Here is a 230,686-nt window from a genome sequence, read left to right as displayed (position 1 = left end):
GCCGGTCCTCGGCGGACACCAGCGCGTCCTTCATCACCTGCGCGACCTTGTCCGGCGGCGTGAGCACGCGGTACTGGTCGTAGAGGTAGGCGAACGGGACGCCGTCCTTGTCGGTGATGGTGGTCATCAGCGGCGGCGGCGCCTCCAGCATGTTGAGCGTGGTGGCCGCGACCTGGTCGCTGATCCGGTTGGACATGAGTCCGGCCGCGCCGAACACCGGGATCGCCATCCCGGCGACCAGCAACCCGGCCACCAGGCAGAGGCCGATGAGTTTCGCGAGGGCGGCGGTGCGCATGACCCGAGAGTTACGCTCGGACGGGCGGCGGAAACACCGGGGAAGCGGGTTCACCGCAACGTACGGACAATGACACCCGGACGTTTAACCCGGCATTGTTCACCCATTCGTGGACGTTTCTACGGAGAGTGGATTCACGCGGCGTCGGAGCGGGTGAAGGCGGCGCTGGCGAGGTCGGCCGCGTGCCGCATCGCGGCGGCGTGCAGCGCGGTCAGCGACAGCGCGTCGGCCTGTGCCGCCGGGTCGCCCTCGGCGGGCTCCAGCCGCGACTCGGCGGTCACGTAGACCACGCACTCGGCCGCCACGCTCAGCCGCCGCGCGAGGAACGCCACGGCCCTCATCAGCCGCTCCGCCTCGGCTTCGGTGATCGGCACGACGCGCGGCGGCTCGGCGTCGACCTCGGCGTCGACCTCCTGCCGACTGGCCCGGCAGGCGAGGCCGCGGTCCCACAGGCCGGCCGCCTCGTGCAGTGACTCGATGAACGGCTCCCAGTCCACTTGGGTCGAGGTCATGGTTCTCACCTTCTGTGCGTCGCGCTCATCGGGTGAGTGCCCCCGTAAGTGTCACTTCATGCCGGCTTCCTCGACGGTCGCGGGAATTGATCGTCACCGGCGCGCACCGGATGGTCACATGCCGTGCCGCGAAAGTCGGTATTTGTCATTCGTTCAGGTGTAAACGACTTCTTCAGGTTGTCCGGGTCCGGGTGGTGGTAGCCGTTCGGCAGAAGTCACGGCCGCGAGGCGCGAGCCGCCGCGAGCCGCCGGGCCCGAGCACGCTCCGCCGACGCGGAGAAGGGGAGGAACCCAATGCCGGCGCGATCACACAGGTGGCTGTCCCGCACGACCGCGTCGGCAGTGGTGCTCGCCTGCCTCGCCGCCCTCCACGTACCGGCGACCGCGGCCGAGGCCCCCGCCGACCACTCGGCCGGCTCGCAGATCGCCAAGCACGAGGGCTCGAACCCGGTCGACGCGTCCCAGCTCGTGGTCGACGGCCCCACCGTCCCGGGCATCGACGTCAGCAGCCACCAAGGCGACGTCGATTGGCCGCACTGGTGGGCCCAGGGCAAGCGGTTCGCGTACGTGAAGGCGACCGAGGGCACCGGTTACGTCAACCCCAAGTACGGCCAGCAGTACGACGGCTCGTACCAGGTCGGCATGGTCCGCGGCGCGTACCACTTCGCCCTGCCCGACCGGTCCGACGGCGCCACCCAGGCCCACTACTTCGTCGACCACGGCGGCGGCTGGAGCCCGGACGGCCGCACGCTGCCCGGCGCCCTGGACGTCGAGTACAACCCGTACAGCGACGCCAAGTGCTACGGCCTGGTACCCGAGGCGATGGTGGCCTGGATCCGCCAGTTCAGCGAGACCTACCACGCCCGCACCGGCCGCTTCCCGATGATCTACACGTCCACCTCGTGGTGGGACACCTGCACGGGCCGCCTCGGTGACTTCACCGCGACGAACCCGTTGTGGGTGGCCCGGTACGCCGAGAGCGTCGGCCCGCTGCCGTACCGCTGGTCGGCGCACGCGATCTGGCAGCACACGTCGACCCCGATCGACCAGAACCTGTTCAACGGCACCATGGACGACCTCGTGGCGCTGGCCCGGGGCTGAGTCGTCCGGAACGGCGGTGGCAGCCATGCACATCGACAAGTCCCAGGGCACGCCCTTCCCCGTGCGGTGGCGCGGCTACGACCGGCGACGAGTGGACGAGGAACTGCTCCGCACGCGGTGGGAGCTGGCCCGGCTGCGGGAGGAGCTGGAGGTGCTGCGGATCGACCGGGACGGCGCCGTGGCCACCGCGGACGACCTGATGCGGGAGCTGGAGGACGCGCGCAGCGAGCTCGCCGAGTACCGGGTGCTGCACGCCGGCTACTCGAAGGACAACGCCGTGTCCGGCTGCATCCGCTACCTGATGCACGTGGCCAGGCAGAAGGCGGACGCCTTCGAGACCGACGCGCGGGAGCGCAGCGAGCAGATGCTCAAGCGGGCGGAGGAGGTGGCGCGGCAGCAGGCCGTGCTGCTGGACGAGACCGAGCAGGAGACGCAACGGCGGCTCGCCGAGGCCGAGCAGCGGGCGCGCGAGATCGTGCAGCAGGCGACGGCGGAGGCGAGTGCCCTGCTGGGAGGCCAGGTGGACGGCCAGGACCGGTGGACCCCGGACACCGCGCCGGAGCTGGAGGTGCCGATGCCTCGCATCATCTCCGGGCCGCTGCCCGTCGTGCAGCCGGACGCCGAGGAGCAACGCCCGACCTCGGCCTGAGCGCTTCCTTCAGCTGGGCAGGTCGCGGGGGTGGTCCACGTCGTCGCCGTCCGCCACGTCGCCGCACGGCACGTCGAGCGCGCTGTGCCGGCGCAGGTAGTCACGCGCACCGGCGTCACCGACCGCCGACGCGACCACTCCCGGCCAGTGCTCGGCGCCGATCAGCACGGGGTGGCCGGGTGCGCCGTCGTACGAGGCACGCGCCAGCGCCGCCGGTGAGGCCATCACGCGCAGCCGTTCGACCGCTGCCGCCGTGACGCCGGGCGTGTCCACCGGCAGCACGACGACCGCGCCGACATCCGCGCCGACGTCCGTGCCGGTCAGCGCGGCCAGGCCCGCGCGCAGCGACGAGCCCATGCCGGTGGCCCAGTCGGGGTTGTCCACCACGACGCAGCCGGCCAGCGCGGCCCGTGCGCGCACCGACGACGCCGAGGCGCCGAGCACCACGACGACCGGCGCGCACCCGCCGTCGCGCAGCACCGCCGCGGCCCGGTCGACCCACAGCACGCCGCCGTGCGACACCAGCGCCTTGGGGCCGCCGAACCGCCGCCCGGCCCCCGCGGCGAGCAGCAACCCCGCGACCCGCATGGGGTCACACTAGGGCCTGGTGGCCCTTCAGCTCCGCCCTGTTAGCCACTTCGAGCTTGCGGTAGACCCTGGTCAGGTGCTGTTCCACCGTGCTCACGGTGATGTGCAACCGCATCGCGATCGCCCGGTTGCTGTGGCCACACGCGGCGAGGGTCGCGACCCTGCGCTCCGAGTAGGTCAACTCCGTCATACGCGGGAACACGTGCGGCACCACGGCAGCGGTTCAAATCAAGCTGAGAGATGCTCCAAGAGCAGCGCCGTCAACGCTTCGGGCGCCTCTTCCGGCACCCAGTGCGAGACGTCCTCCAGCATCTCGAACCGGTACGGCCCGGTGACCCAGTCGCCCGTGCTCAACGCCGCCGTCGAGCCGAACGCCACGTCCTCCGTGCTCCACACGTACAGGGTGGGCACGGACACCTTCCCGGCCTTCCCTCCCGGCCGACCGGCGCGGTACCAGTTCAGCGCGGCGGTCAGCGCGCCCGGCTCGGACAGCCGCCGCACGTACTCGTCGACCCGGCTGCGCGGCACCCGCCACTCGAACATCTGCCGCAACGCCGCGCCGTCGTCGTCCAGCATCCGCTTCTCGGTGTTGCTGTTGCGCCACTCGGTCATGTACCCGGACCGCAGGTGCTGGTCCTCGTCGGTGCGCAGGGCCTCGGCGAACGCGCCCGGGTGGGGCGTGGACACGACCGCGAGTTTGCGCAGCCGGTCGGGGTGCTCGGACGCGGTCCACCACGCCACCGCGCCGCCCCAGTCGTGGCCGACCAGGTCGAACGTCGACCAGCCGAGCGAGTCCGCCACCGCGAGCACGTCGCCGACCAGCGCGTCGATCCCGTACTCGGCGGCACGTTCCGGCCGCACGCCGGGGGAGTAGCCGCGCTGGTCGAACGCCACCGCCCGGAAGCCCTCGCGGCCGAGCACCGCCACCTGGTGCTCCCACTCGACGGCGGCCTGGGGGAAGCCGTGCAGCAGCAACACCGGCCGGCCGTCCTCGGGGCCCGCCGCGATCGCGTCGAAGTCGCCCTCGTCGGTCCGCACGCCCATCTGTTCGATCACGGTGCTCTTCAGTCCCCTCGCTCGACCGGTCCGCGTGTTCCGGTGGGCATTCTCGCGCGCCGGCGCGGGCCGACACCCGCACCGGCAACGCGCGGACCGCGCGGCGGAACAGGGCCTCGGCGATCCGCGCCCGCAGGACCGACCTGGGCGGCGTCCACAGGCCGGGCCAGACGCCCTGGCCGGGACGGGGCAGGTCGAGGGCGCGCCGGGACGGTTCCTGCCCGGCGGGCACGTGCTCGGCGCGGGTGGTCCGGACGCGCCCGACCTGCGCGTGCACCGGCCGGACGCGTTCTTCCGCCGGCTCGGCGTGGACGTCAAGATCGGGTTCGGCGAGGCCTACATGGTGGGCGACTGGACGTCCTCCGCCCTGGCCGATCTGCTGACCGCGTTCGCGGCGAAGCTGACCACGCTGGTGCCGCCGCGCCTGCAGCCGCTGCGCCGCTGGGTCGAGCGCCGCCACCCCGCCTCCGACAGCAACGACGTGGTCAACGCCCGGCAGAACATCCACCGGCACTACGACCTGTCCAACGACCTGTTCCGGGTGTTCCTGGACGACACCATGACCTACTCGTCGGCCTGGTTCGACGGCTCCGGCGACACCCTGTCCGACGCGCAACTGCGCAAGATCGACGGCGTGCTGGACTACGCGGGCGTGCGCGCGGGCAGCCGGGTGCTGGAGATCGGCACGGGCTGGGGCGCGCTGGCCGTGCGGGCGGCCCGGCGGGGCGCGACCGTCACCTCGCTGACCCTGTCCGCCGAGCAGCGGGCGCTGGCCGTGCGGCGGGCGGCCGAGGCCGGTGTCGGTGACCGCGTCACCGTGCACCTGCGCGACTACCGGGAGGAACGCGGCCGGTACGACGCGGTGGTGTCGGTGGAGATGATCGAGGCCGTCGGCGCCGAGTACTGGCCCGCCTACTTCGCCGCAGTCGACCGGGCGCTGGTGCCCGGCGGCCGGTTCGGGCTCCAGTCGATCACCATGCCGCACGACCGGATGCTCGCGAGCGCGTCCAGCTACACCTGGATGCACAAGTACATCTTCCCCGGCGGGCTGATCCCGTCGGTCCGGGCGATCGAGGACGCCGTGCGCGAGCACACCGCGATGCGGCTGGTCGAGAGCCGCGAGTTCGGCCGCGACTACGCCGAGACCCTGCGCCGGTGGCGCGAGCGGTTCCTGGCCCGGTGGGACGAGGTGGCCTCGCTCGGCTTCGACGAGACGTTCCGGCGGATGTGGGAGTTCTACCTCGCTTACTCCGAAGCGGGCTTCCGGGTGGGCTACTTGGGTGTCCGACAGTTCGCCGCGGTGAAGTAGCGGAGGCCTCCCACTCGGCCGAACGGCTTATCCGCCATCACCTCCGGGTGCTGTTGCGACCACGCTGCGTCGGATCGTGGTCAGCTTTGGCTTGTCCCGTATCAGGAGCGCCACTGCTTGCTCCTCATCAGTGAGCCGGGATGGCCGGAGGTTGGACGAGCGGGAGGAGGTCGCCGGATGGTGCAGCACGCATCCGTGCGAGCTGACGTCGAGGTGGGGGTCGGCGCGGTCCGCGACGACGTGGGCGTGACCGGTCGTCCCGAGGTCAGGTTGCTGGTGGGCGGGGGCCCGCGCCCGGTGACCGCCCAGTGGCTGGCCGAGGCCGAGCTGTCGGAACTGGTCGACGAGGCGCTGCTGGGTGAACCGTGCGCGATCGGCCAGCTCCTGGCGCGCATCCAGCCGCTGGTGCTGCGCTACTGCCGGGCCCGGGTCGGGTCGAGGGAGCGCACGCTCGTCTCGGCCGAGGACATCGCCCAGGAGGTGTGCCTGGCGGTGGTGTCGGCGCTCGGCAAGTACCAGTACGAGCCGGGCTCGTTCCTGGCGTTCGTCTACGGGATCGCCGCGCACAAGGTCGCCGACGCGCGAAGACGGGCGGTGCGCAGCCGCGCCGAGGTGGTGCCCGAGCTGCCCGACACGCCGACCCTGGAGGCCGGGCCGGAGCAGCGGGCCATGACCGGCGAGATGATCGGCCACGTCACCCAGCTGTTGCAGAGGCTGCCGGAGCGGCAGCGCGAGATCCTGGTGCTGCGGGTCGCCGTCGGGCTGTCGGCGGAGGAGACGGCGGCGGCCGTCGGTTCGACCGCGGGCGCGGTCCGCGTCGCACAGCACCGGGCACTGGCCCGAATGCGTGAGATGTTCGCGGCTGTCGACGGCTGACCCGGCCTGGCATCGTGGGAACATGGCCGCCACGCCTCCGCTCGTGCCACCGGACCAGCCGGCGCCGTCCGCACAACCGGACGCGAGTGCCGCGCCGGTGTTCGACGTGCTGCTGTCGGGGACCGTGTTCCTGGACATCATCTTCACCGGCCTGCCCCGCCCGCCCGCTCCGGGCACCGAGGTGTGGGCCGAAGGGCTCGGCTCGTGCCCCGGCGGCATCGCCAACCTCGCCGTGGCGCTGAGCAGGCTGCAACTGCGGACCGCGCTGTCCGCCGCGTTCGGCGAGGACGCCTACGGCGACTTCTGCTGGGAGATCCTGGCCGAGCAGGAGGGCGTCGACCTCTCCTACTGCCGCCGGTTCTACGGCTGGCACTCGCCGGTGACCGTGTCCATGGCGATGGACCGCGACCGGTCGATGGTGACGCACGGTCACCGGCCGCCCGTGTCGGCCGACGAGATCCTCGACCCGCCGCCCCGCACGCGGGCGTGCTTCGTGCACGTCGGCCCGGAGGACGAGCGGTGGGTGGCGCAGGCGAAGGAGCAGGGCGCGCTGCTGTTCGCCGACATCGGGTGGGACCGGACCGAGCTGTGGGCGCCGGAGCTGCTGCGGCGGTTGGAGCGGTTCGACGCGTTCCTGCCCAACGACGCCGAGGCGCAGCGGTACACCCGGTCGGACACGCCCGAGCGGGCCGCGATGGCGTTGGCCGAGCACGTGCCCGTGGTGGTGGTGACGCGGGGTGGCGGTGGCGCGGTGGCGGTCGACTCGGGCACCGGCGAGGTGGTGGACGTGCCGGGGCTGAACGTCGCGCCGCTGGACTCCACCGGCGCGGGTGACGTGTTCGGCGCCGGTTTCGTGCTGGGGACGCTGTCGGGGTGGCCGCTGGCGGACCGGGTGCGGTTCGCGAACCTGTGCGCCGCGCTGTCGGTGCAGCACTTCGGCGGGTCGCTGTCGGCGCCGGGCTGGGCGGACATCGCCACCTGGTGGCGGACGGTGTCGCGGCGGCCGGACGAGGACCTGAAGGGGTACGCGTTCCTGGAGGACGTGCTGCCCGGCCACGCAGGGGTGGAGGTCCGGCGGGCCAGCGCGACGATCCGGCTGCGCGCGTCGCACTGAGCACCGCCGGGGCGTCCACGCGGGCGTGAGGCTGGTCACCTCCGCGTGCCCGGAGCGCTGCGCCGTCCGGCCGAGCGGGGTTTGACCACGGCCTCCGGTGGGCAGGAGTAACTTCGACAACCGTCGCCGAAGATCGCGCCGAAAACTTCTGCTCCTCACGGAGCAACCTGCGGTGCTCCTCGTGCGACTTAGTCAGTGGGGGTTCCCGCGGGGTTGTGGAAGGGGTTGCTGGTCGGTGTTCGCCGCGCGCGCGACAGGTCTGGTCAAGTTGGTGGGGTTGTGCCTGATGGCGGGCGTGCTCGTCGCGGCGGTGCTGTTCCCGGTGGTGGGCGGCCTCGGGCTGGCGTCCAACCGGGCCGCGGACACCGTGGACCAGACCTCCGGTGAGCTGACCAAGGCCGAGCTGCCCCTCGTGACGACGGTGCTGGACATGCACGGCCAGCCGATCGCGTACCTCTACGACCAGTACCGCGTGCCGGTGCCGTCCGAGGGCATCGCGGACACCATGAAGGCCGCGATCATCGCGATCGAGGACAAGCGGTTCTTCGAGCACAAGGGCGTCGACTGGCAGGGCATCGCCCGTGCCGCCGCCAAGGCCGGTGTCGACGGCGAGACCACCCAGGGCGCCTCGACGCTCACCCAGCAGTACGTGAAGAACTACCTCGCGTTCGTGGTCGGCAAGGGCTCGGAGGAGGCCTACGAGAAGGCGACCGAGGTGACGTTGGGCCGCAAGATCAGCGAGGCCCGCATCGCCACCCAGCTCGAGCAGAAGATGAGCAAGGACGAGATCCTCACCGCCTACCTCAACGTCGTCCCGTTCGGCAACGGCGCGTTCGGCGTGGGCGCGGCGGCGCGCACCTACTTCGACACCACCCCGGACAAGCTGACCGTGCCGCAGGCCGCGATGCTCGCGGGCCTGGTCAACGAGCCGAGCAGGCTCAACCCGGGCTCCGACGTGGACGCCGCGATCAAGCGCCGCAACACCGTGATCGACCGGATGCGCGACAACGGCGCGTTCGGCCCGGACGCGAAGGTCGCCGAGGAGAAGGCCGCCGAGTACAAGGCCACCGACATCGGCGTCGTGCCCGACCTGAAGCTGCTGCCCAACGGCTGCGTCGGTGCGGGCGACGGTCCGGTCTACGGCTTCTTCTGCCGCTACCTGATCGACTACCTGGAGAAGGCGGGCCTGCCGACCGAGGAGCTGCTGCGCGGCGGGTACACGATCACCACGACCATGGACCCGGTCGCCACCCGCGCGGCCAAGGACGCCGCCATGGCGCAGGTGCCCAAGACCCAGCCGGGCATCGCCAACGCGATGGCCGTGGTGCAGCCGGGCACGGACAAGCACCGGGTGCGCGCGCTGGCCGCGAACCGCGACTTCGGCAACAACGCCGACGCCGGGCAGAGCGCCTACTCGATCCCCGCCGAGGTGACCAAGTTCGGCGCGGGCTCGATCTACAAGGTGTTCACCGCCGCGTCGGCGCTGGAGCGCGGTGTCACGGGCATCGACAAGCAGATCGACGTGCCGAAGACCTACACCTCGCGGGTCTACAAGAACGGCAACAAGCCCTACACGGTCAAGAACGCGGGCGACTACAAGGAAAAGATGACCTTGACCGAGGCGCTGGCCCAGTCGCCGAACACCGCGTTCATCATCCTGGAGGAGCAGGCCGGGCTGAACAACGTGGTCGACATGGCCTACCGGCTGGGGCTGCGCGAGTCGATGCAGGGCGTGAACGGCTCGGGCGACCCGCTCAAGGCCGACGGCTCCAACGGCCCGTCCCAGGGTGACGTCTACAAGCGGGACAACAGCGGCTCGTTCACCCTCGGCGCGGGTCCGACCAGCGTGCTGGAGCTGGCGAACGTGGCGGCGACGATCGTCAGCGGCGGCAAGTGGTGCCCGCCGACGCCGGTGGAGAAGGTCGTGGACCGCAACGGCCAGCCGGTGCAGCTGAAGGAAGCGCCGTGTGACCAGGCCGTCGCACCCGAGGTGGCGAACGCCCTGGCGGTCGGCATGAGCGCGGACACCGAGCCGGGCGGCACGGCGGCGCAGGCGGCGTCGAACGCGGGCTGGAACCGGCCGATGATCGGCAAGACCGGCACCACCGAGAACCACTGGTCGGTGGCGTTCATGGGCGCCACTCCGCAGTTCGCCGGCGCGGTCATGACGTTCACCGATGGGGTGGCTCCGCAGGTGATCTGCAACGGCACCCCGCCGAGGCTGTGCGGCCGGAACGACGCGGGCGGTGTTTTCGGTGGTCAGGTGGCTGCGCCGACGTGGTTCAACACCATGCGGGTGATCCACGAGGGCCAGCCGCCCGCCGGCCTGCCGCCGGTCGAGCCGCGCTACCGGTAGCCGACCTTCGTCACGGGTTACGTCACGCCCAAAGGTGCCTCTGACCTGGCCTTTTATAACGAGCTGATACGGAACTTACGGGTACTCGAACACGCTGGGTGACGATCAGTGGGCTTCCTCACCAAAAAGCACTAGTGGTTTCGCCAGGGCTTGCCCTTTCTTGTTACATCGGGTTACGGTCCCCGCCGCATGTCACGGTTCGGTCACCATAGGGACACGGCGTCGCTCCCCGAAAGCGCCGCCAGCCTGGATCCCCCGCCAGGTGTCCCTGTGACCGGGCCGTGCTCCCCGATGCAGGAAGGCACTACCTTGGCACGGCACACGAAAGCCGGAGGTCGACGCGCGTTCACCGCGCCCCACACCTCCTCCCGCAAACGCTCCCACCGCGCGGAGTGCGATCGGAAGCCCGTGAGCGGCCGGGTCGCGGCGGTCGTCGTCGCGGCGGGCGCCCTCGCCACCGGCGTGGGCGCCACCGGCGGCCTCGACGGCGGCGACGCCCGGTTCCTCCCGGTCGGCGCGAGTTCCGACCTGGCGGCCGCCCTGGTGCACACCTCCGCGCCCCGCGAGGCCGAGGTCCGCACCGTCCACGCCGTCGAGCCCGCGTTCGAAGCGGCGAAGCTGCTGCGCTCCGAAGGGCTCTTCGTCCGGCAGCACGTCGACCAGGCGATCCGCCGCGCGTCCGACGGCTACGCCGCGCGCCAGGCCGAGCTGAAGCGGCAGCAGGAAGCCGCCGCGGCCGAGCAGGCCCGCATCGACGCCGAGAATGCCCGGATCGCCGAAGAACAGGCCCGGATCGCCGAGCAGCAGGCCGCCGAGCGGGCCGCCGCCGAGGCTGCGAGCCGGCCGAAGGTCGCCAAGCCCGCCGAGGGCTCGTTCACGTCCGGCTTCGGCGCCCGCTGGGGCACCACCCACTACGGCGTGGACATCGCCAACTCCATCGGCACCCCGATCTTGTCCGCCATGGACGGCGTCGTGGTCGAGTCGGGCCCGGCGTCCGGCTTCGGCCTGTGGGTGCGCGTGCGGCACGACGACGGCACGATCACCATCTACGGCCACATCAACGAGAGCCTGGTGTCGGCGGGTCAGCGGGTCAACGCGGGCCAGCAGATCGCCACCATGGGCAACCGCGGCCAGTCCACCGGCCCGCACCTGCACTTCGAGGTGTGGATCAACGGCTCGCAGAAGATCGACCCGGTCGGCTGGCTGGGCGAGCGCGGCATCTCCCTGTAGAGACTTCGCGTACCGCGGCAAGCGCGCTCGACATTCGAAGCACGCGCGAACCCCGCGCCCAGGGCCACGCACGACGGCTTGTCGGCGCGTACCACGTTCTGCCCCGCCGGGCTCACTCCGGCGGGGCAGAACGGCGTACAGGGGCGGGTACGCGCAAGGTTTGGCTACCCGGCTCTGGGACGGGCGACGCGTGAGCTGCGCCACCCCGGGTGGTCTTGTACGGTTGCATACCGACTGGTCGGTACCTGCGGTACGGTGGCGGCCGGACACCTTCAGGGAGGCGATCGTGGGTCGTTGGGGAATCACGCTGCCGCTGACCGGCGTGCCGGTGCTCGACCACCGCGCGCTGGTGGCCGAACTGGCCGACCTCGGCTACACCGACGTCTGGTCGGCCGAGACCGCGGGCACCGACGCGTTCACGCCGCTGGCGCTCGCCGCGCAGTGGTCGGACCGCGTCCGGCTCGGCACCGCCATCGCCCCCGTGTACACGCGCGGACCGGCGACGCTGGCGATGACCGCGGCGACCCTGGCCGAGGTGTCCGGCGGGCGGTTCGTGCTGGGCATCGGGTCGTCCTCGCCCGCGATCGTCGAACGCTGGAACGGCGTGCCGTTCCGCGACCCGTTCAAGCGCACCCGGGACACGCTGCGGTTCCTCAAGGCGGCGTTGACGGGCGAGAAGGTGTCCGAGGAGTACGAGACGTTCGCCGTGCGCGGCTTCAAGCTGGAGCGCGCGCCCGAGCACCGGGTGCCGATCATGCTGGCGGCGTTGCGCCCGGGGATGCTGCGGCTGGCCGGCCGGGAGGCCGACGGCGCGATCACCAACTGGCTCGGCGCGGACGACGTGCCCAAGGTGCGTGCCGAGATGGACGGCGGCGAGCTGGCCGCCCGGATCTTCGTGTGCCCGACCGAGGACGCCGCCGCGGCCCGTGCGCTGGGGCGGATGCTGATCAGCACGTACCTCACCGTGCCCGCGTACGCGGCGTTCCACGACTGGCTCGGCCGCGGCGAGGCGTTGCGCCCGATGCACGAGGCGTGGGCGTCCGGTGACCGGCGCGGCGCGGGCGCGCTCATCCTCGACGAGGTGGTGGACCAGCTGATCGTGCACGGCAGCGTGGACGAGTGCCGCGCGCACGTGGCGAAGTACGCGGCCAACGGCGTCGACACGCCCGTCATCGCCCTGTTGCCCACCGGCGCGGACCAGCTCGACCTGGTGCGCGCCCTGGCGCCGGGGGCCTGACCGTGGCGCGGCGCACCGGGGCGACGCCCGAGCGGATCGTGGGCGCGGCCGTGCGGTTGTTCGCCGCGAAGGGGTTCGACGCGACGACGGTGCAGGAGGTCGTCGAGGCCGCCTCGGTCACCAAGGGCGCGCTCTACCACTACTTCGGGTCCAAGGACGACCTGCTGTTCGAGATCTACCGGTCGCTGATCGGGCGGCAGATGGCCGACCTGGACCGGATCGTGGCGGCCCGGCTGGACGCGGCCACCACGGTCCGGCGGATCCTGGTCAGCCTGGTCGAGACGACGGCGGCGAGCGTGGACGAGACCGCGGTGTTCGTGCGCGAGATGCACCGGCTGGACGCCGAGCGGATGGCGAGCTTCCGGTCTGAGCGGCGGAGGTACCACGAGACGTTCCGGTCCGTGGTCGAGCAGGCGCAGCGGGCCGGTGAGTTCGGCTCGGGCGTGCCTGCTGACACGGTCGTGCTGATCGCGTTGGGCGTGGTCAACCAGCTGCCGACCTGGTACCGGCCGGAGGGGCCCAAGTCGCCGGCGCAGCTCGGTGAGGAGATCGCCGACTTTGTCCTGGCCGGGTTGCGGCCCTGGTGATGGGGTGCGGCTTTCAAAGCTTCGAAAAGCTTGAAAGCGTCCTCGCCGGACGGGCAGATCAGCAGGATGACCTCCCGCTCGTTCCGTCTCGGTCTCGTTGCGTCGGGGATGTCCTGTTGCGTCGTGGTCCCGGGGTGCGTGTCATCCCACCGACCTCCCTCCGGGCTACCACACGCGTCAAGAGGGCGCCCGAAGTTGGGGTATCAGGCAGCGCTTGCACGACGCCCTCTTGACACGTGCGGTAGGGCTACGCCAGGTCGGCGGGATGACACGAACCCCTACTTCTGAAAAGCGGCCGCACCCGCCCCGGGCCTGTTCGTCCCCGCGCTCGCCGGCGACCCCCTGCACGTGCCACTGGCGGCGCTCTTTCTCCCTCATAGGAGGGCTTCGTGTCATCCCGCCGACCTGGCGCAGCCTTACCGCACGTGTCAAGGGCGGCGCGTCCACCTTTGCCTGCTACTTCACTTAGGGCTCGCGCCGCCCTTGACACGTGTGGTAACCCGGAGGGAGGTCGGTGGGATGACACGGAGTCCGGGACCACCAACCCAACCGGAGTTCCCAACCCAACAAGACCGAGACGGGACCGGGGGATGTCATCCTGCTGATCTGCCCGTCCGGCGAGGACGCTTTTCAGGGCTTTTGATCTTCCCTCTATGGCGGTCAGGCGGTGCGGTCGGCCCGTTCGCGCAGCACGGTCAGCGCCTTGTCGGCGTGGGTGTTCATGGCGAACTCGGATTTGATGACGTCGATCACGGTCCGGTCGGTGTCGATGACGAACGTGTGCCGCTTCACCGGCAGCGGCCCGAAGCGGCGCTTCACCCCGAACCGCGCGGCCACCTCGCCGTCGCCGTCGGACAGCAGCGGGTAGTCGAACTCATGCCGGGTGGCGAACTCATTCTGCCGCTGCACGGAGTCCGGACTTATGCCCACCCGCTGCGCCCCGACCTCTGCGAACTCGGCCGCGAGGTCGCGGAAGTGGCAGCTCTCGGCGGTGCACCCGGCGGTCATCGCGGCGGGGTAGAAGAACAGCACCACGGGGCCGTCGGCGAGCAGCCCGGACAGCGTGCGCGGCGTGCCGTCCTGGTCGGGCAGGGTGAAGTCGGGTGCCTGGTCGCCTGCCTTCATGGCGGTCCTCTCGCAGGGTGTCGATCACGTGCCGCAGGGTGCTGGGGACAAGGCAACCGTACGGTTCTCGCTAATCTCGTACCAGGCCGGGAGGTGTGAGTTGACGAGCATGTCCGACGTCGCGCGGGCCGCCGGGGTGTCCGCGGCGACGGTGTCGCGGGCGCTGCGCGGCGAGCCCGGCGTGTCCGAGGCGACCCGCCGGTACGTGACCGAGGTCGCCAAGCGGATGCGGTACGCGATCGCGCGGGACGCGTCCAGCCTCGCCGGCGGTCGGCGGTACGCGGTCGCCGTGCTGACCGCCGACGTGGGCCGGGGCGACCTGCTCGCGGGCGCGGAGGGCGCGTTGCGGCAGGCCGGGTACGACGTGCTGCTCTACGTGCTGCGCGACGCCGACGCGCGCAAGCGGTTCTTCGAGGAGCTGCCGCTGGCCCGGCGGGTCGACGGGGTGCTCGCGCTCGCGGTCAACCTCACCGACGCCGAGGACGCCGCGCTGGCGGGCTTGGACGTGCCCGTGGTCGCGGTGTGGGACGGCGACCTGCGCGAGGCGCTGCGGCTGGCCGTCGGCCACCTCACCGGGCTGCGCCACCGGGACGTGGCGCTGGTGCTGGCCGGCGACATCGACGAGTCCTACGACGAGGTGCTGGTCGCCGAGGGGCTGTCGGTCCGTCCGGAGTGGACGCTGTGGTCGTCCTCGACGGTGGCGGGCGGCGAGCAGGTGGTGGACGCGCTGCTCGACGGCGAACGGCTGCCGTCCGCGGTGATCAGCACGAGCGGCGAGGTGGCGCTGGGCGTGTTCCTGCGGCTGCGCCGCGACGGCCGCGACGTGCCCGGTGACGTGTCGATCGTCAGCCTGGAGGGCACCGACCTGGCCCGCGCCGTGGGCATGACCGCGGTGGAGGGCGCCTGGCGGGAACGCGGCGAGCACGCCGTGGACGTGCTGCTGGCCCGGCTGCGCGGCGAGGAGGACGACACCGAGCCGCCGTCGGTGCAGCTGGTGGTGCGCGAGTCGACCGGCCCGGCAGGTTCTTGACGCGGCGAGGTTTGAACTCACTCGGCTGGGTTATTAACCACGGGCAACCTCCTGCAACCTTTGGGTGACCAGTTGTCACCAGCCTGGATTCCGACCGACGGGGAAGGCGAAGCTGTCCGACGTGGACGACGAGCTCGCGGCACTGGCCGAGGCCCACGGCGTGGCCACCCACTACGAGGACGCCACCCAACGCCGAGCCGACGTCGACCCCGATGTGGTGGTCGCGGTGCTCGCGCAGCTGGACGTGGACGCCTCGACGCCGGAGGCGGTCCGGCGCGCGCTCGCCGCGGCGAAAGTACCGCCGCGCACGGTCGTCCTGCGCGAAGGCGACGTCCTGACCGAGCCCGGAACGGTCGAGCTGGAGGACGGCGGCAAGGTCGAGCTGCCCGCCGCGTTGCCGCTGGGCTACCACCGGCTCGGTGCGCGGACCGTGATCGTCGCGCCGCGCAAGCTCTCACCCGTCCCCCGGTCGTGGGGGTGGATGCTCCAGCTCTACGCGATGCGCTCGGCCGAGTCGTGGGGCATGGGCGACTACGCCGACCTCGCCACGCTGGCCCGGCGCAGCGCGGCCGAACTCGGCGCGGGCGTGCTGCTGGTCAACCCGGTGCAGGCGATCAGCCCCACCCTGCCGGTGGAGCGCTCGCCGTACTCGCCGTCGAGCCGTCGCTTCGCCAACCCGCTCTACCTGCGGATCTCCGACGTCCCGGCCTACCGCGCCGCCGACGACGCCACCCGTGCCGAGATCAACGCGCTGCGCCCGCCCGCCGACACCGACCTGATCGACTACGACGCCGTCTGGACGGCCAAGGCCAAGGCGCTCGAACTGCTCTGGCGGCATGAGGAGCACCGCGCGCCCGAGGGCGAGCTGCTGGACTTCGCCCGGTTCTGCGCGCTGGCCGAGGTGCACGGCCCGGACTGGCGCGAGTGGCCGCCCGAGCAGCGCGACCCGGCCACCGCCACCCCCGACCCCGAGCGGGTGGCGTTCCACGCGTGGCTGCAGGAGCTGTGCGAGCAGCAGCTGGCCGCCGCGCGCCGGGCCGCGCGTGACGCGGGCATGCCCGTCGGCGTCGTGCACGACCTGCCGGTGGGCGTCAACCCCGGCGGCGCGGACACGTGGGCCGTCCGCGACGCGTTCGCCGCGGACGTCACGGTCGGCGCGCCACCGGACGCGTTCAGCCGCCTCGGCCAGGACTGGGGCCTGCCGCCGTGGCGGCCCGACCGGCTCGCCGAGCAGGGCTACGAGCCGTTCCGGGCCGTGGTGCGCAGCGTGCTGCGGCACGCCGACGGCATCCGCATCGACCACGTCGCCGGCCTGTGGCGGCTGTGGTGGATCCCGCCGGGCGAGCCACCCAAGCGCGGCACGTACGTGCACTACGACCCGGACGCCATGCTGGCCGTGCTGACGCTGGAGGCGCACCGGGCCGGCGCGGTCGTCGTCGGCGAGGACCTCGGCACGGTCGAGCCGAAGGTCACCGAGGCGTTGCACGAGCACGGCGTGCTCAGCTCGGCGGTGCTGTGGTTCCAGCGCGAGTACGACCTGCCCGACCACCCGCTGGTGCCGCCGGAGAAGTGGACCGCGTCGGCCATGGCGAGCATCTCCACCCACGACCTGCCGACGGTGGCCGGGTTCCTGGCCGCCGAACACATTCGGGTGCGAGCCGAACTGGGGCAGTTTGAGGGGCCGGTGGACGGGGAATACCGGGCAGCCGAGCGTGAGCGCGGGGAGTTGCTCGAACTCCTCAAGCAGGAAGGTGTACCTGCCGATGACCTGGTTACCGCGTTCCACGCACTGCTCGCGAAAGCCCGTTCCGTGCTCGTGCTGACCTCGCCGCAGGACGCGCTGGGCGAGACCCGCCAGCCCAACCTGCCCGGCACCACCGACCAGTACCCGAACTGGCGCATCCCGCTGCCCGTCGCGCTCGACGAGTTGTTCGTCGACCCGCGCGTGCGGCGGGTGGCCGGGGTGCTGGCGGACGGCCGCACGCCCACACTCGACGGGAGCGGTTCGTGATGAAGCGAAACCCGCACGTCACAGCGCGCGGCCCGGCCGCGGAGTATCGTCAACCAGTCACCCGCGCCAAGGTTGGAGGTGGCAGTCACCCGTGAACACCGACTTGATGTCCCGTACCGGGCTGGTGCCCGAGCAGATGATTCCCCAGAGCAGCAGCACCCCCGCGGACGCTCTGGAGTCGACCGTCGAGAAGGTCCTGGTGGCCGTCCGACCGTCGAACCTGGCCGATCCGCTTTCCGGCGCCCTGGACGCCGAAGAGTCCCTTCGGGACGCTCTGCGGCGCACCGACGTGGGTTCCGACGGAGCGCTCGCCCAGGCGGTGGCCTGCGCCGAGGCCGCCTGCGAGCACCTGCGCTACTGCGAGTGGCAGGAGGCGAGGTTGCTCCTGGTCGCCGCGCGCGGCCAGCTCGTCAGGTCGCACGCCGGCAGGACGTGATCTAGAACGGTAGGGGTCGGAACGTCCAAGCTCGTCCGGAGGAAACCCTGTGCGGCCGTGGCCCGGAACTCCCTACCCGCTCGGCGCCGCCTACGACGGCGTGGGCACCAACTTCACCCTCTTCTCGGAGGTCGCGGACTACGTCGAGCTGTGCCTGTTCGACGATGACGGGACCGAGACGCGCGTGCGGCTGCCGGAGGTGGACGGCTTCGTCCACCACGGCTACCTGCTCGGCGTCGGTCCCGGGCAGAAGTACGGCTACCGCGTGCACGGGCCGCACGACCCGGAGCGCGGCCTGCGGTGCAACCCGAACAAGCTGCTGATCGACCCGTACGCCAAGGCGATCACCGGCGACGTCGACTGGCACGAGTCGCTGTTCGGCTACCGGTTCGGCGACCCGGACTCGCGCAACGACCTCGACTCGGCCGGTCACGTGCCGCTGTCGGTCGTGGTCAACCCGTTCTTCGACTGGGCGAACGACCGCCCGCCGAAGACCCCGTACAACGAGTCGGTCATCTACGAGACCCACGTGCGCGGCCTGACCATGCAGCACCCCGAGGTGCCGGAGCGGTTGCGCGGCACGTACGCGGGGCTGGCGCACCCCGCGGTGATCGACCACCTGCGCGGCCTCGGTGTCACGGCGGTCGAGCTGATGCCGGTGCACCACTTCATCACCGATCACGGACTGCAGCAGAAGGGCCTCCGGAATTACTGGGGCTACAACACGATCGGGTTCTTCGCGCCCCACGCCGGTTACGCCGCGTTGCCGGAGTCGGCGAACCAGGTGCAGGAGTTCAAGGGCATGGTGCGCGCCCTGCACGAGGCGGACATCGAGGTCATCCTCGACGTGGTCTACAACCACACCGCCGAGGGCAACCACCTGGGCCCCACGGTGTCCATGCGCGGCATCGACAACCAGGCGTACTACCGGCTGGTGGACGACGAGCCGCAGTTCTACATGGACTACACCGGCACCGGGAACTCGCTGAACGTGCGCAGCCCGCACACGTTGCAGCTGATCATGGACTCGCTGCGGTACTGGGTGACCGAGATGCGGGTCGACGGGTTCCGGTTCGACCTGGCCGCGACCCTGGCCCGCGAGTTCTACGACGTGGACCGGCTGTCCACGTTCTTCGACCTGGTGCAGCAGGACCCGGTGGTGTCGCAGGTGAAGCTGATCGCCGAGCCGTGGGACGTCGGGCCGGGCGGGTACCAGGTCGGCAACTTCCCGCCGCTGTGGACCGAGTGGAACGGCAAGTACCGCGACACGGTGCGCGACTTCTGGCGCGGCGAGCCGGCCACGCTGGGCGAGTTCGCGTCCCGCATCACCGGGTCGTCCGACCTGTACCAGGACGACGGCCGCCGCCCGTACGCGTCGATCAACTTCGTCACCGCGCACGACGGGTTCACGCTCAACGACCTGGTGTCGTACAACGAGAAGCACAACGAGGCCAACGGCGAGGACGGCCGTGACGGTGCCGACGACAACCGGTCGTGGAACTGCGGTGTCGAGGGGCCGACGGACGACCCCGAGGTGAACGACCTGCGGGCCAGGCAGCGGCGCAACCTGCTGGCCACCGCGTTGCTGTCGCAGGGCGTGCCGATGCTGCTGCACGGCGACGAGCTCGGCCGGACCCAGCGGGGCAACAACAACGCCTACTGCCAGGACAACGAGCTGTCCTGGGTGGACTGGACGTTGGCGGAGAAGAACCGGGACCTGGTCGAGTTCACGTCGGCGCTGACCGCGTTCCGCCGGCAGCACCCCGTGCTGCGGCGGCGCCGGTTCTTCCAGGGCAAGCCGATCCGCAAGGGCGACGAACTCCGCGACATCGCCTGGTTCACACCTTCGGGTGAAGAGATGACGGAGCAGAACTGGGGCGACGACTTCGGCCGCTGCGTGGTGGTGTTCCTCAACGGCGAAGGCATACCCGACCTCGACCAGCGGGGGATGCGGGTGCTGGACGACTCCTTCCTGCTCGCGTTCAACGCGCACCACGAGGATATCGAGGTGACGCTGCCCGAGGAAGGCTATGGTTCCCAGTGGACGGTCGTCATCGACACCGCGACGGGTGAGGTGACGCCACTTCCCGAGCAGGGTGACGTCGTGGCGGCGGCCGGCACGCTCACGCTGGTGGCCCGGTCGCTGGTGGTGCTGCAACGGCTGGAGCAGGAGTGAGCGGCGAGCCGGTCGGTGGTGCGCCGTCGTCGACCTACCGCATCCAGTTCACGCCCGACTTCACGTTCGCCGACGCCGAAGCCGTGGTCGACTACCTGGACGCGTTGGGTGTCGGCGCGTTGTACGCCTCACCGGTGCTGGAGGCCGTGCCCGGCTCCACCCACGGCTACGACGTGGTCGACCCGACCCGCGCCCGCGAGGAGCTGGGCGGCGAGTCGGGTCGGGTGGCGCTGCACAAGGCGCTCAAGCGGGCGGGGCTCGGGTTGGTGCTCGACATCGTGCCCAACCACATGGCGGTCGGCCCTGACGACGTGAACAAGTGGTGGTGGGACGTCCTGCGGAACGGCCGGGAGTCGCGGTACGCCGGGTTCTTCGACATCGACTGGGACTCGGGGCCCCTGCTGCTGCCGTTCGCGGGTGACGAGGCGTCCGAGGAGGAGCACGAGCACTACCGGTTGGTGTTCTGGCGGCGCGGCAACACCGAGCTGAACTACCGGCGGTTCTTCGACATCACCACGTTGGCCGCGGTGCGGGTGGAGGAGCCCGCGGTGTTCGAGGCCACGCACGGCGAGGTGCTGAGGTGGGTGGCGGCGGGTGAGGTGACCGGGTTGAGGGTCGACCACCCCGACGGGCTGGCCGATCCCGGCGAGTACGTGCGGCGGCTCAAAGAACGCTCGGGCGTGTGGCTGGTGGTGGAGAAGATCCTCGGCGCGGACGAGCGGTTGCCGGTGAGCTGGCCCGCCGACGGCACCACCGGCTACGACGCGTTGCGCGAGGTCTGCGGCCTGTTCGTGGACCCGGCGGGCGAGGCGGCGTTCACCGCGCTGGCCGAGGAGTTCGCCGTGCCGACCGACTTCGCCGCGGTCGAGCACGAGTGCCGCGACCTGGTGACCCGGACGATCCTGCGCGCCGAGGTCCGCCGGATCGCGGCCCTGGTGCGGGACGTGGACCGGGCCGAGGCCGAGCGGGCGGTCGCCGAGGTCATGGTCAACTTCCCGGTCTACCGCTCCTACCTGCCCGAAGGGCTCGACGCGTGGACGGAGGCGGTGAACGCGGCCACGTCACCGGCGGCACCGGCGCTGGACCGGCAGGTGCGCGCCGAACCGCACGGCGAGCTGGCCACGCGCCTGCAGCAGACGTCCGGCATGGTCGTCGCCAAGGGCACCGAGGACACCGCGTTCTACCGCTACACCCGGTTCGTGGCGCTCAACGAGGTCGGTGGCGCCCCGGACCGCTTCGGCGTGCCACCGACCGAGTTCCACGCCCGCGCCGCGCTGCGGGAGGCCGGGTCACCGGCGTCGATGACGGCGCTGTCGACGCACGACACCAAGCGGTCGGAGGACGTGCGGGCCCGGCTCGCGGTGCTGGCTGAGCTGCCCGGCGAGTTCGCCGAGGCGGTGCGCCGGTGGACCGCCGCGCACCCGATCGACGAGCCGTCGCTGAACATGCTGGCGTGGCAGTCGCTGGTCGGCGCGTGGCCGATCACCGCCGACCGGATGCGCGCCTACCTGGACAAGGCGGCCAAGGAGTCGAAGGTCCGCACCACGTGGATCGACCACGACGAGCAGTTCGAGGCGGCCGTGGCGGCGTGGCCGGAGCAGGTGCTGGCCGGTCCGGTGGCGGCCGAGGTGGCGTCGTTCGTCGACCGGATCGTGGCACCGGGCTGGTCCAACGCGCTGGGCCAGAAGCTGGTGCAGCTCACCGCGCCCGGCGTGCCGGACGTCTACCAGGGCACCGAGCTGTGGGACCTGTCGCTGGTCGACCCGGACAACCGCCGACCCGTCGACTACGAAGTGCGGCGCCGGCTGCTGGAGCGCATCCAGGACGGCTGGCTGCCGGACGTGGACGACTCGGGCGCGGCGAAGCTGCTGGTCGTGCAGCGCGCGCTGCGGTTGCGCCGGGAACGGCCCGAGCTGTTCCGCGGCTACCGGCCGCTGGAGGCGTCCGGGCGAACGGCACGCCACGTGGTCGCGTTCGAGCGGAACGGTCTGGTGGTGGTGGCGACCAGGCTTCCGGTGGGGTTGGCGAACGCGGGCGGCTGGGGTGACGCGGTGCTGCCGCTGCCGCCGGGGGAGTGGACCGACGTGCTCACCTCCCGCCCGGCCTCGCCGCTGCTCGCGGAACTGCTGGACCGCTACCCGGTGGCACTGCTGAGCAGGGGAGATCGGTGAGTTTCTCGGTGTGGGCGCCGGCGCACGAGCGCGTCCGGGTGCGGGTCGACGGTCGCGACCACGCGATGACGGCCGGTGACGGCGGGTGGTGGCACTCGGACGTGACCGGGGTCGACTACGCGTTCCTGCTGGACGACTCCGACGAGCCGTTGCCCGACCCGCGGTCGCGGTGGCAGCCGAACGGGGTGCACTCGGCGTCCCGGGTCTACGACCACTCGGCGTTCGGCTGGACCGACCGGGCGTGGACCGGGCGGGCGCTGCCCGGCGCGGTGATCTACGAGCTGCACATCGGCACGTTCACGCCCGCGGGCACGTTCGACGGCGCGATCGAGCGGCTGGACCACTTGGTCGACCTCGGCGTCACGCACGTCGAGGTGATGCCGGTGAACTCGTTCGACGGCACTGCGGGCTGGGGCTACGACGGCGTGCTGTGGGGCGCGGTGCACGAGCCGTACGGCGGGCCGGACGGGTTCAAGCGGTTCGTGGACGCCTGCCACGCGCGCGGGCTCGCCGTGCTGCTGGACGTGGTCTACAACCACCTCGGGCCGTCCGGCGCGTACCTCGACCGGTTCGGGCCGTACTTCGCGGGCAGCAACGACTGGGGACCAGGGCTGAACCTCGACGGCGAGGGGTCCGACGAGGTGCGCCGGTACGTGATCGACAACGCGCTGGGCTGGCTGCGCGACTTCCACGTGGACGGGCTGCGGCTCGACGCCGTGCACGCCCTCGTGGACCGCAGCGCGCTGCACGTGCTGGAACAGCTGGCCGTCGAGGTGGAGGCGTTGTCGGCCGCCGTGCGCAGGCCGTTGACGTTGATCGCCGAGTCGGACCTGAACGACGCCAAGCTCGTCACCGCGCGGGAAGGCGGCGGCTACGGCCTGCACGCCCAATGGGACGACGACCTGCACCACGCGCTGCACGTGGCGTTGAGCGGCGAGACGTTCGGCTACTACCCGGACTTCGAGGGAGCGCTGGGCCGGACGCTGCGCGAGGTGTTCTTCCACGCGGGCACTTGGTCGTCGTTCCGGGGCAGGCACCACGGCCGGCCGGTGGACCGCGACCGGTTGCCCGGCCACCGGTTCCTCGCCTACCTGCAGAACCACGACCAGGTCGGCAACCGCGCCACCGGCGACCGGCTGTCGGCGACCGTGTCGTGGCGGCGGCAGGCGGTCGGCGCGGCGATCGTGCTCTGCTCCCCGTACACGCCGATGATCTTCATGGGCGAGGAGTGGGCGGCGAGCACGCCGTGGCAGTTCTTCGCGTCGTTCCCGGACCCGGAGCTGGCCGAGGCGGTGCGCACGGGTCGGCGGCGCGAGTTCGGCAGGCACGGGTGGGGCGAGTCGGAGGTGCCCGACCCGATCGACCCGGAGACCGTGCGGCGGTCGACGTTGCGCTGGGACGAGGTGTCGTCACCCGGTCACCGGGAGCTGTTCGAGCTCTACCGGGCGTTGATCGCGCTGCGCCGGTCACGCCCGGAACTCGCGGACCCCCGGCTGGACCGGTTCGTGGTGCGCGAGGAGGGGTCGGTGCTCGTGCTGCACCGGGGTTCGCTGCGGGTGGTGTGCAACCTCGGGGACGACACCGTGGTGCGCCTCGACGTCGAGGCGGGCGAGGTGCTGCTCGCGTCCGCGGAGGTGAAGGTGGGGACCGGGGTGGACGGGCAGGCGGTGCACCTGCCCGCCGACACCTTCACGATCGTGGAACGCGCGGCGGTCACGCCTCCTGGTCGGGGATGAGCCAACCGACTTCGGTGAGCTTCTCGGCCAGCAGCCGACCGGCCGACTCGACCTGGTCGGCCAGGCGTCTTCGCTCCTCCGGCCGGTCGGCACCGGAGTACTGCGCCGCGTCATAGGCGGCGACGAGCCCGCGTGCCGCGTTCACCACCTCCACCCCGGGCCACCCGGCGACGGCGACCGGGCCGTCGTCCGGTTCGGGGGAGGTGTTGACGGCGCGCACCGCCCGCCTCGGCCCCAGCTCGGCGGAGAGGTCGAGCAGCTTCAGCGCTATCGTGTGCAGCTTCACGTTGTGGTGCTGCGACATCCGCACGAGCAGCTGGAAGCCCTCTTGTGGCGTGCAGCCCTGCACGGCGGATATCAGGCCGGTGGCCTGCCCGATCACGGTGCGCGTCTGCACCGCCTTGCGCAGTCCCACGATCTCGGCCTCAAGGCTGGCGATCCGCGCGGTCAGCGAATCGTGCCCGTTGTCCCCGACCACGGTCGGGCTCCTCTCTCGCACGTCGGTACCGGTCAGCCAGGCCAGCAGTGCGAGAGCGTTCGGGCACGCGGGTGCCAGCACCGGCAAGCCCACAGCTCTCGCTGACCCTGGTCCCCTCGCGGGTGCCGGGTGGCTTGCGGCTGGCTTTTCAACCGCGTAGACGATCACCGTAGTAGAGCACGGGCGGTCCGGTGCAACTGGAGGGGCTTCAGCGTGCCGGCAGCACGCAGAACTCATTGTCCGCCGGGTCGGCGCAGACCACCCAGGGCAGGGCCGGGTCGGCGTCGACCACGCGGGCGCCCAGGCCGACCAGCCGTTTCACCTCCGCGTCCCGGTCGCCGTCCGGCGCGAGGTCGAGGTGCAGCCGGTTCTTGGTCCGCTTCGGGTCGGTGACGGGTTGCAGCACGAGCGTCGGGCCGTCGCCCGCCAACTCCGTGTACTCCACCCCTTTGGGGTCCTTCCAGCGGCTTGCCACGTGGTGCCCGAGAGCCGCGCACCAGAACTCCTCCACGACGCTGACCTGGTCGGATGGGCAGTCCACGGCAATGGCGACGATGTGTGCGGTCATGCCGTCGTAGTTTCCCCGTTCGAGCGAGGGGTACCCGTCCGTCGACGGAGAAGTGCCGACGAGAGGACGGTCATGGGTACCGACGACAAGGTCAGCAACAAGGCCGAGGAACTCAAGGGCCGCGCCAAGGAAGCGGTCGGCGATGCCACCGACAACGAGCAGTGGCAGGCCGAGGGCCGCGCCGAGAAGGCCAAGGGTTCGCTGAAGCAGGCCGGGGAGAAGGTCAAGGACGCCTTCCGTGGCGACGACCGCTAGCCGGACCTCCAGCGCCGCCGAGTTCGTGCCCGAAGGGGCCGACTTGGCGGCGCTGCGCCGTGCCGCGGCCGGGTGCCGGGGCTGTGAGCTGTACAAACCGGCCACGCAGACCGTGTTCGGCGCGGGGCCGGAGAACGCCAGGCTGATGCTCGTCGGCGAGCAGCCCGGCGACGTCGAGGACCGGCAGGGCGAGCCGTTCGTCGGTCCCGCCGGCCGACTGCTGGACAAGGCGCTGGACGAGGCCGACCTGGCCCGTGAGGGCGTCTACCTGACCAACGCGGTCAAGCACTTCAAGTTCGTGCCCGCCGAGCGGGGGAAGCGGCGCATCCACAAGACGCCGTCGCGCGGCGAGGTCGTGGCGTGCCTGCCGTGGTTGCGGGCGGAGCTGGCGCGGGTGCGGCCCGAGCTGGTGGTGTGCCTGGGCGCGACCGCGGCGAAGGCCGTGCTGGGCGCCGCGTACAAGGTGAGCGAACGGCGTGGCCAGGTCGAGCGTGCCGAGGACCGCGACGTCATCGCGACCGTGCACCCGTCGGCGGTCCTGCGCGCTCCCGACCGCGACGAGGCCTACCAGGGCTTCCTCGCCGACCTGCGGGTCGTGCGCGCCCACCTGGGGTGAACCGGGCCGGAACGTGAAACGGCCCCCTGACCGCTTCCCGCACCAGGTGCGGGCCGAGCTGGACTGGGCTCGGGGTCACGGGGGCCGGGTGGCTGCCTGGGATTCGCCCAGACCACCTGGGAAAGGTCGGTCCTAGCGGACAGCCACCTCACGACGAGTCCTATAGCTATTCAACTTCGGACCACCTCCTTCCTCGTGTACCGCGAACCTATGCGAGCTCCGCCGGCCCTCGCAACGGAAATTCCGGCTCCGTCCAGACGGTGGACGGCTCCCTTCGCGCGGCTTCCCTCCGGGTGCGACGTCCGATTCCCGCCGGACTGGAATGTGGTGTGGCAGCACGATCGTGGCATGAACTTCGACGGCAAGGTCGCCCTGGTCACGGGCGGCAGCAGGGGTATCGGTGCGGCGATCGCGGTCCGGCTCGCGGAGTTGGGTGCGGACGTGGCGATCACCTACCGGAACGACCCGGGTGACGTGGTGGATCGGGTGAAGGGGCTGGGGCGGCGGGTGCTGGCCGTCCGGGCGGACAGCGGTGACGCGGAGGCGGTGGTCGCGGCGGTCGAGGAGGCCGTGGCGGTGCTGGGGCGGTTGGACGTGCTGGTGAACAACGCCGGTGAGTTCATCATCGGGCCGGTGGAGGAGCTGGGCGTGGCGGAGTTCGACCGGACGTTCGACGTGAACGTGCGGGCGGCGTTCCTGGCGGTGAAGGCGGCGTTGCCGCACCTGGGCGCCGGTGGCCGGGTGATCGGCATCGGCAGCAACGTGTCCGTGCGGGCGGTGTTCCCCGGGTTCTCGCTGTACGCGGCGTCGAAGGCGGCGTTGGTGGGGATGACGAAGGCGTTGGCGCGGGAGCTGGGGCCGCGGGGGATCACGGTGAACCTGGTGCACCCCGGTGCGACGGACACCGACTCGAACCCGGCGGACGGTGCCGGTGCCGACGTCGTGCGCGGCTTCACGGCGGTCGGGCGTTACGCGGAGCCGGCGGAGATCGCGGCGGCGGTGGCGTTCCTGGCGTCCGACGAGGCCCGTTACGTGACCGGCGCGCAACTGTACGCCGACGGCGGCTTCACCGCCTGACCCCCCGCGCGCGAGAGTCCAACGTTCACGCCGCGAGAGTCCAACGCTCAGAGCACCTGAATTCAACGCTCAGGACGGCAGTGGGAGAGCCTGAGCGTTGAATTCGGGGTGCGCGAACGTTGGACTCTCGCGTGCCGAACGTTGGACTCTCGCGGTTGGGTCAGCTCGCGTTCACGTCGATGCAGGCGTAGAACGCGTTGGCGGTGTCACCGATGTTCCAGATGGCGAGCACCGTCTGGCGGCCGGAAGCGCCCAGGTTCACCGTGTGCGACACGGAGGCCGGGGGCTGCTGCATGCCGCCGTCGACGAAGCCGACCCGCCTGCCGGCCACGTAGTACTCGTAGTTCGCGGTGCGGTGCCGGGCGGTGAAGGTCCAGGTGAACGTGACCGTGCGGCCGGTGTTCGCGACCTTCCAGCCCTTGGTGTTGTCGTTCAGCTCGGCGAACCGGGCGACACCACCGTTGCAGCTGCGCAGGCCCTTCGGGCCTTCGACGCTTTGCGGCTCCCACTTGATGTCGCCGCACGACACGACACCGCGGGCGCACTGCGCCTGACGGCTGGCCGGTGACGAGACGTAACCGTGCGCGAACGCGGGTGCCGAGGGCAGGGCGACCGTCACGAGCGGCGCGACGAGCACGCCTGCCGCCACCGCGGCGATCCTTCGGCGGAGTGACATGTGGACTCCTCTGATCGGATGGGCGGAAACGCTTGTGGCGAACGCCAACCCGAGTGCGCTGGGTGGAGCGTTCACCCAAACGCGGCGGCAGGTCTAGACCATACTCTGTGTGATTGCCTGGTGACAACCATCAACTTGACCGGACAGGACACCGGTGTCCTTTCCCGGTGGCGCGGAGTACGCGGATACCCTCGAGGCGGTGATCATCTGGCTGAACGGCGGGTTCGGGGCGGGGAAGACGACGTTGGCGCGGGAGCTGCACCGCAGGCTCCCGGACGCGCTCGTGTACGACCCGGAGGACGTCGGCCTCATGCTGTGGAAGTGGGTGGAGCCCAACGACGACTTCCAGGACCTGCCGAGCTGGCGGGAGCTGGTCGTCGCGACGGCGCTGTCGCTGCGCAGGCACCACGCGCACACGCTCATCGTGCCGATGTCGCTGGTCCGCGACGCGAACCGGGCGGAGATCCTCGGCGGCCTGGCCGACGCGGGCGAGGAAGTCCTGCACGTCTTCCTGGATGCGGACGCCGACGTGCTGCGGGAGCGGCTCAGCGCCCGCACGCCGGTCTCCGGTGATCCGGGGTCGGGCCAGTCGTTCCTCGACTGGGCCCTGAGCCGGATGGATCCGACCGCCGCCGCCCGCCAGCCGGACGGGACCGTCGTGCTGCGCTCCGACCTGCTCACCCCGGCCGAACTGGCCGACGAGGTGCTGGCCGCGGCGCGGGCGGCGCGTCGGTGAGGGCCGGGACGGACGGGTCGCCTTTCGGTCGACCGCGGTGGCGCGTGTGGGAAAATGACCTTGAGATGAGGAAGCTTCCGCAGGTCGGGGTCCGATGACCGACGAGCGCACCGCGCGGATCGACGTGACGCGCCTCCCGGACGACGTCGTGGCGCTGATCGACCGCCTCGGGCCCGGCGAAGAGCTGGTCGTCACGCGCCACGGCGAGGTGGTCGCGACGATCTCGGGCACGGGCGGCGCGGTCGAGGACGGTGGCGCGGTGGCCGGATCACCGCCCGTGGACTACGGCGACGTGGTGGTCGTCGCCACGGCGATGAAGCTGTCCGCGTCGGCCCGCGCGGAGCTCTCCGCCCGACTCGGCCCGGACTACATCGTGCTCGACATGCACTCGGCGCCGACGACGGCGGACGTGCTGCTGGTGCCGCCGTCCAGCCCGCAGTTGATCGGCAGCCTCCGGGCCCTGTACCCCAAGGCGCGGGTGGTCGTCGCCGAGATCGAGGACCGCGAGCTCGGCATCAGCTACCGCGGCCCGGTCCGGCGCATGATGGAGGCCGGCGCGCAGACCTACCTGATGTCGACCACCATCCCCGTGCTGGCCGGCCAGCTCGACCAGGCCGTCACCCAACGCCCGCAGCTCGCCGACGGCACCCCGGCGCTGCTGGAGCTCGAAGCGGGACCCGAGCGTCGGACATCCGATGGCACACGCCGATAAACCCGTCGATCATCGGGCAGGTCCGATCTAAGGTCGCCGGAATGGACCTGTCCGTTGTCGCTGTGCCCCACACGCTCGACCGGCTGAAACCACTGCTGCCGGCGTCACCGGCGCGGGTCCTCGAAGTCGGCTGTGGCCGAGGTGCCCTGGCCGCCGCCCTCGGGGAACTGGGATATCAGGTGACCGGGGTGGACCGCGACGCCGAGATGGCCGCCGCGGCACGGGAACGTGGTGTGCGCGTCGTCCAGGCCGATGTCCGCGAGGTCTCCGGCGAGTACGACGTCGTGCTGTTCACGCGGTCGCTGCACCACGCCGACGACCTGGCCGGGATCGTGGCCCACGCGGCCGGGTTGGTCGTCGCGGGTGGGCAGGTCGTCATCGAGGAGTTCGCCTGGGAACGGGTGGACCACGCCGGTGCGCACTTCCTGCACGACAACCGCGCGGTGTTGGTCGCCGCCGGCCTGCTCGACGCCGAGCTGACGTCCGGCGATCCGCTCGACGCCTGGGTCGCCGGTCACGACTTCCTCCACCGGGGCTCCGCCATGATCGCCGCGCTGGGCCGCGTCGGCTCCGACCTGACCACGGTGGGGACGAGCATCCTGTGGCGCCTGGTCAACGGACGCGGTGGTGTCTGGACCGAGCCGGGAGCGCACACCGTCGACGCGCTCAACGCCATCCGTGACGCGGAGGAACGCCGGATCGCCGCCGGCCTGCTGCCCCCGGTCGGTCTGCTCGCCTCCGTCCGCCGGTAGGTCGGCGGCCGGACGTCAGCGTCGCGCCGGCCGGAGCACGCGTTCGACGTGGGTGAGCAGGTCGCCGCGGTCGAGCACGGTGGTCAGCGGGGAGGTGGCGATCGCGGTGGAGCGGGCGTCGGCGCTCTCGGCGATGGCGTCGGCGGTCCGCCCGCTGCCGCGCAGCACGACCAGCGGGCGGTCGCGGGCCAGGCTGTGCTCGGCGTCGTCGAACGTGATCGGACCGCCGTTGACCAGCACGGTCAGCGACGGTGCCGGTCCGGCGACGACGTCCGCCACCTCGGCCAGCCACGGCGACTCGTCACCCCACACGCGACCGGGCACCAGCACCAGGTGGGTGTGGTTCGGCTCGAACGCGGCCAGGTCGACGGCCACCTCGGCGGCCACCCCGACCAGCGGGAACCGCCCACCCGCCGCCGCCCGCGCCCGCCCGACGGCCCGCATCACGCCGACATCCGTGCCGCCGTCCACCACCACCGCGCCGCACTCGTCCAGCAAGGGCACCAGGTCGCGCAGCACCGACGCCAGCGCGTCCAGCTCACCGGGCTCCATCCCACCGGCGCCACCGACCAGCACCAGCACCGGCCGCCCGACCGGCAACCCGGCCGCGCCCAACTGGGCCTTCGACGTGACCCGCACCCTGTCCACGACCGGCGACCGTACCCGCGAACGGCCCCCGTCACCGCGTTCCCGCGCCCACGCCGGACCGAATGCGGGTGGCGGCCGGATCGGAGCCGTCCTGGTCACCGACGGGGTCGAGGCCATTCGTCGTAAGGCCGGATGGCTGTCGGGCGGATTATCCGTTCGGCCACTCCCGAACATGTGCGTGTTCGTGCATGATGGAATCGGGCGGTATCGGGGAGGCGGCCGGTATGACCGTGGAAACACCAGCAGAACTGTCCTCGGACTTGTTGGATCTCGCTTCGACGTCGTTGTCCGAGATGAGAACGCTGCACGACACCGCGCTGCACCAGGCCGTTCACCGCACGCTCGACCGGTTCCGGTTGGGTCGCTTCGGTGATTCGGTGCAGGAGCAGTACAACCCATGAACTCGATCGGGCTGAGCACACACCGCTTGCCCCGCTTCGTGTTCGACGAGATCTGCTCGGGCGCCGTCTCCGCGGCCGGAATGGCAATTTTGCGGAGAACCCAGTACAGCGTCCGCAAGCTCCGCTTGCGCGCTTTGCTGGAGGCGACCTCCCAGGTCACCCCTCGGCTCGGTCCGTTCGCGGACCTCGACGGGTCGTGGACGTTGCTGGCCGAAGTCGAACAGGTCGCGCCGGAAGTGGTGGAAGAAGTCCTGATGCACAACTCGGTGGGCGTCTGGTTGACGCGCGCCCTGCGGCAGGTGCTCGGCACCGCGGTCGACGCGACGCCCCTGTGGTCGGAGGTCGGCTGGTTCCACGCCGTCGCCGCCGCGGCAGCGGTCCGCGGTGGACGGCCGTGCGCGCTGACCGTCCCTGTCGTGCACGGCGCGGTCACGTTGCCGACGGTGGGCGCGTACCGGTTGTCCGGACGCTTCCCGGTCGGCCAGGCGCGGCTGGTCAACTCCCCGTCCGGCATGACGATCGAGGTGCCGGGACCGGTCGAGTGGCAGGCCGTGCGACGGCACCGCAGTACCGCCCGCGGCCACCAGGTCGAAGTGGTCGTCGACGACCTCGGCCCGTACCGCGAATTCGGTGGACCCGTGCCGCCCGACCCGTTGGACGACAGCGAGTGGGACGAGTGGCGCAAGTACCTGGAGGAGGCCTGGGAGTTGTTGACCGCCCGGCACCCCGGCGCGGCGGAGGAGCTGTCGGCCGGGCTGTCGACCGTGGTGCCGCTGGACGCCCGGCGGGAGGTGTTCGCGGCGTCCTCGTCCGCGGCGTTCGGCGCGATCGCCATGTCGCCCAAGCGTTCGGCGACGGAGTTCGCCGAGGCGCTCGTGCACGAGTTGCAGCACTCCAAGGTGAACGCGCTGCTCGACCTGGTCGACCTGCACACTTCCGACGCCACGCCCCGGCACTACGCGCCGTGGCGGGATGACCCCCGCCCGATCGAAGGGCTGTTGCACGGCGTGTACGCGTTCGTCAGCGTGGCGGAGTTCTGGCACGCCCAACGCGGTCTCGTCCCGGCCGCCCTGGCGCGACGCGCCGAGTTCAGCCTCGCCTACCGCGCGCGCCAGGTCGGGCTGGCGATCGACTCCCTGCGCGGCTTCGTCGACCTCACCGACCTGGGGCGCGAGTTCGTCGCGGCGGTGGCCGTGCGGCTCGCGGCCTGTGACCCGGACGTGTCGCCGGACGTGGCGTCCGCCATCGAGCGGATCACCGCCGAGCACGCCATGACGTGGCGGCTTCGGCACGTGCGCCCTGACCCGCACGACGTGCGGAACGCGGTCGCGGCCTGGTTCGACCGCGGATCGTTCGGCGACGGGGGAGTGGCGCGTCGCGGCACCGTCGTGCCGGTGAGCGGTTCGGGTGAATCGCTGCTCACCGCTCTGCTCCGGCTGCGCGTGCTGGAACCCGGCGAGTTCGACCGGGCGCCACACCGCGACGGACCCGACTTCGCATACCTGCGCGGTGAACGGAAGGCCGCGGTCGAGGGCTATGCCGCGAGGCTGCGCGCCACGCCGCACGACGCCACGGCGTGGGCGGGGCTGGGGCTCGCGCTCGACTCCGCCGTGATGCGGCGCTGCCCGGAGCTGGTCCGTGCCGCGCACCACGCGGTGACGGTGCGCACTGGCGTCCCACTGTCACCGGTGGACCTGGTGACCTGGTTCGACCAGGCCACCACGCCCGTCGGTGTCCGCTGAGGCCTCAGAACTGCATGGTGTCCGTGTCGCAGTTCGCCCGCACGTAGTGGGTGGCGGCGAAGGTGGCCGGGTGGTCTTCGCCGAAGACCTTGCGGTAGGCGGTCACGGTCCGGGCGTGCAGCACCGCCGCCGCGCTCTCGTCGCCGAGCTCGCGCAGGTCCAGCGCCAGGTTCACCATGACCGCGAGCGTCGCCGGGTGGTCCGGGCCGAGCACCCTGGTCGACCGTTCGAGGGTGTCCTCGTCCAACGCCTTGGCCTCCGCGTGATCACCCGCCGCGGCCAGGTCGCTGGCCAGGTTCGTCGCCGCGACCAGGGTGAACGGGTGGTCGGCGTTGAACACCTCGGTGAGCGTCGCGCGCATCTCCTGGTTGAGCGCCTTCGCGAGGTCCACCTCACCGCGCAGGCGGTGGGTCACCGCCAGGTTCATGCCGGCCACGAGCGTGTACGGGTGGTTGCGGCCCACGATCCGCTCCAGTGCTTCGTGGCCGAGCCGCGAGTACTCCAGGGACCCGTCCAGGTCCTCCGCGTGCCGCAGGTCGGTGCCCAGGTTCATGCGCGCCGTGGCGGTGTCGATGTGCTCGTCGCCGTGGCGACGGCGGTACCGCTGGATGCAGTCCTCGATCAGCTCCTTCGCCCGTTCGTGCTCGCCCGCCTTGCGCAGCGCGACCGAGAGGTTCCGCGACGCACCGATCACCTGCGGGTGGTCGTCGCCGAACAGCTCCTTCTGCTGCGCGAGCCCTTTCTGCTGCCGTCGCGCGGCCTCCGCGTAGCGCCCCAGCTCACGCAGGTCCATGCACACGCTGTTGTAGGACGAGAAGGTGAGCGGGTGGTCGGAGCCGAGCACCACCTCGCGACGCCGGAGGGTGTCCTGGTCGAGGTCGAGTGCCGCTTGGTACTCGCCCATCACACGCAGGTGGCTGGCCAGGTTGTTGGCGTAGTTGAGGGTCTGCGGGTCGTCCTCGCCCAGGATTTCGACGGCCCGGTTGTAGATGTGTCGCCTGGTCACCAGCTCCTCGCGGAACACACCCTCCGCGCGCTGGTCGAGAGCGATGGTGTCGAGCATGTTCAGCATGCCCTCGTGGTCCTCGCCGATCACCTCGAGGAACAGTTCGTAGGTGCGCCGGTTCAGGGTTCGGGCCTCGTCGATGCGGCCCAGGCGGCGCAGTGCGATGCCGTAGCGGCGGGTGATCTCGAGGGTGTCGAACTCCCTCTCGCCCAACGACTTGCGCCACGACTCCGACGCCTGGCTCGCCAAGTCGCGAGCGCCGCCGAAGTCGCCGGAGTTGAGCAGGTACCGGACCAGGTTGAGCACCAGCACGCGGACCCACTTGTCCTGGCAGTCGACCACCTTCGACACCAGGGCGTGCGGCAGGAGTTCGGCGTAGCGCGGCCAGTTGGTGGAGGCGTCGGGGTCGCCCGGGTCGCCGTTGACCAGCAGCACGTGCACCGCGTGGCGCATCATCTCCTGCTCGTCGGAGTCCAGCCGGTTCTTCAGCACGGTTTGGACGAGGCGGTGCAGCTGCAGGGCGTTGTTGCGGTGGTCGATCTTGGCGAGGCTGTAGCGGCTGATCTCGCGGATGGCCCGGCTCAGCTTGATCGGGTCGTTCAGCGCGTCGCGCAGCGCGTCCGGCACGGCCAGGTTGCGGACGCCGCGGAACAGCTTCTGGGAAATCGGTTCCGGTCCGAAGAACGCGCAGACGTGGAGGAACTGGAACGCCGCCCGGTGGTGGTTCTTCAGGCGGTTGAGGGGCACGTTCCAGGCGGCGGCGACCGGGAGTTGGTCCTCGCTGGACGTGCCTGCCTCCAGCAGCTCGGTGCGGTTCTGCTGGAGCAGCTGGAGGTACTCCGAGACCTGCATGCCGGTCTGGGCGCGCCAGGCGGCGGCCTGTTCGACGGCCAGCGGCAGGTCTCCGAGCGCTTCGGCGAGGGCGTCGGCCTCGGCTTCGTCCAGGTCGCCGGCGCGGCGGTGGAGCAGCTCGATGCTCTCCGCGCGGGTGAACAGGTCGACGGCGACGGGACGGGCGAAGCCGCCCCACTCGGAGTTGCGCGAGGTGACGACGATGTGGCCGTTGCCTGCGGGGAAGTACGGGCGGACGTCCTGGGGCCGGTCGGCGTTGTCGAACACCAGGATCCACCGGCCGTAGGGCTCACCGCGGCGCAACGCCTCCAGCACGGCGGGCACCGCGGTGTCGGCCGAGCCGGACGCGGCGACGCCGAGCTTCCTGGCCAGCTCGACGAAACCGGCCTTGATCTGTGCCGGCTGCTCGGCGGAGATCCACCACACCACGTCGTACTCCGCGGCGTGCCGGTGGATGTACTCGACCACGGTCTGCGACTTGCCGACACCGCCCATGCCGTGCAACGCCTCGGGCAGCACCGCGGTCGGCCCCGCCTCGCCGAGCCGCAGCCGCAGCTGCTCGAGCAGGTCGTCGCGGCCGACGAAGTCCGGGTTGCGCAACGGCACGTGACCCCACACCTGAGGCTGTGTGGAACCGGGCTGCCGCTCGCCCGTGAACAAGGGGCTACCGGGAGCGTTCACGTCTTCTCCTTCGCGCGGCAGCGACCCGACCGCCGGCGGCTGCGGTCGGGTGTCGATGTTCGTCACAGAGTCGTTCTCCTGGTTTGTGCCGTCCAGAGGCCCGCCAGGGGGAAGGCGGGTCCGGTCACCCAGGCCCAACGTCGTTCGAATGCGTTGAGCCCGGCGAGCGTAGGGACCTGACAGAGCGCGGAAAACCGCCTCTTGGACCTTGAGGTAGGGCACGTTCTCCGGGGACGGCTCCGGTTCCGCGGTGCGGTCGGGCTCGTCCAACGCCATCCGGAAGTTGCGCAGCGCCTCGTTGTCGGCGCCCGCGTAGTCGTCCAGCACCCGCGCGACCCGCGCGGTGTCCGAACGCCGGGACGTGGCCAGCAGTTCCTCCCGGACACCGGCGTCGAAGTCGTAGGCCACCGCGTCGGTCACGCCGTCGGCGTCCGGCAGCCGGGTCATCAGGCCGCCGAGCATCACCTCGGCCAGCGCGGACAGGTCCGAGCCGGGCAGCAGCACGCGCTGCACCAGGCCCATCAGCTGCGGGCTCAGCGGTGTGGCGGCCAGCAGCCCGGCGAGCTGGAACCCGTCCACGGACGCGTAGGTGCGGAACCTCAGCACCCGTTCGGACGCGGTCAACGGCTTCTCGTCCGCCGCGCGCACCGGTGGCACCACGGTCTGCGGCGTCACGATCGCCGCGGTCGTCTCCACCCACTCCGAGCCCGGTGTGGTGATCAACCTGGCCCACCCGGCCATCCACTCGGCGGACAGGCCCAGCACCGGCACGGCCATCCCGCCGCCCGCGTCGGCGCCCGCCACGCGCAGCAGCCGGTTCGGGGCGCCGGGCGCGGGCGCGGACAGGCGCATCCGCCGGGTCGGCAGCCCGCCCCACGACCACAGCCGTTGTGCCAGCGTCTGCACCACCGCGACCGGCATCGACCGGCCCCACGCGTTCAGCACGTGCCCGACCGCGCCGCTGTGCCAGGAGCGGCCGATGGTGTCGGTCAGCACGAGCACCATCCGGTTGCCGGTCGGCTCGACCAGGTACCGCCACTCGTGCCGCGCGCCGCCCTCCGACCGCAGCGTCACGTCCCGCTGCGCGGTGCACGAGCTGTCCAGCTCGTAGACCCGCACGTCGCGGAACGCGCCCTGCCGTTCCAGCAGCACCCGGAACTCGCGCACGGTCTGCCGCCACAGCTCGGCCGCCACGGTCGTGTCAACCACCAGCGCGACCTCGAACCGGCGCCACGGCGCGGCCCGCCACTCCGGCAGCCACAGCCCGTCCCGGGCGGCCCGCACCGCGGTCGCCTCCTCGTCCAGCACCTTGATCCGCGGCGACGGCTGACGCCGCCCCAACGGCCGCAGCGCCCGGCTGATCCCGCGCCGCTCGGGCAGCGCGGGCACGGTCGGCCACGCCGACACCGCGCTGACCGTGCCGCCCACCGACAGCACGGGATCGACCCGCGCCAGCGTCGTGGGCGTCGGCGTCCACCGCTCGATCCGCGCCGGGGCCTGCTCCACCTCCGTGCCGGATGCCCGGTCGGACGGCGGTGGCAGGTCCGGTGGCGGCACGTCCCCGGCCGGCGGCTCCTGCGCGGGCGGAGGCGGAGGCGCGGGTGGTTCGTCGTCGTGTGGCGGGTCGTCGGTGGTCGCTTCCGGCGGGGGTGGGCGCAGCGCGCCTGCCAGCCACAGCGAATCCCGGACCTCACGCAAGGTCAGGTCCGTCGTGCGCAGCACCTCCACCCGGCTGTCGGTCGCGTCCAGGTGCTGCAGCAGCACCTCGCCGGCCGACGGCTCGGCCCGCGGTCCGGTCATCCGGCCTCCGCGGACAACGGGTGCCAGATCGCCTCGAGCAGCTCGGCCCACTGCTCGTCCGGCTGGTAGGACCCCGACGTCGCCAGGTGCACGGCGTTGAGCAGCTGGTCGGCCGACACGGTGCCGACGCTGGCGCGGTGGGCCAGGAAATCGGAGATGAGCCGGGCCACGTCGACGCCGTGCGCGTCACCGAAGTGCACCGCCACCATCTCGCCCAGCTGTTCCTTGCCCGGCTGCTTCACGTGCAGCCGCAGGCAGCGGCGCAGGAACGCGGGCGGGAACTCGCGCTCGCCGTTGCTGGTGATGATCACGACCGGGAACTCTCGGCAGCGCACGACGCCGTGGTGCACGGTCGCGGTGTGGCCGCGGTCGGCGGTGAGCACCTCGACCTCGTCGCGGTGCTTGGCGTACCGGACCAGCTCCGGGATCTCGTACTCGCCTTCCTCGAACGTGTTGAGCAGGTCGTTGGGCAGGTCGATGTCGCCCTTGTCCAGTTCGTCGATCAACAGCACGCGGGGCAGGTCGTAGGGCAGCAGCGCGGTGCCCAGCGGCCCGAGGTGGACGTAGTCGCCGATCCCGGAGTCCGGGTCGTTCGCGCCCACCGCCTGCACGCGCGCGATCGCGTCGTAGAGGTAGAGGCCGTCCTTGAGCGTGGTGCGGCTGGTGATCGGCCAGCGCAGCACCGGGCCGAGGCCCAGCTCGCGCGCCACCAGGTAGGCCAGCGACGACTTGCCCGTGCCCGGCGCGCCCGTCACGAGCAGCGGGCGGCGCAGTCGGATCGCGGCGTTGACCATCGCGACCTCGTTCGGGTGCGGTGTCCGCCGGACCGCGCGCACGCCACCCACCCGGCGGTCGCCCTCGCCGCCGTCGTCGGTGGGTCGCGACGTGGTGCCGCGCCCCGTGAACGTCCGCCACGGCGGTGGCGGCGGCAGGTCCGCGACCGGGGCCGACGCGACCTCGCCCGTGCCGTGGTAGACCTCGCCGGAACCGGCGTGACCGTCGTTCATGCGACCGCGACCCCTTCCCGGGGCGGGCCCGGTTGGCTGGGCACGACGATCCGGTCGGGATCGTCGTAGAGGATGGTCAGCGCGGCGCCGACGTGACGGCGCCCGGCTTCCTTGTACGCGGTGTTGCGGGCCAGCCGGACCCGTTCCAACGGGTGCAGCTCGTCCTGCCCGTGCAGCACCGACTCGACCGCGTCGGAGAACTCCGGGGTGCCGCAGTCGTGGCGGTGCCAGACCATCAGCGGCACGCCCGCCTTCACCCCGGCGGCGACCTCGTCCCGGCCCGCGTTCTCCGGTCGCGGTGGCGCGGACAGCACCAGTGACACCAGGGCGCGATCGGTGTTGAACCGCGTCAGCAGCTCCCGCAGGCCCTCCTCGGTGCCGCTCAGCGCCCGGCACGTCGAGGTGTGCGCGAGCCCGGCCGCCCGCTCGAGCTGACCGCTCAGCTCGACCCACCGCTGCCGCCACTCCCGGTGGTACCTGCGGGTGGTCATCCGCTCCAGGCTGCGGATCACGACCGGGTACCGGCACCCCATCGGTTGGGCGAGGTCGTCGTCGTTCTCCCACGGCCACTGGTCGACGTCCAGGTTGAGGTTCTCGTAGTCGAGCACGAACTCGATCCGGATGTCCGGGCTGTACTGCGCCCAGTCGTCCTCGACCTTTTCGATCAGGGCGGCGACGTGCCACTTGATCTCGTCGAGCGTGCCCACCACGTCCTGGCCGGGCAGCGGCGCCCACGGGTTCGGCTCGCCGAGCTGCCGCCACGACGACAGCCGGAACTTCTTCCCGCCGGGGCCCTCGCCGCCGATCCGCAGCACGAGGTAGGCGGGCGAGCCGGGCGGCGGGGTGAGCGGCTGCGCCGCCTCCGGCCGCAGGCTGTCCCGGACCGCGGTCAGCTCGGCCAGCAGGTTCATCGACACGGCCTGCGACTCGTTCCACCGGTGCAGCTCGATCGCCAGCTCGGTGCGCACCCGCGCGGCGATGTGCTCGACGAAGACCAGCGGTCGCGGCAGGCCGTCCGGGCCGGCGTTCAGCGTCTCCAACACCCGGAACACCTCGGCGTAAGTGGTCGGCCCGTACAGGCTCGGAGCCGTCGGTCCGGCCACGACGCGGTAGATGTCCGCGATGTCGGGTACCACGACGCCAGCCAGCAAGGTGAACAGCTTTGCTCGATCGGAGGTCGGGAACAGGTCGAGTGGCGTCAGTTCGGCCACGACGCGGCGCAATTCAACCATTGCCCGGGTGTCGTGGTCGATGCGGGATACGATACGAACAAGTGCCGATAAACGTTCCGGACTCTGCTGGCAGACCTCGGCCAGGTTGAACAGGTGCCCGATCGCGGTGTGGTGTTCCTCGACGAGCAGTGTTTCCCGCAATTCTGCGGACATCATCCGGACGACCAGGTTGCGCCCGGCGCGGTCGGACAGGCTCGGGACGCGGGCCATCACGTCGACCAGGGACATGAGCAGCCCTCGGCCGCCGTTGTCGTCCACGTGGACCATCGGTGGCCCCCCATCCGAGCGGTCGGCGCGCAGTGTTCCAACCCCTTCCGTGTACGCCCTATTCCGGGCTACACGGTACGGTTGCTAGGGGTCTGAGTTTGTTTCGTGCCACAAAAGTGTCTGTATTCGCCTCATTGGTGTGGAATCCTCACCTTCCACCACCTGCAAAGCGTGGCGGAGGGCGTTCAGCCCGTCCGCGTGTTCGAGGCAGGTCAGCATCAGGCCGCTCACGTGCAATGCGCCGTTGGGGTGGTGCGGCACCGCGGCGGCGATGACCGGTGGCAGCAGGTCGAGCACCAGTCGGCGTGACTCCTCCCGCTGCAGCGACGGCACCGCCATCAGCGCGTGGAACAGGGCTTCGGTGTCCGGCACGCGGGCGTCGAGGAGCCAGACCGGCTCGGGTACGCCGGGCACTCGCACGATCCGGTGACGGTCGGGATCGGCGATCGGGTGAGCGCGGGCATAGCCGTCCGTGACCGCGATCGTGACAGGACGGGTGGTGGCCGCGTGCGCGGACCGCAGCACGTCCGAGTCGAGCACGGCGAGCGCCGCCGAGACCTCGCCGGTGGCCATGACCAACCGTAAGCGGAGCGGTGTCGCGGACGCGTGCACGGCTTCGGTGAGCCGTACCGCGAAGCGGTCCGACGGCGGGCGGGTGAGCAGCACGGCGTCGTGGCCGGGTGCGGTGGCGGCGAGGCCGTCGAGCACGGCCAGCACCAGCCGCCGACCGTGCTCGAGGTCGGCGGCCGGGTCGGTGGCGATCGCGAGGACGGCGCGGTCGGGTGGCAAGTGCTACAGCTCCAGGCCGGTGAGTACCAGGACGCGTTGTTCGGTGAGGTCGTCCATGGCGGCGCGCACGCCCTCGCGGCCGGTGCCTGAGTCTTTCGTGCCGCCGTAGGGCATTTGGTCGGCGCGGAAGCTGGGGACGTCGCCCACGATCACGCCGCCGACGGCCAGGTGCTTGGCGGCGCGGAAGGCCAGGCGGACGTCGTGGGTGAACAGGCCCGCCTGCAAGCCGAACCGCGAGGCGTTGACCCGGGCGAAGGCCTCGTCCACCGACGGCACGGGGTCCAGCACCACGACCGGGCCGAAGACTTCCTCGTCCACGACCTTGCACGACGGCGGGACGTCGGCCAGCACGGTCGGTTCGTAGGACGCGCCCGAACGACGCCCGCCGGTCAGCACCCGCGCGCCCGCGGCCACGGCCTCGTCGACCCAGGCCTCGACGCGCCGGGCGGCGGCCTCGTTGATCAGTGGGCCGACGTCGGTGGCCGGGTCGGTCGGGTCGCCCGTGCCGAGCTTGCGCACGTGCGACACGACGGCGTCGGCCAGCGCCGGGTACACGTCTTCGTGGGCGTACACGCGTTGCACCGAGATGCACGACTGCCCGCCCTGGTACATCGAGAACGTGGAGATGCGCTGGGCGGCCCAGTCCAGGTCCGTCCAATCCGGACAGACGACGGCCGCCGCGTTGCCGCCCAGCTCCAGCACGACGTGCTTGCGCGGCACCCGGTCCAGGATCGAGTAGCCGACCGGGCCGGACCCGGTGAACGACACCACCGGCAGCCGGGGGTCCTCGGCCAGCGCGCCCGCCACCTCGTTGGGCACCGGCAGCACCGACCACGACCCGGCGGGCAGTTCGGTCTCCGCCAGCAGCTCGCCCAGCAGCAGCGCGACGAGAGGGGTGGCGGGCGCGGGCTTGACCACGATCGGCGCGCCCACCGCCAGCGCGGGCGCGACCTTGTGCGCCACCAGGTTCAGCGGGAAGTTGAACGGCGCGATGCCCAGCACGGGACCGCGCGGTGCCCGGCGGACGAGCGCCAGCCTGCCGTTCGCCGCCGGGTCGGTGTCCAGCCGCTGGAGCTCACCGGAGAACCGGCGCGCCTCCTCGGCGGCCCACCGGAACGTCGACACCGCGCGGGTGACCTCGATCCGCGACCACTTCACCGGCTTGCCCGACTCGGCGGTGATCAGCGCGGCCACCTCGTCGGCGCGCTCGGCGAGCCGCCGTGACACGCGGTCGAGCGCCGCCGCCCGGGCGTGCGCGGGCAGCGCGGCGAACTCCCCGGCCACGGCGTGCGCGGCGGCGACGGCCCGTTCCACGTCCTCGGCGGTGGCGTTGGACGTCACGCCGGCCAGGGCGCCGTCGTGCGGGGTGCGGATCTCGACCGGGTCGTCGCTCGTCGCGGGCTGTCCCGCGACCCAGTACGGCGTCGTCGTCACTGCAGGGCTCCTTCAAGCACGTCCAGGCCTTCGGCCAGCAGCTCGTCCGGGATGACGAGCGGTGGCAGCAGGCGGATCACGTTCCCACGGGTACCGCAGGTCAGCACGACCACCCCGGCCGCGTGGCAGGTGGCCGCGACCCGGGAGGCGATCTCGGCGGAGGCCAGTTCCACGGCCAGCATCGCGCCGCGGCCGCGCGCCTCGACCACCGGCGCCAGGGCGTGCAGCCGGGGCAGCGCGGTCGCCTCGATCCGCCGTGCGGCGGCGTTGAGGTCCAGTTCGCGCACGGTGTCGATGGCGGCGATCGCGGCGGCACAGGCGATCGGGTTGCCGCCGTACGTGCCGCCCAGCCCGCCGGGGTGCACGGCGTCCACCACGTCGGCGCGCCCGGTCACCGCGGCCAGCGGCAGGCCGCCCGCGATGCCCTTCGCCGTGGCCACCAGGTCCGGGACGACGCCCTCGTGCTCGCACGCGAACCAGTCGCCCGTGCGGCAGAACCCGGTCTGGACCTCGTCGGCGACCAGCAGCACGCCGTGCGACCGGCACCAGTCGGCGAGGGCGGGCAGGAACCCCGGCGCGGGCACGAGGAAGCCGCCCTCGCCCTGGATCGGCTCCACCACGACGCACGCGATCCGGTCCGGCCGGTCGATGGCGGCGACCGCGCGTCGGGCCGCTTCCGCGCCGGTCAGGCCGTCGTGCAGCGGGTAGGAACCGGGGACCCGGTGCACCTCGGGGGTGAACGGGCCGAAGCCGTGCTTGTAGGGCATCTCCTTGGCGGTCAACGCCATGGTCAGGTTCGTGCGGCCGTGGTAGGCGTGGTCGAGCGCCACGACACCCGGCCGCCCGGTGGCGTGCCGGGCGATCTTGACCGCGTTCTCCACCGCCTCCGCGCCGGAGTTGAGCAGCACCGAGCGCTTGTCGTGCCCGCCCGGTGTCAACTCCGCCAGCCGTTCGCACACGTCCAGGTAGCCCTCGTACGGCGTGACCATGAAGCACGTGTGGCTGAACCGGTCGACCTGCTCGTGCACGGCCCGCGCGACGCGGGGCGCCGGGTTGCCGACGCCGGTCACCGCGATGCCGGAGGCCAGGTCGATCAACCGGTTGCCGTCCACGTCGACCAGCAGCCCCGGCTCGGCGTGGTCGACGAACACCGCGAGCACCGAGCCGACACCCGCCGCGACCGCGCCCTTGCGCCGCTCGGCCAGCTCGCGTGACCGGGGGCCGGGGATCTCCGTGCGCAGTCGGGCCATGGGTCCAGCATCGACCGGTCGGGCGCCGGAGGACAGTATCCAGACTGGCGAACGGGTGCTCACAGGTTGTACACAGTGTCCATGGCGTTGACGGTGGGGGAGTTGGCCCGCGAGGTCGGGCTGACCGTGCTCGTGGACGCGGGGCTGGAGCGGGCCGTGGCCTGGGTGCACAGCACCGAGCTGGCCGACCCGACGCCGTTCCTGGAGGGCGGTGAGCTGCTGCTGACCACCGGCATCGCGCTCGGACCCGCCGAGCGGTACGTGCGGCGGCTGGTGGCCGCGGGTGCGGTGGGGCTCGGGTTCGGCACCGGGCTGAGCCACGACCACGTGCCCGACGACCTCATCCGGGCCGCCCGGGACGCCGGGCTGGCGCTGCTGGAGGTGCCCAGGGCCACGCCGTTCATCGCGATCACCAAGGCGGTGTCGCGGGCCGTCGCGGCGGACGAGTACGCGGCGCTCGCTCGGGCGAGCACGGCGCAGCGGGCGTTGACCCGGGCCGCGGTCGGTGAAGGGCCGCCGGGCGTGGTGCGGCGGTTGGCCCGGCTCATCGACGGCGCGGCGGCGTTGCTCGACCCGCACGGCACGCCGGTGCACGTCGTCGGCACGCTGCCCGACCTCGACGCGCACGTGCGGCGGCTGGCGTCGTCCGGCGGACCGGCCGGTGCGGCGTGGCAGGCGGGGGAGCGGCACGTCGCCATGCAGGTGCTCGGTCGGCGCGGCTACCTCGCCGTGGCGACCGCCGGGCCGTTGGACGCGGGCGTGGTCAACGCCGCCGCGTCGCTGCTCACCGTGGCGCTGGCCCGGTCGGACGAGGTCGACGCGGTGCGGCGGGAGCTGCGCGAGGCGCGGTTCCGGCTGGCGCTGGCGGGCGTGCCGGTGGACGGGGTGCCGGCGGGGCCGTTCCGGGTGTTCGTGCTGCGCGAGCCCGCCGAACCGGAGGGGTTCTGGGCCGAGGTGGACGGGCGGGTGGTCGTGCTGGCCCGTGAGGTGGACGTGCCCGCCGCCGCGTCCAGCCCGGTGGACGCCGGTGACGTCGCCCGCGGCTACCGGGAGGCGCTGCGGGCGTGGGAGGCGGGCGTGGCCACGTTCGAGGAGGTCGCCGGGTCCGGCCTGCTGGCGGCGGACGCGGCGGAGTTCGCCGCCACCCTGCTCGCGCCGCTGGACGACGTGCTGCGCGAGACGCTGGGTGTGTGGCTGGCTTGCCACGGCCAAGCCGATCCGGCGGCCACCCGGCTGGGCGTGCACCGGCACACCGTGCGCAACCGGCTCAAGCGGGTCGAGCAGCTGCTGGGCCGTTCGCTGGAACCCGCAGGTGTGCGTGCCGAACTGTGGCTGGCGCTGCACGCCGGACCGTAGGCTGGGCGCACACCGCCGCCGACCACTCCTTGTCCGAGGGGGATTCCTTGGCGCGCTTCCGATTCTTAGCCCACGCGGCCGGTGTCGTCACCGTTGCGGCCGCCCTGCTCACCGCCGTGTTCACCAGCCCCGCCAGCGCGTGCAGCTGCCTGCCCAGCACGGAAGGGGAGCGCTACCAGCGTGCGACCCACGTGTTCTCCGGGCTGGTGCTGAGCCAGGCGCTGGAGGCGGGTGACCCGTCCTCGCCCTACGACGACGAGTACCGCTACGCCGTCGCCGTCCACCGGGAGTACAAGGGCGACGTGCCCGTCCGGGTCGACGTCGTCACGTCCACCAGCGGCGGGCTGTGCGGGATCAGCCTGCGCGTCGGCACGCGGTACCTGGTGTTCGCGAGCGGCGACTCGTCCGACGGCCGGGTGGAGACCCACCTGTGCAGCGGCACCCGGCTCGCCTCGGCCGGCCCGCCGGTGACGACCGTGTCCTCCGCGTCGACCCACGCCCTGCGCCACCGCCACGCCGTGACGGGTGTGCCGTGCGCCGGAGGTCACCCGGACGGGTGGTCCTCGGCGCACGGCCGTCAGGTTCACCGGCCCCGGTCGTTACTCCGGCACAGGTTCGGCAAGCCGAAAAAATCGGATGTTTGTGACGGCCGTGAAACGGGAATGTGGACGCGAAACGGCAAACGGGATGCCGGCCGAGCGGGACTACCGGTAGTTTTCGGCCTCCGGGCCGACGTCGTCGACACAGCGGAGGTTCAACCGGATGTGGGACGGTGACCTGACCGGCGAGGTGGTCGACGGCAGGTACGCCCTGGGCAGCCTGTTCGGATCGGGCGGCATGGCCGAGGTGTACCGGGCGGTGGACACCCGACTCGACCGGGACGTCGCGATCAAGTTCTTCCTGGGCCAGGCCTCCGGCGAGGACCGGATCCGGCTCGACCGCGAGGCGGAGGTGCTCGGCTCGTTGCGCTGCCCCGGCCTGGTCGAGGTGTACGGCACCGGCAGCTTCCGCGGCCGTCCGTACTTCGTGATGCAGCCCGTCGAGGGCGGCACGCTGCGCCGCCGGATGCGGGGCGCGATGTCGCCCGCGGTGGTGGCCGCGATCGGGGCGCAGGTCGCCGGCGTGCTCGCCCACGTGCACGCCAACGACGTGGTGCACCGGGACGTGAAGCCGTCCAACATCCTGCTCGACACGGCCGGGCGGCGTGCCTACCTGGCCGACTTCGGGCTCGCGCTGCAGGCCCAGGTGACCCGGGTGACCAAGTCCGGGATCCTGGTCGGCACGGCGGGCTACCTCGCGCCCGAGCAGGTCCGCGGCGGTGACGTGCTGCCCGCCGCCGACGTCTACGCGCTGGGCCTGGTGCTGCTGGAGTGCCTGACCGGGCGGCCCGAGTACCCGGGCGGCGACACGGAGGCGGCGCTGGCGCGGCTGCACCGGGAGCCGCGCATCCCGGCGAACCTGCCCGACCCGTGGACCGACGTGCTGACCGCGATGACCGCGACCGACCCGGCCAAGCGGCCGTCGGCGGCGGAGTGCGAGCGGCTGCTGACGCGGGCCCAGCGGGCGAGCGCGGGCCTGTCGCCGCTGGTCGAGGTGGCCCTGCTCGACCGGCCCGAGGAGGTCGAGGAGCGCGAGCCGAGGTCCAAGGCGGTGCTGGTGGGCGCTGCCGCTGCCGCGGTGGCGTTGACGCTGCTGGGCTTCCTGCTGATGAGCGACCCGATCGTGCCCGCCCCCGGTGAGCGCCTCAGCGGGCCGACGACCACGACCGGGGCCGAGCCGGTCGCGGAGCAGGCGCCGAACACGGACGTCGCGGTGTCGGGCAACCCGTCCACGGTGACCGTGGTGCAGGGCGCGCCGGGGCAGCAGCCACCGGCCGGCAACGTCGGAACCGAGCCCGGTGGCGGTGAGGAGACCGTGGTGCGCACGACCCCGCCGCCCACCACCACGACCACGACCACGAAGGCGCAGCGGGAGACCCCGGTCCACACACCGCCGGACACGCCGACCGTGATCGTCCCGAACCCGGGTCCGCCCACCATGACCGGGCCGCCGTCGAAGGATCGCGCCGGCTCGGCCAAGAGGGGTTGACCGGGTAGTCCGCCGCTCAGCGGAGGGCGGGCAGGAGCTCGCCCTTGGCGAAGTCCAGGAACTCCGGCTGGTGGTCGCCGCCGATCTGCACCAGGGCCAGGTCGGTGAAGCCGGCCTCGCGGAACTTCGCCACCGCCTCCACCACCGGGCCGACGTCCGGGCCGCACGGGATCTGCGCGGCCACGTCCTCCGGCCGCACGAACTGCGTCGCACCCGCGAACCCGGCCGTGCCGGGCAGCTCCGAGTTGACCTTCCAGCCGCCGCCGAACCACCGGAACTGCTCGTGCGCCCGCTCGATCGCCGCGTCGCGGTCGGTGTCCCAGCAGATCGGCAGCTGGCCGATCTTGCGCGACTGCCCGCCCTGGAAGACGTCCCACTCCTGGCTCAGCGACGCGTCCGGCTCGGTGGCCACCATCGCGTCGGCCAGGGGCGCGAACGTGCGCACCGACTGGCCGCCGGACACCGCGACCGCGATCGGCACGCGCTGCTCGGGCAGGTCCCACAGCTTCGCCGAGTCGACCCGGAAGTGCTGGCCCGAGTAGTTGACGTACCCGCCGTCGAACAGCTGGGAGATGATCTCCACGGCCTCGCGCAGCAGCTCGTGCCGCACGTTCACCGGAGGCCAGCCGCGGCCGACCACGTGCTCGTTGAGGTTCTCGCCCGCGCCGATGCCCAACGTGAACCGGTTGCCCGACAGCAGCTGCACGGTCGCCGCCTTCTGCGCCACGACCGCCGGGTGGTAGCGCACGGTCGGGCAGGTCACGTACGTCATCAGCTCGACCCGCTCGGTGGCCTGGGTGACCGCGCCGAGCACGCTCCACGCGTACGGCGCGTGCCCCTGCTCGTCCAACCACGGCGAGTAGTGGTCGCTCATGACCTCGAAGTCGAACCCCGCCTGCTCGGCCAGCCCGGCGTGCTCGACCAGCTCGCGCGGCCCCGCCTGCTCGGTCATCAGCGTGTACCCGATCCGCACGACTCCTCCTACGCCATCGGCAGGTCGGTGAGGTCCGCCCGCAACTCGTCGAGTTCTTCGTAGACTGCCGACGCCCCGGCCTCCCGCAACTCGGCGTCGCCGAAACCACCCGTGCGAAGGCACACCGAAGGCAGCCCGGCCCGTTGGGCGGCCTCGCAGTCCCACACCGAGTCGCCGATGACGACGGCACGGCCGCCGCGGTCCACCCGGCGCAGCGCCACCTCGATCAGGTCCGGCGCGGGCTTGCTGTCCTCGACGTCGTCCGACGAGGTCGACGGGATGCCGGAGGCGTCGATCAGCTTCAGGTAGTGGTCCACGTGGTGGCGCTTGCCCGAGCTGGCCAGCACCACCGCGAAGTCCTGCTCCAGCGCCGCGGCGACCAGGCGGTGCGCGCCTTCCAACGGACGGATCTCGGCCAGCATCGGCTCGAACGCCACCTCCCACGCCTTGCGCAGCTCGGCGCCGTGCTCGCGTTCCACGTGCTCGCCCGCGACGGCGGCGACGAGCTTGTCGCCACCCATCCCGATGGACCGGTGCAGCCGCCAGGTCGGCACGGTGATGTCGAAGCGGCGGAACGCGCGGAACCAGGCCACCGCGTGGTGGAAGTTGGTGTCCACCAGCGTCCCGTCGACGTCCAGGACGAGCGTGTTGGTCATGCGGCCTGGTTAACCCGGCCGACGGACCCGCAAACCGGCCGACCCCGCGAACCGCGCCAGCGCCCGTTCCAGGTCCGGGTGCTGGTCGGCGGTGGTGCCCAGCCTGGCCGCCCACGGCAGGCGCCCGGTCAGCGCGAGGCCGACCCTGGTGACCGCCCACCGACCGGACGCGCTGACCAGCAGCGCCACCGCGGCGCACCCGGCCCACGAGCCGACCATGTACACCGCTCGCGGGCCGGGTCCCACGACGCCACCGGGAGCAGCACCGGCACCGACTGCCCCTGCCGCAGGTTCACCAGCAGCTGCTGCACCAGCAGCATGGCGAACGTGGTCTTGCCCGACCCCGGCTCGCCGAGCACCACCAACCGGCCGCGGGGCAGTGCGCGGAACGCCTCGGCCAACCCGACCAGGTCGTCGCCCTCGGGCACGTCGCCGCCGATGTTCTCCGGGTGGTCGGCGTCCGCGCGGCCCGCCCGCCACACCACCGGCAGCGGCGCGGGGTCGAACAGGTCGCGGGCGGCCGACTCGTCGCGCCACTGCGCCAGCACCAGCCCGGCCAGCTCCGCCGCCGCGAGGTCGGCCGGTTCCGCGGTGGACGGCAGGTGGACGTGCACGTCGCCGTGCACGTCCCTGGCCTGCAGCACGAACCAGGCCGTGCCGTCGAAGCTGTTGCGCATGCGGCGGCGGTCAGCGGGCGGGCAGTGAGTCCAGGAATTCCTCGATCAGCCGGACCCACTCGGTGGGTGCCTCCACCGCGGGCGAGTGGCCGCTGTCCAGTTCGGCCCACCGGGCGCCGGGGATCAGGTCGGCCAGCTGCCGCGTGGTGCCGGGCGCGATCAGCCGGTCGTGCTTGGCGCCGATCACCAGCGTCGGCACGGCCAACGAGGGCAGCTCCTCACGCAGGTCGATCTCCTGCACCAGGTCGACCTGCTCGGGCGTGCCGGCCGGGATGGTCAACGCGATCAGCTCCAGGAAGCCGTCGGTCTGCTCGGCGGTCATCCGCCGCAGGAACGGCTCGCCCAGCGCGATGGACATCAGGAAGCGGGCCAGCTCGGCGCGGTCGCCGTCCACCAGCCGACGCCACTGCCGCATCCGTTCCCTGGTCTCGTCGTCGATGCGGGCGAAGCCGGCGGTGAGCACCAGCGCCGTCACCCGCTCCGGGTACCGCTGCGCCGCGCGCACGGCGACCGCGCAGCCCATCGAGTAGCCGACGACCGCGAACCGCTCCTCACCCTCGGCGGTGGCCACCAGCCGGTCGGCGAGGTCGTCCAGGTCCAGGGGCCCGGTCGCGCGCGGGGTGGTCCCCGAGCCGGGGAAGTCCACCGCGTGCACCTTGCGCTTGCGCGACAGCCGCGGGATGAGCGGGCTGAAGTTCGCGCGGACCGTGCCACCGGCCCCGTGGGCGAGCAGAAGTGCGGGAGTCACGTGACCGATTCTGCCGGTCCGGCACCGTCCGCCGCCGCTGTTTCGCGCGCGAAGGGTGATCGCGACCAGCGCGAACCCGCCGGTCGGGACCGGTGCGTGGGCAAGCACACAGGGCGTGCGGCTTCGGTGGGCCGTGCCGACCGCGAGGTCAGCCGACGTACACGCGGATCGACGTGCCGTCCTCGTGCGTGTGCACCCGGACCAGGTCGCACAGCAGGTTCACCAGCATCACGCCGTACCCGCCGTGGGCGTTCACGCCCGGATTGCGCCTGCCCACCATGGGGTTCGCGAGCCGGCCCGCGTCACGCACCTCGCACACCACCGCGCCGCCCTCCCGCCACAGCACCAGCGTGCCGAAGCCGCCGCCGTGCACCACGCTGTTGGTGGTCAGCTCGTTGACCGCGAGCACCAGGTCCTCCACCTGGTCGGTGGTCAGGCCCGTGTCGGTGGCGAACGCGGCGACCAGCCGGCGGGTGATGGCCAGGCCGTCCAGGTCGAACCGGCGCACGACGGCGTCCGGCGGCGGCGCGGGCAGCGGCCGGTTGAACTCCTCGGCGACCAGGAACGGCTCGCGGTAGCCGACGCTCTGCCTGCGCTGCTGCCCCTCGACCACGACCGGGTGCGTGGTCTCCGCGTCGCGCACCGCCGCCGGCGTGAGGTTCGCCGTGTCGTACGGGCACAGGATCCAGGCGGCGCGGTCCTCGAACGCGGTGTTGATCAGCGCCTCGTGCTGCACGCAGGCCGGGTACTCCAGGTCGGTGCGCTCCGGCCAGATCGGCTCGCCGATGATCCGCACCCGGCCGGTGGTGGAGGCGTTGTTGTCGGTGAACGCGGCCAGCACGCCGGGGATGATCCGGCCCGGGTTGCGCCCGGCGCGTCTGAGGTCCAGGAACTCGACCTGCTCGGCCTGCCCGCCCAACGCGCGGCGCACCAGGTCGATCCCGCGCTGCGGCACGGCCACCAGCACCGGCTCACCGGCGGCGAGGCCGTCGCGCACGAACGGCACTGTGCCCGCGAGGTACTGCTCGTCGTCGCGGTAGAACAGCGCCTCGTGCACGAAGTCGACCACCTTGGGGAACCTCCGAAACGGTCGCTGGCGGGGAGGTCTGCCCGTCCAGTATCGCGCCCGAACGCCGTTACGGGAGCGGTCTGCGCAGGCAAACGCGTGTCGCCGGGTCCAGGCCGCGCGCGGTTTCGGCCGCTACGACGGCCGCCAGGCCCGGCGAGAGGTCCGTGAGCTCACCGAACCCGAGCCGTCGATAATAGGGTCCGTTCCACGGGATGTCGCGGAAGGTCGTCAAGGTCAACGCCCGCAGCCCGCGCGCCGCGGCCCAACTCCCGACGTGGTCGAGCAGCGCCGCCCCGATGCCGCGCCGGGCGTGGTGGGGGTGCACGCAGAGCTGCTCCACGTGCGCCGCGCCGTCCACGACCTCGACCGCGACCCAGGCCACCGGGTGCGGGTCGGCGGCCACCCAGACGTGCAGGTGGGCGAGGGTGCTCAGCGGCATCGGGTCGTCGTCGGCGATTTCCGGCATGCCGAAGTCGCGGAACTGCTCGCCCGAAGCCCGTTCGATCGGGGGCAGCAGCGGCAGTTCGTCCGGTCGGGCGGGGCGGAGGTCCACCGGGGCATGGTCAGCCGGCGGTGAGGTTGCGCTCAACCTCATTCGCGAGGGCTTCGAGCAGGCGGGACGGCAACTGGTCGTCGGGGCAGTCGTCCACCCGGAGTTCGGCGACGCTGCCCGCGACACCCGCCAGCGAGACCCGCAGCTCGCCGCGGCAGCCGTGCCCGGCCAGGGGTTCCCAGGTCAGGAGCAGCTGGTCGTAGTCGGCGGCCAGGTTGACCTGGTGCGGTTCGCCGTGGGCGCGCAGGATCAGCACGTCGTCCGAGCGGCCGACGACCTGGTAGGGGTCGGGCAGCCACGCGGCCAGCCGGGCGGAATCGGCGGCGGCGTTGAAGACCAGGTCGGGAAGGGCGGGGACGTCTCGTCTCGCGTGGATGGTCACGGCGTCACGGTTACCCCGTTCGAGCACCCGCACACTGGGTAACCAGCGGCCATGACGGCAGCACAGGAACCAGTGGGCGAGCCGGTCGACCCGGACGAGGTGGCCGAGGAAGCCCCGATCGACCCGACACCGCAGGAAGTCGACGAGTACCGGGCGTTGATCGGCGACGAGGAGCCGGAGCCGGCGCGGAAGGGGCCGGAGATCCCGGAGTTCTGAGCCTGCCGGCAGCCCGGACCTGGCGGCGTCGGCCGGTGGTCTGAACCGGCGGGCACCGGGCGAACCCGGCAGTTCCGACGTGGTGAGCCGCGCCCGGTCGACGCGGTTCCGGTGGGGGCTGGGCAGGTCGGTGACCTGGCAGGACATCGAGCGTTACGGGCGCCTGGTACCCGGCCCGCGCGGACGTCAGCCGCATCGCACTCGTGGTCGTGAACTACCCGGAGCAGGATCACCCAATCCGGTTTCACCCGATGCGTTTTTGGGCACTCCTCCCGGTACCTCTCACGCGCGAACGGTGGTGACGTATGTCCAGACGGCCTGCTCAGGTCGGTGTTCTCGACGTCGGCTGCTTCAGCGCCAACCTCGTCGTCGTCTCCGGTTCACCACTGAACCCGGTCGTCTCGCACAAGACCCGCCTCCGGCTCGACCGAGCCCTCGACCGCGACAACCGACTGCGCCCGGAAGGCGTGGAACAGGTTGTGACCGCCGTCCGCATCGCCCACCGCGTCGCCGAGCGCGCGGGTGTCTCCGCCGTCGTGCCGTTCGCCACCTCCATCATCCGCGACGCGCCGAACGCCGACCAGGTGATCGCCGAGGTCCTCCGGCTCACCGGCACCCGGCTGCGCGTGCTGCCCGGCCGGGAGGAGGCGCGCCTGTCCTACCTGGCCGCGCGGCACTGGTTCGGCTGGCACGTCGGCCCGCTGCTGGTGCTCGACGTCGGCGGCGGCACGGTGGAGCTCGCCGCCGGTGAGGACGTGGAGCCGTCGTTGACGCGTTCGCTGCCGTTCGGCGCGCGCACGATGACCCGGCGGCTCGGGTTGAACCGGACCGTGCGGCGGGACCACCGCGGCCTGGCGCGTGAGCAGGTGCTGGTGCACGACCGGGTGGTGGCCGCGCTGGAGGGCACGTCGGTCGACGGTCACCGGGCCGTCGGCTGCTCGAAGGTGTTCCAGCAGTTGGCGCGGCTGGCCGGAGCGCGACCGCAGCACGAGGGGCCGTTCGTGCCGCGCTCCCTGCGCTTGGCCGACCTGCGCGGCTGGATACCCCGCCTGGCCCGGCTGCCCGCGCCCCGGCGCGCCCGGCTGCCCGGCATCTCCCGGCACCGGGCGGAGCAGTCGTTGGCGGGAGCGCTGGTGGTGGAGGCGTTGATGGTGGCGACCGGGTCCGACGAGGTGGAGATATGCCCGTGGTCGACCAGGGAAGGGTTGTTGCTGTCCCTGATCGGGACGGGCGATGACGACGAGTACTGCCGGGTGGCGTGAAGGGATCGGGATGCTGGCGCTGTCGGTCGAGGCCCACCGGACGGGGTGCGCGGTGGTCGTGGCGACCGGGGAGTTGGACCTGGCGGGTGCGCGCCGGGTGCTGGACCGGATGGACCGCCTGGTGAGCGAGGGACGTGACCGGATCGTGCTCGACATGTCCGGGGTCGCGTTCTGCGGCGCGCAGGCGATGAGCGCGTTGGTGCGGACCCGGGCGCGGGCCCAGCGGGCCGGTGGTTGGCTGCGGCTGGCCGCCGTGCCGCCGCACGTGCGACGGGTGTTCGAGCGCACCGACCTGGACCGGTTGTTCCCGCGCTACCCGGACGTCGCGTCGGCGGCGTCCGGGCGGGCGGTGGCGAGTGCGGAGGAGCGTGGCGCGGCGGCGGCCGGTGGGGCGCGGGCGGTTTCGGGCGGCACGGTCTCGGGCGGCACGGTGTCGCGTGACGGCCGTGCGGCGGCTGCCGGTCACGGTGGGCGGGTCGTGTCGCGCGGTGGGCGTCCGGCGGCTGCCGGTGAGGACGGCCGGGTCGGCTCGGGCCGGGACGGGCAGGCGGTTCCGGGTGACGGGGGGCGTGCCGGGTCGGGCGGTGACGGGCACGCCGGTTCGGTGGACGGCGACGGGCGTGGTGCGGGCCGGGGCGAGCGGGCCGTGTCGGGTGGTGATGGCGATCGGGCCGCGGGTTCCGGCGGTGGCGAGCGGGCCGGGTCGGATGGTGGGCGTCGTGCCGGTGGTGCTGCGCGGGGCCCGGGTTCCAGTGGTGACGGCGGTGGTGTCGCGGGTCGTGGCGTGCGGGCCGCGGGTGCCGGTGGCGACGGGCGGGGCGGGTCGGGGGAGGACGGGCACGTCGGGGGTGGGTGGTGAGCCCACCTCGGTGACCGGGAGGCGCGGGTCGTTTCGAGTGGTGATCACGGGGTAGTCGAGCGGGAGCCACCGTCACAGCGAGGGGATCCGCGATGAGTGCGACCACGCGGTTGCCGCACCCGGTCCGCGGCGCGGCCATGGGGGTCGCGGTCGTGTTCCTGGTGGTGGGCGTGCTCGGGTTCGTGCCCGGGATCACCACCCACCTCGACCGGATCACGTTCGCCGGTCCCGGGTCCGGCGCGCACCTGATCGGCGTGTTCCACGTGTCCGTGCTGCACAACCTGGTCCACCTGCTGTTCGGCGCGGTGGGCCTGGTGATGGCGCGGACGGCGGTGGCGGCGCGGGCGTTCCTCGTCGGCGGTGGTGTGGCGTACCTGCTGCTCTGGCTGTACGGGCTGATCGTGGACAAGGCGGGCGCGGCGAACTTCGTGCCCGTCAACGACGCCGACGACTGGCTGCACCTGGGGCTCGGCGTCGGCATGATCGGGCTCGGCCTGGCGCTCAAGGGCAACCCGAATGCCCGCAGTGCCTGACCTCGTCGAGCCCGCCTTCCGCGCGCTGGCCGGCGTGCGGGACGCCAAGGCGTTCCACCCGCGCGGGCGGTGGTTCGAGGGCACGGTGACCGCGACGTTCGACCCCGGGTTGCCGCTGCCGGTCGGCGTGGTGGAGGTGTCCGGTCGGCTGTCCAAGGGCGTCGGCACCCCGGGCGGGCTGCCCGACGTGCTCGGCCTGGCGTTCCGGCTGCCGGGACCGTGGGACGTGCTGCTGTCCACCTGCTTCGCCCGCGTGCTGCCGCGACCCGCGCGGACCTGGGCGAGCGCCCGGTACGGCTGCATCACCCCGTTCCGCTGGCGTGACCGGCTGGTGTGGCTGGCCGCCGTGCCCGACCCGGTCCGGCTCCGCTCGGCGGCGTTGGCCGACCTGCCCGCCGAACTGGGGTTCCGGCTGGAGATCGGCCCACCGTGGCGGCCGGTCGGCAGGCTGGTGGCCCGTCCGCTGGACGTCGACCGCGACCTGCCCGCGCTCGACCCGGTGCTGAACCGGCCGCCCGGCCTCGACCTGGCACCCGACGTCCTGGCCCGCGCCCGCGAGAGGGCCTATCGGGGCAGTCGACGCGGCCGATCGCCCGATCCGGTGACTGCTCTGGACGCATGAGCGTGCTGTGGGCCGGGTAGTAGAAGGCCATGGCGAGTTCGTCGAAGTCCGGAGACCACCGCCCTCTCGGTTCGCGTAGACCTACGTACCGCTATCCGGATTGTTAGGCGTCCGTCGTCGCCGGAGGGTGGGTCCACGTGGCCGCCTGTCTGCACACCACATCCCTGCCGGGCGGCCGAGTGGAAACGGAGAACGACCGATGCGACACGATCGCTCGACCCGGCGACGGGTCGTCACCGCCTGCCTGACCACGGCAACCCTGCTGTCGGTCGGCGCGGGCTACGGCTACGCCGCCGGCGGGCAACCGGAGGGCGACGTCGTCGGCGCCGGCCGACCGGGCGCGGTGCCGGACAGCTACATCGTCGTGCTGCGGGCGGACTCGGTCAGCCTGGAGCAGACGCCCGCCGCCGCCGAGGCGCTCGTCGGGAGGTACGGCGGCGAGGTCCAGCTGGCCTACACCGCCGTGCTGCGCGGCTTCGCGGCCACCATGAACGCGACGCAGGCGCGCCGGCTGGCCGCCGATCCGACCGTGGAGTACGTCGAGCAGGACGGCGAGGCGCACGCCACCGGTACCCAGGAGAACCCGACCTGGGGCCTGGACCGGGTGGACCAGAAGACGCTGCCGCTGGACAAGAAGTACAACTACCACAACACCGCCGAGGGCGTGACCGCGTACGTGGTCGACACCGGCATCCAGAAGGAGCACCCCGACTTCGGCGGCCGGGCCGCCGACGGCCACGACTTCATCGACGACGACGCGGTGGCGCAGGACTGCCACGGCCACGGCACGCACGTCGCGGGCACCATCGGCTCGACCACGTACGGCGTGGCCAAGGCCGTGAAGCTGGTGGGCGTGCGGGTGCTCGACTGCCGTGGTTCCGGCGCGTGGTCACAGGTCATCGGTGGGCTGGACTGGATCGCCAAGAACGCGGCCAAGCCGGCGGTGGCCAACATGAGCCTCGGCGGCACGGCCAGCACGTCGATAGACGACGCGGTCAAGAAGGTGGTCGCGGCCGGGGTCACGGTCGCCGTGGCGTCCGGCAACGACAACCGCGACGCGTGCAACGTCTCGCCGGCCCGAACCCCCGAGGCGATCACGGTCAACGCGTCCGACAGCATGGACAAGCGGTCGACGTTCTCCAACACCGGCCGCTGCACCGACCTCTTCGCCCCCGGCTCGAACATCACCTCCACCTGGAACAACGGCGGCGAGCGCACGATCAACGGCACGTCGATGGCGGCACCGCACGTGGCGGGCGCGGCGGCGCTGTACCTGGGCGCGAACCCCGCCAACGCCGCCGCCACCCCGGCGGACGTGACCAAGGCGCTGATCGACAACGCCACCCCGCACGTGGTCAAGAACCCGGGCAGCGGCTCGCCGAACAAGCTGCTGTACACGGGGTTCATCGGCGGCAACCCGAATCCGCCCACCTGCGCGGGTGGTACGAACACCGACGACGTGGCCATCCCGGACGCCGGTGACGCCGTCACCTCCGACATCGTCGTGTCCGAGTGCGAGGGCACCGGCACCCCGCAGACCTCGGTGAAGGTCGACATCGTGCACCCGTACACCGCCGACCTGGCGGTGGACCTGATCGGCCCGAGCGGCGCGGTGTTCCCGCTGCGGGCCTCGGGTGGCGAGAACTCCGCGGACGGCATCCACGAGACGTTCAAGGTGGACACGTCCAAGGAGAACAAGAACGGCACGTGGAAGCTGCGGGTGAAGGACGTCTACACGTACGACACCGGGACCATCGACGCCTGGTCGCTCGCGTTCTGACCCACCACCGAGACCAACCGGCCGCGAGGGTGCGGGCGGGCGGTGACCACCACGGTCGCCGCCCGCCTGCTCGCGCGGGGGTTCGCCGGCGCCGCCTGCTCGCGCGGGGGTTCGTCGGTACCGCCTGCTCGCGCGGGGTTCGTTGGTACCGCCTGCTCGCGCGGGGTTCGTTGGTACCGCCTGCTCGCGCGGGGTTCGTTGGTACCGCCTGCTCGCGCGTGCGGCTCATCGGCCGCGGTTAGAGAGTTGTTAGAGGCCTCGGCTTGGCTTGTCCACCGGTCCCACGGGAAGAGGCCGCGACCGAGGGAGGCAGTCGTGGAGAACACCAAGAAGAAGGTCAGCGTCAAGATCCGCAAGCTGGAGAAGCTCGAGACCACACGCTGCGCAGCTCGCCCTACGAGATCCAGGCCAGGCTCAAGCACGCCTCGGTGGCGTTGCTCGGGCTCGGCGGCACGGGGTCGGCGGTCGCGTCCGGGCTGGTCGCGAGCGGGGTCGGGCACCTGCACTGCGCGGACTTCGACACCGTCGAGGAGTCGAACCTGTGCCGCCAGCTGCTGTACGACGAGGGGGACGTCGGCGCGCCCAAGGTGGACCGCGCGGTGGCCCGGCTGCGCGCGATGAACTCGCTGGTCGAGGTCACCGGCGAGGAGCGCAGGGTCACCGGCGCGGACGACGTGGCCGAGTTGATGGCGGGCCGGGACGCGTTCGTGCTGTGCGCCGACCAACCGCAGCCGGACATCATGCGTTGGACCAACGAGGCCGCGCTGCGCACCGGCACGCCGTGGTTCGTGTCCCTCTACACCGGACCGATGGCGGTCGTCGGCGGGTACGTGCCGGGGGAGACGGGCTGCTGGGAGTGCCTGTTCCGGTGGATGAACACGCAGGAGCACGTGTCGGACAGCCGGGTGCTGTTCCCGGACGACCGCGCCAACGCGGTGATCGCGGCGAGCGCGAGCGTCAGCGGCCACCTGTGCGCGTTGGAGGTGATCTACCACCTCGGCGGGCTGCCGACGCAGGTGCGCGGGCGGGTGCTGCACTGGAACTTCGCCGACTGGGGCCACCACTACTTCATCGACGTGCCGCACGACGTCGACTGCCCGACCTGCGGCCATGGCTGAGCCGTCGACCGACGTGGCGATCGGGCCGTCCAGCGTGCTGCGGCTGCACCGGCTGGCCGTGCGCGACAGCGACGACGACCCGGACGAGGTGGTGGTCGGCCGGGTCGAGACGGGCGGGTTCGTCGAGCTGCCCCGGATCGGCGCGATCGCGATCACCATGCTGGACGCCGGGTCGACCGTGGGCGAGGTGGAGGAGCGGATCGCCCGCGAGCACGACGTGGAGCTCGACGTCGTGGAGTTCGCCGAGGCACTGGTCGAGCTGGAGTTCGTGTCCGGTGTGGACGGTCGGCCCCTGCCGGGTGGTGAACCGCGCCGCGAGCACCTGCCGTGGTTGCGCGAACGCTGTGCGGCCACCTGCCGCTGGCCGTGTGCGTGGCCGCCGGGCGGCTCGCCGTGCACCCGGACTGGCCGGTCGCGCGGCTGTGGGACCGGCTGGCCGAGGAGCGGCGGCGGCTGGACGAGCTGTCGTTGGGCGACCTGGACGTGCGGGCCGTCATCGCGACCAGCTACGGGCTGCTCGACCCGCCCGCCCGGCTGCTGCTGCGCCGGCTCGGCCTGGCCGCGACGACCGAGTGGCCCGCGTGGGTGGCGGGTGCGCTCGTGGGCGGTGACGAGCCGGTGGACCGGTTGCTGGAGACGTTGGCCGACGTGCACCTGGTCGAGGTGCTCGGCCGCGACCGGGTGGGGCAGGAGCGCTTCCGGCTGCACGACCTGGTGCACGAGTTCGTCGCCGAACGGGTCGCCGAGGAGGAGCCGCCGCGGGAGCGTGACGCGGCGCTCAGGCGGGTGCTGTCCGGCTGGCTCGGCCGGGCCGGGGTGGCGGACGACCGGGTCGGGCACGGCCTGCAGAACGCGGTCGGGCTCGACCTGCCGCTGGTGCCGGACGACGTGGCCGGGCCGATCGCCGCCGCGCCGCGGGAGTGGTTCGAGGTCGAGCTGACCACGCTCATCGCGTGCGTCGAGCAGGCGTGCCGGCTCGGCTTGGCCGAACTCGCGGGCGGGTTGGCGCTGCGCCTGACCGGGTTCCTCGCCCTGCGCACCTACGACGTGGAGCGGGAACGGGTCCTGCGTGCCGCCGCCGAGGTCACCAGGGCGCACGGCGTTGACCGGCAGGCGGTCCGGCTGCTGCTGGGCCTGTTCGGGCTGGCGGCCCAGCGGTCTCGGTTCGCGGAACTGCCCGCGTTGGCGGCCGAGGGCCTCGCCTTGGCGCGGGAGCTCGGCGACCGGCTCGGGGTGGTGGGCGCGCTGGGCAACGCCGGGTGGGCGGCCCAGAGCCTGGGCCGGCTCGCCGAGGCCGCGCGCTGGTTCGAGGAGGGCGTCGAGGCGTGTGACGAGTCCGTCCCGCCGCCGTTGGCCCGGTGGCTGGCGTTGTCGCTGGCCCGCACCTGGCACGAGGCGGGGTACTCCGCGCGGGCCGTGCCGGTGGTCGAACGGCTGTTGTCCGAGTGGTCGGAGGAGGAGAGCGACCGGAGCAGGGCGCTGCTGCTCGTGCTGGCCGCCGATGTGCTGCCGGCCGTCGGCCGGGTCGACGCGGCGGAACGGTTGCTGACCGAGGCGGCGGCGCTCGTGGCCCGCCTCGACGACGAACTCGGGTCGGCCCGCATCGGGCACGACCTGGCCAGGGTGTGGCTGCACCGGGGCGAGTGGGACCGGGCCGCCGAGCGGCTGGACCGCGTGCTGCGGGTGCACGAGGAGCTGGGCGTGCGCGACGAGACCGCCCGGACCCTCGTCACGATGGGTGAGCTGGAACTGGGCCGCGGCGGGCAGGCGGCCGGGGTGCTGCGCCGGTCGTTGGCGCTCTGGCGGGAGGTGGGCGCGCCGCTCGACGTGGCGCGGACGTTGGCGCGGCTCGCGATCGCCGACCCGGACGGTGCGCGGGAGTACCGGCGGGAGTGCGACGCGATCCTGGCCGAGCTGGGGCTGGACGAGCGCGCGCTGCGGCTGCCGTCGTTCCTGTGAGCGGCCCGGCCGTTACGCCAGCGGGCGTCGTCCGGCGAACCCCAGGTCCGTGCGGTGGTACCAGTCCAGGCCCTGGTCGCCTTCGAGCCAGCACAGCAGCACCGGCACGCCGTCGAGGTCGGACGGGAAGTCGACCAGCAGCGGCGCGAAGCCCTTCAGCTCGGCGCCCGTCGCCTGCACGGTGGTCATGAGGTCGTCCAGCCTGGCCTGGGCCGCCTTCAGCTCGGGCAGCCCGCCGAGGTCGGTGGGTCCGCCGCCGTTGAGGGAAGCGGCCAGCTCGGCGGCGTCGGCCCGGACCTCGATGATCTCGGTGAGCACCGGCAGGAGCCTGGCCAGCTCTTCTCGCGCCTCGGGCACGCTGAACACGGTCACCCCTGGTCCGCCGTGGTTGCCGTACCCGGACAGGCTACCCGCCGCGGGCGCGGCGACCCGGCGTGCGGCACGCGCCACTCGGCGTGCGCCGCGACGAGTCGGGGCCGCCCCAGCGGTGAGGCGGCCCCGACGTCAGTCAGCGCAGCGGCGGTGAGGCCAGCTTCGCCAGCTCCAGCGCCTGCTGGGGCCACCAGCGGCCGGCGGCCGGGCCGCCCTGGCACTCGCCGTCGGACTCACCGGGGCGCTTGACCCACAGGTACGCGTCCACCAGCGGGATGCCGGTGTTCGCCGTGGGCCGCTCGCCCAGGCCGCGGCCCGGCGGGTTGCACCAGTCGGTCTCGCCCTCGCCGGGCGTGTAGTGGCCGAGGCCGTTGCGGCTGGTGTCCAGCACGAAGTGCGTCATCTTCGGCATGTGCACCGGCATCGCGTCCAACTCCTCGTTGGTCGGGCAGCTGGTCGCACCCCGCTCCGTGCGCAGGTAGATGCACTTCGACACGCGGGTGCCGTACTGGACCAGGTCCTCGGTGAACCGGTAGTTCGAGGTGTTGAGCGCGAACCCGTCCGCCCGCGTGACACCGCCCTGGAGCAGGCGGTTGACGATGCCCAGCTGCTGGCGCGGCTCGCCGTAGCCCGCGTCGTAGTCGTTGAGCGCCTGCCACGCCGAGTGCCCCGCGTCGAGGTAGACGCGGGTGTGCTTGCCGCGCTTGAGCGCGTCCACGGCGTGGTTGATCTCGCGGAACCGCTGGGGCACCAGCTCCGAGTCGGGGCCGATCGTGCACCACGGCTCGCTGGTCATCAGGGCCAGGCCGTCCGGCTCGACCACCACGACCGCCTTCTCGTCACCGATGCCGTCGGCGAAGGCGTCGATCCAGTCCTTGTACTCCTGCTCGCTGAGCGCGCCGCCCGCGGACCACTGCGAGCAGTCCCGGTAGGGCACGAAGTACGCCACGAGCACCGGCACCTGGTCCTTGGCCTTCGCGGCCTGCACGACGTTGCGCACGTTCTGGCGCACCTGGTCGGCGCCCGCCGTGGTGAACCAGATGGCGGTCGGCTGGGCGGCCATGGCCTCCATCAGCTCGGCGTCCGCCACCCGGCCCTCGGCCCGCCACTGCTCGGCCTGCCGGGCCGCGTTGCTGTCGGGTTCGACGTAGAAGGACGTGCCCTTCGGCAGGTGCGGTGGTCCCGAGGCCGTCACCGTTCCCTCCGCTCCGGCGCCACTGGCGCCGATCAACGCGCACACCGCGGTCGCCGCCAGGGTCAGCCCGACGCGCCGTCCTCTCGGTCCGTTCTTCACTCGACTGCTCCTCACGGAACGCTGTCTGGGAGCGCTCCCATCCGGCGGTCAGCATGCGTGCTGATGAGCTGCATCACAACCCCCGGTCACGTGTGCGGGCACCTTTTCGAAACCTGGTCGTTACCTGCCACCTGGACGAGTGCTTGTGCGCCGTTCGAGTTGTGGGCCCCTGCCACGCCGTCTACCTGTGGAGACGTGATCACCACCATTGCGGCAGCGGTCTGCGCGTTGGCGCTGGGTCTGTTCTTCAACTGGCTGTTGAAGCGGCGCAGGCACCTCGAGCCGGGTGGCGAACCGATCACGACCAGTGACCTGACCAGCCCGATGGAGACGCTGGCCGTGCTGCTGCTGGCGTTCGTGCTGGTGGTGGCCGCCGAGTCGTACAGCGCGGCGGACGAGGCGGTGCGGTCCGAGGCCGTCGTGGTGGAGCACCTGTTCGAGTTCGCCGAGTTCGCGCCGGAGCCCGCGGCACAGACGTTGCAGGGTGCGACGATCTGCTACACCCGCGCCGTGCTGGCGCACGAGTGGGCGCAGATGGAGGAGGGCAGCGGCCTCTCACCCGTGCCGAGCGTCTGGAGCGACCGGTTCCGCCAGGTGCTCAAGGAACTCGGCGCGGCGGACCCGCTGTTCGAAACGCTGGTCAACGCGGACGAGCGGCGTTCCGAGGCGCGCATGGAGCGCATCGCGCAGTCGGCACCGGCGATCCCGGAGATCCTCTACTGGTTCATGGTGATCTCGCTCGCGGTCACCGTGGTGGCGTTCGCGTTCAACCTGCCCTCCCGGCGGGGCGGGCTGGAGATCGCCACGCTCGTCGTGCTCACCACGCTGTTCACCCTGTGCCTGCTGCTCATCCAGGACGTCGACCGGCCGTTCGCGGGCGTGATCAGCGTGTCGACCGAGGCGTTGCACTCCACCGAGGACTACATCACCGAGGGCTACGACGTCCGGTACGACCAGGAGACGCTCCCGTGCGACCAGGCGGGTGGGCTACGCGCGGGCGCGTGACGTGCCGCGGACGACGCGGGCCAGGTGCAGGGCGTAGGTCTCCCACTCGGCCAGGTGCTCGGTGGCGATGCCGAACACCGCCACCGCCTCCTCGGCGGGCAGGTGCACCACCACCTGCAACTGCCGGACGACCCGGTCGGCCAGGGCGGCGTCCTGGGCGATGATCAGCGCCCGGCCCAGCGCGAGGTCGACCTCGCGGACGGTGGCCGACCGCGGTACCGCGGTGGCCAGCGCGGTCAGCGGGTCGTGGTCGCGGGTGGGGTGCAGCGCGATGGTGAACAGGCCCGTGGTCGGGCCCGCGGGTTCCAGCACCGTGGCCGCGTACCGCACGCCGGCCTCGCGCAGCCGGGCCACCAACGTCTCCTGCGCGGACAGCAGGGCGGTGCGCTGGGCGGCGGTCGCTTCGGGCCACGCGTCAGCGATCAGCCGTGCGGTCCGGGCCGCCCGGTCCGCCGGTTCGGCCGCCAAGTCCATCGGGGTGAACTGCGGCGGCACGTCGAACGTGAACGGCAGAGTCACGACAGACCTCTCATCACGTTGACCCACCTGTCGGGAATCGCCTGCACACCGTTGGCGTTCGCCGCGATGGCCGTGGCGACGCCTTCGGCCTCCTCGCCCCAGCCGAGGATCGCGGGCACCTGTGTGGCGAGCGAGACACCGCCCTGCACACCGACTGCCACCCCGGTCGAGACCGCCGGGTTCGAGAAGACGCCCTCGGCGGCGGCCTTCAGCAGCGGCGCGGCCTCGAAGCCGGTGTCGGCGGCGCGCAACAGGGATCCGATGCCGGTGATCGCGTGCTCCGCGTTCTTGATCGCCGCGACGCCGGGGAGCACGCCCAGGGTGTCGCCCACGAGCGTGGCGAGGTCGAAGTCCCCGGTGATCGCCATGTCGGTCGCGTTCGCCGCCAGCGCGACACCGCCGGCGAGCAGGGCGACCGGCGCGGCGAAGGCGTTCACGCCCGGGATGAGCGCCAGCGTGCCCGCGACGGCGGAGGTGACCCCGGCCCACTTGCCGATCTCACCGAACACGGTGTCGCCGTCACCCTCCTTCGCGGGTCCCTCGGGCGGCACGAACGGTGGCGGTGGTGGGCCGTGGCCGGCGAGGGAGGCGAGGTAGGCGTTGAGCCAGGCCGCGATCTCGGTGACGAACCGGTCCTGCGTGGCCGCGGCCACGGCGGGGTCGAGCTGCGCCGCCTTGGCGTACAAGGGGATGTTGGCGTTGATGACGTCCACAATGGTCTGCTTGGCCGACGTCACGTCGGTCGCGAACGCGGCGGCGAGGGTCTGCAGCGCGTGCATCCGCGTGCCGACCTCGCCGGCGGCTGCGCCGAGCGCGGTCATCCGGCCGTGGAACGCCTGACCGGCCGGGTCGGCCCACGCGGTGGCGATCGGGCCGAGGTCGAGGCGGCTCAGCGGTTCGGTGTGCCCGGCCGCCTCGCCCCACTCGGCGGCCAGCAGCCGCATCATGTCCTCGTCCGTGTCCGGCCACTCGACGAGCGCGTTGACCCTGGGCCACAGGCCGTGCGCGCTGGAGGGAGGTGCGATCGGCACGTCAACCCCCGAACGCGCCGGCGCCCGTGCGGTCGGCCGTGACGTAGTCGAGCACGCACTGGCGGCCGACGGCGGCGCTGTCGCGGTAGGCGACGGGCAGCTGGTCGGCGGCCGTGCGCACCGGCTCCGGCCGGTACTTGGCGCGGAACGCCTGGGCCAGCAGGCCCGCGCCGATCCCGGACTCGTTGGCCGTGATCTGGCCGGCCAGGGCCGTCCACGCGTTGCCGAACACCGCGGCCGCCGCCTCGATGCCGGTCATCGCCTGGTCCGCCGCGTCGGTGTCGAGGTGGACGAAGCTCATCGCCGCGCCCTCCGGTCCAGCTCGCCGAGCAGCGGGTCGAACCGGGGGTCGGTCGCCTCGGGTGACGGCATGAGGTGCTTGGTCAGCGCGACGACCTGTGCCTCGGCCAGTCGTCCCGCTTCGGCGACCGCCGCGACGATCCGCCTGCCCAGCGCGGCGGCGTCCGGGTCGCGGTAGACGCGCGGGTTCAGTCGCAGGTCGAGCAGTTCGCCGCGCGCGCCGACGGTGGCGGTGATCAGGCCGTCCGGTGAGTCCGCGCTCGCCCGGATCGCGGTCATGCCCTGTTGCACGGCGCGCAGGTCGTCGGCGAGGCGCCGGTAGGCTGCGGGGTCCATGGGTGCGATGCTCGCCCGGCACGACCCGCGTGCGGCGGCACGTGACCGCTTCCGGCCACCGCGGCACGGCTCGCGGGCGCGGTGCCGACGATGGGCCCGTGAGACGACTCAACACCGCGCTCGCGGCCGTCGCGCTCGTGGCACTGTCCACACCGGACGCCCACGCCGCGCCGCCGCCCGGCGCCTGCCGCGACCCGGAGCCCGCGCGCCCGCCGATCCGGGAACTGCCGTGGGCGCAGCAGGCGCTCGACGTGACGCGGGCGTGGCCGCACAGCACCGGGGGCGGGGTGCTCGTCGCGGTCGTGGACACCGGCGTCGACCGCGACCACCCGCAGTTGGCCGCGCCGGGCAAAGTGGTGCGGGGCGAGGACTTCTTCCTCGTGGGTGACCTGCCCGGCGACTTCGACTGCGGGTCGCACGGCACCGCCGTGGCCAGCATCATCGCCGCCGACCAGGTGGAGGGCGTCGGTTTCCACGGTGTCGCGCCCGGCGCGCGGGTGCTGCCGGTGCGGGTCGCGGACCGCGATCTGAACGACTCGGGCGCGGTCAACGCGCTGGACCCGGTCGTGCTGGCGCGGGGCATCCGGTACGCCGTCGACGCGGGCGCGAAGGTGATCAACCTGTCGATGTCCGGGCAGGACGACAACCCGTACGTGCGCGACGCGGTGGCGCACGCCGTGGCCAAGGACGTGCTCGTGGTGGCCGCCACGGGCAACCGGCAGCAGAGCGGCGGCCCTCGGCTGCCGTCGTTCCCGGCCGCGTACGACGGGGTGCTCGGCGTCGGCGCGATCGACATCGCGGGCGACCGGATGGCCGGGTCGCAGGTCGGTGACTACGTCGACCTGGTCGCGCCGGGCAAGGCGGTGGCCGGCGCGACCCGGGCGGGCGGGCACGCGTATTGGGAGGGCACGAGCTTCGCCGTGCCGTTCGTCGCGGGCACGGCCGCGCTGGTGCGGGCCGCGTGGCCGGAGCTGCCCGCGCCGGAGGTCGCGCGGCGGCTGCTGGCCACGGCGAGCCCGGCCCGCGGCCAGGCCGCCGCGTACGGCGTCGGCGTGGTCAACCCGTACCGCGCGGTCACCGACGGGTTGGCGGCGGCCAAGCCGGACCTCGTGCCGGTGGTCGTCAAGCCGACGCCGGACCCCGACGCGGTACGGGAACGGGCGTGGTGGCGTGCGGCGGCGGAGAGCGCGCGCGGGCAGGTGGTGCTGGCTGCCGGGGTCGTGGTCGCGGCTGCGGTGCTGGCGTTCGTGCTGGTCAACGGGCGCCGTCGGCGGTGGGCGCCGACGCGGCTCGACCCGCTGCCCGAGGGCTCGCCGCCGGCCGAGGTGCCGGACCAGGTGTTCCTGTTCCGCCGCTGACCGCGCGAAGACCCACCCGCAGGAAGACCTGGACGCGGAAGGGCCCCGACGCCAACCGGCGTCGGGGCCCACTGGTGTGCCGCTCAGATCCCCGTGCTGCCGACCCGCGCCACCGCGGCGCCGAGGGCCTGCTGCAGTTCGGCGTTGGCCTTGTCCACCCCGCCGCGCAGCGCCTGCAGCATCGCCTGCTGCGCGGTCGACACCTGGTGCCACGCGGCGCTGATCTCGCTGAACTGGCCACCGGCCTGGTCCAGCCAGTCCGCGGACGTCGCACCGGAGGTCGCGCGCCAGGTGTCCATCTCCTGCTCCACCCTGGCGACCGTCGAGGCGATCTGCCCGGCCAGCCCTTCCAGCTGGGCGAAGTTGCCCTTGATGAGCATGTCGTTCCTTCCTGGTGGTCCGGTACCGCGGTCAGCCGAGCGCGCCGCCGAACGGGCTGGCGCCCTGCACGGCGTTGAGCCCGGTCGCCGAGGCCTGGTCGGCGTTGAGGTAGGTGTTCGAGGAGAACCTGGTGTTCTCGCCGAGGCTGTTGAGCGCCGTGGTGAGCCGGGTGATGCCCGCCTCCCACTGGGCGTGCGCGGCGTCGAACGCGGGCCGCGCGGTGCCCTCCCACTGGCCCTTGAGCGCGTCCACCGTGGGACGCAGCGATGCCCGGTGCCCCTCGATGTCACCGGACACGGTCGCCGCCATCGAGGCGGCGCGCTCCAGTGTCTCGGTAACGCCGTGAAGTTGGTCCTGCACTCCGGTTCTCCTTCCGCTGGTTGCGGTTCTGCGCTGCCCAGCGAACCGCCCCGGCGGGGTGCGCCGCCGGTGCGCGGCACGTTCCTGCCACCGCCGCCCGCCGCCGCCCGCACGCCACCACGATCGGTGCCCTACAGCGAAGAAGGGGGTGCGCCGGCGTGGCGACCGTGGTGGTGACGAGGCCTCAGCGCAGGCCCGCGCCGGAGATGCCGTCCGGCGAGCTCGTGCTGGAGGCGCCGCCGGAGATCCCCCAGCCCGCCGCGCGCACGTGGACGCAGCTGGTCATGGTGCTGCCGATGGTGGCGATCATGGCGGCGATGCTGCTGGTGTTCGGCGGCGGTGCGACCGGTGCGCTGCGGTTCGTCGTGTTCGGGCTCTTCGGCGTGGCGATGCTGGCGATGGTGCTGGTGTCGATGCTGAACGGCAGCGGTCCGAGCAAGCGCGAGATGGCCCAGGCGCGGCGCTCCTACCTGCGGCAGCTGGCCCAGTACCGGGTTCGGGTCACCCGGTCGATCCGCCGCCAGCGCGACGCGCTGGCCCACCTGCACCCCGAACCGGAGGCGCTGCTGTCGCTGGCCGCGTCGGACCGGCGGTGGGAGAGGCGCCGGTCCGACGCGGACTTCGCCGTCGTGCGCGTCGGGCTCGGCCCGCAGAGCCCGGCGCTGGACCTCGTGCCACCGGACACCGTGCCGCTGGAACGGCTGGAACCGTTGTCCGCGTTGGCGTTGCGGCGGTTCCTGACCACCTACTCGACGGTGGCCGACCTGCCGCTGGCGTTGGCGCTGCCGGGGTTCGGCGTGATCCACGTCGGTGGTGACCGGGCACGCGCGGTGGCGTTGGTGCGCGCGGTGCTGGCGCAGCTGGCGGTGCTGCAGGCACCGGACGACGTGCGGGTCGCGGTGTGCGCGGGTGACGCCGCACGGCCCTCGTGGGAGTGGGTGAAGTGGCTGCCGCACGCGCTGCACCCGGACCGCACCGACGCGGTGGGGCCCGTGCGGCTGGTCACGTCCGGCGTGGTGGCGCTGGAGGCGTTGCTGGACGACCTGCTCGCCGCCCGGCCCAGGTTCGACCCCGACGCACCGCGCTCCACGGCCGGGCCGCACCTGGTGGTGGTGCTCGACGGCGGCACGGTCGCGGGCTCGGACCACCTGATGACCGGCGGCGGCGTCGAGGGCGTGACCGTGCTGGACCTGTCGTCACCGCTGCCGCGTGTGCCGGAGCGGGCGGCGCTGGTGCTGGAGGTGGCCGCCGACGGCGTGCTGGTCGCCCGCACGGTGGAGGGAGACGTGGAGCTGGGCCGTGCCGACGTGCTGGACCCGCCCACGGCGGAGGCGCTGGCCCGGGAGCTGGCGCCGCTGCGGCTGACCGCGGGCGGCACCGGTGAGCAGCCGCTGGCGGGCGACACCGGGCTGGAGGACCTGCTGGAGCTGGGCGAGGTGTACTCCTACGAGCCGGGGGAGAACTGGCAGCAGCGGCCCAACCGGGACCGGCTGCGCATCCCGTTCGGCCTGCGTGAGGACGGCACGCCGGTCGAGCTGGACCTCAAGGAGTCCGCGCAGGACGGCATGGGGCCGCACGGCCTGCTCATCGGCGCGACCGGGTCGGGCAAGAGCGAGCTGCTGCGCACCCTCGTGCTCGGCCTGGCGCTGACGCACCCGCCCGAGTCGCTGAACTTCGCGTTGATCGACTTCAAGGGTGGCGCCACGTTCACCACCCTGGACCGGCTGCCGCACACCAGCGCGGTGATCACCAACCTGGCGGACGAGCTGCCGCTGGTCGACCGGATGGCCGACGCGGTGAACGGCGAGTTGGTGCGCCGCCAGGAACTGCTGCGCGCGGCTGGGAACTTCGCCTCGCTGCGCGACTACGACCGGGCCCGCGCGGCGGGCGCGCCGCTGCCCGAGGTGCCGACGCTGCTGGTGGTGTGCGACGAGTTCAGCGAGCTGCTGTCGGCCAAGCCCGACTTCGTGGACATCTTCGTGCAGATCGGGCGGTTGGGGCGGTCGCTCGGCGTGCACCTGCTGCTGGCCAGCCAGCGGCTGGAGGAGGGCCGGTTGCGGGGGCTGGACACGCACCTGTCGTACCGGATCGGGCTGCGCACGTTCTCCGAGCTGGAGAGCCGGACCGTGCTCGGCGTGGCGGACGCGTTCAGCCTGCCCCGCGCGCCCGGCCACGGCTACCTGAAGTTCGGCACCGAGCCGATGGTGCGGTTCCGGTCGGCGTACGTGTCGGGCGTGCACCGCAGGCCCGGGTCGGGTGGGTCGTCGGGATCGGTGGAGGTGCCCGGGATGGCGCCCTACACCACCGAGTACGTGGCGCCGCTCGCGCTGCCCGTGGTGGACCCGGTGGACGAGGACGCGGTCGGCGAGAGCCTGCTGGACATCCTGGTCGACCGGTTGGCCGGCCGCGGCACGCCCGCGCACCAGGTGTGGCTGCCGCCGTTGGACCAATCGTCCACTTTGGACGAGCTGCTGGGCGTCCTCGGCCCGGATCCGGCGCGAGGGCTGTGCCCGGTCGACGCACGGCGCAACGGTGGGCTGCGCGCGGTGGTGGGCCTGGTCGACCGGCCGTTCGAGCAGCGGCGCGACCTGCTGGAACTGGACCTGTCCGGTGCGGCCGGGCACGTGCTGGTGGTCGGCGGGCCGCGCAGCGGTCGCAGCACGGCGTTGCGGACGGTGGTCGCGAGCCTCGCGCTGACCCACACACCGGCGGAGGTGCAGTTCTACTGCCTGGACTTCGGCGGCGGGCTGCTCGCTGCCTTGCGCGGGCTTCCGCACGTCGGCGGGGTGGCGGGGCGTCAGCAGGCCAGTGCCGTGCGGCGGACCGTGGCCGAGGTGGCGGCGGTGCTGGAACGGCGGGAACGGCTGTTCGCCGAGCACGACGTGGACGGCATCGCCGGGTTCCGGGCGCTGCGGCGGGAGGGCCGGTTCGCCGACGAGCCGCACGGCGACGTGTTCCTGGTGATCGACGGCTGGCAGACGTTGCGCAAGGAGTTCGAGGACCTGGAGGACGTGGTCTCTGACATCGCGACGCGCGGGCTGTCGTTCGGCGTGCACGTGGTGGGCGCGTGCGCCCGGCCGTTCGACCTGCGGCCGGGTATCCGGGACCTGTTCGGCAGCCGGTTGGAGCTGCGGCTGGGTGACCCGTTGGACAGCGTGGTGGACCGGCGCAGCGCGGCGGCCGTGCCGGAGGGCGCGCCGGGCCGCGGCATCACGCCGGGCAAGCACCACATGCTGGTGGCGTTGCCGCGCATCGACGGAGAGTCCGATGTGGACAGCGCGACGCCCGCGCTCGTCGACCTGGTGGACGCGGTGGCGCGGGCATGGACCGGTGCGCACGCGCCGCGGGTGCGGCTGCTGCCCGGCCTGGTGACCGAGGCCTACCTGCCCCCGGTCGACGCGGACCTGAAGTTCGCGATCGGCGTGGCGGAGCACGACCTGGGGCCGGTGCACCTGGACTTCCTGGCCGACGCGCACTTCCTGGTGCTGGGCGACACGGAGTCGGGCAAGACGGCTTTCCTGCGATTGCTGGCCCGCCGGATCGTGGCCAACCGCACGCCCGCGCAGGCCAGGCTGCTGGTGGTCGACCACCGGCGCGGCCTGGTCGGCGACGTGCCGGACACGCACCTGCTCGGCTACGGCGCGGACGCCACGACCACCGCCCACCTGATGGCGGAGGCGGCACGGGCGATGGCGGCGCGGCTGCCGGGTCCGGACGTGACGGCGGAGCAGCTGCGCGCCCGCAGCTGGTGGACCGGGCCCGAGCTGTTCGTGCTGATCGACGACTACGACCTGGTCGCGACCGGCCTGGACAACCCGCTGCTCGCGTTGCTGCCGTACCTGCCGCAGGGACGGGACATCGGGCTGCACGTCGTGCTCACGCGGCGGACCGGTGGTGCGGGGCGCGCGCTGTTCGAGACGTTCATCGCCAGGCTGCGCGATGTGGGCTCGCCGGGCCTGATGTTGTCCGGCGACCGGAACGAGGGGCCGTTGCTCGGCGGCCTCAAGCCCGAGCCGCTGCCACCGGGGCGCGGCCGGCTGGTCGACCGGCGGCGCGCGCCGTCGCTGGTGCAAGTGGCAGATCCGGACCGAGGGAGTGATCAGTGAACGATGGATTGCACGGGTGGACCCAGTACATGGCGGCGTTCGAGCCGCGACCACTGGATCTGAGGGCCGTGGCGCAGGAGGCCGTGCCCAGCTATTGCGGTGGCGGGATGCTGGAGTGCCCGCCGTTCCGGACGGCCGACGAGACGTCGACCACCGCGCTGACCACCTACCTGACCGCCGCCGACCACGAACTGGTGGAGCTGCGGGAGATCACGCGGGCGTGCGCGGACGACTACCAGCGTGCCGACGGCACCAGCGCGGAGGCCCTGGTCAAGGTGCGTGACGCGGCGCCACTGGGTCCCGCTCCCGTATTCGCCGAGGCCGTCGACGGCTACCGGATGGTCCCGCGCGGTCCCGGCGGCGACCCGGCGGGCATGTCATGAGCTACGCGGAGGAGACGGTCGCGCAGATGGCCAAGCGGGTGGAGAAGGAGATGGTCTCCGATCACATCCGCCGACTGCAGCGGGCGAGCCGGATGTGGCGGATGGCACGGGAGGAGCTGGAGGCATCGGCGTCGGTGTTGGACACCCAGGCCACCGACCTCGCGGCGAAGTGGGTCGACCAGGCCGGTGACCTGTTCGCCGCCCGGGCGTCGGCGGCCTCGCGGGAGATGCAGCAGTGGGCGGCGCGGATCGCCGCGGCGCAACCTTGGGTGGCGCTGGACCTGCTGGCCGTGGGCATCCCGAATACGAAGCAGGTCATCGACGGGCTCGCGGCGGAGGAGAAGGCGCTGCTGGACGCTGTGGCGAAGGGCACCGACCCGGACGCCGTCGCGAAGTTGCAGGCGGTGCGCCAGGAGGCGGCGGCGCACATGGAGGCCTTGGACAAGCTGTTCGCAGAGGCGGCGAGCGCGGTGCGGGCGGCGGTCGAGGGTGAGCAGGCAACCATGGCGGGACCCGGTGGCCCCGGCGGTCCTGGCGCAGGTCCGGCCGGTGGCCCGTCGGGCGGTCCGGCAGGTGGTCCCGCAGGGGGACCGGCAGCTGGACCCGCCGGTGGCGCGGCGCCGGGCGGTGCGGCCGGTGGCCCGGCGCCGGGCGGTGCGCCCGCTGGTCCCGCCGGTGGTCCGGCGCTGTCCGGTGGCGCGGCGGCTCCGCCGAAGCTGCCGACCGCACCACCGACCGTCGACCTGCCCCGGCCGGCCCCGGCACTGCCGCAGCTGCCCGTCGCGCCTCCCGTGGCGACGGCGGGGCTCGGCGCGGGGTTGTCACCGCGGGGTATCGGCGGACGGGCGGTGGCCGGTGCGGCGTTGACCGGTCTGCCGGGCGTGCCGTCGATCCAGCAGGCCGCCAGGCCGGGCACCCTCTCCGCCGCCGCGTTGACCCCACCGCCGCCACCGGTACCGCCCACGGCGGCCGGTGCGGCGTCGACGGCGGCGACCGGGGGCGGCACCGTGCCGCCGATGGTGCCGCCGATGTCGGGCGCGGCGCGGTCCGGTGCGGGCACGCCGAAGCCGGGCAACGCCCAGCACCAGCAGGCGGGCCGGGGCAGGCAGCGCACCGGCACCCCGGGAGTCCCCGACGCGTTGCGGGGCAGGCCGACCCCGGTGGGCGCCCTGCCCACCCGGACGGACCGGCGGCGGTCCCCCGAGTCGGAGGCGCTGGACGAGGAGCTGTGGCAGACCGAGGCCCCGTCCTCGCCGTTGACCGGCCGCTGACGCAGTGCAAAAGCGCCGCCCCTCGCGAGTTGCGAGGGGCGGCGCTTCGTCGTGCGGATCAGACTCGGGCGAGGGCGGTGACGGGGTCGAGCGGGGAGCCGTGCGGCACGCGGGCGACCAGGCTCACCGGCAGGCGAACCGGCGTGAAGCCCTTGTACCCCAGAACCTCCAGGACCTCCCGCTGGGCCAGCGGGTGGGCGCGCCCCTGGTCGGTCACCAGGACCACCGTGCCCACCGGGGCATCGGGACCCGGCATCACCTCCACCACGGCGGCCCGGCCCGGCGGCACGATCACCCGGTCGGCCAGCGGCGTCCCCGTCTCGGTGCGCCGGGCGGTGGCCGTCGTCAGGGGGTCCGGCGCCGGCAGGTCCGGGTCCGCGACCAGGGTCGGCGGTGAACCGGCGCCGTCGAACGCCGCGCACAGCACCGAGCCGTCCGCCGCGGCGAACTCCGGGCGCGCGGTCGGCGGCTTGCCCGGCCCGATCGCGACCGGTGGCCCCTGCCGCGCCTGACCGGCCACCACCAACCCCAGCGGCAGCCCGAACGGCTGCCCGCCGTCGTACGCCTGCGCGGTGGGCTGGAAGGCGCGCTGGATGTCGTACTGCAACTCCGAGATGGGCCGCAGCACCTCCGCCTCCGCCAGGTAGTGCTGCACCGCGCCACCGGAGGTCTCCACCGCGAACAGCCGGCCGATCCGCGCGCCCGGCACCGCCTTGGACTCCGCGCCGATGTCCGGCAACGCGATCGGCGCGATCGGCTCACCCGCCGGTAGCACGTCGACCATCGACGAACCGACCCGCGCCCTCGGCTCGGACCGCAGCGCCAGCCCCACCGCCACCGTGTCGGCCTGCTTGATCCGGTGCCGGAAACCGCGCCACAACAGGTACTGGTCACCGGTGTCGGGCACGTCCACCAGCAGCGCGCGATCGTCCAGCGACCGTCCACCCGGGACACCGCCGCCGACCACGAGCACCGAGTCGTTCACCGTCGCACCGGTGACGTCCGGCCGGGGCTGGGAACACATCGTCCAGCCCGTGGTGAGCAGCCGGTCGGGATCGGGCAGCGAGTCCGGCGCGTCCTCGATCCCGATCCGCGGCCCGCGCGGCACACCGGCCAACGACTCGCGCGACACCGTGCGCGTCGGCGCGTGCTTGCCCAACGCCAGCAACGCCGACACGTAGTTCGCCACCGGGTGCAGCCGACCGTCCAGGTAGACGTGCCGCGCGCCGGTCTCCTCCTCCACCACCACGACCTCGCCGCGCCAGGCCGTGCTGCCACCCGGCGACACCATCCCGTACACGCCGAAGCCCGCCAGCACGACCACCGCGATGGCGATGCCGCCGAACGCCGCCACCACCGACCGGCGGAACGGCGGCTGCTCGGGATCGGTCTCGCCGGTGACCAACGCCGACACCACCCGTTGCAGCAGGAACTGCTGCGCCTGCAACTGATCCCGGTTCGACGCCACGGCTCAGCCCCCCAACCCGCGCAGGTACGCGTACAGGCCGAGCACCGCGCACACCACCGGCACCACCGCGATCACCACGACGACCTCCACCAGTTCCGCGTACCGCGACAGCCGCGGGTTCCACTTCACCCGGGCCAGGCCGAGGACGACCACCACCGCCCCGATCCCGATCACGGCCGGTCCCGTCGGCAGGCACGCCAGCACCGCGACGCCCGCGCCGAGCAGCGGACCGCGTTGCCGCACCGACGGGTACAGCCGGGCGCGCAGCAACAGCCCCGCCGAGAGCACGCCCAGCAGCACCGTCGCCCACACGTCACCGCGCGTCAGCAGGACCGCGCACGCCCCGACCACGGCCGCGCAGCCCGCGAGCATCCCGGTGAGCAGGGCGTCGGCCCGCACGACCGCCTCGCGCACCGCCGCACGGGCCGGTCGCGGCGGGTCGGCGAGCAGGTCCGCGGGCGTGCGCGGCAACGTCGGCAGCGGCACCCGACCCAGCCGGATCGCCAACGGCGCGCACAGCGGCGAGAACACCAGCGCCGCACCCGCGACCACCGCCGCCGCCTCGACACCGCTCAGCACGTCCGCCGCCAGCCACGCGCCACCCGCACCGAGCAGCGCGGCCGTGGTCGTGCCGGTGAACCACACCACCTTCTCCGCCACCCCGATCAGCGCGAGCACCGACACCACCAGCACCGCCGAGCACGCCGACAGCACGTGCGGCGCGCCCAGCCCCTGCCCGGTGCCCAGGAACAGCACGCCGCCCAGCCCCGCGAACGGCAGCGCCAACGCCGCCACCACCGCGCCCGCACCCGCGTCGCCGAACGCCCGCGCGCACGTCACGCCCGCCGCCAGCAGCACCGCCGCCAAGCCCCACGACCACCACGGCGAACCGAGGCCCGCCAGCGGCACGGCACCGAGCAGCACCAGCAGCCCGCCCGCGAGCAGACCGGCGCGCCGGGTGTGCCGCGGACCCCACGTGCGGCCCAGACCGGACGCGATCACGTCCACCAGGTCGTCGTACTCCAGCTCCGGCCACTCCGTGCGGCGGTGCGCCAGGTGCAGCACCTCTCCGTCCCGGATGCGGTGCGCGGCGAGCGTGCGCCCCAGTTCGAGCGCGGTGCCGTCGGGACGGCGCAGCAGCCACCCGTCGTCGGCGGGAGGCTCGCCCGCGTGCTTGAGCAGTCCCGGCAGCACTTCGGCGACCGACGACGACTCGGGCAGCGCCAAGTCGATGCGCCGGTGCGGTGCGGCGATCGTCACCCGCACCAGCCCTGTGGTGTTCATGCGCGCCACGATGGACCGCCGCCGTCGTCCGCGGTGGTGGTGCGGCAGCTACCGGACACGGCGCCCGGCGGGTGGACGGGCTGCGGCACCGTGGGGACAATGAGCGCCACGATGGTCAATCCACAGAGCAACCACCTCGTGCCGCTGGGCACCGGCCCGGTGGCGACGGTGTACGCGGGTGGCGGGGCGGCGTACAAGGTGTTCCCGGTCGCGCTGGACCGGCGCACCCGCACCGCGCTGGAGCGGGAGATCGCGAAGTGGCGGCGCGTGCCGTTCACCCCGGTCGTGCGCGGGGTGGAGGAGCTGGCTGACGGTGTGACCGCGGTGTGCTCGGAGCTGTGCCGGCACTCGCTGGCGGCCCGGGTGCGGCACGACGGCGCGCTGCCGGTGGCAGAGGTGCTCGACCTGGCGCAGGTGCTGGCCGAGGCGTTGGCCGCCGCGCACGCCGCCGGTCTCGTGCACGGCGGGGTGACCGCGACCAACGTGCTGTTCCGCCCGTCCGGCGAGCCGGTGCTGGCCGACGGGGGCCTGGTGGTGCGCCGCGCGTTCCCGGCCGACCCGCCGGTGGACTTCGCCGCCCCGGAGACCGTGCGCGACGCGGTGCGTGACGCGCGCACCGACCTGTACGGCCTGGGTGCCGTGCTGTACTTGGCGTTGACGGGCGAGGTGCCCTACCCCGCGCGGATGGGGGAGCGGGCGGAGGAACACCTGCTGCGGGTGATGGGCGCACCGGTGCCCGAGGTGACGCGCGCCGACCTGCCGGCGGGCCTGGCCGACCTGGTCCGCGCGTTGCTGGCGCGGGAACCGGACGCGCGGCCGGCCGACGTGGCGGCGCGGTTGTCGGCCATCGCCGGTGTCGGCTTCGACGACTTCGCCGACGCGGGCTACTACCCGGCCGCACCGAACTTCCCGACGGCACAAGGCTTCCCGACGGCACAGGGCTTCCCGGCCGCACCGAACTTCCCGATGGCACAGGGCTTCCCGACGGGACCGGGTTTCCCGACGCCGGCCGGCTTCCCGACGGCGGCGGACTTCTTGGCGGCGCCGGCGCCGAGCCGGCCGTACACCCCGGCACCCCAGGAACCGTCACCGTTCGCCCCACCGCCGGCCGGTCCGCCTCCGGCACCGGACCCATCGGCTTCCGGTCAATCGCCATTCACCCTGCCGCAGGCCGAGCCGCAGACCCCCACGTCCCCACCGGCGAGCACCCGGCCGACACCGCCGCCGGTCCAGCTCCCGCCCGAGACGCCGGAGCAGCCGCAGGCTTCGCTGCCGCCGGCGGACCCGTTCCCGTCCCTCCCGCCGCAGCCCGAAGCCGCACCGCCGGTCCCGCTCGCGTCGGACGGCTACCTGGCCGTTCCGCCCGCGCCGCCGGTGCGGATGCCGCTCGCCGAGGTGAAGCCGAGCGAGAAGAAGGACGACCGGACCGGGCGGCTCGGGTTGGTGGCGGGTATCGCGGGTGCGTTGGTGTTGTTCGCCGCCGCGCCCTTCCTCCTCCTGAGCGAGGACTCGCCGCCACCGCCGCCCGCGGCACCGACGATGAACTCGCCCGCCGGCAACGGAGGCGTCCAGATCGAGCTGGAAGTGGTCAAGGAGACCGACACCCTCGTGCAGCTGGCCTGGCGCAGCACGGCCAAGCTGGACTACGTGGTGATCGTCGCACCCGACGGCCAGCCCCAGCGCAAGACGGTGGTGCTGCGCGAGCAGACCAAGGAGATCGAGGTCGAGCCCGGCCGCAAGTACTGCTTCGAGGTGCACGGCACCGACGGCGACCAGGTCTACGCCAGCCAGCCGAAGGGCATCCGGCAGGCCGACTGCGAGCGGTGAGCGGGGTTCAGAGGCGGAACAGGGCCTTCAGCCGGTCCTTCACCGGACGGCGGGCCAAGCCGGCCCGCACCGCCCGCGCCGCGGCCCACGCGTGCGCCCGCGCGTCGACCCGGGCACCGGACCACATCGTGGCGTCCACCGCCGTCGCCAGGCCGGACATCGCCTCCGCGGTCGGCTGGTCGACGATGTGCCGTGCCGCCGAAGCCGCGTCCCGGACCGTCATCGCCGACGTCACCGCCACCCCGTGCCGACGCAGCCGAGCGCGCACCTCGGCCCACGCGTCGGCCACCGTCCCCGAACGCCGCCGACGCCACGACCGCGCCCACGCCACCAGCGGCACCGCCGCGAACCACCCCACCGGCGGCACCACGACCAGCAACAGCAACCACCACCACGACCGCGGTTCGCCCGACGGGTCCTGAACCGGAGAAGCCGGCGGCAGCTGGGGCGGCGTGAGTTCCTCCACCGGCGGCAACTGCTCCCGCGCCTCCTCGGTCACCTCCGCCAACCCCGTCGAGGCCGACGACACCCGCGCCGACCCCGTCGGGTCCAACGGCACCCAGCCGACGTCGGCCACCGCCACCTCGGGCCACGCGATGGCGTCACCGTTGCGCACCACCGAGCGGTCACCGGACCCGTCGAACCCGACCACCAGCCGCGCCGGGATGCCCAGCCCCCGCGCCATCGCCACGTAGGCCGCCGCGAACTGCTCGCTCGTCCCGCGCTTGTCGACCAGCAGGAACCGCTCCAGCTGCGGCCAACCGTGCCCGACCGGCAGGTCGCCCGCGCTCACCAGCTCGTACTCGCGCCGCATGTGCTGCTCCAGCGCCAACGCCGTCTGGAACGACGACCGCAACCCGCGCACCGCGTCCGTCGCCAACGTCACCACCCGGGCGGGCACCTGCCCGACACCGGCGAACCCGCCCGGCGCCGACGGGTCGATCGCCTTGCCCATCAACGTGCCCGGGTCGATCAGCGGCTCCCACCACGTCAACGTGTACGAAGAAGCGTTCTCCGCCAGCAACGTGCCGCCCGCCGGGAACACCAACGCCTCCGCCCCGTCCACGGCTGCGGGCCGTGCCTGGCTCGGCAGCCAAGGCCCGCCCCACGACTCCAGCAGCCGCACCCGCGCGGACCGCGACACCGCATCCCCGGCCTCGGCCGGCAGCCCCGCGCCCATCCGCCGCAGCTCGCCACCGGGCGTCCAGTTCACCCCGTCGAACTCGTCCAGCACCGCGATCGGCCACCGGTCCACCGGCTTCGAATCGGCCGAGGAGAACTCGAACACCGGCTCGTCGGGGTTCGCCAGCCGGGCCGCCAACTCGTCGAGCGGGCTCGCCACCCGCGGCGTCGCCAGGGGCGCGACCTCGCCCGTCCGCAACGACCACGCCGACCCCGACGACACCGCACCCAACGCGACCGCGCCGACGACACCCAAGGCGATGGCCGCCCACGGCACGCTCCGCGCCACGATCACCGCACCGCAGGCCGCGAACGCCAGCGCCGCCGAGATCGCCGTCAGCCCACCGGCCGCCGCGTAGGCCTGGCTCAACACCACGACACCCGACGCGGGCACCAGCGAGACCAACGGCGCGCGCAGCCGCAACAGCAACTCGACCCCGAACACGGCCGCGGCCAGCACCAGCAGCGGCACGAACACCACGACCTCGGGCTCCGGACGCGCCGGCCACGTCGTCTGCAACGTCAGCCGCCACGACTCCGTCACCCCGGCGAGCACCGCCGACGGGTCGGCGCGCAACGCCGCGAGCAACCCGGCCAGCCCCGCCACGACCGCCGCCACCGCACGCCACGCCTCGCGCGACCGCAGCCACAGCGTCACGCCCAGCGCGGGCAGCACAGCCGCGCCGACCGGCAGCAGCAACGCGCCGACCCCGAACACCGGCCCGAACAGCAGTCCCGCCACCGCGGCCGCCGCGTACACGGCGACCGTCCCCCGCACGGCCACGTTCACCCCACCGCCTCGTTCCACCGCCGCACCGCCCGTTCGGCGTCCGGCGCCCAGATCACCCGCGCACCGACGACCTCACCTGGGCCGCCGAGCGAGAACACGACATCGGGCCGCAGCGGCGCGATCGCGTCCAGCGGAACCGCCGTCACCACGACCAGGCTGCCGGGCGGACGTGCCGGCAACGCCGACCCCGGCCGCACGCCCAGCACGCACAGCTCGTCCAACAGCCGCCGTGCGCCCAACACCCCGCCCCGCACGGTCACGTCCGCACCGCACGGCGTGAGCAACCGCCCGTGCCGACCGGCGACGACACCCGCGTGCAGCAGCGACGCGGCGATCTCCACGGCGTCCTCGAAACCCTTGGCGTGCCGGGTGTCCAGCAGCAGCGTGAACCGCGGCTGGTCGGGGTCGGCGTAGTCGCGCACCATCAGCTTCCCGGTCCGCGCGGTCGCCTTCCAGTGCACCAGCCGCACCTCGTCACCCGGCACGTACTCGCGCACCTCGCGCAGGTCGAGCGAGCCGCGCGGCGACTGGTCGGTGGTCGGCCCGTCGTGGTGGTGCCGCCGGTAACCGCCCGCGAACGGGCGGGCCGGGTGCAGCCGGGGGTGCACCCACAGCGTCACCGTGTCGCCGGTGTCCACCAGGTTGCGCACCAGGCCGAGCGGGTCGGCGCGTTCGATCGCCAGCGGGCCGACGGTGTGCTTGCCCCGAGACTCGGTCGGCAGCTCGTACCGGTACACCGCGTCCGCCCGCACGACGACGCCGCGCACGTGCGGCCCGCACCGGTCCCGCGCGGTGAAGCCGCCGCCCGCGTGCCGCACGTCCAGCCGGGCCAACGCGGGCTTGCCCCGCTCCACCCGGTCGGGGTAGACGTCCCGGCGCACGTCGACGCGCGGGCGCCGGGCGGCGGCGAAGAACGCCGCCACCACGGCGCCGACCGACAGCCCCGCCAACGCCTGCAACAGCGGGTAACCGGCCAGGAAACCGCCGACACCGCACAGCACGGCCACGACGAGCACAGCGACGCCGCGCCGGGTCAACCGCACCGGTCAGCCCGCCGCGAGCGGTGCCGCGACCGTGCCGAGCACCTCCGCGACCACCTCGGCGGGCCGGCGCTGGTTCAGCTCCGCGTCGGGGGTCAGCACCAGCCGGTGCGCCAGCACGGGCTCGGCCACCGCCTTGATGTCGTCCGGCGTCACGAACAGCCTGCCCTCCGTCGCCGCCAACGCCTGCGCCGCCCGCACCAGTGCGATGCTGCCGCGCGGGCTCGCGCCCCAGCGCACGGCCGTGTGCTCACGGGTGGCGGCGGCGAGCCGCACGGCGTACTCGACGATCGCGGGCGCGATGTGCGAGCCGCGGACCTCGGTGATCGCCTCGCGCAGCGCGGGGATGTCGACCACCGGGTCGAGGTCGTCCGGGCCGACCCGCGCCGCGTCGCTCATCACCACCAGCACCTCGGCGGCCAGGTCCGGGTACCCGACCGACAACCGCATCAGGAACCGGTCCAGCTGCGCCTCGGGCAGCCGGTAGGTGCCCTCCATCTCGATCGGGTTCTGGGTGGCCACCACCAGGAACGGGTGCGGCACCTCGTGCGCGGTCGAGTCGACCGTGACCCGGCGCTCGCTCATCACCTCCAGCAGCGCCGACTGCGTCTTCGGCGTGCCCCGGTTGACCTCGTCGGCCAGCACCACGTTGGCGAACACACCACCGGGGTGGAACTCGAACCGCTCGGTCTTCTGGTGGTACACGGTCACGCCGGTGACGTCGCCGGGCAGCAGGTCGGGGGTGAACTGGATGCGGTGCCACGTGCCGCCGATGCTGCGCGCCAGGCACCGCGCCAGCGTCGTCTTGCCCAGGCCGGGCACGTCCTCCACGAGCAGGTGCCCCTCGGCCAGCAACGCGGCCGCGGCGAGCCGCACCACCTCGGGCTTGCCGCGCACGACGCGCTGCACGTTGTCCGCGATCGCCTGGTAGGCCAGGGTCGACTTGGGCGCGTTCACATGTCCCTCCAGTACAGCACGTTCGACCGGACGCCGCCCGCTTCGACCCACACCTCCTGGCCGACGCCGTGGAAGTGGAACCGCAACGTCGAGTTGTAGCCCTGCGCGTCGGTGTGGGTGGTGTAGCCGTTGAACTCCCCCCAACCGGAGGAGTAGGCGGTGAGCCTGTAGTCGGTGTTCGGTTCGAAGCCGTGCAGTTCGATGAAGAGCCGCGCGCAGTCCGGTTTCTGGCAGTTCTCGTTGTAGTTCTCGGGTTCACCGCGCGAGATCGTGATGGAGGGCGCCCGGAACGGGGTGGCGCTCGCCGTCGCGCCCGGCCCTCTCCCGGCCGAGTTCTGGGCCACCACGGTGAACGTGTACGCGGTGCCGTTGGCCAGGCCGGGGACGGTGTAGGCGCGCACGTCGCCGCCGACCGTTATCCCGCCGCCGTTCCACGAGAGGTGGTAGGCGGTGACCGGCGCGCCGTTGTCGGGCGCCGCGCCCCAGGCCAGTGAGACGGTGCCGTTGCCCGCCGTGGCGGTGGGCGCACCCGGCGCGCCCGGAGGGCTGGCCGGCACCACCGGTGGTGGCGGCGCCGGCCGACGGGTCGGCTGCTGCTGCGCGGGACCCTGCTGCGTCGGTACCTGGTCGCCGACCGCCGGCGGCGTGGTCGTCTGGTTCGTCGTCTCCGACGGCGGCGTGAGCAGGGAGCGGGACGCGGACAGCCGCGTGCCGTTCGCCTGCACCGGGGTCACCTTGCCCTCCGGGTCCACGACCAGCACGTGCTTGCCCTCGGCGCCGTCGACGTAGACGCGCCCGTCGTCGCCCTTGGTCAACCGGGGCGACCCGCGTTCGGGTGGTACGGGCGTCTTGTGCCGCTTGCTGCCCTTGCTGTCGTACGTGTGCAGCGTGCCGCTGCGCTGGTCGAGCACCGCCACGGTGGAACCGGTGGACAGCGGACCGGTGTAGTCGCCGGGTTCCAGCGGCTCGACCTTGGTCTCCGCACCCGGCCGGTCGAAGACCACCTCGGCGCTGTCGATCAGGATCAGCCTGCCCCGGGGGTCGAGCACCGGCACGAGCCCGTCCGCGTTGCCGGGACCGATCTTCGCGTCGTCCGGCACGTCCGTGTCCAGCGACTTCGGCTTGGTCAGGCCGGTGTCGGCGACCAAGAGCATCGTGTCGGACGTGGTGTCGACGAACACGGGCTTGTCGGCGACGACGCTCAGCCCGCCGGTGTGGCCAGCGGTCACCGGCACCGGGCACGACGGGGCGGTCGTGCCCGCCGACAACCGGCACAGCAGGTTGCTCTTGGTGTAGTGCAGCCACACCGTGCCGTCCGAGGTGGCCACCGGGTTGCCCACCGGCTCGCCGGTCGAGATCGGGGGCGTCTTCTCGTCACCGAGGCGCACCACCTTGCCCGCTTGGCGGTAGACCAGGTACGGCCCGCCCGTGACCTCCAGCGCGACCGGCACCTCGTCGTCGGTCGGCGCGGCGGTCGTCCCCTTGACGCGCAGCGTCGACTTGCCGAACTCGGTGATCTTGCCGCGCCCGACGACGTGGCCGCTGGTGTCGCTCTGCACCACCAGGCTGCCCTGGTCGGCGTTCGGCACGGCCACCTCGGCGTTGACCTGCTTGGTCGAGCCGTCGATGTGGAACGCCTTGCCCAGCGCCGTGTTCATCACCCAGTGGCCCGGTTGCAGGAACTCCAGTTCCGGCACCCCCGACGCGCCACCGATGGCCAGGCCGACCACGGTGAGGCTGCCCGCCGTCAGCAGGGCCACCGGTACCCGACCGCGCCACTTCGCGGAAATCCCCATCGCACCCACCCCCTACTCTGCAATCACGTAGCGTATGGCACCCGATACAGAAACGGTCCAGCCCTTGTCCCGTCCGAGGTTCCTGCTGCTCCTCGCCGTGCCGGCGGTGGTCGTGGTGCTCACCGCGGTCCTGCTGACCGGCGAGTCCGACCTGCCGGTCGCCGACCTGCCGCCGACGCCGACCGTCGTCGCCACGCTCACCCTGGAGCCCGGGGTGCCCGCGGCGGGCGACGAGGTCGTGGTCCGCGCCGCGGTCGCCGCCGACCGGCAGCTCACCGTGCGCGCGATCACGGTCCAGGTCGTGCAGCGCTCGACCAACGCGCCGCACGACTTCGACGAGCTGCCCGACCACGCGATCGGCACGACCACGCAGGAGATCACGTTCCGGCGCACCTTCGACACCCCGGGCCGGTACACGTACTACCTCGCGTACCGGCTCGGCGACGAGGACTGGGTCCGGCTCAAGCCGTGGCAGACGTTCACGGTCCGCTGACCGGCAGGGCCAGCTCGAAGATCGCCCCGCCTTCCTCGGCGTTGTAGACCCGCAGCGTGCCGCCGTGCGCCAGGGCGACCCAGCGCACGATCGCCAGGCCCAGCCCGGCCGACGCGCCGGAGGTGGTGAACCGGTCGAACACCCGCTCGGCCGCCTCCGGGTCGATGCCGGGCCCGTTGTCGGCCACCGTCACCCGGCCGCCGGCGACCGTGATGTGCACGATGGCCTCGCCGTCCGGGCGGCGTCCGTGCCGCAGCGCGTTGGCCAGCAGGTTGCCGATCGCGCGCTGCAGCAGGGTCGGGTCGGCGTTGACCTTGGTCGGCGCGGCGGTGACGGTGACCCTGGCGTCCGGCGCGGGCGTCTCCTCGACCACCACGGCGACCAGCTGGTCCAGCCAGATCGGCTGGATCGACAGCTGCTCGACGCCCGCCGCCAGCCTGGCCCGGACCAGCAGGCCGTCGATGATGCCGCCCATCCGCGCGGCCAGCCCGACCGTGCGCGGGAGCAGTTCGGCGTGCTGGTCGGGGTTGCGCATCGCGGTCTCGGCCAGGGCGCGCAGCGCGGCGACCGGTGTGCGCAGGTCGTGCGCGGTTTCCGCGAGCAGCACCTCCTGCTGCTCCAGCGCCGCCGCGGCGGGCCGGATCGCACGTCCCGAGATCGCGTGCCCGGCGAGGGCGAGCGCGATCACCAGCACCAGGCAGCCGCCCACCACCCGCCACACCGTGCCGCGGTGGCGTGCCTGTTCCGGGGCGAGGTCGGCGAACGCGACGATCGCGGCGACCACCTCGCCGTCGGGGGTCTTCACCGGCTGGGCGCGCACCTGCAGGCCGTCCTTCGAGCCGGTCACGAGCACTCCACCGCTGACCGCCGTGGTGGCGATGCCGCTGAGCACGCCCATGTCGTCCGCCACGCAGTTCTTCTCGCTGCGGTGGCTGCCGAACTCGCGGGCCGCGCCGCCGGGCAGGATCACGAACTCCGGGCAGGAGCGGTTCACCTGGTCGGCGACGAGGTCGGCGGTGATCAGCGAGTCGTCGTAGTCGATCAGCTTGCTCACCACGTCGGTGACGCGGTGCAGGTCGGCGTCCAGCTTGGCCTCGCCCTGCTCGCGGTCGTTGTTGATGACCAGGACGGCGAACACCAGCAGCCCGGCGGTGTTCATCGCGGTGAACAGCACGGTGAGCAGGCGCCGCAGTGAACGCAGGCGAGCCGCGGAACTGCTGGTGCCGCTCATGCGCACACCTCGCCAGGGCCCGGTGTGGCAAGAGCGGGGCGCGCTGTGGTGGATGATTCGCTCGTGAACTCGCTCATGCGTCACCCAACCGGTAGCCGTGGCCGGGGACGGTGTGGACCAGTTCCGGCGCGTGCAGCTTGCGGCGCAGCCTCTTGATCACCGCTTCGACCACGTTGGCCATCGGCTCATCGTTCCAGCAGTGCTCGATCAGGTCGGTACGGGTCACCACCTGGCCCGCGTGCGCGGCGAGGTACTCCAGCACCGCGAACTCCAAACCCGACAACGACAGCAGCACACCGGCGCGGCGCACCTCGTGCCGGATGCAGTCCACCTCCAGGTCGGCGTGCCGCAGCACGGTCGGCCGCCCGGCGCCCGCGCGGTGGCACAGCTTGAGCACCCGTGCGGTCAGCTCCTCGACGGCGAACGGCTTGACCAGGTAGTCGTCACCGCCGTGGGCGAAGCCCGCCACCCGGTCGTGGACGCTGTCCCGCGCGGTCAGGAACAGCACGGGTGCCGTCCAGCCGCGTGAGCGCCGCGCCTGGACGTAGTCGATGGCGTCGTCGTCGCCCAGCATCCGGTCGAAGACCACGCACGCGTAGTCGACCCGGGCGAACGCGCGGTCGGCGGACGGGAGGTCGGCCGCGGTGTCCACCTCCAGCCCGGCGCCGCGCAGCTGCGCCGCCACGGCGACCCGGAGGTTCTCGTCGTCCTCCACCACCATCACCCGCATGTCATCAGAACCTCATGTGTCGTGACGGATCGTTCGTGGCGTGATCTTCCGAGTCCTCGGCCCGCAAGCCGGGCCACGCAAGCCCGCCACCCTGCTGGCCACGTTGCTCCTGCACGCTAACGCCTGGGTGAGCCTAGACGAGCTGATCGACGAGATCTGGCAGGAACAGGCCGTCCCGGTGTCGGCCGAGCGGAACGTCCGGACGTACGTCTGGCAGCTGCGGCAGGTGGTGCCGCAGGGCCGCATCGACGCCCGGCCCAGATCGTACCGGCTGCACGTGGCACCGGGCGAGCTGGACGCCGACGTGGCCCGCGCGCTGCTGGACCGGTCTCGAGGGGTGACCGGTGCGGAGGCCGTCGGCTGCCTCACGGCGGCGTTGGAGCTGTGGCGCGGCACGCCGTTCGCGGAGCTGCGGGCGGAGACGGCGATGACGGCGACGGCCTGGCTGTACGAGCTGCGGTGGGAGCTGCGGGAGCGGTTGGCCGACGCGTACACGGCGCTGGGCAAGCACGGTGAGGCGATCGCGGTGCTGCGCGCGCTGACCGGGGAGGACCCGTTGCGCGAGGGGGCGTGGGCGCGGCTGGTGCGGGCGCTGCACGCGGCGGGGCGGCGGGCGAACGCGCTGTCGGAGTACCGGCGGGTGTGCGACTTCCTGGCGGCCGAGCTGGGCGTCGGGCCGGGGTCGGAGCTGGTGCGGGCCCGGCGGGAGGTGGCCGCGTGATGGCGGTGACGTGGAGCCGGGCGACCGGGGCGGGTGCCGCGGCCACCAGGTTCGTGTGGGCGCAGCTGGCCGTGCTGGCGGTGCTGTTCGGGGTCGACTCGACGTGGCCCGTGGCGGTGCCGCTGTGGGTCGGCGCGGCCGTCGTGCTGGTGCTGGCGTTGGGGCGGTGGCGGCGGCGGTGGGTTTCCGAGTGGGTCGGGCGGTACGTGGGCTTCCGGGCCCGGCGGCGGCGCGGCGGTGCTCTGCTGGACGTCGTCGCGCCGGGCGCGTGGGTGGAAGGCGACCACGTGCACGGGCCCGGTGGGGTGGTGGCGGTGTTGCGGCCCCGGCTGGCCGCGCCGCGCGTGCTCGCCGGGCTGGCCGGGCCGGACGTCCGGGTCGTCCTGCACGTCGGGCGCGGCCAGGTCCGCAGGCCCAGGGCGTGGGTGGTGGTGCAGGCCAAGCGGACGCCGGAGCTCTGGCACGACGACGAGGTCGTCCGGGTGCTGGGCAACTCGACCCGCCGCACCCGCCGCGAACTGCGCCGCCAAGGTGTGACCGCCGACCTGCTCGCCGAAGAGGACCTGGTCACCACGATCGCCGCGCTCGGGCACGTGACCGGGCACCGGGAGGTCCGCGAGGAGTGGCGGTACTGGCGCAGCGGACCCGTCGCGCAAGCCTGCTTCCGGCTGCCCGGTGCGACCGCCCGCGCCGCCGTCGACTGGTTGCTCACCGCCGCGCCCGGTGTCGCGGTGACCGTCGCGCTCAGCGCCGACGACGCCGTGCTGCGCATCGCGGGAGCCGCCGAAGCCGCCGTGGAGTCGGCGGTCGGCGTGCTCTCCGCACACGTACGACTCGAACGACTGGATGGACTGCACGCCCGGGGCGTCGCCGCCTCGCTGCTCATCGGAGGTGTCCTGTGATCAAGGTGTTGCCGACCGGCGTGGACGCGCTGCTCGCCAAGGCCCGCGCCGAAGTCGTGGTGATGGCCACCGGCGGGATGACGTTGCGCCGGATCGACCAGGCCAACCTGCGTCGCGGCGTGCGCTACCGGGTGCTGCTGCCCGACGCGCTGCGGCCCAACGCGCTGGCCCTGGCGCCGTGCGACGTGCGGACGTTGCCCCAGGTGCCGATGGACGCGGTCGTGGTCGACGGTGTCGCGGCCGTGCTGCCCGCGGACCAGGGTGTGGCGGTGTTCCGGCTGCCGAGCGTGGTGCGCGCGGCGGTCGAGCTGTTCGAGCGGGTGTGGCCGGAGGCGGTGGCCGCCTACGACGTGGCCGACGACTGCGAGCTGACCCGGCGGGAACGGGAGCTGCTCACGTTGTTGTTCGCGGGCAGCACGGACGAGGCCGCGGCGGCACGGCTGGACGTGTCGGTGCGCACGGTCCGGCGCATGGTCGCCGACATCATGAACCGGCTGGGCGCGCGCAGCCGGTTCCAGGCGGGCGCGAAGGCCGCCGACCGCGGTTGGCTGTTGCAACGCGCGGGGTGACTACGGTGGGGTCGTGCGCATCCTGGTGACCGAGGACGAGAAGGATCTGCTGTTCGCGGTGGCGGTGTCGTTGAGGGGTGCGGGTTTCGCGGTCGACACGGCGGCGGACCTGGCGGGCGCGGACGAGGCGCTGGCGGTCAACTCCTACGACTGCGCGGTGTTCGACCGGATGGTCCCCGGCGGTCCCGCGGCTCCCCGCGCCGTCGACACCCTGGCCTACGTCCGGCAGCGCCGCCGGGCCGGGCTGCGGGTGCCGGTCCTGTTCCTGACCGCGCTGGACCGCGTGGGTGACCGGGTGGAGGGCCTGGAGGTCGGCGACGACTACCTGGTGAAGCCGTTCGCGATGGAGGAGCTGGTGGTGCGGGTGCGCCTGCTGTGCCTCCGCCGCGAGATCGCCCGGCCCGCCGTGCTGCGGCACGCCGACGTGGAACTGGACGCGGGCACGCGCCAGGTGCGGCGCGGCGGCGTGCTGCTGACGTTGACCCGGCGCGAGTACCTGGTGCTGGAACTGCTGCTGGCCAACGCGGGGCAGCCGGTGTCGCGGGCCGACCTCATCCGGCACGCCTGGGACGAGATGGCGCAGCCCGCGACCAACGTGCTGGACGTGCTGATGGCCGGGCTGCGCCGCAAACTGCGCCAACCGCCACTCATCGAGACCGTGCGACAGGTCGGCTACCGCCTCGGCTGAGCCCGCGCCCGTCACCCGCTGACCAACCGCACTATCGCGGTGCCGTTCGTGACGCCGACCATCTGCATGGCGAGCACCCCGGCACGCGGCTCGGGCGGCGCGGAAGGCTTGCTGGAGCACGACATGCCGCCGCCACCGGGGACGAACGTCGCGGTGCAGTGCCCTTTCAGCGAGCCGCTGCCACCGCCGATGGCCGAGGTCAGCTCGAACTCGATCCCGTCCACCAGCACCGAGCGCACGGTGAGCGTGCCGGGTCCGGTGGGTCCGCCCAGCGGGATGTCGACCGGCCCGGACACCGCCACCTCACACGTCCCGTCCGCGCACGCCGCGTAGTTCGTGCCGTCTGCGGCGGTTGGAGGTGGGGGAGTGGTGGTGGTGGTCGTTGTTGTGGTGGTGGTAGTGGTGGTGGGCGCGGGAACGGCGGTGCCTGACACGGTGACGCAGCCCGCCGTGGCCAGTGCGGCGAACACTCCGCCGGCCAGCAGCAACCGGTCCACAGTGGATGGTGTCATGCGGTCCAGCGTGGCAGATCCGCCGCGTTCTTCGCCGTCGCGGCCGGAACCTGCCGGCGCTGCCCGGCTTCGACCTGCCTGAGCGCCCCAGCCCGAGCCGCGAGGACTACCGTCGTCAGCAGCAGTGTTCGCCGTGCCAGGCCGCGCGGCCTTCCCGGACTGCCACGGCGGCGATGACGAGCGCGGCGAGCGGGTCGGCCCACCACCAGCCGAGGGTGCTGTTGAGCACCAGGCCGGCCAGCAGCACGGCGGACAGGTAGGTGCACAGCAGCGTTTGCTTGGAATCGGCGATGGCGCTGGCTGAGCCGAGTTCACGGCCCGCCGCGCGCTGCGCGCGGGACAGGACGGGCATGACGACCAGTGACACGGCGGCGAGCACGATGCCGATCGTGGAGTGGTCGGCGGCCTGGGCGCCGAGCAGTGCGCGGACCGATTCGACCGTGACGTAGAGCGCGAGCGCGAAGAACGACAGCGCGATGACGCGCAGCGTGACCCGTTCCCTGGCCTCGTGGTCCTTGGCCGAGAACTGCCAGGCCACGGCGGTCGCGGAGGCGACTTCGACCACTGAGTCCAGCCCGAAGCCGCTGTATCTTCCAGCGGTACCGGACTCGTCCGCTGGGCCGGGATCTCGTCCAGCACCGCAACGGTTCCGCGTCCGGGCGTCCGCGACCGGCTGCGCGCCGCGCTCGTGGCCCCGCCGTACTTCGACGTGCCGCCCAAGGCGTACGGCGGTGTGGAGGCCGTCGTCGCAGACCTCGCCGACTCGCTCGTCGCGCGCGGTCACTCGGTGACCCTGCTGGGCGCGGAGGAACCCGGCACCAGAGCGGAGTTCGTGCCCGTGTGGGACCGCACGGTCCCCGAACGCCTCGATGAGCCGTTCCCCGAAGTCGTGCACGCGGCCCGCGTTCGCCGCGATGGGCCTGCCGGAGCTGAACCGGGTCGGCACCGTGCACAACGCGCTGCGCCTGAGCGACTGGCCGTTCCGGGCGCGGAAAGAGGACTACGCGCTGTTCGAGGCCGAGGTGCGCCCCCCGGCCGACCGACCGCGACCACGTGTTCGGCGTCGCCGATTCGACCGAGAAGCGCAAGCTGCTGTCCGCCGCTCGGTGTCTTCTGTTCCCGATCCGTTGGGAAGAGCCGTTCGGCATGGTGATGATCGAGGCGATGGCCTGCGGCACGCCGGTGGTGGCGCTGCGGGCGGGCGCGGTGCCGGAGGTGGTGGTGGACGGCGTGACCGGGTTGGTCCTGGACGAGCCGGAGGAGCTGGTGGCCGCGCTGCACGACGTGCGCGGCCTGGACCCGGCCGGGGGCCGCGCGTGATCGCCGAGGGTCCTCCGGAGCCGTTCAACGCGGGCGAACCGGCGTTCGCGCGCGATGTCGGTGGCACCACGACGTTGGTGGAGGGCAGCACGTTCTGCCTCTCGACCGGCACCGGTGACATCGAGCCGGGCACACCGCACGGGCTGTTCTTCCGCGACGCCCGCGTGCTGTCGCGGTGGCAGCTGCGGCTGGACGGCCGCACGCCGCACCCGCTGTCGGTGTCGCACCCGGAGGCGTTCGCGGCGCGGTTCGTGCTGCGCAGGCCACCGGCCGCGGGCCTGGCCGACAGCACCCTGCTGCTGATGCGGGAACGGCTGGTCGGCGACGGGATGCGGGAGACGATCACGGTCGACAACCTGGGGCGCGAGGCCACCGCCGTGCGGCTGGAACTGCACGTGGACGCGGACTTCGCCGACCTGTTCGCGGTCAAGGAGGGCCGGGCCGCGCACAGCGGTTCCGACGCCACCGCCGCCGGGCCGGAACTCGTGCTGCGCGACCGCGAGGACGGCTCGCGCGGCGTGTCGTTCACCGCCACCGCCGAACCGGTCGTGGTGCCGGGCGCGTTGAGCTGGCACGTGGTCGTGCCCGCGGGCGGCCGGTGGTCCACCGAGGTGGTCGTGCAGCCGACCGTGTCCGGCCGGCCCGTGCCGCCGCAGTTCCACCGCGGCGAGCGGATCGAGGCCAGCGGGCCCGCGCGCAAGATCCGGGCGTGGCGCGCGGCCAGCGCGGTCGTCACCGCGAGCGACCCGGTGCTGACCGATGTGTTGCGCCGCACGGAAAGCGACCTCGGCGCGCTCCAGATCCACGACCCGGCCCGCGGCGGCCGACCGTTCGTGGCCGCCGGAGCGCCGTGGTTCATGACCCTGTTCGGCCGCGACAGCCTGCTGACCGCGTGGATGGCGCTGCCGCTGGACGTCGGCCTGGCGCTGGGCACGCTGCAGACCCTCGCCGAGACGCAGGGCAAGGTGGTCGACCCGCTGACCGAGGAGGAACCGGGCCGCGTGCTGCACGAACTGCGGCTCGGCCCGGACAGCACGGCCGTGCTGGGCGGCAACCACTACTACGGCACGGTCGACGCCACGCCGCTGTTCGTGATGCTGCTGGCCGAGTGCTGGCGGTGGGGCGCGGACCCCGACGTGGTGCGCTCGCTGCTGCCCGCCGCCGACGCCGCGCTCGCGTGGGTCGACCGGTACGGCGACCGCGACGGCGACGGGTTCGTGGAGTACCGCCGCGCCACCGACCGGGGCTTGGCCAACCAGGGCTGGAAGGACAGCTTCGACGGCGTCAACGACGCCTCCGGCAGGCAGGCCATCGCGCCGATCGCGCTGTGCGAGGTCCAGGGGTACGTGTACGCGGCGTTCCTGGCGCGGGCGGAACTGGCCGAGGGCTTCGGGGACGAGGCGACCGCCGCGCGCCTGCGTGCCCGTGCCGAGGAGCTGCGGCAGCGGTTCACCGAGGCGTTCTGGCTGCCGGGCGAGGGCTGGTACGCCGTCGCGCTCGACGGTCGCAAGGAGCCGGTGGACGCGCTGACCAGCAACATCGCCCACTGCCTGTGGACCGGGATCGCGACCGACGAGCACGCGGCCACGGTGATCCGGCGGCTGGCCGAACCCGACATGGACACCGGGTACGGCTTGCGCACCCTCGCGTCGTCGATGGGCGCCTACAACCCGATGAGCTACCACAACGGGTCCGTGTGGCCGCACGACACGGCCATCGCGGTGGCCGGGCTGCTGCGCTACGCCCACCTGCCCGGCGCGGTCGACCTCGCGCACCGGCTGGCGGACGGCCTGCTCGACGCCGCGGAGGCCTTCGGCGGCAGGCTGCCCGAGCTGTACTGCGGCTTCTCCCGCGACGACTTCAGCCCGCCCGTGCCCTACCCGACGTCGTGCTCGCCGCAGGCGTGGGCCAGCGCGTCGCCGTTGCTGCTGGTCCGGGCGTGCCTCGGGCTGGAACCGCACGTGCCGCGCCGGACGCTGACCACCAGGCCGCACCTGCCGCCGCGGTGGGGCGAGCTGACCCTGTCCGACCTGCGGCTCGGCGACCAGACCGCGCACCTCAGCGCGACCGGCGAGAAGGTCGCGGTGTCCGGCTTGTCAGCCGGCTGGACCACCTGACGCCGGCTCGTCGCGTCTCGTGACGCGATTGGCGAGCGCGGGGGGTTTGAGTCCCCCGATGGTGTGTGAATCCACTTCTGGACGTCGTATCCGTCCGCCCGCTGCGACGCTTGTCGCAGCGGGCGTCGTCCTGCCCGTGCCGTTGTGGAGGATCACCGAGATGAGCCTGGAAAAGCCGTGGAACGACGTGGCCGACCAGTCGCAGCCCGTCGAGCCCGAGACCGACGCCGGGACCGTGGACGAGGAGGCCTCAGTCGGCCGCGCGCAGCCCGCACCGGAACCGCCGGACGTGCCCGAGGCGGACCCGCTGGACGTCGCCGACCAGCGCCGCGTCGTGCCGATGCCCGACGACGGGCCGGACGACGCCTGGTAGCCGTTCAGGGGCCGGCCAGGTCGGTCACCGCCTCGACCAGCCGCGTGCCGTCCAGCAGCACGCGGTCGTTGTGGTCGGCGCCGGTGACCTCGACGGACCGCCCACCGGCCGCCGTCGCCACCGCCCGGCTCTGCTCGGGCGGGACGATCGAGTCGGCCGTGCCGTAGACGACGGTGACCGGCGCGTCGACCCGCGCCACGTGCCGCTCGGTCGGGAACTCGTCGCGCAGCAGCCACCGCACCGGCAGGAACGGGTAGTGGTGCGCGCCGACCGAGGCGAGGTCCGTGAACGGCGAGCGCAGCAGGAGCCCGGCGGGCGGGTGCTCGACCGCGAGTTCCGCGGCCACCGCCGCGCCGAGGCTCTCGCCGAAGTACAGCAGCCGCTCGGGCGGCACCCCGGCGTCGCGGACCAGGAAGTCACGGGCCGCGCGCACGTCCAGCGCCAACCCGGCCTCGGTCGGGTCGCCGGGGTTGCCGCCATAGCCGCGGTAGTCGACCAGCAGCACCGACAGGCCCCGTGCGGTGAGCGCGCGGGCGAGCGGGACGCGCAGGTGGCGGTTACCGGCGTTGCCGGGCGCGACCAGCACGGTGGCGCGTGCCGCGTCCACCGGGAAGTGCCAGGCCGCCAACCGCAACCCGTCACCGGTGGTCAGCGTGACGTCCCGCCCACCGCTCAACGCGTCACCCGCGGCCGGCAACGGCCCGCCGGCGGGGAGGAAGACGAGCTTGCGCTGGAACGCGAACGCGCCACCGAACACCACGGCCACGATGATGGCGGCCACCGCGACCACCGACAACACCCGCTTGCGCACCCGACCATCATCCGGGTCACGGGGCCTCGGGTGGCGTTGGTGCGGTGCCAGGAGGGGGTGCGGTGCCGAGGTTCGCCGGTCAGTGCGGTCTCGCCGTGGTCCGGGTCATCGGGCCCGGGCCTCGCCGATCACCGCGCCGAGTCGGTGGTGGGCCAGGTGGTGCAGCATCTCGGCCATCGCTTCCGGCATGATCCGGCCCTCCAGGTCGCGGCGGGCGTCGAGCACGGTGCGCGCGACGACCTTGCGCGGCAGCCTGCCGCCGAACTCGGCGGACAGCCTGCGCACCGCCTCCCGGTAGTGCGGGTCGGTCTCGTACTCGTCCTGGATCACGGCGTCCTCCGATCGGGGTCCATCCTGCGCCGAACCACCGGTCGGTTGACCTGACAACTGCCTGACGACCGCGTTCACCCAGAGGTGGTCGGAGCCGGGGTGGTCGTCGTGGAGGACGTGGTCGGGTCCGGGCGCTGGGTGAGCGTCGGTGTCGGCACCGGGTTGGCGGTGGACGTGACCAACGGCTGCGGCTCGTCCTGTGGTGTCACGCCACACCCCGTGACCAGGGCCGACACCATCACCAGCACCACCACGACCCTCATCGTTCCGCCTCCGGCAGCTCCACCACGAACCGCGCGCCGCCACCGGGGCGGTCCTCCACCCGCACGGTGCCGCCGTGCCGCTGCACGTGCTGCGCGACCAGCGCCAACCCGAGCCCGCTGCCGGTGTCCGCGCCCCGGCGCCCGGCCCGCGTGCCCCGGTCGAACCGGTCGAAGATCCGGTCGCGCAGCTCCGGCGGCACGCCCGGCCCGGCGTCGTCCACCTCGATCCGCGCCGTGCCGCCCTGCGCGAACACCCCGACCCGCACCACGCCGCCCGCGTGCCGTTCGGCGTTGTCGAGCAGGTTGTCGACGACCCGGTCCAGCCGGCGGCGGTCGCCGAGCACCCGCGGCGGCGGCGAGCCGGTGTCCAGCGGCACGGGACCGCCGGGACGGGCCGCGACGACGTTGCCCACCAGCGAGACCAGGTCGATCGTCTCCGACGTGAGGTCCTCGGCCTGCTGGTCGGCCCGCGAGATCTCCAGCAGGTCCACCACCATCCGGGCGAACCGGTCCACTTCGGACGTCAGCAGGTCGAGCGCCTTGCCCGCCGTGCCGGGCACTTCCACCCGGCGGCGGCGCAGCACCTCGGCGGCGTTGACCATGGTCGTCAACGGCGACCGCAGCTCGTGGCTGACGTCGCCCGCGAACCGGGCGTCCCGCCGCACCCGCTGCTCCAACGCCTCCGCGGTCGCGTTGAACGTCGTGGCCAGCGGCAGCAGGTCGGGGTCGGTCTGGGCAGGCAGCCTGGCACCCAGGTCACCGCCCGCGATCCGGGAGGCCGCCCGGGTCAGCTCGGTCAACGGCCGCAGCGCCCGCCGGCTCGCCCACGAACCCAGCGCCACGCCCAGCAGCCCGCTGATCACCGTGACCGCCACCAGCAGGGCGCTGAGGAACCGGAACGTGCGGTCCAGCTGCACCAGCGGCGCCAGCTCGACGTAGGCGCCGTCGGTCGACTCGATGGGCAGCGTCACGGCCAGCACCGGGATGCCCTCCACCACGAGCCGCTGAGCCGCAGGGGTCCCCGCCCGACCCAGGTCCACCAGCCGCCGCGGCAGCACCCGCGCGTCCACCTGCCGCCCGCTGGTCAGCACCTGGCCGTCGTGGAACAGCAGGACGGTCGAGTCCGGTCCGGTGGTCAACCCGGTCAGCAACCCGGTCAGCCCGTCGGACCCGCTGCTCAGCGCCGCGTCGACCAGCCGCACGTTGACCTCGGCCTGCCGCACCGCGCTCTGCTCGCGTTGCCGCAGCATGTAGCCGGACGTGAGGTTCCAGACCGCCACGGCCACCGCGCTGGTCAGCAGCACCGAACCCAGCCCCATGACCAGCGCGACCCGCCAGCGCAACGAGAACCGCGGCATCAGCGACCCCACCGCCGGCCCGCCTGGGGTGACATGGCCACCAGAGTGCCCGACGACGACCCCGCCCGCAGCGATCGAAAGCTGATCGCAAGGTTCGGCACGGGCGTTTCGGCGCACCATCGGACGACGGTCGACACCAGAATTCCGGCGCACGACCAGGCGCCCGCCGCCGAGGACGCGGTCGGCCCCGTTCTCCGCCGCACCCGATCAGGAAGTCGATACCCGCACTGTGACCGCCATCCCCGGTGACCACGACGTGTCCGCGCTCGTCCTGATCTGCGACCACTGCGGACGCGCCCACACCAGGCCCGACGAGGTCGCCGGCAGGTGGCGCGCACTGTGGGCGCACGCCGTCGCCGCGGGCTGGCACGGCCTCGACCGCCCGGTCGGCCCGCACTTCTGCTTCCGCTGCGCCGATTGACCTGCGCCGATTGACCTGCGCCGATTGACCTGCGCCGATTGACCTGCGTCGACTGACCTGCGCCCACTGACCTGCGCGGATACCCGCACCTCGCGGTATGCCCAGGGCGCCTCGCCGACCGGTGGCAGATACAGTACGGGGGTAGGGTGGGCCGGTCGCCCGCGTGCGGGTGACCCCGATCACCTCATCTGCCGTGCGAGTTGACGTAGGTACCCCCGGGGGGTATGAATATCCCTGACGGACACGCACCAGGTGGCCGAAGGGAGTGGGACATGAGGGGTTACACGGCGGGCAAGGACGACGTCCTCAAGCGCTTGCGCCGGGTCGAGGGCCAGGTCCGCGGGTTGCAGCGGATGGTGGACGACGACGAGTACTGCATCGACGTCCTCACCCAGATCGCGGCGGCGACCAAGGCTCTGCAGGCGGTCTCCCTCGGCCTGCTCGACGAGCACCTGAAGCACTGCGTGGCCGACGCCCTCGCCCAGGGCGGCGAAGGCGCCGACGCGAAGGTCCGCGAGGCGAGCGAGGCGATCGCGCGCCTCGTGCGCTCCTGACCCGATCGAACCCGACCGAGACCCACCGACGAACACAGGAGTACCCGATGGCCGAGTCCACTTACACCGTCACCGGCATGACCTGCGGCCACTGCGTGGCGTCCGTGACCGAGGAGGTTTCGCAGATCCCCGGTGTGACCGGCGTGGACGTCGACCTGCCGACCGGCGCGGTCAAGGTGACCAGCGCCGCCCCGGTCGCCGAGGCGGACGTCCGCGCGGCCGTCGAGGAGGCGGGTTACGCGCTCGCCGGCTGACCCCGCGCACCACACGACCGAGAACCACACGACCGAGAACCAACGGCGACGCAGCCGAACCGGAGCCCGTCACGTGGCGGGCTCCACCAGTCTCGAGGACTGAAGATGAGCACAGCAGCGAAGCTCTCCGCCTACGGTGCGGTACTCGCCCTGGTCGCCGGTGGCGCCTGGGCGGCCGGTAGCGCTGTCGGTCCCTTCGCCGTCCAGGCCGCCCCGGGCGGTCACGACGGCACGTCCGGTGCTGAGGGCACCGGGCACGGGGACGACCACAGCGGCACCGTCGCGGAGACCGCGCCAGACCAGCCCGCGGGGCTGGCGTCGTCCAGGGGCGGTTACACCCTCACGCCCACCGACACGACGCTGACCACGGGAACCGACTACTTCTCCTTCCGCATCCTCGGCCCCGACGGCGCGGCGGTCACCGCCTTCGACGTCGAGCACGACAAGCGGATGCACCTCATCGCGATCCGGCGCGACACCTCCGGCTTCCGGCACGTCCACCCGGAGATGGCGCCGGACGGCACCTGGACCGTGCCGCTGGACGTCCCGGAGGCCGGCTCCTACCGGGTGTTCGCCGATTTCAAGCCGACGGGTGGCGAGGCGACCACGCTGGGTGTCGACCTCAACGCGGCGGGGGCGTTCGAGCCCCGCACCTTCGCACCGTCGCGGGTGGCCGAGGTCGACGGCTACCAGGTCCGCCTGGACGGCGAGCTGGTGCCGGGCAAGTCGTCGCCGGTGAAGCTCACCGTCACCAAGGACGGCGAGCCCGTCACGGACCTCCAGCCCTACCTGGCGGCGTACGGTCACCTGGTGGCGCTGCGCGAGGGCGACCTGGCCTACCTGCACGTGCACCCCGAGGGCGCTCCCGGTGACGGGAAGACGCCGGCCGGTCCGGAGATCGCGTTCGTGGCCCAGGTGCCCTCAGCCGGTGGTTACCGGCTGTTCCTGGACTTCCAACACGCCGGGGTCGTGCGCACGGCCGAGTTCACGGTGACCACCGAAGGCGCTCCGACACGCACGCCGGCCGTGGACGACCACGAGGAAGAAGGGGAGCACGGCCATGGCTGACGCGCGGATCGAACTGGCGATCACCGGCATGACCTGCGCCTCGTGCGCCGCGCGGATCGAGCGCAAGCTGAACAAGCTCGACGGCGTCACCGCGACGGTGAACTACGCCACCGAGAAGGCACGCGTCACGTTCCCCGAGGACGTCGACCCGCAGACGCTGGTGGCGCAGGTCGAGGCGGCCGGTTACCAGGCCGCGCTGCCCGTGGTGGAGAGCGAGCTGGCCGAGGCGGTCGAAGAGGATCCGACCCGGGTCCTGCGGCAGCGGCTGGTCGTGTCGACCCTGCTGGCGGTGCCGGTGGTCGTGCTGGCGATGGTGCCCGCGCTGCAGTTCACGTACTGGCAGTGGATCTCGCTGACGTTGGCGGCTCCGGTGCTGGTGTGGGGCGCGTGGCCGTTCCACCGGGCGGCGTGGACGAACCTGCGGCACGGTGCGGCGACGATGGACACGTTGATCTCGATGGGCACGATCGCGGCGTTCGCCTGGTCGCTGTACGCGCTGCTGTTCGGCACGGCGGGCGTGGCGGGGATGACCCACCCGTTCGAGCTGACGATCTCGCGCACCGACGGCGCGGGTGCGATCTACCTGGAAGTCGCCGCCGGCGTCACGGTGTTCATCCTGGCCGGGCGGTACTTCGAGGCGCGGTCCAAGCGGCGGGCCGGTGCGGCGCTGCGGGCGCTGCTGGAGCTGGGCGCCAAGGATGTCGCCGTGCTGTGGGACGGCCGTGAGGTCCGCGTCCCGACCGGTGACCTCAAGGTGGGCGACCGGTTCGTGGTGCGGCCGGGGGAGAAGATCGCCACCGACGGCGTGGTGGCCGAGGGCAGCTCGGCGGTCGACGCGAGCATGCTGACCGGCGAGTCCGTGCCGGTCGAGGTCCGTCCCGGTGACGCGGTGGTCGGCGCGACCGTCAACGCGGGTGGCCGGCTGGTGGTCCGGGCGACGCGGGTCGGCGGCGACACCCAGTTGGCGCAGATGGCCAAGCTGGTCGAGGACGCGCAGAACGGCAAGGCCGAGGCACAGCGCCTGGCCGACCGGATCTCGGCGATCTTCGTGCCGGTCGTGATCGCGCTCGCGGTGGGCACGCTGGCGTTCTGGTTGGGTGCCGGCGGTGGTGCTTCGGCGGCGTTCACGGCGGCGGTCGCGGTGCTGATCATCGCCTGCCCGTGCGCGTTGGGCCTGGCCACGCCGACGGCACTGCTGGTCGGTACCGGTCGTGGCGCGCAGCTCGGGATCCTGATCAAGGGGCCGGAGGTGCTGGAGTCGACCCGTCGGGTGGACACGGTGGTGCTGGACAAGACCGGCACCGTCACCACCGGCCGGATGAGCCTGGTCTCCGTGCACACCGCGTCCGGGGTGGGGGAGGACGAGGTGCTGCGGCTGGCCGGGGCGCTGGAGCACGCCTCCGAGCACCCGATCGCCAAGGCCGTCGCCACCGGTGCGGCGGACCGGGTTGGTGCGCTGCCCGAGGTCGAGGGCTTCCAGAACGTGGAAGGCCTGGGCGTGCAGGGCGTGGTCGACGGGCACGCGGTCATCGTCGGCCGGGAACGGCTGCTGGCCGAGTGGAGCGTGCACCTGGACGGCGCGTTGGCCGAGGCGAAGCGGGCGGCCGAGGCGAAAGGGCGCACCGCGGTACTGGTCGCGTGGGACGGCGAAGCGCGCGCGGTCCTGGTCGTCGCGGACACGGTGAAGCCGACGTCGGCGGAGGCGGTCCGGCAGCTGCGTTCGCTCGGGTTGACGCCGGTGCTGTTGACCGGTGACAACGAGGCGGCGGCTCGTGCGGTCGCGGCGGAGGTCGGTATCACCGAGGTGGTCGCCGAGGTGCTGCCCAAGGACAAGGTCGACGTCGTCGCCCGGCTCCAGGCTGAGGGCAAGGTCGTGGCGATGGTCGGTGATGGCGTGAACGACGCGGCGGCGCTGGCCAAGGCCGACCTGGGTCTGGCGATGGGCACTGGGACCGATGCGGCGATCGAGGCCAGTGACTTGACGTTGGTGCGGGGTGACCTGCGCGCGGCGGCGGACGCGATCCGGTTGGCCAGGCGGACGCTGGGCACCATCAAGGGCAATCTGTTCTGGGCGTTCGCCTACAACGTGGCCGCCCTGCCCCTCGCGGCGGCCGGGCTGCTCAACCCGATGATCGCCGGTGCCGCGATGGCGTTCTCGTCGGTGTTCGTGGTGTCGAACAGCTTGCGGTTGCGTGGGTTCCGCAGTGCGGCTGCCGTGGCGAGGGATCGGGACCGGGCGGCGGAGTCCACTGAGGACAAGGTTCCGGTTGCCGTCTCCTGACGGCAAGTGCGTGATGTGGCCCGGAGCCGTCGGCCGGCTCCGGGCCACTGCGCTGTTCGAGGAATGATCAAAAGCTTGAAAAGCGTCCTCGCCGGACGGGCAGATCAGCAGGATGACATCCCCCGGTTCCGTGTCGCTCTTGTTCCGTTGGGAACTGCTGTCCCAGCGTGGTCCCGGGCTCCGTGTCATCCCACCGACCTCCCTCCGGGCTACCACACGCGTCAAGGGGGCCTCGAAGTTGGAGTGTCAGGCAACGCTCGCACGAGGCCCCCTTGACACGTGCGGTAGAGCTGCGCCAGGTCGGCGGGATGACACGAACCCCTCGCATTGAGAAGCGAGGGCATCGCGGCGCACTCGCGACCAGTTCAGGCGGGCCCGAGCGCGGAGGTCGACTCTCGGATGACCAGGCGACACGGCTGACGGACCACACCGGACGGGCGGCGGCCGTCCAGCGCGTCGAACAGGTAGCGGGCGGCGGTCGTGCCCAGCCGTTCCAGGTCGAGGTCCACTGTGGTCAGTGGTGGGCGGCAGTCGGCGGCGAAGTCCTCCCAGTTGTCGTAGCCGACGATTGCCACGTCTTCCGGGATGCGTTTTCCCAGGCGTGAAAGGGTGTCGGCGACGCCGGTGGCGATTTGGTCGTTGCCGCAGAACACGGCGTCGACTTCGGGATCCGTGGACAGCAGCACCCGGGCCGCGTGCCTGCCCCAGCGTTGCGACCACTCGCCGTACAGTGGCGCGCCGCCCGCCAAGTCCAGTCCGTGTTCGGCCAGCACCCGGTGCAGGGCGGTCACCCGGTCGCGGGCGGCGCGGTAGGTCCGGGGGCCGGTGATGTGGCCGATCCGCTTGCGCTGCAACGACACCAGGTGCTCGACGGCGAGCCGGGCGCCGCCCTCGTCGTCGGCGATCACGGACAGGTCCCGCGGGTCGCTGGACTCGCAGTAGACGTAGACGACCGGCACCGGGATGTCGCGGGTCAGTGACGGCCGGATGTCGTTGTCGTCGCCCAGGATGATGAACCCGTCGACCTGCCTGGCCAGCAGCGTGCTGATGTAGTGCCTGCGCCGGATCGCGTCGCCGCGCGCGTCGCACAGCAGCACCGACATCTGCTCGTTGGCCAGCGCGTTCTCCACGCCGAGCAGGATCGGGATGGCGAACCGGCCGCCGAGCTCGTCGGTGAGCAGGCCGATGGTCCGCGTCCGCCCGGAGATCAGGCCGCGGGCCAGGGCGTTGGGCTGGAACGACAGTTCGGCGGCGGCACGCAGCACGCGTTCGCGGGTGGCGGGCGCGACCTCGTCCCGGGCGTTGATCGCCTTGGACGCGGTGGAGATCGAGACACCGGCCAGCTTCGCCACGTCGCTGAGGGTCACCGCGTCGGACCGCCGCCTGCCCATTCGAAAGCCTTTCGAAAAGTTTGTCGAACGTCGAATCGATTGTAGGCGCTCTTCACGAGCGTGAACCGCCATGGTGAACGAGTGTCCTGGGCTCCACAAGGACGATTGCCGAAAAGGTTTTCGGCTGCCACAGTGCTGATCGAGGCGCACGGACCGCGGGAGGTTGGGATGACAGTGACGTCGCCGGACACCACTGCCGTCGGGGGACGTCCCGTCGTGCCGTCGCGGGGCAGGCTGCGCCCGCTGGGCCAGCGGGAGGTCCGAATCACCGGCGGTTTCTGGCGGGCCCGCCAGGACGTCAACGCCACCGCCACCCTGCCGCACGCCCGGTCGTGGATGGACCGGCTCGGTTGGACCGCGAACTTCGCCGGATCCGACGACACGTCGGCGCGGCGCCGCGGTCGCGAGTTCACCGACTCCGAGGTCTACAAGCTGGTGGAGGCGATGTCCTGGGAGGTCGGTCGCGGTGCCACCGAGCCGGAAGGCGTGGAAGCCCGGATCGTGGAGCTGACGAGTGTGATCGCGGCGGCCCAGGCGCCGGACGGGTACCTCCACACCGCGTTCGGCCGTCCCGGGCAGCCCGACCGGTACAGCGACATGCTGTGGGGCCACGAGTTGTACTGCACCGGGCACCTGCTCCAGGCCGCCGTCGCCCGCGCCCGCACGTGCGGTGGTGACGACGACCCGCTGGTGGCGGTGGCCCGTCGTGCGGCGGACCACGTCTGCGAGGTGTTCGGCCCCGACGGCACGCCCGGTGTCTGCGGGCACCCGGAGATCGAGCTGGGCCTGGTGGAACTGGCCCGCGTCACGGGGGAGCGGCGCTACCTGGAGCAGGCCGCGCTGTTCGTCGAACGGCGTGGTCACCGGACGTTGCCGCGCCACCACTTCGGCTGGTCGTACTTCAGCGACGACGAGCCGGTGCGGGAGTCCGCCGTGCTGCACGGGCACGCGGTGCGCGCGCTCTACCTCGCTGCGGGCGCGGTGGACGTCGCGGTCGAGACCGGTGACGACGAGCTGCTGCGCACGGTCGCGGCCCAGTTCGACCGGACGTTGGCGCGCCGCACGTACCTCACCGGTGGCATGGGCTCGCGGCACGCCGACGAGGCCTTCGGCGACGACTTCGTGCTGCCCGCCGACCGGGCGTACTCCGAGACGTGCGCCGGGGTGGCCGCGATCATGCTGGCCTGGCGGCTGCTGCTGGCCACCGGCGACGGGCGCTACGACGAGGTGATCGAGCGGATCCTCTACAACGTGGTCGCGACCGCGATCGGCGACGACGGCCGGTCGTTCTTCTACGCGCACACCCTGCACCAGCGCACGCCCACCGCCGCGTTGGCGCGGGACGAGGAGCAGCTGGGGTTCGGCGGCGGGCCGAGGGCGCCGTGGTTCGAGGTGTCGTGCTGCCTGCCGAACTTGGCACGCCTGCTGGCCTCCCTGTCGTGCTACCTCGTCACGGTCGACGACACGGGCCTGCGCCTGCACCAGTACGCCGACGCCGAGGTCGCCACCCGGCTGGCGGACGGGCGTGAGGTGGGGTTGCGAGTGCGCACCGGCCTGCCCGACGACGGCACGGTCACCGTGCGCGTGACCAAGACCGACGACCAGCCGTGGTCGATCACGCTGCGGGTGCCGCAGTGGGCGGCCGGCGCGGAACTGGTCACCACCCACGGCCGACGGCACGTGCCGGTCGGCGACATCGTCGTGTACCGGACGTTCGCGGTCGGCGAGGAGATCCGGCTGGAACTGCCCACGCGGCCCCGTTTCACCGCGCCAGACCCGAGGATCGACGCGACGCGCGGCTGCGTGGCCGTGGAACGCGGGCCGCTGGTGTACTGCGCCGAGTCCTCCGGGGAGCACGACCTCGACGCCCTGCGCGTGGACGCCACCGTGCCGCCGGTCGACACGGCGGCGGGCGTCGAGGTCCAGGCCCGGTTCGACGTACCCGGCCCGGACGGCTGGCCCTACGGCCCACCACAGCCGACCGGCACCACCCGGGTCACCGCACCGCTGAACCTCGTGCCGTACCACCGCTGGGCCCGCGGCGGCCCGTCGACCATGCGGGTCTGGCTGCCCGGCACCTGACCCGCTCCGACCGTGCTCAAAGGAGAGACCGGTGAGAACCAGAGGGCTTCGTGCAGTCTCCGCCGTGGCGGCGGGTGTGCTGCTGCTGGCGGCTTGCGGCGGCCAGGAGCCGGAGGCCGCGGACGACGGCGCGGTGCTGACGCTGTGGACCCGTGCCGCGACCGAGTCGGTGTCCAAGGCCTACGCCGACGCCTACAACGCCACCCACCGCAACAAGGTGGAGGTGACCGCCTATCCGAACGAGGAGTACCCGGCCAAACTCGCGTCGGCGGCGGGCGCGAAGTCGCTGCCCGACCTGTTCGCGGCCGACGTCGTGTTCGCGCCCCAGTACGCCTCCCAGGGCCTGTGGGCCGACGTCACCGACCGGCTGGCCGTGCTGCCGGTGAAGGACCGGCTCGCGCCGTCGCACGTCAAGGCGGGCACGTGGGAGGGCGCCAACTACGCGTTACCGCACACGATCGACCTGTCCGTGCTGCTGTACAACAAGGACCTGTACGCCAAGGCGGGTCTGGACCCGGAACGGCCGCCGCGCACGCTGCGGGAGTTCGCCGACCACGCCCGCGCGGTCGACCGGCTCGGCGGTGACGTCAACGGTACGTACTTCGGCGGCAACTGCGGCGGCTGCGTCGAGTTCACGTTGTGGCCGTCGGTGTGGGCCGCGAACGGCGACGTGCTCGACCCCGAGGGCGAGGAGGCGCGGGTCGACTCGCCGGAGATGGCGGACGTGTTCGCCCTCTACCGCTCGCTGTACGAGGAAGGGGTGGCCGCGCCCGCGTCGAAGGACGAGGCAGGTCCGACCTGGCTGGGCGCGCTGCGGAGCGGGAACGTGGGCATCGCGCCCGCGCCCTCGGTCTGGCTGGACGCGTTGGAGCAGCAGGGCTTGACGCTGGGCGTGGCCCCGATCAGCGGCCTGGCGGGCGGCGAGTCGACCTTCGTCGGCGGTGACGCGCTGGGCATCGGCGCGACCACGGAGAAGGTCGAGCAGGCGTGGGACTTCCTGTCCTGGACCACGTCGGACGAGGCGCAGGTCGAGGTCGTGGCCAAGAACAAGGGCGTGCCGACCCGCACCGACCTGGCGGACAACGAGTACTCGTCGGCCGACCCGCGCACGGTGCTGATCAACGGCCTGGTGGCCAAGGGCCGCACGCCGTACGCGCGCAACTTCAACGCCTCGTTCAACGACCCGCAGAGCCCGTGGCTGCGGACCGTGCGCGGCGCGCTGTTCGGTGACGCGGGCCGGGCGTTGGCCGACGGCAACACCGCCATCACCCAGTCGCTCCAGCAGGGCTGAGCAGCCACCGGAGGCTCGGATGTCCACGACGACGACGTCACTCCCGAGCACGCGAACACCCCCGGCACGCCCGCAGCCACGGCCCGCGAGGCGCGGACGTCGGCTGCGCGCCCTCGTCGGTGCCGCGTACGCGGCACCCACCGCCGTGATGGTGTGCTTGTTCTTCCTGGTGCCGCTGGCGCTCGTGGCATGGATGTCCCTGCACCGCTGGCCGTTGCTGGGCAAGGCGAAGTTCAACGCCCCGGCCAACTACAGGGGGATCGCCGAGGACGAGCTGCTGCGCTCGGCGGCCTGGTTCACGGTCAAGTACACGGTGGTCATCACCGTGCTGCTGTTCGTGGTCGCGTTCGGGCTGGCGCTGCTGGTGCAGCACCGGCGACCTGGGGTCGGCTTCTTCCGCACCGCGTTCTTCCTGCCCATGGCGGTCGGCTTCGCCAGCGCGTCGCTGCTGTTCCTGGGCCTGCTCAGCGACGAGATCGGGCCGGTGACCGACCTGTTGTCGTGGCTCGGGCTGGTCGACGGGTACGTGTCGTGGACCAGCGGCAGCCCGGACTCGGCGCTGGCGTCCGCGGTGGTGCTGGTGCTGTGGCGGTTCGCCGGGTTCACCATGCTGATCCTGCTGACCGGGCTGCACGCGATACCGCCGGACGTGTACGAGGCCGCCCGAGTGGACGGGGCGAACCGGTGGCAGACGTTCCGCCGCATCACGCTGCCGCTGATGCGGCCGACGATCGCGCTGGTGCTCACCCTGATGACGACCGGGTCGCTGCTGGCGTTCGACCAGTTCTGGATCCTCACCCGCGGCGGGCCGGACAACAGCACCACCTCGCTGGTGATGGTGATCTACCGGGAAGCGTTCATCCGGCTCGACCTGGGCTCGGCCGCGGGCATCTCGGTGGTCCTGCTGGCGGTGCTCGTGGTGTTCAACGTGATCCAGTTCCGCGTGTTGCGCCGGAGGTCGTCGTGACACCGCGGTGGGGCTATTACGTCACCGGCACGGCATTGGCGATCCTGTTCCTGTTCCCGCTGGTGTGGGCCGGGTTCGCGTCCGTGCGCACGGACACCGGGTTCGGGTTGGAGAACTACGCCCGGCTGTTCACCTCGGCCAACGGCGTGCAGCTCCGGCACGTCCTCAACAGCGTGGTCGTCAGCGCGCTAACGGTGGGCGGCACGCTGGTCATCGCCACGCTGGGCGGCTACGCGTTCGGCCGGTTCCGGTTCCCCGGCCGCGACGTGCTGTTCCTGCTCACGCTGGCGATCCTGATGGTGCCGTACGCGACGATCCTGATCGCCCTGTACGTGCTGCTGGGGTGGCTGGGGCTGGAGGACTCGCTGGTCGGGCTGAGCCTGGTGCTCATCACGTTCCAGCTGCCGTTCTCGGTGTTCATGATGCGCAACTCGTTCGAGGCCGTGCCGGTGGAGCTGGAGGAGTCGGCCCGGGTCGACGGCTGCACCAGCGTCGGCACCCTGCTGCGGATCATGCTGCCCGCCGTGCGGCCGGGCCTGGTCACCGTGGGCCTGTTCGCGTTCCTGACCTCGTGGAGCGAGTTCTTCGCGCCGCTGATCCTGCTCAACTCGACCGACCAGTTCACCACCACTCTCGCCGTGGTCAACCTGCGCACCGCGAGCCACGGTTCGATCGACTACGCCGCGCTCGAAGCGGGGGTGGTGTTCATGGCAGTGCCCTGCCTCGTGCTCTTCGCCGCCATGCAACGCAGCTACGTCCGCGGGTTCACCTCTGGCGCCGTCAAGGGCTGAACCCGCCGGTCCGCCGCCGCATCGTCCGGCAACCGGAAGGAAGATCGTCGTGTCACGACCATGGATGAGAACACTGCTGAGCGGCGTGGTCCTCGCGCTGGCGCTGAGCGGCGCGGGCGTCGCGCAGGCCGAACAGGCGCGTGACGTCACCGCCGCCGCCAACCCGGCGACCTGGAGCCCGCCGTCGCACCTGGTCACCCCGCTGAACCAGGTGTGGTCGCACCAGGAGAGCACCTACGGCAACCTGTACGGGTTCCGCAACTACGGCTGGGACCAGGTGTTCGTCAACGGCGGTTACCTGAACTTCTGCGTGCGGTGGGACTCGTCGGCGCCGGTGAGCGCCTCGCTGCGGGACCGCATCCACGCCAAGCTCGCCGAGCAGTACAAGAAGTGGATGGACGTCATGGTGGGCCACAACAACTGGCCCTACGCGTCCGTGCCGATCAAGGTGGTCGGTTGGGCGGTGCGCGACCGGAACACGTTGCAGTGGAACGACAACTCCGTCGACATCTACGTCAACAACATCCGGGAGAACGCGCCGCAGTGCGCCGAGGCGTGCGGCCGGTTCTTCGTCCGCGACGGCCAGTACCGCAACTGCCCCGGCGGGGTGGCCAGGCACTACGACCAGTCGCTGTGGCTGACCGCGGGCATGGGCGGCGGCGCGGGCGGTGACTGGGGCCAGCGGATGGGCAGCGAGTACTTCGTCAACAACCTCGGCAACCCCGACTTGACGATCCTGCTGCACGAGATCGGCCACACGTTCGGTCTGGACGACTTCTACGACTGGACGCCCAGCGGCGTGTCCGGCTTCCTGATGAAGGCCGGCAGCGCCCGCGGCATCACCGAGTTCGACACCTGGATGTTCCGCGACTGGTGGCGGCACCTGAAGAGCCGCTACGGCCGCTGAGCGCACGCCGGCGCCACCGCGCACCGGTGGCGCCGGCCCCCGAACCACGCAGCAGGCCACTGACAGGAGCAACCATGCGCACCCGACGACGGGTGCTCGGGCTGGGCGCCGCGCTGGCGCTCGTCACGGCCCTGGCACCACCCGCGTCCGCCGCCAACCCGATCATCACCACCTACTACACCGCCGACCCCGCCCCGCTGGTCGTCGGCAACACCATGTACATCTACGCGGGCCGCGACGAGGCGCCCGTCGGCACCAACAACTTCGTCATGCGCGAGTGGCGCGTGCTGTCCTCGACCGACGCCGCCACCTGGACCGACCACGGCGCACGCGCGAACATCGCCACGTTCCCGTGGGCGGGCGCGGACGCGTGGGCGAGCGAGGTCGAACCCCGCAACGGCAAGTACTACTGGTACACCTCGGTCAACGGTACCGGCGCGGGCTGGATGGACATCGGCGTGGCGGTCGGCGACAGCCCGCTCGGCCCGTTCCGCGACGCCAAGGGCGGCCCGCTGGTCAGCGACAGCACGCCCAACTCGTCCGGGCTGAACATCGACCCGACCGTGTTCACCGACGACGACGGCCAGTCCTACCTCTACTGGGGCGGCTACTGGGGCGCGCGGGCGGCGAAGCTCAAGCCGAACATGATCGAGCTGGACGGCCCGGTGATCACGCCGCAGGGCCTGGCGAACTTCTGGGAAGCGCCCTGGATGTTCAAGCGCAACGGCCTGTACTACCTGATGTACGCGGCCAACGACACCAACGGCTGCGTGACGAACTCCAACTACGCCTGCCAGCGCTACGCAACCGCCACCAGCCCGCTCGGGCCGTGGACGCACCGCGGCGTCGTGCTCGACCAGGTCTCGTCCACCACCAACCACGCGGGCGTCGTGCAGTTCAACGGCCAGTGGTACATCGTCTACCACAACGCCAACGCGCCCGGCGGCGGCAACTTCCGCCGTTCCGTCGCGGTCGACCTGCTGCACTTCAACGCCGACGGCACGATGCGCAAGGTCGTCCAGACCAACACCGGTCCGCCGCCGAACCCCTCCGGCAGCACGAACCTGGCGACCTCCGCCACCGCCTCCACCTCGCACGTCTCGGCCTGGGAGTCGTTGGCCGCGCTCAACAACGGCGGCACGCCCGCGAGCTCCGCGGACCGCTCGAACCTCGCCTACGGCAACTGGCCCGAGCGCGGCACGCAGTGGGTCGAGTACCAGTGGCCGACCGCCAAGACGATCGACAAAGTCGCCACCTACTGGTTCGACGACGACCAGGGCATCGACCTGCCCGCGTCGTGCGAGGTCCAGTACTGGAACGGCAGCGCGTACGTGGACGTGCCCGGCCAGTCGGCGTGCGGTGTCGCCGGGAACACGTTCAACACCACCACGTTCACCGCCGTGTCCACCACGCGGCTGCGGTTGTCGATCACCTCGAAGCCCGACTTCTCGACGGGGGTGTTGGAATGGCAAGCCTTCCAGGCGTGACCCGGCGGCTGGCGGTCGTGGTGGTGCTCGGGGCGCTCCTCGTGCCCGTGCCGAGTGCCTCCGCCGCGCAGACCATCGGCTATCCCACGTTCACCGGTCCTTCGATCCCCGCGCCGCCGGTCGGCTACAGCACCGGCAGCACGATGCGCGCCATCTACGACGCCGAGAGCGGCGGCACGGACTTCTGGATGGACCGCCTGCTCGCCCGACCGGGCAACGACCCGGCGGGCCCGTGGCTGATGACCCGCGGTCGCGGCCTGTTCCTGTACACCCACAACCCGGCCGTCATCGGCTTCGGCGGCAACGCCGCCTACTGGGACAACATCAGCAGCCAGAACGCCTACGCCGTCACCGTCGGCTCGGGGACGCTGACCGAGCAGGTGTCGAGCCGGTGGCAGGCGCCCAGCCACTGGAAGGGCGTCTACACCGGTACCGGCCTCCGGGTCGAGGTGGCGAAGTTCATCACCCACAACAACGTCGCCGTGACGAACCTGACCGTCACCAACACCGGCTCGGCGTCGGCCACCGTGCCGCTGCGGGTCACCTCCCCGTACGCCACGACGGTCAGCGGCGCGGAGCTGACCGGCTCACGGCTGGTGAAGAACAACCTCACCACCATCCGGCCGAGGCTCTCGGGCGACGGGTTCACCGCCGCGAGCGGAGCCCTCACCCGGTCGATCACGCTCGGCGCGGGCCAGTCGGCCACCACCAAGGTCGTGATGGGCTTCGTCACCGACGAGATCCCCGAGTCGCTGACCGAGTACCACGCCTACCGCGGCCACTCGCCGTCGGTCGCGTTCGCCACCCACGTGCGCGCCTACAACCGGTGGTGGGCCGACCACCTCCCCTACATCGACGTGCCCGACCCCGCGATCAAGAAGAACGTCTACTACCGCTGGTGGCTGATGCGCTTCAACCACCTCGACGTGGACATCCCGGGCCAGGACTTCCAGTTCCCGGTCTCGATCGAGGGCGTCACCGGCTACAACAACGCGATCGCGCTGACCCAGCCGATGCACATCGACGACCTGAAGTACCTGCGCGACCCGGTGTACTCGTACGGGCCGTGGCTGTCGGTGGGCCAGTCGTCCAAGGGCGGCCGGTTCATGGACAACCCCGGCGACCCGGAGAACTGGTCCAACTCCTACACCCAGTACATCTCCGAGGCGGCGTGGCGCAGCTACCAGGTCCACGGCGGCCAACCCGCCGTGGCCGGGAACCTCGCGAAGTACGCCGAGGGCGACGTGAAGGGGCAGCTGGCGACCTTCGACACCAACAACAACGGCGTCATCGAGTACGACTGGGGTGCCATGACCGGCAACGACGCCGACGCGGTGTCGTTCGACTGGCGGGCGGGCAACCTCGACCGGGCCGAGACGGCGTACGTGTGGAGCGGCGCGGTGGCCGCGCAGCAGGCGTACGCGCTCATCGGCGACACGGCCAAGGCGGCCGAGATGCAAACGCTTGCCGACCGCATCCGCACCGGCGTGGTGAACACCCTGTGGAACCCGTCGCGGCAGCTGCTGGAGCACAAGCACGTGGCCACGAACACGCACGTGCCGTGGAAGGAGATCAACAACTACTACCCGTTCTCGGTCGGCCTGATGCCGAACACCGACCAGTACAAGCAGGCGCTGCGGCTGTTCGCCGACCCGGCCGAGTACCCGGTGTTCCCGTTCTACACGGCCAACCAGCGGGACAAGGCCGAGGCCGCGCAGGCGGGCCACCCCGGGTCGAACAACTTCTCCACCATCAACTCCACCGTGCAGTTCCGGCTGTACTCGTCGGTGCTGCGCAACTACCCGAACCAGTGGATGACCGCCGAGGACTACAAGAAGCTGCTCTACTGGAACACCTGGGCGCAGTACGTCGGCGGCAACACCCAGTGGCCCGACGCCAACGAGTTCTGGGCGAACTGGAACTCCGGCACCCGCACCATCGACTACCGGTCCTGGATCCACCACAACATCCTGGGCAGCTCGAACTGGACCGTGGTCGAGGACGTGGCCGGGTTGCGCCCGCGCACGGACACCCGCATCGAGCTGTCGCCGATCGACATCGGCTGGTCGCACTTCGCGGTCAACCACCTGCGCTACCGCAACATGGACCTGAGCGTGGTGTGGGACGACCCGGCCGACGGCGTCACCCGCTACAACGGCGTGCCGCAGGGCTATTCGGTCTACCTCGACGGCACCCGCGCGTTCACCGTCGACCGGCTCACCCGCGTGCTCTACAACCCGGCGAACGGCGAGGTGACGTTCCCGTCCGGCGCGGGCACGGTGACCCACAGCGTGGCCGTGAGCGGTCTGAAAGCGCCGCAGGACGTGGCGCACGGCAGCCCGCGGATGGTCGACGTGTTCGCCAAGGCGGGCGTCGACCTGACCTCCACCACGCCGAACCTGGCGCGGGGCGCGGCCGTCACGGCGTCGTACACGGCGTCCGGCACGTCGGTCGGCGCCGCGGTCGACGGGTTCCCGATCAACGAACCCCTGTGGGGCACTTCGGGATCACCCAACACCTCGGACTGGTACGAGATCGACTTCCGGCAGCAGCGCACGGTCGACGAGGTGCGGCTGCACTTCCGCGACGACCGGGCGGGCAACCGGTACCGCGCGCCGTCGTCGTACGCGGTCCAGTACTGGAACGGCTCGTCGTGGGTGGCAGCGGCGGCCCAGGCCAAGACGCCGACGACACCGAAGGCGAACTACAACCGGGTCGGGTTCACCCCGGTGTCCACCCAGCGGATCCGGGTCCAGGTGACCCACGCGTCCGGGTTCAGGACCGCGTTGACCGAGGTGAAGGCGTACCACCGGGGCGGGACCAACCCGGACCCGCCGCCCGCGAACCTCGCGCCGGCGGCGACGCCGTCCGCGTCCTACACCTCGCCGTGGGAGTCGGTGGCCGCGATCAACGACGGGGTGGACCCGCCGTCGTCCAACGACACCGTGAACCCGAGGTGGGGCACCTGGCCGGAGACCGGCACGCAGTGGGCCGAGCTGACCTGGGACTCGGCGAGGTCGGTGAAGTCGGCGCACGTGTACTTCTTCGACGACGGCCAGGGCGTCGACCTGCCCGCGTCGTGGAAGCTGCAGCACTGGACCGGCTCGGCCTACGCCGACGTGCCGGGTGCGAGCGGGTATCCGGTGGCGGGCGACCGGTACCAGGAGGTGACGTTCGGCGCGGTGAGCACGACCCGGTTGCGGGTGGTGCTCCAGAGCGGGGTCGGCTCGGTCGGTCTGCTGGAGGTGAAGGCCTTCGGCTGACCGGCGGGGGCGGGGGACCGGCCTCGCGCCGGCCGGTCCCCCTTCGCGGCGGTGTCAGCAACCGCCGCAGTTGTAGTAGGTGACGTCCCAGTGGTTGCTCTCCAGGAAGTAGACGTTCCCTGAGCCCGAGCGCCACTTGTTGCCACCGATGTAGGTGAACGTGCCGCGGATGTAGTTGCCGACGCACGTGTAGAGGCTGTAGTCGAGCTTGTAGCCGTTCCAGTGGCTGTAGGTGCCGCTGGCGTGGCCGGTCTCCGTGCCGCCGGTGATGTTCAACGCGCAGCCACTGGCCCGCTTGAGGGTCTCCGCGCCCTGCACCGTGGCCAGGTTGATCTGCGAGAACGACGTGCAGGTCGGGTTGTTGCGGTCACTGCACCCGCCGCTGGAGGACCACGTGATGCCGGCGGCGCGGAATCGGGCCGTGGCCTCGGCGTGGGTGAGCTTGGTGACCAGCGCGGTGACCGGGGTGTCGGCGGCGGGCTGGAAGACGGCGTCCTCGACGGCTTTGGCGGGTGCGGCCGAGGCCGTGGTCGCGCCGGTGACGGTGAGCAGTGCCACGGCGGCGGCCACGACGGCGGCGCGGAATCGACCGGTACGCATGGGAACGGTCCTTTCGACGGGCAGGGTCGTCGGACCGCCCAGCTTAGGTGCCGGACAATTACCACACAGCGGCCAAGTGGGAGATTTTCTGACTGCTTCAGCCGTGGTATGACCGCGGTTCGCCGGCCTGGGCTTCCTTGCCGGTTTCAGGCAACCAACGCGGTCGCGGGCGGCCGGGGTGCGGCATTGCCCGCCGACCCGGCGTGGATCATCATTGTTGCAGGTCAGGGGGATGCCGGAACCGGTTCGCCACGAACCGGGACCGGCCCGGCCCAGGGGATCGGGGGGACAGGAAGAACGGGGGACCCAGCGGATCGGGGGATCCGAGGGATTTCGGGGGGTACAGGGGGATCGGGGGACAGGGGAACGGTTTCGCGCCCGTCGGGGAGCGGGGGACCGATCGGCGCACCGGAGCACGGGCGAGCACCACGCCCGCGCCCGGTGCGTCGTGCTGTCGGCGGGCGTCAGCGGTTCGTAAGGGCTCACACCGGTCCGGGTGCGGCAGGATCGCGGTCGAGTCCCTGGTGGAGGTGTGGTCGATGTTGTGGAAGTCCGCGTCCGTGGCCGTTCTGCTGACCCTGGTGGTGGGGTGTGGGTCCGCGCCGACGTCGAGCGGCGGTTCACCGTCCACGGACGCGCCGACGACCTCCGGCGCGGCGCCCGGTTCCGACGCGCCCGCGCCGAGCGGCCCGGTGGCCGAGCAGTTGAGGTTCACCGCGAAGACGGTGGACGGCGCCGACTTCTCCGGTGAGAGCCTCGCCGGCAAGCCCGCCGTCTTCTGGTTCTGGACGCCGTGGTGCCCGAAGTGCCAGCGGGAGGCGTCCGGGGTGGCGGCGACGGCCCGCGACCACGCCTCGGTGACGTTCGTCGGTGTCGCCGCGCTGGACGAGGTGCCCGCGATGAAGCAGTTCGTCGAGCGGTACGGGCTGGGCGGCTTCGGGCACGTGGCGGACACCGACACCGCGGTGTGGAAGCGGTTCGGCGTCACCGCGCAGCCCGCGTACGCGTTCGTCGGTGCGGACGGCAAGGTCGACGTGGTGACGACCCAGCTGTCCGAGCAGGCGTTGCGCGACCGGGTCGCCGCGCTCGCGGGTGCCTGATGACCGAGGTCGTGCTGCTGGCCGTGGCGGCGGGCATGGTCGCCACGGTGAACCCGTGCGGCTTCGCCATGCTGCCCGCCTACCTCGCCCTGGTCGTGGGAGGCGACGACGGCCGTGAGCGGGCCGGGGCGATCGGCCGGGCGCTGGCCGCCGCCGGCGTCATGACCGCCGGTTTCGTGGTGGTGTTCGGCGTCTTCGGCGTGGTGGTCGCCCCGGTCGCGGCTTCCGTGCAGCGGTACCTGCCGTTCGTGACCGTGGTCATCGGCGCGGCCCTGGTCGTCACCGGCGGGCTGCTGGTGGCCGGGAAGACGGTGGCGCTGCAGCGGCTCAAGCCGACGAAGGGCGCGCCGACCAGGCGGTTGGGCTCGATGTTCGGCTACGGCGTCGCCTACGCCACCGCGTCGCTGTCCTGCACGATCGGGCCGTTCCTCGCGGTCGTCGGCACCGCGCTCGGCGGTGCGGACGTGGTCGAGGGCGTCGTGGCGTTCCTCGCCTACGCGGTGGGCATGGGGCTGGTGGTGGCTGTGCTGGCGGTCGCCGCCACGATGGCCGACAACACCCTGGCCACGCGCGCCAGGGCGTTGCTGCCGCACGTCTCGCGGATCGGCGGGGTGCTGCTGGTGCTGGTCGGCGCCTACGTCGCCTACTACGGGGTCTACGAGCTGAGGCTGTTCTTCGGTGACGCGGACCCCGCGGATCCGGTGATCGACGCCGCGGCCACCGTGCAGGGCGCGTTGGTGGAAGCGGTGACCGCGATCGGGCCGTGGCCGCTGCTCGGGGCGCTGGTGCTGCTGGTCGCGGGCGGTGTCGTGCTGGCCCGCCGCCGGGCGGCCCGCCGCTGAACCCGGTCGTGCCGCCGGAAATCGGCCGGCGCGATCACGTCATCCGCTCTACGGTGTCCGGCGTCGGCTGATCGAACCCAGAGGAGGAATGAGATGCGGCGACTCGACGGTGTGCTCCGTCCCGATGCCACTTCCCACACCTCCGAGGTCAGCCATTTCCACCCGAACGCTCAACTTGGGCGTGCTCGCGCACGTCGACGCAGGTAAGACCAGCCTCACCGAACGGCTGCTGTTCGACCACGGGAGGATCCCGCGGCTGGGCAGCGTCGACGGCGGTGACACGCAGACCGACAGCGGCGAGGTCGAACGCCGCCGCGGCATCACGATCCGTTCCGCCGTCGCGTGGTTCAGGCTCGGCGATCTCCAGGTGAACCTGGTCGACACACCGGGTCACCCCGATTTCATCGCCGAGGTGGAGCGCGCGCTGTCCGTGCTCGACGGCGCCGTGCTGGTGCTCTCGGCGGTCGAGGGCGTGCAGGCCCAGACCAGGGTGCTGCTGCGGTCGTTGCGGCGACTGCGCCTGCCCACGCTGATCTTCGTCAACAAGGTCGACCGGGTGGGCGCGCGGTACGACGACCTGCTCGCCGAGATCCGCCGCAGGCTCACGCCCGCCGTCGTGCCGATGGTGCGGGTGGACCGGCTCGGCACGCGTGACGCCGGTGTCGTCGCCCGGTCGTCCGACGACGGGTCGTTCCCGGCGGAGGTGGCCGAACTCCTGGCCGACCACGACCTCTCGCTGCTGGGCCGGGTCCTCGACGGTGACGTGCCGGAGGACGTCGAAGGGCCGTTGCGCGACCAGACGTGCCGCGGGCTGGTGCACCCGGTGTTCTTCGGCTCGGCGATGTCGGGCGCGGGGACGACCGAGCTGACCGACGGGGTGCGCCGGTTCCTCGCGCCGCGCCCGGTGCCGTCCGACGACCTGCGCGGCACGGTGTTCGCCGTCGAACGCACCGGCAAGGGGGAGAAGGTCGCCTACCTGCGGCTGTTCTCCGGGACGCTGCACGGTCGGCAGCGCGTGGCGTTCCGGCGGCGGGACGCCTCGGGCGCGGTCGAGGAGCACCGCGGGCGCGTGGCCGGGCTGGAGGTCGTCGGCGGCTCCGGTCCGCTCACCGCGGGCGACATCGGCAAGCTGCGCGGTCTGCCGCACGTGCGCGTGGGCGACCGGCTCGGCCCTGCCGACCAGGGGACGGGCACGCACTTCTCGCCGCCGATCCTGGAGTCGGTGGTCCGGCCCGCGCGGCCCGGCCGGGAAGCCGAGCTGCACGCCGCGCTCACCCGGCTGGCCGACGAGGACCCGTTGATCCGGACCAGGACCATCGGCGGCGGTGCGACCTCGGTGCTGCTCTACGGTGCCGTGCAGCGGGAGGTGATCGCGGAGCGGTTGGCGCGCGAGTTCGGCATCGACGCGGTGTTCGAGCAGGTCCGGCCGGTGTACTTCGAACGGCCGGTGGGGCGTGGCGAGGCCGTCCACGAGTTCGTACCGCGCGGTCCGAACGACTTCTGGCAGACGGTGGGCGTGCGCGTCGAGCCGCTGCCTCCCGGCACCGGCACCACGTTCACCAGGGAAGCCCAACTCGGCCTGCTGCCGAAGGCCTACCACCGGGCCATCGAGGAGGCGGTGACGGCGACGCTCCGGCAGGGCCTGCACGGCTGGGAGGTGACCGACTGCGCGGTGACGATCACGCACGTCGGCTACGAGGCGCCGATGACGGTCGCCGCCGACTTCCGCCACCTCACGCCCATCGTGCTGTTGCGGGCGCTGCAGCGGGCGGGCAGTGCCGTCCACGAGCCGGGTTACGCGGTCGAGGTGGAGGTGCCGGGTGACGCGCTGAGCGCCGTGACCGGACTCCTGCTCTCCCTGGACGCCGACCTCGGCCCGGCGGTGGAGTCCGGCTCGGCGTGGTCGGTGCCGGGCACCATCCCGGCCCGGTCGCTGCACGACCTGGCCGCCGCCCTGCCCGGCCTGACGCACGGCGAGGGGAGCATCTGGTACGAACCGGGTCCGGCCCGCCGGGTCTGGGGCCCCGCACCGACCAGGGCGAGGACGGACGGCAACCCGCTCGACCTCGACGAGTACCTGCGCTTCCTGTCCAACCGCGACCTGGCCCGCCGCTGACGCGCGACTACGCCGGTGCCGCCGCGGGTCGTTCGAAGAGCAGTTCCAGCCCGTCCTCCTCGTCCCACTGCTCGCCGACCTCCACGAACCCGAACCCCGCGATGGTGGCCAGGGAAGCCGCGTTGTCCGGGCTGATGGTCGCCCGCACGGTCCGGACACCCGGCTCGGCGGCGGCCCGGCGCAGCAGTTCGACCAGAGCCGCCCTGGCGTAGCCGCGGCGGCGGAAGGCGGGGTCCACGGAGTAGCCGATCTCGACCATGCCGGCGGCGTCGGGCGGGCCGTGGAACCCGGCGTGCCCGACCACCGCGTCGCCGTCGACCAGGGCGAGCCGCGCCAGCCACCGGGCGTGGCCGGGGTCGGCGGCGAGCTGGCCCAGCCGGTAGCGCCACAGCCAGCGCGCCCGGTCGGTCAGGAAGTAGTCGGTGAGCGCGACCTCGGCCGCGGTCAGGTCACCGTCGAGCAGGGCGGCCATGACCCGGCCGTCCAGCTCGACGAAGCGCACGTCGTCCGCTGTCACGGTGGGCATGGTGGTCGGCCGCCGGCACACCGTCCACCGGGTTCGTCCGGTCATAGGTGGTCGCGCTCGTCGTACTGGCCGAAGGAGGTCGTGGTCGAGGGCGTCGCCGGGCCGCCGACGCTCGCTATGCCGTCCGGTTACCCCGCCGGGTCCACGGCCACGTCATCAGCGCCCACACCGCGAGCACGAACGCGCTCTCCGGCACCAGGTACCACGGCCAGTCGCCGAGCAGGTCGAGCACGGACGCCGTCTCCGGCTTGCGGTTGAGGTAGCCGTAGTTGGAGCCCAGCACCGCGTTGAGCGCGAACACCGAAACCGCCCACGTCACCGTGATGAGCACGGCCAGCCGGTAGCCGCGCCAGTCGGGCCGCAGCACCAGGCCCCAGGTCAGGTAGATGGCGGCCCAGACGACGAACAGGTGCGTGACCCAGAACAGCAGGAACCCGAAGTCCGGGAAGTCGACCCGCAGCACGGGCGTGACCAGGGCCTGCACGCTCAACGTCAGCCCCCAGTAGTAGGTGAGCGCGAACGCCCACCGGCGCTGCGACCACAGCGCGTAGGCGGCGACGGGTCCCGCCAGGTCGGACAGCTGCAGGGGCAGCGAGTACCGGATGTCCCAGCGCGGCGGCAGCATCAGGTACGTGTGGATGCCCACCTGGAGCAGCAGCACGGTCGCGGCGAACACCCGGGAGAACCGGCGTGACGGCCGGGTGCGCCCCAACACCACGACGACCGCCGCACCCACCGCGAACAGCCCGAGCACCACCCAGTGCGAAGGGCCGAACGCGGTGAACTCGCGGGCGAACGCGGAGGACGCCACACGTTCGGGCTACCCGGCTTGCCCGATCGGTACTCCCCGTCGCCCTCCGGGGTCAGCCGACGACCACCTGGTCGAGGGTCGGCACCACGGTCAGCACCCGGTCCACCTCGGTGAGCCGGAGCGGGCGGACCACCGAACGGCGGCTCGCCACGACGGTGAACCCCACACCGGCCGCGACCGCCCGGTGGTGGGCGTCGAGCAGGGCCGCGATGCCGAGCGAGCCGAGGATCGTCACCCCGGTCAGGTCCGCCACCAGCACCGGTGGCCGCCGCGCCAGCTGGACGTCCAGCTCGGCGCGCATCAGCTCGACACCCTCCAGGTCGACCTCGCCGGTGACCCTGGTGACCGCGAGGCCGCCGACCTCGCTCGTGTCCACGGCGAGGTCCTCGCCCTGCCACTGCGACTCGGTCATCGCCGACGCTCCCTCGGTGGCCCGTTGTGTGACCGTGGCGTCGTCGCGGTCCGACCGGGCGTTACGCCCGCCGGCCGGTTACGCCATCCGCACGCCGGGGTACTCCTCCGCCATGAGGAGGGACGCGTACGCGCGGCTCGGTGACCACGAACCCGACCCGCCCGACCCGCTGGCGCCGGATCCCGTGCCGCGTCGGCCGCAGCCGCCCGGACCGGAGCCGGTGCCGCCGAAGCCGATCCCGCCGCCGGTCCCGCCCACCTCGGGCCGCCGCACGTGATGGACATCGGGACGCTGACCTGGGCGCTCACCATCGGGCTCGTCCTCGTGCTGCTCGCCGTGGACCTGGTGCTGGCGGTCGTGCGCCCGCATCAGGTCAAGATCCGCGAGGCGACCGCGTGGTCGGTGTTCTACGTGCTCTTCGCCCTGCTGTTCGGCGTGTGGTTCACGCTGGCGCACGGCGGCCAGGCGGGCACCGAGTACTTCGTCGGCTACCTGGTGGAGAAGAGCCTGTCGGTCGACAACCTGTTCGTGTTCGTGATCATCATGTCGACGTTCGCGGTGCCGGAGGCGCACCAGCACAAGGTGTTGACGTTCGGCATCGTGCTGGCGCTGGCGCTGCGCGGGGTGTTCATCGCGGTGGGCGCGACGCTGCTGGCGCTGTTCTCGTTCGTGTTCCTGATTTTCGGGTTGCTGCTGCTCTACACGGCCGTGCAGCTGTTCCGGCACCGCAACGAGGAACCGGACGTCGAGGACAACGTCGTGGTGAAGACCGCGCGCCGGGTGCTGCCGATCACCGACGACTACGACGGCGGCAAACTGTTCACCCGTTCCGATGGCCGGCGGATGGTCACGCCGCTGTTCGTGGTGCTGCTGGCGATCGGCAGCATCGACGTGCTGTTCGCGTTGGACTCGATCCCGGCGGTCTTCGGCATCACCTCCGAGCCGTACATCGTGTTCGTCGCCAACGCGTTCGCGCTGCTCGGCCTGCGGGCGTTGTTCTTCCTGGTGAAGGGCCTGCTGGACCGGCTGGTGTACTTGTCGACGGGCCTGTCGCTGATCCTGGCGTTCATCGGGGTGAAGCTGGTCCTGCACTGGGCGCACAAGGACGTCGACCCGCGCGTGCCGGAGGTGCCGACGCTGCTGAGCCTGGGCGTGATCGTGGTGGTGCTGACCGTGGTGACGGTGGCAAGCCTGCTCAAGACCCGCCGTGACCCGTCGGTGAAGGCCCGCCCCGGCTCCCTGCGCGCCCGCCGCCCCCACCCCGCCGACCACCCCTGACCCCCGCGTGTCCTACCTCCAGAACGCGCGTGTCCTACGTTCAGAACACCCGTGTTGAACACTCAGAACAGAGCCGCGCTGACGCGAGCGTTCAACACGGGGTACCGGAACGTAGGACACGCGCGTTCCGAACGTAGGACACGCGGGTTAGCGGGTGAGGAGGTCGCGCAGCGCCTTGACGACCTCGCCGGGCGCCTCCTCGGCCATGAAGTGACCGCACGTGACGGTCCGGTGCACCAGGTCGGGTGCCCATGCCCGCCAGCGGGCGGCGGCGTCGAAGCCCAGGGCGGCGCCCCAGTCCTGCTGCAGCACGGTCACCGGCATCCGCAGCACGCGACCGGCCGAGCGGTCGGCCAGGTCGTGCTCGACGTCCACGGTGGCGGACGCGCGGTAGTCGGCGACGATCGACGGCACGGCCTCCCGTGACGCCTTCAGGTACGCCGCGCGCACGTCGTCCGGGATCGACGCCGGATCGGCGACCCACAGGTCGAGGAAGTGGCCGAAGAACGCGTCCGCCGACGCCGCGATCACGGTCTCGGGCAGGCCGGGCGGCTGGGCCATCAGGTACAGGTGGAAGCCGACGGCGGCCGTGGTGCCGTGCATGACGTCCCACATGTCGAGGGTCGGCAGCACGTCCAGCGACGCCAGGTGGGTGACCACGTCCGGGTGGTCGAGCCCGGCGCGGATGGCCACCAGGGCACCCCGGTCGTGACCGGCCAACGCGAAGCGGTCGTGCCCGAGCGCACGGGCGAGGGCCACGACGTCCGCGGCCATCGTGCGCTTCGAGTAGGTCTGGCCGTCGTCGGCCGGCTTGTCGCTGTCACCGTATCCGCGCAGGTCAGGGCAGATGACGGTGTGGTCGGCAGCCAGGTCGGCGGCGACGTGCCGCCACATCAGGTGCGTCTGCGGGAAGCCGTGGAGCAGCACGACGGGGCTGCCGGAGCCTCCCACGGCGACGTTGAGCGCCACGCCGTCGGCGACGGTGACGCGTTGCTGGGTGAACGAGGGGATCATGTTCCGACTCCGGGGTGTTCGTGGGTTGTGACCACCACCCTGCGGCAACCCGATCAGCGTTCGATCAGCAGCAGATCAGCGCCCTGACCAGCGCCGACCTGCGGCCGGTCGGTTACGTTCGTCGGTGATGGTGCGTTTCCGGGTGCTGGGGCCGCTGGAGGCCGTGGGCGAACGCGGGCCGGTCGACCTCAAGGGTCCGCGGCACCGTGCCGTGCTGGCCCGGCTGCTGGTCGCCAACGGCCGCGTGGTGCCCGTCACCCGGCTGATAGACGACCTCTGGGACGGCGACGCGCCGGACGGCGCCCTGGGCGCGGTGCAGACGTTCGTGGGCGCGCTGCGCAAGGCCCTCGAACCCGACCGCCCACCCCGCACGCCCTCCCGACTGCTGGTCACCGTGCCGCCGGGGTACGCGTTGCGGGCCGAAGACGTCGACGCCCGCGCTGTCGATGCGGCGGTCACCGAGTCGGCACGGCTGCTCGCCGACGGCCGCCCCGGGGACGCGCGGGCGCTGCTGGACGAGGCGCTGGAGCTGTGGCGCGGCCCCGCCTACGCCGAGTTCGCCGACCAGCCGTGGGCCCACGGCGAGGCCGCGCGGCTGGACGAGCTGCGGCTGCTGGCCGTGGAACGGCGTGCCGAGGCGGCGTTGGCGCTGGGCGAGGCGGCGGAGTCGGTGCCTGACCTGCGGGCGCACGTCGCCGCCCACCCGTTGCGCGAGGACGGCCGACGGCTGCTCGCCCTCGCGCTCTACCGCACCGGACGGCAGGGCGAGGCGCTGGACACCCTCCGCCGGTCCCGCGAGGTGCTGCGGGCGGAACTCGGTGTCGACCCCGGCCATGCCCTGCGCCGACTGGAAACCGACATCCTCACCCAGTCGCCGGACCTCACCCCGCCGCCACCGCCCGCCCGGACCACCCCGTTCATCGGCCGCACGGACGAACTGGCCGAGCTGGAACGCGCCGCCCGGGCGGGTGGGCGGCTGGCGTTGATCTCCGGCACGGCGGGCGCGGGCAAGACGGCGCTGGCCGAGGAGCTGACCGGACGGCTCGCCACCGCAGGCTGGACGACCGCGTGGGGCACGTGCACCGAGGACGCCCCCGCCGCCTGGCCTTGGACCCGGATCGCGCACACCCTTAGCACAGAACAGAAATCGGGCACGCGGTTCGAACGACACCGCGCCATCGCCGCCGCCCTGGCCAAGGTGCCGCCACCGGTCCTGCTGGTCTTCGACGACCTGCACTGGGCCGACGAGGACACCCTCGCCCTGGTGACGTCACTGGCCGCCGACCCCGACGCCGGGCGCGTGACGATCGTCGCCACCTACCGCTCCACCGAGATCTCCGCCGCCCTGACCGAAGCCCTCGGCCGGGCCGCCCGCACCGAGCCGACCCGCGTCTACCTGGGCGGCCTGACCGAACCGCAGGTGCGGGACCTGGTCGAAGCCGTCACCGACCGCGAACCGACGGACGCCGACGTCCGCGCGATCCACACCCGCAGCGCCGGCAACCCGTTCTTCGTCCGCGAACTCGCCCGCCTGTGGGAGACCGACCCGGCCCTGAGCACCGTCCCCGCCGGCGTCCGCGACGTCATCCGCCACCGCCTCGCCCAGCTCACCGGGGCCACGCGGACGCACCTGCGCCAAGCGTCGGTCCTCGGCCAGGACGTCGACCTCGACGTGCTCGTCCCGCTCGCCGGCGACGAGGACGCGGTGCTGGACTCCGTCGAGTCGGCCCTGCTCGCGGGTTTCCTGGTCGAGCAGGACACCGAACGCCTGCGGTTCGCCCACGCACTCGTGCACGACACGCTCTACGACGACATCCCGCACGCCCGCCGAACCAGATGGCACGCCGCAGCCGCCGACGTCATCGAAGCCGTGCACCCGGACGACGTCGAAACCATCGCCCACCACCTGCTGCGCGCCGGCAACCGGGCAACCGCCACCCGCACCGCCCACTACACCCGTGCCGCCGCCGAACGGGCCGAACGCCGCTTCGCGCCACACCAGGCCGCGACGCTGTGGCGGGAAACCCTGGCCCGATCCGACCACGACCGCCTCCACGCCGTGACCGGCCTGGTCCGAACGCTCGCCGTGACCGGCGACCTGGCCCAAGCCCGCCGCTACCGGGCGGAAGCCGTCACCGAGGTCCACGACGACCCGGTACTGGCCGCCCGCACGATCGGATCGTTCGACGTACCCGCCATCTGGACCACCAACGACGACGAAGCCCTCTCCGCACGCCTCGCCGACGCCGCCGAACACGCCCTCGCCGCCCTCCCACCCGACCACCCGGCCGAACGCGCCCGCCTGCTGATCACCATCGCCATGGAACGCCGCGCCGACACCGGCCCCCGCGGCAGACAGGCAGCCCTGGAAGCCGAAGCCATCGCCCGCGACCTGGATGACGACCCGTCATTGCTGGCAATGGCACTCAACGGCAAGTTCCTGCAGACCTACCACCGAGCCGGCCTCGCCCCCGCCCGAGCCCGTATCGGCACGGAACTGCTCGACCTCGCCACCCACCACGGCCTGGTGACCTTCGAAGTCCTCGCCCACCTGATCAACCTCCAAGCCTCCGCCGCCCTCGCCGACCTCCCCACCGCCGACCACCACGCCACCGCCGCCGACGCCCTCGCCGACCGCCACAACCTCCCACTGGTCGGCGTCTTCACCAGCTGGTACGCCGCCCTGCGCCTGGCCATCACGGGCCAACGCGACCAAGCCAGAACCGCCTACCACACCGCCGCCTCCCGCCTCACCGGCACCGGGATGCCCGGCCTGGAAAACGGACTCCTCCCACTGGCCCTGCTCAGCCTCGGCGACCTACCGGACGCCGACTTCGGCCCCTACGAACCCTGGGCACGACCAGTCATCCTCCTCGCCCAAGGCAACCGCACCGCCGCCCTCCAGGCCACCATCCCCGACTCACCACACGACCTGCTCTTCGAAGCCAGAACGTGCCTGCACGCCAAACTCGCCATCGAAGCAAACGACCAACCAACCATGTCCCGCCTCTACAACCAACTACTCCCCGCCGCCCAAGAACTGGCCGGCGCCGCCAGCGGCCTCATCACCTTCGGCCCAACCTCCAACCACCTCGCCACCCTCGCAACCGCCCTCGGACGCCACAAAGAAGCCGCCGAACACCGCCGCCACGCACAGAAATCGCCGCATTGACCCGCGCCTTATAAAATGGCCCCATCGGACCCGCAGCTAATCCGCAAAAGGCCCGATTTTACATGGGGTTCGGGTGCTTTAGGCTGGTCGAAGCCGGGCAGGCTTGGCGGGCGCTTTATCCGCCAGGCCTGCCCGGCTTTGGCCTGCCTAAAGCACCCGTAAGGGGCCCCATGTCAAATCGAGCCTGACCCAACTGTCGAGCCGATCTCAAGCTTGTCCACTCGGCGTCACCAACCCGGTCTCATACGCCACAACCACCGCCTGCACCCGATCCCGCAACCCGAGCTTGGCCAGAATCCGCGCCACGTGCGTCTTCACTGTCGCCTCCGACAAGTGCAACTCACCGGCCAGTTCCGCATTGCTCAACCCCCGCGCCAACAACCCGAGGACCTCCAACTCGCGCGGTGTCAACGCCGCCAGATCACGGTGCCGTGCCGCCGTCCCCGGCCCGCGGTCCGCGAACCTCTCCACCAGCCGACGAGTGATGGCGGGCGCCAGCAACGCGTCACCGGAGCGGACCATCCGCACCGCCGCGACCAAGTGCTCCGGCGTCACGTCCTTGAGCAGGAACCCGCTCGCACCGGCCGACAACGCCGCGTACACGTAGTGGTCGAGGTCGAACGTGGTCAGGATGATCACCTGCGGCTCGGACTCGCCCCCGTTCAAGATCCGCCGCGTGGCCTCCAATCCGTCCAGCTCCGGCATCCGGATGTCCATCAGCACCACGTCCGGCACCGTCCGCCGCACCGCCTCCACGGCCTCCAGGCCGTTGGTGGCCTCACCGACCACGTCGATGCCGTCCGCGGTGAGGATCATCCGGAAACCGGTGCGCACCAGCACCTGGTCGTCCGCGACCACCACCCGCAGATTCCCGCTCACCGTGCCTCCACCGGAATCCACGCCGCCACCCGATACCCGCCACCGTCCCGCGCCCGAGCGTCCAACGTCCCACCGTAAACAGCCAAACGTTCCCGCAACCCGATCAACCCGTGCCCATTCCCCACAGCCGCACCAGGCCCGGGTTCACCACCGGTATCGACCACCTCCACCCGCAAGGAATCCACGCCGTACTCCACCATCACCACCACCGACCCCCCGGACGCGTGCTTGACCGCGTTCGTCACCCCCTCCTGCACCACCCGGTACGCGGCCAGCTCGACCCCGGACGGCAACGGCCGCGACTGCCCCCTCACCAGCGACTCAACCCGCACACCGGTGTCCCGCACCCGCGCCACCAACGCCTCCACCTGCGCCAGCCCCGGCTGCGGCGCGAGGTCGGCCGGTTCGGGACCGTCCATCGTCAGCAACCCCATGACGTGCCGCAACTCCGTCATCGCCGCCCGTCCACCCGCCTCGACCGCCAACAACGCCTCCTGCGCCTGATCCGGCGATACCGCCATCACCTTCCGCGCCGCACCCGCCTGGATCGTCATCACGCTCACGTGGTGCGTCACCACGTCGTGCAGCTCGCGCGCGATGCGGGCCCGCTCGTGCTCGACCGCCCGCCGCAACGCCTCCGCCTGCTCCCGCTCCAGCGCCGACACCTGCGCCAGGCCCTCGTCCGTCCGCACCTTCCACGTGCGCAAGCCGTTCGCCGCCACGATCAGCGGCACCAGCACCAGCAGCGGCACGTATTGGTTCGGCACCACCGGCAGCTCCGAGTCCCGGAACACGCCCACCGCCAGCACCGTCACCGCCAGGCTCGCCAACGCGGGCGGCCGGTGCGGGCTGTACGCGGCGGCCGAGTAGGCGGCGACGACGCACGCGTAGAACGTGAGCCCGGGCGTGTCCGACGGCGTCACCACCGTCGCGTACAGCACGACCCACAGCACCGCCAACGGATAACGGCGCCGCAGCACCAACGCCACCGCCGCCACCACCGCGACGAGCACCGCGCCGAACATCTCTCCCGGTTCCGGAGGCGGCGGCATGGGCGGCGGCACGGGCCCGATCAGCCCACCGACCACCACACGCGACGGCACGTCCTGCGAGTCGAGCGCGTACCGCACCGAAGCGACGCCGATGACCAGCGCCAACACCACGTCGAACACGTAGTTGCGCACGGTCGGCCGCGGCAGCGGACCGGTCGGCAGCACCACCAGGGTGGCCCAGGCCCGCAGTCGGTCCACCACCGCGTTCGTCACCCGGCCATTCTCACCGACCGACCACCCACCGGACATCCACCCGGACGACCACACCGCCCGCACCGCTCGACTACATCGCGGGGATGACGCCGCACGGACCTCATCCCGGCGGGCTACCGGAAATGCCCCGGCCGACCGACGCGCCCGGATCGGCGCCGCTCCTAGCGTCCACCGGGCCACAGCGAGGACGAATCCAGGGGAGCCGACCATGACCACGCCGGTGATCGAACTGCGTGACGTGAGCCGCGGGTACGACGACGGGCCACCGGCGTTGAGCGACGTGACGCTGACCGTGCGGGCAGGTGAAGCGGTAGCCGTGCTCGGTCCGTCCGGCAGCGGCAAGTCCACGCTGCTCAACCTGATCGCGGGCCTCGACCGGCCCGACACCGGCACGGTCACCGTGGCCGGCGTGCGGGTGGACGAACTCGGCGAGGCCGCGTCCGCGCGCCACCGGCGAGCCCGCGTCGGCATGGTCTTCCAGTTCTTCAACCTGCTGGACGACCTGACCGTGGCCGACAACGTCGTCCTGCCCGCGCAGCTCGCGGGCATGGCGCGCGGTGAGGCGGCCAGGCGCGCGGCGGAACTGCTCGACCAGCTCGGCGTCGCCCGCCACGCCCGCACCTACCCGGGACGGCTGTCGGGCGGCGAACGGCAACGCGTCGCCGTCGCCAGAGCGTTGATGAACCGGCCCGCGCTGCTGCTGGCCGACGAACCGACCGGCGCGCTGGACACCGCGTCCGGCGAGGACGTCAGCACGCTGCTCACCGAGCTGAACGCCGAGGGCCAGACGCTCGTCGTCGTCACGCACGACCTCGCGCTGGCCCGGTCGTGCACCCGCCGCACCATCCAGCTGGTCGACGGCCGGATCGCGGGCGACGTGTCCGCGGAGCCGACCCGATGAGCGCGCTGAGCCGGGTCGTGCGCTCGGGCGTGGCACGTCGCCGGGTGCAGACCGTCGTGATCGGGCTGGCCACCACGATGGCCGTGACGTCGTCCGTGCTCGGCGGGTCGCTGCTGGTGGCGTCCAGCGCGCCGTTCGACGACGCGTTCGCCGAACAGCGCGGCGCGCACCTGTCCGCCGTGTTCGACGCGGGCAAGGCGACGCCGGAGCAGCTGTCGGTGCCCGTCGACGGCGTCACCGCGTCGGCCGGGTCGTTCCCGCTCACGACGATCACCCCGAGCGACAACCAGCCTGGTGACCGGGCGCCGCTGACCGTCGTGGGCCGGACCGAACCCAGCGGCGCCGCGGTGGACGCGGTGACGTTGACCGAGGGGGAGTGGGCCGACGAGCCGGGCGAACTCGTCGTGTCCGCCGACGGACCGCACGCGCACTCGCCGACCGGCTCCGCGATCGGCCGCAGGATCACCCTCACCGACGGCTCGACCTTGACCGTGGTCGGCCTGGCCCGCTCGGTCAGCCGCACCGCCGACGGCTGGGTGCCGCCGTCCTGGATCACCGCACCCGAGGCCTACCAGGTGCTGTACCGCTTCACCGCCGCGGAGCCCGTCGACGCGGGCCGTGCGGCCGTGATCGCGGCGGTGCCCGCGGACGCGATGACCGGCTCGCAGTCGTGGCTGGTGCTCAAGAAGGCGGCCGACCGCAGCGTCGCGGTGTTCGTGCCGTTCCTCGTCGCGTTCGGCGCGTTGGGGCTGGTCATGTCGTTGCTCGTGGTCGGCAACGTGGTCGCGGGCGCGGTCGGCGCGGGAACCCGGCGCATCGGCATCCTCAAGGCCCTCGGCTTCACCCCGGCCCAGGTCGTGTGGGCGTACATGGCGCAGGCCCTGATCCCCGCGGCGGTCGGCACCGCGATCGGTGTGGTCGCGGGCAACCTGCTGGCCATCCCGGTGCTGGCCGAGACCGAGGACGTCTACGGCGCGGTGACGTTGACCGTGGCGCCCTGGGTGAACGTCGTCGTGGCAGTCGGCGCGCTCGCACTGGTCTCCGCAACGGCGTGGGTGACCGCGCTGCGGGCCGGACGGTTGCGCACGGTGGACGCCATCGCCGTCGGCCGCACCCCACGACCCGGCCGCGGCCGGTGGGCGGCCCGGCTGACCGCACGCCTGCCCGTGCCGCGACCGGTCGGCCTCGGCCTGGCCCGCCCGTTCGCTCGGCCCGCCCGTGCGGCGGCGATGGCCGCGGCGGTGCTCTTCGGCGCCACGGCGGTCACGTTCGCGGTCGGCTTGGCGTCCTCGCTCAACCAGGTCCAGATCGCCCGCGACCACGACTCGGCCGACGTGACCATCGGCGTGTCCGACCCCGGTCCGCAGCCAGGCTCCCGACCCGGCGGGCGTCCTGCCGATCCTCCCGATCCGGCCGCTGTTTCGGACGTCATCGCCGCCCAAGCCGGGACGCGGGCCCACTACCGCACCGGCCGCACGCAGGTCACCGTCACCGGCGTGGCCGGTACGACCACCGTCGTGTCGTTCACCGGGGACGCCACCTGGGACGGCTACCAGCTGGTGTCCGGGCGGTGGTTCACGCAACCGGGCGAAGCCGTCGCACCCACACCGTTCCTCACCGCCACCGGCACGAAGGTCGGCGACACCGTGACGCTGGACGACGGCGGGAAGACCGTCACCGTGCGGATCGTCGGCGACGTGTTCGAGATGGGCAACGACGGCATGGTGGTGCTGACCGACGCGGCCACGCTCACCGCCACCAACGACGCCACCCACCACATCGCGGTGCGGCCCGGCACCGACGTCACCGCGTACATCGACAGCTTGAACGCCGCCCTGGCACCGCTCGGCGTCACCGCGCGACCCGGCCGGTCCGGTCAGGCCAGCGACACGATCATCCTGATCAACAGCCTGACCGCGACGCTCACCCTGATGCTCGTCGCGGTGGCCGCCATGGGCGTGCTGAACGCCGTCGTGCTCGACACCCGTGATCGGATCCGGGACCTGGGCGTCCACAAAGCACTCGGCATGACGCCACGGCAGACCATCGCGATGGTCATCGCCTCGGTGGTGGTGATCGGCGTGGTCGGCGGTGCGGTCGGCGTGCCCGTCGGGGTCGCGCTGCACGGCGCGGTCCTGCCGGCGATGGAGGAGAGCGCCGGGATCGGCCTGCCCGCGTCGGCCTACGCCGTGCACTCCTTGCCGGAGCTGGTCCTGCTCGGCATCGGCGGCCTGCTGATCGCGATCGTCGGGGCGTCGCTGCCGGCTACCTGGGCGGCGAGGACGTCGACGTCGACAGCGTTGCGGACCGAATAGGACGGAGGGTCGGCACCAAGGCGAGGGCGGGGACGAGCAGCAGCGGCACGACCAGCAGGGCGCGCAGGACACCGACCTGGTCGCCGAGGAAGCCGACCACCGGCGGACCGGCCAGGAACGCGGTGTACCCGATCACCGCGACCACGCTGACCCGTGCCGCCGCACGGCTCTCCTCGTCCGCCGCCGCGCTCATGCCGACCGGGAAGCCGAGCGCCGTGCCCAGGCCCCACAGCGCCACCCCGCCCACCGCCACCGCGGGCTCACCGCCCAGCACCGCCAACGCCGCACCGGCGATCGCCAACAGCATCGTGCCCACCAGCACCGGTACCCGTCCCCAGCGGTCGAGCGCCACCGTGCCCAGGAGTCGGCCGAGCGTCATCGTGGTCACGAACACGCCGAACACCACCGCGCCCGCCGCGGGCCCGAACCCGTACCCGTCCACGAACGCCACCGCGAGCCAGTCGTTCGCGGTGCCCTCGGTGAACGCCAGCACCAGGACCAGCAACCCGATCAGCAAGGTTCGCGGCTCCCGCCAGGCGGCCAGGACACCGCTCTTCGCCCCGGCCGGGTGCCCGCCGCCGTACCGGAAAGGCCGTGCGGCGAGGACCGTGCCGGCCGAGGTGATCGCGGCGACGACCGTCAGGTGCGCCGCGACCGGCACGGTCACCGACGCTGCCGCGGCCGCCAACCCGGCGGCGACCACCGTGCCCAAGCTCCAGACCGCGTGGAACCGCGGCATGACGGTCCGCCCGACGACCCGTTCGACGGCCGCCGCTTCGACGTTCATGGCCACGTTGCAGGTGCCCGACCCGTACCCCAGGAGGAACAGTCCGATCCCGGTCGCGGTCGCTGACGGCCAGACGCCGACCGCCGCGCCCGCGACGACCAGCCCACCCGCGACTCCGGCGGTGGCCACGCACACCGTGCGCCGCGGGCCGAGCCGGTGGGTCACCTCACCGGCCGTGAGCATCGCCAACGTCGCCCCGGCCGACATGGCCAGCAGCAGCAGGCCCAGGGCGCCTGGGCCGAGCTGCAACGCGTCCCGGGCGGCGGGGACGCGGGCGAACCAGGACGCCACCGCCACCCCGTTCAGCCCGAAAGTCACCGCGACCCCTACCGCCGTGCCGCGAACCTCGGTGGTCGACATCCGGCCACCCCCCATCTCCCGACGTCACCGGTGACCTCACCCATGGAAGCGCTTCCACCGCAAGGCCTGTTCGGCGCGGGGCCCGGCTTGGCACACTGACCGCCGTGGTCAGGCAGCGGCATGAGTCGACGGCGACCTTGGCGGACGTGGCCCGCCGAGCCGGCGTGTCGATGGCGACCGCGTCCCGTGCCTTGAGCCCGCGCGGTTCAGCCTCCGACTCCACCCGCCTGCGCGTCGCCGCGGCCGCACGCGAACTGGGCTACCTCCCCAACCCCGCCGCCCGTGCCCTCGCGACCCGCACCGGCACCCGCATCGCCGTCGTCGTCGGCGGCCACACGGCGCACGTGCTCAACGACCCTTACGTCGCCCGTGTCGCCGCCGCCACTGCCTCCGTCGCAGCGTCCCGCGATGTCGGCGTTTCCCTGCACTGGCTGCCCCTGCACGACCCCGGCGGACTGGGCCGGCTGACCGAGAACCGTGACGTCGGCGGCATCATCGTGGTCAACCCGACCGAACCGGCCCTCGCCACCGTCCCCCGTTCCGCCCGCGGCCGGGTCGCCGCGATCGGCATCGGCTCCCGCGACGTGCCGTCCTTCGACGTGGACAACGCCACCGGCACCACCAACGTCCTCGAACACCTGCTCGCCACGGGCCGCCGCCGAATCGCCATGATCACCGGCCCCGACTGGCTCCCGTGCACAAGACGTGCCCTGACCGCCTACCACCGCGCCACCGAAGCCGCAGGCACCCCACCCCGCCTGGTCCCCGGCGACTTCACCGCCACCCGAGGCCACCACGCCACCACCGAAATCCTGACCCGCTGGCCGGACACGGACGCCATATTCGCCCTTGGCGACCTCTCCGCCCTAGGCGCACTCGACGCCCTCAGGCACCGCGGTGTCGACGTGCCGGGCGACATCGCCATCGCAGGCTTCGACGACCTCCCCTACGCCACCCTGAGCCACCCACCCCTGACCACCACCACGAACCCAGTCGAACCGATCACCACCGCCGCCGCCACCACCCTGCTGGACCGCCAAACCGCACCCCCACTGACCCTCTACCCCTCCACCTTGATCCCACGCGCCTCCACCTGACCACCTCCAACCCGACCCACCCCACCACCGCTGCTCCCGCAACGCTCCCCAGCTCCCCGCCAGCCACACGCGCTGCCGATCCCAGGCGAGTGTCCAGCGGGTCCGTCGACGTCTGCCGCGCCTACGCCCGGCCCGCTGCGGGCGCCTGCACGGCGGGTCGCCGGTGTCCACGTCCCACGGCCCTGGTGCTCGCCGAGTCCGGTGGTCGGCTTCCGGTGGTCGGCTTCCGTCGATCGCGGGGCGGCGGGGGTGGGCGGCGGGGGTTGGAGGCGGGGGTTGGAGGCTGGGGGCGGGGGTTGGTTGCCGGCCTCGTTGTTTCAACCGACGTTCGAGGGGATTGGAAACGGTGTTACCGGTTCTACTCGGGTTGAGGTTCACTCGTTCGTGGAGGTGGTCGGTGGGGAAAGCGCTGGTCAGAGCAGGTTAGCGTGGTTCGGGTTGGTTGGCGAATGCGGTGTGGCGGCGGTCTACTGCGACGGCGGCCATCAGGACGCAGCCGAGCATCGGCACGACGAGCGGTGGGAGTTGCCAGGTCACGATCAGCAGGACGGCGAGGGACATGACCAGGAGCAGGGAGCCGGTGAAGTCCGCGGCCGAACGGCGGGAAGCGTCACGCAGCACGGACGGCCACCGCACGCCCGGCGCCCACAACGCCGCCACCCGCAGCACGACCACGGCCAAACCCACCGCCGCCACCCCGCACACGACCGCCACGAACCCGCCACCGGCGACCCGCGTCCGCAAGAACACGACGTCCACCACCAGCACCGCGAACCCGACCACCACCCCGAGCGACACCGCCCACCCACCGGGCAGCGCGACCCGCACCCGCTCGAAGAACGCCCGCACCGAAGTGGTCTCCCCGTCCACGTGAGCCTTGATGTGCGCGCACCCGGCCGCCAGCGCCGGCACCAACGTCACCACCGGCAGGGCCGCCAGCAGCACCAGCAACCCCGCCGTCAGGCACTCGCCGAACAGCGCGAACCCCGCCGCGAACCGCTTCACGCACTCACCCCTTCAACCCCGACGTCGACACGCCCTCCACCAGGAACCGCTGGAAGAACAGGAAGAACAGGATCACCGGCACCAGCGCCAGCATCGACATCGCCATCAGCGCACCGAAGTCCGACCCGGTCGACTCGTCGATGAACAACTGCAGCGCCAACGGCAACGGGTACTTGTCCGGCGTGCTCAGGTAGATCAACGGCCCGAAGAAGTCGTTCCAGCTCCAGATGAACGTGAAGATCGCCGTGGTGATGAGCGCCGGCCTGCACAGCGGCACGATGATGTGCCAGAACACCGTCCAGTGCCCCGCACCGTCGATCTTCGCCGACTCGTCCAGCTCACGCGGCAGCTGCCGGATGAACTGCACGATCAGGAACACGAAGAACGCCTCCGACGCCAGGAACTTGCCCGCCAGCAACGGCACGTACGTGTCGACCAGGTCCAGGTTCTGGAACACCACGTACTGCGGGATGATCAGCACGTGGAACGGCAGCAGCAGCGTCGCGATCATGATCGCGAACAGCGCCGTCCGCCCCCGGAACCGCAGCCGGGCGAACGCGTACCCCGCCAGCGCCGACGACGCGACCGTGCCGACCACCGACAGCACCGCAAGCACGGCCGAGTTCCAGAAGAACCGGCCGACCCCGACGCCGACGACACCCTCGAACACCCGCTCGTAGTTGGCGAACGTCGGCTCCGTCGGCAACAGCTGCAAACTGCCGAGGATCGCCTCGGACGGCTTGAACGTCGCCGCCGCCACCCACACGATCGGGTACAGCACGATCGCGAGCAGCGCGAGCACGCCGACGTGCCACGCCACCCGCCTCAACGTCAGCGTCATCGCTTGTCCCCCGAGTCCCCGGAGTAGAAGACCCACCCCCGTGCGGTGCGGAACAGGAACACGGTGACCAGGCCGACGCCGAGCAGCAGCATCCACGCCATCGCCGACGCGTAACCCATGCGGTAGTCACCGAAACCCCGGTCGAACAGGTAGATCGTGTAGAACAGCGTGCTGCCGGCCGGCTGCCCGTTCGGCCCGCCCACCACGTACGCCGACGTGAACACCTGGAACGCGTTGATCGTCTCCAGCAGCAGGTTGAAGAACAGCACCGGCGAGATCATCGGCAGCGTGATCGACCAGAACCGCCGCGCGCGGCCCGCGCCGTCGACCTCGGCCGCCTCGTACAGCTCCCGCGGCACCTGCTTCAGTCCGGCCAGGAAGATCACCATCGGCGCGCCGAGCTGCCACGTCGCCAGCAGCACCAGCATCATCAGCGAGAAGTCCGGGTTGCCCGCCCAGCCGCCGGTGTCGATGCCGAACTTGAGCAGCACCTGGTCGACGACCGAGTCGTCGCTGAACATCATCTTCCACACGATCGCCACGCCGACGCTGCCGCCGATCAGCGACGGCCCGTAGAACGCCGCCCGGTAGAACCCCTGGCCCGCGCGCTTGCTGTTGAGCAGCATCGCCACGGCCAGGGCGGCGGCCAGCTTGATCGGCACGGCCAGCGCCACGTAGATCGCGGTGACCTCGACCGAGCGCAGCCACCGCGCGTCGGTGAACATCCGCTGGTAGTTCTCCAGCCCGATCCACGTGGGCGCGTTGAACAGGTCGTAATCGGTGAACGAGAGGTAGAGCGAGGTCACCATCGGCCCGAGGGTCAGCAGGACGATCCCGATGATCCACGGTGACAGGAACAGATAGCCCGCCAGCCCGTCACCGGACCGGCGGGCCCGCTTGCGCGGACCCGCTTCCCCGGCCGGAGCGACCTCGGCGCGCCGGTCCGGCGCGATCGTCGCCCGGCTCACGACCCGAGGGTCTCTTCCGCCTCGGTGAAGAACTGGTCGACGGCCTCGTCCGGGGTGATCCGGCCGTACTGCAGTTCCTCGGTGATCCGGATGAACGCCTGCTCCAGCGTGCCCGCGCCCTTCGGCGGCGCCGGGGGCGTCTTGCCGAACTTGTCCTTCAGCCCGTCCTCGTACGCCGCCACGGCCGCCAGCGGTCCTTCGAGCTGCGCGGCGGCGCGCTGCGCGTTCGTCGGCGGCAGGCCGCGGTTGGCGCCGAAGATCTTGCCGACCTCCGGGTCGTTGACCATGAACGACACCAGCTTGGCCGCCGCCGCCGGGTGCTCGGTCTTCTGCGACACGCTCAGCAGCATCGACGGCTTGAGGTACTGGCCGGACGTGCCCGCCTTGTCGGTCGGCACGGGACCCAGCTTCAGGCCGGGGCTGGACTTGGCGTAGCGGGACATGAAGTTGTCCCAGCCGAGGTCACCGGCGACCAGGTTCTGCTCCAGCGCGAACGCGGGCTTGATCTGCACGCCCTTCTCGATCGGCAGCACGGTCTTGCCGTCCGCCAGCGCCTTGCCCTCCTCCATGAACTTCTTCAGCCGCGCCTTGTCGAAGCCGAGCTTGCCGTCCTCGGTGTAGAGCAGCCCGCCCTCCTGCCGCAGCTGCAGCTCCAGGTTGTAGTAGCTGCCGACGTAGTTGCCGCCGCCGGAGACGCCGGTCTTCTCCGCGATCGCCTTCATCGCGTCGCGGTAGTCGTCCCAGGTCCAGCCTTCCTTCGGCTCCTCGACGCCCGCCTGCGCGAACAGCGCCGGGTTGTAGATGTAACCCCAGGTGTTGCCGCCGGTCGGCACGCCGTACAGCTTGCCGTCGATCTCGCCCGCGCCCTTGAGGCCGGTGAGCAGGTCCCCGAGTTCGAGGTTCTTGCCCTCCTGCTTCTTCAGGTCGTAGAGCGCGTTGCGGTCGGCGTACTCGCGGATGTACGCGAAGTCCATCTGCAGCACGTCGGGCGCGTTGCCGCCCGCGGTCTCGGTGGCCATCTTCTGCCAGTACGCCTCGAACTCCTGGAAGCTCGGCGTCACCTTGATCTCGGGGTTCTTGCTCTGGAAGAGGTCGATCGCCTTCTGCATCAGCTCGGCGCGCTCGGCGTTCCCCCACCACGAGAAACGCAGCGTGGCGGGTCCGGCCTGGGTCTCGTCGCCGCCGCCACCGCTGCCGCCACAGGCAACGGCCAGCAGCGCCACCATCGACGTCGCCAGGACTCTGAAACGTTTCAGTGCACCCATTCGGATCCTCCGGTCTCGACCGCTTCCAGACGCGATGCGCGGTGCGGCATGGAAAGCGCTTTCCGGGAGGCTACGAGCACGTTGCGCCAACGTCAATGCCCACTTTGGAAGCGGTGCGGCCGCTCCCGACCGCCGCGAACGGCGGTGGCCGGGAGCGGGCGCGGACGCGTGCTCATCGGACCCACGACGACCCCGCGGGGTCGAACGCGAGCCGGGTGATGACGAGTCGGAGCGCACCGTCGTCACCGTAGTGGCGGTGACCGGAGATGTCGCGGGCCGAGTCCGGGAACGTGGTCAGCCCAGGGTGCGGCCGAGGAAGCCGCGGAGGTAGCCCGCGATGGTGTCGAGCTGGTCCTCCAACGCGAAATGACCCGCGTCGAGCAGGTGGATCTCGGCGTCGGGCAGGTCGCGGCGGTAGGCCAGCGCGCCGTCCGGGCCGAAGATCTCGTCGTGCCGACCCCACACCGCGAGCAGCGGCACCCGCGTGTCGCGGAAGTACTGTTGGAACGCCGGGTAGGCGTCGAGGTTGTTGCGGTAGTCGCGGAACAGCGCCGGCTGCACCTCGGCGTTGCCGGGCCGGTCGAGCAGGGCCTGGTCGTGCGCCCACGTGTCGGGGCTGATCAGGCTCGGGTCCTTGACGCCGTGGGTGTACTGCCAGCGGGTGGCGTCGGGGGAGAGCAGCGCCCGCACCGCCGGTTCGGTGTCGGGTCCGGGGTTGGTGGCGTAGGCGAACAGCGGCTTCCAGAACGGGGTGAAGCCCTCGGTGTAGGCGTTGCCGGACTGCGTGATGATCGCGGTGACGCGCTCGGGGTGGCGTGACGCGATCTTGAGGCCGATGGGCGCGCCGTAGTCCTGGATGTACAAGGCGTGCCGCCGCACCCCGAGGTGGTCCAGCAGGCCGAGGGTGATGTCGGTGAGCGCGTCGAACGTGTAGTCGAACTCGTCGACGGACGGCGCGGAGCTGTGCCCGAACCCGATGTGGTCCGGCGCGATCACGCGGTAGCGGTCGGCCAGTCGTGGGATCAGCTCGCGGAACATGTGCGAGCTGGTCGGGAAACCGTGCAGCAGCACCACGGCGGGGGCCTCGGCGTGCCCGGCCTCCCGGTAGAACACCCGCTGCCCGTCGATGTCGGCGTACCGGTACGAGGTCATCGGCTTCTCCTGATCGGTGATCTAACTGTTCTAGCGTGTTTGAACAGTTAGGTGACGCGATCAGGTAAGCAGGCTCGTGTTAACCTGTCAAGCAACTCTCGACGGTTAGGTGCGGAGGTGTGCGGGCGTGCTCGGTGCCGATGACGCCGTGACCGGCGCGCTGCTGGTCCGGGGCTGGCCCGCGCGTCCGCTGGTGGACCAACCCCTGGGCATCGACCTGCTCAACACGCGGTACCTGATCGGTGGTGCCGCCTACGACCTGCTCGACCACGACGACCTGACCGAGGCGTGGCTCGCGGACCGGGAACTCGCCTCCGCCCGGCCCGTGCCCCGGCAGCCGTTGCGCGAGGCGCGGGACGCGGTGGCCGCGGTGATCGCGGATCCCGCCGACCACGCCGCCCTCAACGCCCTGCTGGAGCACGGCCGGCTGCGGCTGGCGGTCGACGGGCGCGGCCGGGTCGAGCACGACGACGTGGCCGACCCCCGGTGGCGTGCGGCGTGGGCGTGCCTGCGGGACTTCGTCGCGGTGCGCGAGGCGGCGCCGGACCGCGTCCGCAAGTGCGCGAACCCGGAGTGCGTCCTGCACTTCCTGGACGTCTCGCGCACCGGCAGGCGGCTGTGGTGCTCGATGACCGCCTGCGGTAACCGGCTGAAGGCCCGCAGGCACCACAGCCGGGTCCGCGGCACCTCGTGACCGGGTTGGCGTCAACCGGCGGCCGACGGGGTATGGCAAGGCCATGACGCACCAGGAACCGCTCGACCTCGGCATGACCGAGCTGTCGCCCGAGGAGGAGGAGCGCATCAGGCGCGAGCACGACCTCGACCGACCGGAGGTGTTCGACCGGCGCAACGACGTCGACCGCCGGGCGCGGACCAGGGCCGACCTGCTGCCCGAGGAACTCGGCCCGGGCAGTGCCGACCCGGAGGCGCAGGCACGCGAGGTGCTGCGCGACTCCGACGTGCGGACCGAGGTCCCGGAGTCCGCGCCCGACACGATGGTGGAACGGCGCGAGTCCGGCGCGTGACCGGGCTCGGTCGCTCAAAGTGCTCACTCGGTGAGCACTTTGTCCCGGCACCATGGGGTCATGAACGCGCTCACCGACACCGGGACCCTCGCCTTCGCGGACGCCGCCGAGTGGGAGTCCTGGCTGGCCGAGCACCACGGCTCGGCGACCGAGGTCTGGATCAGGATCGCCAAGAAGGGGTCGGGCCGGACGTCGGTCACGATCACCGAAGCGCTCGACGTCGCCCTCTGCTACGGCTGGATCGACAGCCACCGCAAGGCCCTCGACGAGAACTGGTACCTGCAGCGGTATTCGCCGCGCCGGCCGACCAGCTCGTGGTCGCGGATCAACGTCGGGAAGGTCGAGGCGCTGATCGCCGCCGGGCGGATGCGGGAGCCGGGGCTCGCCGCGTTCCGGCCGTAGGTCGGTCGGAGCAGAGCGCGGAGCGATTGGTGGTCGGGTGGGGTGTGGTGGACGCCGGGTGGGCGGACGGGGGGAGAGTCGCGTCCGTCCACCCGGCAAGTTCGGTGCCGGGGAAGGTAGCGCATTGTTATCGCTAACACCAGAGGTGTTCGGCGATTGTGGTGTTCGGTGGTTGCCCTCCAGTGCGAAGGTCAAGTCCGAGTGGCGCGGCCGAGGGCGGTTCTTCAAGCGTCTTGCAAGTAGGTCTTGAGGCTGGTGGACCTGCGCTGTTAGCGTTAACAGCCGCATTCCGACGCCACGATGGAGTGGAACCGATGGACAGTGCCGTTCCCCGGTCGAGAGCCCGCAGGCTGGCGGTGGCCGCAGTGGTGGCCGTGACCGCGCTCGCGGGCCTGGTGGTGACTCCCGCCGCGCAAGCCTCACCCGCCGTGCAGTACACGAACCCGATCGCGAACCAGCGGGCGGACCCGCACATCTTCAAGCACACCGACGGCTACTACTACTTCACCGCGACCGCCCCGGAGTACGACCGGATCGTGCTGCGCCGCGCGACCACGATCCAGGGCCTGGCCACCGCGCCGGAGTCGGTGATCTGGCGCAGGCACTCGTCGGGTGAGATGGGCGCGCACATCTGGGCGCCGGAGATCCACTTCGTCAACGGCAGGTGGTACGTCTACTTCGCCGCCGGGCGGACCGACGACGTCTGGCGCATCCGGCCCTACGTGCTGGAGAACAGCAGCGCCAACCCGCTGACCGGAACGTGGGTCGAGCGCGGCCGCGTCAACGTCCCGTGGGACACGTTCTCCCTGGACATGTCGACCTTCGTGGTCAACGGCGTGCGCTACCTGACGTGGGCGCAGGCCGAGCCGGGCATCGCCACGAACTCGAACGTCTACCTGGCCCGGATGGGCGCCAACCCGTGGACGATCACCGGCCCGACCGCCCGGCTGACCGTTCCGACCCTGGCCTGGGAGACCCGCGGCGGCGTGAAGGTCGCCGAGGGACCCACGGTGATCCAGCGCAACGGCCGGGTGTTCATGACCTACTCGGCCAGCGCCACCGACGCGAACTACTGCCTGGGCATGCTGACCGCGTCGGCTTCGGCGGACCTGCTCAACCCGGCGTCGTGGACGAAGAGCCAGAACCCGGTGTTCGAGAGCAACGCGGCCACCGGGCAGTACGGTCCGGGGCACAACTCGTTCACGGTCTCCGAGGACGGCCAGAGCGACATCCTGGTCTACCACGACCGCAACTACCGCGACATCTCCGGCGACCCGCTGCGCGACCCGAACCGCCGCACCCGCGTGCAGAAGGTGTACTGGAACGCCGACGGCACGCCGAACTTCGGCATCCCGGTGGCCGACGGCGTCACGCCCGTGCGGCTCAAGTCGTACAACTACCCGGACCGGTTCGTCCGGCACTGGGAGTACCGGGGCCGCGTCGAGGCGAACGTCAACCCGCTGGCCGACTCGCAGTTCCGGATCGTCACGGGGCTGAACGGCTCGGGCACGGTGTCGTTGGAGTCGACCAACTTCCCCGGCTACTACCTGCGGCACCGCAACTACGAGATGTGGGTCGAGCGCAACGACGGCAGCGCCGTCTTCCGGGCCGACGCGTCGTTCTTCCGCCGCGCGGGCCTGGCCTCGGGTTCCGGGGTGTCGTTCGAGTCGCAGAACTTCCCCGGCCGGTACATCCGCCACAACGGCACGAACATCAACCTGACGACCACGCCCGATTCCGTCGCACGAGCCGACGCCACGTTCATCCTGGAGTGACTTCAGTGCTGCGCTACCCCCTGATCCACCCGCCGCTGCTGCACGCGCTCGCCGTGGCGGGGCACGGGTCGAAGGTCCTCATCGCGGACTCCAACTACGCGCACCGGACCAACGTCCACCACCGGGCCGAGGTGATCCACCTCAACCTGCGGCCCGGTCTCGTCACGGTCGACGAGGTGCTGGTGCCGGTGCTGTCGGCGATCCCGGTGGAGGCCGTGCACACCATGCGGCCGGACGACCTCAGCACGCCGGAGGTGTGGTCCGACTACGAAGGGATCCTCGGTCCGGAGTTGCCGTTGCAGCCGTTGGCGCGGCAGGACTTCTACGCGGCTTGCCGTGCGCCGGAACTGGCGGTGTGCGTGGCGACCGGTGATGGTCGGCTCTATGCGAACCTGTTGCTGACGGTCGGTTTCGTCGCCTGATCTCCGGCCCGTGCGCGCCGGCGTGCGTGCGGGTCGGGGACCGGACCTGGCGTGGTTCGTCGGGTCGGTCCCGCGTGTCCTACGTCCAGAACGCGTGTGTCCTACGTTCAGAGCACCTGAGTTCAACGTTCGGGTCGGGGCGCTGGGCCTCAGCTGAGTGGGCTGTGGAGGATCGCGGCGTAGCCGTCTGGGCCGATGGCGACGCAACGTCGTTCGTGCGGGCCCGTGCTGATGTCGCCCACCTGGAAGCCGAGGGCTTGGGCGCGGGCGCGGGCCTCGTCCAGGTCCGGCACCTTGACCAGTACGGCTGGGCCGTCGTGGACCCGGTCGGCGCCGGACAGGGCGAGGCGCCCGGCCGCCAGGTCGAACTGGGCCCAGCGGTCGCCATCGACGAAGGTTGGCGCCACGCCGAGCAATGCCGACCACCGCTCGACCGCGCCGGCGAGGTCGTCTGTCGGCACAACGGGGGCGATGCGTTCAGCGGTCACGCGATCGACGCTAACGACGGCTCATTCGCAGGTCAACGGCCCTGCGCCGGATCGAGCAACAATGAACAAGCCCAGCCGTCCGAAAAGGACGGCCGGCGACCGAGGGGTGGTCGCCGGCCGTGGGTGGTGGCTCAACGGGGTTCGTCGATGCCGGGTGCGGTCGCGTCGTCGTCGGCGGGTGGTTCGGGGTCGCGCCACTCCTCGGCCCGGCTCGGGCGGTTGCCGCGCAAGGTGCCTTGCAGTTCGTGCTTGAGCTCGTCGTCCATGATCGGGCCGTGCTTGTCGCTCTCGCGGTGCATGACGGGTCCTCCTCCACAACTCCCTCGGGGACCGGACACGGTTGGAGTACCCGTGCGCGTTCGGCCGAATCACGTCTGCCGGTACGCACCGTGAGTGGTGCAGGGGTTCACCCGATCGACCGAGCATGGATGTCACCCGGTCCGGGTATTTCCCCTCGTGACGGCCCGACAAACGGAGAGGTGGCGTCGTGGTCGAGCGGCTGACAGTCCGGCGCCGGGAATTCGGTGCGGACCTCGGGACGGATCCGGTGACCGAGATGGACGTGTGGTGGGACAGGATCGGCCGCAACCTGGGCCGGGAGTGGGACCTGGCGACGGCCGACGACCGACCGCTGCTGGTGGACGTGGCGGTGACCGAGCAGGCGTACTTCTTCGCCACCCTCATCGAGGACGTGCGACCGTGTGACGTGCGGGTGGAAGTCCGCGACCTGGACCTGCGGTGGGACGGCACGCCGATCAGGCGTGACCGGGTCGGCATCACGGTGCGCCCGGCCGATTCGCCGTGCACCTACTACTACTGCGCCACCGTCCCGGCGGCGGTGGACGTGGAGCGGATCGACGCGTGGCTGTCGGACGGCATGGTGGTCGTGCGGGTGCCGACGAGGCATCAACCGGGCCACGCTCCACCGGCAGCTGCTCCTGCGCCGTGAGGGTTTCGACGTCACGGACGCGGTCCGCTGCGAGGGTGAGGGTCAGCCGGACCAGGCGGTGAGACCCGAGCGGGACGGTGTGGCGCCGGGGAAGGCGGCCGACAGCGCCTGCGCGTACCGGCGTGCCTCGGGGGTAATGAGGTCCGGCGGTACCAGCCACGGTGCCGGGTGGTGCCGAGCACCGGGGGGTGGAGTTCCGCCCAGCACCAGGACTTCCGACGTTCCGGGCGTGATGGCGTAACCGCGCCGGGCGGCTTCCTCCCGCACGAGTTCCGCCGCCGCGGCCGCGCGCTGCGACTCGTCCGTCACGACGGTGAACGGCCCGCCGATCGCCGCGACCCGTGTGCGCAGCGCCTCGGCGTCGGCGTCGGTCAGCGCGGGCCACGGCAGGTCGCCGCGCTTGCCGGTCAGCTTCGCCGCCAACACCGCCGACGCGTAGTCCGGACCCTCCGGACCGCGGACGTCCGGCCCGGTCCACGCCACCTTGCCGGGGTCCACCGGGACGGTGGTCCGCGTGCCCGCCCGGTCCAGCCACAGCTCGCCGCGGCCTTCGGGCAGCCACACCAGCGCCCACCGGCCGGTCGTGCCGTCCCGCGGCAGGGCGGGCACGAGGGCGTTCGGCGCGTTGCCCACCGACAGCGGGGTGTCGGTGGTGTGCACGATGTTCCAGCCGGGCATGTGCGGCACCACGAGCACGTCCACCGGGCTGGGCCCGAGCGCCACCCGGGTCAGCAGCGGGTCACCGGTGGCCGGGGTGGTGAGCTGCCCGGCGATCGTCACCTGCCCGAGGCCCGCCAACAGGGTCACGCCCAGCGCCGCCCCGACCACCCGCACCATCGCGGTCGGCGGGCACAGCGCGAGCCAGGACACCCCGACGAACGCCGCCATCAACGTGATGTAGGCGAACGACGATGGCGGCCCGGAGAACCACGCGCCGGCGGCCACCGTCACCAGGACGGCAGCCGCCACCACGAGCCTGCCGAGCACCGGCCGGGCGCCGCGCAGCGCGGGTGGCACGGCCAGCAGGCCGATCAACGCCACCGCGGCGAGCGACGGCATCCACGTCGCCTCCGCGATGAGCAGCACCACGACGCCACCGATGCCGGCGGACCCCGTGACCACCCGCCGGGTCAGCGGACCCGACGCCGCGGGCACGAACGGCCGGACCAGTGCCCAGCCCGCGACCACGGTCACCGCGCCGAGCAGGATCAGCCGGAGGAGGGTGAAGCCGAGCGGCAGGCCGACGGCGTCGTGGTTGTGCATGCGATCAGGCGGACGCGCCGGCCGGGACCGCGCACGTGCAGTGCATCTGCGAGCGCTCCTCGGGCGTCGGCCGCAGGTGCAGCACCATCGCGATCACCATCGGGATGAACACCACGGTGTTGTAGAACAGGTGCAGCTCGACCCGCGGGATGATCAGCTGGATGATGCTGGTCGGCGCGGGCTTGCCGAGCAGGTTCGTCGCGGCGGACGCCTGGATGATCAGCAACAGGTGCTCGATGTGGTGCCAGAACTGCAGCCCGAGCGCGACCGTCCACCAGGTCTTCGACCGGCCGACGAACCCCTTGCGCAGCGCGAAGAGGAACACGAGCATGACCAGCGCGTAGCCGTAGTGCATGACCTCGGACGTGACCAGCCACGGGAACCACAGGCCCAGCGCGCCCTTGGCCTGGGGCACCGGCCAGCCCAGGGCGTAGATCTGCACGGCCTGGGTGATGTGCTCGGCCCAGTGCGCCAGGACGATCAACGTGAACGCGTAGAGCGCGGGCTTGTGCCGGGTCGTGTTGAGCGGACCGCCCACCGCGTGGGCATGGGCATGGGTGTCGACCACAGTTTCCTCCTGCTGCGCCGGCCTTGATCGGCTCGAATTTCCCCCTGACCAGCGACCTTAACGGGTTTCCGGCGCGCCAAGAACGCCTCCGTGCGGACTACGCAATAGTGGAGAAGTTCACCGGTCCGGGTGTCGGTACGGTGGCCGGCCCGCCAGGGGTCGTGCGGGAACCCGCACGGTCGAACGTATAGCGTTCCTATACGTCGTTCCTCTTCACGATTGCGGTCACGCTCGGTGAGGGCGGAAACGGCAGGGCAATCTGGAAGAAGCGCGGATTGTCCCGGTGTGCTAGGCAGACCAGGGCGTGCAGTTTTCGGCGGGTCGGCTGAATCGTGGTGACGAGGAATCATCGTGATTCCACGCGGGGGTGCTCTTTCGCATTCGTGAGGAATGGTTACGGCCACGTGCGCGCCGGTGGGTAAGTCACGGCCGCGCCACCGGTTCGAGGGGGTGTGGCGGTGTCGCCGTCCGGTTGAACGCTCGCGTGTCCGTGCGCCCGCCGGCGTACCTCCATCCGGTCGCCAAGACCGGCGGTCCGGCGCGCGAAGGTATGAAAAGAGAACTCAGTGGTTGCTTTTTAGGACCAAGCCTCGGTAGGTTGTGGTCACGATGTCGTCTGCGGACCGAGATCCGGGGGGTGCCGGTGACCGCGAAGTACCAGCCAGCGTTGCCGCGCGCAGCCGCGGTGGCAGGGTTCCGTGTCGATGCCGCGTTCCGGCTCCCCCACTGCGGGACCCCCAGCCCGCAGGAGCGGAACGCGTCGGCGGCCTGCACGTCCTTCCCGGACTGAGCGACCGCCTACCGCGCGGATGGGTCTGGTACCGGCCCATCCGCGCGGCCCCTCGGTGGGCCGGGGTCCGGCCGCCGACGTCACCCGAAAGGCGCATCAATAGCCGGTGCAAATGTCCGAATACCTGTTCCGCGGTTACCAGGAATAGTGGCCAGGAACGTTCACCAGATCATTCGGGCGGCGGGGGTGCGCGCACCGGACGTGTTCGTTGACCACGTCTGCGCTCCTTGCGCGGGCTGTTGCGTCCCTGGTAGCTTCCAGCACCCAGAGTCACCGAGGGGGTTTCACCCGGGGGTTTCGGTGCGGCGCTGTGTGGGTCATCGTCGCTCGATGGATCGTCCGCGTGGCGAGGTGGTGAGTTCCGCGTCCATTACATCTGCGAATGGGGGTCGTAGTGGAGGACTTAATTGAAAGAGCCGTGGGCCGTGTCATCGACTTCATGCACCAGAACCTGGGTGAGCAGTTCACGATAGACGACATGGCCCGGACCGCGATGTACAGCAAGTTCCACTTCTCCCGCGCTTTCCAGCGGGTCACGGGTGTCTCGCCGGGCCGATTCCTGGCCGCGATCCGGCTGCAGGAGGCCAAACGGCTGCTCGTGTGCACCTCACTGGCCGTCACCGACATCAGCCATCGGGTGGGTTACACGAGCGTGGGCACGTTCAGCTCCAGGTTCCGCAGCAACGTCGGTGTCTCACCGACGACCTACCGCCGACTGGGTGGGTTGACTCCGCCGATCCCCCTGACCCGGCGCGGTTCCGACCTGCGCACGTCCACCGTGCAAGGGGAAGTCCACGCACCCGCGGGGAGCTCGCCGGGAATCATCTTCCTCGGCGTGTTCCCGGACCGGATCCCGCAGGGCAAGCCCGTCCGCTGCACCATGCTCCACCGGCCGGGACCGTACGTCATCACCAACGTGCCCGCCGGCACCTGGCACGTGCTGGCGCACTGCGTGGCAGTGGGGCGGGAGTTGGTGCTCGGGGCGGGGCCGTACGGCCAGGACCAGACGCTCAACGTGGCGTCGTGCGGCCCGGTGTCGGTCCGGGCCGGTGCCCGGGTCCAGGAGGTCGACCTGAGCCTGCGCCCGATCGGCGCGCTCGACCCGCCGGTGCTGCTCGCACTGCCGTACATCCGCACCGTCGCCTTGGACGCCCGCGCCGCCGGCTGACCGCCGGCACGAGCACATCGGAGGGTCCGCCGTCCTGATCGGGCGACGGACCCTCCGCGTCGGTCCACAGTGGAGCGACGACGATGACGAGGAGCGTGGTCCGATGCCGGAAGAGAGCTGGGCGCGGTGACGGACGACATCGCGTACCGCACCGTCCGGGAGAACGTCAAGGCACTGCTGGCCGACCCGGAGGCCGCCGTCGACGTGCGGGTACCCGCCTGTCCGGAGTGGACGGTCCGCGACCTGGTGGCGCACCTGGTCGACAACGCGGTGAGCGCCCTCACCGCCTCCCGGCACGACCTCCACCGCACGCTCACCGGGCGCCGCAGCCATCAGCAGATCACCGCGCTGGACTGGAGCGGCGACCCGAGCCGGTGGCTGCCCGCGTTCACGTGGGGTCCGTTCGCCGCCCCGACCGAGCCGGGTGACGTGCTCAGCGCCGGGTAGCGACCGCCTCCGCCGGTTCCGGGTCGGCCTCGACCTCGCGCCGCCTGCGCCTCTTCGACGCCGCCATCGACGCCGTCACCGACCGCGGCTCGTCACCGGCACCGACGAGCAGGCTGGTGAGGATCCCGTCGTAGCAGCGGTCGACGTCGACCTGGTCGATCAGGTAGCCGCCGAGTTCGAGGTTGACCAGGCCGTGCGTCGCGATCCACATCTCGTGCGCGATCGGCAGCGGGTCGCCCTGGCGGAACCGGCCCGCCTCGATGCAGCGGGTGGCGCAGTCGATGACGGTGTTCAGCGTGTACCGGCCGTACTGGCGGTCCTCCTCGGTGAGCGAGAACCCGGCCAGCGACTGCCCGCCGAACATCACCGCGTACAGGTGCGAGTTCGCCTTGGCGTTCTGCCGGTAGGCGTAGCCGAGCACGACCACGTCCGCCACCGGGTCGTCGGTCCGGCGCACCTTGGCGAACTGGCGCTCCAGCCTCGCGAAGCCTTCGTGCACCATCTCCCGGACCAGGCCGCTCATGCTGCCGAAGTGCGTGTAGACCGCCATGGTGGACGTGCCCGCCTCGGCGGCGATCTTCCTGGTCGACAGCGCCTCGGCGCCGTGCTCGGCCAGGAGCCTCGCCGCGATGTCGACGAGTGCGGCGCGGGTTTCGGGATCCAGCTTGCGTGGACTCACCTTGACAGTGTTGCACAACGCCGTTATCGTAGTGTAACAACGTTATGCGAAAGTCGAACCGGAGGTCCGCCCGGGTCTCACGAGCCGGGTCACGGCGCGGTGAAGGCGCCGGCGACCACACGGGTCGGGGCAATTCCGCAGGATCGGCCGGGTCTGTCGTGGCTGCCGAATTGCAATTCGCTATTCCGGGCGAATGGCCGGTCCGGGACCGGTCGCGACGGCCGTCCGGCTCGCACCGCCCGGCAGGCGGAGGTGTCGACACCGGGCACCTGAGCGGCACGGGGTCGGCGATCGGCGGCACCGCCTTGTTCGACGCCTTCGATCGTGCTCATCCAGTCCTGGGAAAGGTCTCCGGGGCGGTCGGATCGTCCTGTCGAGGTCTTGTTCCCGACGCTCGAGTGGCCGACCGGACTCGTCACTCAGCGTGATCGTAGCTGGACAACTCGACGATCGGATGCCGTAGCGCTACTCCGCGCGGTGGTACGGGTTGCCCGCAGCGGCCGATGGCCGTCTCACATATTGCGGTAACGGTTCCCGGGTAATTACCAGCGGCACCCCGTCCTGCTAGCGTCCTTCGCGATGCGGAGTTGTGGGGCTCCGCACAAAGGCCATCTGGGGTGGTGGAGATCGGCACCGGGTAACAGCCGCCGTATTCACGAAAAAGTATGTGTGCAGGTTTCGTGCCACGCTGTTGTGGCTTTCTCTCGGGCTCCGAGCAGTCGGTTCCTCTGTGGTCCGGCTGTGGCGGAGCCGTGTCGCGATTCATTCTATCGCACTTCAACCGAAAGGTGACGACCGTGCATGATGCCGTTCAGCGCGCCATCACGATGATGCGCACGAATTACTACGAGCCACTCACGCTGCGCGATGTCGCGGGCGTCGCGCTGGTCAGTCCGTTCCACTTCTCGCGCATGTTCCACGCGGCCGTCGGCGTGCCGCCGGGCCGGTACCTGGCGGCCATCCGATTATTCGAGGCGAAACGGTTGCTGCTGACCACGTGGATGAACGTGTCGGACATCGTCTCCGTCATCGGGTACAGCAGCGTCGGCACGTTCACCACCAGGTTCACCCGTGCGGTCGGCCTCTCGCCGACCCAGTACCGCAACCCCGAGGTCAGCGGTCTGCTCGCGGCCGTCGCGCTGCCCGACTTCGACAACCCGCTGGAGACCAGCTCGCTCGGGGTCGACGCCATGCCGACGCCCCGGTTCGGTGGCAGCGGCTCGGTGGTCGGCACGCTGGAGGTGCCGGCGGGGGACGACCCGTGCGAGGTCACCGTGGGTCTGATCGACGACCGGATCCCGCGCGGCACGCCGGTGTCGAGCACGCTGGTCGGGGACTCGCGCGGCCCGGAGCTGGTAGTCGACGCCACGGCCACCCGGTGTGTCGCGGTCGCGCGGCGCAGTGGGCACGCGTGTTCCGACCCGGGGTTCGCCGGGGGAGTGGGTCACGCGATCCCCGTCGGCGCGGGGCAGGACCTGAGGGTCGGCGTCCGGATCCGCGATCGGGTGCAGGCGCCGGTGGTGGTCGGCGCGGGTCGTCGGCAGGCGCTGTTCGAGCCCGTGCCCCGCACCGCAAGCGCGAAGTAGACCCGCCGACCCGGGCAGCGCATTCTCGGACGAACGGCCGCTCGTAGCCGACAGATCGCATCGGGAGGTTCGCCAGACCGTTGTCCGGGAGCCGGGGTGCTCGCGGTGACCGCTTCGGCGAGTGGAATGGAGGAACAGTTGTGCAGAGCGCGGTAGAGCGTGCGATCGACACCATGTGGAGCCGTTACCACGAGCCGCTTTCACTGGCCGACCTGGCGGACACCGCGATATTGAGCAAGTTCTACTTCTCCCGGGTCTTCCGAACCCTGACCGGCACCTCGCCCGGCCGGTTCCTCACCGCGATCCGGCTCACCAAGGCCAAGCAACTGCTGCTGGAGACGTCGTTGAGCGTCACCGAGATCTCGTACATGGTGGGTTACAACAGCCTCGGCACGTTCACCAGCCGCTTCACCCGCAGCGTCGGCGTACCGCCCGCCCGCTACCGCGCGCTGTCCCACGGCGGCATCCTGGCGCCGTCGTCGTTCCCCGGCGCCGCGTGCGGCACCCAGGCCGGTTCGGTGGCGGGGTGGGTCGACGTGCCGGAGACCGGGACGTCCGTGCGGGTGTACGTCGGTGCGTTCAAGGACCCGATCGCCCAGGGGGTCCCGGTCGCGTGCGCCATCCGTGACGGCGCGGGACCCTATCGGCTGGAGACGGTGCCGGAGGGCCGGTTCTACCTCCGTGCCGCCGTGGTCGCGCTCGACGACCTCGACCCGAACCCGTCGAAGCGGCGGCCGTTGTTCGTCGGCGCCGAGGCGTCCTCCGTGCGGGCGGGCCGCACCGCGGAGGCGCACATCGAAACCAGGCCGGCGTCGCCGCTGGACCTGCCGATCCTGCTCGCGCTGCCCGAACTGGACGCGCGCACAGCGCCCGACGTCCGACTGGCCGTGCCGTCACCCCGTTAGCCGACGGGCGGGAGGGCACCTTCCGCGCGGAACCTCATCCAGCTGCCCACGCGACGGGCGGCGGCCAGGCTCGACCACGACGTCAGGTCGACCAGCGACTGGTCGTCCGGCTGCCCCGCCCGGAAGCGGTCCAGCACGGTCTGGTCGATCTGGTAGGACGCCAGTGCCGTGAGCAGTGCCAGCCGCCCGGAGTGCCGCTGGTCCGCGGGCAGCACGGCGATCGCGTCCTCCACCCACGCCCGGCTCACGCCCATCGGCCTGCCGTCCCACCGCGCCACGTGCTCCAGCACGAGCGAGCGCACCCCGTCGGCCACCGAACGGCGACCGGCCGCCTCGATCGCGGCCGCGGCACGCGCGTACGCACCGGCGATCGCCTCGTTGCCCTCGGCCCACTTCAGGTCCGCGGGCAGCGGTGCGTCGGGCAGCAGGTCGAGCGAGGCTCCCGGACGCGGCCCGCGCCGCTCGGCCGACTTGATCAGCCACACCAGCACCCGGCGCACGACGGGCATCGCGGCGGCCGGCGCACCCGGCGGAAACGGCAGCTCGCCCAGGAAGATGTTCACCATCCGGTTGAGGTACTGCAGCAGCACCGCCGTGCCGACCATCTCCGGCGCCTGACCGACCCCGAACGGCACCGGGTGCCCGGCCGCCCCGCCCGGGGTCGCGTTCGCGGTCGCCCACTCGGCGGCGGCACGCGCCGCCGGCTCCGGGATCGAGCCGTCGCGGTAACCCACCAGGTCGATCAGCATCGACGAGTGCATCGAGACGCAGAACGGGCAGTCGTTGGTCTCCGACACGGCGGTGGCGACCGCTTCCTTCCGCTCACGCGGCACCGCGCCGGGCACGAGCAGCGTCTCGCGCAGCACCAGCCAGCTCGCCGCCAGCACGTCGGGTGCGGACGCGTGCAGCGCGATCGGCGGCGCGAGGACGCCGAAATCGCGCTCCAGTTCCCGGTACACCCGGGCCACGTCCGCGTCGGCCGCGCCGTAGCGCACCGCGCGCACCTGTCGCACCTGCGACGTGGACAGGCCGCGCAGGCCGGCCCGCACCAGTTTCGCTCGCATCGGGATCGGCTCCTCCGCCGGCGCGTCGTGGATCGGGCAGAACCGGCCTCGGTATGCATTACAGCGTTACGTGACTGCTTTTCTCTTCTCGCAGGTTGCTGTCGGCGTTCGCTGACAGGGAAGTCCGTTGTGGACGCGCACGGCACGACGCCGGGACACCCGCTGATCGCGGCGGTCCCGACGTCGTGGAATCGCGGTTCAGAGACCCAATTCCGCCGAGGCGAGCTTCGTGCCCTCGACGCGGGCGGCGATCTTGGCGAACGCCGTGTCACGGGAGGTGGAGGTGTCGTCGGCGAACGGCGCGAACCCGCAGTCGTCGCAGGTGCCCAACCGGTCCACGGGGATGAACCGGGCCGCTTCCAGCACCCGGTCGCGCACCTCCTCGGGCGTCTCCACCCGGGGGTCGATCGGATCGGTCACGCCGACGAACACCCGCGCGTCGGCTGGCAGGTGCTCGGCGATGATCGCGAGCACCCGGCCGGGGTCGGGCTCGCTCGCCAACTGCACGTAGAACCGGCCGGCCTTGAGGCGGAACAGCTGCGGCAGCAAGCCGGCGTAGTCGACGTCCGCGCTGTGCGTCGAGTCCTGGTCGCCACCGGGGCACGTGTGGACGCCGATCCTGGCCCGCTCCTCGGCGGAGAACCGGCCCAGCACCTCGTTGTTGAGCGCCACGAAGTCGCTCAGCAGCCCGCCCGACGGGTCGAGCTTGAGCGACAGCCGTCCTTCGGTGAAGTCCAGCTGCACTACGGCCGCGCCCTCGTCCAGGCAGGCGCGGATGTCGGCCTCGGCCTCGTCGGCGAGGTCCGCGAGGAACTGTTCACGCGGGTAGCCCTCGATGCCGTCGGCCGGGTAGAGCAGGCTCAGCGCCGACGGCGCGATCACCGCCTGCTTCACCGGCCGCGACGTGAGCCGCTGTGCGGCGCGCAGCTGGTCGACGGCGCGCGCGGCGTAGCGGAACGGCCCGCTGGTCAGCACGGGCAGCTGACGCGTGTGGCCGTCGGCGAACGGCACCACCGGTCCGCTCGGCGCGAGGTCGGTGATGCCCGCCACCGGGTAGGTCAGGAAGCTCGGTTTGTCCTGCTCGCCGTCGGTGACCACCGGCGAACCGGCGGCCTCGAACCGGCTGACCGTGTCCGCCAACGCCTTCTCGGTCAGCACGCGCAGCGCGGCGTCGTCGATGCGACCCGCCGCGAAGTCCTCGAAGCCCCGCAGGAGCTCGGCGGGACGCGGGACGCTGCCGATCGGTTCGGTCTGGATGCCCATGGTCGCTGTCGTTCCTCTCGCCGCGTCAGGCCCACGGAGCCGTCGGGTACCACGGGATGATCTCCCGTCGGGCCAGCAGCCTGATGTCCCAGTACATGAAGGTGAAAACGCCGGCGACGATCAGCGCGACGGCCGTGACGGTGGCGATCCTGCTCGGTTTGGCGGAGAGCCACCGCTGCAACCGGCCGCCGGTGAAGTACGCCAGCGCGAGGAACAGTAGGGCCATGATGACGATGTTGCCGACCGACTGCAGGGTGAACGCGGCTGCGCCGTACAGGAGGTTGTGGCTCTCCGCCGCGTCACGGAACATCTGCCGGAATAACCCGAACGGGCGACCGATCAGGAACCCGCCGATCAACACGCCCATGAACACCATCGGGGCGTTCGGGAACCGCTGGGCGATCTTGCGGAACGGGTCGCGCACCAGGCCGAGCGCCGCGAGGCCCAGGTACACCATGACCAGCCCGATGACGCCGAACACGATCAACGACTGGATGCTGCGGCTGCTCAGCTCGCCCGGCGCGGTCGGCCCGGTGGCGAACTGAGGCATCCGCGTGCCGATGATGCCGACCAGCACGCCGTAGAGCGCGGACACCGGGATCATGCCGACCGACAACCACCCGATCGGCTTCAGCGTGGCGACCAGCTTCGCCCAGCGCGACCCGGTGGCGCCGAGCATGGGCGCGACGGCGCCGAACGCGGCGATGTTGCACGCGGTGAACGTGCCCGCGATGCCGCTGACGAACGCGAACGCGATGCCCGCCGCGATGCCCTGGATCGGCGTCTCCTTGGCGTCGTGGCCCAGGAGGGTGTTGGCCACGCTGTCGCCGATGACGGAGTCGACGAAGTGAGCGGACCACACCACGGTCAGCAGGAAGCCCGCGATCGAGCTGAGCAGGACGATGAGCCCGCGCCGGCGCGGGAAGTGGCCGTTGACGAACGAGGACGTGCCCACGACCGCGGTGGGTGACTCCAGCTGGTGGAGGTGGTTGCTTCCGGTGCGCGCCATGTGATCCCTCTCCGGAGCGATGCGGGCCGGCGGACGTGGAGCGCTGCTGCCGGTGACCGTGGTGGTGGCCCGCAAAGCATCCCAGTGTTATGGATAGATTCCTTCTTCCGTCGTGCGCACCTGCTGGGCCGAACGGCCCTTGTCGCCGGTGGCCCGGTCGTGTGGTCCGGCGAGCCCGCGGGTCGGCCGTCGGCGAAGGGCGGAGCGCGGCGGTCCGGGCGGCGGTACGACGTGCCCCGCCGGTGGCCGGAGAATTCGAATCACGCTGTTATGGAAAAGTGCAGGTCAGCTGGGCAAAATCGGAGAAGCAACGTCGTCGGGTGATCGTGCAGTATTTACGTTGCACACATTTTTCCCAGTGCCGTGCCTTTGTCATTTTGTGGTGCGGCCGCATTTTCGGACCATTCAGCCCCGATGTCCTCAAAGACGGTGAAAGCATGAGCAGTGAGCGGATCGCAATCGTCGGCATCGGCCTGCGCTACCCCGATGCCGGTTCCACCGGGGAACTGTGGGAGAACGTCCTGGCCGGTCGTCGGGCCTTCCGCAGGCTGCCCGACGAGCGGATGAACCAGGCGGACTACTACGACCCCAACCCCGAAGCACCGGACCGCTTCTACGCCAAGATGGCGGCGGTGCTGCGCGACTTCGAGTTCGACCGGGTTCGCTACCGCGTGGCCGGCAGCACGTTCCGCTCCACGGACATGACGCACTGGCTGGCACTCGACGTGACCTCCCAGGCGCTGGCCGACGCGGGATTCCCCGACGCCGAGGGCCTGCCCAAGCAGAGCACCGGCGTGGTGCTGGGCAACAGCCTCACCGGTGAGTTCTCCCGCGCGAACGTGATGCGGCTGCGCTGGCCCTACGTGCGGCGCACGGTCGCCGCGGCGCTGACCGCCAAGGGCTGGCCCGAGGAGGAGGTCGCGGGCTTCCTGCGCGAGCTGGAGGTCGACTACAAGGCCCCGTTCCCGGAAATCGACGAGGACACCCTGGCGGGTGGTCTGGCCAACACCATCGCGGGCCGCATCTGCAACTTCTTCGACCTGCGCGGCGGCGGCTACACCGTCGACGGCGCGTGCTCGTCGTCGCTGCTGTCGGTCGCCACGGCCGCCAAGTCGCTGGTCGAGGGCGACATGGACGTGGCCATCGCGGGCGGCGTCGACCTGTCCATCGACCCGTTCGAGGTCATCGGCTTCGCCAAGACCGGCGCGCTGGCCAAGGACGTGATGAAGGTCTACGACAAGAACTCGAACGGCTTCTGGCCGGGCGAGGGCGCGGGTTCCCTGGTGCTGATGCGCGAGGAGGACGCGCTGGCCAAGGACATGCGCATCTACGCCACGATCGCGGGCTGGGGCGTCTCGTCGGACGGCAAGGGCGGCATCACCCGCCCCGAGGCCGACGGCCACCGCCTGGCCCTGCACCGCGCCTACGGCCGCGCCGGCTACGGCCTGGAGACCGTGTCCTACTTCGAGGGCCACGGCACCGGCACGGCGTTGGGCGACGAGACCGAGATCGAGGCGCTGTCCTCGGCCCGCCGCGCCGCCGACCCGCACGCCAGGCCCGCCGCGCTGAGCACCGTCAAGGGCAACTTCGGGCACACCAAGGCCGCGGCGGGCGTCGCCGGGCTGATCAAGGCCGCCCTCGCCGTGCACCACCAGGTCATCCCGCCGGGCACCGGGCACTTCGACCCGCACCCGAAGCTGACCGCCGACAACGCCGTCATGTACGTCCCGTCGGAGGCCGAGCTGTGGCCGGAGGACCGCCCGGTGCGCGCCGGCGTGTCGGCCATGGGCTTCGGCGGCATCAACACCCACATCGCGCTGGAGGCCGCGCCCGACGCGACCCGTCGCGAGCACATCGACGCCCGCACGAAGGCGTTGGTCGCCGGTCGCCAGGACGTCGAGGTGCTGTTGTTCGACGCGCCGGACCGCACGACGTTGAAGGACCGCGTGGCCGAGGTGGGCGCGCTGCTGCCGAAGTTGGCGTTCGCGGAGCTGGGTGACCTGGCCTCGGCCCTGGCGGCACGGCTCACCGACGCGTCGCTGCGCTGCGCGGTCGTGGCCCGCACGCCCGAGGAGGCCGAGCGCAAGGTCGCGAAGCTGATGGTCGCGGTGAGCGAGGGCGGCACCCTGTTCGACGCGGCCGACGGCGTGTTCCTGGACGACCGGGCCGACGCGCCGCGGCTGGCGTTCCTGTTCCCGGGCCAGGGCTCCGGTCGGGGTGCGGTCGGCGCCATCCGCCGCCGCTTCCCGGTGGCCGAGGAGGTCTTCGCCGCCGCGGGCCTGCCCACCGACGGCGACCAGGTCGCCACGGAGGTCGCGCAGCCGCGCATCGTCGCCGGTTCGCTGGCCGCGCTGAAGGTGCTGCGGGAGCTGGGCATCGAGGCGAGCACGGCCGTCGGGCACAGCCTCGGCGAGCTGACCGCCGTGCACTGGGGTGGCGCGCTCAACGCCAACCGGGTGCTGTCGCTGGCCGCCGAACGCGGTCGCGTGATGGCGAGCGCGAGCCAGGGCGGCGGCGCGATGGCGGGCCTGGGCGCGACGCCCGAGCGGGCGCTGGAGCTGGCGGCCGGCGAGGACGTCGTGATCGCGGGCTACAACGGCCCGAAGCAGACCGTGCTGTCCGGCCCGGCCGAGGCCGTGGACCGGGTGGTCGCGGTGGCACGGGCGGCGGGCGTGCAGGCCACCCGCATCAACGTCTCCCACGCGTTCCACTCGCCGCTGGTGTCCCCGGCGGCTGACGCCATGGCCGAGCGGCTGGTCGACTTCGACTTCGGCAGGCTGATCCGCCCGGTGCTCTCCACCGTCACCGGCGAAGTGCTCGACGCGGGCGCCGACCTGCGCACGCTGCTGCGCGACCAGATCACCCTCCCGGTCCGGTTCCACGAGGCCGTGGCCAAGGCCGCCGCCATCGCGGACCTGGTCGTCGAGGTCGGCCCCGGCCGCGTGCTCACCGGCCTGCTGGAGGAGATCGCGCCCGACAAGGCGGCGCTCTCGGTGGACACCGACAGCGGGTCGCTCACGTCGCTGCTGACCGTCGTCGCCGCCGCGCACGTGCTGGGCACGCCGGTCCGCACGAAAGCCCTGTTCGGCGACCGGGTGGCGCGCGACCTGCCGCTGGACGGCTCGATGACGTTCCTGGCCAGCCCGTGCGAGACGGCTCCGGCCCTCGACGCGAGCCTGCTCACCGCCGAGACCGCCGCGGCGCCCGCCAAGACGGCGTCGCAGGCCGCCGCGGGCTCCGACGGCGAGTCCACGCTGGAGCTGCTGCGCCGGCTGGCCGCGCAGCGGGTCGAGCTGCCGCTGGAGGCCATCACCGCGGACACCCACCCGCTGGACGACCTGCACCTGAGCTCGATCACGGTCGGCCAGCTGGTCAACGAGGTCACCCGCAGCCTGGGCCGCCCGGCCCTGGAGGGCACGACCAACTTCGCCACCGTGCGGATGGGCGAGCTGGCCGAGCTGATCGACAACCTGGCCGACACCGCGCACGCCGAGGAACGCGACAACGGCGAGGTGCCGGGTGTGGCGCCGTGGGTGCGGCCGTTCCTGGTCGAGCACGTCGAGCGCGAGCTGGTGGCGGCCAAGCCGGGTCCGGTGGGGGAGTGGACCGTGCACGCCCCCGAAGGCCACCCGCTGGCCGAGCCGCTGAAGGCCGGGCTGCCGGGCGACGGCGTGCTCCTGCTGCTGCCGCCGGAGGGCGGTGACGCGCACGTCGGCCTGTTCCTGGAGGCGGCGCGCGACGTGCTGGCGTCCGGTCGCAGGCTCGCGGTCGTGCAGCACAAGCTGGGCGCGTCGGGCCTGGCGCGCACGCTGCACCTGGAGGCGCCGCACATCCCGGTGACGCTGGTCGACTTGGCGGACGACACCGACGCGGTGCGCCGGGTGGCGGCCGAGGTGGCGGCCACGACCGACTTCTCGCAGGTGCGGTACGACGCCGACGGCGTGCGGACCGTGCCGGTGTTGCGGGCGGTGTCCGGCCAGGGGGAAGGCACTCCGCTGGACTCCGGTGACGTGCTGCTGGTGACCGGTGGCGGCAAGGGCATCACGGCCGAGTGCGCCATCGCGATGGCAGGCGACTCGGGCGCGTCCCTGGCGCTGATCGGCCGGGCCGACCCCGCCGCCGACCCCGAGCTGGCGGCCAACCTGGCCCGGATGACCGCGGCGGGCATCACCCACCGCTACGAGCGGGCCGACGTGACCTCCGCCGAGCAGATCGCCGCCGCCGTCGAGCGGTTCCGCGCCGAGCTGGGCGAGGTGACCGCGGTGCTGCACGGCGCGGGCCGCAACGAGCCCAAGGCGTTGACCGGACTGTCCGAAGAGGACTTCCACGCCACGCTGGCACCGAAGATCTCCGGATTGCGGGCGGTGCTCGACGCCGTGGACCCGGAGCGGATCAAGCTCCTGGTCACGTTCGGCAGCATCATCGGCCGGGCGGGTCTGCGCGGTGAGGCGCACTACTCCACCGCCAACGACTGGATGTCCGAGCTGACCGTCGACTTCGGCGTGAAGCACCCGCGGGCGCGGGTGCTCGCCCTGGAGTGGTCGGTCTGGTCCGGCGCGGGCATGGGCGAGCGGCTGGGCGTGGTCGAGGCGCTGATGCGCGACGGCATCACGCCGATCTCCACCGAAGCGGGCATCGCGGTGCTCCGCGAGGTGCTGGCCGACCCGACCGCGGGCCCCGTGCTGGTGGTCTCCGGCCGTGCCGCGGGCCTGCCGACGCTGGAGCTGGCGAGCACCGAGCTGCCGCTGGCCCGGTTCGTGGACCGCGTCCTGGTGCACTACCCGGCGGTGGAGCTGGTCACCGAGGCCGACCTGTCCGACGGCAGCGACCCGTACCTCGGCGACCACCTGCTCGAAGGCGACCTGCTGTTCCCGGCCGTGATCGGCATGGAGGCCATGACCCAGGTGGCCGGTGCCCTCACCGGGCACGACGCGCCGCCGATGCTGGAAGGCGTCGAGTTCCTGCGGCCGGTGGTCGTGCGGCCGGGCGGCTCGCTGACCGTGCGGATCGCCGCGCTGGCCCGGGACGCCGAGACGGTGGATGTGGCCATCCGGGCCGAGGACACCGGGTTCTCCGCCGACCACTTCCGGGCCCGCCTGCGGTTCCCGCGGCCGGAGATCCCGGGCGACGTGGTCGACGGCGCGCCCGTGCTGCCGCTCGTGCCGGTCGACCCGGTCACCGAGCTGTACGGCAGCGTCCTGTTCCAGGGCAAGCGGTTCCAGCGGCTGCAGGGCTACCGGCGGGCGAGCGCGCGGCACGCGGTGGCCGAGGTCGCCACCACGTCCGTCGCCTCCTGGTTCGCCCCGTTCCTGCCGCAGGACCGGATGCTCGCCGACCCGGGCACGCGGGACGTGATGATGCACGCCATCCAGTGCTGCGTCCCCGACGCCACGCTGCTGCCGCAGAGCGTGGAGCGGCTCTACCTGGCCGCGCCGGTCGACCAACTGGCCCAGTACGTGGTGCTGGACGCCCGCGAGCGGTCGCAGGACGGCGACAGCTACACCTACGACATCGACGTGCGCGACCCCGAGGGCCGGCTCGTCGAGCGGTGGGAAGGGCTGGTGCTGCGGGCCGTGCGCAAGCGCGACGGCGCCGGACCGTGGACGCCGACCATGCTCGGCTCGTACCTGGAGCGCTCGCTGGAGCGGGTCCTGGGCGGCAGCCGCGCGGTCGTCGTGGAGCCCGACCCGACCGACGTGAAGCCGGAACGCCGCGCGCAGACCGCGCTCGCGCTCGGCCGGGCGCTGGACCGGCCCGTCGAGGTGCGCTACCGGCCCGACGGCAAGCCGGAGGTCGACGGCGCCGAGGTGTCCGCGTCGCACAGCGCGGGCGTCACGTTCGCCGTGGCCGCGGCGGGCGGCACGATCGGCGTGGACGTGGAGGAAGCCGTGGCCCGGCCCGAAGAGGACTGGGCCGCCCTGCTCGGCGAGGACCTGATCGCCGTGCGCGACCTGCTCACCACCGAGGCCGGCGAGACGGCCGCCGTCTCGGGCACGCGGGTCTGGAGTGCTCTGGAGTGCCTGCGCAAGACCGGTTCCACCACGCAGGCGCTGACGGTCGACCGGGTCCACCCGGACGGCTGGGCCGTGCTGTCGACCGGCGACGCCAAGGTCGCCACCTGGGTCACCACGATCGTCGACCGGGTCGAGCCGGTGGTGTTCGCGGTGCTCGTGGGCAAGGAGGACTGACGTGTCGAACTACTACGAGATCCGCCACACGGTCGGCTTCGAGGAGACCAACCTCGTCGGCAACGTGTACTACGTGAACTACCTGCGGTGGCAGGGCCGCTGCCGGGAGATGTTCCTCAAGGAGAACGCGCCGAGCGTGCTGCGGGACCTCCAGGACGACCTCAAGCTGTTCACCCTCAAGGTGGAGTGCGAGTTCTTCTCCGAGATCACGCTCTTCGACGAGCTGTCGGTGCGGATGCGGCTGGAGGAGCTGACCCAGACCCAGATCCAGTTCGCGTTCGACTACGTCAAGGTCACCGACGGCCAGGAACTCCTGGTCGCCAAGGGCAGGCAGCGGATCGCGTGCATGCGCGGCCCGAACACCAACACGGTGCCCTCCCGGGTGCCCGACGACCTGCGCAAGGCGCTCGCGCCCTACGCCGAGACCCCGGTGCTGGCCCGCGCCGGGCTGGGGGGATGACGGACATGTACGAGGCGGCACCCACGATGGAGGAGACCTCGTTGCGGGACGCCATGTCCCTGTTCGCGACCGGGGTCACGGTGTTGACGGTCGGTGGCGAGCACGCGCACGGCATGACGGCGAACGCGTTCACGTCGGTCTCGCTGGACCCGCCGCTGGTACTGTGCTGCATCTCCCGCTCCGCGGTGATGCACGAGGCGATCGGCACCACCAAGCGGTTCGGCGTGTCGATCATGGGCGCGGACCAGCGGGACACCGCCAAGTACTTCGCCGACAAGCGCCGACCGCTCGGGCCGGAGCAGTTCGACGCGGTCGACTGGATGGAGGGACCGCACAGCGGCGCGCCGCTGCTCACCGGGTCGCTGGCCTGGCTGGAGTGCGAGCTGGTGCAGTTCTACGACGGTGGTGACCACACCATCTTCGTCGGCCAGGTGCTCAGCTGCAGCCGCGGTGGTGGTTCGGAGGCGCTGTTGTTCTACGGCAGCGCGTTCCACCGGATCTGAGACGTCGAAGCCCGCACGCTTCGGGAGGGAGTGCACATGCTGGTGACCGTCACCGGAGGTACCGGTTTCGTCGGCTCGCACACGGTGGCGGAGCTCGTGCGCGCCGGCCACCGGGTCCGCCTGCTGGTCCGGGACGCGAACGCGGTGGACACCGCGACGCGAGCGTTGGAGGTGCCACCCGACGCGCTGGACGTCGTCGTCGGGGACGTGACCGACGAGCGGTCGGTCACCGAGGCGGTGCGCGGCGCGGACGCCGTGGTCCACGCCGCCTCGGTGTACTCCTTCGACCGGCGCAAGCGGCAGGAGATGCTGCGCACCAACGCACACGGCACGGAGGTGGTGCTCGGCGCCGCCCGCCGTGCCGGTGTGGGGCGCGTGGTCCACGTGTCGAGCATCGCGGCGCTGTTCGGGCCCGGTGTGCGGGTCATCCGCGAGAACTCGCCGGTCGGCACGACCCGCGAGCCGTACGCGGCGACCAAGGCCGCGTCGGAGGCCATCGCGCGGCGGCACCAGGACGAGGGGGCGCCGGTGGTCGTGAGCTACCCACCGGCCCTCCTCGGGCCGCACGACCCGAAGCTCGGCGACCAGGTCGAGCGGCTGCGCAACACGTTGCGCGGCATCATGCCGCTGTGGCCCGCCGGCGGGCTGCAGATCGGCGACGTGCGGGACACGGCGGCGCTGCACGTGGCGCTGCTGTCCCCGGACGTGACTGGGCGGCACTTCGGTCCCGGGCACTACCTGACCACGCGGGAGTACGTCGACGGGGTGCGGGAGGCCACCGGGCGCGCGTTGCCCGCGGCCTTCCTGCCCCCGGCGATGATGACGCCCGTCGGGCGGTTCGTCGACCTGGTGCAGCCCGCCTGGCCGTGGCACATCCCCGCCGAGTACGGGGCGATCGCCACGGTCGGCGCGGCGGTCCGGGTCGACCCGGCCGCCAGCACGCTCGGCCACAAACCCCGTCCGTTCGCCGACACGGTCGCCGACACCGTGCGGTGGCTCGCCGACACCGGTGCGGTGACCGATCGCCAGGCAGGCCGCCGATGACCACGTCAGGGATCGACCGCGTCAACGGGCACCCGGACCTCCGGCCCGAGCTGCCACCGCGCACGATGGAGCTGTTGCGCGAGCGCAACGACGACCTGCGCGACCGCGCGGTGTCCAACGCCGAGGCCGTGCGCCGCCAGCGCTCGCTCGGCAAGCGCACCGCTCGGGAACGCCTGGACCTGCTGCTGGACCCGGGTTCGTTCACCGAGATCGACCTGTACCGGCGGCACCAGGCGCACGGGTTGAAGGTGTCCGAGCACCGGCCGCACACCGACGGCGTGGTGGCCGGTTCGGGCACCATCGACGGGCGGCGCGTGTTCGTCTACGCGCAGGACTTCACCATCTTCGGCGGTTCGCTCGGCCAGGCGCACGCGGCGAAGATCCAGAAGGTGATGGACCACGCCGTGGCCACCGGCTCGCCGATCGTCGCCCTGCACGACAGCGGCGGCGCCCGCATCCAGGAAGGCGTGCTGGCGCTGCACGGCTACGGCGGCATCTTCCGCCGCCAGGTCGCCGCCTCCGGCGTCATACCGCAGATCGCCGTGGTGCTCGGCCCGTCCGCGGGCGGCGCCGCGTACTCGCCCGCGTTGGCGGACTTCACGTTCATGGTGCGCGGCACGGCGCAGATGTACCTGACCGGTCCCGACGTCGTGCAGGCGGTGTCGGGGGAGAAGGTGACGCACGACGAGCTGGGCGGTGCGACGGTGCACGGCGAGCTGTCCGGCGTGGCGTCGTTCGTGCACGACGACGAGGAGTCGTGCCTGGAGGACGTGCGCTACCTGGTGTCCATGCTGCCGTCGAACAACCTGGAACCGCCGCCGGCTCACGCGCCGGTGGGTGCGGTGGACGACGTGCGGCCCGGGTTCGCCTCGATCGTGCCCGTGGAGCCGAACAAGCCCTACGACATGCGGGTGTTGATCGAGGAACTGGTGGACGACGGGGAGTTCCTCGAAGTCCACGCGGGGTGGGCGCGCAACGTCGTGGTGGCGTTCGGGCGGATCGACGGCGCGGTCGTGGGCATGGTCGGCAACCAGCCGATGGTGTTCGCGGGCGTGCTGGACATCGAGGCCTCCCAGAAGGCCGCGCGGTTCGTGCGGTTCTGCGACGCGTTCGGCATCCCGCTGGTGTCCCTTGTGGACGTTCCCGGCTTCCTGCCGGGGACCGCGCAGGAGCACTCGGGCGTCATCCGGCACGGTGCGAAGCTGCTCTACGCCTACTGCGAGGCCTCCGTGCCGCGGATCCAGGTGATCGTGCGGAAGGCGTACGGCGGCGCGTACATCGTGATGGATTCGAGGTCGATCGGCACGGACCTGTCCCTGGCCTGGCCGACCAACGAGATCGCGGTGATGGGCGCGGAAGGCGCCGTGAACGTCATCTTCCGCAAAGAACTGGCCGCTGCCGCCGATCCCGACGCCTTGCGGGCCGAGCTGCTGGCCGAGTACGCGGAGCAACTGGTCCACCCGTACTACGCGGCGGAGCGGGGATTGGTGGACGACGTCATCGACCCATCCCACACGCGTTCCGCCGTCGCCCGGGGCCTGGCCATGCTGTGCGACAAACGCCGCCGCACACCGGCCCGCAAGCACGGCAACGTGCCGCTGTAACGGTCGTGCTGCCACAACGGCACCTCGCCTCGCGGTGAGGTGCCGTTGTCGTGTCCGGGGGCCGGCGCGGCGGTGTGGGTGTTGGCGTAGAAGCTTGAAAGCCCTGAAAAGCTTGAAAGACCAAAGATCAAAAGCGTCCTCGCCGGACGGGCAGATCAGCAGGATGACATCCCCCGGTCCCGTCTCGGTCTTGTTGGGTTGGGAACTCCGGTTGGGTTGGTGGTCCCGGACTCCGTGTCATCCCACCGACCTCCCTCCGGGTTACCGCACGTGTCAAGGGCGGCGCGAGGTCCCAGTGAAGTAGCGGGCAAAGGTGGACGCGCCGCCCTTGACACGTGCGGTAAGGCTGCGCCAGGTCGGCGGGATGACACGAAGCCCTCCTATTGGGGAGAAGGACGTGCTCGTTGCACAGCGCGCGGGGGTCGCCGGCGAGCGCGGGGTCGAGCGGGCCCGGGGCGGGTGCGGCGGCGTTGCTCTCGCTTTTCATTGGGAGGGGTTCGTGTCATTCCGCCGACCTGGCGTAGCCCTACCGCACGGGTCAAGGGGGCCTCGTGCGAGCGTTGCCTGATACTCCAACTTCGGGGCCCTCTTGACGCGTGTGGTAGCCCGGAGGGAGGTCGGTGGGATGACACGTACCCCGGGACCACGACGCAACCGGACATCCCCGACGCAACGAGACCGAGACGGAACGAGCGGGAGGTCATCCTGCTGATCTGCCCGTCCGGCGAGGACGCTTTTGATCTTTCGCCCTTGCCCTCGCCCAGCCCAGCCCGGCCCAGTTCAGCCCTGGCTCGACCGCGCCTTGACTTGGTTCCATAACGCCGCTATAAATAGTAGTAAGACAGTGTTATGGAATGCGGGGACGAGGTGGTGGGCGTGGTCGCGTCGGTGCGGGAGGTCGCGGAAACACTGGTCGTGCGTGGTGTGCTGCCCGGCGAGCTGGACGGTGCCCTCGTCTGGTCCGGCAAGTTCGGTGTCTCCGGTGTCCGGCTCGGGCCCGGTGGTGCGCAGTGGTACCGGGGGCCGCGGCCGGCGGTGCTCGTGGCGGCGGACCGGCCCTCCGGCGCCACGATGGCCCGCCCAGTCTTCGACGGCGAGGTCTGGCACACCGCGATGTCCCACCCTGACCTCGGGTACGCCGAGCACGTCACCCTGAGCCCCGACGGCGAAGTGCTGCGCGCCGAGCCGTTCCCGCTCGACGGCGCGCCCCGGATGCGCGCGGTCGGGGTGACGGGGCGTTTCGTGGTCGTCTTCGACTCCGCCCCGTACTACAGCCGCGCGGCGGACCTGGTCGGCCTGCGCGACCCGTACTCCGGGCCCGCCGCCGGTCCCGCGCGCGTCGGCCTGCTCGCCTACGGCCGGCCGGACTGGTTCGAGGTCGGTGACGGCGAGGTGCGGTCCCTGGTCAACGTCTACGAAGACCTCGGCCGCGTGGTCGTGGACGCCATCTGGGCGCCGGGCGTGCTGCGCCGCCACGTGCTCGACCTCGCCACCGGCGGCGTGCGCCGCATCGACCTGCCCGCGATGGACGTCGGCACGGTGGACGAGCGCTTCGCGGGCCGCCGCCACCGCTTCGTGTTCGGCACGGCGGGCACCGCGATCGTCCGCCACGACGTGGCGCTGGGCTGCACGTGGCGCCGCGAGGTCGGCGTCACGCCGGTCCAGCCGGTGTTCGTGCCGCGCGGCGAGGACGAGGGTGACGGTTGGGTCGTCGCCGTCGCGGGTGACGAGGTGCTGGTGCTGGACGCGGCCGACCTCGCCGGTCCGCCGGTCGCGGTGGTGCGGCTGCCCTTCGCGGTCGCGGCTTCGCGGCACGCCACGTGGCTCCCGCGCCGCTGAAACAGCGAGTCGATCTAGGGGGGTGATGGTCACCGTTGCGGGAGTAGGCTTCGGGGAACCATCCCGGCAGGGCGACGGCGAGGGGAACCGTGCAACGTACCGCTGCTGAGACCCGGTCCCACGTGCTGCGGGTGGCGGGAAACCTGTTCTACCCGAGAGGTATCCGGGCCACGGGCGTCGACCTCGTCGCGGCCGAGGCCGGTGTCGCGCCCACCACCCTCTACCGCCTGTTCGCCTCGAAGGACGACCTCGTCGGCGCCTACGTCGAGCGCGCCGACCTCGACTTCCGCGAACGGTTCACCGCCGCGGCCGAGGGCGCGGGTCCCGATCCGCGCGACCGGATCCTGGCCGTGTTCGACTCGATCTTCGCCGAGGTCTCCTCCGGCACGTTCCGCGGCTGCGCGTTCCACATGGCGCTGGCCGAGTTCCCCGAACCCGAACTGCCCGCCCACCGCAACGCCCTCGCGGCGAAGTCCTGGACCAGGGAACGGATCCGCGAGCTGACCGACGCGCTCGGCGTCGAGGACCCGGCCGAGTTGGCCGATCACCTGGTGCTCGTCCTCGAGGGACTGCACGCGTCGGCGCAGTCGTTCGGCGCGAACGGTCCCGCCCAACGGGCACGCGGCCTGGTCGAAGGGCTCCTGTCCGCCGCCGCACCGCGGCCGAACGGCACCTGACGCCGTTCGGCCCACACCGCCGGTCGATATCGGGAATTGCCGGCGACCACCCTCGTCGCGCACCGGTCGAGCCCGCGTGAAATCCGCGGCACGATTGTGTCACGCGGGCGCGCGCAGCATGTCCACATCGCCTGGTCGAACGGTATTCTGCCCCTTCGGCTGGTAGTTCCAGAGGGGAACAGAGGTGGCATGGTGAAAAGCTTCGGCCGGTTCCGCAGAGTGGTTGTCGTGGGAGCCGGTTTGGCCGGTACCGTGACCGCCATCCGCCTTCTCCGGTTCGCCCGCGAACCATTACAGGTCGTGCTGCTCGAACGCGTTCCGGAATACCGGAACTCCGGCGTGGCGTACCAGCGCGAGAGCAACCACTGGTACCACGTGTTCAACATCCAGGCGGGCCGCATGTCGGCGTTCCGGGAAGACGTCGACGACTTCGTCGCCTGGGCCAACCACGAGGCCGACCGGTCGGACTGGCCCGCCGACTGGCGCGACTTCGAGTTCACCGAATCCGGTCCCGCCCCGCGCCGGATCTACCAGGACTACCTGGAGGACCGCCTCGCCGAGGCTGTCCGGGAGGCCGCACCGGGCGTGACGCTGGTCGAGACCGATGGGGAAGCGGTCGACGTCGAGGTCTTCGGCGACTACGCGCACGTCGTGGTGGACGGCTCGGCGGACGGCTCCGGGCGGACGATCCTCGAAGCCGACCACGTCGTGCTCGCCACCGGGCTGGAGACGAAATACCCGGCTTTCGCCGCCGAGGTGCTGGAGCACCCGGCGTTCGTGCGCAGCCCGTATTCCCCCAGCGGTATCGAACGGGTGCTCGGTGTGCGGAAAGACGGCGTGGTGGCCATCATCGGCACGTTGCTCAGCGCGTACGACTCGGCCACGCTGCTGTTACGCCAGGGGCACGAGGGCCCCGTGCACATGATTTCCGGTTCCGGCCTGACCCCTCGGACGTATCCGCCGAACCACCGGCACCAAGTGCTCGAACTACCGCCGCCGCAACTGCTCGGCGACCACTACGAAGGACGCCAGGAATTCGTCCGCAGGTTCCGCGAGGAATGGGACCGAGCCTGCGCGATCCTCACCGAAGAACATCCCGGGATTTCTCCCGTCGTGGTGACGGAACGGGTGGCCAAATCATGGGAGCCGTACCTGCCCGCGATTCTGGAGCGCATTCCCACCGGCGAACTCCGCGCGTTGCTCGACAGCTACGGCAGCCTCTTGGCCGTGCTGAGGGTGAGCGCCATGGCCTACACCACGGACATCGTCGACGCGGCCATGGGCGAAGGCGGACAGGTCGTGCTCACCGCCGGCCGCGTGAAACAGGTGAGCGCCACCGGGTCGGGCAAGCTCGTCCTGTCGATCGAGGGACGGGATTCGACGCGGACCGTCGAAGCGGATCTCGTCGTGTCCAACTTCGGGCGCGAGTCGAACTACGAGCGCGCCGATTCCACGCTCTGGACCAACCTGCTCCGCAAACGGATCGCGGTCGTCCACCAGCGCACCGGGCGCGGTGTCGAAGTCGACCCGTGCGGCCGGCTCCTCGGGCCCGACGGCACGCCGTCCGGCCCCGTCTCGGTCGTGGGCAGTCCGCGCGAGGGCGACGAGATCGTGCGGAACGGGCGGACCGGCGCGTTCACGTTCAACCTCGCCGCGATCAAGAACCACTCGGTGGAGGTCGCGGCCACCACGCTGCACCGGATCGAGTCCTGTTACGACGAGCGGGCGGTCGACCTCGCCGCTGCGCTGGTCGACGCGGCGGACCCCGAGCTGCGCGTGGCCGTCTCGCGGTCGGTCAGCCTCGACGTGCGCCGCATGGCCACCCGCCGCCGCGACGACCGCCGGCCGCTGGCCGCCCGGCTGGAAGCGAACCTCCAGCGGATCCGCGACCTCACCTCGCGCGGCGGCACGACCCCGCCGTCCGACCGGGCCCTGCGGTTCGCGGTGAACTCGGCCGCCACCACCAAGTTGACCGACCTCTCCGTGACGCCGCGCGAACTGCGTTCCGCGCTCGGGCTCGAAGGCTCGGTGGAACAGCTGCAGCCGGCCGAACCGGTGGCACCGGCGGAACCGGTGGAGCCGGTCGGCTGAGGCGGGTTCGTCGCACTCGAGAAGATGCGCGGCCGGGCGCGCGACTGCGACGCTCGTGACATGGCTCGTCCTGTTCGCCACAAACCCGGGGCCGACGTCGGGCGCACCGGCGTCGGCCCCGAAGGTCGGCCCTCGGGCCGACGCGCTCGCCAGGTTCGCAAACCGACCGGAATCGGTAGGAGGATGCCGTGAGCCCGCGCGAGATCCCAGGGGTATTGCTCGTCGGTTCACCGGCGACGAGCGTTCGCGGCATCGCCAATCACACCGGCAGGCCTGTGCCCGGCTCGGTGCTGGTGGTCGGACAACTCGGCCCCGAGCTGTACGACACCATCGTGAAGTCGGCGGCCGTGGTCTGTTCCGGTGGTGGCCGCACCGGTCACATGGAATCCCTGTGCCGCTCACGGGGAATTCCGGTGCTGCGGATTCCGCACGACGAACTCGCCGGGTTGGTCGGCCACGTGACCGTCCGGACCGATCGGGAATCGGTCACCCTCGGCGAAGTCGAACCCGCGGCGCACTCCGCGGAATACCCCACCGTCACCCCCGACGACCTCCGCTCGGTGTGCGTCGTCATCGCCGACGCGACCGACATCCGGTCCACGAACGCGATCCGGCCCCGGGTCGACCAGGTGACGTCGTTCTTCATCCGCGAGGAGTTCGTCTGCCTCTCCTCGGGCCTGAGCCCGCTCGACGCGCTGCGCGCGGGCGTGCCCGAGGCCGAGCGCTACGGCGCGGCGATCGGCGCCGAGCTGTGCGCGATCGTCAAGGAACTCCTGCCCGGGCAGCGCCTGGTGATGAGGCTGCTCGACCTGCGGTCCGACGACGCCGCTCAGATCACCACCGAGGTGGACGTCGACCACGAGACCAACCCGGAACTCGGCCTGCACGGCGCGCGGTGGCTGCTGCACGAGCCGCACTACCCGCACGCGTTCCGGGCCTTGCGCGCCCACGTCCGCGAACGGCTCGGCCCGGAAGCCGACCGGGTGAGCTTCGCGGTGCCGTTCATCAACGACCAGGACGAGTTCCTGCGCCTGCGGCTGCGGCTCGACCTGCCCGACGACGTGCCGCTGTCGGTGTTCGTGGAGACGCCCGCCGCGGTCCACTCGGCGGCGGAGTTCTGCGCGGTGGGCGCGAGCGAGATCTTCGTCGGCACCAAGGACCTGACGCAGTTCTACCTGGCCGCGGACCGGGGCAACCACCGGGTCGCCTCGTCGTACCAGACGCGGCACCCGGCGGTGCTGTCGGGACTGCGCCAGTCGGTGGAGGCGGGCCGCCGGGCCGGTGTCCCGGTCCACGTGTTCGCGCTGGGGGCGGACGTGGGCCACTACTTCAAGCACCTGCCGACGGACCGGTTCATGATGTGCACCGCCGAACTCAGGCAACTCGCCCTGGACGCCGACGACTCGCGGTGACGAAGGCTCAGCCGAGCAGGTCGTCCTCGTCCCGCAAGGTGTCCACAGTGGACTTGTACATCCGGGACTTGATGGTCCCCAGCGTGGGGCCGGCCTTGCCCGCGTGCGCCCCGGCGAGCTCGACCGCGGTGGACCGGACGGCGTCCTCGTCCACCGCGAGGTCGACGATGCCGGCGGCCACCGCGTCACCGCCACCGTAGCGGCGCCCGGTCGTCATGGCCTCGTGCGCGGTCTGCGGGGTCAACCGGGCCTGGATCAACGCCGACATGCCCGGCGTGAACGGGATGTTGATCCCGACCTCGGGCAGGCACCAGAAGCCGCGGTCGGCGCGCATCACGCGGAAGTCGTGCGCCAGGGTCAGCATCGCACCGGCGGCGAAGGCGTGGCCCTGGATCGCGGCCACCGTGATCACCGGCAGCGACAGGACCCAGGCGAACAGCTCCTGCACCGACACCACGTACTCGCGGTACCGGTCGCCGTTCGCCATCAGCCACTCCAGGTCCAGGCCGTTGGAGAAGAACTTGCCGGTGGCGGCGGTGACCAGGGCACGGGCGCCCTCGGCCCGCTCCACCTCGCCGAGCGCGGCGTCGACCGAGGCGAGCCAGTCGGGGTGGAACCGGTTCTCGGTGCCCCCGAGGTCGAGGATGAACACGTCGTCCTGGCGGTCGAGCGTCGGCATGGGGTCCTCCGGGCGTCCGGGCAGTGGCTACTGGACGGTAACTTAATGCCCGGGGGCGGCCGACGTCACCCTTCTCTATCATCCCGCAGGTGACCGCCTACGACGATCTTGACGCGTTCGAGCACCTGGACACCTCCGCCCTCCCGCACCGCCAGCAGCGGATCCTGGCGACGATCCGCGACTGGGTGGTCCGGCACGGGTACTCGCCGAGCACGCGGGAGATCGGCGACGCGGTGGGCCTGCGGTCGTCGTCCTCGGTGTCCAAGCACCTGGCGGCGCTGGAGGAGAAGGGTTTCCTGCGCCGCGGCACCTCGATGTCCCGGCCGATCGACGTGCGCCTGTTCCTGCACGAGCCGTCCGCGCGGGAGTCCGCCGAGGACTCGGTGCCGGTGCCCGTCGTCGGTCACATCGCCGCCGGCACGCCCATCGCGGCCGAGGAGCACGTGGACGACGTCCTCACGCTGCCCCGCGGGCTGACCGGGCGCGGCACCGTCTTCGGCCTGCGGGTGCGCGGTGACTCGATGGTCGACGCGGCGATCTGCGACGGCGACATCGTCGTCGTGCGGCAGCAGCACGAAGCCCACTCGGGCCAGATCGTCGCCGCGATGATCGACGGCGAGGCCACCGTCAAGGTGTACCGCCGGCGCAACGGGCACGTCTTCCTCGAACCGCGCAACCCGGCCTACGACGTGATCGACGGCGACGAAGCCGTCGTGCTCGGCACCGTCGTCTCGGTGCTGCGCAGCGTCTGACGCCGCGCGCTGCGGCAAACGGCGGATGCGCGGTGTCACGGCGTCTCATCCGAATGGCCTAATGCCTCGACGGTCGAGTGGATGCAGACTGAACCGTATTGAGACGGTGACCGCCTCGGTGCGGCCCGTCGTGGGCGGAGGTCGTCGATGGTCGGTATCGAGGCGGAGGGCCCGGAGGACCGCGGCCTGCGGCAGTACCTGCGGCTGATCGCCCGGAAGCTGGGGATCGACCTGGAGTCGTGCTGGTACGAGTGCGCACCGGACGCCATCGCCTACATCGCCCTCGACCAGCGGGTGCCGCGGCACCCGGACAACGACCTCGCGCTCGTCTGGGACGAGCACACCGGGTGGTGCGCCGGGATCGAGGTGGGCCGGGGAGCGGACCTGGTCCCGCTGACCTACCTGGGCCCGCCGGTGCTGCCGTCCCCGGAAGCGGTCACGGTGTTCGTGTCCGACCTGGTCGCCGGCCGTCGTCCCGACCACCCCGTGCCGCCCACCATGCCCGCCGAGGACCACTTGGCCGACCTGCTGGTCGAGTACGCCGACCGGGCGCCCGCCAAGGTGCTCTGAGCGGTTCAGTCGGCGGGGCCGCGTTCAGTCGGCGGGGCCGCGCAGGGTCAGCACGACCCGCAGCACGTGCTCGACCGCGGCCGGGAACACCGCACCCCGCAGCTCACCGCGCGTGGCGAGGTTGCGGGACGCGAAGCCGAGCATGCCGTCGTGCCCCACCCGCCGGACCACGAGCGCGGCGATCTCCTCCAGGTCGAGCCCGGGGTGGTCCAGCCGGGTCAGGGCGAACTCGACCACGAGTTCCTCGTCCGTCACGGCCCCTCCTCCCGACCCGGTCCAGCCTAGTGCGGCGCGGGACTCCCCGAAGCCGTGGTCAGGCGACTTCGGCAAGTCGCCTTGCGCCACCGCCGACTCGGTTAACCTCTGCCGGCGTGGACAAGGTCGGTGACCGCTACACCTCGCTGGAACGGCTCGGCAGCGGCGCGATGGGCGTGGTCTGGCGTGCGCACGACGAGCTGCTGCACCGGGACGTCGCGATCAAGCAGCTCCTGCTGCCCGGCCTGGCCGCGGACGAGGTGGACGAGGCCTGCCGGCGGGCGATGCGCGAGGCCCGCATCGCGGCACGCCTGCAGCACCCGAACGCGGTCGGCGTGTTCGACGTGGTGGTCGAGGACGGCAAGCCGTGCCTGGTGATGGAGTTCGTGCCGTCGCGCAGCCTGTCGGCCGTGCTCGCCGAACGCGGCGCGCTGCCGCCCGCCGAAGCGGCCCGGATCGGCGGGCACGTCGCCGCCGCGCTGGCCGCCGCGCACCGGGCCGGTGTGGTGCACCGCGACATCAAACCCGGCAACGTCCTGATCGGCGTGGACGGCACGGTCAAGATCACCGACTTCGGGATCTCCCGCGCGGTCGGCGACGTCGCCGTGACCAGGACCGGGATGCTCGCGGGCACGCTGGCCTACCTGGCGCCGGAACTGGCCTGCGGCGCCGACCCGACACCGGCGGCCGACGTGTTCTCCCTCGGGGCCACCCTCTACGCGGTAGTGGAGGGCGGTCCGCCGTTCGGCTCCAGCGACAACGACCTCGGGATGCTGCACCGGATCGCCGGCGGCCGGATCGTCCCGCCGACCCGGTCCGGCCCCCTCACCGTGGTGCTGACCAGGTTGCTGGCCAACGACCCGGCCACCCGCCCGACCGCCGAGCAGGCGAGCCGTGAACTGGCCGCCCTCGCCACCCCCACCTTCGCCGCGTCGACCACCGCCCCGCCGATCACGCCGCCGCCGGGCGTGCCGCGCCCGACTGCTCTGCCGCCGACCACCGCTGCGCCGACCACCGCGCCCACCGCCACCACGGACGACTACCCGACGGCCGAGGCGCCCACCTCCGACGAGACCACGACCGAAGCACCGCCCGAGACGACCGCACCGACCACGCCGGACGCCGCGCCGATCGCCGACTACGTGCGCGACCACTTCGCCAACCTCCCGCACGACCCGGCGACGGCCCGGGAGAACTGGGCGCCGGAGAACCGGCCGTCCGAGTGGGAGGACGACCAGTTCTGGGGCTCCTACTCCGACGTGACGCCGAGCGGCGAGCCGGAGGTGTCCGCCAACGGCGCCACCTACACCGCCCACGTGACGCTCGAGTTCACGCCACAGGGCGACGACGAACCGTTCACCGAGGACTACCGCCTGATCATCGTGCTGCGGGACGACCGGCTGCTCATCGTCGACCTCGCCCAAGCGTGACCCGTCACGACGACCACCACGAGAACCCGGACTCGCCGCGCACCGTCGCCAGCGCCTCGTCCCGGGTGCGGTGCAGCCGGAGCAGGTCCTCCATCTCGGTCATCCGGATCGGCCGCGCCACCGTGCGCCGCCCCGCCACCACGGCGAACCCGGCGCCCACCACGTCGGCCCGCTGCCGTGCCTCCACCAGCACCGCGATCCCCATCGACCCGAAGAACCCCACGTCGCCCAGGTCGACCACCAACGCCGACGCACGGCCGTTCAGGCAGGTGAACAGCGCCTCACGCACCTCGCGGAAGGTGTCGACGTCGAAGTCGCCGTGCACGGCGGCGACCACCACGCCGTCGTCACCGACGTCCTGCACAGTCACCGCCGGCTGTTCGACATCCCCGTGCACGCCGCTCCCTCACCCTGATCCCGGCTGCGTCACCGCCTCCCACCATTACCCGTTCGACGCCCGCCCGACACCGCCGTTGTGCCGACCCGACCGGAGTTCCCGCCACCCCAGCGCGCCGTACCAGAGCAGGACCGGCAGGTGCAGTACGTAGCCGACCTGCTCCGCGGCCACCGTCGGCCCGTCGAGCCCGGTCGTCCACGGCAGCACGACGGCGGCCAGGCCGCACAGCGCGGCGACCACCCCGCACGGCGCAGCCCGACAGGCAGGGCCAGGCACCGCACCGCCGCCGCGGTGGCCGCGACCCAGAGCAGCCAGGCCAGGTTGACCGTCCACTTGGCCGTGAGCATGACCGCCACGGCCACCGGTTCGGCGGCGGGTTCGGCGGCCAGCTGGGTCAGCGCGAGGTTGCCGGCGTCGTGCAGCAGGCCCGCCAGCCCCGCGCCGACGAGCAGCCCGGCCGGCAGCACCGTGGACGCCCGGACGGCCATCTGCGCGTCCACGGTGTTGACCTGGTTGGACGACCACCCGGTGGACGGCTTCGCGGCGGCCGTGGCGACGGGACGCGGCGGCGAGCCCCTGTCGTTGCCCGAGCGGAACGTGGTCGTCCCACCGTCGTCGGGCGTGGTCGGTGCGGGCCGGGAGCTGTTCGACTGGCTGCGCCGCCAACGACTGGCCGTCGTCGGGCCGACCGTGGAGGAGCACCTGGTCGACGGCGACGGCGCCGCGGTCACCGTGCTGGAGGTGCCGGTGGCGTGATCAGCCGCTGCCGAGGCAGACGAACGGCCGCCGCAGCGGGTCGACCGCGATGGCGTCCGCCAGGGCCACCGCCGGCCGCGCACCGGCGGCCAGGCTGCGGTGGTAGTCGTCCATCGCGGCGGCGCACGCCTGGTCGCCGACCCGGCTCAGCGGTGCGACCACCATCCGCGAGCCGCTGGCCAGCAGGGCACTGGCGAAGCCCAACGGCTCGTCACCGGGGCGGATGCGGTTGAGGGCCAGCTCGCACGCGGCCAGCACTACCTGCCGGGGCGGGTGGGCCAGGCCCGCCATCTCGTGCGCGTAGACCGGGCCGTCGCTCAGCTCCAGGCGGGAGAACAGGGCGTTCTCCGGCTCGTGCACGCCGTGCGCGGCCAGGTGCGCGATCTCCGCACCGTCCAACGCCTCCAGCACCGTGGCGACCGAGGCCCGCTCGCCCGACATCAGCGCCGCGGTGGCGTAGTGCGCGCCCAGCTTGTCGATCTCACCGACGGCGGCGGGCAGCCCCGGGCCGCGGACCAGCACGGTCCGGCCCGTCGAGCCGGTCTCGGCCCGGTCGGCGGCCAGCCACGCGGTGGCCGACGGCGCCACGACGGTCGGCCGCCCGTGCAGCGTCGGCAGCACACCCCACGGCACCGCGTACAGCGCGCCGGTCGGCACGACGACCAGCTCACGTTCACCGATCAGCTCCACCAACGGCCGGATCAGCTGCGCGTCGAGCCGGTCGGCCTGCTTGCGCGCCGACACCGACATCACCTGCACCAGCGGTTCCGGCAGGTGGTCCGGTGCCAGCGCGTTCAGGTCCGCGTTCAGCATCCGGGCGCTCTCCGCCGCCAGCTCGGCCGAACCGAGCCGGGCCAGCCGCACCTCGGAGTCCACCACGACCACCGCGACCAGGGAGTCCTCCGACGACGCGAAGCTGACCAGGGCGCGGTCGCCCAGCCGTGCCATCACCTCGGTCAACGCGGCGACCGGACGCGGGCTGCCCCACCGGCCCGTGTGCCAGCCGAGCCGGTTCGCCTCGCGCAGGCGTTCGGCCCGGCGGGCGCGCAGCGCGGCGGTCGAGTGGCCGTCGTGCTCGGCCTGGTGGATCGACTGCGTGAGGCTGCGGACCTCGGCGATCCGCTCGGCCAGCTCGGGGTTGTCCACGTGGGTCAACGGCTCGTACCGGTAGGTCTGCGCGCGGGTCCGCTCCAGCCACGAGAACAGCCGCCGGGCGTTGCCGCGCTCCAGGACCAGCTGGATCGCGAGCCCCGCGAGCTCCCGGCCGTGCAGCGCGGTGCCGGACAGCAGCTCCAGGCCGCCCATCCGGTCGCGCACGTGGTCGAGGTCGGTCAGACCGGCCCTGATCTCGGCGAGCGCGACGGCCCGCAGGCCGCGCGCGATGGCCAGCTCGGCCCGGCACAGGCGGCGCAGCATCCGGTAGTCGATCGGCGTGAGCTTCCCCGGCCGGGGCACCCGGTCGAGGATGTCGGCGGCGGCCGTCACGTCACCGCGCCGGATCTCCAGCCTCGCCGCCAGCATCCGCGCCAACGCCGCCTGCTCGGCCAACCGGGGCACGGGCAGCGAGTCGGCGAAGTCCAACGCCCGCCGGGTCACCGACCGCGGCACCCTCCCGGACCTCAGCGCCACCGCCGTGTCCACCCGCAGCCCGATGAGCGTCGCGTTCGTGACGCAGGTCTGGCACCCCCAACGCCGCATCCGCTGCCGGGCCGAGGAGGCCATGGTGCGGGCGAGGTCGAGGTCGCCGGTCATGTAGGCGGCCACGGCCCGGTACAGCTCGACGTTGCCCAGGTACCGGGCCACACCGCCCTCGGCGCGCAGCACGGTGAGCACGTTGTCGAGCTGAGTGCCTGCCTCGTCCGCGAGCCCGGCGTCCATCAGCGCCTGGCCCCGGTGCAGGCCGAGCAGCACCGGCACGTCGAGTCCCTGTGCGCGGTAGGCGCGCTCGCTGGCCTCGAAGCGCCGAAGGGCCGCCGGGATGTCACCGATCCGCATCTCCAGCAGGCCGAGCGCGAAGTCGGCGTCTGCCGCCCTGCCCGGCAACCCGTGGTCGGTGGCCAGGGTGAGCGCACGAGTCAGGTCGTGGCGCGCCTGGCCGATCGACCCCAGCCGGGTGTGCGCCGTACCCCTGCTCCACAGCGACTTCACGATCGGCTCGACCACCGACGGTGTCGGCTCGCCGCCCGCGAGCCGGCGTTCCTCTTGCTCGAGCGCGAAGCCGAAGAACGTGATGGCGTCCTCGATCATGCCCGCGTTCGACAGCAGCAGACCGTAGTTGTGCTCGACGCTCCCGCGCAGCTCCGCCTGCACGAGCGGATCAGGGACGCCCTCGATGAGCTGCCGAACCTCGGCCAGCCCGTCCAGTCCGGCGGCCGGACCGGAGGTCTCCGCGGTCAACGCCGCCATCGTCGAGGACAACCGGATCCGCGTCACGAGCCACTCGGACCTGATGTCCGGATCAGCGGGATCGACCGTCTCGGTGAGGCTCTGCCCGCGTAGCACCAACCGCACCGCATCGCGGTGCCGTCCCGCGCACGACGCTTCGACGCCGCTGCGATGCAGTTCGCGCGCTTGACGGATGACAACGGCTTCGTCGCGGGCAACGGTCACTGTCACCTGTCCATGACATCACAGAACGCAACCGAAAACCGCCCGCCGTCCCGGCTGACCGGGGCGGCGGGCGGTATCACGTTTGACAGATCAAGCGGATGACTTCTGCACGCAGCCACCGCTCACGCACATCGGCGACAGTTCGCCGTCCTCGTGCGTGTGGTCGTGGTCGTGCTTGTGGTCGTGCTGGTGTTCCTGCTGGTCGAGCTCGGTTTCCGGCGCGACCGGCGTGGTGGTGTCCTGGACGTTCTGGTCGTTCTCGTCCAGGAAGTCAGTTTCGGTGGGCGTAGACAAAACGATCTCCCTCCCCTGAGGATCTGTCTTGGCCGTGCAAGCGACTCAAGCGATTGCTCTGAGTCATGTTCGGCGGACCCCTCGTACCGCTCGAACAGGGCAATAGTGGCACAACGGCGTAACGATCGAGAGGGAATTTCGCACATCTGGTAGGCGACGCCCCTCTGCCGTGCGTAAACGACCCCAACTATCACCCATTCAGGTAACGCGCTGTCAGGGGTTCGGGGGTGCCTCCGCGGGCACTCCGGCGAGTCCCCACCCGGCGTCGGCGTCGAGGTGCGCGCGCAGCACGTCCAGGCACCGCCCCTTGGCCGGGCCGACCGCGCCGCGTCGCGTGGACAGCGCCCCGGCCACCGCCCGGTAGTCCGGCCGACCCGCCAGCACGGTGAGCCGCAGGAGCTCCTGGCACTTCTGCGACAGCCGACCGAACGCCCTCCACAAGTGCAGGTCACCCGCATCGAGCAGGGCGGCGTCCTCGGGCAGGCCGTGCTCGCTCACCAGCTCCGCCGGCTCGTCGTCCACCGCCGCTCGACGTCGGGCCGGTGTCCAGGTCCGCTGCGCCTCGCGGCGCGTCGCGGTGACCAGCCACCGGACCAGCGCGCGCGGGTCCTCCAGCCGTCCGAGGTGCCGCAGCGACGCGAGCCAGACCGTCTGCACCACGCCCTCGGCCGTGCCGCGGTCCAGCCCGTGCCCGCGCGCGACGTGCCACACCAGCGGTGTCAGGTCGGCGATCAGCGCGGCCAGGGCGTCGCGGTCGCCGTCACGCGCGGCGATCAGGCAGGCGGCGTGCCGCTCCGCGCCCGCCGAGTGCCGCCAGTCGGGATCCTGTGTACCGGGCAGTGCCACCACTCCCTTTCCGCCACCCGGATACACCACCACGACCGCGCGGCAAATCTGCCGCACTAATGCGGCGGGCACGCCGAGAAGCCCCGCCCTCGGGAGTCGAGGACAGGGCTTCTCGGCGCGGTCGGCGGTCTCAGGCCTCGTTGGGCTGGTAGCAGTCCTTAAGGCCGTCGGGCTTGGGCTGGTTGCCCGCGAACACGGTCACGACGTCCTGCTGCTTGAGGTTCTCGGGGTAGCCGGGCCAGTCGGGTTCCTGCCCGTTGACGTGCAACTCGTCCAGCCAGTAGCCGGCCTGCCCGGACACCTTGGCGAACTCCAGGTCGCAGCCCTTGACCCGGACCGTCACCTCGATGATCTTCTGCGACGACTTGATCGTCCGCTTGCCGACCTTCTTGCTCTTCTTCTCGGACTCGCTGCGCGGCTCGCCGACGGCGGTGAAGCCCGCCGACTTCAGCTCCGCGACGAACTCGTCCTCCTTGCTGGAGCACCCGACCAGGGACGCGCACAACCCCACGGCCAACAGCACGGACGCGACCTTCGTGTTCATGGCGCACAGCAAACCCGGCCGCCCGGACGCCCGCGACGAGCACGCTCAACCGTTATCGCGCTGTGACAGGTCCGGCCCGCAACCGGCACGTCCTCCGGCACGTCACAGTGACCGTGAAAATCTTGCTGCCGGCGCTCGTCACGTGCCTCGCCCTGGTCACGGCGTGCTCCACCGCCGTCGTGGGCTCGGGCACCCAGGCCGCGACCACGACGACCACCACGACGACCACCACGAGCAGCACGATGGAGGAAGCGGACCCGTCGCCCGCGCCCGTGCCGCTGCCGACGATCGACGAGGGCGCGCCGGCCCAGTACTGCGACGACGCGTTCCCCGGCGCCCTGGGCAAGCCGATGCTGGCCGTCGTCGTGGAGACCCCGTCGGGCCGGCTGACGTGCGACCAGGCCGCCGCGGTCCTGGTGGACTACTACGCCGAGCGCCGCGACCCGACCGCGGGCCAGCCGCCGCTGGTGATCGGCACGATGACGTGCGTCCAAGTGACCGAACCCGCCCTGCCCCAGGTCATCTGCACGGACCGCGACAACCTCATCTACTCGATGTGGCCGCAGACGTGACGCCCCGTCAGAACCGGCCGAACAGCCAGTGACCGGGCTTGTCCGGCCTCGGGTCCAGGCAGAACTCCTTGGTGGCCCGGACGATCTCATCGGTCTCGACGGTGCCGCGGTGGTTCGCGTCGAGGCGCTCGAAGAGGGTGCGGGCGTCGGCGTCGGGTAGGCCGCACCGGGTCGTCAAGGTCAGGAACTCGTCGCGTTCCACCACGCCGGTGCCGTTCGCGTCGACCAGTGCCAGCACGGCCGTCGCCAGCGGGCGGAGGGTCCGGTCGAACGCGGTGTGCGTGGCGCGGGCCGCCCAGGCGAGGAACTCGGCCTTGCCGACCCGGCCGTCCTGGTCGATGTCGGACTCGGCGGCCAGGGCCCGCCACAGGGCGCGGTAGCCGGAGCGGACGGTCATCGCGGTGGCCGAGCGCGGCGGGTGGCCGAACGACTGGACCAGGCGCAGCGCGAACACCTCGTAGTCGTCGCGCCGCAGGTAACCGTCGCCGGTCGCGTCCAGCAGGTCGAAGCGCGGCGACGGCGTGACGGGCGCGGGGGAGTGGCCGGCGGTGGTGGCCGCCCAGTGCGTCGCGTCGGGGTGGGCGGCGGTGAGGATCGTGCCGTGGTCGGCGTCCGGGTACGTCTCCAGGTGGACGGTGCTGCCCGCGGCGGCGATGTCGTCGGCGAAGTCGTGGATCACGGCCGGCGGCACGATCTCGTCGTTGCCGGCCGCGGCCAGGAACACCGGGCGGTCCAGGCGGGCGATCGGGACGCGGCACTCGTCGAGCACCCGTGCCACGTGGTCGTGGCGGGTCAGGTCGGTCATGCCGGTCTCGTGGTTGGTGGTCGCCTTGGTGGCGCGGAACATCTCCACCAGCGACACGCGCACGGCCAGGTCGACCAGGGTCGTGCCGCGCTCGGTGAGGAAGCCGTGCGTGAAGTCGGGGTACCGGGTGCGCATGCCCGCCAGCACGATCGGCACGAACGGGCAGACGACCGCCGCCGCGTCGCTCGTGCGGGTGGCGATCACGCGCACCAGGTGGACCGGTGGCGCGAGCGCGATCGTGCCCAGGAAGTCCAGTTCCGGCGCGTAGTCGGTCGCGATCAGGGCGGTGAACAGGGCCGCGTGGCCGCCCTGGGAGAAGCCCGCGACGAGCCAGCGGTCGGCGAGCGGGTGGTCGAGCTGCCGGGCGGCGCGGACGATGTCGATCACGTCGTCGGACACCGCCTCGCCGTTGAAGTACGGGTGCGGGCCGGGGGTGGCGAGGCCTTCGTAGTCGGTGGCGGTGACCGCGTAGCCGGAGGCGAGCCACGTCGCGATGTGCGCGCGTTCCAGCCGGAGCAGGCCGGTGCGCGACGGCGCGGTGCGGTCGGACAGGCCCGTGGTGCCGTGGGCGTAGCTGACGACGGGCCAGCCGCCGGCGGGAGGCGTGCCGTCGGGGACGAACACCGACCCGGTGACGAGGCGGCCCCGGCCGTCGTGCCCGACGCCTTGGTAGAACACGCGGTACGCGGCACCGGCGTGGTCCGGCCGGAACCGGTGCGCGAGCGGACGGGCACGGATCAACGTGCCGGGGCGTCTGACGGGTTCGGTTCCGGTGGAGGTCACGACATCAGGACGTTAGCGGCTCCCGATGTCCCCGATGGGGTGAACCGCGCCGGCGAACCGGGGCAGCGCCCCGCGTTCCGCGGCGACCATCGCGACGAGTGCTTCGAGCGCGCTGGCCAGCCAGTCGTCCAAGCGCGGCGCGGGCAGCCCGTCGGGGCCGGTGAGCCGGACGGTGACGGCGCTGCGACCGGGCGCGATGCGCAGGACTCGGAGCGTGCCGACGCACGTAGCCGCGGTGCGGTTGCCCCAGTCGATCCGGAGCTTGTCCCAGTCGACCGCGAACCGCCGCTCGACCACGCGCTCGCCCAGCCACAGCCGGACCAGGTCGGGCCCGTACCGCTCGACCTCGACGCCCGAGGGCAGCCAGGCGGACAGGTGCTCCAGGTCGGTAACGACGTCGAACACCGCCTCGGCGTCCGCCGGCACCGACGTGGTCCGTTCCGCGAACGTCGCCGCCACGTCCAGACCTTCGTGGACAGCAGTCCGGCGCGCCTGACCGGGTTCGGTGACCAAGGCTGCTCCCTCGTTCGGTCTCGACTCGCCGTCCATCCTGCGCCGAAGTCGCGGGTGGATCACCTGACGAGTACCTGACGAAACGTCACGTCACCGCGGGTGGTCGGCCGCCCGTGTCGAGGCGGTACCCGGCGCCGCGCACGGTCAGCACGAGCGCGGGCTCGTCGGGGTTGGCCTCGACCTTGCGGCGCAGCCGGCGGATGTGCACGTCCAGCAGCCGGGTGTCACCGAAGTAGTCGTAGCCCCAGACGCGTTGCAACAGCTGCTCGCGGGTGACGATCCGGCCGCCCGCGGACGCCAGTTCGACCAGCAGCCGGAACTCGGTCCTGGTGAGGTGGACCTCGGCGCCGTCGCGGTGGACGGTGCCGACGTCCGGCCGGATCTCCAGCCGCCCCACCTGCAGCACCTCGTCCTGCCGCCCGCCGCCGCGACGGCGCAGCAGTGCCCGGATGCGTGCCGCGAGGACGCTGGCGACCAGCGGCTTGGTGACGTAGTCGTCGGCGCCCGCCTCCAGCCCGGCGATGACGTCGGCGGCGTCGGCGCGGGCGGTGACGATGATGATCGGCAGGTCGCCGCGGGCGCGCAGGGTGCGGCAGACCTCCAGGCCGTCCACGCCGGGCAGCATGAGGTCCAGCAGCACGACGTCCGGCTCGGTGCCGGCGAGCAGGTCCAGGGCCTCCTCGCCCGACACCGCGTCGGTGACCTCGAAGCCCTCGTCGCCCAGCGCCAGCCCGAGGGCCTGCCTGATGTGCTCGTCGTCCTCGACCAGCAGAACGGAGAAGTCCATGACCACCCGATCCTGCCGCACCGGACCGGCACGCGCCGGAATCGCAAGGTGAACGCAAGGTCCAGGTGCGGCCCGGCTCACCGACCGCACCTGTGCCGCCCGGCCCGGTGACAGCGGGATCGCCCGGCCTGCCGACCGCGGTCCCGGCGCGCGACGCCGTCCGCGACCAGGAGCCCTTGCGGGGGTATGCGCGATCGCGGCGGATCTCATGCGTGATCGCCGCGCGTGATGGCGGCGGGCTTCACGCGTGATCTGCGCGGCGGGTGATCGAGGTCGACGGGTGAGCGTGCGGGATGTCGTTGGGCGGGAACGCGGCGGCGATGTGCTCGCCGAGGCGCTCCAGCAGCGGTTCGGCGTGGGTCAGGCAGTGGGACACGTCGGGTTCCAGGTCGGTGAGTGCGAACGCGTCGGCGAAGCCGGCGGCGGCCAGGTCGGCGCGGTCCAGGGTGCAGTGGCCGGTGGCGGCGATGGTGGTCGTGCCCGTGGCCCGTGCGGCTGCGGCGACGCCGGCCGGTGCCTTGCCGCGCAACGTCTGGTGGTCCAGGCGGCCCTCGCCGGTGACGACCAGCCGGGCGCCGGGCAGTCGGTCCGCCAAACCGGTCAGCTCCAGCACGAGGTCAATGCCTCGGCGCACCCGTGCGCCCAGCGCCAGCAGCGCGTAGCCCGCCCCGCCCGCTGCGCCCGCGCCGGGCAGTGAGGCGGCGGCGGGGGAGAGGATGTCCGCCCAGCGTGCCAGGGCGGCGTCCAAGGCGGCGACGAGAGTGGCGTCCGCGCCCTTCTGCGGGCCGTACACCGCCGCCGCGCCGTGCGGGCCCAGCAGTGGGTTGTCCACGTCGCACGCCACGACCAGCTCGACCTCGCCGAGTCGCGGGTGCAGGCCGGTGCGGTCGATCGAGTGGACGGAGCGCAGCGGCGAGGTGGTGAGGTCGAGCACGGTGCCGTGGGCGTCGAGCAGGCGAGCGCCGAGCCCGGCCAGCAGGCCCGTGCCGCCGTCGGTGGTGGCGCTGCCGCCGAGGCCGACGACGATCGTGCGGTTACCGGCGTCCAGCGCCGCGGCGACCACCCGGCCGGTGCCGAGGGTGGAGGCCGCAGCGGCGCGGTCCGGAGTCGCGGGCACGTCCGCGACCAAGCCCAGACCGGACGCCTCGGCCAGCTCCACGACCGCCACCCCGTCCCGCGACGCATAACGGACCTCGACCGGACGGCCCAGGGGATCGGTCGCCATCACGGGCACGGCGGCGAAACCGGCGGCGAGCAGGGCGTCGACCGTCCCCTCGCCGCCGTCGGCCACCGGGTGCTCGTGCACGTCCAACCCGCGGCGGCGCAACCCGCGTGCCAGGGCGGCCGTGGCCTGGCGTGCGGACAGCGAGCCCTTGAACGAATCCAACGCGACGACCACGTGGCCGGCCGGAGGCGGGAGGAGAGGTGGCGCGGGTGGTCGAGGTGCGGTCACCGGACTATGGAAAGCGCTTTCCAGCGATCCTGTCAAGTGGCCCACCAGCCGCCACCCCACCGACCTTGACGCACCGATGCCCGCGCTGAATACTGCACGGAAAGCGCTTTCCTCGCAAAGGAGTCCGCGTGGACAGGATCGAAGTCCCGGAGCTGTCGCTGTGACCACCACCCTGACCGCGCACCACGACCTCGGTTCCGCGCTGACCGTGTCCGCCGGCGACATCGATTTCCTGCGCTACGTCTACCTGCCCGACACGCCGCAGCTGGAGTCGCCCAAACCCTTCCTGCACCCGATCCGCACGCGAGCGGGACGGGTGGTGAGCCTGTTCCGGCCGCACGACCACGTGTGGCACAAGGGGATCGCGTGGTCGCTGCCGCACGTCGGCGACGACAACTTCTGGGGCGGCCCGACCTACGTGCGCGGTCGGTCCTACGTGCAGTTGGACAACAACGGCACCCAGCGGCACCGGCGCGTGGTCGACCTGGGCGTCGAAGACGACACCGCCTGGTTCACCCATGAGCTGGACTGGATCACCCAGTCCGGGCACACCGTGATCACCGAACGTCGCACGATCACCGCCACCCTGCTGTCCGACACGGCGTGGGCGCTGACCTTCGACACCACGATGACCAACACCTCCGGCCACGACATCGCGTTCGGCTCACCGACCACGCACGGCCGGGAGAACGCCGGGTACGGGGGCCTGTTCTGGCGTGGCCCGCGCTCGTTCACCGGCGGGAACGTCGTCACGCCCGAAGGCGTCGGCGGTGACGAGGTGCGTGGCCGGCGCGCGGAGTGGATGGCGTTCGCGGGTCGGCACGACGGCGACGAAGCGGAGTCCCTGGTCCTGGTGGTCGACCACGACGCCAACCCGCACCACCCGCCGCAGTGGTTCACTCGATCCGTGGAATTCGCGTGCCTGAACCCGGCGCCGTTCTTCAGCGAGGAGCTGGTCGTGGCGGACGGCGACACCGTGCGGTTCCGCTACGGCACGGGGGTCGCCGACGGCGGCGCGAAGGACGCGAAACCGCTGGCCGACGCCGTGCGCGAGGCACTGCGCCGGACGGTGTCGTGAGCACGTTCCCCGGCGGCACGTCGTTGTCGTTCCTGGACGTCTACGACGACGCCGCACCCGACGGGGTCGTCGGCGGCAGCCCGCACCTGCACCTGGCCTCGACCGAGTGCTACGTCGTGGTCGGCGGTGAGGGCGAACTGCACGCGGTGACCCTCGACGGCTGCCGGGAGATCCCGCTGCGCCCCGGCGCCGTGGTCTGGTTCACCCCCGGCACGATCCACCGCGCGGTCAACCACCGCGACCTGCGGGTGGTCGTCCTGATGGGCAACGCCGGGCTGCCCGAGGCCGGTGACGCGGTGATGACGTTCCCGCCGGACGTCGTCGCCGACCCGGACCGCTACCGCGCCGCGGCGACCCTGTCACCCCGGTCGACGGAGGCCGAACGAGCCGCCGACGCGCGCCGACGCCGCGACCTGGCCGTCGAGGGCTTCCTCCCGATCCGCGACGCCATCCGTGCCGGTGACCGGGCGCCGCTGCGAAAGTTCTACGCTGCCGCCGCGGCCCTGGTCCGGCGCCGTGCCGGTGCCTGGGCGTCGATCGTGCGCGACGGTCCCCTCGACCAGGCCGAGGCGACGCTCGCGCTGACCGGCCACCTGGCCCTGGGCGTGGCACCGCACCTGGAACGCGCGGCCGTGCGCCAGGCGCCCGCACCGGAACGGGCGTTCGGCATGTGCGGACGCCTGAGCCCGGTCGACGTCGGCCCGCCGCCCGCCGCCGAGCACCAACCGTCGAGAGCAGCGGACAAGGAGCCCTCTTCGTGACCTACACCTGCGCGATCGTCGGCACGGGCGCGATCGCCGGCGCCCACGCCACCGCGATCACCGAACTGCCCGGCCGGGCCCGGCTCGTCGGTGCCGTCGACGTCGAGCCCGAGCGGGCGGCGGCGTTCGCCGAGACGTGGGACGTGCCCACCTACCCGACCCTGGCCGCGTTGCTCGACGCGCAGCGGCCCGACCTGGTTCACCTCTGCACGCCACCGGGCTCCCACCTCTCCCTCGCGCTGGAGTGCCTGGCGGCCGGCGCGGCCCCCGTGGTCGAGAAGCCGCCCGTGCTCTCGCTGGCCGAGTTCGACCGCCTGCGTGCCGCGGAGGCCGCGGCCGGGGTGCCCGTGGCGACCGTGTTCCAGCACCGGTTCGGGTCCGGGGCCGTGCGGCTGCGGCGCCTGCTGGCCGAGGGCGTGCTCGGTCGGCCGCTGGTGGCGTCGGCGAACACGTTGTGGTTCCGGGACGACGACTACTTCGCCGTCCCGTGGCGGGGCAAGTGGGAGGTGGAGGGCGGCGGACCGACCATGGGGCACGGCATCCACCAGTTCGACCTGCTGCTGTCGGTCCTCGGCCCGTGGACCACCGTCACCGCGATCGCGGAGCGCCAATCCCGGCCGACCGACACCGAGGACGTCTCCGCCGCGCTCGTGCGCTTCGACTCCGGCGCCGTGGCGACCGTGGTCAACTCCCTGGTGTCACCGCGCCAGACCAGCCAGCTGCGCTTCGACTTCGAACACGCCACCGTCGACCTGGAGCACCTCTACGGCTACACCAACGCCAACTGGTCGCTGACCGCCGCCCCCGACGTCACCTCCGCGTGGGACCGCGACCAGACCGACCTGCCCAGCGGCCACACCGCCCAACTCGCCGCCGTGCTCGACGCCCTGGACGCCGGCGAAACCCCACCGGTCTCCACCGCCGACACCAGGGTGACGATGGAGTTCGTCGCCGCCGTCTACGCCTCCGCGTTCACCGGCCGCACGGTGCACCAAGGCGAGATCACCGAGGGCCACCCGTTCTACGACAGCATGGCCGGCACCGGCGCACCCTGGCTGAACGGGGGTCAGCCGATGGTGACCACCCGTGCCCAGGCGGGTGGTGTGTCCGGCACGTAGTAGGGATCGTCCTCGTCCGACGGGCGCGGTCGGGGGAACAGGCCCACGACCGTGCGGCAGGGTGGACGGGTATCGGGCCAGGGCGTCTGCCCGTCGGTCAGGGCGACGATCACGTCCGGGCGGGGACTGCCGCGCAAGGCCTTGGCGAAACCGGTGCGCAGGTCCGTGCCGCCACCGCCCACCAGCGTGATCCCCTCGGCACGGCACAGCGGATGCGTGATGTGGGCGGCGGCGTCGCACGACAACACCGAGACGAGGTCACGTCGCCCTCCCACGGCGCGGCCGATCGCGGCGATCTCGACGATCGCGCTGCCCAACTCGGTGTCGCTGACCGATCCGGAGGTGTCGACGATGACGCAGACCCGGGGCGGCCGGCGGCGCAGGCTCGGCAGGACGACCCCGGGCAGGCCGGCCGACCGGCGGGAAGGCCGACCGTAGGTGTAGTCCTCGCCCACACCGGGACCGGACACCGCCGAACGCACCGCCGCCCCCAGCAGGTCACGCCACGGCTGCGGTGGGTGGAACGCCTCCTGAGCCCACCGCTGCCAGCCCTTCGGCGCGCATCCCGGGCGGGCGGTGATGCCCTGGGCGACCCGGAACCGGACGGCGTCCCGTTCCTGCGCGCTGAGCCCGTGGGCCCCGTCCGGCCCCAACTCCCAGTCGCGGTCCAGCCCGTCGGCGCCGCTGCCGCAGTCCAGCCAGGCGAACCCGTCGGTGTACGGCCCGAGCCGGAACTGGCGCAGGTAGTCCTCCATCAACTCCCCGTCGGGCAGCCTGAGCAGACCCGGCCGGACCGCGCCCGCGGGCTCGGCCAACCCGTCGCCGTACACGTCGTCGTTGATCTCGAAGTCCGCGGCGATGTTCATCCGCAACCGCTCTCCCGGCCCGGTCAGCCCGTGCCGCGCCGCGAACCGGTCGCCGCGCCCGTGGTGGTCGCGCAGCAGGTGGGACACCTCGTGCACCCAGACCCCGGCCAACTCCTCGACCGGGGTGCGGTCCACGAACGCGGGCGAGACGTAGCAGCGCCAGTGCCGGTCCACCGCCATCGTCGGCACCCGCTGCGATACCACGGTGTGCAGGGCGAACAACGCCGTCGCCAGGTACGGCCGGCACCGGACCGCGTGCAGCCGGGCGGCGAAGAGCTTCTCCTCGTCCAGGCTCACCGGCGGCCACCCGCACCGACCGCCGCCCGGTCGGCTCGCTGGGACACCGACACCGCCCCGGCCAGTCGCTCGATCGCCGCCGGTACCTGCCAGTCGTCGCGGCGCAGCGCGGCGAGCGTGGCCGCCGGTACGACCACCAGGTCCGGTGCGCCGGTCTCCAACGCCAGGACCAGCAGCGACCACGCCGCGTCCCAGCGGGACCGCTCCGGCCTCTTGCGCACCGCCTCCACCACACCGTCGAGCACGGTCTGGCGCAGGTCACCCCGTTCGGGCAGGACGGCCGCCGCCGGATCCGCGAGCAGCACCTCGGGATCGGGCAGGTCCATCCGGTCCAGACTGGCCAGCAACTCCAGGCCCGGTCCGTCTCCCACGGCGCCCCGGACCAGCATCGACAGCACCTCCCGGGAGACGTCCGCCGCGGTGGCGAACGCGACCAGCCGCAGTGCCATCTCCCAACTGCGCGGTGAGGGCCACGGACCTCCGCGGCCCGCTTCGTTCTTCGGCAGTTGGTGCACGAGTCCGGGACGGGCGGCCAGGAGCCCGCACACCGCCCGGCGCGCGAACGCCACGGCGTCGTGCAGCCGCCCCGGGTCCAGCCTCGGCAACGCCGCGCGGGGCCATGTCCCGCCCAGCCCGCGCACCACGACGTCGTGGTCGTGGACCCACTGGAGGTGGACGAACCGGTTGGCCAGCGGTGGGCTCAGCTCCCAACCGTCGGCCGCGGAGGAACGCGGGTTCGCGGCGGCCACGATCCGGACACCCGGCGGAAGTCGCAACGCCCCGATCCGGCGTTCGAGCACGACGCGCAGCAACGCGGCTTGCACGGCCGGCGGCGCGGTGGACAGCTCGTCGAGGAACAGCAGCCCGTGACCGGCCCGGACCAGGCGCACGGCCCAGTCCGGCGGTGCCATCGGCACACCCTGCACGGCGGGGTCGTCACCGACCACCGGCAGACCGGAGAAGTCGGAGGGCTCGTGCACGCTGGCGATCACCGTGGTCAGCGGCAGGTCCAGCGCGTCGGCGAGCTGGTTGAGGGCCGCGGTCTTGCCGATCCCCGGCTCGCCCCACAACAGCACCGGCAAGTCGGCGGACACGGCCAGGGTCAGGGCTTCCAGCTGCGTGTCGGCACGCGGTTCGGTGGTCGTGTCCTGGAGCAGGGCGAGCAGTTCGGCGGCGGCGTCCAACGGGCGGACGTGGGCAGGGATGTCCATGGCAGTAGGCATGTTCGATCACCTCTGGGGTCGAGTCGGGGGCGTGCGTCGGCGAGGCGCGCACGCGGGGTACGGGGGTCAGCGATGAGTCGCGTGGCGCGGGCGTGCCCGGTTGTCCGGGCGGCGGGCGTCCCGAGTGGACGGAGCCGGTCCGCCGTTGACGAGTCCGGCCCGGTACAGGCCGTGGGCGACCCGGCGGCGCACCGCGGTCTCCAGCTCGTCGCGCAACGCCCCGCTGCGCAGCAGCACGTCCGGTCCGAGCAGGGCTTCGACGGCGGCGAGGGCACCGGCGGTGTCACCGTGGTCCAACCGGGCACGAACGTCCACAAGGGACTCCGGGTGCCGGTGTGCGTCGTCGATCGCCCGCAAGCACGGCAAGGCGGTACCGCCCAACGCGACCAGCAACTCCTCGCGGCGGACCTCGTCGGGGTCGTGGTCGAACGGGACGAGCACCCCGTCCACCACGCCGATCCGGTGCGTGGCGCCACGGCACTCGACCTGGCGCACGTTCCCGGAGCTGTCCGGACTCCGTGCCGTGCCCGGTCGGTGGTCCGGCAGGAGTGCCGACGCGACCAGCGGGTGCAGCCGGTCGGCATCGATCAGCCCCGCGCGGAGCAGCTCCAGGTCGGGCAGCACCCACGTCGCGGCGTCGGGCAGGACCGGCCACCCACGACCTCGCCGCGGAGTCGCCGTGATCCTCGGCGCGGATGTCGTCCCCAGGTTCAACGCCAGCCGACGCCTGCTGTCGAGCCGCACGGTCACGACGCTGTCCGCACAACCGTCAGCACGCAGCAGCAACGCGGCCTCCGCCACCCAACGGTCCACGGCCAAGCCGTTCGGCCGGGACCACTGCCCAGCCCGCTCCCGCAGTTCACCGACCCGGCGCACGTCCCAGAGGTGGCGGTGCAGGTCAAGGCGGAACCGCCGGTCCGGCCGGGGGTGGGGGTGCAGGCCCGCGCCGTCCCCGGGCCGGGACGGCTCCCACAGCGCGAGGCTGATCCGCTGACCCGCGTCCGCCCACGCCGGCGGCGTACGCGCCACGAGGTGCATGGCCACGTGACCGTCCGGCGTCGGCGGGTACGCGGCCAGGGATACGGTGAGCCCCGGCCGCAACAGGCCGTCCGGGGCGATCCTCGGGAAGTGCCAGCGAAGCAGGTCGGGAGCCAGGTGACGCAGGTCGGCCCGGATCCGAGCCGCGAACTCCCGGCCACGGGTGCGACCCAGGGCCCGCAGGTTCAGATCCACATCGACGCGGGCGGCGGCACAGGCCCCGGCCCAGTCGCCCACCGCACGGCGGGCTGTCGCTGACTCGATCATCGACGTCGGCACGGCGAACTCGCGCACGTGCGACCAGAAACGGAGGCGGACGTTCTCGTTCGCGGTCAAGGGGCGCATCAGCACTCACCTTGTGCGAACGGAACCCCCGATCTGCTCATGTAGGTAACCATCATGGCGAGCGTATCAGGATCGACGCGCCCCCGGTCCAGTGTTCGACTCACCTACTCGGCCACCGGCGTGCCCGCCAGCGCCGTGAGGGTGTCGCGCAGGGCGGCCGGGTCCGGGGTGCCGGTGAAGACCTTGGCCACGTGACCGTCAGGCCGGACGAGGACGGTGTCGGCTCCCGGTGCGGCCGGGGCGGTGACGCGGACGCGGTCTTCCCAGCCGGTGACGTCGCCGGTGCCCACCAGCACGAAACGGCCGCCGCGCAAGGCTTCGGACAGCCGGGTGCCGTCGGCGAGGGGCGCGTCGGGCATCCGGGTGCCGGTCAGCCGGTGTTCGCCTGCGGCGTGCCGGTAGCGGAAGCCCAGGGCGGTCAGGCGGCCGGTGAGCTTGCGGTGGACGGCGGGGACGCGCAGGGCGGTGCCCGGCGTCTCGCGCAGCCGCACGTCCGCCAGCATGATCGACTTGAGCACCGACTTGCCGGGGAACGGCTGGCCGAGCGCCTGGCGCACCGCGCTGTGGAAGCCGTCCGTGCCGACCACGTAGTCCGCGCGGTACGTGCCCCCGGCCGTGTCGACCTCGGCACCCGTGGCGTCCTGGCGCACGGCGGTCACCGCCGCGTCGTACACGATCCGCGCCCCGGCCTCGACCGCCCGCGCCAGCAGCGCCCGCTCCACGTTGTACTGCGGAGTGATCAGCATGTACGGGAACCGGCTCGGCAGCCTGCCGAGGTCCACGTGCACCCGCTCGAACAGCCGGATGTCGGTCACCCGCCCCACCCCGGTCCGGTCCACCTCCTCGACCAGCCCGCGGGCGTCGAGCTGGGAGCACGACGACACGCTCATGGCGCTGCTGCGCGCGGCGGTCACCAACCAGGCCGCGGCCGAGCGCATGCGCGAGCTCTTCGCCGCCCAACTCGGACCCGCGGTCGCGGCGCTGGTCACCGATCCGGCCGAGGTGCCGGTGCGGGCCGGCCTGGTCGCCACGCAGGCGCTCGGGTTCGCGCTGACCCGGTACGTGCTGCGCCTGCCGCCGGTCGTCGAGCTGGACCGCGCCGAGGTCGTGGCATGGCTCGGCCCGACGATGCAGCGGTACCTGACCGGCGCGCGATAGCCGCCCACCTCTTGTGAGCGCTCACAGAAGCCATCCCACGGCCCCGAGCTGTCCCTACCGTTGCAAAACATCTCTTGACGGTCAAGTCTGTTAACGCTCACACTCCCCGTTGGTAAACGCTGGCATTTCCTAACGGCGGTGGAACTCAGAGTGGAGCACCCCTCATGACGACAGCGCAGCGGCCGGTCGGCAGACCGGGCCGACGGTGGATCAGTGCCCTGGTGGTCGCGGCTCTGCCGGTCACCCTCGGGGTCGCGCTCTCCACGGCACCCAGCGCGGGGGCGGTCGAAGGAGAGACGTGGACGGACGACTTCGCCGCGACGACGCTCCGGCCGGAGTGGGAGGTCGTCAACCCCGACCCGGAGGCCTGGGCCCTCCGCGACGGATCACTGCGGGTCACCGGCCAGACCGGTGACACCTACCAGGCCGTCAACACGGCCCGGAACGTGTTCCTGGTCGACATCCCGGCGGGCGACTTCACCGCCGAGGTGACCGTGCGCGCCCAGGTCGCCAAGACCTACCAGGGCGCCGGGCTGATCGCCTGGCAGGACATGGACAACTACGTCCGCTCCGGCCTGACCTTCGTGGGCACCCTGGCCCCGTCCGGCATCGCGATCGAGAACGACATCGAGACCGCCGCCGCCTTCCGCGCCGAGCGGTTCGTGGACCGGCCGGGCTCGACCGGCGAGACGCTGCAGCTGCAGCGGGTCGGCGACACCATCACCACCCGGTACAAGAACGCCGCCGGCGCGTGGGTGGACGCCTCCGCGGTCACCGCCGCGTTCCAGACCACCCAGGTCGGCCTCTACGCCTTCGGCGCGCTCGACGGCACCACGCTCGACGCCGCGTTCGACGACTTCCGGGTCACCGCGGCGGCGGGCCGCGACATCCAGCCCGGCGGCACGTTCTCGGTCAAGAGCGCCGAGGGCGGCCACCTGGTCGAGACCGAGGCCGGCCTGGCGCTCTCGCCCGAACCGCCGCTGTCCACCCTGGTCTTCACCGCCGCCGCCCAGGCCGACGGCACGGTCCACCTGCGCACCGCCGAGGGCGACCGCCCGGTCGTCGTCACGGACGGCCGTCTCGCCCTCGGCCAGACCGGCGGCGCGGCCTCGCCCGTGCGGCTGACCGACGCCGCAGGCGGCGAGCTCTTCCTGCGTGACGCCGAGGGCACCGGCTACGCGGGCGGCAACCCGCTCGCGTTCGGCGCCAAGGCCGCCGCGGTCCGCTTCAAGCTCGCCCAGGTCAGCACGTCCAACGCCGAGCTGGCCATCGACGGCGACGCGGCCGCCGCGCAGATCAGCGACACGATGTTCGGCATCTTCTACGAGGACATCAACTACGCCGCCGACGGCGGTCTCTACGCCGAGCTGGTGCGCAACCGGTCGTTCGAGTTCAACTCCTCGGACAACGGCAGCTTCACCGGCATGACCGGCTGGGAGGTCGTCAACGGCGGCGGCACGGCTCCGCAGGCGCTGGTGGTCGACGACGACACCCGGCTCAACGCGATGAACCGCAACCACTTCCGGCTGATCGCCGACGGTCCCGGCGACGGCCTGCGCAACCTCGGCTACAACCGAGGCTTCGCGGTCAAGGCGGGCGCGGCGTACGAGGCGTCGGTGTGGGCGCGCACCACGACCGCCCAGGACCTGGCGATCCGCCTGGTCGGCGCGGACGGCGCGGTCACCTACGCCGAGGGCAGCGTGGCCGTCGACGGTTCGGACACCTGGAAGCAGTACCCGGTGACGCTCACCGCCACCGCCACGACCGACGCCGCACGCCTCGTCGTCACCGCCGGCGCGGCCTCCACCGTCGGCCTGGACATGATCTCGCTCATGCCGCAGGACCGCTGGGTCGGCCCGGTGAACGGCAAGTCGGTGCTGCGCAAGGACCTCGCCGAGAAGATCGCCGCGATGAAGCCGACGTTCCTGCGCTTCCCCGGCGGCTGCGTCACCAACGTCGGCACGTTCCGCACCTACGAGGAGAGCGGCTACACCGACCGCCGCCGCACCTACCAGTGGAAGGAAACCATCGGCGCGGTCGAGGAGCGCCCGACCAACTGGAACTTCTGGGGCTACAACCAGTCCTACGGCATCGGCTACCTCGAGTACTTCAAGTTCGCCGAGGACCTCGGCGCCGAGCCGCTGCCCGTGGTGTCGGTGGGCGCCAACGGCTGCGGCAGCACCATCCCCGAGATGAAGGACCCGGCGATGATCGCCCGCTGGGTCGACGACACCCTCGACCTGATCGAGTTCGCCAACGGTGACGTCACCACCGAGTGGGGCGCCAAGCGTGCCGCCCTCGGCCACCCGGAGCCGTTCGGGCTGGAGATGATCGGCCTGGGCAACGAGGAGAACACCACCACCTTCGAGGCGAACTTCCCGGCGTTCCGGGACGCCATCGAGGCGCGGTACCCGGACATCACCATCATCTCCAACTCCGGCCCGGACGACGCGGGCGCGCGGTTCGAGGCCCTGTGGGACTACAACCGCCGCCAGAACGTCGACATGGTGGACGAGCACTACTACAACGACCCCGACTGGTTCCTGCTGAACCACCACCGCTACGACAGCTACGACCGCAACGGCCCGAAGGTGTTCCTGGGCGAGTACGCCTCGCGCGGCAACACGTTCTACAACGCCCTGGTCGAGGCCTCGTACATGACGGGCCTGCAGCGCAACGCCGACGTGGTCAAGCTGGCGTCCTACGCGCCGCTGCTGTCCAACGAGTCGTACGTGCAGTGGAACCCGGACGCCATCTGGTTCGACAACGACGAGTCGTGGAACACCCCCAACTGGGAGGTGCAGAAGATGTTCGGCAACAACGTCGGCGACGAGGTCGTGCCGAGCACCTTCACCGGCTCGGTCAACCAGTCGGTCGTCAAGGGCGGCGTCTTCCTGTCGACCTGGAACACCGCCGCGGCCTACGACAACGTCAAGGTCACGTCGAACGCCAACGGCGAGACGCTGTTCTCCGACGACTTCGCCAACGGTGACCAGTGGAACCCGACCGCGGGCAGCTGGGCCGTCTCCGACGGCCAGTACGTCCAGTCGTCCGCCACGACCACCGACGCGCGCAGCATCATCGACGACGCGTACGCGAAGGACTGGACGAACTACACCCTCGAACTCGACGCCAAGAAGCTCTCCGGCGCCGAGGGCTTCCTGATCGGGTTCGGCGCCAAGGCCACCAACGACTTCTACTGGTGGAACCTCGGCGGCTGGAACAACACCCGCTCGGTGCTGCAGAAGGCCTCCGGCGGCAGCGCGGTCGAGGTCAAGTCCGTCGAAGGGCACAGCGTGGACACCGGCGCGACGTACCGGGTGAAGGTCGTCGTCGCGGGCAACACCATCTCGCTGTACCTCGACGACCAGCTGCAGATGACCTATGAGTCCGGTGCCGACGAGAAGCTGTTCCAGGTCGTCACGCGGGACGAGGCCAGTGGTGACGTGGTGGCCAAGGTGGTCAACACCTCGACCGAGACCGTCCGCACGCGGGTCACGGTGTCCGACGCGGGCGTGCTGCCCGACGGCGAGGTCACGCAGATGACCGGTGCGCCCGGTGACACCAACAGCAAGGCCGAACCCACCAAGTTGGTGCCCACGACCCGGCCGATCAGCGGGCTGTCGAACGACTTCAGCTACGACTTCCCCGCGCACTCGATCACGTTCCTGCGGATGCGCACGACCGACGCCGTCGCCCCGGTCGTCGACGACGTGACCCTGCGGGGCACGACCGTCAACGGCTGGTACGGCGACCCGGTCACGGTGTCGGCGACCGCCACCGACGACCGGCGGCTGGACCGCATCGAGTTCCGCGTCGACGGCGGCGCGTGGGTGCCCGGCACGGAGGTCCAGGTCAGCGGCGACGGCCAGCACACCGTGGAAGTGCGCGCCGTGGACGCGGCGGGCAACGTCGGCGTGGTCCGTCCCGTGACGTTCGGCATCGACAGCACCGCCCCGGTCTCCAACGCCACCGTGGACAGCGTCGGTCGCACCGTCGCGATCCGGGCCGCGGACTCCGGGGTCGGCGTCGACCGGATCGAGACCCGGATCGGCACAGCCGACTGGCAGCCGTACCAGGGTCTGGTCGTGGTCGGCGACGCGGAGACCGCGGTGCAGTTCCGCGCGGTCGACCGGCTGGGCAACGTGGAGCAGCCCGGCACGGTCGTGGTGCCCGCCAAGCAGGTGCAGCTGAAGTCGACCACGACGACCGTGACGCCGTCGAAGCCGAGGGTCCAGCAGGGCACCACCGTCCCGCTGACCGTGAAGGTCGGCACCTCCGGCGGCACGACGCCGACCGGCGAGATCAGAATCCTGGAGTCGTCCGTGCCCCTGGCATCAGCGACGTTGACCAACGGAACCGCCACGGTGTCGCTGGACACCAGCGGCCTGAGCGTCGGTGACCACAGGCTCGTCGTGCGCTACCTCGGCGACGGCGGGCACAGCCCCTCGCAGACCAGCGTGGTCCTGCGGGTCACCAAGCGGAGAGGGTGATCGGGATGAAGATCGCCATGCGGAAGCGGACCACCGTCGTGCTGCTGGGTGCCGCACTCCTGGCGGGCGGGCTCACCGCCGTGCCCGCCCACGCGACCGAACCGGCCCTGGCCGTCTCGTCCGCGGCGGCGGAGACGGCGCAGGGGGCGGTCGACGCCGTCGCGCTGACCGACGCCGACGGCGTCCGGGGCAACCTCACCCTGCCCCTGACCGGCGCCTACGGCGCGACGTTGGCCTGGCAGTCGGGCAACGAGAGCGTCGTGACCGACACCGGCGAGGTCACCCGGCCCGCGCACGGCGGCGAGCCGGTGACGGTGGACCTGACCGTCACCGCCACGCTGAACGGCGGCACGGCGACCCGCACGATCGGCGTCACCGTGCTGCCGCTGCCCGCCCCGGCGGCGCGGGAGGCGTACTTCTTCCCGTACTTCGTCGGTGAGAGCACCGAGGACGGCGAGAAGATCTACTTCGCCGCGTCGAAGGGCAACGACCCGCTGTCCTGGGACGAGCTGAACAACGGCCGTCCCGTGCTCACCTCGACCATGGGGGAGCGGGGCCTGCGCGACCCGTTCCTGATCCGGTCGCACGAGGGCGACAAGTTCTACCTGCTGGCGACCGACCTGAAGATCTACGGCGGCAACAACTTCAGCGAGGCGCAGGAGTCCGGCAGCAAGCACCTGGCGGTGTGGGAGTCCACCGACCTGGTGCACTGGTCGGAGCAGCGGATGATCAAGGTGTCGTCCGACTTCGCGGGCAACACGTGGGCGCCCGAGGCGTTCTACGACGAGGCGTCTGGCAACTACGTCGTCTACTGGGCGTCGAACCTCTACCCGACGACCGACGTGGCGTCCCGCGACTTCCGGACCTCCTACAACCGGATGATGTACGCGACCACGCGCGACTTCCGCACGTTCAGCGAGGCGAAGCCGTGGGTGGACGTCAAGCGGGGCACCGGTCTGGGCATGATCGACGCTACCGTCGTGCGCGACGGTGACACGTTCTACCGGTTCATCAAGGACGAGGCGTCCATGACGGTCCGGCAGGAGAAGTCGACCGACCTGATGGCCCCGGTCACCGGGACGCTGCCGACCACCACGTCCGCGCCGTGGACCCTGGTCCGCGAGCGCATCGGCGTCGGCCAGCCCAACCCGTGGGGCGGCACGTTCACCGGCGGCGAAGGCCCGACGGTGTTCCGGGACAACTTGGTGCCCGGCCGCTGGCACATGCTGATCGACCAGCCGAGCTACCACGGTGGCCAGGGGTACCTGGCGTTCCGGACCGACGACATCGCGTCCGGTGTCTGGACGACGGTGCCGGACGCGGCGCTGCCGCGCAGCCCGCGGCACGGCACGGTCATCCCGATCAGCCAGGCCGAGCTGGACGCGCTGCGTGCGGCGATGCAGCCGAACCTGCTGGCCAAGTCGGTCGCGTCGGTGTCCGTGCGCACTCGCGAGGGTGTGGCGCCGGTGCTGCCGTCCACCGTGGACGTCACCTACGCGGACGGCTCGACCCGGGCGACCGCGGTCGACTGGGCCGACGTGGATCCGTCGCAGTACGCGTCCTGGGGTTCGTTCCCGGTCTCGGGCACGCTCACGGGCCAGGCGGTCCGCGCGACGGTGACGGTGATCGTGACCGACCACCTGGACCCGACGGTGTCGTTGAGCACCACGCCCGCTTCGCCGACCGGCGACTGGTTCACGGTCCCGGTCGACGTGAAGGCCACCGCCGCCGACGAGACCGGCGTGCAGTCGGTGGAGATCGCGGTGGACGGCGGCTGGCGGACCACCGACGTGGTGACGCTGACCGACGGCAGGCACACCGTGCAGGCCAGGGCGACCGACGTCACCGGCAACGTGTCCAGCCCGGTGACCCGGTCGATCAACGTCGACACTCAAGCGCCGGTCAGCCGTGCCACGTGGGACAACACGGCCCGGTCCGTGTCCGTCCTGGCCGCGGACGACACCTCCGGCGTCGCCCGGGTCGAGTACCAGCTCGGCGACTCGGCGTGGACGACCTACACCGCGCCGCTGACCTTCGGCGACGTCGCCACGACGGTGCGGTACCGGGCCGTCGACCACGCGGGCCACGTCGAGCAGGTCAACACGATCGCCGTGCCGCGCGAGACCCTCGACCGGAGCACCATGACCGCCACCCTGAACCGGGGCGCGGTCAAGCCGGGCGGCGACGCCTTCGCCCGGGTCGAGGTCGACGGCGGCCCGTTCACCCCGACGGGCACCGTCCGCATCATCTCCGGCGGTGACCTGGAGGTGGGCCGCGCGACCCTGGTGGACGGCCGCGCCACGGTCTCCATCGACACCGCCACGCTGGGCACCGGCCGCTGGTCGCTGACCGTGGTCTACGACGGCGACGTCAACCACGCCCCGTCGTCGACGACGGTCGTCCTGAAGGTCAACAAGCGCTAGGCCACTCACGGAAGCGGTCGTCCCGATCTCCACCGGGACGACCGCTTTTGTTTAAAACAACCTTAAAAATCACCGGCACTGGATTGACCGCACCAGGCCGCGGTTCGACCATTCCGAACAGGCATCCTTCCTGAGGAGGCGTGATGGGAGCCAGTCGGATCGTCGTCGGCTTGGACAACACGGCCGCCAGTGCCGCGGCTCTGAGATGGGCTGTTCGTCATGCGCCGGACGGTGGGGTGGTGGTCGCGGTGTCGGTGTGCGGCATCCGCACACCCACCGGCAGTACGGACCTCTTCCACACCGTCCGGCTGCGCATGGTGGACGACGCCGTGACGCGGATGCGGCAGCACCCCGGCGTACGCGTCGAGCAGTCGGTGCTCGACGGCGAACCGGGCCCGACGCTGGTGGGGCTCGCCGAGCAAGCCGACAGCCTGGTACTCGGCCGTCACGGGTACAACCGGGGCGGCCAGACCATCTTCGGGTCCGTGATCAGGCACTGCCTGCAGCACGCCACGTGCCCGGTCGTCGTGGTGCCGGTCGGGGCGGACCTCGCAGCCTGACCGCGCCCCGCCGGGTCCTGGACGACACCCACCGCTACCGCCCGCGCGACACGAGATCCAGCAGCCTCGCGTGAGTCTCGGCGTCGGCCGCGACGATGAGCCCTTGGACACCGGTGTGAACCGGTTGCCCCGCGAGTGTGGTCAAGCGTGGTCGACACCACCCTGGGACGGAACACCTCGGTGAAGCCATCGTCGGTCAGCAAGCCGGCCGCGAGGAACCACTCCTCGTTGGGAAAGGGCGGATCGAGGTTGAGCTCGACCAGGCCGCTGGTCGATTCGGGCCGCAACGGCACATCCCGCCTGTCACAACGGACGAAGGCCCCTCGCCGCCGGTCCAGAACACCTCGTGCGACAGCGGGTCGGCCGCAGCCGCGGCGGTGACGCGGTCGCCGACCCGCAACGCCACGTTGACCGCGACCAACGGGGTGCGCGCGGCGAAGTTGAGCGCCGGTGGCCGGGGCGTCGACTCGGACATCGCCGAAGGGCTCGCCTGGGCCGCCGACCACGGTGCCGAGGTCGTGAACCTGTCCCTGAGCGGTCCCGTCGACAGTCCTGTGCTGCACGACGCCATCCGGTACGCCGTGGACCGCGGTGTGGTGGTGGTCGCGGCGGCGGGCAACTCCGGCGGCGGCCTGCCCCAGTACCCGGCGGCCTACCCCGAAGTGCTGGCGGTGAGCGCGACCGACTGGAACGGCAACCTCACCGACTTCAGCTCGTGGGGCGAGCACGTCGACGTGGCGGCTCCCGGACTCGCCGTCACCTCGCTCGACGACGCGGCGCCGGACCGGACCCGGACCGGTTCCGGCACGTCGGTCGCGACCCCGATCGTCGCGGGCGTGGCGGCAGGTGGTGGACCGGATTCGTGCGGCTGCCCGTGACGCGGGCCCGCGTGGTATCGACCCGTACTACGGGCACGGGGTGCTCGACGCCTTCGCGGCCGTGGCTCGACGAGGTGGTCGAAGCCGGGCTGGCGACGGGCAACAAGAAGAACGCCCTGCTCTGCCTCATCGCCGCCCGTCGCATCGAGTCACCAGCCCCGAAGTTCCTGGAGGAGGTTCTGCACCGCGTACACCGGCTGGTCTGACGACGCCGGACCTACGGATGGTTCCCACCGTCCTCCGAGCTCGTGCGGGCCCGCTGAGTTCTCACGAATTCGAAGTGACCATCAGTGGGCACCCGGCGACTTGGGGGCACTTGACCAGCTGTCGGCAGTCGCACGCGAGTGTCGAGTTCAGTGTCTTCAGCCATGCTTGGCGTTCTTCGATTTCGCGCTGGATGGAGGCGCGGCGTTGGTCGGCGATCTCCTGCCAGGAGCCGCCGGACTCCTCGGCTTCGTCCAGCAGCGAGGAGATCTCCGTGAGGGTGAACCCGATGTTCTGGCACGTGCGGATCATGGACAAGCGGTCGAGCACATCGTGCGGGTAGTGCCTCTTGCCCCCGATCTTGCGGCCTTCTTCGATCAGGCCCACGCGCTCGTAGTAGCGCAAGGCCGACGACGCGATGCCCGTTGCTTTGGCCACGTGATCGATCGGTAGAACGTCTCCTGTCATGACCGCCCCCAGGTCAGTAGCCGGCAGCCCTGCCGCGCCGCGCGGCTGGGTCGGTCTGTCGGTCCAAGACGCATCCTGAGCGGTTCGCCTCCGGACGGGAAGTAGGCCGATCCGCTGATACTTGGAGGTCGCCCGTCACCGAGAGGTCAATCACGCCGTTATGCGTGACGTGGGTCACGCAACGTCGTGCTCTGGAGGCCTCCTCAACTGCGGCGAGGTGTGGTGCGGCGCGTGGCGGTCTGTTGACCGGGCGGTGCGTGGTTCGACGCCGCGGGCCGGGACGTTGGCCGCCTGTCCATCGGGTGGATCGGCGCGTCGGTGGTGCGGTGCGACGGTCCGCGAGGTGGCGCGCGGGCTGGTACGGGTGATGTCAATTCGGCTTCGTGCCGGCGGTGGTCGCGCGCTGTTTGGTGAGTCGTGGAATGGCGCGGAGGTAAACCACCATGCCGATGACCTCGACGAGCGTTTGGGCGACGATCACCGCCACCGCGACCGACATGGTCTCGGGTAGGGCCAACGCGAAAGGTAGTACGACCAGCGAGTTCCGGGCCGCGCCCGCGAAGATGACCGCTCGGCTGTCCGGCACGTCCAGGTGGAACAAACGCGCCACCGCCAAGCCGACGAAGGCCATCACGACGAGGAACGCGCCGTAGAAGGGCAGGACTGCGGCGATCTTGGTCAGGCTCCCGGTCAACGCGGGTACTTGCGACGACACCACGGTGATGAGCGTCGCCGCCATCAGCGGCACCGTGGCGCTGCTCGCCCTGAGGCTGAAGGTGTGGCCCGTTGGATGGCGGGCGGCCCAGACCTGGGTGATCCAGGCCAGGACCAGGGGAAGTGCGACGAGGAACAGGAACGCCTCGGCGAACGGTCCCGGTTCGACCATCGCGGTGGCACGCCCGTCCAGGAACAGCGCCAAGTAGGCGGGGAGGAGCAGCATCTGGGCGACCAGCAGGAGTGGCGTCGCGGCGAGCAGTCGTTGTCCGCTTCCCCCGGCCATGGCCGAGAAGACGATCACGTAGTCGACGCAGGGGGTCAGCAGCACGAGCAGGACGCCGAGGCGGACCGCGTGATCGGCGGGCAGGAGCGAGAACATGCCCGCGAGGACCAACGGCACCGCGACGAAGTTGACCACGAGGGTGGCGGCCAGGAACCTGCCCGCGCGGAACGACCGGGTCAACTCGCGCATCGGCACCTGGAGGAACGTGACGTAGAGCAGCGCACCCAGAACCGGCGTGATGGCGTGTTCCAGGGCGGGGACGGTTTCGGGTGCCGCCCACCCCAGGAGCAAACCGGCCGCCAGCGCGCCGAGGGAGATGGGCAACTGCCGTCGTTCCAGCAACGCCGCAACGCCCGCCCAGTGCGCAGCGGTCATCGAACGACATCTCCGACTGAAGAGAACGTGCGTGCCGATGGCGGTGGGGTCGGTGCGCCGGACCGCGTGCGACGGCCGTGGGCTCCGAGCGGCCCACCGTCCCGTTGCTCCGTCCGGCCCACTTCATTGGTCATGAATCCACGGTAAACCTTGGAGTCAGCTCCAAGGCAAGCTTCACCCACACGATGGGATGGCGTTTCTCCCACTCGTCCGCAGGGGGAACTGCCGGTCAATGGCGGCGCTCGATCCAGCTGCGCGCCCATCTGCTCTCGGCGAAGCGCGTGGCCCGGAGAGTCGTATTTCGCCAGGGCCACGTGTGACCTAGGTCACTGCGGATTCAGGTTGACTTTGGTGTGCGCTCCAACCCTTAACCTTCGCCCCTGCTGTCGGACTGTTCGGGGTCGCGCCGGTCACGGCTGCGGGTCGAGACACAGAGGGGAACGAATGTCCAACAAGGCGAAAAGTGGTCAGCGGGAAGCCGGTGGCGGATCCGGCTCGTCCCTGCTGACAGTGTGCCTGACGGTCGTGCTGTTCCCGTTGGCCATCACCGGTTCGTCGGTCGCGCTGCCCGCGATCAACGGCGAGTTCCACAACTCGCTGGCGGCCGGCCAGTGGGTGGTCAACGGCTACAACCTGACCTACGCGGCGTTCATGCTGGCGACCGGGTCACTGGCCGACCTGCTGGGTCGCCGCAAGATGTTCCGCGTCGGTGTGTCGCTGTTCGTGCTCGGCTCGCTGGTCTCCACGATCGCACCGGGGATCCTGTTGCTCGACCTGGCGCGCGTGGTGGCCGGTATCGGCGCCGCCGCCGCCACGACCAGCGGTAGCGCCATCCTCGCCGACACGTTCGAGGAAGGCCCGGCGCGGGCCAAGGCGTTCGGCATGTTCGGCACCGCGGTCGGCCTCGGCCTGGTGTTCGGTCCCAGCGTGTCGGGTGTGCTGATCAGTTCGTACGGTTGGCGCTCGGTGTTCCTGCTGCCCACGATCGTGGGCGTCGTCGTGCTGCTGTTGACCCGCGTGCTGCGTGAATCGCGCAACCCGCAGGCGAACCGGGTCGACTGGGCGGGAACGATCACGTTCACGCTCGCCCTCCTGCTGCTGATCTTCAGCCTCATCCAGGGACCGCAGTGGGGCTGGAGCGACCCCGTCATCATCACCACCCTGGTCGGCACGGTGGTGGCACTGATCGCGTTCGTGGTCGTGGAACGCCGCCAGGAACAGCCGATGTTCGACCTGGGGCTGCTCAGCCGGCCGAAGTTCCTGGGCGTGTCGCTGGCGACCATCCCGGTGGTGTTCGGCTTCGCGCCGCTGGTGATCTACCTGCCGTCCTACCTGGCCTCCGTCGACGGCTTGGCGGCGGCGCAGATCGGTGCGGTGATGCTGATGCTGACCGTGCTGGCGCTGGTGTTCCCCGGCGTCGCGGGCATGGCGGTGAAGTGGGTTCCGGCGTGGGTGCAGATCACGCTGACCGCGGCGCTGGCCGCGATCGGCCTGGCGTGGCTGACCGTGATCGAACCGGGCATCGGCTACCTGAACCTTTTGGGGCCGCTGGCCTTGATCGGCATCGCGGTGGGTATCTCGTTCGGCTTGTTGGACGGGGCCGCGGTCAGCAGTGTCGAGGCCACGCGCGCCGGTATGGCGGCGGGCATGTTCAACACCGTGCGCCTGACCGGCGAGACCATTTCCATCGCGGTGGCCGGCGCGCTGCTCGTCAGCTTCACCCAGAACGCGGTCAGCGAGCGCGCGGCCCAGTTCGGTCCGTACTCCGACGACCCGAACGGTCTGGCCAACGCCCTCAACCAGGGCGACCTCGCCCGCGCGGCCGAGACGATCCCCGAAGACCAGCGTGAGGCGTTCACCCGGGCGGCGGGTGAGGCGTTCGCCTCCGGTCTGCACGGCCTGCTCTGGGTGATGTCGGCCCTTTGCGCGGTCGTCTTCGTCGTGATCGCCTTGCTGCTGCGGGAACGCCGGTCCGCTGCCTCGAAGGTCGACGCGAAGGCATCGCGCTGACGACACGCGTCGGGGAACGTTCGCCCCTCGGGAGCTTCGAGGGGCGAACGTTCGCGCGTTCACCGCAGGCGGGTCGAGGCGCTCGGAGATCGCCCGTTCGGTGACTTGAGGTTGGTCCGCACACCAACCCTTAGTGTCGGGTTTCGCCATCACTGACTACGGATCGCCTCTGGGGCAGATCGGGCGGGAGGTGCGCATGGGCTCCAACTCACGTGCCCGTGCCGCTGCGCTGCACCAGCAACGCAGGCGGACGATCGCCGTGATCTGCGGGCTGGCTTGCGTCGCGGCTTTCATCGGCTTGGCCGTGATCGCCACGGCGGGCGGTGGAGCGCAAGGCGCGGACAACTCCCCGGCCCCGGCGTCACCGGGCACGACCTTCCCCGACTTCACCCTGACCGAGCTGGACGGGACGAAGGTCGACAAGTCCGTCCTGACGGGGAAGAAGTCCCTCATCTGGTTCACCGACTCGACCTGCGCGCCCTGCCAGAGCGGCGCGGTCAAGGTTCGCGAGGTCGATGACGAGTACGGGGGAGAGGCGTTCGAGGTCGTCGCGGTGTTCGTCAACCCGCGTGAACCCGAGACGTCCCTTCGGTCTTGGCGCGACACCTACGCGCGCCCCGACTGGCGGACCGCGTACGACGCGGACGGAGTCCTGTCCGGCAAGGTGGGCCTCAAGTACCTCGACACCAAGTACCTGCTCGACGAGCGCGGTGAGGTGGTCGACGTCGACTCGGCGCCCGTGGACGCGGCCTACATCGCGCGGCTCAAGAAGGAACTCGGGCGCTGATGCCGATCACCTTCGCCCTGCTGGCGGGCGCACTGGCCACGCTGAACCCCTGCGGGTTCGCCGTCCTGCCGGCGTTCCTGTCCTACTACGTCGGCACCGACGACGACCACCTGCCCGGTGCGTCGAGCCGCGGCCTCCAAGGCATCCTGGTCGGGTTGACCGTCTCGGCGGGGTTCCTCGCGGTGTTCAGCGTGCTCGGCATCCCGGTCGTCCTCGGGATCGGGCAGGTGTCCAACGCCGTGCCGTGGATCGGCTTCGCACTCGGGTTGGTGATGGTGGGAGCCGCGATCGCCACCCTGATGGGCAAGTCGATCGGCGTTCGCGCCCAAGGACCCAGGATCGCCCGGAACGACCGGGGCGTGCGCACGATGTTCTTGTTCGGACTCGGCTACGGGTTGGCCTCCCTGGGCTGCACCATGCCGATCTTCCTCGTGCTGGTCGGTGCGTCCCTGGCCACCGGTGGCGGGATGGCTGCCGTCGTGGTCTTCGGGTTCTACGCGATCGGCATGGCCGTCGTCCTCATGGCACTGTCCATCAGCACGGCACTGTTGCGCGGGGGCATCACCCGGTTGTTGCGCCGAGCCCTGCCGCACATGAGGTGGTTCAGCGGTGGCCTCCTGCTCCTGGCGGCCCTGTACCTGACCTACTACTGGGGCTCGGTGCTCTACCGGTCCGCCGACGCACGTGCGGGCGATCCGGTGATCGCCTTCGTCGAGGGAAGCGTCGCGCGCCTCCAGGCGATGACCGACTCCGGTGGCGGCCGGTGGCTCATGCTCGCCTCGCTGCTCGTCGTCGCGGCGGCTGTGCTCATCTGGCTGGTCAAGTGGGCCGGCCGCCCGCACGCCCCGACCGATCCCCTGGCCGAACCCGAACGCCGAGGACAGGCCACATGAATCAGCGGTGTGCCGGCTCCGCCGCTGCTTCGGGCGTCCCCTGCCTCGCAACCCCCAGCACGCGAGGCAGGGGACGCCCCAGGACTCCGGTCCACGTAGCGCAACCCGCCGTGCGGCACTCAGCCCGATTCGGCTGCGACACCAAGGCCTGCTCAGAGATGGGGAACGAGATCCATGCACCGACCTGATGTGAGCGCGTCGAGCCACCCTCGAAACGTGCGTCCGGCGCACACGGGATCCGAGGGGATGACGGTTGCCGGCCTGGCGCGGCGTGCTGGGGTGACCAGCGACAGCATCCGCTACTACGAGCGAGTCGGCCTGCTGCCCCAGCCGCCTCGCAGCGGATCCGGCTACCGCCGGTACGGCGAGGATGCCGTCGACCGGCTCCGCTTCATCCAGGGCGCGCAACGACTCGGCTTGCGCCTGCGGGAGATCTCCGAGCTGCTCCAGATCCGCGACACGGGTCAGTGCCCGTGCGGCGACGCGGCGGTCCTGCTGCGCGACCGCATGGAAGAACTGGACAACGAGATGAAGCGCCTGGAAGCGCTCCGGGTCGAGTTGTCGGCCATGGTCGACCAACTCCCCAGCAACGAGTGCCCCAACCCGGAACCCGGTGTGTGGAAGCCGGTTGTCATCACGGGCGGCTGACCACGTGCCGCCGCTGGAGTGTGGCGGGGTTGACTTGAAGCCAGGTTCAACCGTGACACTGGGATCAGTTGTCCAACCGGATGATGGGAATGTCATGACGAGGCCGTCGTCGCGACCGGCGGTCCTGGGGTAGATCGATCACGGGCGTTCAACCGGCGGTCCCGATCACGGGGGCATGGTCGAACAGAATCGTTCGCACTATCGGATGGGGTGTTGCGCGCTCATCGGCAGCGCGAATTCGACACCCGCCGTACGAAGGGTTGGCAGTTGATGGGTGCTACCACCAAAGTGCTGAAGAAGGCTTACGACGCCACGTGGGGGAAGTACGTCTTCGCCGGGATGTACGACAAGTTCCTGGCGAAGGTGGAGGGCTACGGTCTTTCGGAGAAGCGTGCGGAGTTCCTGAAGCCCGCCTATGGCCGGACGATCGAGTTGGGCACGGGTACGGGTCTGAACTTGCCGCACTACCCGGACGCGGTGGACGAGTTGATCCTGACCGAGCCGTACCCGCACATGGTGGCCAAGCTGGAGGAGAAGGTCCGCGACAACCCGCGGCGCATCCAGTTGGTGGTGGCGGGCGCGGAGAAGTTGCCGTATCCGGACGGTTACTTCGACACGGTGGCCGCGGCGATGATCCTGTGCACGGTGCCGGATCCGCAGCCGGCGTTGCGGGAGATCGAGCGGGTGTTGAAGCCGGGTGGGCAGTATTTGTTCCTGGAGCACGTCCGCAACAGCGACCCGAAGGTGGCGCGGAAGCAGGACATCATCCAGAAGGGTTGGTACTGGTTCGGCAACGAGTGTCACTGCAACCGTCCGACGGTGCAGACGTTGCAGAACTCGTCGTTGGAGATCGCGGATCTCCAGGAGACGAAGATGCCGGGCGCGTGGGAGTTCATCGAGGCCATGGTGATCGGCCGCGCTGTGCGTCCCCTGTCGGACAAGGTGTCGGCGACTCTCCCGATGGCGACGGCCGGCCACTCCGACGACGCTAAGCACGACGACGCCGACTGCGATTGCTGATCCGATCTTGTGGCGTGACCGCGCCCGAGGCGGCCCGGCCTCGCGAGCACACGGTTGTTCGGGTTCGCCTCGCGATGGCCACAAGCCCCGCCGCTTGACCTGCCTGTCGGCGGTCAGTGGGATGGCGCGCTGACAGGAATGCGGCGCGGGTCCTGCTCCCGATCTGATCGGGAGCAGGAATTCCCATCGTCGTTCCAGGGTGCCGTTCGTAGTGATCACTTGTCTTTGATCCGGCGAGTTCACCGGTACGGGGGAATTGTGGTTGTGTCGCCCATCGGCACCATCCAGCCGGTCACCGACATGGTGTTCTGCACCGTGCGGGAGCTGCCGGTCCTATGGTGACCACCAGACTTGTGCTCGTGCACCACGCCGGCGGGTCGCGGCTGCTCTACCGCGGCTGGGAGCGATTGCTGCCCGCCGACTGGGAGGTCGTCGCCCTCGATGCCCCCGGTCGGGGGCGCGCACACAACACCCCCGCCTCCGACAACGTGGAGGCGTTGGCCGACCGCCTGCTGGACCGCGTGCTCACCGGCCCCGAGACCCGCTTGGCGTTGTTCGGGCACAGCACGGGTGCCGCGCTCGTGACCCGCATGGCTTCGAAGATGGTGGCCGCTGGAACAAGACCGGTGTGGCTCGGTCTGTCCGGCTGGACCGGCCGGGTGGCCGACGTCCCGGCGGCGGTGCGCGACTTGACCGACGAGAAGTTGCTCCCCTTGCTGCACAGGTGGGGCGGAACGCCCAGCACGCTGCTCACCGACGCCGGGTTGCGCGGACAAGTGCTGCCGCTCGTGCGCGCCGACTTGGAGGCTCTGGCCGGGTTCGACCCGATGGCCGACCGCTCGTGGCTGACGCTGCCGTTGTCGTTGTTCAGCGGCCTGCACGACCCGGGTGCCGGTGTCGCCGAACTCGCGGTGCTCGCGGCCCGGGCGCCGCGGTTGCTCAACGTGCACCTGCACCCGGGCGACCACTTCTACCTGACCGAGCACCCGGCGGACGTGGCCGCGCAGATCACCGCCGACCTCGGCACCGCCTTGCGGTGGCGTGAGGTCCAATCCCGGCCGCGTCGCGCGACGAGGAGTGACTGACGTGGCCAAGACAGCCTTCCTCCTCCCCGGACGAGGCACCTACCGGCTCGGCGTGCTGACGGGCGAGGCTGCCCGATGACCGTCGCGGTGGTCGGCGCCTTCACCGAGGATGGACTCGCCGCCCGGATCGCCGACCACCTGGCCGGCCGAGAGGCACCGGTGTCGCGGGTCGACCCGGATGCGTCGACCGGACTTGAGACTGCGGACGTCGTCGTCCACGTCGTGGACGACGACAGCTACGCCTTGCCCGCCGTGGCAACCCACATCAGGTTTCTCGCGCAAGACGCCGTGATCGTCTTGGACGCACGCTCGGCGTTCACCGTGCCGGACCGGGACCTGCCGTGGCCCGCGAGCGACCGGCCGCGCACCGTCGCCATCTCGGCCATGGGGTTCGGCGGCACGAACGGACACCTGTTGCTCACCGACACGGCCCCCGGCCTGCCGTCCCAGGCGCCACCCGCCGACGACCCGCTGGTGGTCACCGCCTGGGCGGTCGAGCTGCCCGGCTCGCCCGACCGCGGACAGGTGGTGGAGTGGCTGCGCGGTGCTCCAGCGGACTGGCCCACGCGGTTCGCCGTCGATGACATCCGACCCACGCCCTTGGACGCGAGCCTGGCGCCTTCGGCGATCGCGGCGATGGACCTGAGCCAGCTGATCGCCATCCGCTGCGCCGACGCGCTCGTCGGCCCCTGGACCTCGGACCGGGAACTGGCCGACCGCACGGGCGTGTTCGTGGGGCACACCGGGCCGACCCGGGCCGCCGTGGACCACGACCTGCGGTGCTACCTGCGGGATCTCGCGGCCCGCGTGGGGCAGCACGTCGAGCGGTTCGAGGAGCGGGTCGTGCGGCCCGCCATGGCCGCCGTGCCACCGGCGACCGAGGACACCTACCCGGGGCTCATGCCGAACACCATCCCCGTCCGGCTCGCCCAGCGGTACGACCTGCACGGACCCAACATGGCCCTGGACGCCGGCCTCGACTCGTTCACCTCTGCCCTGGTCACCGCCGTCCACTCACTACGGGACGGCGAGACCGACCTGGCCATCGTGATCGGAGTCGCCGCAGCCGCGGATCACGTCCGTCCGCGCGACGGGCGCGAACCGGCGGAGGCTGCAGCCGGAGTGGTGGTGACCCGGCGGTCCGTCGCCGCCGCCCACGGGCTGCCCGAACTGGCCGTGCTGGAGCTCACCGCGCCGGTCGGCACGAGCACCCACGCTTCTGCGTGCTCCTCGCCGGCGGTGGCCTCGTCGGGTGGACGTGACCGCCAGGTGCGAAGGCGACGCCGTAAGGGTTGTCCTGAGCAGCCCGCCCTCGGGCCCCGTGCCGGCACAGGAGCACGCCGGGATGACCGTCCACCTCGGCACGGCGACCACCGGCGGACGTTCCACCGGGCCGCGCCCACCCGGCGCGGACGTGCCGGACGTCTACCAGCTGGGCGGGTCGATGCGGCTGCGCGGAGCATTCGCCGGCCTGCACAGCGCCCGCCTGCACCCCGACGGCGGATCTGCCCTGTACCGGCTGCCGTCCGACGAACACCGCTTCGACGGCTTCCTGTTGCCGACAGTGGCGAACCACCACCGTGCCGAGCAGACATCCCACGACCGGAGCAGGGGCGCACGACGCCGGCTGAACCACGTCAGTCCACCGTGACGAGTCCACTGCCCAGCCGCGGCGGCATCGTCCGGCCGCGAGGCGACCGGCCGGCTTCGAGAGTCGGTCCAGCGTGACGCACGGGTCAGGTGTTCGGCGCGATCGTCATCAGGGGACAGCCTTCGACCTGCGGACACTTGACCAATTGCGGACAACCGCAGGCGAGGGTCGAGTTCAGCGTGTCCAGCCAGGCTTGGCGCTCTTCGATCTCGCGCTGGATGCAGGCGCGACGTCGCGCTGCGATCTCCTGCCACGAGCCGCCCGACTCCTCTGCTTCGTCCAGCAGCGAGGAGATCTCCGTGAGGCTGAACCCGATGTTCTGGCAGGTGCGGATCATGGACAGGCGGTCGAGCACATCACGCGGGTAGTGCCTCTTGCCGCGGATCTTGGGTCCTTCCTCGATCAGGCCCACCCGCTCGTAATAACGCAGTGCCGATGACGCCACACCCGACAACTTCGCCACTTGGTCGATCGGCAGCATTTCTCCTGTCATGATCGTCCCCCAGGTCGGTCGGCCCGGCAGCCCTGCCGTGCGGCTCAGCAGCGTCGATCTATCGGTACGGGATGCATCTTGAACGGTACGGGTGTGGACCGGAAGTGGACCGGATCCGCTGGTGGAGTGAGTCGGCGCACGACGGGCGCGGCATTCCTCCCGCTTATGTGACACAGGTCATATGGGTAGAGGTGTCGAGGTTGGTTCTGCTCCGAGGCTCAAGGTTCGTGACAGCTCCGGCACGGGATCGTGCGGTGTCGATCATGGCCGCGACCTGCTCGTCGGAAGATGCGGTTTCCCGAAGCTATGAGGTGGGCGGCATCGCTTGGCCAGGCCGGCGGTCCCAGGCCGGGGCGGTGGCCCCGCGAGCCGCGGTGTGCGGGACCGGATGATCACCAACGCCTCGAACGAAACTTCGGCACGGGTCGGGCGATTACTCGAGAACGCTCGGAGTTCGTGTGCCGTGTTGCTTTCCCACGGCACGGAATCTGCCTGTGGCCAACCCGACTGCCAGTGTACCGAAGAGGGTTGAACCCTGCCGCCGTGCTGCGCCACTCGCTCGTCAGAGCGGTTATCGACGGGCTTCTCCCGCTGATGCGGCAGCGGTTCCGGCCGGAGTTCCAAACACGTCGAGGAAGAGTTCCGCCGCCTCTTCGGGTGCGCGTGCCTCGAGGATCAGTTCACCTGCTGTGAGGTGGAGGGTGAAATCGAAGAACGCGCAGCAACGTTGTTCAGCCGATGCGAGTTCCGCCGCCTGGCCTGCCCGTGCGCTCGGAAGCCGCCAACGCAGCCCGTTGGCGATGCCCTCGGGTCGGGAACCCTTGAGCAGGTCGCGCCACTCGCCGACCCGCTCCGCCTGCTCATCGCCCGTCAAGGTGCAGGCGATCGGCACGCCGGACACCGGCTGGATGTCCAGCTGCCGTGCCGAGGGCATGACCACCGGTGAGTCGAACCGGGGAACCCGGTCCTGACGTCCGCACGCCCCGGTCGACTGCTGCGCCGTTCGGCTCACCTCATCGGTCATGGATCCACGGTAAACCTTGGAGAACGCTCCAAGCTAACCTCGTGCACCCGATGGGGTGACCTCTTTCGTGCCTTGCCTCCTTGCGCGGACTTCGTTGCGAGTCGCTGGAGTTCTTCTGCGCACTGCTGTCAGCCGGTGACGACAAAGGCCGCTGGGTCCGTGCCCGAGAGCAGGGACCCAGCGGCCTTGGCCGAGCGGGCTCGGCTAGTCGATGCGGGCGCTGATGGCCACGCGGTTGAAGGCGTTGATCACGGCGACGACCCAGACGACCTGCTGGGTGAGGGCCGGGCCGAGGTCGGCGATGGCGGCGTCGAGGACCTCCTCGTCGACGTGCGTGTCGGCGACCAGGGTGATGGACTCCGCCAAGGCGAAGATCTTGCGCTCCTGGTCGGTGAACGCGACGTTGGTCCGCCAGTCCGCGACGTTGTCAACGCGGTCCTGCGTTTCCCCCGCGTGCAAGGCCTTCTCGATGTGCATGCGCACGCAGTAGGTGCAGCCGTTGACCTGCGAGCAGCGGAGCTTGATCAGCTCCACCAGTCCGAGGGGGAGTTCGGCGTCGTCGTCGATGGCCTTGGACATCGTGCTCATCGCGGCGAAGCCGGGGCCTGCGAACGGGTCGAGCTTGGGCATCGTCTCTCCATGGCTGGGAAATGGGGGACGGCGGCGGTGTCACCGGGTGGGGGGAGCCCGGTGACACCGCCGCCAAGCGGCAGTCGGGTACGGCTGCCCTCGGTCAGTCGCTGGTGCGCCGACCGAATTCGACTTGCTGGACCGCCTTGTCGGAGGAACCGCAGCCGCAGTTGTCGCCGCAGCCGCCGCCGGAGGCCACGGGCTGCTCCAACGGGACGATCTTCGGCGCCGCGGGCTTGGGTGCCTCGACCTGAGGCGCCTCGGCCTTGGTGCCGCAGCCGCAGTCGTCGCCGCAGCCGCCACCTGCGGTCACCGACTCGACCACCGGCAGTTCGAACGCGGTCTTCGGCAGCGTCGCCGAGTGCTCGGCCCTCGCCTTGGTAGGAGCTGTCACGGTCGTCCTCTGCTTTCCGCTCTTGCCGCCGCGCAGCAGCCGCAGGCCGTTGGCGATGATCACGAGGGCGAACGCCTCGTTGATCAGCACACCTTGGGTCAGGTTGAACGCGCCGATCAGCGCCGCCACGACCAGAGCCGCGATGACGATCAGCGACACCGCGACGTTCTGCGCGATGATCCGGTTCGCCCGCCGCGCCAGTCGCACGGTGTAGGGCAGCTTGGTCAGGTCGTCGGACATCAGGGCGACGTCGGCGGTCTCCATGGCCACGTCCGTGCCCGCAGCGCCCATGACCACCGCGACGTTCGACGTGGCGAGGGCCGGTGCGTCGTTGACGCCGTCGCCGACCATGGCGACGGTGCCGCGCTCGTTGCGCATGGCGGTGATCTCGGCGCTCTTGTCGGCGGGCATCAGCTCCGCCCGGACGCTCTCGATACCGAGCTGGTCGGCGATCGACCGGGCCACGCGCTCGCGGTCACCGGTGAGCATCACGGTGTGCGTGACGCCGAGCGACCGCAGTTCCGCGATGGCGGCCTTGGCCTCCGGGCGCAGCTCGTCCGCCACACCCAGCAGGCCGATCAGGGCGCCATCGGCGGTGACGGCCACCGGGGTGGCCCCCGCCTGCTCGATCTCGGCCAGCGCGGCGGCGGCCGAGGCGTCCTTGCTGTAGTCGGCGACGCGGCCGACCGCGATCCGGCGGCCGTCGACGGTGGCCTCGGCGCCCTTGCCTGCCACGATCGACACGTCGTCCGCGGGGCGGACGTCGATGCCGCGGTCCCGGGCGGCGTGCACGATGGCTTCGGCGATCGGGTGGGTCGCGGCGGCTTCGACCGCGGCGGCCAAGCGCAGCAGTTCGTCGTCGCGGTCGCCGTCCAACGTGTGCACGGCCACCAGAGCCGGGCGGCCCAGGGTCAGCGTGCCGGTCTTGTCGAACGCGACCGCCTTGAGCCGTCCGAGTTCCTCCAGGTAGGCGCCGCCCTTGATGAGCACGCCGTCACGTGCCGCGCGTGCCACCGCGGACACCACGCTCACCGGCACGGACAGCACCAGCGCGCAGGAACAGGACACGATCAGCACGACCAAGGCCCGGTAGAACGCGTCGGTGAAGGTCAGCCCGAACACCAGCGGCCCGAGGACGACCATGAGGACCGCCACGCCGATCATCGCCGGCGTGTAGATCGCGCCGAACTTGTCGGCGAACCGCTGCGCCCGGCCGCGGTTCTGCTGCGCCTCCTCGACCTCGCGGATGACGCGGGCGAGGACGGTGTCCTGGTACTGCTTGGTGACCTTGACGCGCAGGGCGCCGTCACCGTTGAGGGTGCCGCCGTAGACGGCCTCGCCGGGCACGACCTCGACCGGCATCGACTCCCCCGTGATGGCGGAGGTGTCGATCCAGGAGGCGCCCTGGGTGACCTCGCCGTCGGTGGGCAGCCGGGCGCCGGGGCGCACCAGCACCAGGTCGCCGACTCCCAGCTCCTCGACCGGCACCGTCTCCACGGCGCCGCCGAAGGTGAACCGCTCCGCTCGACGCGGCGCCAGGTCCATCAGCTTCTGGATGGACTTGCGCGCCCGGTCGGCGACGAAGGACTCCAGGATGATGCCCAGGGAGAAGATCACCACGACGCAGGCGGCCTCGACGAACTTGCCGAGGGGGATCGCGCCGATGACCGCAACGACCAGCAGCACGTTGATCGTGAACCGCTTGTTGCGCAGCATCATCAGGGCGTTGCGGCCCGGGTAGATGATGCCGAAGGCGATGGAGATGATCGCCAGCGTGTTGGCCAGCGTCGTGGCCTCGGGCGCGCGCCGGGTCACGATGTCGGCACCGACCATGAACAGCGCGGCGATGCCCAAGAGGATCATCTCGGGACGCAGCCACCAGCGCGACTTCTTCTGCGGCGCCTCGTCCACGACCGCCGGCTTCTCCGGCTCCAGGGTCAGCCCGGAGGCGGCGGCGGTGCGCAGGAGCACGGTGTCGCTGAGCGTCTTCGGTGCCTGGATCGCGAGCACGCCGGACGCGGAGAGCATCTTGACGTCGCGCACGCCCTCGACCCGGCGCAACGGCGTGAGGTCGCTGGCGCACTCGACGCAGCCCGCGAGGACGCGGTACCGCCGCACCTCCAGGCCCGTTTCCGCCGGAGCGTCCGCCCCGTTGGTTAGGGGTTGTGTGGTCACTGCAGGTCACCCGCCTGTTCGCATAGGGAAGACCACCTAGCGCAACCGACGGTAAAGGTTGGACCCCACTCCAAGGTCAAGCCTCACTTTTCGCCGCTTGACTTGAAGCCGAGTTCAACTTCGAGACTAGCCGCTGCCACCGTGTGAGGAGGAGATCGGTGACTTACGTGATCGCGGAACCCTGTGTCGACGTGATGGACAAGGCGTGCATCGAGGAGTGCCCCGTCGACTGCATCTACGAAGGCGACCGCATGCTCTACATCCACCCCGACGAGTGCGTCGACTGCGGCGCGTGCGAGCCGGTGTGCCCGGTCGAGGCCATCTACTACGAGGACGACGTGCCGGAGCAGTGGGCGCACTACACCAAGGCCAACGCCGACTTCTTCGCGGAGCTGGGGTCGCCGGGTGGCGCCTCGAAGGTCGGCAAGGTCTCGGCCGACCCGCAGGTGATCAGGGATCTGCCCCCGCAGGGCGACCAGGCCTGATCCACCTCATCGGCACGACCGGCAGTCCACCCCCGCGGCGGCTTCGACACGTACCCGGAAGACGAGGGGACACCATGACCACCATCGATCCCATGCCGCCCATCCTCGGCGAACTGGCACGCACGGAGATCAGGGTCCGGCTCGTCGGCAACAACGAGCTCGAGGTCAGCGCGCCGCGGGGTGCGCTGTCGGCTCACCTGCGCGACCGCATCGTCGCCGACAAGCCGGCGATCATCCGCTGGCTGTCCGGAGCCGCGCGCACCGCGCACGCCCTGCCGCAGGTCGTGCCGGACCCGGCGGCGGCCGACGAGCCGTTCCCGCTGTCCGACCTGCAGACCTCGTTCCTGGTGGGCGCCGCCGAAGGGTTGGAGTACCACGTCCGGCCGCACCAGTACATGGAGTTCGACCTGGTCGACCTCGACGTGGAGCGGTTCGTCGACGCGGTGAACCGCAACCTGCTGCGGCAGCGGGACAACCTGGTCGCGGTCACCGAGGACATGAGGCTCCGTCGCATTCCCGACTTCGTGCCGTTGAAGCCGGTGGTCCACGACTTCCGGGGACTGTCCGCGGAGCAGGCAGGGCGTGAGCTGCTGCGCATCCGCGAGGGAGTCCGCCGCCGGCAACTGCCGCTGGACCGGTGGCCGTGGCTGGACATCCAGATCAGCCTGCACGGCGAGCGTGACGCTCGCATCCACTACAACAACAACAACTTCTTCAGCGACGGCATGGGCACCAGCCGCTTCCTCGACGCCGTGTTCGGGCTCTACCGCAACCCGGGACTCGTGCTGCCGGAGCTGGAGATCAGCTTCCGCGACTGCGTCGTCACGCTCTCGGAGATCGAGCGGTCACCTCTCGGCCACGAGTCGGAGAAGTACTGGCGGGACCGCATCCCGGAGTGGCCCGACGCACCGTCGATCCCCCTGGTCACCGGCAGCCAGGCCCAGGGCAGGTCGGAGCTGAACCGGCGTGAGCTCGTGCTGTCCGCCGAGCAGTGGACCGCCCTCAAGCGGCGGGCCCGAGCCCACGGCCTGACCGACAGCAACGTGATGTACGCGGCCTACGCCGAGGTCGTCGCCACGTGGAGCGGCACGAAGCACTTCCTGCTCAACAACATGGTCACGCACCGCCTGCCGCTGCACCCGCAGATCGGCGAGGTCATGGGCAACTTCGCCTCCCTGTACCCGCTGGAGGTCGACTGGCGAGGTGACGAGACCTTCGAGCTCAAGGCACGGCGGCTGCGCGCCCAGGTGCTGCAGGACATGCAGCACACCCACTGGAGCGGCGTGCAGGTGCTCCAAGCGCTCAACCAGCACCGCCGCACGCCAGGCCGTGCCGCGTGCCCCTTCGTCATCAGCAGCGGCCTGTTCATGGGCAAGTTCGACCGGCCGACCTACTCCACCCTCGAAACACCGCAGGTGCTGCTCGACTGCCAGTTCTGGGAGCAGGACGACGGCACGATGTGGATCGCCTGGGACGTCATCGAGTCCATGTTCCCCGACGGCGTGATCGATTCGATGCTCGACGCGTTCCACCGGCTCGTCGTCGGCCTGGCCAATGACGACACCTGGTGGCAGCGCACCGCCTTCGACCTCGTCCCCGGCCACGACCTCGCCGCTCGGCGAGCGCTCAACGAGCTGCCGCACCACGTACCCGAGGGCCTGTTGCACGACGCGCTCGCCGAGCGCGCCGTCGACTCGGCCGACCGGGTCGCGGTGCGCACGCCGACGTCCACGGTCACCTACCGCGAGCTGCACGACCAGAGCACGCACGTCGCGGCGTCCCTGCGCAACGCGGGCATGACCCCGGGGCAGCTCGTGCCGGTCGTGCTGCCCAAGGGGTGCCGGCAATCGGTGGCCGTGCTGGGTGTGCTGTCCGCGAGCGGTGCCTACGTCCCCATCGACCCCGAGTGGCCCGCCGATCGGATCGCGCACCTGCTCAAGGCGACCGAAGCCGAGCACGTCGTGACCATCGACGCCCTGCACGACCGGATCGCCGGTCTGGGCGACGTGACCGTCCACGTGGTCGGGTCCGGGGTCGTCGAGGTCCCCGCCGAGCCCGCACCCCGGCGGGACCCGCTGGACCTCGCTTACGTGATCTACACCTCCGGGTCCACGGGCACCCCCAAGGGCGCCGCCCTCGACCACCGCGGACCGCTGAACACCATCCTCGACATCAACGAGCGCTTCGGCATCGGTGCGTCGGACGTCGTCTTCGGCATCTCCTCCCTGTGCTTCGACCTGTCCGTCTACGACGTCTTCGGCACCGTCGCGGCGGGTGCGACCCTTGTGCTGCCCGACCCGTCGGAACTGCACGACCCCCGCGCCTGGGTGTCCACCATCCGGTCGGCTGGTGTCACGGTCTGGAACTCGGTGCCGGCGCTCATGCAGTTGGCCGTCGAGGAGGCCGAGGCGACCGGTCTGGGCCTGCCGTCACTGCGGGTGGTCATGCTCAGCGGCGACTGGATCCCGGTCGACCTGCCCGACCGCATCCGCCGCGTCGCGCCGAACGCCCGCGTCATCAGCCTGGGCGGCGCGACGGAGGCGTCGATCTGGTCGATCTACCACCCCGTCGACGCGGTCGACGCGGCCTGGACCAGCATCCCCTACGGCAAGCCCTTGGGCGGGCAGACCTGGCACGTGCTGGACGAGACCGGCGCCGACGCGCCGACCTGGGTGCCCGGCCACCTGCACATCGGTGGCGTCGGCGTGGCCGTCGGCTACTTCAACGACCAGGAGCGCACCGACGCCGCTTTCGTCACCCACCCGAGGACCGGCGAGCGGCTCTACCGGACCGGCGACCTCGGCCGCTACCTGCCCGACGGCACGATCGAGTTCCTCGGCCGGGCCGACTTCCAGGTCAAGATCCAGGGCTTCCGGGTCGAACTGGGCGAGATCGAGCACGTCCTCGCGCAGCACCCGGCGGTGTCCAGGGCACTGGTCACGGTCCGCGACACGGTCGCCGGCCGCCAGCTCGTCGGCTTCGCCGCCGCGACCGGGGTCGACGGCCAACAGGTGCGCGAGTTCCTCGCCGACCGGCTGCCCCGGTACATGGTGCCCGCCAACGTGACCGTGCTCGACCGGCTGCCGCTGACCTCCAACGGCAAGGTCGACCGGCGCGCTCTCGACGCGCTGGCCCCCGTGGACGGCGAGCCGACCCGGGAGTACGTCGCGCCACGCACCGACCTCGAAGCCGAGGTCGCCGCCATCTGGGCCGCGGTGCTCGAAGTGCCGCGGGTCGGCGTGCTCGACGACTTCTTCGAACTGGGCGGCCAGTCCTTCGCCGGACTTCGGGTGATCAGCCAGATCTCCCGGCAGCTCGGCAAGCGCCTGTCGCTGGGCGCGCTGCTGTCCGGGCGCACCGTCGCGGCTCTGTGCGAGCACCTGAGCCAGGCGCGAGCCTGGTCGACGCTGGTCCCGCTGCGTGAGAACCCCGGCAAGCCCAGGGTCTTCCTGGTCCACCCGGCCGGCGGCAGCGTGCTGGCCTACCGGCCGCTGGCCGAGTCGGTCGACGCCGACTGGTACGCCTTGCAGGCTCCCGGGCCGGACTCCGGCCAGGAGGTACCCGCCGAGGTCGAGGACTTCGCGGTCCGCTACGTCGAGGAGATCCGCCGCGTGCAGCCGCACGGGCCGTACGTGCTCGGCGGCTGGTCGTCCGGCGCGGTCATCGCGGCCCACGTCGCGCACGAGCTGGAACTGGGCGGCGACCGCGTGACCCGCCTGTTCGTGTTCGACTCGCCCGCTCCGGTGCCGGCACCCGAAGTCGACCAGGTGTCGATGCTGCTGTGGTTCCTCGAAGACCTCGACATGGGCTTCCGCGCCGAGGACGCGACCGCGGACGAACGCGCCGCGCTGCTCGCCGTCGCCGAGCACGATCGCCTGGGCGCGGGTCTGGAGCTGCTCGAACACCGCACCGGCCGGGCGGTCGCGGTGGACGAGGCGCACCTGCGCCACACCTACGCGGTGTTCACCGGTGTGGTGCGGGCCTGTCGACGCCACAAGCCCACCGTCATCGGCGCCGACGTGCTGGTCGTCCGAGCCGCCGACGGCGCCGTGAGCGAGTTCGCGGACCACCCGAACGCCGCCGACGCCGACTGGGGTTGGCGCACCCTCACCACGGGCACCGCGACCGGGGTGGCCCTGCCCGGCACCCACTACACGCTGCTGACCGACCAGCACGTCATCCCCGTCGCGGCCGCGGTGCGCGACCACCTCGAACAAGTGCTGGAGGCACGATCGTGAGTCGCGACTTCCCCCTGCTGGTCGACGTGCTGCGTGATCACGCCGTCAAGCGCGCCGACGACATCGCGCTGATCGTGCTCGCCGACGGCGAGACCGAGCACACCCGGCTCACCTACGCCGAACTCGACGCCCGTGTCCGAGAGCTCGCCGCCCGGATGCAGCACGCGGGCCTGCCCGGCGAGCGGGTGATCATCCTGCTGCCGACCAGCGTCGAGTACGTCGTCAGCATCCTGGCCTGCCTCTACGCCGGTGCCGTGCCCGTGCCGCTCAACCCGCCGACCAAGAGCACCCACCGCGAACGCGTCGACCACGTCGTGGAGGACTGCCGACCCGCGCTGGCGATCGTCTCCTCCAGCGACGGGCCGATGGCGCACCTGCCGGAGGAGTACGGCTGCGGCCTCTGGTCGGTCGACGACGTCGCCGACCGCGCCGCCTTCGAGTGGATCCCGCCCGCGACCAGCCCGGACGACGTGGCCTACCTGCAGTACACCTCCGGGTCCACCAGTCGGCCCCGCGGCGTGGTGGTCACCCACGACAACATCGTCTACCAGCCCGCGCTGTTCAGCACGGGCCTCGGCATGGACGCCCGGGAAGTCGTCGTCACGTGGCTGCCGCTCTTCCACGACTTCGGCCTGATCGCCGGGCTGTTCATGCCGCTGCTGCTCGGCGCCACCACGGTGATGATCCCGCCGCCGGTGTTCGTGCAGCGGCCGCTGCGCTGGCTCGCCGCGGTCAGCAAGTACCGCGCGACGGTGTCGTTCAGCCCGAACTTCCCCTTGGACCTGTGCTGCGAGCGCGTCACCGAGGAAGAGAAGGCGGCGCTGGACCTCAGTTCCTGGCGGGTGCTCGCGCTGGGCGCGGAGCCGATCCGCGCCGACACCATCGACCGGTTCGCCGAGGCGTTCGCCTCCTGCGGGTTCCGGCCCGACGCGTTCCGCACGGCCTACGGCATGGCCGAGTCGACGCTCGCGGTCGCTACGCACCCACCTCGCAACGGCGTCAGGGTCGTCGAGGTCGACGTCGAGGGCTTCGCGCGCGGTCGGGTCGACGTGGTGCCGGCCGGCACGCCGGGACCACGTCGTCAGCGCCTGCTCAGCAACGGCCCGTCCCTCGGCGACACCGAGGTGGTCGTGGTCGACCCCGAGACCCGCGAGCCGTTGCCGGAGGGCCGTGAGGGTGAGATCTGGCTGAGCGGTCGCACGGTCGCGGCCGGCTACTGGAACCGCCCGGACGACACCGCGGAGACCTTCGGCGCTCACCTGGCCGACGGCACCGGTCCGTACCTGCGCAGCGGTGACCTCGGCACGCTGATCGACCGCGAGGTCTACATCACCAGCCGCCGTAAGGATCTGATCATCATCCGCGGGCGCAACCACCACCCGCAGGACATCGAGCTGACGATGACCGACGCCCACCCGGCGCTCAACCGAGGCCTCGGCGTGGCGTTCTCCGTCGACGTCGACGGGGAGGAGCGCCTGGTCGTCGTCCAGGAGATCAAGCGCACCGAACGCGGCAAGCACGACCTGGCCGAGGTCGCCCGCAAGGTACGCGGCGCGGTCACCGAGGAACACGACGTGGCCATCGACACCGTCGTGTTCATCCGGCCCGCGTCGCTCCCCGTGACGACCAGCGGCAAGGTCCGCAGGCAGTTCACCAAGCAGGCGTACCTGCGCGGGGAGCTCAAGGTCGAGTACGTCTCCGGCCCGGTGACCACCGACGCGCCCACCGAAACCGCCGAGGAACGCGACACCGCCTCCGTCGTGGAGTGGCTGCGGGCCCGCGTCGGGACCAAGACCGGCCTCGTGCCCGCCGACGTCCCGGTCGACGCGACGTTCGGCAGCCTTGGCCTGGATTCGGCCCAGGCCCTCGGTCTCAGCGGCGACCTCGCCGCGTGGCTCGGCCGGCCCGTCGATCCCGCGACCCTCTACGGCAACCCGACGATCCTCCGCCTGGCCGTCGCCCTCACCACGGGCGTCGAGACGCCGGCCCTTGCCGAACCGGTCGCGCCGACAGAGCCCATCGCCGTGGTCGGCATGGCGTGCGCGTTCCCCGGCGCGGACTCCGTCCGTGAGTACTGGTCGCTGTTGGTCGAGGGACGCGACGCGGTGACCGAGGTGCCGGCCGACCGCTGGTCCACCGACTCGTGGTACCGCGAAGGCACACCGGTCCCGGGGCACAGCACCACCAAGTGGGGCGGGTTCCTGCCCGACGTCGCCGGGTTCGACGCGCGGTTCTTCGGCGTCTCCGCCGAGGAGGCCGCGGCGATGGATCCCCAGCAGCGACTGCTGCTCACCACCACGTGGCGCGCGCTCGAAGACGCCGGTGTCCCGGCTGATGCGATCGCGGGCGCCAACGTCGGCGTCTTCGTCGGCATCAGCACCACCGACTACGGCCGGCTCATGGTCCGCGACCACGTCGAACCGGGTGCCTACACCGGTACCGGGACTTCGCTGAGCGTCGCGGCAGGCCGCATCTCCTACTTCCTCGACCTCACCGGGCCCAGCGCGTCGATCGACACCGCCTGCTCCTCCTCGCTGGTGGCCGTGCACAACGCGTGCGAGAGCCTGCGTCGGGGCGAGTGCGACACCGCGATCGTGGGCGGCGTCAACCTGCTGCTCGACCCCGACCTCATGGTGGCGTTCTCCCAGGCCGGGATGATGTCCGCGACCGGCAGCTGCAAGACCTTCGACGCGTCGGCCGACGGCTACGTGCGCGGCGAGGGCTGCGGCGTGGTCGTGCTCAAGCGCCACCGTGACGCCGAACGGGACCAGGACCGGATCCACGCACTGGTCGTGGGCTCGGCGGTCAACCAGGACGGCCGCAGCAACACCCTCACCGCGCCCAACGCCCTGGCGCAGCAGGCGGTCATGCGGCGGGCACTGGCCGACTCCGGCCTGGCTCCCGGCGACATCGGCTACGTCGAGGCACACGGCACCGGCACGAGCCTCGGCGACCCGGTCGAGCTGGCCGGCATCGCCGCCGTCTACGGCGCACCGGAGGCGAAGAACCCGCTGTGGGTCGGTTCGGCGAAGACCAACCTCGGTCACCTGGAAGCCGCCGCCGGTGTCGCGGGCCTGCTCAAGGCGATCCTCGCGGTCGAGCACGGCCTCGTCCCGCGCCACTTGAACTTCGAACAGCTCAACCCGCACATCACGCTGGACGGCACCCGGTGCCTCATCCCGACCCGACCGCAGCCGTGGTCGGACGAGGCAGGTCCCCGGGCCGCCGCCGTCAGTTCGTTCGGCTTCAGCGGCACCAACGCGCACGTGATCGTCCGGCAGGCACCGCGACCGGCCCGTTCGACCGACGATGACACGAGCACCTGGCGGATGTTGCCCGTGTCCGCCAAGAGCGAAGGTGCGCTCACCGGACTGACCGATGCCGTGGTCGAGGTGCTCGACCGGACCGAGCACGGCGCCGACTTCGCCGCGCTGTGCCGCGCCGCCCACCGCCGCACCCGCTTCCCGTACCGCGCCACAGTCGTCGCGCGCACGGCGAAGGAAGCGTCCGAAGCACTGCGCGAGCACCGCGTCGGCACGCCGTCGGCGTTCGTCCTGACCGGTGTGGTGCCCGACACCGGTCCCGGACCGCTGGCCTGGCTCTTCCCCGGCCAGGGGTTCGCGCGCCCCGGCATGGCCAAGCCGCTGTACCGGCGCCACGAAGCGTTCCGCGACGCCCTCTCCGAGGTCGACGCGATCGTGCGGGGTGATCTCGGCGTTTCCCTCCTGCCCACGCTGGCGGGGGAGGAGGGAGAGCTGGTCGACCTGGCGCAGACCCGGTACGGACAACCCGCCATGTTCGCCACCCAGTACGCCATCGCGCGGCTGTGGCGTGACTTCGGCGTCGAACCCGACTACCTCATCGGCCACAGCCTCGGCGAGTTCGCCGCAGCGGCCATCTCCGGCGTGCTCACCTTGGAGGACGCCGCGGGTCTCGTGCTGTCGCGCGCCCGCCTCATGCAGGAGACCCAGCCCGGGGCGATGTACGCCGTGCGCACGCAACACATCGAGGAACTGCTGAACGAAGTCGAGGGTGACATCGCCGTCGCGGCGTTCAACAGCCCGGAGGACGTCACCATCTCCGGTCCGGAGAACGCCACCGAGGAGTTCGCCGCCCGCTGGGTCCAGCGCGGCGCCAAGGTGACGAGGTTGGGCGTCAACCGCGCGTTCCACTCACCCCTCATGGAATCCGTGGTCGACGCGTTCGCCGAGCACGCACGGCACGTCCGCCACTACGAGGGCGGCGTTCCGATCGTCTCCACGCTCAGCGGAAACCTGCTGCCGGCCGAGCCGCTGACCGGAACACACTGGGTGGACCAACTGCGCAACCCCGTCCGATTCGCCGAGGGCCTGAAGACGCTCGGCGGGCTCGGCGTCCGGCACTTCGCCGAGATGAGCCCCGAACCGGTGCTGTCCCCGCTCGGACCGCGCAACGTGCCCGACGCCACCTGGCTGACCAGCGGTCACCGCCAGGACGAGGACGACCGCCGGCTGGTGCTGTCCCTGGCGGAGTGGCACAGCTCCGGCGGCACCCTCGCGCTCCGGCCGGCCGGTGGTCCGGTGGACCCGGCGGTGCTGCCAGGCCACCCGCTGCGCGCGGACCGCCACTGGTACACCCCCGGCACGACCAGGAAACGCCCCGCGGCCGGGCACCCGTTGCTCGGGCACCGCATCGACATCGCCGGCGCGCCCAGCGAGTGGTTCGCTTCCGAGGTCGGCGCGACGCGGCCGTGGTTCGTCGAGCAGCACCGGATCGGGGGAGTGGCCCTGCTGCCCGGCGCCGCGATGATCGAGTGGATCACCGCCGCGGCGAAGGCCGTGCTCGGCGGCGACACCTGGACCCTCGACGACGTCCGGTTCACCAGCGCCCTCGCCCTCGAACCCGGTCGAACCGCAGCCGTGCAGGCAGTCGTGGACCCGGCCGGCGGAGCGGTCGACTGCTTCGCCCGCGACGACGGCGACGATCGCTGGACACCCAGGGCCCGAGCAGGCGCCGTGAGGCGCGGCGCGGTCGCGCCCGAGCCGGGGCGGCCGGCGGAGGAACTGGCGTGGGAGCTGGTGCGCCAGGACCCCGACGCCCTGTACTCGCGCTTCGCCACGGCGGGCATGGCCTACGGGCCCGCGTTCCGCGGGGTTCGGCAGCTGTGGCTCGGGCATGACGAGGCCGTAGGGCGGATCAGCGTCGATACCGGGCGTCCTGAAGACGGGTCGTACACGCTGCACCCCGTTGTGCTCGACGCCTGTCTCCACGTCGCCGCGGCCTTCATCCCGGACCTGCCCAACCCGCTCGTGCCCGTCGCGGTCGAACAGGTCGTGGTGCACGCCGAGCTGCCCGGTGACCTGTGGTCCCACGTCAGGTCTCGCGGCGTCCAGGACTCCGGCGAGCACGTCGTCGACGTGCGGCTGACCTCCACCACCGGAGCGGTCCTCGCCGAACTGCGCGGGCTCGCCCTGCGTCCCCTCGGCAACGCCATCCACGCGCCGTTGCGCCAGTACACAGTGGACTGGGTGCGGGCGGACGAGGTGCGCTCGACGGGCCAAGACGGCAACTGGCTGCTCATCGGTCCCGATGAAGGCACCACGCGGGATTGGCAAGAGCGCCTGCGCAGCAAGGGAATCGCCGCGTCCGGGTACTCGGGAGGAAGTGTCCCCGACGAGGTCACCGGAATCCTGGTGATCGGGGCGACACCGCGCAACGACGACCTGGCCGGGTTCGAGGAGGCCGCGCGCTGCGCCGTTCTCCCCCTCAGGGAAGTCCTGCCGGGTCTGGCCGCCCGGCGGCCGACAGTCGCCCTGTGCACCGAGAACGCCGCCGGCACGCCCGGTGACGTGCCACGCGTGGCGCGGGCCGCACTCGCCGGTGTCGCCGCCGCCTTGACCGCCGAGTACCCCGACCTGCCGGTGGTCCACGTCGACCACGACGGGGCCGGTGAGCCGGCCGACGTGGTGACGAGGGCCGTCGGGCTGGGCGGCTCGGGCAGGCTCGCGTCGCGCGACGGCGAGTGGCTCCAGGCCAGGTTGCGCGCCACCGAGCCGGACGAAGTCGACTTCAAGCTCCGCGCGGACGGCACGTTCATGATCACCGGTGGGTGGGGTGCGCTCGGTCGCGTCACCGCTCGGCACCTGGTCGACCGCGGTGCGCGGCACATCGCGCTCGTGGGCAGGCACCGACCCGAACCGGACCCGGACTGGGTTGTCGAACTCCGCCAGCGGGCGACGGTGGTGCTGCTGACCGCCGACGTCACCGACGAGAGCGACCTGCACAACGCCCTGGCCAGGATCTCCGAGACCATGCCGCCGCTGCGGGGCGTCGTCCACGCCGCGGGCACCACCGACGACGGAGCGTTCGCCGACCTCGACTGGTCCCGGTTCGAGCACGTCCTGGCGGCCAAGGCTCGCGGCGCCTGGAACCTGCACCGCCTCACGGGCGGCGAACAGCTGGACCTGTTCGTGATGTTCTCGTCGTTCGCCTCGCTCATCGGGTCGGCCGGACAGGCGAACTACGTCGTGGCCAACACCTTCCTCGACGCCTTGGCGGAGGTGCGGCAGGTGCGGGGGATGCGCGGCACCAGCGTCAACTGGGGGCCGTGGTCGGACGGCGGCCTGGCGACCGGGGAAGGGCTGGCCGACAAGCTCGCCCGCGGCGGTCTGCACGGCATCAGCGACGATGAAGGCGCGTCCGTGCTGTCGGCGGTGCTCGGCGGCGGGCACACCCAGCTCGGTCTCGCCAAGGTCGACTGGGACCGCTACCTCGCCGTGAACGGCGGATCGGCCGACAACACACTGCTGTCGGACTTCGCGCCGAGCACCGTGCAGCAGGCTCCGGCAGCACCGGACGTGAGCGAGTTGGTCCTCACCGATCCCGAGAGCGCGGAAGCCCAGGTCACCGACCTCCTGCTGCGGGAAACGTCGGTCTTGCTGGGCTTGAGCGCCGTCGACCGGGAGGAATTGCGCGCGAGGTTCGCCGATACGAAACTGACCAACCTCGGCTTGGATTCCCTGATGGGAGTGCGATTGCGTGACCGGTTGCTCACCGGCTTGTCCGTCGCGCTACCGGGCGAGGCGCTCTTCGACGGCAGCACCGTCCGGGACATCGTGAAAGACCTGTGCAAGCAGATCGCGCTGAAGGCCGTGGTGCGCGAGGAGGAAATGCCCGACTCCGACGACCTGGAGGTCGTCCGATTGTGATCGGCTAGTGGTGGCAGGTGTCCACGAGGCAGTCCGCCGCGGCGGACGGGGGCTCGGCCTCGTGGGCATCCGCCACCGGCCGATCAGGGCCGAACATGATCACGAGCACGCCGACGAGGCAGATGCCCACTCCGATCAGGTCCCAGCGGTCCGGGCGGAACTTGTCCACCACCACGCCCCAGATCAGCGCGCCGATGATGAAGACGCCCCCGTAGGCCGCGAGGACGCGGCCGAAGTTCGAGTCCGGTTGCAGCGCGGCCACGAAACCGTAGAAGCCGAGGACCACCACGCCGCCCGCCAACCACAGCAGGCCGCGGTGCTCCCGCAAGCCCTGCCAGATCAGCCACGTCCCACCGATCTCGGCGAGCGCGGCCAGCGCGAACAGGACCACGGTCTTGATGGGCATGGCGCCATGATAGGTCACGCTTAAGTGACGATCGGACACGCCCAGTATTCGAGAGGTCGAGCGTGACTTGTGTCATGCTCCATAAGGGGGCCGAGTTCACTCGTTCGTCCCAATCGTGACCGGGCAATACGCCGCCGGTGGGCTGGATCGACCCTGGTCGGACGGGTAATCTCATTCCAGTTGGCTGCATGTCTGGGGGACATTTTGGCTGAGGACTTGTTGTCGATCGACAAAGTCGCCAAGGAATCCGGGCTGGCCGCCTCGGCGCTGCGCTACTACGAACGCTGTGGGCTCATCGGCCCGGTGGTGAAGGTCCGGGGCAGGCGTCACTACTCGCGCGAGGTCCTGCACCGGCTTTCGGTGATCAAGGTCTGCCAGGCGGTCGGCTTCAGCCTGACCGAGATCGCCTGCCTGCTCGACGGTGGTGACGAGTCGGCCTGGAAGGAGTGGGCGGCCAGGCGTCGGACCGATGTCGAACGGCAGATGGAGGTGTTGCGCGAGGTTCTCGTCACGCTCGATTCGGCACTCGGCTGCACGTGCGACCGATTGGCGAGCTGCCCCGAGATGGGGCCGCGCGGACGGTTGGCCATCGCGGCGCCACATCGCCGCTTGGATCTCACCGAGAAGCGTCGGTCCTGGGCCGCCGCCCAGGTCTGATCGAGTGGGCACAGGTCGGCAGAACCGTTCGAACAATGGGATAGCCGATCTTGCGCTTTCGCACGATCGTCACGAGCGGTGAGGTGGAGTAGGATCAGGGTATGGAATCTGGGCAAATGACGGTTGCGGGCTTGTCCCGGCGCACCGGGGTTCCGAGTGACAGCATTCGGTATTACGAACGCGTCGGCCTCCTGCCGAAACCGCCGCGCACCAAGGCCGGTTACCGACGGTACGGTGAGGACGCCGTCGACCGGCTCCAGTTCATCCAGGGAGCGCAACGGCTGGGCCTCCGGTTGCGTGAGATCAACGACCTGCTGTCGATCCGTGACACCGGGACGTGCCCCTGTGGCGATGCCGCGGTCCTCCTGCGGGATCGCATGGAGGAGATCGACAACGAGATGAAGCGCCTCCAGGCGCTCAAGAGTGAGCTCTCGGCGATGGTCGGCCAACTTCCCAGCACCGACTGCCCGAACCCCGAGCCGGGCGTGTGGCGGCCACCGGTCCGGATCGCCGGCTGACCCGAACACACGTCAGGGGCGCTCCGACCGAACCCGGTCGGAGCGCCCCTGACGTGGTGTCAGCTCGAAGCGCCGGCGCGTGCCGCCGCCCTGGCCCGTGACTTGCGGGTGAAGTACGAGATCGGGATGACCGCCAGCGTCACGCCCAAGCCGACGATGATGACGTCGACACCCCACTGGAGACCGCCGAACACCAGCAGCACGGTGTTGAAGACGAACAACGCCACGGCCACCCCGACGAAGGCCTTGCCCAGCTGGAAGCCCTCGTCGTCGTCACGCCGGAAGCGGCGCAGCGTCAGGTAGGCGATCGGCAGCAGGACGAACACCACCAGGTAGCCGAAGGTGGCCGCGGCCACCACGCTCACCACCCGGGTGCCGAAGACCACCAGCATGATGATGATGACCACCGCGTCGAACGCGATGGAGCCGACCGGAGCACCCCGCTTGTTCGTCCGGCCGAACACCTTCGGCAGGTGGCCGTCCTGCGCCATCTGGTGGATGGTCCGCGACGAGCCGATGATGAAGATCTCGGCGCCCAGCACCAGGACGGCGGCCAGGCCGAGCCCGACGACGTACTCGCCGGCCGGGCCGAGCGTGATCCCGCCGATCTCGGCGAAGACCGTGAACGGGTCGCGCTGCAGACCTTCGACGCCGACGACACCGAACATCGAGATCGGCACGAGCGTGAAGGCGGTGATCGCGATGACCGCCGAGATCGACATGACCCGCTTCATGTACCGCTCGGGCCGCTTGATCTCCGCGCACACCGTCGACGCCATCTCCGCCGCATAGGCGGCCCAGGTCGCGATGAACGTCCACTTCAGGATGATGCCGACCACGCCCCAGCCGTCGGTCGGCGCATCGTCAGGGAGCTGCGTGGGCAGGATCCGGGCCACGTCGAAGGATTCCGGGTGGAACACCGGTGTCAAGACCACAACAGACACCACTCCGAGAGCGACCACGGCCAGCGCCGCGTTGACCATCGTGGACAAGCGCAACCCGAGTGCGGTGACGAAGTACAGGGCGATGCCGATGAGCACCGCCAAGAGGATGACGTTGCCGCTGGGCCAGAACAACGACTTGAGGTAGGTGGCGGCCAGGATCAGGTTGACCGCGATGCCGGGTGTCCAGGCGAACCAGTACGCCCACGACGACAGCGCCCCCAGCGTGGGCGACCCCTTGGCGGTGGCTCGGTAGGCGAACTGCGCCGTACCGCCCGCGCGGCCGGTGAACCTCGACGCCAGCTCGGCGATCAGCAGGCACTGCAGGGCGCCGACGACCGCCGTCGCGATCCAGACCCAGATGGACGCGTTGCCGATCTCCGCGGCCATCTCGGCCATGGACACGGCGATCATGAGCGACGCTCCGACGGCGACCAGGATCGACGTCCACCACGACGCTGTTACGGGAAGCATGCTCCGGCCCGGGAACACCGCGTCGTCGACGTTGCTCCCACTTCGTGGGCGCTCGATGGTGGAGCGGGCGGTTAACGAACCTTCGTGTGCTCGAGACACGGGACCTCCTTGTGGCGGGCGCGGCAAAGCGGGCCGATCGACGGCCGTCAGGGACCCCGGATGTCCCACGGTTGCGACTTGCCATCACCGTCGTGCACACGACGTGGACGTCCACAGTGGCCGAAACCCGCGACTGGTTCCGGTCGAGTGCGAACGTAGGACGAACCCTCGCTCGCCGCAATGTTGTGGCACAGGACTCACTTATTCGGCCGCACTTGTAATGGTTCTGTAGCCGAAGCGCGTCGATCGTGAGGCCGTGTTGCTCCACCAGGGTGAAGCCCTGGTGCACCGCTCGTCCCCGAGCACGGCCCTGCGGCGGGGGTTGACTTGAAGCCAGGTTCAACTACGAAACTACGACCAGCAAGCGACCCCGGATGAACTCGGAACGACTCGACCGGTTCCCGTCGCGACCCGGAACCGGCACAGCCTCAGGTGGACGATTCTGCGGACCTCCCGTGGAAGCGCCCACGGCGAACCACATCGGACAGATCCGTTCGTGATGAACGGACGCGAACACGCGCGCCCAGCTACTGGGGGAGTGCGCCTCTTCGACAGCTTGGAGGGCAGGCTGGCCATGGCAAACCTTCTGAAGAAGGCCTACGACGCCACGTGGGGGAAGTACGTCTTCGCCGGGATGTACGACAAGTTCCTGGCGAAGGTGGAGGGCTACGGTCTTTCGGAGAAGCGTGCGGAGTTCCTGAAGCCCGCCTATGGCCGGACGATCGAGTTGGGCACGGGCACAGGTCTGAACTTGCCGCACTACCCGGACGCGGTGGACGAGTTGATCCTGACCGAGCCGTACCCGCACATGGTGGCCAAGCTGGAGGAGAAGACTCGCAACTACCCGCGGCGCATCCAGCTCGTCGTGGCGGGCGCGGAGAGGCTGCCCTACCCCGACGGTTACTTCGACACCGTCGCGGCGGCGATGATCCTGTGCACGGTGCCGGATCCGCAGCCGGCGTTGCGGGAGATCGAGCGGGTGTTGAAGCCGGGTGGGCAGTATTTGTTCCTGGAGCACGTCCGCAACAGCGACCCGAAGGTGGCGCGGAAGCAGGACATCATCCAGAAGGGTTGGTACTGGTTCGGCAACGAGTGCCACTGCAACCGTCCGACGGTGCAGACGTTGCAGAACTCGTCGTTGGAGATCGCGGATCTCCAGGAGACGAAGATGCCGGGCGCGTGGGAGTTCATCGAGGCCATGGTCATCGGCCGTGCGGTCCGTCCGACCACCACCAATTCGCTGTCCGTGTCGGCCGCCACCAACGGCCACACGCACGCGGACGCGGACTGCGACTGCTGAGCTGACCCGCATCGCGGCGGGCCGTCCCACGGGGCGGCCCGCCGCACCGCACCCCAGACCTTCGACCAAGGACGCGTCGAGGCACCGTGTCGAAGATCCGCATCACCAGGCTCGCCGAGATCACCGGCTTCACCCCGGCCACGATCCGGTTCTACGAGAGCACGGGGCTGCTTCCGGCCGCGTCCCGGACGTCGAGCGGCCACCGCGTCTACAGCGACAGCGATGTCGACCGGCTGCGGTTCATCGCCCGTGGCAAGCACATGGGCCTGACGCTCGACGAGATCCGTGAGCTGATCCACAGCTGTGACGACGACTCGATCACCGTGGAGCTCGACCGGGTCCTGGGCACTCTGCGCACGAGGATCGCCGAGGTCAACGAACGCGTGGCGGAGCTGTCCGCGTTCTCCGCACAGCTCACGACCAGCTTGTGGGCGGTCCGATCGCACGGCGGGACGGACACCGCGGCAGTCGAACCCACCTGCCGGGAGCACTGGGCACGCGCGCTGTCGCTGCCGCACACGCGCCGGCACGGCGACGACCTGATCACTCTCACGTTCCCGAGCAGCCCGGCACTGCTCGCCGTCCTCGCCGAACTCGTGGCACACGAGTCCGCGTGCCAACAACCGGCGGCCATCCTGCTGCATTGCACCGGCCGTGCCACCGTGCTCGAAGTCGCCGTCGCGGAGGTCACTCGGCGGTTGATCTCGGATCTGTCGGAAGATCGGACGCCGGCTGCGGAGGACAGCCCGATCGGCGGTCTTGCACCCGGTACCGGAGTACAGGCTTAACGTTGAGACCTCAGCGCGGACGACCAGGAATCGCACGAGAAGGCCCGGGTGACGTACCTGCGCACCGGTCGAGTCGCAGAAGAGGCGGGGGTGAACCTGCAGACGCTGCGCTACTACGAGCGGGTCCGCCTCGAAGAGATCCGGGCGCTGCTGGAGGTCGGCACCGGCCGGACGCGAGGACCCGGACTCCCTGAGCGCACGGCGGCCAAGCTGGTCGAAGTCGAGTCGAAGCCGCCCGGCCTGGAGATCATCCGCCAAGCGCTGCTCGAAGCGGTCGCGGACGAGCACGACGGTCCGGCCGCTTCTCCCGACTGGACACCGTTGTCGGGCCTGGTCGATCACAAACCCGGTGAGTGATCGACGGCGAGGTCGACCGTGATGGCCCGACCTCGCCGTCGACCTCGTCGCTAGTACCTGTAGTGCTCGGGCTTGTAGGGGCCCTCGACGTCCACGTCGATGTACTCG

The 230,686-nt window shown here is 71.8% G+C and carries 207 protein-coding genes and 2 pseudogenes (1 of these 209 cut by a window edge); 117 read left to right on the top strand and 92 right to left on the bottom strand.

The window, feature by feature from the left end; all coding sequences use genetic code 11:
- Together A6A25_RS41960 and A6A25_RS41955 are read right to left on the bottom strand one after the other, a co-directional pair.
- Positions 1–295: the beginning of a transglycosylase domain-containing protein gene (locus A6A25_RS41960; protein WP_073900182.1), read on the bottom strand. Its footprint begins 1,838 nt before the window's first position; only the first 295 of its 2,133 coding nucleotides appear in the window; it begins with the start codon at positions 293–295; the stop codon falls past the left edge of the window.
- A 134-nt stretch (positions 296–429) separates the two neighbouring features.
- Positions 430–807, bottom strand: coding sequence for a hypothetical protein (locus A6A25_RS41955; protein ID WP_073900180.1), 378 nt, complete (start codon positions 805–807; stop codon positions 430–432).
- A gap of 294 nt (positions 808–1,101) precedes the next feature.
- Here A6A25_RS41955 and A6A25_RS41950 point away from each other — a divergent pair, with 294 nt between their 5' ends.
- Positions 1,102–1,908 (top strand): lysozyme, encoded by an 807-nt coding sequence (locus tag A6A25_RS41950; protein WP_083669102.1) that lies wholly within the window; start codon positions 1,102–1,104, stop codon positions 1,906–1,908.
- A gap of 25 nt (positions 1,909–1,933) precedes the next feature.
- Positions 1,934–2,557: a hypothetical protein gene (locus A6A25_RS41945; protein WP_073900178.1), complete on the top strand. Its 624-nt coding sequence runs from the start codon at positions 1,934–1,936 to the stop codon at positions 2,555–2,557.
- 9 nt (positions 2,558–2,566) lie between these two features.
- Here the strand turns inward: A6A25_RS41945 and A6A25_RS41940 are convergent, their stop codons facing one another.
- From A6A25_RS41940 to A6A25_RS41930, 3 genes are read right to left on the bottom strand one after another with little or no spacing between them, the layout of a single operon-like run.
- Positions 2,567–3,145, bottom strand: coding sequence for a nucleotidyltransferase family protein (locus A6A25_RS41940; protein ID WP_073900176.1), 579 nt, complete (start codon positions 3,143–3,145; stop codon positions 2,567–2,569).
- Positions 3,146–3,149: 4 nt separating this feature from the next.
- Positions 3,150–3,347 carry a helix-turn-helix domain-containing protein gene (locus tag A6A25_RS41935; RefSeq protein ID WP_241829209.1) on the bottom strand — a complete coding sequence of 66 codons (198 nt, stop codon included), beginning with the start codon at positions 3,345–3,347 and terminating at the stop codon, positions 3,150–3,152.
- 26 nt (positions 3,348–3,373) lie between these two features.
- The gene (locus A6A25_RS41930; RefSeq protein WP_380736051.1) at positions 3,374–4,189 is read right to left on the bottom strand and encodes an alpha/beta fold hydrolase; all 816 of its coding nucleotides are present in this window, start codon (positions 4,187–4,189) and stop codon (positions 3,374–3,376) included.
- 46 nt (positions 4,190–4,235) lie between these two features.
- On the opposite strand from A6A25_RS41930, the gene A6A25_RS41925 reads away from it, so the two are divergent.
- From A6A25_RS41925 to A6A25_RS41895, 7 genes are all read left to right on the top strand, one after another.
- On the top strand, positions 4,236–5,510 hold the full coding sequence (locus A6A25_RS41925) for an SAM-dependent methyltransferase (protein ID WP_241829208.1): 1,275 nt from the start codon (positions 4,236–4,238) through the stop codon (positions 5,508–5,510).
- A 177-nt stretch (positions 5,511–5,687) separates the two neighbouring features.
- Positions 5,688–6,386: an RNA polymerase sigma factor ShbA gene (gene shbA / locus A6A25_RS41920; RefSeq protein WP_083669101.1), complete on the top strand. Its 699-nt coding sequence runs from the start codon at positions 5,688–5,690 to the stop codon at positions 6,384–6,386.
- 22 nt (positions 6,387–6,408) lie between these two features.
- On the top strand, positions 6,409–7,500 hold the full coding sequence (locus A6A25_RS41915; RefSeq protein WP_083669100.1) for a PfkB family carbohydrate kinase: 1,092 nt from the start codon (positions 6,409–6,411) through the stop codon (positions 7,498–7,500).
- A 235-nt stretch (positions 7,501–7,735) separates the two neighbouring features.
- Positions 7,736–9,856: a transglycosylase domain-containing protein gene (locus A6A25_RS41910; protein WP_241829207.1), complete on the top strand. Its 2,121-nt coding sequence runs from the start codon at positions 7,736–7,738 to the stop codon at positions 9,854–9,856.
- A gap of 291 nt (positions 9,857–10,147) precedes the next feature.
- Positions 10,148–11,086, top strand: coding sequence for a M23 family metallopeptidase (locus tag A6A25_RS41905; RefSeq protein ID WP_073900171.1), 939 nt, complete (start codon positions 10,148–10,150; stop codon positions 11,084–11,086).
- A gap of 286 nt (positions 11,087–11,372) precedes the next feature.
- Positions 11,373–12,323: an LLM class F420-dependent oxidoreductase gene (locus A6A25_RS41900; RefSeq protein WP_073900169.1), complete on the top strand. Its 951-nt coding sequence runs from the start codon at positions 11,373–11,375 to the stop codon at positions 12,321–12,323.
- 2 nt (positions 12,324–12,325) lie between these two features.
- On the top strand, positions 12,326–12,910 hold the full coding sequence (locus tag A6A25_RS41895) for a TetR/AcrR family transcriptional regulator (RefSeq protein ID WP_073900167.1): 585 nt from the start codon (positions 12,326–12,328) through the stop codon (positions 12,908–12,910).
- A 660-nt stretch (positions 12,911–13,570) separates the two neighbouring features.
- On the opposite strand, the gene A6A25_RS41890 is transcribed toward A6A25_RS41895, so the two are convergent.
- Positions 13,571–14,035 (bottom strand): peroxiredoxin, encoded by a 465-nt coding sequence (locus A6A25_RS41890; RefSeq protein ID WP_073900165.1) that lies wholly within the window; start codon positions 14,033–14,035, stop codon positions 13,571–13,573.
- A gap of 109 nt (positions 14,036–14,144) precedes the next feature.
- On the opposite strand from A6A25_RS41890, the gene A6A25_RS41885 reads away from it, so the two are divergent.
- The 6 genes from A6A25_RS41885 to treZ all read left to right on the top strand — a co-directional run bounded on the left by A6A25_RS41885 (position 14,145) and on the right by treZ (position 23,595).
- Positions 14,145–15,065, top strand: coding sequence for a LacI family DNA-binding transcriptional regulator (locus A6A25_RS41885; RefSeq protein WP_073900163.1), 921 nt, complete (start codon positions 14,145–14,147; stop codon positions 15,063–15,065).
- Between the two features lie 121 nt (positions 15,066–15,186).
- The gene (gene malQ, locus A6A25_RS41880; RefSeq protein ID WP_073900162.1) at positions 15,187–17,076 is read left to right on the top strand and encodes a 4-alpha-glucanotransferase; all 1,890 of its coding nucleotides are present in this window, start codon (positions 15,187–15,189) and stop codon (positions 17,074–17,076) included.
- Between the two features lie 91 nt (positions 17,077–17,167).
- Positions 17,168–17,512, top strand: coding sequence for a hypothetical protein (locus A6A25_RS41875; protein ID WP_073900160.1), 345 nt, complete (start codon positions 17,168–17,170; stop codon positions 17,510–17,512).
- A 49-nt stretch (positions 17,513–17,561) separates the two neighbouring features.
- Positions 17,562–19,688: a glycogen debranching protein GlgX gene (gene glgX / locus A6A25_RS41870; protein WP_073900158.1), complete on the top strand. Its 2,127-nt coding sequence runs from the start codon at positions 17,562–17,564 to the stop codon at positions 19,686–19,688.
- Entirely contained in the window at positions 19,685–21,859 is a 2,175-nt protein-coding gene (treY, locus tag A6A25_RS41865) for a malto-oligosyltrehalose synthase (protein ID WP_073900156.1), read from the top strand. Before glgX ends, treY begins: the two co-directional genes overlap by 4 nt.
- Positions 21,856–23,595 (top strand): malto-oligosyltrehalose trehalohydrolase, encoded by a 1,740-nt coding sequence (gene treZ / locus A6A25_RS41860; RefSeq protein WP_073900154.1) that lies wholly within the window; start codon positions 21,856–21,858, stop codon positions 23,593–23,595. Before treY ends, treZ begins: the two co-directional genes overlap by 4 nt.
- Here treZ and A6A25_RS41855 read toward each other — a convergent pair.
- Positions 23,573–24,073: an ANTAR domain-containing protein gene (locus A6A25_RS41855; protein ID WP_073900326.1), complete on the bottom strand. Its 501-nt coding sequence runs from the start codon at positions 24,071–24,073 to the stop codon at positions 23,573–23,575. The two genes, treZ and A6A25_RS41855, sit on opposite strands and share 23 nt — an antisense overlap.
- A gap of 208 nt (positions 24,074–24,281) precedes the next feature.
- Positions 24,282–24,641 carry a VOC family protein gene (locus tag A6A25_RS41850; protein WP_073900152.1) on the bottom strand — a complete coding sequence of 120 codons (360 nt, stop codon included), beginning with the start codon at positions 24,639–24,641 and terminating at the stop codon, positions 24,282–24,284.
- 72 nt (positions 24,642–24,713) lie between these two features.
- On the opposite strand from A6A25_RS41850, the gene A6A25_RS41845 reads away from it, so the two are divergent.
- The 3 genes from A6A25_RS41845 (at position 24,714) to A6A25_RS41835 (ending at position 26,589) form a co-directional block, all read left to right on the top strand.
- Positions 24,714–24,896, top strand: coding sequence for a CsbD family protein (locus A6A25_RS41845; protein ID WP_053719160.1), 183 nt, complete (start codon positions 24,714–24,716; stop codon positions 24,894–24,896).
- Entirely contained in the window at positions 24,880–25,512 is a 633-nt protein-coding gene (locus A6A25_RS41840) for a UdgX family uracil-DNA binding protein (protein ID WP_073900150.1), read from the top strand. Before A6A25_RS41845 ends, A6A25_RS41840 begins: the two co-directional genes overlap by 17 nt.
- A 348-nt stretch (positions 25,513–25,860) precedes the next feature.
- Positions 25,861–26,589, top strand: a complete 729-nt coding sequence (locus A6A25_RS41835; RefSeq protein WP_073900148.1) for an SDR family NAD(P)-dependent oxidoreductase — start codon at positions 25,861–25,863, stop codon at positions 26,587–26,589.
- 160 nt (positions 26,590–26,749) lie between these two features.
- Here the strand turns inward: A6A25_RS41835 and A6A25_RS41830 are convergent, their stop codons facing one another.
- Entirely contained in the window at positions 26,750–27,265 is a 516-nt protein-coding gene (locus tag A6A25_RS41830) for a lytic polysaccharide monooxygenase auxiliary activity family 9 protein (protein WP_073900146.1), read from the bottom strand.
- Between the two features lie 199 nt (positions 27,266–27,464).
- Between A6A25_RS41830 and A6A25_RS41825 the strand changes: the two genes are divergently transcribed.
- The 3 genes from A6A25_RS41825 to A6A25_RS41815 all read left to right on the top strand — a co-directional run bounded on the left by A6A25_RS41825 (position 27,465) and on the right by A6A25_RS41815 (position 29,465).
- Positions 27,465–28,001, top strand: coding sequence for an AAA family ATPase (locus tag A6A25_RS41825; protein ID WP_073900321.1), 537 nt, complete (start codon positions 27,465–27,467; stop codon positions 27,999–28,001).
- A gap of 94 nt (positions 28,002–28,095) precedes the next feature.
- Entirely contained in the window at positions 28,096–28,713 is a 618-nt protein-coding gene (locus tag A6A25_RS41820; protein WP_073900144.1) for a hypothetical protein, read from the top strand.
- Between the two features lie 41 nt (positions 28,714–28,754).
- A complete protein-coding gene (locus A6A25_RS41815; protein WP_073900142.1) occupies positions 28,755–29,465 on the top strand; it encodes a class I SAM-dependent methyltransferase in 711 nt (236 codons plus the stop codon).
- 15 nt (positions 29,466–29,480) lie between these two features.
- Here A6A25_RS41815 and A6A25_RS41810 read toward each other — a convergent pair whose 3' ends face one another.
- Positions 29,481–30,113 (bottom strand): hypothetical protein, encoded by a 633-nt coding sequence (locus A6A25_RS41810; RefSeq protein WP_073900140.1) that lies wholly within the window; start codon positions 30,111–30,113, stop codon positions 29,481–29,483.
- A 188-nt stretch (positions 30,114–30,301) separates the two neighbouring features.
- Here A6A25_RS41810 and A6A25_RS41805 point away from each other — a divergent pair, with 188 nt between their 5' ends.
- Both A6A25_RS41805 and A6A25_RS41800 read left to right on the top strand, forming a co-directional pair.
- Positions 30,302–30,514: a hypothetical protein gene (locus tag A6A25_RS41805; RefSeq protein ID WP_073900138.1), complete on the top strand. Its 213-nt coding sequence runs from the start codon at positions 30,302–30,304 to the stop codon at positions 30,512–30,514.
- Positions 30,511–32,256 (top strand): HEXXH motif domain-containing protein, encoded by a 1,746-nt coding sequence (locus A6A25_RS41800; RefSeq protein WP_073900136.1) that lies wholly within the window; start codon positions 30,511–30,513, stop codon positions 32,254–32,256. The genes A6A25_RS41805 and A6A25_RS41800 overlap by 4 nt, the downstream gene beginning before the upstream one ends.
- 4 nt (positions 32,257–32,260) lie before the next feature.
- Here A6A25_RS41800 and fxsT read toward each other — a convergent pair whose 3' ends face one another.
- The 6 genes from fxsT to gabT all read right to left on the bottom strand — a co-directional run bounded on the left by fxsT (position 32,261) and on the right by gabT (position 42,574).
- Entirely contained in the window at positions 32,261–36,595 is a 4,335-nt protein-coding gene (gene fxsT, locus A6A25_RS41795; RefSeq protein ID WP_083669098.1) for an FxSxx-COOH system tetratricopeptide repeat protein, read from the bottom strand.
- On the bottom strand, positions 36,592–37,602 hold the full coding sequence (locus tag A6A25_RS41790) for an AAA family ATPase (protein ID WP_073900134.1): 1,011 nt from the start codon (positions 37,600–37,602) through the stop codon (positions 36,592–36,594). Before A6A25_RS41790 ends, fxsT begins: the two co-directional genes overlap by 4 nt.
- Positions 37,599–39,101, bottom strand: a complete 1,503-nt coding sequence (locus tag A6A25_RS44520) for a VMAP-C domain-containing protein (RefSeq protein ID WP_073900132.1) — start codon at positions 39,099–39,101, stop codon at positions 37,599–37,601. The genes A6A25_RS41790 and A6A25_RS44520 overlap by 4 nt, the downstream gene beginning before the upstream one ends.
- Before the next feature lie 84 nt (positions 39,102–39,185).
- The gene (locus A6A25_RS41780) at positions 39,186–39,890 is read right to left on the bottom strand and encodes an effector-associated domain 2-containing protein (RefSeq protein ID WP_073900130.1); all 705 of its coding nucleotides are present in this window, start codon (positions 39,888–39,890) and stop codon (positions 39,186–39,188) included.
- 3 nt (positions 39,891–39,893) lie between these two features.
- Positions 39,894–41,324, bottom strand: a complete 1,431-nt coding sequence (locus A6A25_RS41775) for an aldehyde dehydrogenase family protein (protein ID WP_073900128.1) — start codon at positions 41,322–41,324, stop codon at positions 39,894–39,896.
- Positions 41,321–42,574, bottom strand: a complete 1,254-nt coding sequence (gene gabT, locus A6A25_RS41770; RefSeq protein WP_073900126.1) for a 4-aminobutyrate--2-oxoglutarate transaminase — start codon at positions 42,572–42,574, stop codon at positions 41,321–41,323. Before gabT ends, A6A25_RS41775 begins: the two co-directional genes overlap by 4 nt.
- An 81-nt stretch (positions 42,575–42,655) precedes the next feature.
- Here gabT and A6A25_RS41765 point away from each other — a divergent pair, with 81 nt between their 5' ends.
- From A6A25_RS41765 to A6A25_RS41755, 3 genes are read left to right on the top strand one after another with little or no spacing between them, the layout of a single operon-like run.
- Positions 42,656–43,930: a PucR family transcriptional regulator gene (locus A6A25_RS41765; RefSeq protein ID WP_073900124.1), complete on the top strand. Its 1,275-nt coding sequence runs from the start codon at positions 42,656–42,658 to the stop codon at positions 43,928–43,930.
- A 47-nt stretch (positions 43,931–43,977) separates the two neighbouring features.
- The gene (locus A6A25_RS41760; RefSeq protein WP_083669111.1) at positions 43,978–44,706 is read left to right on the top strand and encodes a hypothetical protein; all 729 of its coding nucleotides are present in this window, start codon (positions 43,978–43,980) and stop codon (positions 44,704–44,706) included.
- A complete protein-coding gene (locus A6A25_RS41755) occupies positions 44,693–46,018 on the top strand; it encodes a serine/threonine-protein kinase (protein ID WP_073900120.1) in 1,326 nt (441 codons plus the stop codon). Before A6A25_RS41760 ends, A6A25_RS41755 begins: the two co-directional genes overlap by 14 nt.
- A gap of 16 nt (positions 46,019–46,034) precedes the next feature.
- Here A6A25_RS41755 and A6A25_RS41750 read toward each other — a convergent pair whose 3' ends face one another.
- The 7 genes from A6A25_RS41750 to A6A25_RS41715 form a co-directional block, all read right to left on the bottom strand.
- Positions 46,035–46,991, bottom strand: coding sequence for an LLM class F420-dependent oxidoreductase (locus A6A25_RS41750; protein ID WP_073900118.1), 957 nt, complete (start codon positions 46,989–46,991; stop codon positions 46,035–46,037).
- Between the two features lie 8 nt (positions 46,992–46,999).
- Positions 47,000–47,647, bottom strand: a complete 648-nt coding sequence (locus tag A6A25_RS41745; protein ID WP_073900116.1) for an HAD family hydrolase — start codon at positions 47,645–47,647, stop codon at positions 47,000–47,002.
- 128 nt (positions 47,648–47,775) lie between these two features.
- On the bottom strand, positions 47,776–48,324 hold the full coding sequence (locus tag A6A25_RS41735) for a hypothetical protein (RefSeq protein ID WP_073900112.1): 549 nt from the start codon (positions 48,322–48,324) through the stop codon (positions 47,776–47,778).
- Positions 48,325–48,334: 10 nt separating this feature from the next.
- Positions 48,335–49,072: an alpha/beta fold hydrolase gene (locus A6A25_RS41730; protein ID WP_241829206.1), complete on the bottom strand. Its 738-nt coding sequence runs from the start codon at positions 49,070–49,072 to the stop codon at positions 48,335–48,337.
- Positions 49,073–49,220: 148 nt separating this feature from the next.
- Positions 49,221–50,141, bottom strand: a complete 921-nt coding sequence (locus A6A25_RS41725) for a sensor histidine kinase (protein WP_073900110.1) — start codon at positions 50,139–50,141, stop codon at positions 49,221–49,223.
- Between the two features lie 67 nt (positions 50,142–50,208).
- Entirely contained in the window at positions 50,209–50,694 is a 486-nt protein-coding gene (locus A6A25_RS41720; protein ID WP_073900108.1) for a GNAT family N-acetyltransferase, read from the bottom strand.
- 10 nt (positions 50,695–50,704) lie between these two features.
- The gene (locus A6A25_RS41715) at positions 50,705–51,076 is read right to left on the bottom strand and encodes a hypothetical protein (protein ID WP_143193757.1); all 372 of its coding nucleotides are present in this window, start codon (positions 51,074–51,076) and stop codon (positions 50,705–50,707) included.
- A 51-nt stretch (positions 51,077–51,127) separates the two neighbouring features.
- Between A6A25_RS41715 and A6A25_RS44515 the strand changes: the two genes are divergently transcribed.
- The 7 genes from A6A25_RS44515 to A6A25_RS41685 all read left to right on the top strand — a co-directional run bounded on the left by A6A25_RS44515 (position 51,128) and on the right by A6A25_RS41685 (position 57,466).
- Positions 51,128–51,292, top strand: coding sequence for a hypothetical protein (locus A6A25_RS44515; protein ID WP_158073920.1), 165 nt, complete (start codon positions 51,128–51,130; stop codon positions 51,290–51,292).
- Between the two features lie 305 nt (positions 51,293–51,597).
- Positions 51,598–52,554 carry a Ppx/GppA phosphatase family protein gene (locus A6A25_RS41710; RefSeq protein ID WP_073900104.1) on the top strand — a complete coding sequence of 319 codons (957 nt, stop codon included), beginning with the start codon at positions 51,598–51,600 and terminating at the stop codon, positions 52,552–52,554.
- Positions 52,526–53,413 (top strand): STAS domain-containing protein, encoded by an 888-nt coding sequence (locus tag A6A25_RS46180; RefSeq protein WP_241829205.1) that lies wholly within the window; start codon positions 52,526–52,528, stop codon positions 53,411–53,413. Before A6A25_RS41710 ends, A6A25_RS46180 begins: the two co-directional genes overlap by 29 nt.
- 92 nt (positions 53,414–53,505) lie before the next feature.
- Entirely contained in the window at positions 53,506–53,946 is a 441-nt protein-coding gene (locus A6A25_RS41700) for a DUF4383 domain-containing protein (protein WP_073900102.1), read from the top strand.
- Positions 53,930–54,568, top strand: a complete 639-nt coding sequence (locus A6A25_RS41695) for a hypothetical protein (RefSeq protein ID WP_073900100.1) — start codon at positions 53,930–53,932, stop codon at positions 54,566–54,568. Before A6A25_RS41700 ends, A6A25_RS41695 begins: the two co-directional genes overlap by 17 nt.
- Positions 54,569–54,767: 199 nt before the next feature.
- On the top strand, positions 54,768–56,348 hold the full coding sequence (locus A6A25_RS41690) for a S8 family peptidase (protein WP_073900098.1): 1,581 nt from the start codon (positions 54,768–54,770) through the stop codon (positions 56,346–56,348).
- Positions 56,349–56,611: 263 nt separating this feature from the next.
- On the top strand, positions 56,612–57,466 hold the full coding sequence (locus tag A6A25_RS41685) for a HesA/MoeB/ThiF family protein (protein WP_073900096.1): 855 nt from the start codon (positions 56,612–56,614) through the stop codon (positions 57,464–57,466).
- On the opposite strand, the gene A6A25_RS43755 is transcribed toward A6A25_RS41685, so the two are convergent.
- Positions 57,417–57,788 carry a hypothetical protein gene (locus A6A25_RS43755; RefSeq protein ID WP_143193756.1) on the bottom strand — a complete coding sequence of 124 codons (372 nt, stop codon included), beginning with the start codon at positions 57,786–57,788 and terminating at the stop codon, positions 57,417–57,419. The genes A6A25_RS41685 and A6A25_RS43755 overlap by 50 nt on opposite strands.
- 5 nt (positions 57,789–57,793) lie before the next feature.
- On the opposite strand from A6A25_RS43755, the gene A6A25_RS46570 reads away from it, so the two are divergent.
- Positions 57,794–59,425: a tetratricopeptide repeat protein gene (locus A6A25_RS46570; RefSeq protein WP_073900095.1), complete on the top strand. Its 1,632-nt coding sequence runs from the start codon at positions 57,794–57,796 to the stop codon at positions 59,423–59,425.
- Between the two features lie 12 nt (positions 59,426–59,437).
- Here A6A25_RS46570 and A6A25_RS41675 read toward each other — a convergent pair whose 3' ends face one another.
- Positions 59,438–59,797: a DUF2203 domain-containing protein gene (locus A6A25_RS41675; protein ID WP_073900094.1), complete on the bottom strand. Its 360-nt coding sequence runs from the start codon at positions 59,795–59,797 to the stop codon at positions 59,438–59,440.
- A 136-nt stretch (positions 59,798–59,933) separates the two neighbouring features.
- On the bottom strand, positions 59,934–61,091 hold the full coding sequence (locus A6A25_RS41670; RefSeq protein ID WP_073900092.1) for a glycoside hydrolase family 6 protein: 1,158 nt from the start codon (positions 61,089–61,091) through the stop codon (positions 59,934–59,936).
- A 195-nt stretch (positions 61,092–61,286) separates the two neighbouring features.
- Here A6A25_RS41670 and A6A25_RS41665 point away from each other — a divergent pair, with 195 nt between their 5' ends.
- Entirely contained in the window at positions 61,287–62,096 is an 810-nt protein-coding gene (locus A6A25_RS41665) for a bestrophin-like domain (RefSeq protein ID WP_073900090.1), read from the top strand.
- Here A6A25_RS41665 and A6A25_RS41660 read toward each other — a convergent pair.
- Genes A6A25_RS41660 through A6A25_RS41645 form a run of 4 tightly spaced genes read right to left on the bottom strand, consistent with a single transcriptional unit; the run spans position 62,079 to position 64,282 of the window.
- The gene (locus A6A25_RS41660; RefSeq protein WP_073900088.1) at positions 62,079–62,615 is read right to left on the bottom strand and encodes a hypothetical protein; all 537 of its coding nucleotides are present in this window, start codon (positions 62,613–62,615) and stop codon (positions 62,079–62,081) included. The two genes, A6A25_RS41665 and A6A25_RS41660, sit on opposite strands and share 18 nt — an antisense overlap.
- Positions 62,612–63,646 carry a WXG100-like domain-containing protein gene (locus tag A6A25_RS41655; protein ID WP_073900086.1) on the bottom strand — a complete coding sequence of 345 codons (1,035 nt, stop codon included), beginning with the start codon at positions 63,644–63,646 and terminating at the stop codon, positions 62,612–62,614. The genes A6A25_RS41660 and A6A25_RS41655 overlap by 4 nt, the downstream gene beginning before the upstream one ends.
- Position 63,647: 1 nt before the next feature.
- The gene (locus A6A25_RS41650; RefSeq protein ID WP_073900084.1) at positions 63,648–63,947 is read right to left on the bottom strand and encodes a hypothetical protein; all 300 of its coding nucleotides are present in this window, start codon (positions 63,945–63,947) and stop codon (positions 63,648–63,650) included.
- Positions 63,944–64,282: a YbaB/EbfC family nucleoid-associated protein gene (locus tag A6A25_RS41645; protein WP_073900083.1), complete on the bottom strand. Its 339-nt coding sequence runs from the start codon at positions 64,280–64,282 to the stop codon at positions 63,944–63,946. The genes A6A25_RS41650 and A6A25_RS41645 overlap by 4 nt, the downstream gene beginning before the upstream one ends.
- Positions 64,283–64,380: 98 nt before the next feature.
- Here A6A25_RS41645 and mycP point away from each other — a divergent pair, with 98 nt between their 5' ends.
- Positions 64,381–65,640 carry a type VII secretion-associated serine protease mycosin gene (gene mycP / locus A6A25_RS41640; RefSeq protein WP_073900081.1) on the top strand — a complete coding sequence of 420 codons (1,260 nt, stop codon included), beginning with the start codon at positions 64,381–64,383 and terminating at the stop codon, positions 65,638–65,640.
- Between the two features lie 83 nt (positions 65,641–65,723).
- On the opposite strand, the gene A6A25_RS41635 is transcribed toward mycP, so the two are convergent.
- Entirely contained in the window at positions 65,724–66,020 is a 297-nt protein-coding gene (locus A6A25_RS41635; RefSeq protein WP_073900079.1) for a WXG100 family type VII secretion target, read from the bottom strand.
- 31 nt (positions 66,021–66,051) lie between these two features.
- Positions 66,052–66,381, bottom strand: a complete 330-nt coding sequence (locus A6A25_RS41630; RefSeq protein WP_073900077.1) for a WXG100 family type VII secretion target — start codon at positions 66,379–66,381, stop codon at positions 66,052–66,054.
- A 158-nt stretch (positions 66,382–66,539) separates the two neighbouring features.
- Between A6A25_RS41630 and eccCa the strand changes: the two genes are divergently transcribed.
- From eccCa to A6A25_RS41615, 3 genes are read left to right on the top strand one after another with little or no spacing between them, the layout of a single operon-like run.
- Positions 66,540–70,487: a type VII secretion protein EccCa gene (gene eccCa / locus A6A25_RS41625; protein WP_073900075.1), complete on the top strand. Its 3,948-nt coding sequence runs from the start codon at positions 66,540–66,542 to the stop codon at positions 70,485–70,487.
- Positions 70,484–70,870: a hypothetical protein gene (locus A6A25_RS41620; RefSeq protein WP_143193754.1), complete on the top strand. Its 387-nt coding sequence runs from the start codon at positions 70,484–70,486 to the stop codon at positions 70,868–70,870. Before eccCa ends, A6A25_RS41620 begins: the two co-directional genes overlap by 4 nt.
- Positions 70,867–72,141, top strand: a complete 1,275-nt coding sequence (locus tag A6A25_RS41615; RefSeq protein WP_073900071.1) for a hypothetical protein — start codon at positions 70,867–70,869, stop codon at positions 72,139–72,141. Before A6A25_RS41620 ends, A6A25_RS41615 begins: the two co-directional genes overlap by 4 nt.
- 58 nt (positions 72,142–72,199) lie before the next feature.
- Here A6A25_RS41615 and eccB read toward each other — a convergent pair whose 3' ends face one another.
- Together eccB and eccD are read right to left on the bottom strand one after the other, a co-directional pair.
- On the bottom strand, positions 72,200–73,609 hold the full coding sequence (gene eccB, locus A6A25_RS41610) for a type VII secretion protein EccB (RefSeq protein ID WP_073900069.1): 1,410 nt from the start codon (positions 73,607–73,609) through the stop codon (positions 72,200–72,202).
- 3 nt (positions 73,610–73,612) lie between these two features.
- Positions 73,613–74,893, bottom strand: a complete 1,281-nt coding sequence (gene eccD, locus A6A25_RS41605) for a type VII secretion integral membrane protein EccD (RefSeq protein ID WP_073900067.1) — start codon at positions 74,891–74,893, stop codon at positions 73,613–73,615.
- A gap of 99 nt (positions 74,894–74,992) precedes the next feature.
- Between eccD and A6A25_RS41600 the strand changes: the two genes are divergently transcribed.
- Positions 74,993–76,720 carry a serine/threonine protein kinase gene (locus A6A25_RS41600; protein WP_073900065.1) on the top strand — a complete coding sequence of 576 codons (1,728 nt, stop codon included), beginning with the start codon at positions 74,993–74,995 and terminating at the stop codon, positions 76,718–76,720.
- A gap of 7 nt (positions 76,721–76,727) precedes the next feature.
- Here the strand turns inward: A6A25_RS41600 and A6A25_RS41595 are convergent, their stop codons facing one another.
- From A6A25_RS41595 to A6A25_RS41580, 4 genes are read right to left on the bottom strand one after another with little or no spacing between them, the layout of a single operon-like run.
- Positions 76,728–78,692 carry a transglutaminase family protein gene (locus A6A25_RS41595; protein WP_083669096.1) on the bottom strand — a complete coding sequence of 655 codons (1,965 nt, stop codon included), beginning with the start codon at positions 78,690–78,692 and terminating at the stop codon, positions 76,728–76,730.
- Positions 78,689–79,735, bottom strand: coding sequence for a DUF58 domain-containing protein (locus A6A25_RS41590; protein WP_073900061.1), 1,047 nt, complete (start codon positions 79,733–79,735; stop codon positions 78,689–78,691). The genes A6A25_RS41595 and A6A25_RS41590 overlap by 4 nt, the downstream gene beginning before the upstream one ends.
- 3 nt (positions 79,736–79,738) lie before the next feature.
- Positions 79,739–80,689 carry an AAA family ATPase gene (locus tag A6A25_RS41585; protein ID WP_073900059.1) on the bottom strand — a complete coding sequence of 317 codons (951 nt, stop codon included), beginning with the start codon at positions 80,687–80,689 and terminating at the stop codon, positions 79,739–79,741.
- Positions 80,686–82,485 carry a fibronectin type III domain-containing protein gene (locus tag A6A25_RS41580; RefSeq protein WP_073900057.1) on the bottom strand — a complete coding sequence of 600 codons (1,800 nt, stop codon included), beginning with the start codon at positions 82,483–82,485 and terminating at the stop codon, positions 80,686–80,688. The genes A6A25_RS41585 and A6A25_RS41580 overlap by 4 nt, the downstream gene beginning before the upstream one ends.
- 64 nt (positions 82,486–82,549) lie before the next feature.
- On the opposite strand from A6A25_RS41580, the gene A6A25_RS41575 reads away from it, so the two are divergent.
- The gene (locus A6A25_RS41575) at positions 82,550–82,978 is read left to right on the top strand and encodes a hypothetical protein (protein WP_073900055.1); all 429 of its coding nucleotides are present in this window, start codon (positions 82,550–82,552) and stop codon (positions 82,976–82,978) included.
- Here the strand turns inward: A6A25_RS41575 and A6A25_RS41570 are convergent.
- Positions 82,965–84,209, bottom strand: a complete 1,245-nt coding sequence (locus tag A6A25_RS41570) for a sensor histidine kinase (RefSeq protein WP_073900053.1) — start codon at positions 84,207–84,209, stop codon at positions 82,965–82,967. The genes A6A25_RS41575 and A6A25_RS41570 overlap by 14 nt on opposite strands.
- A 73-nt stretch (positions 84,210–84,282) precedes the next feature.
- Positions 84,283–84,939, bottom strand: coding sequence for a response regulator transcription factor (locus tag A6A25_RS41565; protein ID WP_198933054.1), 657 nt, complete (start codon positions 84,937–84,939; stop codon positions 84,283–84,285).
- A 40-nt stretch (positions 84,940–84,979) separates the two neighbouring features.
- On the opposite strand from A6A25_RS41565, the gene A6A25_RS41560 reads away from it, so the two are divergent.
- From A6A25_RS41560 to A6A25_RS41545, 4 genes are read left to right on the top strand one after another with little or no spacing between them, the layout of a single operon-like run.
- Positions 84,980–85,660: an AfsR/SARP family transcriptional regulator gene (locus A6A25_RS41560; protein ID WP_073900051.1), complete on the top strand. Its 681-nt coding sequence runs from the start codon at positions 84,980–84,982 to the stop codon at positions 85,658–85,660.
- Complete coding sequence (locus A6A25_RS41555; protein WP_143193753.1) at positions 85,660–86,562, top strand: type VII secretion protein EccE; 903 nt, start codon at positions 85,660–85,662, stop codon at positions 86,560–86,562. Before A6A25_RS41560 ends, A6A25_RS41555 begins: the two co-directional genes overlap by 1 nt.
- Positions 86,559–87,131, top strand: a complete 573-nt coding sequence (locus A6A25_RS41550) for a helix-turn-helix transcriptional regulator (protein ID WP_073900047.1) — start codon at positions 86,559–86,561, stop codon at positions 87,129–87,131. Before A6A25_RS41555 ends, A6A25_RS41550 begins: the two co-directional genes overlap by 4 nt.
- 13 nt (positions 87,132–87,144) lie before the next feature.
- Positions 87,145–87,819: a response regulator transcription factor gene (locus tag A6A25_RS41545; protein WP_073900045.1), complete on the top strand. Its 675-nt coding sequence runs from the start codon at positions 87,145–87,147 to the stop codon at positions 87,817–87,819.
- An 11-nt stretch (positions 87,820–87,830) separates the two neighbouring features.
- On the opposite strand, the gene A6A25_RS41540 is transcribed toward A6A25_RS41545, so the two are convergent.
- A complete protein-coding gene (locus A6A25_RS41540; protein ID WP_143193752.1) occupies positions 87,831–88,331 on the bottom strand; it encodes a hypothetical protein in 501 nt (166 codons plus the stop codon).
- A 115-nt stretch (positions 88,332–88,446) separates the two neighbouring features.
- Positions 88,447–88,914 (bottom strand): annotated as a pseudogene (locus A6A25_RS41535) (cation transporter); the annotation flags it as partial.
- Positions 88,915–89,384: 470 nt separating this feature from the next.
- On the opposite strand from A6A25_RS41535, the gene A6A25_RS46170 reads away from it, so the two are divergent.
- From A6A25_RS46170 to A6A25_RS41515, 3 genes are all read left to right on the top strand, one after another.
- Positions 89,385–89,651: a glycosyltransferase gene (locus A6A25_RS46170; RefSeq protein WP_143193751.1), complete on the top strand. Its 267-nt coding sequence runs from the start codon at positions 89,385–89,387 to the stop codon at positions 89,649–89,651.
- Positions 89,648–91,768: an amylo-alpha-1,6-glucosidase gene (locus A6A25_RS46165; protein WP_241829204.1), complete on the top strand. Its 2,121-nt coding sequence runs from the start codon at positions 89,648–89,650 to the stop codon at positions 91,766–91,768. The genes A6A25_RS46170 and A6A25_RS46165 overlap by 4 nt, the downstream gene beginning before the upstream one ends.
- A 160-nt stretch (positions 91,769–91,928) precedes the next feature.
- Positions 91,929–92,141 carry a hypothetical protein gene (locus A6A25_RS41515; protein ID WP_143193750.1) on the top strand — a complete coding sequence of 71 codons (213 nt, stop codon included), beginning with the start codon at positions 91,929–91,931 and terminating at the stop codon, positions 92,139–92,141.
- A gap of 4 nt (positions 92,142–92,145) precedes the next feature.
- Here A6A25_RS41515 and A6A25_RS41510 read toward each other — a convergent pair whose 3' ends face one another.
- From A6A25_RS41510 to A6A25_RS41495, 4 genes are all read right to left on the bottom strand, one after another.
- Positions 92,146–92,952, bottom strand: a complete 807-nt coding sequence (locus tag A6A25_RS41510; protein WP_198933053.1) for an alpha/beta hydrolase — start codon at positions 92,950–92,952, stop codon at positions 92,146–92,148.
- A gap of 105 nt (positions 92,953–93,057) precedes the next feature.
- The gene (locus A6A25_RS41505; protein ID WP_143193749.1) at positions 93,058–93,282 is read right to left on the bottom strand and encodes a hypothetical protein; all 225 of its coding nucleotides are present in this window, start codon (positions 93,280–93,282) and stop codon (positions 93,058–93,060) included.
- A 74-nt stretch (positions 93,283–93,356) separates the two neighbouring features.
- Positions 93,357–93,545 carry a hypothetical protein gene (locus A6A25_RS41500; RefSeq protein ID WP_073900040.1) on the bottom strand — a complete coding sequence of 63 codons (189 nt, stop codon included), beginning with the start codon at positions 93,543–93,545 and terminating at the stop codon, positions 93,357–93,359.
- Positions 93,542–94,903 carry a HAMP domain-containing sensor histidine kinase gene (locus A6A25_RS41495; RefSeq protein WP_143193748.1) on the bottom strand — a complete coding sequence of 454 codons (1,362 nt, stop codon included), beginning with the start codon at positions 94,901–94,903 and terminating at the stop codon, positions 93,542–93,544. The genes A6A25_RS41500 and A6A25_RS41495 overlap by 4 nt, the downstream gene beginning before the upstream one ends.
- A gap of 229 nt (positions 94,904–95,132) precedes the next feature.
- On the opposite strand from A6A25_RS41495, the gene A6A25_RS41490 reads away from it, so the two are divergent.
- From A6A25_RS41490 to A6A25_RS41470, 5 genes are all read left to right on the top strand, one after another.
- Positions 95,133–95,324, top strand: coding sequence for a hypothetical protein (locus tag A6A25_RS41490; RefSeq protein WP_073900038.1), 192 nt, complete (start codon positions 95,133–95,135; stop codon positions 95,322–95,324).
- Between the two features lie 272 nt (positions 95,325–95,596).
- Entirely contained in the window at positions 95,597–95,878 is a 282-nt protein-coding gene (locus tag A6A25_RS41485) for a metal-sensitive transcriptional regulator (protein ID WP_073900036.1), read from the top strand.
- Positions 95,879–95,925: 47 nt separating this feature from the next.
- The gene (locus A6A25_RS41480) at positions 95,926–96,132 is read left to right on the top strand and encodes a heavy-metal-associated domain-containing protein (protein WP_073900034.1); all 207 of its coding nucleotides are present in this window, start codon (positions 95,926–95,928) and stop codon (positions 96,130–96,132) included.
- 105 nt (positions 96,133–96,237) lie between these two features.
- Positions 96,238–97,200 carry a hypothetical protein gene (locus A6A25_RS41475; protein WP_073900033.1) on the top strand — a complete coding sequence of 321 codons (963 nt, stop codon included), beginning with the start codon at positions 96,238–96,240 and terminating at the stop codon, positions 97,198–97,200.
- A complete protein-coding gene (locus A6A25_RS41470) occupies positions 97,193–99,481 on the top strand; it encodes a heavy metal translocating P-type ATPase (protein WP_073900032.1) in 2,289 nt (762 codons plus the stop codon). Before A6A25_RS41475 ends, A6A25_RS41470 begins: the two co-directional genes overlap by 8 nt.
- Before the next feature lie 365 nt (positions 99,482–99,846).
- Here the strand turns inward: A6A25_RS41470 and A6A25_RS41465 are convergent, their stop codons facing one another.
- Positions 99,847–100,872, bottom strand: a complete 1,026-nt coding sequence (locus tag A6A25_RS41465; protein WP_073900030.1) for a LacI family DNA-binding transcriptional regulator — start codon at positions 100,870–100,872, stop codon at positions 99,847–99,849.
- 168 nt (positions 100,873–101,040) lie between these two features.
- Here A6A25_RS41465 and A6A25_RS41460 point away from each other — a divergent pair, with 168 nt between their 5' ends.
- From A6A25_RS41460 to A6A25_RS41430, 7 genes are all read left to right on the top strand, one after another.
- Positions 101,041–102,954 carry a glycoside hydrolase family 127 protein gene (locus A6A25_RS41460; RefSeq protein WP_073900286.1) on the top strand — a complete coding sequence of 638 codons (1,914 nt, stop codon included), beginning with the start codon at positions 101,041–101,043 and terminating at the stop codon, positions 102,952–102,954.
- A 31-nt stretch (positions 102,955–102,985) separates the two neighbouring features.
- On the top strand, positions 102,986–104,245 hold the full coding sequence (locus A6A25_RS41455; protein ID WP_073900028.1) for an ABC transporter substrate-binding protein: 1,260 nt from the start codon (positions 102,986–102,988) through the stop codon (positions 104,243–104,245).
- 19 nt (positions 104,246–104,264) lie between these two features.
- Entirely contained in the window at positions 104,265–105,212 is a 948-nt protein-coding gene (locus tag A6A25_RS41450) for a carbohydrate ABC transporter permease (protein WP_073900027.1), read from the top strand.
- Positions 105,209–106,003 (top strand): carbohydrate ABC transporter permease, encoded by a 795-nt coding sequence (locus A6A25_RS41445; protein WP_073900026.1) that lies wholly within the window; start codon positions 105,209–105,211, stop codon positions 106,001–106,003. Before A6A25_RS41450 ends, A6A25_RS41445 begins: the two co-directional genes overlap by 4 nt.
- Before the next feature lie 64 nt (positions 106,004–106,067).
- Positions 106,068–106,910 (top strand): hypothetical protein, encoded by an 843-nt coding sequence (locus A6A25_RS41440; RefSeq protein WP_073900025.1) that lies wholly within the window; start codon positions 106,068–106,070, stop codon positions 106,908–106,910.
- A gap of 74 nt (positions 106,911–106,984) precedes the next feature.
- Positions 106,985–108,397 (top strand): glycoside hydrolase family 43 protein, encoded by a 1,413-nt coding sequence (locus tag A6A25_RS41435; protein ID WP_073900024.1) that lies wholly within the window; start codon positions 106,985–106,987, stop codon positions 108,395–108,397.
- Complete coding sequence (locus A6A25_RS41430) at positions 108,376–111,660, top strand: discoidin domain-containing protein (protein WP_073900023.1); 3,285 nt, start codon at positions 108,376–108,378, stop codon at positions 111,658–111,660. Before A6A25_RS41435 ends, A6A25_RS41430 begins: the two co-directional genes overlap by 22 nt.
- Positions 111,661–111,714: 54 nt before the next feature.
- Here the strand turns inward: A6A25_RS41430 and A6A25_RS41425 are convergent, their stop codons facing one another.
- Complete coding sequence (locus A6A25_RS41425; protein ID WP_073900022.1) at positions 111,715–112,260, bottom strand: hypothetical protein; 546 nt, start codon at positions 112,258–112,260, stop codon at positions 111,715–111,717.
- A 539-nt stretch (positions 112,261–112,799) separates the two neighbouring features.
- On the opposite strand from A6A25_RS41425, the gene A6A25_RS41420 reads away from it, so the two are divergent.
- The 3 genes from A6A25_RS41420 (at position 112,800) to A6A25_RS41410 (ending at position 116,318) form a co-directional block, all read left to right on the top strand.
- Complete coding sequence (locus A6A25_RS41420; RefSeq protein ID WP_073900281.1) at positions 112,800–113,360, top strand: redoxin domain-containing protein; 561 nt, start codon at positions 112,800–112,802, stop codon at positions 113,358–113,360.
- The gene (locus tag A6A25_RS41415) at positions 113,360–114,202 is read left to right on the top strand and encodes a cytochrome c biogenesis CcdA family protein (protein ID WP_073900021.1); all 843 of its coding nucleotides are present in this window, start codon (positions 113,360–113,362) and stop codon (positions 114,200–114,202) included. The genes A6A25_RS41420 and A6A25_RS41415 overlap by 1 nt, the downstream gene beginning before the upstream one ends.
- Positions 114,203–114,326: 124 nt before the next feature.
- Positions 114,327–116,318: an elongation factor G gene (locus tag A6A25_RS41410; RefSeq protein ID WP_073900276.1), complete on the top strand. Its 1,992-nt coding sequence runs from the start codon at positions 114,327–114,329 to the stop codon at positions 116,316–116,318.
- 7 nt (positions 116,319–116,325) lie between these two features.
- Here the strand turns inward: A6A25_RS41410 and A6A25_RS41405 are convergent, their stop codons facing one another.
- The 3 genes from A6A25_RS41405 to A6A25_RS41395 all read right to left on the bottom strand — a co-directional run bounded on the left by A6A25_RS41405 (position 116,326) and on the right by A6A25_RS41395 (position 118,067).
- The gene (locus A6A25_RS41405) at positions 116,326–116,844 is read right to left on the bottom strand and encodes a GNAT family N-acetyltransferase (RefSeq protein WP_073900272.1); all 519 of its coding nucleotides are present in this window, start codon (positions 116,842–116,844) and stop codon (positions 116,326–116,328) included.
- A gap of 115 nt (positions 116,845–116,959) precedes the next feature.
- Positions 116,960–117,655: a YwaF family protein gene (locus A6A25_RS41400; protein ID WP_073900020.1), complete on the bottom strand. Its 696-nt coding sequence runs from the start codon at positions 117,653–117,655 to the stop codon at positions 116,960–116,962.
- Between the two features lie 52 nt (positions 117,656–117,707).
- Positions 117,708–118,067, bottom strand: coding sequence for an STAS domain-containing protein (locus A6A25_RS41395; RefSeq protein ID WP_073900019.1), 360 nt, complete (start codon positions 118,065–118,067; stop codon positions 117,708–117,710).
- Positions 118,068–118,179: 112 nt separating this feature from the next.
- Between A6A25_RS41395 and A6A25_RS44510 the strand changes: the two genes are divergently transcribed.
- Both A6A25_RS44510 and A6A25_RS41385 read left to right on the top strand, forming a co-directional pair.
- On the top strand, positions 118,180–118,344 hold the full coding sequence (locus A6A25_RS44510) for a hypothetical protein (RefSeq protein ID WP_158073918.1): 165 nt from the start codon (positions 118,180–118,182) through the stop codon (positions 118,342–118,344).
- A complete protein-coding gene (locus tag A6A25_RS41385; protein WP_380735818.1) occupies positions 118,344–119,345 on the top strand; it encodes a TerC family protein in 1,002 nt (333 codons plus the stop codon). Before A6A25_RS44510 ends, A6A25_RS41385 begins: the two co-directional genes overlap by 1 nt.
- A gap of 147 nt (positions 119,346–119,492) precedes the next feature.
- Here A6A25_RS41385 and A6A25_RS41380 read toward each other — a convergent pair whose 3' ends face one another.
- Positions 119,493–120,359 (bottom strand): alpha/beta fold hydrolase, encoded by an 867-nt coding sequence (locus A6A25_RS41380; protein WP_073900016.1) that lies wholly within the window; start codon positions 120,357–120,359, stop codon positions 119,493–119,495.
- Positions 120,360–120,486: 127 nt separating this feature from the next.
- Here A6A25_RS41380 and A6A25_RS41375 point away from each other — a divergent pair, with 127 nt between their 5' ends.
- The gene (locus A6A25_RS41375; protein ID WP_073900015.1) at positions 120,487–123,531 is read left to right on the top strand and encodes a BTAD domain-containing putative transcriptional regulator; all 3,045 of its coding nucleotides are present in this window, start codon (positions 120,487–120,489) and stop codon (positions 123,529–123,531) included.
- A gap of 207 nt (positions 123,532–123,738) precedes the next feature.
- Here A6A25_RS41375 and A6A25_RS41370 read toward each other — a convergent pair whose 3' ends face one another.
- Both A6A25_RS41370 and A6A25_RS41365 read right to left on the bottom strand, forming a co-directional pair.
- Positions 123,739–124,410, bottom strand: a complete 672-nt coding sequence (locus tag A6A25_RS41370) for a response regulator (protein ID WP_073900014.1) — start codon at positions 124,408–124,410, stop codon at positions 123,739–123,741.
- Positions 124,407–125,675, bottom strand: coding sequence for a sensor histidine kinase (locus tag A6A25_RS41365; protein ID WP_073900267.1), 1,269 nt, complete (start codon positions 125,673–125,675; stop codon positions 124,407–124,409). The genes A6A25_RS41370 and A6A25_RS41365 overlap by 4 nt, the downstream gene beginning before the upstream one ends.
- Positions 125,676–125,883: 208 nt before the next feature.
- Between A6A25_RS41365 and A6A25_RS41360 the strand changes: the two genes are divergently transcribed.
- Complete coding sequence (locus A6A25_RS41360) at positions 125,884–126,576, top strand: ABC transporter ATP-binding protein (protein ID WP_073900012.1); 693 nt, start codon at positions 125,884–125,886, stop codon at positions 126,574–126,576.
- A complete protein-coding gene (locus A6A25_RS41355; RefSeq protein ID WP_073900010.1) occupies positions 126,573–128,891 on the top strand; it encodes an ABC transporter permease in 2,319 nt (772 codons plus the stop codon). Before A6A25_RS41360 ends, A6A25_RS41355 begins: the two co-directional genes overlap by 4 nt.
- Here the strand turns inward: A6A25_RS41355 and A6A25_RS41350 are convergent.
- Entirely contained in the window at positions 128,842–130,038 is a 1,197-nt protein-coding gene (locus tag A6A25_RS41350) for an MFS transporter (RefSeq protein ID WP_073900008.1), read from the bottom strand. The two genes, A6A25_RS41355 and A6A25_RS41350, sit on opposite strands and share 50 nt — an antisense overlap.
- 104 nt (positions 130,039–130,142) lie before the next feature.
- Between A6A25_RS41350 and A6A25_RS41345 the strand changes: the two genes are divergently transcribed.
- Positions 130,143–131,135, top strand: coding sequence for a LacI family DNA-binding transcriptional regulator (locus A6A25_RS41345; protein ID WP_198933051.1), 993 nt, complete (start codon positions 130,143–130,145; stop codon positions 131,133–131,135).
- Between the two features lie 423 nt (positions 131,136–131,558).
- On the opposite strand, the gene A6A25_RS41340 is transcribed toward A6A25_RS41345, so the two are convergent.
- From A6A25_RS41340 to A6A25_RS41320, 5 genes are all read right to left on the bottom strand, one after another.
- The gene (locus tag A6A25_RS41340; protein ID WP_073900006.1) at positions 131,559–132,140 is read right to left on the bottom strand and encodes a hypothetical protein; all 582 of its coding nucleotides are present in this window, start codon (positions 132,138–132,140) and stop codon (positions 131,559–131,561) included.
- 4 nt (positions 132,141–132,144) lie between these two features.
- Positions 132,145–132,981 (bottom strand): carbohydrate ABC transporter permease, encoded by an 837-nt coding sequence (locus A6A25_RS41335; RefSeq protein WP_073900003.1) that lies wholly within the window; start codon positions 132,979–132,981, stop codon positions 132,145–132,147.
- Positions 132,978–133,949 (bottom strand): carbohydrate ABC transporter permease, encoded by a 972-nt coding sequence (locus A6A25_RS41330; protein WP_241829201.1) that lies wholly within the window; start codon positions 133,947–133,949, stop codon positions 132,978–132,980. Before A6A25_RS41330 ends, A6A25_RS41335 begins: the two co-directional genes overlap by 4 nt.
- Positions 133,946–135,214, bottom strand: coding sequence for an ABC transporter substrate-binding protein (locus tag A6A25_RS41325; RefSeq protein ID WP_073900001.1), 1,269 nt, complete (start codon positions 135,212–135,214; stop codon positions 133,946–133,948). The genes A6A25_RS41330 and A6A25_RS41325 overlap by 4 nt, the downstream gene beginning before the upstream one ends.
- A gap of 294 nt (positions 135,215–135,508) precedes the next feature.
- Positions 135,509–136,366, bottom strand: coding sequence for an alpha/beta fold hydrolase (locus tag A6A25_RS41320; protein ID WP_073899999.1), 858 nt, complete (start codon positions 136,364–136,366; stop codon positions 135,509–135,511).
- A gap of 127 nt (positions 136,367–136,493) precedes the next feature.
- Here A6A25_RS41320 and A6A25_RS41315 point away from each other — a divergent pair, with 127 nt between their 5' ends.
- The 5 genes from A6A25_RS41315 (at position 136,494) to A6A25_RS41295 (ending at position 139,990) form a co-directional block, all read left to right on the top strand.
- Positions 136,494–137,060: a CGNR zinc finger domain-containing protein gene (locus A6A25_RS41315; protein ID WP_241829200.1), complete on the top strand. Its 567-nt coding sequence runs from the start codon at positions 136,494–136,496 to the stop codon at positions 137,058–137,060.
- Between the two features lie 43 nt (positions 137,061–137,103).
- Complete coding sequence (locus A6A25_RS41310) at positions 137,104–137,391, top strand: hypothetical protein (RefSeq protein ID WP_073899997.1); 288 nt, start codon at positions 137,104–137,106, stop codon at positions 137,389–137,391.
- 60 nt (positions 137,392–137,451) lie between these two features.
- Positions 137,452–137,793 (top strand): YdeI/OmpD-associated family protein, encoded by a 342-nt coding sequence (locus A6A25_RS41305; RefSeq protein WP_073899995.1) that lies wholly within the window; start codon positions 137,452–137,454, stop codon positions 137,791–137,793.
- Positions 137,794–138,107: 314 nt separating this feature from the next.
- Positions 138,108–139,568 (top strand): family 43 glycosylhydrolase, encoded by a 1,461-nt coding sequence (locus A6A25_RS41300; RefSeq protein WP_073900249.1) that lies wholly within the window; start codon positions 138,108–138,110, stop codon positions 139,566–139,568.
- Positions 139,569–139,573: 5 nt separating this feature from the next.
- Entirely contained in the window at positions 139,574–139,990 is a 417-nt protein-coding gene (locus A6A25_RS41295) for an RbsD/FucU family protein (protein ID WP_073899993.1), read from the top strand.
- 149 nt (positions 139,991–140,139) lie between these two features.
- Here A6A25_RS41295 and A6A25_RS41290 read toward each other — a convergent pair whose 3' ends face one another.
- The gene (locus A6A25_RS41290) at positions 140,140–140,478 is read right to left on the bottom strand and encodes a VOC family protein (protein WP_073899991.1); all 339 of its coding nucleotides are present in this window, start codon (positions 140,476–140,478) and stop codon (positions 140,140–140,142) included.
- A gap of 131 nt (positions 140,479–140,609) precedes the next feature.
- Complete coding sequence (locus tag A6A25_RS45150; RefSeq protein ID WP_198933050.1) at positions 140,610–140,777, bottom strand: hypothetical protein; 168 nt, start codon at positions 140,775–140,777, stop codon at positions 140,610–140,612.
- 188 nt (positions 140,778–140,965) lie between these two features.
- Between A6A25_RS45150 and A6A25_RS41285 the strand changes: the two genes are divergently transcribed.
- Complete coding sequence (locus tag A6A25_RS41285; RefSeq protein ID WP_073899989.1) at positions 140,966–141,427, top strand: Hsp20 family protein; 462 nt, start codon at positions 140,966–140,968, stop codon at positions 141,425–141,427.
- Between the two features lie 42 nt (positions 141,428–141,469).
- Here A6A25_RS41285 and A6A25_RS41280 read toward each other — a convergent pair whose 3' ends face one another.
- Both A6A25_RS41280 and A6A25_RS41275 read right to left on the bottom strand, forming a co-directional pair.
- Entirely contained in the window at positions 141,470–142,690 is a 1,221-nt protein-coding gene (locus A6A25_RS41280; protein ID WP_073899987.1) for a DUF6239 family natural product biosynthesis protein, read from the bottom strand.
- Between the two features lie 4 nt (positions 142,691–142,694).
- Entirely contained in the window at positions 142,695–143,258 is a 564-nt protein-coding gene (locus A6A25_RS41275) for a hypothetical protein (protein ID WP_073899985.1), read from the bottom strand.
- A gap of 1,208 nt (positions 143,259–144,466) precedes the next feature.
- Between A6A25_RS41275 and A6A25_RS41270 the strand changes: the two genes are divergently transcribed.
- Together A6A25_RS41270 and A6A25_RS41265 are read left to right on the top strand one after the other, a co-directional pair.
- On the top strand, positions 144,467–145,216 hold the full coding sequence (locus A6A25_RS41270) for an AraC family transcriptional regulator (protein ID WP_338013256.1): 750 nt from the start codon (positions 144,467–144,469) through the stop codon (positions 145,214–145,216).
- A gap of 126 nt (positions 145,217–145,342) precedes the next feature.
- Positions 145,343–145,663: a maleylpyruvate isomerase N-terminal domain-containing protein gene (locus A6A25_RS41265; protein ID WP_073899981.1), complete on the top strand. Its 321-nt coding sequence runs from the start codon at positions 145,343–145,345 to the stop codon at positions 145,661–145,663.
- Here A6A25_RS41265 and A6A25_RS41260 read toward each other — a convergent pair.
- Positions 145,650–146,342 carry a TetR/AcrR family transcriptional regulator gene (locus A6A25_RS41260; RefSeq protein WP_073900246.1) on the bottom strand — a complete coding sequence of 231 codons (693 nt, stop codon included), beginning with the start codon at positions 146,340–146,342 and terminating at the stop codon, positions 145,650–145,652. The genes A6A25_RS41265 and A6A25_RS41260 overlap by 14 nt on opposite strands.
- Positions 146,343–147,139: 797 nt before the next feature.
- Here A6A25_RS41260 and A6A25_RS45145 point away from each other — a divergent pair.
- Positions 147,140–147,928: a helix-turn-helix domain-containing protein gene (locus tag A6A25_RS45145; RefSeq protein ID WP_198933049.1), complete on the top strand. Its 789-nt coding sequence runs from the start codon at positions 147,140–147,142 to the stop codon at positions 147,926–147,928.
- 140 nt (positions 147,929–148,068) lie between these two features.
- Positions 148,069–148,833: a helix-turn-helix transcriptional regulator gene (locus A6A25_RS41250; RefSeq protein WP_083669093.1), complete on the top strand. Its 765-nt coding sequence runs from the start codon at positions 148,069–148,071 to the stop codon at positions 148,831–148,833.
- On the opposite strand, the gene A6A25_RS41245 is transcribed toward A6A25_RS41250, so the two are convergent.
- From A6A25_RS41245 to A6A25_RS41235, 3 genes are all read right to left on the bottom strand, one after another.
- Complete coding sequence (locus A6A25_RS41245; protein ID WP_073899977.1) at positions 148,830–149,897, bottom strand: carboxymuconolactone decarboxylase family protein; 1,068 nt, start codon at positions 149,895–149,897, stop codon at positions 148,830–148,832. The genes A6A25_RS41250 and A6A25_RS41245 overlap by 4 nt on opposite strands.
- Before the next feature lie 198 nt (positions 149,898–150,095).
- Positions 150,096–151,160, bottom strand: a complete 1,065-nt coding sequence (locus A6A25_RS41240) for a cobalamin-independent methionine synthase II family protein (protein WP_073899975.1) — start codon at positions 151,158–151,160, stop codon at positions 150,096–150,098.
- 25 nt (positions 151,161–151,185) lie between these two features.
- Entirely contained in the window at positions 151,186–152,169 is a 984-nt protein-coding gene (locus tag A6A25_RS41235) for a hypothetical protein (RefSeq protein WP_241829199.1), read from the bottom strand.
- 437 nt (positions 152,170–152,606) lie between these two features.
- Here A6A25_RS41235 and A6A25_RS41230 point away from each other — a divergent pair, with 437 nt between their 5' ends.
- The 9 genes from A6A25_RS41230 (at position 152,607) to A6A25_RS41190 (ending at position 167,987) form a co-directional block, all read left to right on the top strand.
- The gene (locus tag A6A25_RS41230; protein WP_073899973.1) at positions 152,607–158,357 is read left to right on the top strand and encodes a type I polyketide synthase; all 5,751 of its coding nucleotides are present in this window, start codon (positions 152,607–152,609) and stop codon (positions 158,355–158,357) included.
- Position 158,358: 1 nt separating this feature from the next.
- Positions 158,359–158,817: an acyl-CoA thioesterase gene (locus A6A25_RS41225; RefSeq protein WP_073899970.1), complete on the top strand. Its 459-nt coding sequence runs from the start codon at positions 158,359–158,361 to the stop codon at positions 158,815–158,817.
- Positions 158,814–159,320: a flavin reductase family protein gene (locus tag A6A25_RS41220; protein WP_073899968.1), complete on the top strand. Its 507-nt coding sequence runs from the start codon at positions 158,814–158,816 to the stop codon at positions 159,318–159,320. The genes A6A25_RS41225 and A6A25_RS41220 overlap by 4 nt, the downstream gene beginning before the upstream one ends.
- 36 nt (positions 159,321–159,356) lie before the next feature.
- Positions 159,357–160,364, top strand: coding sequence for an SDR family NAD(P)-dependent oxidoreductase (locus A6A25_RS41215; protein ID WP_073899966.1), 1,008 nt, complete (start codon positions 159,357–159,359; stop codon positions 160,362–160,364).
- Positions 160,361–161,968 carry an acyl-CoA carboxylase subunit beta gene (locus tag A6A25_RS41210; protein WP_443217083.1) on the top strand — a complete coding sequence of 536 codons (1,608 nt, stop codon included), beginning with the start codon at positions 160,361–160,363 and terminating at the stop codon, positions 161,966–161,968. Before A6A25_RS41215 ends, A6A25_RS41210 begins: the two co-directional genes overlap by 4 nt.
- Before the next feature lie 849 nt (positions 161,969–162,817).
- A complete protein-coding gene (locus A6A25_RS41205; RefSeq protein ID WP_083669092.1) occupies positions 162,818–163,807 on the top strand; it encodes a carotenoid oxygenase family protein in 990 nt (329 codons plus the stop codon).
- Between the two features lie 89 nt (positions 163,808–163,896).
- Positions 163,897–164,484 (top strand): TetR/AcrR family transcriptional regulator, encoded by a 588-nt coding sequence (locus A6A25_RS41200; RefSeq protein ID WP_073899962.1) that lies wholly within the window; start codon positions 163,897–163,899, stop codon positions 164,482–164,484.
- 228 nt (positions 164,485–164,712) lie between these two features.
- Complete coding sequence (locus A6A25_RS41195; RefSeq protein ID WP_241829198.1) at positions 164,713–166,575, top strand: FAD/NAD(P)-binding protein; 1,863 nt, start codon at positions 164,713–164,715, stop codon at positions 166,573–166,575.
- A 188-nt stretch (positions 166,576–166,763) separates the two neighbouring features.
- A complete protein-coding gene (locus A6A25_RS41190) occupies positions 166,764–167,987 on the top strand; it encodes a putative PEP-binding protein (protein WP_073899958.1) in 1,224 nt (407 codons plus the stop codon).
- 7 nt (positions 167,988–167,994) lie between these two features.
- Here A6A25_RS41190 and A6A25_RS41185 read toward each other — a convergent pair whose 3' ends face one another.
- Entirely contained in the window at positions 167,995–168,666 is a 672-nt protein-coding gene (locus tag A6A25_RS41185) for an enoyl-CoA hydratase-related protein (RefSeq protein WP_073899956.1), read from the bottom strand.
- A gap of 89 nt (positions 168,667–168,755) precedes the next feature.
- Between A6A25_RS41185 and lexA the strand changes: the two genes are divergently transcribed.
- Positions 168,756–169,418: a transcriptional repressor LexA gene (gene lexA / locus A6A25_RS41180; RefSeq protein WP_073899954.1), complete on the top strand. Its 663-nt coding sequence runs from the start codon at positions 168,756–168,758 to the stop codon at positions 169,416–169,418.
- Between the two features lie 147 nt (positions 169,419–169,565).
- On the top strand, positions 169,566–169,988 hold the full coding sequence (locus tag A6A25_RS41175; protein WP_083669091.1) for a DUF6292 family protein: 423 nt from the start codon (positions 169,566–169,568) through the stop codon (positions 169,986–169,988).
- Positions 169,989–170,012: 24 nt separating this feature from the next.
- On the opposite strand, the gene A6A25_RS41170 is transcribed toward A6A25_RS41175, so the two are convergent.
- Positions 170,013–170,243, bottom strand: coding sequence for a hypothetical protein (locus A6A25_RS41170; RefSeq protein WP_073899953.1), 231 nt, complete (start codon positions 170,241–170,243; stop codon positions 170,013–170,015).
- Positions 170,244–170,359: 116 nt separating this feature from the next.
- Here A6A25_RS41170 and A6A25_RS41165 point away from each other — a divergent pair, with 116 nt between their 5' ends.
- A complete protein-coding gene (locus A6A25_RS41165; protein ID WP_073899951.1) occupies positions 170,360–171,673 on the top strand; it encodes a serine/threonine-protein kinase in 1,314 nt (437 codons plus the stop codon).
- Between the two features lie 4 nt (positions 171,674–171,677).
- On the opposite strand, the gene A6A25_RS41160 is transcribed toward A6A25_RS41165, so the two are convergent.
- Positions 171,678–172,043 (bottom strand): STAS domain-containing protein, encoded by a 366-nt coding sequence (locus tag A6A25_RS41160; protein ID WP_158073917.1) that lies wholly within the window; start codon positions 172,041–172,043, stop codon positions 171,678–171,680.
- Positions 172,044–172,115: 72 nt separating this feature from the next.
- Positions 172,116–172,310 (bottom strand): hypothetical protein, encoded by a 195-nt coding sequence (locus A6A25_RS41155; protein WP_073899949.1) that lies wholly within the window; start codon positions 172,308–172,310, stop codon positions 172,116–172,118.
- Positions 172,311–172,361: 51 nt separating this feature from the next.
- Between A6A25_RS41155 and A6A25_RS41150 the strand changes: the two genes are divergently transcribed.
- The gene (locus A6A25_RS41150; protein ID WP_073899947.1) at positions 172,362–172,826 is read left to right on the top strand and encodes a hypothetical protein; all 465 of its coding nucleotides are present in this window, start codon (positions 172,362–172,364) and stop codon (positions 172,824–172,826) included.
- On the opposite strand, the gene A6A25_RS41145 is transcribed toward A6A25_RS41150, so the two are convergent.
- From A6A25_RS41145 to A6A25_RS41130, 4 genes are all read right to left on the bottom strand, one after another.
- Entirely contained in the window at positions 172,827–175,232 is a 2,406-nt protein-coding gene (locus A6A25_RS41145) for a CHAT domain-containing protein (RefSeq protein ID WP_241829211.1), read from the bottom strand. It lies immediately after the preceding gene.
- A 294-nt stretch (positions 175,233–175,526) separates the two neighbouring features.
- On the bottom strand, positions 175,527–175,730 hold the full coding sequence (locus tag A6A25_RS41140) for a hypothetical protein (RefSeq protein WP_073899943.1): 204 nt from the start codon (positions 175,728–175,730) through the stop codon (positions 175,527–175,529).
- A gap of 213 nt (positions 175,731–175,943) precedes the next feature.
- Positions 175,944–176,576: an RNA polymerase sigma factor gene (locus A6A25_RS41135; RefSeq protein WP_241829197.1), complete on the bottom strand. Its 633-nt coding sequence runs from the start codon at positions 176,574–176,576 to the stop codon at positions 175,944–175,946.
- Between the two features lie 130 nt (positions 176,577–176,706).
- Entirely contained in the window at positions 176,707–177,120 is a 414-nt protein-coding gene (locus A6A25_RS41130) for a hypothetical protein (RefSeq protein WP_073899939.1), read from the bottom strand.
- A 113-nt stretch (positions 177,121–177,233) separates the two neighbouring features.
- Here A6A25_RS41130 and A6A25_RS41125 point away from each other — a divergent pair, with 113 nt between their 5' ends.
- The gene (locus tag A6A25_RS41125) at positions 177,234–177,692 is read left to right on the top strand and encodes a hypothetical protein (RefSeq protein WP_143193746.1); all 459 of its coding nucleotides are present in this window, start codon (positions 177,234–177,236) and stop codon (positions 177,690–177,692) included.
- Positions 177,693–177,699: 7 nt separating this feature from the next.
- Here the strand turns inward: A6A25_RS41125 and A6A25_RS41120 are convergent, their stop codons facing one another.
- From A6A25_RS41120 to A6A25_RS41105, 4 genes are all read right to left on the bottom strand, one after another.
- Entirely contained in the window at positions 177,700–179,280 is a 1,581-nt protein-coding gene (locus tag A6A25_RS41120; RefSeq protein ID WP_073899935.1) for a lipase family protein, read from the bottom strand.
- A 12-nt stretch (positions 179,281–179,292) separates the two neighbouring features.
- A complete protein-coding gene (locus A6A25_RS41115; RefSeq protein ID WP_158073916.1) occupies positions 179,293–179,793 on the bottom strand; it encodes an SRPBCC family protein in 501 nt (166 codons plus the stop codon).
- A gap of 85 nt (positions 179,794–179,878) precedes the next feature.
- Positions 179,879–180,580, bottom strand: coding sequence for a response regulator transcription factor (locus A6A25_RS41110; RefSeq protein ID WP_073900220.1), 702 nt, complete (start codon positions 180,578–180,580; stop codon positions 179,879–179,881).
- Positions 180,581–180,821: 241 nt separating this feature from the next.
- Positions 180,822–182,033, bottom strand: coding sequence for a glycerate kinase (locus tag A6A25_RS41105; RefSeq protein ID WP_241829196.1), 1,212 nt, complete (start codon positions 182,031–182,033; stop codon positions 180,822–180,824).
- A 160-nt stretch (positions 182,034–182,193) separates the two neighbouring features.
- Between A6A25_RS41105 and A6A25_RS41100 the strand changes: the two genes are divergently transcribed.
- The 3 genes from A6A25_RS41100 to A6A25_RS41090 are packed head-to-tail and all read left to right on the top strand — an operon-like array spanning position 182,194 to position 184,990.
- The gene (locus A6A25_RS41100; protein WP_073899929.1) at positions 182,194–183,111 is read left to right on the top strand and encodes a PmoA family protein; all 918 of its coding nucleotides are present in this window, start codon (positions 182,194–182,196) and stop codon (positions 183,109–183,111) included.
- Positions 183,108–183,872 carry a cupin domain-containing protein gene (locus tag A6A25_RS41095; RefSeq protein WP_073899927.1) on the top strand — a complete coding sequence of 255 codons (765 nt, stop codon included), beginning with the start codon at positions 183,108–183,110 and terminating at the stop codon, positions 183,870–183,872. Before A6A25_RS41100 ends, A6A25_RS41095 begins: the two co-directional genes overlap by 4 nt.
- A complete protein-coding gene (locus A6A25_RS41090) occupies positions 183,869–184,990 on the top strand; it encodes a Gfo/Idh/MocA family protein (RefSeq protein WP_073899925.1) in 1,122 nt (373 codons plus the stop codon). Before A6A25_RS41095 ends, A6A25_RS41090 begins: the two co-directional genes overlap by 4 nt.
- Here the strand turns inward: A6A25_RS41090 and A6A25_RS41085 are convergent.
- From A6A25_RS41085 to A6A25_RS44505, 4 genes are all read right to left on the bottom strand, one after another.
- Entirely contained in the window at positions 184,939–186,153 is a 1,215-nt protein-coding gene (locus tag A6A25_RS41085; RefSeq protein WP_073899923.1) for a vWA domain-containing protein, read from the bottom strand. The two genes, A6A25_RS41090 and A6A25_RS41085, sit on opposite strands and share 52 nt — an antisense overlap.
- Positions 186,150–187,376, bottom strand: a complete 1,227-nt coding sequence (locus A6A25_RS41080) for an AAA family ATPase (RefSeq protein ID WP_073899921.1) — start codon at positions 187,374–187,376, stop codon at positions 186,150–186,152. Before A6A25_RS41080 ends, A6A25_RS41085 begins: the two co-directional genes overlap by 4 nt.
- A gap of 66 nt (positions 187,377–187,442) precedes the next feature.
- Positions 187,443–188,759 carry a hypothetical protein gene (locus A6A25_RS41075; RefSeq protein WP_073899919.1) on the bottom strand — a complete coding sequence of 439 codons (1,317 nt, stop codon included), beginning with the start codon at positions 188,757–188,759 and terminating at the stop codon, positions 187,443–187,445.
- A gap of 104 nt (positions 188,760–188,863) precedes the next feature.
- Positions 188,864–189,649: an FAD-dependent oxidoreductase gene (locus A6A25_RS44505; RefSeq protein ID WP_241829195.1), complete on the bottom strand. Its 786-nt coding sequence runs from the start codon at positions 189,647–189,649 to the stop codon at positions 188,864–188,866.
- Between A6A25_RS44505 and A6A25_RS44500 the strand changes: the two genes are divergently transcribed.
- From A6A25_RS44500 to A6A25_RS43735, 6 genes are all read left to right on the top strand, one after another.
- A complete protein-coding gene (locus tag A6A25_RS44500) occupies positions 189,648–189,917 on the top strand; it encodes a TetR/AcrR family transcriptional regulator (protein ID WP_073899915.1) in 270 nt (89 codons plus the stop codon). The genes A6A25_RS44505 and A6A25_RS44500 overlap by 2 nt on opposite strands.
- Positions 189,918–190,081: 164 nt before the next feature.
- Positions 190,082–194,410, top strand: a complete 4,329-nt coding sequence (locus A6A25_RS41060; protein ID WP_073899913.1) for an alpha-L-arabinofuranosidase C-terminal domain-containing protein — start codon at positions 190,082–190,084, stop codon at positions 194,408–194,410.
- A 5-nt stretch (positions 194,411–194,415) separates the two neighbouring features.
- Complete coding sequence (locus tag A6A25_RS41055) at positions 194,416–196,833, top strand: OmpL47-type beta-barrel domain-containing protein (protein WP_143193742.1); 2,418 nt, start codon at positions 194,416–194,418, stop codon at positions 196,831–196,833.
- 143 nt (positions 196,834–196,976) lie between these two features.
- Positions 196,977–197,393 carry a universal stress protein gene (locus tag A6A25_RS41050; RefSeq protein WP_143193741.1) on the top strand — a complete coding sequence of 139 codons (417 nt, stop codon included), beginning with the start codon at positions 196,977–196,979 and terminating at the stop codon, positions 197,391–197,393.
- 377 nt (positions 197,394–197,770) lie between these two features.
- A complete protein-coding gene (locus A6A25_RS41045) occupies positions 197,771–198,271 on the top strand; it encodes a S8 family serine peptidase (RefSeq protein WP_073899909.1) in 501 nt (166 codons plus the stop codon).
- On the top strand, positions 198,256–198,477 hold the full coding sequence (locus A6A25_RS43735; RefSeq protein WP_143193740.1) for a hypothetical protein: 222 nt from the start codon (positions 198,256–198,258) through the stop codon (positions 198,475–198,477). The genes A6A25_RS41045 and A6A25_RS43735 overlap by 16 nt, the downstream gene beginning before the upstream one ends.
- Before the next feature lie 61 nt (positions 198,478–198,538).
- Here the strand turns inward: A6A25_RS43735 and A6A25_RS41040 are convergent, their stop codons facing one another.
- Both A6A25_RS41040 and A6A25_RS41035 read right to left on the bottom strand, forming a co-directional pair.
- Complete coding sequence (locus tag A6A25_RS41040; RefSeq protein WP_158073913.1) at positions 198,539–198,913, bottom strand: MerR family transcriptional regulator; 375 nt, start codon at positions 198,911–198,913, stop codon at positions 198,539–198,541.
- Positions 198,914–199,313: 400 nt separating this feature from the next.
- Entirely contained in the window at positions 199,314–200,318 is a 1,005-nt protein-coding gene (locus A6A25_RS41035; protein WP_073899906.1) for an arsenic resistance protein, read from the bottom strand.
- A 444-nt stretch (positions 200,319–200,762) separates the two neighbouring features.
- Between A6A25_RS41035 and A6A25_RS41030 the strand changes: the two genes are divergently transcribed.
- The 7 genes from A6A25_RS41030 (at position 200,763) to A6A25_RS41000 (ending at position 208,489) form a co-directional block, all read left to right on the top strand.
- A complete protein-coding gene (locus tag A6A25_RS41030) occupies positions 200,763–202,328 on the top strand; it encodes an MFS transporter (protein ID WP_073899904.1) in 1,566 nt (521 codons plus the stop codon).
- A 196-nt stretch (positions 202,329–202,524) separates the two neighbouring features.
- Positions 202,525–203,115, top strand: a complete 591-nt coding sequence (locus A6A25_RS41025; RefSeq protein ID WP_143193739.1) for a TlpA family protein disulfide reductase — start codon at positions 202,525–202,527, stop codon at positions 203,113–203,115.
- The gene (locus tag A6A25_RS41020; protein ID WP_073899900.1) at positions 203,115–204,008 is read left to right on the top strand and encodes a cytochrome c biogenesis CcdA family protein; all 894 of its coding nucleotides are present in this window, start codon (positions 203,115–203,117) and stop codon (positions 204,006–204,008) included. Before A6A25_RS41025 ends, A6A25_RS41020 begins: the two co-directional genes overlap by 1 nt.
- Before the next feature lie 246 nt (positions 204,009–204,254).
- The gene (locus A6A25_RS41015) at positions 204,255–204,656 is read left to right on the top strand and encodes a heavy metal-responsive transcriptional regulator (RefSeq protein WP_073899898.1); all 402 of its coding nucleotides are present in this window, start codon (positions 204,255–204,257) and stop codon (positions 204,654–204,656) included.
- A gap of 270 nt (positions 204,657–204,926) precedes the next feature.
- The gene (locus A6A25_RS41010) at positions 204,927–205,676 is read left to right on the top strand and encodes a class I SAM-dependent methyltransferase (RefSeq protein ID WP_083669084.1); all 750 of its coding nucleotides are present in this window, start codon (positions 204,927–204,929) and stop codon (positions 205,674–205,676) included.
- Between the two features lie 338 nt (positions 205,677–206,014).
- A complete protein-coding gene (locus tag A6A25_RS41005; protein WP_158073912.1) occupies positions 206,015–206,761 on the top strand; it encodes a thioesterase II family protein in 747 nt (248 codons plus the stop codon).
- Positions 206,762–206,836: 75 nt separating this feature from the next.
- Entirely contained in the window at positions 206,837–208,489 is a 1,653-nt protein-coding gene (locus A6A25_RS41000; RefSeq protein WP_073899892.1) for a beta-ketoacyl synthase N-terminal-like domain-containing protein, read from the top strand.
- Positions 208,490–208,497: 8 nt separating this feature from the next.
- On the opposite strand, the gene A6A25_RS40995 is transcribed toward A6A25_RS41000, so the two are convergent.
- From A6A25_RS40995 to A6A25_RS40980, 4 genes are all read right to left on the bottom strand, one after another.
- Complete coding sequence (locus A6A25_RS40995; RefSeq protein ID WP_158073911.1) at positions 208,498–208,893, bottom strand: MerR family transcriptional regulator; 396 nt, start codon at positions 208,891–208,893, stop codon at positions 208,498–208,500.
- A gap of 583 nt (positions 208,894–209,476) precedes the next feature.
- Positions 209,477–209,929, bottom strand: a complete 453-nt coding sequence (locus A6A25_RS40990) for a hypothetical protein (RefSeq protein ID WP_073899889.1) — start codon at positions 209,927–209,929, stop codon at positions 209,477–209,479.
- 204 nt (positions 209,930–210,133) lie between these two features.
- Complete coding sequence (locus A6A25_RS40985; RefSeq protein WP_073899887.1) at positions 210,134–210,559, bottom strand: carboxymuconolactone decarboxylase family protein; 426 nt, start codon at positions 210,557–210,559, stop codon at positions 210,134–210,136.
- A gap of 103 nt (positions 210,560–210,662) precedes the next feature.
- Positions 210,663–213,128: a heavy metal translocating P-type ATPase gene (locus A6A25_RS40980; protein ID WP_143193737.1), complete on the bottom strand. Its 2,466-nt coding sequence runs from the start codon at positions 213,126–213,128 to the stop codon at positions 210,663–210,665.
- A 158-nt stretch (positions 213,129–213,286) separates the two neighbouring features.
- Between A6A25_RS40980 and fdxA the strand changes: the two genes are divergently transcribed.
- The 3 genes from fdxA (at position 213,287) to A6A25_RS40965 (ending at position 225,038) form a co-directional block, all read left to right on the top strand.
- A complete protein-coding gene (gene fdxA, locus A6A25_RS40975; protein ID WP_073899883.1) occupies positions 213,287–213,613 on the top strand; it encodes a ferredoxin in 327 nt (108 codons plus the stop codon).
- 74 nt (positions 213,614–213,687) lie between these two features.
- On the top strand, positions 213,688–217,851 hold the full coding sequence (locus A6A25_RS40970; RefSeq protein WP_073899881.1) for a non-ribosomal peptide synthetase: 4,164 nt from the start codon (positions 213,688–213,690) through the stop codon (positions 217,849–217,851).
- Complete coding sequence (locus A6A25_RS40965; RefSeq protein ID WP_073899879.1) at positions 217,848–225,038, top strand: type I polyketide synthase; 7,191 nt, start codon at positions 217,848–217,850, stop codon at positions 225,036–225,038. Before A6A25_RS40970 ends, A6A25_RS40965 begins: the two co-directional genes overlap by 4 nt.
- An 85-nt stretch (positions 225,039–225,123) precedes the next feature.
- Here the strand turns inward: A6A25_RS40965 and A6A25_RS40960 are convergent.
- Positions 225,124–225,444, bottom strand: a pseudogene (locus A6A25_RS40960) (YnfA family protein); the annotation flags it as partial.
- 219 nt (positions 225,445–225,663) lie between these two features.
- On the opposite strand from A6A25_RS40960, the gene A6A25_RS40955 reads away from it, so the two are divergent.
- Together A6A25_RS40955 and A6A25_RS40950 are read left to right on the top strand one after the other, a co-directional pair.
- Complete coding sequence (locus A6A25_RS40955; protein ID WP_158073910.1) at positions 225,664–226,101, top strand: MerR family transcriptional regulator; 438 nt, start codon at positions 225,664–225,666, stop codon at positions 226,099–226,101.
- A gap of 101 nt (positions 226,102–226,202) precedes the next feature.
- On the top strand, positions 226,203–226,619 hold the full coding sequence (locus A6A25_RS40950; protein WP_198933048.1) for a MerR family transcriptional regulator: 417 nt from the start codon (positions 226,203–226,205) through the stop codon (positions 226,617–226,619).
- A 59-nt stretch (positions 226,620–226,678) separates the two neighbouring features.
- Here A6A25_RS40950 and A6A25_RS40945 read toward each other — a convergent pair whose 3' ends face one another.
- Positions 226,679–228,034, bottom strand: coding sequence for an APC family permease (locus tag A6A25_RS40945; RefSeq protein ID WP_143193736.1), 1,356 nt, complete (start codon positions 228,032–228,034; stop codon positions 226,679–226,681).
- Between the two features lie 673 nt (positions 228,035–228,707).
- Here A6A25_RS40945 and A6A25_RS40940 point away from each other — a divergent pair.
- From A6A25_RS40940 to A6A25_RS40930, 3 genes are all read left to right on the top strand, one after another.
- Positions 228,708–229,433, top strand: a complete 726-nt coding sequence (locus A6A25_RS40940; protein ID WP_158073909.1) for a class I SAM-dependent methyltransferase — start codon at positions 228,708–228,710, stop codon at positions 229,431–229,433.
- Positions 229,434–229,519: 86 nt separating this feature from the next.
- Positions 229,520–230,221 (top strand): MerR family transcriptional regulator, encoded by a 702-nt coding sequence (locus A6A25_RS40935; RefSeq protein WP_073899869.1) that lies wholly within the window; start codon positions 229,520–229,522, stop codon positions 230,219–230,221.
- A gap of 48 nt (positions 230,222–230,269) precedes the next feature.
- Positions 230,270–230,578, top strand: coding sequence for a hypothetical protein (locus A6A25_RS40930; protein ID WP_073899867.1), 309 nt, complete (start codon positions 230,270–230,272; stop codon positions 230,576–230,578).
- The last annotated feature ends 108 nt before the right edge of the window (positions 230,579–230,686 follow it).

This window comes from Saccharothrix sp. CB00851 (assembly GCF_001905065.1).
Taxonomy (GTDB): domain Bacteria; phylum Actinomycetota; class Actinomycetes; order Mycobacteriales; family Pseudonocardiaceae; genus Actinosynnema.
Note: the sequence above shows the minus strand (reverse complement) of the source record. Positions and strands in the feature narration are given on the sequence as shown.

Bases quoted from the DNA above. Each gene is read 5' to 3' on its own strand.
- A6A25_RS41955 (WP_073900180.1), bottom strand. From the start codon at position 807: ATGACCTCGACCCAAGTGGACTGGGAGCCGTTCATCGAGTCACTGCAC.
- A6A25_RS41950 (WP_083669102.1), top strand. From the start codon at position 1,102: ATGCCGGCGCGATCACACAGGTGGCTGTCCCGCACGACCGCGTCGGCA.
- A6A25_RS41945 (WP_073900178.1), top strand. From the start codon at position 1,934: ATGCACATCGACAAGTCCCAGGGCACGCCCTTCCCCGTGCGGTGGCGC.
- A6A25_RS41940 (WP_073900176.1), bottom strand. From the start codon at position 3,145: ATGCGGGTCGCGGGGTTGCTGCTCGCCGCGGGGGCCGGGCGGCGGTTC.
- A6A25_RS41930 (WP_380736051.1), bottom strand. From the start codon at position 4,189: ATGGGCGTGCGGACCGACGAGGGCGACTTCGACGCGATCGCGGCGGGC.
- shbA (WP_083669101.1), top strand. From the start codon at position 5,688: ATGGTGCAGCACGCATCCGTGCGAGCTGACGTCGAGGTGGGGGTCGGC.
- A6A25_RS41915 (WP_083669100.1), top strand. From the start codon at position 6,409: ATGGCCGCCACGCCTCCGCTCGTGCCACCGGACCAGCCGGCGCCGTCC.
- A6A25_RS41905 (WP_073900171.1), top strand. From the start codon at position 10,148: ATGCAGGAAGGCACTACCTTGGCACGGCACACGAAAGCCGGAGGTCGA.
- A6A25_RS41890 (WP_073900165.1), bottom strand. From the start codon at position 14,035: ATGAAGGCAGGCGACCAGGCACCCGACTTCACCCTGCCCGACCAGGAC.
- A6A25_RS41885 (WP_073900163.1), top strand. From the start codon at position 14,145: ATGTCCGACGTCGCGCGGGCCGCCGGGGTGTCCGCGGCGACGGTGTCG.
- A6A25_RS41850 (WP_073900152.1), bottom strand. From the start codon at position 24,641: ATGACCGCACACATCGTCGCCATTGCCGTGGACTGCCCATCCGACCAG.
- A6A25_RS41845 (WP_053719160.1), top strand. From the start codon at position 24,714: ATGGGTACCGACGACAAGGTCAGCAACAAGGCCGAGGAACTCAAGGGC.
- A6A25_RS41835 (WP_073900148.1), top strand. From the start codon at position 25,861: ATGAACTTCGACGGCAAGGTCGCCCTGGTCACGGGCGGCAGCAGGGGT.
- A6A25_RS41830 (WP_073900146.1), bottom strand. From the start codon at position 27,265: ATGTCACTCCGCCGAAGGATCGCCGCGGTGGCGGCAGGCGTGCTCGTC.
- A6A25_RS41820 (WP_073900144.1), top strand. From the start codon at position 28,096: ATGACCGACGAGCGCACCGCGCGGATCGACGTGACGCGCCTCCCGGAC.
- A6A25_RS41815 (WP_073900142.1), top strand. From the start codon at position 28,755: ATGGACCTGTCCGTTGTCGCTGTGCCCCACACGCTCGACCGGCTGAAA.
- A6A25_RS41805 (WP_073900138.1), top strand. From the start codon at position 30,302: ATGATGGAATCGGGCGGTATCGGGGAGGCGGCCGGTATGACCGTGGAA.
- A6A25_RS41800 (WP_073900136.1), top strand. From the start codon at position 30,511: ATGAACTCGATCGGGCTGAGCACACACCGCTTGCCCCGCTTCGTGTTC.
- fxsT (WP_083669098.1), bottom strand. From the start codon at position 36,595: ATGACCGGACCGCGGGCCGAGCCGTCGGCCGGCGAGGTGCTGCTGCAG.
- A6A25_RS41790 (WP_073900134.1), bottom strand. From the start codon at position 37,602: ATGAACGACGGTCACGCCGGTTCCGGCGAGGTCTACCACGGCACGGGC.
- A6A25_RS44520 (WP_073900132.1), bottom strand. From the start codon at position 39,101: ATGGTCCACGTGGACGACAACGGCGGCCGAGGGCTGCTCATGTCCCTG.
- gabT (WP_073900126.1), bottom strand. From the start codon at position 42,574: ATGGCCCGACTGCGCACGGAGATCCCCGGCCCCCGGTCACGCGAGCTG.
- A6A25_RS41765 (WP_073900124.1), top strand. From the start codon at position 42,656: ATGGCGTTGACGGTGGGGGAGTTGGCCCGCGAGGTCGGGCTGACCGTG.
- A6A25_RS41755 (WP_073900120.1), top strand. From the start codon at position 44,693: ATGTGGGACGGTGACCTGACCGGCGAGGTGGTCGACGGCAGGTACGCC.
- A6A25_RS41745 (WP_073900116.1), bottom strand. From the start codon at position 47,647: ATGACCAACACGCTCGTCCTGGACGTCGACGGGACGCTGGTGGACACC.
- A6A25_RS41735 (WP_073900112.1), bottom strand. From the start codon at position 48,324: ATGCGCAACAGCTTCGACGGCACGGCCTGGTTCGTGCTGCAGGCCAGG.
- A6A25_RS44515 (WP_158073920.1), top strand. From the start codon at position 51,128: ATGACGGCAGCACAGGAACCAGTGGGCGAGCCGGTCGACCCGGACGAG.
- A6A25_RS41710 (WP_073900104.1), top strand. From the start codon at position 51,598: ATGTCCAGACGGCCTGCTCAGGTCGGTGTTCTCGACGTCGGCTGCTTC.
- A6A25_RS46180 (WP_241829205.1), top strand. From the start codon at position 52,526: ATGACGACGAGTACTGCCGGGTGGCGTGAAGGGATCGGGATGCTGGCG.
- A6A25_RS41700 (WP_073900102.1), top strand. From the start codon at position 53,506: ATGAGTGCGACCACGCGGTTGCCGCACCCGGTCCGCGGCGCGGCCATG.
- A6A25_RS41695 (WP_073900100.1), top strand. From the start codon at position 53,930: ATGCCCGCAGTGCCTGACCTCGTCGAGCCCGCCTTCCGCGCGCTGGCC.
- A6A25_RS41690 (WP_073900098.1), top strand. From the start codon at position 54,768: ATGCGACACGATCGCTCGACCCGGCGACGGGTCGTCACCGCCTGCCTG.
- A6A25_RS41650 (WP_073900084.1), bottom strand. From the start codon at position 63,947: ATGAGCTTCGTCCACCTCGACACCGACGCGGCGGACCAGGCGATGACC.
- A6A25_RS41645 (WP_073900083.1), bottom strand. From the start codon at position 64,282: ATGGACCCCGCAGCCTACCGGCGCCTCGCCGACGACCTGCGCGCCGTG.
- A6A25_RS41635 (WP_073900079.1), bottom strand. From the start codon at position 66,020: ATGCTCATCAAGGGCAACTTCGCCCAGCTGGAAGGGCTGGCCGGGCAG.
- A6A25_RS41615 (WP_073900071.1), top strand. From the start codon at position 70,867: ATGAGCTACGCGGAGGAGACGGTCGCGCAGATGGCCAAGCGGGTGGAG.
- eccD (WP_073900067.1), bottom strand. From the start codon at position 74,893: ATGAACACCACAGGGCTGGTGCGGGTGACGATCGCCGCACCGCACCGG.
- A6A25_RS41600 (WP_073900065.1), top strand. From the start codon at position 74,993: ATGAGCGCCACGATGGTCAATCCACAGAGCAACCACCTCGTGCCGCTG.
- A6A25_RS41580 (WP_073900057.1), bottom strand. From the start codon at position 82,485: ATGGGGATTTCCGCGAAGTGGCGCGGTCGGGTACCGGTGGCCCTGCTG.
- A6A25_RS41570 (WP_073900053.1), bottom strand. From the start codon at position 84,209: ATGAGCGGCACCAGCAGTTCCGCGGCTCGCCTGCGTTCACTGCGGCGC.
- A6A25_RS41565 (WP_198933054.1), bottom strand. From the start codon at position 84,939: ATGCGGGTGATGGTGGTGGAGGACGACGAGAACCTCCGGGTCGCCGTG.
- A6A25_RS41555 (WP_143193753.1), top strand. From the start codon at position 85,660: ATGGCGGTGACGTGGAGCCGGGCGACCGGGGCGGGTGCCGCGGCCACC.
- A6A25_RS41540 (WP_143193752.1), bottom strand. From the start codon at position 88,331: ATGACACCATCCACTGTGGACCGGTTGCTGCTGGCCGGCGGAGTGTTC.
- A6A25_RS41515 (WP_143193750.1), top strand. From the start codon at position 91,929: ATGAGCCTGGAAAAGCCGTGGAACGACGTGGCCGACCAGTCGCAGCCC.
- A6A25_RS41500 (WP_073900040.1), bottom strand. From the start codon at position 93,545: ATGAGGGTCGTGGTGGTGCTGGTGATGGTGTCGGCCCTGGTCACGGGG.
- A6A25_RS41495 (WP_143193748.1), bottom strand. From the start codon at position 94,903: ATGCCGCGGTTCTCGTTGCGCTGGCGGGTCGCGCTGGTCATGGGGCTG.
- A6A25_RS41485 (WP_073900036.1), top strand. From the start codon at position 95,597: ATGAGGGGTTACACGGCGGGCAAGGACGACGTCCTCAAGCGCTTGCGC.
- A6A25_RS41480 (WP_073900034.1), top strand. From the start codon at position 95,926: ATGGCCGAGTCCACTTACACCGTCACCGGCATGACCTGCGGCCACTGC.
- A6A25_RS41475 (WP_073900033.1), top strand. From the start codon at position 96,238: ATGAGCACAGCAGCGAAGCTCTCCGCCTACGGTGCGGTACTCGCCCTG.
- A6A25_RS41470 (WP_073900032.1), top strand. From the start codon at position 97,193: ATGGCTGACGCGCGGATCGAACTGGCGATCACCGGCATGACCTGCGCC.
- A6A25_RS41465 (WP_073900030.1), bottom strand. From the start codon at position 100,872: ATGGGCAGGCGGCGGTCCGACGCGGTGACCCTCAGCGACGTGGCGAAG.
- A6A25_RS41460 (WP_073900286.1), top strand. From the start codon at position 101,041: ATGACAGTGACGTCGCCGGACACCACTGCCGTCGGGGGACGTCCCGTC.
- A6A25_RS41450 (WP_073900027.1), top strand. From the start codon at position 104,265: ATGTCCACGACGACGACGTCACTCCCGAGCACGCGAACACCCCCGGCA.
- A6A25_RS41440 (WP_073900025.1), top strand. From the start codon at position 106,068: ATGAGAACACTGCTGAGCGGCGTGGTCCTCGCGCTGGCGCTGAGCGGC.
- A6A25_RS41435 (WP_073900024.1), top strand. From the start codon at position 106,985: ATGCGCACCCGACGACGGGTGCTCGGGCTGGGCGCCGCGCTGGCGCTC.
- A6A25_RS41430 (WP_073900023.1), top strand. From the start codon at position 108,376: ATGGCAAGCCTTCCAGGCGTGACCCGGCGGCTGGCGGTCGTGGTGGTG.
- A6A25_RS41425 (WP_073900022.1), bottom strand. From the start codon at position 112,260: ATGCGTACCGGTCGATTCCGCGCCGCCGTCGTGGCCGCCGCCGTGGCA.
- A6A25_RS41420 (WP_073900281.1), top strand. From the start codon at position 112,800: ATGTTGTGGAAGTCCGCGTCCGTGGCCGTTCTGCTGACCCTGGTGGTG.
- A6A25_RS41415 (WP_073900021.1), top strand. From the start codon at position 113,360: ATGACCGAGGTCGTGCTGCTGGCCGTGGCGGCGGGCATGGTCGCCACG.
- A6A25_RS41410 (WP_073900276.1), top strand. From the start codon at position 114,327: ATGCCACTTCCCACACCTCCGAGGTCAGCCATTTCCACCCGAACGCTC.
- A6A25_RS41405 (WP_073900272.1), bottom strand. From the start codon at position 116,844: ATGCCCACCGTGACAGCGGACGACGTGCGCTTCGTCGAGCTGGACGGC.
- A6A25_RS41395 (WP_073900019.1), bottom strand. From the start codon at position 118,067: ATGACCGAGTCGCAGTGGCAGGGCGAGGACCTCGCCGTGGACACGAGC.
- A6A25_RS44510 (WP_158073918.1), top strand. From the start codon at position 118,180: ATGAGGAGGGACGCGTACGCGCGGCTCGGTGACCACGAACCCGACCCG.
- A6A25_RS41385 (WP_380735818.1), top strand. From the start codon at position 118,344: ATGGACATCGGGACGCTGACCTGGGCGCTCACCATCGGGCTCGTCCTC.
- A6A25_RS41380 (WP_073900016.1), bottom strand. From the start codon at position 120,359: ATGATCCCCTCGTTCACCCAGCAACGCGTCACCGTCGCCGACGGCGTG.
- A6A25_RS41375 (WP_073900015.1), top strand. From the start codon at position 120,487: ATGGTGCGTTTCCGGGTGCTGGGGCCGCTGGAGGCCGTGGGCGAACGC.
- A6A25_RS41360 (WP_073900012.1), top strand. From the start codon at position 125,884: ATGACCACGCCGGTGATCGAACTGCGTGACGTGAGCCGCGGGTACGAC.
- A6A25_RS41355 (WP_073900010.1), top strand. From the start codon at position 126,573: ATGAGCGCGCTGAGCCGGGTCGTGCGCTCGGGCGTGGCACGTCGCCGG.
- A6A25_RS41350 (WP_073900008.1), bottom strand. From the start codon at position 130,038: ATGTCGACCACCGAGGTTCGCGGCACGGCGGTAGGGGTCGCGGTGACT.
- A6A25_RS41335 (WP_073900003.1), bottom strand. From the start codon at position 132,981: ATGACGCTGACGTTGAGGCGGGTGGCGTGGCACGTCGGCGTGCTCGCG.
- A6A25_RS41325 (WP_073900001.1), bottom strand. From the start codon at position 135,214: ATGGGTGCACTGAAACGTTTCAGAGTCCTGGCGACGTCGATGGTGGCG.
- A6A25_RS41320 (WP_073899999.1), bottom strand. From the start codon at position 136,366: ATGACCTCGTACCGGTACGCCGACATCGACGGGCAGCGGGTGTTCTAC.
- A6A25_RS41310 (WP_073899997.1), top strand. From the start codon at position 137,104: ATGACGCACCAGGAACCGCTCGACCTCGGCATGACCGAGCTGTCGCCC.
- A6A25_RS41305 (WP_073899995.1), top strand. From the start codon at position 137,452: ATGAACGCGCTCACCGACACCGGGACCCTCGCCTTCGCGGACGCCGCC.
- A6A25_RS41300 (WP_073900249.1), top strand. From the start codon at position 138,108: ATGGACAGTGCCGTTCCCCGGTCGAGAGCCCGCAGGCTGGCGGTGGCC.
- A6A25_RS45150 (WP_198933050.1), bottom strand. From the start codon at position 140,777: ATGCACCGCGAGAGCGACAAGCACGGCCCGATCATGGACGACGAGCTC.
- A6A25_RS41280 (WP_073899987.1), bottom strand. From the start codon at position 142,690: ATGCACAACCACGACGCCGTCGGCCTGCCGCTCGGCTTCACCCTCCTC.
- A6A25_RS41245 (WP_073899977.1), bottom strand. From the start codon at position 149,897: ATGCGAGCGAAACTGGTGCGGGCCGGCCTGCGCGGCCTGTCCACGTCG.
- A6A25_RS41240 (WP_073899975.1), bottom strand. From the start codon at position 151,160: ATGGGCATCCAGACCGAACCGATCGGCAGCGTCCCGCGTCCCGCCGAG.
- A6A25_RS41235 (WP_241829199.1), bottom strand. From the start codon at position 152,169: ATGGCGCGCACCGGAAGCAACCACCTCCACCAGCTGGAGTCACCCACC.
- A6A25_RS41230 (WP_073899973.1), top strand. From the start codon at position 152,607: ATGAGCAGTGAGCGGATCGCAATCGTCGGCATCGGCCTGCGCTACCCC.
- A6A25_RS41220 (WP_073899968.1), top strand. From the start codon at position 158,814: ATGACGGACATGTACGAGGCGGCACCCACGATGGAGGAGACCTCGTTG.
- A6A25_RS41215 (WP_073899966.1), top strand. From the start codon at position 159,357: ATGCTGGTGACCGTCACCGGAGGTACCGGTTTCGTCGGCTCGCACACG.
- A6A25_RS41210 (WP_443217083.1), top strand. From the start codon at position 160,361: ATGACCACGTCAGGGATCGACCGCGTCAACGGGCACCCGGACCTCCGG.
- A6A25_RS41205 (WP_083669092.1), top strand. From the start codon at position 162,818: ATGGAATGCGGGGACGAGGTGGTGGGCGTGGTCGCGTCGGTGCGGGAG.
- A6A25_RS41185 (WP_073899956.1), bottom strand. From the start codon at position 168,666: ATGCCGACGCTCGACCGCCAGGACGACGTGTTCATCCTCGACCTCGGG.
- A6A25_RS41175 (WP_083669091.1), top strand. From the start codon at position 169,566: ATGGTCGGTATCGAGGCGGAGGGCCCGGAGGACCGCGGCCTGCGGCAG.
- A6A25_RS41145 (WP_241829211.1), bottom strand. From the start codon at position 175,232: ATGGCGGCGTTGACCGCGGAGACCTCCGGTCCGGCCGCCGGACTGGAC.
- A6A25_RS41130 (WP_073899939.1), bottom strand. From the start codon at position 177,120: ATGAACACGAAGGTCGCGTCCGTGCTGTTGGCCGTGGGGTTGTGCGCG.
- A6A25_RS41110 (WP_073900220.1), bottom strand. From the start codon at position 180,580: ATGGACTTCTCCGTTCTGCTGGTCGAGGACGACGAGCACATCAGGCAG.
- A6A25_RS41080 (WP_073899921.1), bottom strand. From the start codon at position 187,376: ATGCCTACTGCCATGGACATCCCTGCCCACGTCCGCCCGTTGGACGCC.
- A6A25_RS41075 (WP_073899919.1), bottom strand. From the start codon at position 188,759: ATGCGCCCCTTGACCGCGAACGAGAACGTCCGCCTCCGTTTCTGGTCG.
- A6A25_RS44500 (WP_073899915.1), top strand. From the start codon at position 189,648: ATGGCGCTGCTGCGCGCGGCGGTCACCAACCAGGCCGCGGCCGAGCGC.
- A6A25_RS44505 (WP_241829195.1), bottom strand. From the start codon at position 189,649: ATGAGCGTGTCGTCGTGCTCCCAGCTCGACGCCCGCGGGCTGGTCGAG.
- A6A25_RS41060 (WP_073899913.1), top strand. From the start codon at position 190,082: ATGACGACAGCGCAGCGGCCGGTCGGCAGACCGGGCCGACGGTGGATC.
- A6A25_RS41055 (WP_143193742.1), top strand. From the start codon at position 194,416: ATGAAGATCGCCATGCGGAAGCGGACCACCGTCGTGCTGCTGGGTGCC.
- A6A25_RS41050 (WP_143193741.1), top strand. From the start codon at position 196,977: ATGGGAGCCAGTCGGATCGTCGTCGGCTTGGACAACACGGCCGCCAGT.
- A6A25_RS41035 (WP_073899906.1), bottom strand. From the start codon at position 200,318: ATGACCGCTGCGCACTGGGCGGGCGTTGCGGCGTTGCTGGAACGACGG.
- A6A25_RS41030 (WP_073899904.1), top strand. From the start codon at position 200,763: ATGTCCAACAAGGCGAAAAGTGGTCAGCGGGAAGCCGGTGGCGGATCC.
- A6A25_RS41025 (WP_143193739.1), top strand. From the start codon at position 202,525: ATGGGCTCCAACTCACGTGCCCGTGCCGCTGCGCTGCACCAGCAACGC.
- A6A25_RS41020 (WP_073899900.1), top strand. From the start codon at position 203,115: ATGCCGATCACCTTCGCCCTGCTGGCGGGCGCACTGGCCACGCTGAAC.
- A6A25_RS41015 (WP_073899898.1), top strand. From the start codon at position 204,255: ATGACGGTTGCCGGCCTGGCGCGGCGTGCTGGGGTGACCAGCGACAGC.
- A6A25_RS41010 (WP_083669084.1), top strand. From the start codon at position 204,927: ATGGGTGCTACCACCAAAGTGCTGAAGAAGGCTTACGACGCCACGTGG.
- A6A25_RS41000 (WP_073899892.1), top strand. From the start codon at position 206,837: ATGACCGTCGCGGTGGTCGGCGCCTTCACCGAGGATGGACTCGCCGCC.
- A6A25_RS40995 (WP_158073911.1), bottom strand. From the start codon at position 208,893: ATGCTGCCGATCGACCAAGTGGCGAAGTTGTCGGGTGTGGCGTCATCG.
- A6A25_RS40990 (WP_073899889.1), bottom strand. From the start codon at position 209,929: ATGACCGATGAGGTGAGCCGAACGGCGCAGCAGTCGACCGGGGCGTGC.
- A6A25_RS40985 (WP_073899887.1), bottom strand. From the start codon at position 210,559: ATGCCCAAGCTCGACCCGTTCGCAGGCCCCGGCTTCGCCGCGATGAGC.
- A6A25_RS40970 (WP_073899881.1), top strand. From the start codon at position 213,688: ATGACCACCATCGATCCCATGCCGCCCATCCTCGGCGAACTGGCACGC.
- A6A25_RS40950 (WP_198933048.1), top strand. From the start codon at position 226,203: ATGGAATCTGGGCAAATGACGGTTGCGGGCTTGTCCCGGCGCACCGGG.
- A6A25_RS40945 (WP_143193736.1), bottom strand. From the start codon at position 228,034: ATGCTTCCCGTAACAGCGTCGTGGTGGACGTCGATCCTGGTCGCCGTC.
- A6A25_RS40940 (WP_158073909.1), top strand. From the start codon at position 228,708: ATGGCAAACCTTCTGAAGAAGGCCTACGACGCCACGTGGGGGAAGTAC.